Source organism: Wujia chipingensis (assembly GCF_014337155.1).
In the GTDB taxonomy this organism is placed as follows: Bacteria; Bacillota; Clostridia; order Lachnospirales; family Lachnospiraceae; genus Coprococcus_C; species Coprococcus_C hominis.
The window spans coordinates 515,001-717,500 of record NZ_CP060632.1 but is presented as its reverse complement, the minus strand read 5'-3'; the positions used below and the strand labels follow the sequence as shown (position 1 = coordinate 717,500).

180 protein-coding genes, 1 tRNA gene, 1 rRNA gene, 2 other RNA genes and 2 riboswitches (2 of these 186 running past the window's edge) are annotated in these 202,500 nt (G+C 44.8%); of the genes, 27 read left to right on the top strand and 157 right to left on the bottom strand.

Going from position 1 to position 202,500, the window contains the following annotated elements; translation table 11 throughout:
- The 6 genes from H9Q76_RS03460 to purM form a co-directional block, all read right to left on the bottom strand.
- Window positions 1-366, bottom strand: partial view of a hypothetical protein gene (locus H9Q76_RS03460; protein WP_021985637.1) — the 5' portion only. 48 nt of this gene lie to the left of the window's left edge; only the first 366 of its 414 coding nucleotides appear in the window; the start codon lies at window positions 364-366; the stop codon falls past the left edge of the window.
- 127 nt (window positions 367-493) lie between these two features.
- On the bottom strand, window positions 494-2,929 hold the full coding sequence (locus H9Q76_RS03455; RefSeq protein WP_249321619.1) for an ATP-dependent Clp protease ATP-binding subunit: 2,436 nt from the start codon (window positions 2,927-2,929) through the stop codon (window positions 494-496).
- Window positions 2,926-3,327: a GntR family transcriptional regulator gene (locus tag H9Q76_RS03450; protein WP_021985639.1), complete on the bottom strand. Its 402-nt coding sequence runs from the start codon at window positions 3,325-3,327 to the stop codon at window positions 2,926-2,928. The genes H9Q76_RS03455 and H9Q76_RS03450 overlap by 4 nt, the downstream gene beginning before the upstream one ends.
- 18 nt (window positions 3,328-3,345) lie before the next feature.
- Complete coding sequence (gene purD, locus H9Q76_RS03445; RefSeq protein WP_118671115.1) at window positions 3,346-4,617, bottom strand: phosphoribosylamine--glycine ligase; 1,272 nt, start codon at window positions 4,615-4,617, stop codon at window positions 3,346-3,348.
- 27 nt (window positions 4,618-4,644) lie between these two features.
- Complete coding sequence (gene purN, locus H9Q76_RS03440) at window positions 4,645-5,238, bottom strand: phosphoribosylglycinamide formyltransferase (protein WP_195541296.1); 594 nt, start codon at window positions 5,236-5,238, stop codon at window positions 4,645-4,647.
- Window positions 5,232-6,257: a phosphoribosylformylglycinamidine cyclo-ligase gene (gene purM, locus H9Q76_RS03435; protein ID WP_195541297.1), complete on the bottom strand. Its 1,026-nt coding sequence runs from the start codon at window positions 6,255-6,257 to the stop codon at window positions 5,232-5,234. The genes purN and purM overlap by 7 nt, the downstream gene beginning before the upstream one ends.
- Before the next feature lie 229 nt (window positions 6,258-6,486).
- Here purM and H9Q76_RS03430 point away from each other — a divergent pair, with 229 nt between their 5' ends.
- Window positions 6,487-8,802 (top strand): diguanylate cyclase domain-containing protein, encoded by a 2,316-nt coding sequence (locus H9Q76_RS03430; protein WP_227573350.1) that lies wholly within the window; start codon window positions 6,487-6,489, stop codon window positions 8,800-8,802.
- Here the strand turns inward: H9Q76_RS03430 and metF are convergent.
- The 6 genes from metF to H9Q76_RS03400 all read right to left on the bottom strand — a co-directional run bounded on the left by metF (window position 8,799) and on the right by H9Q76_RS03400 (window position 13,016).
- Entirely contained in the window at window positions 8,799-9,653 is an 855-nt protein-coding gene (metF, locus tag H9Q76_RS03425) for a methylenetetrahydrofolate reductase [NAD(P)H] (protein WP_021985644.1), read from the bottom strand. The genes H9Q76_RS03430 and metF overlap by 4 nt on opposite strands.
- Before the next feature lie 21 nt (window positions 9,654-9,674).
- Entirely contained in the window at window positions 9,675-10,106 is a 432-nt protein-coding gene (locus H9Q76_RS03420; protein ID WP_021985645.1) for an acyl-CoA thioesterase, read from the bottom strand.
- Window positions 10,103-10,798: a hypothetical protein gene (locus tag H9Q76_RS03415; protein WP_021985646.1), complete on the bottom strand. Its 696-nt coding sequence runs from the start codon at window positions 10,796-10,798 to the stop codon at window positions 10,103-10,105. The genes H9Q76_RS03420 and H9Q76_RS03415 overlap by 4 nt, the downstream gene beginning before the upstream one ends.
- Window positions 10,799-10,877: 79 nt before the next feature.
- Complete coding sequence (locus tag H9Q76_RS03410) at window positions 10,878-11,723, bottom strand: sensor histidine kinase (protein WP_021985647.1); 846 nt, start codon at window positions 11,721-11,723, stop codon at window positions 10,878-10,880.
- Window positions 11,710-12,450, bottom strand: a complete 741-nt coding sequence (locus H9Q76_RS03405) for a LytR/AlgR family response regulator transcription factor (protein ID WP_021985648.1) — start codon at window positions 12,448-12,450, stop codon at window positions 11,710-11,712. The genes H9Q76_RS03410 and H9Q76_RS03405 overlap by 14 nt, the downstream gene beginning before the upstream one ends.
- 20 nt (window positions 12,451-12,470) lie before the next feature.
- The gene (locus H9Q76_RS03400; protein WP_249321618.1) at window positions 12,471-13,016 is read right to left on the bottom strand and encodes a nitroreductase family protein; all 546 of its coding nucleotides are present in this window, start codon (window positions 13,014-13,016) and stop codon (window positions 12,471-12,473) included.
- A gap of 69 nt (window positions 13,017-13,085) precedes the next feature.
- Here H9Q76_RS03400 and rnpB point away from each other — a divergent pair.
- An RNA gene (rnpB, locus tag H9Q76_RS03395) (RNase P RNA component class A) lies at window positions 13,086-13,433 on the top strand.
- A 16-nt stretch (window positions 13,434-13,449) separates the two neighbouring features.
- Here rnpB and H9Q76_RS03390 read toward each other — a convergent pair.
- The 11 genes from H9Q76_RS03390 to H9Q76_RS03340 form a co-directional block, all read right to left on the bottom strand.
- Window positions 13,450-15,135, bottom strand: a complete 1,686-nt coding sequence (locus H9Q76_RS03390) for a nucleoside kinase (protein ID WP_249321616.1) — start codon at window positions 15,133-15,135, stop codon at window positions 13,450-13,452.
- A 24-nt stretch (window positions 15,136-15,159) separates the two neighbouring features.
- Window positions 15,160-15,957, bottom strand: coding sequence for a Nif3-like dinuclear metal center hexameric protein (locus tag H9Q76_RS03385; protein ID WP_249321615.1), 798 nt, complete (start codon window positions 15,955-15,957; stop codon window positions 15,160-15,162).
- A complete protein-coding gene (locus tag H9Q76_RS03380) occupies window positions 15,950-16,714 on the bottom strand; it encodes a tRNA (adenine(22)-N(1))-methyltransferase (RefSeq protein WP_249321613.1) in 765 nt (254 codons plus the stop codon). Before H9Q76_RS03380 ends, H9Q76_RS03385 begins: the two co-directional genes overlap by 8 nt.
- Window positions 16,701-17,828 carry an RNA polymerase sigma factor RpoD gene (gene rpoD, locus H9Q76_RS03375; RefSeq protein ID WP_227573353.1) on the bottom strand — a complete coding sequence of 376 codons (1,128 nt, stop codon included), beginning with the start codon at window positions 17,826-17,828 and terminating at the stop codon, window positions 16,701-16,703. The genes H9Q76_RS03380 and rpoD overlap by 14 nt, the downstream gene beginning before the upstream one ends.
- A gap of 95 nt (window positions 17,829-17,923) precedes the next feature.
- Entirely contained in the window at window positions 17,924-19,735 is a 1,812-nt protein-coding gene (gene dnaG, locus H9Q76_RS03370; RefSeq protein WP_021985654.1) for a DNA primase, read from the bottom strand.
- Between the two features lie 45 nt (window positions 19,736-19,780).
- The gene (locus H9Q76_RS03365) at window positions 19,781-20,788 is read right to left on the bottom strand and encodes a deoxyguanosinetriphosphate triphosphohydrolase (RefSeq protein ID WP_117781196.1); all 1,008 of its coding nucleotides are present in this window, start codon (window positions 20,786-20,788) and stop codon (window positions 19,781-19,783) included.
- A gap of 145 nt (window positions 20,789-20,933) precedes the next feature.
- Complete coding sequence (locus H9Q76_RS03360) at window positions 20,934-22,073, bottom strand: peptidylprolyl isomerase (protein ID WP_117781197.1); 1,140 nt, start codon at window positions 22,071-22,073, stop codon at window positions 20,934-20,936.
- Window positions 22,074-22,225: 152 nt separating this feature from the next.
- Window positions 22,226-23,107, bottom strand: a complete 882-nt coding sequence (locus H9Q76_RS03355; protein WP_117781198.1) for a carbohydrate ABC transporter permease — start codon at window positions 23,105-23,107, stop codon at window positions 22,226-22,228.
- A 15-nt stretch (window positions 23,108-23,122) separates the two neighbouring features.
- Window positions 23,123-24,106, bottom strand: a complete 984-nt coding sequence (locus H9Q76_RS03350) for a carbohydrate ABC transporter permease (protein ID WP_242995477.1) — start codon at window positions 24,104-24,106, stop codon at window positions 23,123-23,125.
- A gap of 190 nt (window positions 24,107-24,296) precedes the next feature.
- Window positions 24,297-25,700: an ABC transporter substrate-binding protein gene (locus H9Q76_RS03345; protein WP_118373698.1), complete on the bottom strand. Its 1,404-nt coding sequence runs from the start codon at window positions 25,698-25,700 to the stop codon at window positions 24,297-24,299.
- A 335-nt stretch (window positions 25,701-26,035) separates the two neighbouring features.
- Complete coding sequence (locus tag H9Q76_RS03340; RefSeq protein ID WP_117781201.1) at window positions 26,036-27,142, bottom strand: alpha/beta fold hydrolase; 1,107 nt, start codon at window positions 27,140-27,142, stop codon at window positions 26,036-26,038.
- A gap of 242 nt (window positions 27,143-27,384) precedes the next feature.
- Between H9Q76_RS03340 and H9Q76_RS03335 the strand changes: the two genes are divergently transcribed.
- Window positions 27,385-28,302: a hypothetical protein gene (locus H9Q76_RS03335; protein WP_117781202.1), complete on the top strand. Its 918-nt coding sequence runs from the start codon at window positions 27,385-27,387 to the stop codon at window positions 28,300-28,302.
- A 132-nt stretch (window positions 28,303-28,434) separates the two neighbouring features.
- Here H9Q76_RS03335 and H9Q76_RS03330 read toward each other — a convergent pair whose 3' ends face one another.
- The 5 genes from H9Q76_RS03330 to H9Q76_RS03310 all read right to left on the bottom strand — a co-directional run bounded on the left by H9Q76_RS03330 (window position 28,435) and on the right by H9Q76_RS03310 (window position 33,451).
- Window positions 28,435-30,066 (bottom strand): ABC-F family ATP-binding cassette domain-containing protein, encoded by a 1,632-nt coding sequence (locus H9Q76_RS03330; protein ID WP_021985661.1) that lies wholly within the window; start codon window positions 30,064-30,066, stop codon window positions 28,435-28,437.
- 155 nt (window positions 30,067-30,221) lie between these two features.
- Complete coding sequence (locus H9Q76_RS03325; RefSeq protein ID WP_021985662.1) at window positions 30,222-30,407, bottom strand: hypothetical protein; 186 nt, start codon at window positions 30,405-30,407, stop codon at window positions 30,222-30,224.
- Between the two features lie 67 nt (window positions 30,408-30,474).
- On the bottom strand, window positions 30,475-31,053 hold the full coding sequence (locus H9Q76_RS03320) for a zinc dependent phospholipase C family protein (protein ID WP_021985663.1): 579 nt from the start codon (window positions 31,051-31,053) through the stop codon (window positions 30,475-30,477).
- A 26-nt stretch (window positions 31,054-31,079) separates the two neighbouring features.
- Window positions 31,080-31,979 carry a glycosyltransferase family 2 protein gene (locus H9Q76_RS03315; protein ID WP_243029283.1) on the bottom strand — a complete coding sequence of 300 codons (900 nt, stop codon included), beginning with the start codon at window positions 31,977-31,979 and terminating at the stop codon, window positions 31,080-31,082.
- 158 nt (window positions 31,980-32,137) lie between these two features.
- On the bottom strand, window positions 32,138-33,451 hold the full coding sequence (locus H9Q76_RS03310; RefSeq protein WP_117781205.1) for an O-acetylhomoserine aminocarboxypropyltransferase/cysteine synthase family protein: 1,314 nt from the start codon (window positions 33,449-33,451) through the stop codon (window positions 32,138-32,140).
- A 223-nt stretch (window positions 33,452-33,674) separates the two neighbouring features.
- On the opposite strand from H9Q76_RS03310, the gene H9Q76_RS03305 reads away from it, so the two are divergent.
- Window positions 33,675-34,973 carry an HlyC/CorC family transporter gene (locus H9Q76_RS03305; RefSeq protein ID WP_408646516.1) on the top strand — a complete coding sequence of 433 codons (1,299 nt, stop codon included), beginning with the start codon at window positions 33,675-33,677 and terminating at the stop codon, window positions 34,971-34,973.
- Between the two features lie 18 nt (window positions 34,974-34,991).
- Here the strand turns inward: H9Q76_RS03305 and H9Q76_RS03300 are convergent, their stop codons facing one another.
- From H9Q76_RS03300 to H9Q76_RS03285, 4 genes are all read right to left on the bottom strand, one after another.
- Window positions 34,992-35,642 carry a DUF1836 domain-containing protein gene (locus H9Q76_RS03300; protein WP_249321611.1) on the bottom strand — a complete coding sequence of 217 codons (651 nt, stop codon included), beginning with the start codon at window positions 35,640-35,642 and terminating at the stop codon, window positions 34,992-34,994.
- A 74-nt stretch (window positions 35,643-35,716) separates the two neighbouring features.
- A complete protein-coding gene (locus tag H9Q76_RS03295) occupies window positions 35,717-37,999 on the bottom strand; it encodes a hydratase (RefSeq protein WP_117781206.1) in 2,283 nt (760 codons plus the stop codon).
- A 26-nt stretch (window positions 38,000-38,025) separates the two neighbouring features.
- Window positions 38,026-39,501, bottom strand: coding sequence for a hypothetical protein (locus H9Q76_RS03290; RefSeq protein ID WP_021985669.1), 1,476 nt, complete (start codon window positions 39,499-39,501; stop codon window positions 38,026-38,028).
- Between the two features lie 11 nt (window positions 39,502-39,512).
- A complete protein-coding gene (locus tag H9Q76_RS03285; protein ID WP_196021101.1) occupies window positions 39,513-40,295 on the bottom strand; it encodes a hypothetical protein in 783 nt (260 codons plus the stop codon).
- 182 nt (window positions 40,296-40,477) lie between these two features.
- Here H9Q76_RS03285 and H9Q76_RS03280 point away from each other — a divergent pair, with 182 nt between their 5' ends.
- Genes H9Q76_RS03280 through H9Q76_RS03265 form a run of 4 tightly spaced genes read left to right on the top strand, consistent with a single transcriptional unit; the run spans window position 40,478 to window position 43,489 of the window.
- Window positions 40,478-41,050, top strand: a complete 573-nt coding sequence (locus tag H9Q76_RS03280; RefSeq protein WP_021985671.1) for a 2-oxoacid:acceptor oxidoreductase family protein — start codon at window positions 40,478-40,480, stop codon at window positions 41,048-41,050.
- Complete coding sequence (locus H9Q76_RS03275) at window positions 41,051-41,359, top strand: 4Fe-4S binding protein (protein WP_021985672.1); 309 nt, start codon at window positions 41,051-41,053, stop codon at window positions 41,357-41,359.
- A 1-nt stretch (window position 41,360) separates the two neighbouring features.
- On the top strand, window positions 41,361-42,542 hold the full coding sequence (gene porA, locus H9Q76_RS03270; protein ID WP_196021110.1) for a pyruvate ferredoxin oxidoreductase: 1,182 nt from the start codon (window positions 41,361-41,363) through the stop codon (window positions 42,540-42,542).
- A gap of 14 nt (window positions 42,543-42,556) precedes the next feature.
- Window positions 42,557-43,489, top strand: coding sequence for a thiamine pyrophosphate-dependent enzyme (locus H9Q76_RS03265; protein ID WP_021985674.1), 933 nt, complete (start codon window positions 42,557-42,559; stop codon window positions 43,487-43,489).
- A 66-nt stretch (window positions 43,490-43,555) separates the two neighbouring features.
- Here the strand turns inward: H9Q76_RS03265 and holA are convergent, their stop codons facing one another.
- The 4 genes from holA to H9Q76_RS03245 all read right to left on the bottom strand — a co-directional run bounded on the left by holA (window position 43,556) and on the right by H9Q76_RS03245 (window position 49,532).
- Window positions 43,556-44,584, bottom strand: a complete 1,029-nt coding sequence (gene holA / locus H9Q76_RS03260) for a DNA polymerase III subunit delta (RefSeq protein ID WP_147353285.1) — start codon at window positions 44,582-44,584, stop codon at window positions 43,556-43,558.
- 114 nt (window positions 44,585-44,698) lie between these two features.
- Window positions 44,699-47,113, bottom strand: coding sequence for a DNA internalization-related competence protein ComEC/Rec2 (locus tag H9Q76_RS03255; protein ID WP_249321609.1), 2,415 nt, complete (start codon window positions 47,111-47,113; stop codon window positions 44,699-44,701).
- A gap of 17 nt (window positions 47,114-47,130) precedes the next feature.
- Entirely contained in the window at window positions 47,131-48,009 is an 879-nt protein-coding gene (locus H9Q76_RS03250; RefSeq protein WP_118545896.1) for a GerMN domain-containing protein, read from the bottom strand.
- Window positions 48,006-49,532, bottom strand: coding sequence for a sensor histidine kinase (locus H9Q76_RS03245; protein ID WP_243029282.1), 1,527 nt, complete (start codon window positions 49,530-49,532; stop codon window positions 48,006-48,008). Before H9Q76_RS03245 ends, H9Q76_RS03250 begins: the two co-directional genes overlap by 4 nt.
- A gap of 128 nt (window positions 49,533-49,660) precedes the next feature.
- On the opposite strand from H9Q76_RS03245, the gene add reads away from it, so the two are divergent.
- The gene (add, locus tag H9Q76_RS03240; protein WP_188332042.1) at window positions 49,661-50,632 is read left to right on the top strand and encodes an adenosine deaminase; all 972 of its coding nucleotides are present in this window, start codon (window positions 49,661-49,663) and stop codon (window positions 50,630-50,632) included.
- Window positions 50,633-50,656: 24 nt separating this feature from the next.
- On the opposite strand, the gene H9Q76_RS03235 is transcribed toward add, so the two are convergent.
- The 6 genes from H9Q76_RS03235 to argC form a co-directional block, all read right to left on the bottom strand.
- Window positions 50,657-51,343, bottom strand: a complete 687-nt coding sequence (locus H9Q76_RS03235) for a response regulator transcription factor (protein ID WP_117780822.1) — start codon at window positions 51,341-51,343, stop codon at window positions 50,657-50,659.
- Window positions 51,344-51,353: 10 nt separating this feature from the next.
- A complete protein-coding gene (locus tag H9Q76_RS03230) occupies window positions 51,354-52,028 on the bottom strand; it encodes a helix-hairpin-helix domain-containing protein (RefSeq protein WP_227573342.1) in 675 nt (224 codons plus the stop codon).
- 115 nt (window positions 52,029-52,143) lie between these two features.
- Window positions 52,144-52,584, bottom strand: a complete 441-nt coding sequence (locus H9Q76_RS03225) for a DMT family transporter (RefSeq protein WP_021985682.1) — start codon at window positions 52,582-52,584, stop codon at window positions 52,144-52,146.
- 74 nt (window positions 52,585-52,658) lie between these two features.
- Complete coding sequence (gene argB, locus H9Q76_RS03220; protein WP_330594741.1) at window positions 52,659-53,549, bottom strand: acetylglutamate kinase; 891 nt, start codon at window positions 53,547-53,549, stop codon at window positions 52,659-52,661.
- A gap of 26 nt (window positions 53,550-53,575) precedes the next feature.
- Window positions 53,576-54,799 (bottom strand): bifunctional ornithine acetyltransferase/N-acetylglutamate synthase, encoded by a 1,224-nt coding sequence (argJ, locus tag H9Q76_RS03215; RefSeq protein WP_249321607.1) that lies wholly within the window; start codon window positions 54,797-54,799, stop codon window positions 53,576-53,578.
- Window positions 54,800-55,035: 236 nt separating this feature from the next.
- Window positions 55,036-56,079, bottom strand: a complete 1,044-nt coding sequence (gene argC, locus H9Q76_RS03210; protein WP_021985685.1) for an N-acetyl-gamma-glutamyl-phosphate reductase — start codon at window positions 56,077-56,079, stop codon at window positions 55,036-55,038.
- 251 nt (window positions 56,080-56,330) lie between these two features.
- On the opposite strand from argC, the gene H9Q76_RS03205 reads away from it, so the two are divergent.
- Window positions 56,331-57,569, top strand: coding sequence for an argininosuccinate synthase (locus tag H9Q76_RS03205; protein WP_021985686.1), 1,239 nt, complete (start codon window positions 56,331-56,333; stop codon window positions 57,567-57,569).
- A gap of 60 nt (window positions 57,570-57,629) precedes the next feature.
- Here the strand turns inward: H9Q76_RS03205 and H9Q76_RS03200 are convergent, their stop codons facing one another.
- The 8 genes from H9Q76_RS03200 to H9Q76_RS03165 all read right to left on the bottom strand — a co-directional run bounded on the left by H9Q76_RS03200 (window position 57,630) and on the right by H9Q76_RS03165 (window position 66,968).
- Complete coding sequence (locus H9Q76_RS03200) at window positions 57,630-59,420, bottom strand: glycosyltransferase (RefSeq protein WP_195541316.1); 1,791 nt, start codon at window positions 59,418-59,420, stop codon at window positions 57,630-57,632.
- Between the two features lie 10 nt (window positions 59,421-59,430).
- A complete protein-coding gene (locus H9Q76_RS03195) occupies window positions 59,431-60,354 on the bottom strand; it encodes a glycosyltransferase (RefSeq protein WP_181985587.1) in 924 nt (307 codons plus the stop codon).
- Window positions 60,351-61,259, bottom strand: a complete 909-nt coding sequence (locus H9Q76_RS03190) for a glycosyltransferase (RefSeq protein WP_117780841.1) — start codon at window positions 61,257-61,259, stop codon at window positions 60,351-60,353. Before H9Q76_RS03190 ends, H9Q76_RS03195 begins: the two co-directional genes overlap by 4 nt.
- Window position 61,260: 1 nt before the next feature.
- Entirely contained in the window at window positions 61,261-62,430 is a 1,170-nt protein-coding gene (locus tag H9Q76_RS03185; protein ID WP_021985690.1) for a glycosyltransferase family 4 protein, read from the bottom strand.
- Between the two features lie 132 nt (window positions 62,431-62,562).
- On the bottom strand, window positions 62,563-63,915 hold the full coding sequence (locus H9Q76_RS03180; protein WP_021985691.1) for a cell wall hydrolase: 1,353 nt from the start codon (window positions 63,913-63,915) through the stop codon (window positions 62,563-62,565).
- Between the two features lie 102 nt (window positions 63,916-64,017).
- Window positions 64,018-64,890, bottom strand: a complete 873-nt coding sequence (locus H9Q76_RS03175; RefSeq protein WP_021985692.1) for a DegV family protein — start codon at window positions 64,888-64,890, stop codon at window positions 64,018-64,020.
- Window positions 64,891-64,907: 17 nt separating this feature from the next.
- Window positions 64,908-66,008: an N-acetylmuramoyl-L-alanine amidase gene (locus tag H9Q76_RS03170; RefSeq protein ID WP_021985693.1), complete on the bottom strand. Its 1,101-nt coding sequence runs from the start codon at window positions 66,006-66,008 to the stop codon at window positions 64,908-64,910.
- A gap of 129 nt (window positions 66,009-66,137) precedes the next feature.
- Window positions 66,138-66,968 (bottom strand): DegV family protein, encoded by an 831-nt coding sequence (locus H9Q76_RS03165; protein WP_021985694.1) that lies wholly within the window; start codon window positions 66,966-66,968, stop codon window positions 66,138-66,140.
- A gap of 235 nt (window positions 66,969-67,203) precedes the next feature.
- On the opposite strand from H9Q76_RS03165, the gene H9Q76_RS03160 reads away from it, so the two are divergent.
- A complete protein-coding gene (locus tag H9Q76_RS03160; RefSeq protein ID WP_118734835.1) occupies window positions 67,204-68,118 on the top strand; it encodes a DUF368 domain-containing protein in 915 nt (304 codons plus the stop codon).
- Here H9Q76_RS03160 and H9Q76_RS03155 read toward each other — a convergent pair.
- Both H9Q76_RS03155 and H9Q76_RS03150 read right to left on the bottom strand, forming a co-directional pair.
- Window positions 68,099-68,998 carry a DUF2156 domain-containing protein gene (locus H9Q76_RS03155; RefSeq protein WP_118734834.1) on the bottom strand — a complete coding sequence of 300 codons (900 nt, stop codon included), beginning with the start codon at window positions 68,996-68,998 and terminating at the stop codon, window positions 68,099-68,101. The genes H9Q76_RS03160 and H9Q76_RS03155 overlap by 20 nt on opposite strands.
- Before the next feature lie 6 nt (window positions 68,999-69,004).
- The gene (locus tag H9Q76_RS03150) at window positions 69,005-70,537 is read right to left on the bottom strand and encodes a hypothetical protein (RefSeq protein ID WP_249321605.1); all 1,533 of its coding nucleotides are present in this window, start codon (window positions 70,535-70,537) and stop codon (window positions 69,005-69,007) included.
- Between the two features lie 167 nt (window positions 70,538-70,704).
- On the opposite strand from H9Q76_RS03150, the gene gltX reads away from it, so the two are divergent.
- On the top strand, window positions 70,705-72,159 hold the full coding sequence (gene gltX / locus H9Q76_RS03145; protein WP_249321604.1) for a glutamate--tRNA ligase: 1,455 nt from the start codon (window positions 70,705-70,707) through the stop codon (window positions 72,157-72,159).
- A 57-nt stretch (window positions 72,160-72,216) separates the two neighbouring features.
- Here gltX and H9Q76_RS03140 read toward each other — a convergent pair whose 3' ends face one another.
- The 6 genes from H9Q76_RS03140 to H9Q76_RS03115 form a co-directional block, all read right to left on the bottom strand.
- Window positions 72,217-73,050 carry a hypothetical protein gene (locus H9Q76_RS03140; protein WP_249321602.1) on the bottom strand — a complete coding sequence of 278 codons (834 nt, stop codon included), beginning with the start codon at window positions 73,048-73,050 and terminating at the stop codon, window positions 72,217-72,219.
- A complete protein-coding gene (locus H9Q76_RS03135) occupies window positions 73,047-73,700 on the bottom strand; it encodes an ABC transporter ATP-binding protein (RefSeq protein WP_330594738.1) in 654 nt (217 codons plus the stop codon). Before H9Q76_RS03135 ends, H9Q76_RS03140 begins: the two co-directional genes overlap by 4 nt.
- Window positions 73,697-74,494, bottom strand: coding sequence for a hypothetical protein (locus H9Q76_RS03130; RefSeq protein WP_118373728.1), 798 nt, complete (start codon window positions 74,492-74,494; stop codon window positions 73,697-73,699). The genes H9Q76_RS03135 and H9Q76_RS03130 overlap by 4 nt, the downstream gene beginning before the upstream one ends.
- Window positions 74,478-75,056: a hypothetical protein gene (locus H9Q76_RS03125; RefSeq protein ID WP_021985702.1), complete on the bottom strand. Its 579-nt coding sequence runs from the start codon at window positions 75,054-75,056 to the stop codon at window positions 74,478-74,480. The genes H9Q76_RS03130 and H9Q76_RS03125 overlap by 17 nt, the downstream gene beginning before the upstream one ends.
- A 29-nt stretch (window positions 75,057-75,085) precedes the next feature.
- Entirely contained in the window at window positions 75,086-75,979 is an 894-nt protein-coding gene (locus H9Q76_RS03120; protein ID WP_021985703.1) for a hypothetical protein, read from the bottom strand.
- 67 nt (window positions 75,980-76,046) lie between these two features.
- On the bottom strand, window positions 76,047-76,505 hold the full coding sequence (locus H9Q76_RS03115) for a hypothetical protein (RefSeq protein ID WP_118373730.1): 459 nt from the start codon (window positions 76,503-76,505) through the stop codon (window positions 76,047-76,049).
- A 103-nt stretch (window positions 76,506-76,608) separates the two neighbouring features.
- Here H9Q76_RS03115 and H9Q76_RS13960 point away from each other — a divergent pair, with 103 nt between their 5' ends.
- From H9Q76_RS13960 to H9Q76_RS03105, 3 genes are read left to right on the top strand one after another with little or no spacing between them, the layout of a single operon-like run.
- Window positions 76,609-77,313: an accessory gene regulator B family protein gene (locus H9Q76_RS13960; RefSeq protein WP_118373731.1), complete on the top strand. Its 705-nt coding sequence runs from the start codon at window positions 76,609-76,611 to the stop codon at window positions 77,311-77,313.
- The gene (locus tag H9Q76_RS03110; protein WP_118545872.1) at window positions 77,314-78,078 is read left to right on the top strand and encodes a LytR/AlgR family response regulator transcription factor; all 765 of its coding nucleotides are present in this window, start codon (window positions 77,314-77,316) and stop codon (window positions 78,076-78,078) included.
- A gap of 1 nt (window position 78,079) precedes the next feature.
- Window positions 78,080-79,405: a sensor histidine kinase gene (locus tag H9Q76_RS03105; protein ID WP_021985708.1), complete on the top strand. Its 1,326-nt coding sequence runs from the start codon at window positions 78,080-78,082 to the stop codon at window positions 79,403-79,405.
- On the opposite strand, the gene yfbR is transcribed toward H9Q76_RS03105, so the two are convergent.
- The 20 genes from yfbR to H9Q76_RS03005 all read right to left on the bottom strand — a co-directional run bounded on the left by yfbR (window position 79,402) and on the right by H9Q76_RS03005 (window position 103,138).
- Entirely contained in the window at window positions 79,402-80,001 is a 600-nt protein-coding gene (gene yfbR / locus H9Q76_RS03100; protein ID WP_118373734.1) for a 5'-deoxynucleotidase, read from the bottom strand. The two genes, H9Q76_RS03105 and yfbR, sit on opposite strands and share 4 nt — an antisense overlap.
- 316 nt (window positions 80,002-80,317) lie before the next feature.
- Window positions 80,318-82,213, bottom strand: a complete 1,896-nt coding sequence (gene ftsH / locus H9Q76_RS03095; RefSeq protein WP_117780797.1) for an ATP-dependent zinc metalloprotease FtsH — start codon at window positions 82,211-82,213, stop codon at window positions 80,318-80,320.
- Between the two features lie 214 nt (window positions 82,214-82,427).
- Window positions 82,428-83,663 carry a serine hydroxymethyltransferase gene (glyA, locus tag H9Q76_RS03090; RefSeq protein ID WP_118373735.1) on the bottom strand — a complete coding sequence of 412 codons (1,236 nt, stop codon included), beginning with the start codon at window positions 83,661-83,663 and terminating at the stop codon, window positions 82,428-82,430.
- A 75-nt stretch (window positions 83,664-83,738) separates the two neighbouring features.
- The gene (locus H9Q76_RS03085) at window positions 83,739-84,647 is read right to left on the bottom strand and encodes a YihY/virulence factor BrkB family protein (RefSeq protein WP_118373736.1); all 909 of its coding nucleotides are present in this window, start codon (window positions 84,645-84,647) and stop codon (window positions 83,739-83,741) included.
- Between the two features lie 15 nt (window positions 84,648-84,662).
- Window positions 84,663-87,020 carry a SpoIID/LytB domain-containing protein gene (locus H9Q76_RS03080; protein ID WP_249321601.1) on the bottom strand — a complete coding sequence of 786 codons (2,358 nt, stop codon included), beginning with the start codon at window positions 87,018-87,020 and terminating at the stop codon, window positions 84,663-84,665.
- Window positions 87,021-87,037: 17 nt separating this feature from the next.
- Window positions 87,038-87,218: non-coding RNA, 6S RNA (gene ssrS / locus H9Q76_RS03075), on the bottom strand.
- 54 nt (window positions 87,219-87,272) lie between these two features.
- On the bottom strand, window positions 87,273-89,324 hold the full coding sequence (locus H9Q76_RS03070; protein WP_249321599.1) for an FtsX-like permease family protein: 2,052 nt from the start codon (window positions 89,322-89,324) through the stop codon (window positions 87,273-87,275).
- Complete coding sequence (locus H9Q76_RS03065) at window positions 89,311-90,078, bottom strand: ABC transporter ATP-binding protein (RefSeq protein ID WP_249321597.1); 768 nt, start codon at window positions 90,076-90,078, stop codon at window positions 89,311-89,313. The genes H9Q76_RS03070 and H9Q76_RS03065 overlap by 14 nt, the downstream gene beginning before the upstream one ends.
- A gap of 470 nt (window positions 90,079-90,548) precedes the next feature.
- Window positions 90,549-91,529: a hypothetical protein gene (locus H9Q76_RS03060; RefSeq protein ID WP_249321595.1), complete on the bottom strand. Its 981-nt coding sequence runs from the start codon at window positions 91,527-91,529 to the stop codon at window positions 90,549-90,551.
- Between the two features lie 110 nt (window positions 91,530-91,639).
- Complete coding sequence (locus H9Q76_RS03055) at window positions 91,640-93,133, bottom strand: MBOAT family O-acyltransferase (protein WP_182432412.1); 1,494 nt, start codon at window positions 93,131-93,133, stop codon at window positions 91,640-91,642.
- 20 nt (window positions 93,134-93,153) lie between these two features.
- Complete coding sequence (locus H9Q76_RS03050) at window positions 93,154-93,381, bottom strand: acyl carrier protein (RefSeq protein WP_021985718.1); 228 nt, start codon at window positions 93,379-93,381, stop codon at window positions 93,154-93,156.
- A gap of 79 nt (window positions 93,382-93,460) precedes the next feature.
- On the bottom strand, window positions 93,461-94,651 hold the full coding sequence (locus H9Q76_RS03045) for a diaminopimelate decarboxylase family protein (RefSeq protein ID WP_249321594.1): 1,191 nt from the start codon (window positions 94,649-94,651) through the stop codon (window positions 93,461-93,463).
- Window positions 94,648-96,192, bottom strand: coding sequence for an amino acid adenylation domain-containing protein (locus H9Q76_RS03040; RefSeq protein ID WP_182432411.1), 1,545 nt, complete (start codon window positions 96,190-96,192; stop codon window positions 94,648-94,650). The genes H9Q76_RS03045 and H9Q76_RS03040 overlap by 4 nt, the downstream gene beginning before the upstream one ends.
- A gap of 105 nt (window positions 96,193-96,297) precedes the next feature.
- Window positions 96,298-97,326 (bottom strand): hypothetical protein, encoded by a 1,029-nt coding sequence (locus H9Q76_RS03035; protein WP_249321593.1) that lies wholly within the window; start codon window positions 97,324-97,326, stop codon window positions 96,298-96,300.
- Window positions 97,313-98,836, bottom strand: coding sequence for an MBOAT family O-acyltransferase (locus H9Q76_RS03030; protein WP_249321591.1), 1,524 nt, complete (start codon window positions 98,834-98,836; stop codon window positions 97,313-97,315). Before H9Q76_RS03030 ends, H9Q76_RS03035 begins: the two co-directional genes overlap by 14 nt.
- Before the next feature lie 147 nt (window positions 98,837-98,983).
- Window positions 98,984-99,997: a sensor histidine kinase gene (locus H9Q76_RS03025; RefSeq protein WP_117780788.1), complete on the bottom strand. Its 1,014-nt coding sequence runs from the start codon at window positions 99,995-99,997 to the stop codon at window positions 98,984-98,986.
- Window positions 99,994-100,662 (bottom strand): response regulator transcription factor, encoded by a 669-nt coding sequence (locus H9Q76_RS03020; RefSeq protein WP_117780839.1) that lies wholly within the window; start codon window positions 100,660-100,662, stop codon window positions 99,994-99,996. The genes H9Q76_RS03025 and H9Q76_RS03020 overlap by 4 nt, the downstream gene beginning before the upstream one ends.
- Window positions 100,663-100,753: 91 nt before the next feature.
- Window positions 100,754-101,665 carry a quinolinate synthase NadA gene (nadA, locus tag H9Q76_RS03015; protein WP_021985725.1) on the bottom strand — a complete coding sequence of 304 codons (912 nt, stop codon included), beginning with the start codon at window positions 101,663-101,665 and terminating at the stop codon, window positions 100,754-100,756.
- Between the two features lie 84 nt (window positions 101,666-101,749).
- On the bottom strand, window positions 101,750-102,277 hold the full coding sequence (locus H9Q76_RS03010) for a DUF3877 family protein (protein ID WP_021985726.1): 528 nt from the start codon (window positions 102,275-102,277) through the stop codon (window positions 101,750-101,752).
- Between the two features lie 75 nt (window positions 102,278-102,352).
- Entirely contained in the window at window positions 102,353-103,138 is a 786-nt protein-coding gene (locus H9Q76_RS03005; protein WP_118734820.1) for a tRNA threonylcarbamoyladenosine dehydratase, read from the bottom strand.
- A 259-nt stretch (window positions 103,139-103,397) separates the two neighbouring features.
- On the opposite strand from H9Q76_RS03005, the gene H9Q76_RS03000 reads away from it, so the two are divergent.
- Both H9Q76_RS03000 and H9Q76_RS02995 read left to right on the top strand, forming a co-directional pair.
- Window positions 103,398-103,856 (top strand): MarR family winged helix-turn-helix transcriptional regulator, encoded by a 459-nt coding sequence (locus H9Q76_RS03000; protein WP_021985728.1) that lies wholly within the window; start codon window positions 103,398-103,400, stop codon window positions 103,854-103,856.
- Between the two features lie 21 nt (window positions 103,857-103,877).
- Window positions 103,878-105,209 carry an MATE family efflux transporter gene (locus H9Q76_RS02995; RefSeq protein WP_118373750.1) on the top strand — a complete coding sequence of 444 codons (1,332 nt, stop codon included), beginning with the start codon at window positions 103,878-103,880 and terminating at the stop codon, window positions 105,207-105,209.
- A gap of 89 nt (window positions 105,210-105,298) precedes the next feature.
- Here H9Q76_RS02995 and H9Q76_RS02990 read toward each other — a convergent pair whose 3' ends face one another.
- The 33 genes from H9Q76_RS02990 to H9Q76_RS02830 form a co-directional block, all read right to left on the bottom strand.
- On the bottom strand, window positions 105,299-105,934 hold the full coding sequence (locus H9Q76_RS02990; RefSeq protein WP_118545844.1) for a GDSL-type esterase/lipase family protein: 636 nt from the start codon (window positions 105,932-105,934) through the stop codon (window positions 105,299-105,301).
- A gap of 137 nt (window positions 105,935-106,071) precedes the next feature.
- Window positions 106,072-106,845: a DUF1189 family protein gene (locus H9Q76_RS02985; RefSeq protein WP_117780785.1), complete on the bottom strand. Its 774-nt coding sequence runs from the start codon at window positions 106,843-106,845 to the stop codon at window positions 106,072-106,074.
- Between the two features lie 4 nt (window positions 106,846-106,849).
- On the bottom strand, window positions 106,850-108,637 hold the full coding sequence (locus tag H9Q76_RS02980; RefSeq protein WP_249321590.1) for a LytS family sensor histidine kinase: 1,788 nt from the start codon (window positions 108,635-108,637) through the stop codon (window positions 106,850-106,852).
- A gap of 3 nt (window positions 108,638-108,640) precedes the next feature.
- Window positions 108,641-109,450 (bottom strand): HAD family hydrolase, encoded by an 810-nt coding sequence (locus tag H9Q76_RS02975; protein WP_249321588.1) that lies wholly within the window; start codon window positions 109,448-109,450, stop codon window positions 108,641-108,643.
- 48 nt (window positions 109,451-109,498) lie between these two features.
- Window positions 109,499-109,960 (bottom strand): 6,7-dimethyl-8-ribityllumazine synthase, encoded by a 462-nt coding sequence (gene ribH, locus H9Q76_RS02970; protein WP_021985734.1) that lies wholly within the window; start codon window positions 109,958-109,960, stop codon window positions 109,499-109,501.
- Window positions 109,961-110,315: 355 nt separating this feature from the next.
- On the bottom strand, window positions 110,316-111,518 hold the full coding sequence (locus tag H9Q76_RS02965) for a bifunctional 3,4-dihydroxy-2-butanone-4-phosphate synthase/GTP cyclohydrolase II (protein WP_249321586.1): 1,203 nt from the start codon (window positions 111,516-111,518) through the stop codon (window positions 110,316-110,318).
- 75 nt (window positions 111,519-111,593) lie between these two features.
- Complete coding sequence (gene ribE / locus H9Q76_RS02960; protein ID WP_249321584.1) at window positions 111,594-112,250, bottom strand: riboflavin synthase; 657 nt, start codon at window positions 112,248-112,250, stop codon at window positions 111,594-111,596.
- Window positions 112,232-113,326 carry a bifunctional diaminohydroxyphosphoribosylaminopyrimidine deaminase/5-amino-6-(5-phosphoribosylamino)uracil reductase RibD gene (gene ribD / locus H9Q76_RS02955; protein WP_249321880.1) on the bottom strand — a complete coding sequence of 365 codons (1,095 nt, stop codon included), beginning with the start codon at window positions 113,324-113,326 and terminating at the stop codon, window positions 112,232-112,234. The genes ribE and ribD overlap by 19 nt, the downstream gene beginning before the upstream one ends.
- Before the next feature lie 156 nt (window positions 113,327-113,482).
- Window positions 113,483-113,597, bottom strand: a riboswitch (FMN riboswitch).
- Between the two features lie 61 nt (window positions 113,598-113,658).
- On the bottom strand, window positions 113,659-114,387 hold the full coding sequence (locus H9Q76_RS02950) for an NAD-dependent protein deacylase (RefSeq protein ID WP_117780837.1): 729 nt from the start codon (window positions 114,385-114,387) through the stop codon (window positions 113,659-113,661).
- Between the two features lie 54 nt (window positions 114,388-114,441).
- Window positions 114,442-115,683, bottom strand: a complete 1,242-nt coding sequence (locus H9Q76_RS02945) for a CdaR family protein (RefSeq protein ID WP_021985739.1) — start codon at window positions 115,681-115,683, stop codon at window positions 114,442-114,444.
- A complete protein-coding gene (gene cdaA / locus H9Q76_RS02940) occupies window positions 115,670-116,542 on the bottom strand; it encodes a diadenylate cyclase CdaA (RefSeq protein ID WP_021985740.1) in 873 nt (290 codons plus the stop codon). The genes H9Q76_RS02945 and cdaA overlap by 14 nt, the downstream gene beginning before the upstream one ends.
- 27 nt (window positions 116,543-116,569) lie before the next feature.
- The gene (locus tag H9Q76_RS02935; protein WP_021985741.1) at window positions 116,570-117,673 is read right to left on the bottom strand and encodes a single stranded DNA-binding domain-containing protein; all 1,104 of its coding nucleotides are present in this window, start codon (window positions 117,671-117,673) and stop codon (window positions 116,570-116,572) included.
- On the bottom strand, window positions 117,670-118,446 hold the full coding sequence (locus tag H9Q76_RS02930; RefSeq protein ID WP_118373759.1) for a hypothetical protein: 777 nt from the start codon (window positions 118,444-118,446) through the stop codon (window positions 117,670-117,672). The genes H9Q76_RS02935 and H9Q76_RS02930 overlap by 4 nt, the downstream gene beginning before the upstream one ends.
- 112 nt (window positions 118,447-118,558) lie before the next feature.
- Window positions 118,559-119,317: a glycosyltransferase family 2 protein gene (locus tag H9Q76_RS02925; RefSeq protein WP_117780778.1), complete on the bottom strand. Its 759-nt coding sequence runs from the start codon at window positions 119,315-119,317 to the stop codon at window positions 118,559-118,561.
- Window positions 119,318-119,319: 2 nt separating this feature from the next.
- Complete coding sequence (locus H9Q76_RS02920; protein ID WP_118545840.1) at window positions 119,320-120,585, bottom strand: CDP-glycerol glycerophosphotransferase family protein; 1,266 nt, start codon at window positions 120,583-120,585, stop codon at window positions 119,320-119,322.
- On the bottom strand, window positions 120,566-121,717 hold the full coding sequence (locus tag H9Q76_RS02915; RefSeq protein ID WP_249321583.1) for a CDP-glycerol glycerophosphotransferase family protein: 1,152 nt from the start codon (window positions 121,715-121,717) through the stop codon (window positions 120,566-120,568). Before H9Q76_RS02915 ends, H9Q76_RS02920 begins: the two co-directional genes overlap by 20 nt.
- A gap of 1 nt (window position 121,718) precedes the next feature.
- Entirely contained in the window at window positions 121,719-122,420 is a 702-nt protein-coding gene (locus H9Q76_RS02910; protein WP_242995418.1) for an ABC transporter ATP-binding protein, read from the bottom strand.
- A 66-nt stretch (window positions 122,421-122,486) separates the two neighbouring features.
- Complete coding sequence (locus H9Q76_RS02905) at window positions 122,487-123,263, bottom strand: ABC transporter permease (RefSeq protein WP_021985747.1); 777 nt, start codon at window positions 123,261-123,263, stop codon at window positions 122,487-122,489.
- 18 nt (window positions 123,264-123,281) lie between these two features.
- A complete protein-coding gene (locus tag H9Q76_RS02900) occupies window positions 123,282-124,373 on the bottom strand; it encodes an NAD-dependent epimerase/dehydratase family protein (RefSeq protein WP_207738834.1) in 1,092 nt (363 codons plus the stop codon).
- Window positions 124,361-125,077 (bottom strand): IspD/TarI family cytidylyltransferase, encoded by a 717-nt coding sequence (locus H9Q76_RS02895; protein WP_021985749.1) that lies wholly within the window; start codon window positions 125,075-125,077, stop codon window positions 124,361-124,363. Before H9Q76_RS02895 ends, H9Q76_RS02900 begins: the two co-directional genes overlap by 13 nt.
- An 11-nt stretch (window positions 125,078-125,088) precedes the next feature.
- Window positions 125,089-126,447: an exopolysaccharide biosynthesis polyprenyl glycosylphosphotransferase gene (locus tag H9Q76_RS02890; RefSeq protein ID WP_249321581.1), complete on the bottom strand. Its 1,359-nt coding sequence runs from the start codon at window positions 126,445-126,447 to the stop codon at window positions 125,089-125,091.
- A gap of 105 nt (window positions 126,448-126,552) precedes the next feature.
- The gene (locus H9Q76_RS02885) at window positions 126,553-128,043 is read right to left on the bottom strand and encodes a L,D-transpeptidase family protein (RefSeq protein WP_249321580.1); all 1,491 of its coding nucleotides are present in this window, start codon (window positions 128,041-128,043) and stop codon (window positions 126,553-126,555) included.
- A 121-nt stretch (window positions 128,044-128,164) separates the two neighbouring features.
- A complete protein-coding gene (locus H9Q76_RS02880; RefSeq protein ID WP_249321578.1) occupies window positions 128,165-131,263 on the bottom strand; it encodes a hypothetical protein in 3,099 nt (1,032 codons plus the stop codon).
- A gap of 276 nt (window positions 131,264-131,539) precedes the next feature.
- A complete protein-coding gene (locus tag H9Q76_RS02875; protein ID WP_117780769.1) occupies window positions 131,540-131,941 on the bottom strand; it encodes a hypothetical protein in 402 nt (133 codons plus the stop codon).
- A gap of 13 nt (window positions 131,942-131,954) precedes the next feature.
- Complete coding sequence (locus H9Q76_RS02870; RefSeq protein ID WP_118671080.1) at window positions 131,955-134,648, bottom strand: GH36-type glycosyl hydrolase domain-containing protein; 2,694 nt, start codon at window positions 134,646-134,648, stop codon at window positions 131,955-131,957.
- Window positions 134,649-134,819: 171 nt separating this feature from the next.
- On the bottom strand, window positions 134,820-135,446 hold the full coding sequence (locus tag H9Q76_RS02865) for an ATP-binding cassette domain-containing protein (protein WP_249321576.1): 627 nt from the start codon (window positions 135,444-135,446) through the stop codon (window positions 134,820-134,822).
- Window positions 135,433-136,209, bottom strand: a complete 777-nt coding sequence (locus tag H9Q76_RS02860; protein ID WP_249321574.1) for an ABC transporter permease — start codon at window positions 136,207-136,209, stop codon at window positions 135,433-135,435. The genes H9Q76_RS02865 and H9Q76_RS02860 overlap by 14 nt, the downstream gene beginning before the upstream one ends.
- A 2-nt stretch (window positions 136,210-136,211) precedes the next feature.
- Window positions 136,212-137,228, bottom strand: a complete 1,017-nt coding sequence (locus H9Q76_RS02855; protein ID WP_249321572.1) for an ABC transporter substrate-binding protein — start codon at window positions 137,226-137,228, stop codon at window positions 136,212-136,214.
- A gap of 33 nt (window positions 137,229-137,261) precedes the next feature.
- Window positions 137,262-137,507, bottom strand: a complete 246-nt coding sequence (locus tag H9Q76_RS02850) for a TM1266 family iron-only hydrogenase system putative regulator (RefSeq protein WP_021985758.1) — start codon at window positions 137,505-137,507, stop codon at window positions 137,262-137,264.
- A 71-nt stretch (window positions 137,508-137,578) separates the two neighbouring features.
- Window positions 137,579-137,947: an ArsR/SmtB family transcription factor gene (locus H9Q76_RS02845; protein WP_021985759.1), complete on the bottom strand. Its 369-nt coding sequence runs from the start codon at window positions 137,945-137,947 to the stop codon at window positions 137,579-137,581.
- 17 nt (window positions 137,948-137,964) lie between these two features.
- On the bottom strand, window positions 137,965-139,833 hold the full coding sequence (locus H9Q76_RS02840) for a heavy metal translocating P-type ATPase (RefSeq protein WP_118671078.1): 1,869 nt from the start codon (window positions 139,831-139,833) through the stop codon (window positions 137,965-137,967).
- A 71-nt stretch (window positions 139,834-139,904) separates the two neighbouring features.
- Entirely contained in the window at window positions 139,905-140,123 is a 219-nt protein-coding gene (locus H9Q76_RS02835) for a cation transporter (RefSeq protein ID WP_117780764.1), read from the bottom strand.
- An 81-nt stretch (window positions 140,124-140,204) separates the two neighbouring features.
- Window positions 140,205-142,040 (bottom strand): OPT family oligopeptide transporter, encoded by a 1,836-nt coding sequence (locus H9Q76_RS02830; RefSeq protein WP_249321571.1) that lies wholly within the window; start codon window positions 142,038-142,040, stop codon window positions 140,205-140,207.
- 158 nt (window positions 142,041-142,198) lie between these two features.
- Between H9Q76_RS02830 and H9Q76_RS02825 the strand changes: the two genes are divergently transcribed.
- Window positions 142,199-142,798 carry a cytidylate kinase-like family protein gene (locus H9Q76_RS02825; protein WP_227573313.1) on the top strand — a complete coding sequence of 200 codons (600 nt, stop codon included), beginning with the start codon at window positions 142,199-142,201 and terminating at the stop codon, window positions 142,796-142,798.
- 84 nt (window positions 142,799-142,882) lie between these two features.
- Here H9Q76_RS02825 and H9Q76_RS02820 read toward each other — a convergent pair whose 3' ends face one another.
- The 5 genes from H9Q76_RS02820 to H9Q76_RS02800 all read right to left on the bottom strand — a co-directional run bounded on the left by H9Q76_RS02820 (window position 142,883) and on the right by H9Q76_RS02800 (window position 151,363).
- The gene (locus H9Q76_RS02820) at window positions 142,883-145,735 is read right to left on the bottom strand and encodes an N-acetylmuramoyl-L-alanine amidase (RefSeq protein ID WP_249321569.1); all 2,853 of its coding nucleotides are present in this window, start codon (window positions 145,733-145,735) and stop codon (window positions 142,883-142,885) included.
- Window positions 145,736-145,864: 129 nt separating this feature from the next.
- Window positions 145,865-148,246, bottom strand: coding sequence for a cation-translocating P-type ATPase (locus tag H9Q76_RS02815; protein WP_249321567.1), 2,382 nt, complete (start codon window positions 148,244-148,246; stop codon window positions 145,865-145,867).
- 404 nt (window positions 148,247-148,650) lie between these two features.
- Entirely contained in the window at window positions 148,651-149,973 is a 1,323-nt protein-coding gene (locus H9Q76_RS02810) for an MATE family efflux transporter (protein WP_249321565.1), read from the bottom strand.
- A gap of 75 nt (window positions 149,974-150,048) precedes the next feature.
- The gene (gene dtd, locus H9Q76_RS02805) at window positions 150,049-150,495 is read right to left on the bottom strand and encodes a D-aminoacyl-tRNA deacylase (protein ID WP_021985767.1); all 447 of its coding nucleotides are present in this window, start codon (window positions 150,493-150,495) and stop codon (window positions 150,049-150,051) included.
- Window positions 150,496-150,664: 169 nt separating this feature from the next.
- Window positions 150,665-151,363, bottom strand: a complete 699-nt coding sequence (locus H9Q76_RS02800) for a hypothetical protein (protein WP_249321564.1) — start codon at window positions 151,361-151,363, stop codon at window positions 150,665-150,667.
- A 177-nt stretch (window positions 151,364-151,540) separates the two neighbouring features.
- Here H9Q76_RS02800 and H9Q76_RS02795 point away from each other — a divergent pair, with 177 nt between their 5' ends.
- Entirely contained in the window at window positions 151,541-152,029 is a 489-nt protein-coding gene (locus H9Q76_RS02795) for a DUF6512 family protein (RefSeq protein ID WP_021985769.1), read from the top strand.
- Window positions 152,030-152,038: 9 nt separating this feature from the next.
- On the opposite strand, the gene H9Q76_RS02790 is transcribed toward H9Q76_RS02795, so the two are convergent.
- The 7 genes from H9Q76_RS02790 to H9Q76_RS02760 all read right to left on the bottom strand — a co-directional run bounded on the left by H9Q76_RS02790 (window position 152,039) and on the right by H9Q76_RS02760 (window position 156,685).
- On the bottom strand, window positions 152,039-152,671 hold the full coding sequence (locus H9Q76_RS02790; RefSeq protein ID WP_021985770.1) for an ABC transporter ATP-binding protein: 633 nt from the start codon (window positions 152,669-152,671) through the stop codon (window positions 152,039-152,041).
- A gap of 16 nt (window positions 152,672-152,687) precedes the next feature.
- The gene (locus H9Q76_RS02785; protein WP_021985771.1) at window positions 152,688-153,551 is read right to left on the bottom strand and encodes a hypothetical protein; all 864 of its coding nucleotides are present in this window, start codon (window positions 153,549-153,551) and stop codon (window positions 152,688-152,690) included.
- Window positions 153,552-154,253, bottom strand: a complete 702-nt coding sequence (locus H9Q76_RS02780) for a hypothetical protein (protein ID WP_147341768.1) — start codon at window positions 154,251-154,253, stop codon at window positions 153,552-153,554.
- Between the two features lie 81 nt (window positions 154,254-154,334).
- Window positions 154,335-155,405 (bottom strand): hypothetical protein, encoded by a 1,071-nt coding sequence (locus tag H9Q76_RS02775; RefSeq protein ID WP_021985773.1) that lies wholly within the window; start codon window positions 155,403-155,405, stop codon window positions 154,335-154,337.
- An 83-nt stretch (window positions 155,406-155,488) separates the two neighbouring features.
- Window positions 155,489-155,896, bottom strand: coding sequence for a hypothetical protein (locus tag H9Q76_RS02770; protein WP_249321562.1), 408 nt, complete (start codon window positions 155,894-155,896; stop codon window positions 155,489-155,491).
- A gap of 15 nt (window positions 155,897-155,911) precedes the next feature.
- Complete coding sequence (locus H9Q76_RS02765; protein ID WP_118373784.1) at window positions 155,912-156,076, bottom strand: AgrD family cyclic lactone autoinducer peptide; 165 nt, start codon at window positions 156,074-156,076, stop codon at window positions 155,912-155,914.
- Between the two features lie 327 nt (window positions 156,077-156,403).
- The gene (locus tag H9Q76_RS02760; RefSeq protein ID WP_243023014.1) at window positions 156,404-156,685 is read right to left on the bottom strand and encodes a hypothetical protein; all 282 of its coding nucleotides are present in this window, start codon (window positions 156,683-156,685) and stop codon (window positions 156,404-156,406) included.
- Window positions 156,686-156,870: 185 nt separating this feature from the next.
- On the opposite strand from H9Q76_RS02760, the gene H9Q76_RS02755 reads away from it, so the two are divergent.
- Entirely contained in the window at window positions 156,871-157,611 is a 741-nt protein-coding gene (locus H9Q76_RS02755; RefSeq protein ID WP_181985579.1) for a LytR/AlgR family response regulator transcription factor, read from the top strand.
- An 11-nt stretch (window positions 157,612-157,622) separates the two neighbouring features.
- Window positions 157,623-158,936 (top strand): sensor histidine kinase, encoded by a 1,314-nt coding sequence (locus tag H9Q76_RS02750; protein WP_118373786.1) that lies wholly within the window; start codon window positions 157,623-157,625, stop codon window positions 158,934-158,936.
- Here H9Q76_RS02750 and H9Q76_RS02745 read toward each other — a convergent pair.
- Window positions 158,933-159,607 (bottom strand): YoaK family protein, encoded by a 675-nt coding sequence (locus H9Q76_RS02745; protein WP_249321560.1) that lies wholly within the window; start codon window positions 159,605-159,607, stop codon window positions 158,933-158,935. The genes H9Q76_RS02750 and H9Q76_RS02745 overlap by 4 nt on opposite strands.
- 179 nt (window positions 159,608-159,786) lie before the next feature.
- Here H9Q76_RS02745 and alr point away from each other — a divergent pair, with 179 nt between their 5' ends.
- A complete protein-coding gene (alr, locus tag H9Q76_RS02740) occupies window positions 159,787-160,887 on the top strand; it encodes an alanine racemase (protein ID WP_249321559.1) in 1,101 nt (366 codons plus the stop codon).
- 1 nt (window position 160,888) lies between these two features.
- Here the strand turns inward: alr and H9Q76_RS02735 are convergent, their stop codons facing one another.
- Entirely contained in the window at window positions 160,889-162,034 is a 1,146-nt protein-coding gene (locus H9Q76_RS02735; protein ID WP_249321557.1) for a DUF4317 domain-containing protein, read from the bottom strand.
- A 190-nt stretch (window positions 162,035-162,224) separates the two neighbouring features.
- Entirely contained in the window at window positions 162,225-163,601 is a 1,377-nt protein-coding gene (locus H9Q76_RS02730) for an NAD(P)/FAD-dependent oxidoreductase (protein ID WP_118373792.1), read from the bottom strand.
- A gap of 34 nt (window positions 163,602-163,635) precedes the next feature.
- Window positions 163,636-163,733: riboswitch (purine riboswitch) on the bottom strand.
- A 158-nt stretch (window positions 163,734-163,891) separates the two neighbouring features.
- Here H9Q76_RS02730 and H9Q76_RS02725 point away from each other — a divergent pair.
- A tRNA-Trp gene (locus H9Q76_RS02725) sits at window positions 163,892-163,962 on the top strand.
- 167 nt (window positions 163,963-164,129) lie between these two features.
- On the opposite strand, the gene H9Q76_RS02720 is transcribed toward H9Q76_RS02725, so the two are convergent.
- From H9Q76_RS02720 to H9Q76_RS02670, 11 genes are all read right to left on the bottom strand, one after another.
- On the bottom strand, window positions 164,130-164,507 hold the full coding sequence (locus tag H9Q76_RS02720) for a PAS domain-containing protein (protein WP_021985784.1): 378 nt from the start codon (window positions 164,505-164,507) through the stop codon (window positions 164,130-164,132).
- Window positions 164,508-164,551: 44 nt separating this feature from the next.
- Window positions 164,552-165,010 (bottom strand): YaiI/YqxD family protein, encoded by a 459-nt coding sequence (locus H9Q76_RS02715; RefSeq protein ID WP_249321555.1) that lies wholly within the window; start codon window positions 165,008-165,010, stop codon window positions 164,552-164,554.
- A 16-nt stretch (window positions 165,011-165,026) separates the two neighbouring features.
- The gene (locus tag H9Q76_RS02710; RefSeq protein ID WP_118373795.1) at window positions 165,027-165,386 is read right to left on the bottom strand and encodes a YccF domain-containing protein; all 360 of its coding nucleotides are present in this window, start codon (window positions 165,384-165,386) and stop codon (window positions 165,027-165,029) included.
- Window positions 165,387-165,452: 66 nt separating this feature from the next.
- Window positions 165,453-165,872, bottom strand: a complete 420-nt coding sequence (locus H9Q76_RS02705; protein WP_330594725.1) for a DUF1294 domain-containing protein — start codon at window positions 165,870-165,872, stop codon at window positions 165,453-165,455.
- Window positions 165,873-165,889: 17 nt separating this feature from the next.
- Window positions 165,890-169,225: a DEAD/DEAH box helicase family protein gene (locus H9Q76_RS02700; protein ID WP_249321554.1), complete on the bottom strand. Its 3,336-nt coding sequence runs from the start codon at window positions 169,223-169,225 to the stop codon at window positions 165,890-165,892.
- A 44-nt stretch (window positions 169,226-169,269) separates the two neighbouring features.
- A complete protein-coding gene (locus tag H9Q76_RS02695; RefSeq protein WP_249321552.1) occupies window positions 169,270-170,376 on the bottom strand; it encodes a restriction endonuclease subunit S in 1,107 nt (368 codons plus the stop codon).
- A 32-nt stretch (window positions 170,377-170,408) separates the two neighbouring features.
- Window positions 170,409-171,377, bottom strand: coding sequence for a site-specific tyrosine recombinase/integron integrase (xerA, locus tag H9Q76_RS02690; RefSeq protein WP_249321550.1), 969 nt, complete (start codon window positions 171,375-171,377; stop codon window positions 170,409-170,411).
- Window positions 171,378-171,503: 126 nt separating this feature from the next.
- Entirely contained in the window at window positions 171,504-172,673 is a 1,170-nt protein-coding gene (locus tag H9Q76_RS02685) for a restriction endonuclease subunit S (RefSeq protein WP_249321548.1), read from the bottom strand.
- A gap of 212 nt (window positions 172,674-172,885) precedes the next feature.
- A complete protein-coding gene (locus H9Q76_RS02680; RefSeq protein WP_249321546.1) occupies window positions 172,886-174,388 on the bottom strand; it encodes a class I SAM-dependent DNA methyltransferase in 1,503 nt (500 codons plus the stop codon).
- 18 nt (window positions 174,389-174,406) lie between these two features.
- Window positions 174,407-175,462, bottom strand: coding sequence for a Fic family protein (locus tag H9Q76_RS02675; protein WP_249321544.1), 1,056 nt, complete (start codon window positions 175,460-175,462; stop codon window positions 174,407-174,409).
- Window positions 175,463-175,626: 164 nt separating this feature from the next.
- Window positions 175,627-176,100 (bottom strand): NADAR family protein, encoded by a 474-nt coding sequence (locus H9Q76_RS02670; protein WP_249321543.1) that lies wholly within the window; start codon window positions 176,098-176,100, stop codon window positions 175,627-175,629.
- A gap of 265 nt (window positions 176,101-176,365) precedes the next feature.
- On the opposite strand from H9Q76_RS02670, the gene H9Q76_RS02665 reads away from it, so the two are divergent.
- Window positions 176,366-177,013: a TetR/AcrR family transcriptional regulator gene (locus H9Q76_RS02665; protein ID WP_249321541.1), complete on the top strand. Its 648-nt coding sequence runs from the start codon at window positions 176,366-176,368 to the stop codon at window positions 177,011-177,013.
- Window positions 177,014-177,043: 30 nt separating this feature from the next.
- Window positions 177,044-177,673 carry an L-2-amino-thiazoline-4-carboxylic acid hydrolase gene (locus tag H9Q76_RS02660; protein ID WP_249321539.1) on the top strand — a complete coding sequence of 210 codons (630 nt, stop codon included), beginning with the start codon at window positions 177,044-177,046 and terminating at the stop codon, window positions 177,671-177,673.
- On the opposite strand, the gene H9Q76_RS02655 is transcribed toward H9Q76_RS02660, so the two are convergent.
- The 9 genes from H9Q76_RS02655 to H9Q76_RS02615 all read right to left on the bottom strand — a co-directional run bounded on the left by H9Q76_RS02655 (window position 177,670) and on the right by H9Q76_RS02615 (window position 189,011).
- Window positions 177,670-178,320, bottom strand: coding sequence for a metallophosphoesterase family protein (locus tag H9Q76_RS02655; RefSeq protein WP_249321537.1), 651 nt, complete (start codon window positions 178,318-178,320; stop codon window positions 177,670-177,672). The genes H9Q76_RS02660 and H9Q76_RS02655 overlap by 4 nt on opposite strands.
- 145 nt (window positions 178,321-178,465) lie before the next feature.
- Window positions 178,466-180,199, bottom strand: coding sequence for an ABC transporter ATP-binding protein (locus H9Q76_RS02650; RefSeq protein ID WP_249321535.1), 1,734 nt, complete (start codon window positions 180,197-180,199; stop codon window positions 178,466-178,468).
- Window positions 180,196-181,986: an ABC transporter ATP-binding protein gene (locus tag H9Q76_RS02645; protein WP_249321534.1), complete on the bottom strand. Its 1,791-nt coding sequence runs from the start codon at window positions 181,984-181,986 to the stop codon at window positions 180,196-180,198. Before H9Q76_RS02645 ends, H9Q76_RS02650 begins: the two co-directional genes overlap by 4 nt.
- 90 nt (window positions 181,987-182,076) lie before the next feature.
- A complete protein-coding gene (locus H9Q76_RS02640) occupies window positions 182,077-182,679 on the bottom strand; it encodes a TetR/AcrR family transcriptional regulator (protein WP_118373808.1) in 603 nt (200 codons plus the stop codon).
- Window positions 182,680-182,785: 106 nt separating this feature from the next.
- A complete protein-coding gene (locus tag H9Q76_RS02635; RefSeq protein WP_249321533.1) occupies window positions 182,786-183,592 on the bottom strand; it encodes an energy-coupling factor transporter transmembrane component T family protein in 807 nt (268 codons plus the stop codon).
- Window positions 183,589-185,358 carry an energy-coupling factor transporter ATPase gene (locus tag H9Q76_RS02630; RefSeq protein ID WP_249321531.1) on the bottom strand — a complete coding sequence of 590 codons (1,770 nt, stop codon included), beginning with the start codon at window positions 185,356-185,358 and terminating at the stop codon, window positions 183,589-183,591. The genes H9Q76_RS02635 and H9Q76_RS02630 overlap by 4 nt, the downstream gene beginning before the upstream one ends.
- A 410-nt stretch (window positions 185,359-185,768) precedes the next feature.
- The gene (locus H9Q76_RS02625) at window positions 185,769-187,100 is read right to left on the bottom strand and encodes an AMP-binding protein (RefSeq protein WP_249321530.1); all 1,332 of its coding nucleotides are present in this window, start codon (window positions 187,098-187,100) and stop codon (window positions 185,769-185,771) included.
- A complete protein-coding gene (locus tag H9Q76_RS02620) occupies window positions 187,030-188,178 on the bottom strand; it encodes a thiolase family protein (protein WP_249321529.1) in 1,149 nt (382 codons plus the stop codon). The genes H9Q76_RS02625 and H9Q76_RS02620 overlap by 71 nt, the downstream gene beginning before the upstream one ends.
- Window positions 188,157-189,011: a hypothetical protein gene (locus H9Q76_RS02615; RefSeq protein ID WP_249321527.1), complete on the bottom strand. Its 855-nt coding sequence runs from the start codon at window positions 189,009-189,011 to the stop codon at window positions 188,157-188,159. Before H9Q76_RS02615 ends, H9Q76_RS02620 begins: the two co-directional genes overlap by 22 nt.
- 165 nt (window positions 189,012-189,176) lie before the next feature.
- Here H9Q76_RS02615 and H9Q76_RS02610 point away from each other — a divergent pair, with 165 nt between their 5' ends.
- Window positions 189,177-189,743 carry a biotin transporter BioY gene (locus tag H9Q76_RS02610; RefSeq protein ID WP_249321526.1) on the top strand — a complete coding sequence of 189 codons (567 nt, stop codon included), beginning with the start codon at window positions 189,177-189,179 and terminating at the stop codon, window positions 189,741-189,743.
- A 70-nt stretch (window positions 189,744-189,813) separates the two neighbouring features.
- Here H9Q76_RS02610 and H9Q76_RS02605 read toward each other — a convergent pair whose 3' ends face one another.
- The 9 genes from H9Q76_RS02605 to H9Q76_RS02565 all read right to left on the bottom strand — a co-directional run bounded on the left by H9Q76_RS02605 (window position 189,814) and on the right by H9Q76_RS02565 (window position 198,216).
- On the bottom strand, window positions 189,814-190,440 hold the full coding sequence (locus H9Q76_RS02605; protein ID WP_021985805.1) for a DUF4230 domain-containing protein: 627 nt from the start codon (window positions 190,438-190,440) through the stop codon (window positions 189,814-189,816).
- 21 nt (window positions 190,441-190,461) lie between these two features.
- Entirely contained in the window at window positions 190,462-191,190 is a 729-nt protein-coding gene (locus H9Q76_RS02600; protein ID WP_118546351.1) for a DUF4230 domain-containing protein, read from the bottom strand.
- 78 nt (window positions 191,191-191,268) lie between these two features.
- Window positions 191,269-192,225, bottom strand: a complete 957-nt coding sequence (locus tag H9Q76_RS02595; RefSeq protein ID WP_118373814.1) for an NYN domain-containing protein — start codon at window positions 192,223-192,225, stop codon at window positions 191,269-191,271.
- Window positions 192,226-192,227: 2 nt separating this feature from the next.
- Entirely contained in the window at window positions 192,228-193,922 is a 1,695-nt protein-coding gene (locus H9Q76_RS02590) for a putative bifunctional diguanylate cyclase/phosphodiesterase (protein ID WP_249321524.1), read from the bottom strand.
- A gap of 33 nt (window positions 193,923-193,955) precedes the next feature.
- Entirely contained in the window at window positions 193,956-195,449 is a 1,494-nt protein-coding gene (locus tag H9Q76_RS02585) for an AAA family ATPase (RefSeq protein WP_118373816.1), read from the bottom strand.
- A gap of 173 nt (window positions 195,450-195,622) precedes the next feature.
- On the bottom strand, window positions 195,623-196,618 hold the full coding sequence (locus H9Q76_RS02580; RefSeq protein WP_117781515.1) for a helix-turn-helix transcriptional regulator: 996 nt from the start codon (window positions 196,616-196,618) through the stop codon (window positions 195,623-195,625).
- A gap of 8 nt (window positions 196,619-196,626) precedes the next feature.
- Window positions 196,627-196,956, bottom strand: coding sequence for a hypothetical protein (locus tag H9Q76_RS02575; protein ID WP_249321523.1), 330 nt, complete (start codon window positions 196,954-196,956; stop codon window positions 196,627-196,629).
- 79 nt (window positions 196,957-197,035) lie between these two features.
- On the bottom strand, window positions 197,036-197,923 hold the full coding sequence (locus tag H9Q76_RS02570; protein WP_249321522.1) for a DegV family protein: 888 nt from the start codon (window positions 197,921-197,923) through the stop codon (window positions 197,036-197,038).
- 83 nt (window positions 197,924-198,006) lie between these two features.
- Window positions 198,007-198,216 (bottom strand): hypothetical protein, encoded by a 210-nt coding sequence (locus H9Q76_RS02565; protein ID WP_118235352.1) that lies wholly within the window; start codon window positions 198,214-198,216, stop codon window positions 198,007-198,009.
- 206 nt (window positions 198,217-198,422) lie between these two features.
- On the opposite strand from H9Q76_RS02565, the gene H9Q76_RS02560 reads away from it, so the two are divergent.
- A complete protein-coding gene (locus tag H9Q76_RS02560; RefSeq protein ID WP_117781518.1) occupies window positions 198,423-199,514 on the top strand; it encodes an Mbeg1-like protein in 1,092 nt (363 codons plus the stop codon).
- Here H9Q76_RS02560 and H9Q76_RS02555 read toward each other — a convergent pair.
- Together H9Q76_RS02555 and H9Q76_RS02550 are read right to left on the bottom strand one after the other, a co-directional pair.
- Window positions 199,506-199,994: a DNA-deoxyinosine glycosylase gene (locus tag H9Q76_RS02555; protein WP_021985814.1), complete on the bottom strand. Its 489-nt coding sequence runs from the start codon at window positions 199,992-199,994 to the stop codon at window positions 199,506-199,508. The two genes, H9Q76_RS02560 and H9Q76_RS02555, sit on opposite strands and share 9 nt — an antisense overlap.
- 168 nt (window positions 199,995-200,162) lie before the next feature.
- Window positions 200,163-202,500: ribosomal RNA gene (locus H9Q76_RS02550) — 23S ribosomal RNA — on the bottom strand; it runs 541 nt beyond the window's last position.

The window sequence follows — 202,500 nt, the reverse complement described above, 5'->3', positions numbered from 1 at the left end:
TACACTCAGATTCAGTTTGCCACCAAGGTTTGTCTTCATCTTTCCAACATATACCTTGTCAATATGAATCTTGTATTCCTTCTCAGCCTCTAACTCCAGCGTGATCTGGGAATCTTCTTCGCCTTCTACCACAAAATTCACTGCCTTATCTGTCGCGCGGAAGTCATGTACAACTGTACCAGGTACGGATTCATATACAAACATTCCATTTCTTTCCAGCTTCGTAATCTCACGGAAAGTTTTAATCTTATAGCTATCGCCCTGATACTGGAAGCCATCCTTCTTTGTCTTTGTTGCCAGTGCAAAATTACCAAAGCTCAAGGCTCCTGTCTCTTCTTCGCGGATCAGTTCATCAATCACTGCCATATTCTGTTCCTCCGTATTGTATTTTATAATTTCGTATCTCGAATTCGTTCTTGCTCAATTCTTTTTCATTATACAACAATTTTACATGAATTTCTACAAAATCTTACGTGGAATTTGTACAAAATTATTATTTTTTTGTGAACACAACTTTGCCATCCACCACGGTCATGCTTACCTTGTCGGATGCCTGAATCTTTCCGGACAGAATTTCCTCCGCCAGAGAATCTTCTATATTATTTTGAATTGCCCGTTTCAGTGGTCTTGCTCCATATTTCTTGTCGTAGCCTTTTTCGAAAATGAAGTTCTTCACTGTGTCGCCGTAGGTAAGTGTAATATCCATCTGTTTTGCCAGACGGTTCTTCAGCTCCTTCAGCATGAGCGCAGCAATCCCCTTGACATCCTCTTTCGAGAGTGCACGGAATACAATAATGTCATCAATACGGTTCAGAAATTCTGGTTTGAACATCCGCTTAATCTCTTCCATGACATTATTCTTCATATCTTTATGCTCGGACTCTGCATTTTCTATGTTAGAAAATCCCAATTTCTTCGGATCAACGATACGCTGTGCACCGGCATTACTTGTCATAATAATGATCGTATTCTTGAAATCCACGGTTCTTCCCTGTGAATCTGTGATACGTCCATCATCGAGTACCTGCAACAGCACATTAAACACATCCGGATGTGCCTTCTCAATCTCGTCAAACAAAATTACAGAATATGGATTCTTCCGTACCTGTTCGGAAAGCTGTCCACCCTCTTCAAAACCGACATAGCCCGGAGGCGAACCTATCATCTTCGATACGCTGTGTTTTTCCATATATTCAGACATATCCACACGGATAATCGCATTTTCATTGCCAAACATCGCTTCCGCAAGTGCCTTAGACAATTCTGTCTTACCAACACCAGTTGGTCCAAGGAACAAAAATGATCCAATCGGACGCTTCGGATCTTTCAAGCCAACTCTGCCACGGCGGATTGCCTTTGCCACAGTTTCCACCGCCTCATTCTGTCCCACCACACGCTTATGCAGAATCTCTTCCAGCTTCAACAACCGCTGAGACTCCGTCTGAGTAATCTTGCTGACCGGGATTTTTGTCCATACAGAAACAACATCCGCGACATCCTCTTCTGTCACAAGCATCTGTTCCTGCTCTTTTTCGCGCATGTTATATTTGGTCTTTTCGATTTTCTTATCTGTCTTATCCAGATCCTTCTTCAATGCCTGTGCCGCTTCGATATCGCCCTCTGCAAGCGCAGCCTCCAGCGCCTCTTCCAGATTATGGCGTGTCTCTTCTGCCTTCTTCGCCGTCTTATTTCCTGCAAAAATGCCGAGTTTCTTTCTCGAAGCCGCCTCATCGATCAGATCAATTGCCTTATCTGGCAGGAACCGGTCATTGATATAACGGATTGCATAATCCGTTGCCGCCTCTAACGCATCATCGGAAATGGTTACCCCATGATGTTCCTCGTACTTGCTACGCAAGCCCTGCAAGATGGCAATCGTCTCCTCACGCGTCGGTTCCTCCACATAAACTGGCTGAAACCGCCGTTCTAGCGCTGCATCTTTCTCGATATACTTCCGGTATTCTGTCCGCGTCGTCGCACCAATCATCTGCACTTCGCCACGGGACAATGCCGGCTTCAGGATATTAGACGCATCCATCGCGCCCTCGGCACCACCTGCGCCAATCAGCGTATGCAGTTCATCCACAAATAAAATTACATTTCCGGCAGCACGCACTTCCGCGATCACACGTTTGATACGCTCCTCAAACTCTCCACGATATTTCGAACCTGCCACCATACCAGACAAATCCAGACTCAAAATACGCTTGTCTGCGAGAATCTCCGGTACTGTGCCAGATGCGATCATCTGTGCCAGTCCCTCTACAACTGCGGTCTTACCAACACCCGGTTCTCCAACCAGACATGGATTGTTCTTCATACGGCGACACAGAATCTGCATCACGCGTTCCACTTCTGCATTTCTGCCAACAACAGGATCTAACCGGTCTTCCCGTGCTGCTTCCGTCAGATCACGGCTGTATTGCTCCAAAGTCGGAAATGAGGATTTCTTCTTGTTCTTTGGGTTGCTTAATGCGCCAAGCTCCCGTTTTGCCTGTGTCATATCCATACCAAGTGCCACTAATGTGTCCACAAAAGTTTTCTTTAAATTGACTGCCATCGAGTTTAAAAGCTTGATGGCAAGTGTATCTTCGGATTTTAAAATAGCAAGTAAAATATGCTCCGTACCGATCTTCTCGTTACGCAGCCTGTCCGCTTCTTTTTCTGCCTGTTCCAAAAGTGTATTCAGCTTATCTGAATACACAAGTGTCTTTATCTTCTTCGTTCCACTGTTTTGTTCCAGATATTTTAAAACAAAGGATTCGTCTGCCCCATTCTCCGCGAGAATCTTCCACGCAGTCACCCACGGACAGCTTAGCATACCATAGAGCAGATGCTCGGTACCGATATAGCTGAACTTCATCTGATGGGCAGTCTCCTCCATCACAGCAAGCACCTCCTGTGCCTGCTCTGTATATTCCAGTCTCATGTTTCTTTGTTACCTCCGTTTGCAATGTCGCCAAATTCTTTATACATATCCGTTATAATCTGGTGCATTTCAGCAAGACTGATATCTTTGCATATTGCCTCCGCAACCAGCATCTGCATATCCAGATTGACCTTTTCGAGCTGTTCCTTGCGCGACTCTACCGTCACGCAGACAACAGCTCCTTTTCTACGGTCAAGCTTCAGATATCCGTCATTTCGAAGTAATGCATATGCTTTGTTTACTGTGTGCATATTCACACCGATATCTTCCGCCAATTGCCGAACAGACGGCAACGACTCACCATTCTTGATTTTATCCTGTGCAATTCCCAGTATGATCTGATTCCGCAACTGCATATAAATTGCCTCGTTGCTGTTAAAATCAAGTTCAATGAACATAAAATTCCTTCTTCCTAATTACTGTTCATCGATGGCCTTACCAATATCATGTCGCATATATTTGTTCTCAAACTGAATCCATTCTGTTGCTTTATATGCGTTCGCACGTGCCTCTACCAATGTCTTTCCCTTCGCTGTCACACCTAATACACGGCCACCATTTGTTACAATTCCTTTATCTGTCTGTTTAGTTCCTGCATGGAATACATAGTATCCTTCTTTATCCTTAAATGTATCCAGACCGTCAATCACAAATCCCTTGTCATAATGCTCCGGATATCCGTCTGATGCGAGAACAACGCAGACAGCTGCCTGCTCGTCAAACTCCAGCTCTACCTCATCGAGCTTGCCATCGATACAGGCTTCCATCACATCAATGATATCGTTCTTCATACGTGGAAGTACAACCTGTGCCTCTGGATCGCCAAATCTCGCATTGTACTCCAGCACACGCGGACCATCTGGTGTCAGCATCAGACCACAGAATAAAATTCCTGTGAAATCTCTGCCCTCTGCCTTCATCGCATCCATTGTCTTCTGGTAGACATGTTCCTTGCAGAATTTGTCTACATCATCTGTATAGAATGGGCTTGGTGAGAATGTTCCCATACCACCGGTGTTAAGTCCCTGATCGCCGTCCTTCGCACGCTTGTGATCCTGTGCAGAAGCCATCGGCTTGATATGCGTTCCATCGCAGAAGCAGAGTACGGATACTTCCCGTCCTGTCATGAACTCTTCAATAACAATCTTATCTCCGGCAGAGCCAAACTGCTTGTCGAGCATCAATGTCTTGACGCCCTCCTTCGCCTCTTCAAGAGTGTTGCAGATCAACACACCTTTGCCAAGTGCAAGACCATCCGCCTTCAGTACGATTGGCATCTTGGCTGTCTCTAAATATGCAAGTGCCGCATCTGCATTATCAAATGTCTCATAGGCTGCAGATGGGATTCCATACTTCTTCATCAGGTCCTTGGAAAATGCCTTCGATCCTTCGATAATTGCTGCATTGGCTCTTGGTCCAAACACACGGATTCCAGCATCCATAAAAGCATCTGCAACACCGGCAACAAGCGGATCATCCGGTCCGACGATTGCAAGATCAATTTCCTTTTCCTTTGCGAATGCAACCAGTTTCTCTGCATCCATTACCGATATATCTACACAGGTTGCAAGCTGTGCAATACCTGCATTTCCAGGAGCTGCATAGAGCTCTGTCACACGTTTGCTCTGACTACACTTCCACGCAATGGCATGTTCTCTGCCACCGCCACCTACGATAAGTACTTTCATGATTTCCTCCTTTATTCGGTTCTATTCCTATGCTTCACCATTTGCGATCATATTGATAGCTGCCGGAAGTAACTTCCACTCCGCCTCTTCCATCACACGTCTCTGCAGAATCTCCGGTGTATCTCCCGGTTTTACTTCGACTGCTTTCTGCAGAAGAATCGGGCCGGTATCCGTTCCCTTATCCACGTAATGCACGGTTGCACCGGTCAGCTTAACGCCACGGGCAAGTGCTGCCTCATGCACCTTCAATCCATAATACCCGGTTCCACAGAACGATGGAATCAGGGATGGGTGAATGTTGATAATCCTATTCTCATATTCCTCGATCATAGCTTCCGGAATCACAACCAAAAATCCCGCAAGTACAATCAGATCCGGCTTATATGCCCGGATTGTGGTAAGCAGTCCTTCATTAAATGCCGCACGGTTCTCGTAATCCTTTGGGGATACAACCTTTGCATCAATACCTGCTTTCTCTGCACGTTCCAATGCGCGCACACCATAATTGTTGCTGATCACACCGACCAGCTCTGTATTCGTGATCGTACCATCTGCAACAGCATCAATGATTGCCTGCAGATTCGTTCCGCCACCGGACACGCACACGACAACTCTTAGCATAATTCGACTCCTTTTTCTCCTGCCTTTGTCTCACCGATCACCCATGCCTTATCGCCAGTCTTCTCCAAAGCAGCAAGTGTTTTATCTACATCGGCAGCATCTACGGCAAGTACCATACCAATACCCATATTATATGTGTTGTACATCATCTTTTCTTCAATATCGCCAGTCTTTGCAAGAAGCTTGAAGATTGCTGGTACTTCATAGCTGTCCTTCTTCACGCTTGCAACAATACCGTCTGGCAGCATACGTGGAATATTCTCATAGAATCCACCACCTGTGATGTGGCTGCAGCCCTTGATTGTCACGCCCGCTTCCTTTACACCGCGAAGTGCCTTCACATAGATTCTTGTCGGCGCAAGCAATGCCTCTCCAAGTGTTGTTCCAAGTTCATCATAATAGGTAGAAAGGCTTTCCTTTGTCATATCAAATACTTTGCGGACAAGCGAGAATCCGTTGCTATGTACACCCGTTGATGCAATACCAATCAACGCATCACCCGGCTTGATGTTCTGTCCTGTGATCATATCCTTCTTATCGCAAACACCAACTGCAAATCCTGCAAGATCATACTCATCCTCCTGCATCAGTCCCGGATGCTCCGCGGTCTCACCACCGATCAGTGCAGCATCTGACTGTACACAGCCTTCTGCGACACCGCTGACGATCGTTGCGATCTTCTCCGGATAATTCTTTCCGCATGCAATATAGTCCAGGAAGAACAATGGCTCTCCACCTGCACAGGCAATATCATTGACGCACATTGCAACTGCATCAATACCGATTGTATCATGCTTATCCATCACCATCGCAAGCTTTACTTTCGTTCCACAGCCGTCTGTTCCGGATAACAAAACCGGCTCTTCCATATCCTTTATCGTGCTTAATGAAAATGCTCCGGAAAATCCACCAATGTTGGTCAGCACTTCTTTTCGCATCGTCTTCTTGATATGCTCTTTCATCAGTTCTACAGACTTGTAACCTGCCTCGATATCAACGCCAGCTTTTTTGTAATCCATAATCTTATCCTCCTGTTTTGGGCGAACCCTGTCTTCTTTTCATACTCGATAATTATAGTCGATATAGAACAGTTTGTAAACCTTGAAAATGTGTATTTTTTATGTCGGATTTTGTTGAATTTTCAGCGTATATATGCTACTTTTATAAGTGGGTGTTACTATTTTATTATCAGGTCTTTGTGCACAGGGTCTGTGCCGCGATAAAGACTTTCGGGGGTGTAATAATTTTATGAAGAAAAGCAACAAACGGCTAAACATTGGTTTTTTCACTTGTCATCTGGATAACGACTATGCTTACGAGGTTTGTAAAGGTGTCGATTATGCAGCAAAAGAACTTGACGTTAATCTGATCGTCTTTCCGGGCATGTATATGAACGCATCATATAATGATCCGAAAAATGCGCGGTTTGACTACCAGTATAATTCTATTTTTTATTATGCATCCAAGCATACACTGGATGCCCTGATCGTTTCGATTGGTTCAATCGGAAGCTTCCTGTCAGAAAACGATATGATTGCATTTTTGAAGAATTTCAATATTCCAATCCTCACGATTGAGATTGAAGTTCCAGGCTACCCATATCTGTATACAGAAGGTCGTACCGGCATGCGGCAGGCAATCGAGCATCTGATCACCGAACATCATAAGACAAAAATCGGTTTTGTCAGCGGAAGAAGAGAAAATGCAGACGCAAAAGAACGTCTGGATACCTACTGCCAAGTTCTGATGGATCATAACATTCCGGTAGAAGAAGACCGTATTGTGTATGGAAATTTCTCAGAATTTACTGAGGATATTGTAAATAATCTGCTGGATGCAAACCCGGATCTGGAAGCGATCGTCTTCGCAAACGATTCAATGGCAATCGGCGGTTACAACGCCATCAAAGCAAGGGGACTGGAAATTGGCAAGGATATTCTTGTGACTGGTTACGATGATGCCCCTGCTGCACTGGTATTAGATCCACCACTTACAACCGTTCATAACCATATCATCGACATGGGCTACCATGCCGTATACGAAGTATTGAATTTACTCGACCACGGAAGTACAAGCACAAGTATTTTAAGTTCCAGCCTGATCGTTCGTTCTTCGTGTGGCTGCGGCAATTATAAATTAAACAAAGCCAAGGAGCTGACTTCCGTTTTTGCAGCCAACGATCTGCAGAAAGCCAAAAATTATGTCTTAAATTATCTCTTTGATGATTACAAAGACAATTTCTACTACGAGGAACTGATTGAGCGGTTCTCAGAACCTTTGGAACTCATTTTAAAGCCGGTTGCGGATGGTTCCATGGCATTTGACGCTGCCGCTATTTCCGGTAGTCTGCTGGCCTTGATTGCCACAGACTTTGTCGACCTGTACTTCAGCAACGACAAGCTCACTCATGCGATACGCGAGTTGAATCAGTTGCTCTGTTCCCTCGTGGATGACAACAACCGGTGCAAGATTATGCGGTTATTCAACCAGCTTTATTCTGATATGCTGGCAAAATCGTCAAGCACCTTATATAACACGATTCACGATCACAAAAAGGCTGTGTGGTCCTCTATGTACATCACAAGAGATACACTGACATATAGTGACGACGAGGAATCCTGCTTCCGTCTCATCATGGATAAATTACAGGATGCACATTTTATAAGCTCCTATATGTACATCTATGAAGATCCAGTCATGCTGATGTCTGACGGTTCATGGAAGATTCCAAAGAACCTTTATCTTCAGGCATGCAACAATAACGGAAAAACCGTATACTTAAGCGGGGACGACCGATTGATTTCTTCGGATAAATTATTCTTCAACCAGTACACGTCCTATGACCGTCGGCGTACCCTCGTGATCACGCCACTGTTTACAAATAATATCCAATATGGATTGTTCGTCGGCGAGATTGGCATCGAGCATTTCCAGAATATCTATCCAAACAGTTTACAGCTTGCAACTTCATTGAACTTTATTTCTCTGATGAAGCAGCAGCTTCTTACCCAGAGCAAGCTTGCCAGCTCCGCATCTGAGCTGAGTGAAAAAAACAAGTTATTAAACAAACTGTCAATCACAGATGGTCTGACCGGCATTAACAACCGTCGCGGATTCTTAGACAGTGTACAGCACCTTGTCAACTCTTCCTACAACGAAGGAAAACCTGCTATGCTACTGTTTGCTGATATGGATAATCTAAAGCAGGTCAATGACCGCTTCGGACACAAAAATGGCGATTATGCAATCAAGAGCATTGCCCAGATCCTGCAGCAGAGCTTCGACACTGACGACGTCATCGGACGTATCGGCGGCGATGAGTTCGTAGCATTTTGCTTCCTAGACGATCCACACACACCGGATCATCTGTGCAGCAAAATAAAAGCGCTCTCCGAACATCTCAACGAGACGAACGGAAAGCCGTATTATGTCGATATCAGTTTGGGTGTTTCTACCTTCATCTGTAACCCGACATTGAACATCGAGGATGTTCTGCATCAGGCAGACGAATCGCTGTATGAACACAAGAAAAATAAACGAAAAGACGTATTGAAGCCAGTTTAAAAGCTGGCTTCATAAATTTGTTTTGTCACATCTGCTTTATTCATCGAATAAATATGTACGCCGGCAACGCCGTGTTTCTTGAGATCCAGAATTTGATTCACGGCATATTCAATGCCGGCTTTCTTCATATCTTCTGGATTCTCGCCGTACTTTGCGATCATATTACTCATTTCTACCGGAACCGAAGAGCCGGACAACGTTACACTCGTACCGAGCTGCTTTGCCGCTGTCACTGGCATAATACCTGCATGCACCGGAATATCAATGCCCGCTTTCTCCAATTTATCCATAAAAGAATAAAATGCGTTATTATCAAAAAACATCTGTGTGATCAGACAGTTCAATCCCAGATCTACCTTCTGTTTCAAATGTTGGATGTCCTCTTCCTGATTCTTAGACTCCGGGTGTACCTCTGGATAGCAGGCACCCGCGATAAAGAAATCTCCATTTTTCTTGATCTCTGGAATCAGATCGGTTGCATACTTAAAATAGCGCTGGTCGAATTCCTCCTGTGACATTGTTCTCGGCTTATCGCCACGCAATGCCAGAATATTCTCCACGCCTTTCTTTTTTAACTCAAACAGCAATGCACGAAGGCTTGCTTCATCCATACCGACCGCTGTCATATGCGCAAGCGCTTCCACCTCACAGATATTCTGAATATACGCTGCAATCGTTGCCGTTTTCTTACTGTTACTACCACCGGCACCATAAGTCACACTGATAAAATCCGGTTTCAATGTCTTAATCTCATCCAGTGTTTTATAAATCTGATAGATGTCATCATCACGCTTTGGCGGAAAAACCTCACACGAAAATACGACGCCCTTATGTTCCTTTTCCTGTATCATGTCATTCTCCTTTTGTATTTCCTAATATGCTTCCGGATTTGCCATCAGCAACAGCTTGTCATATAATTCCGGTGCTTCTTTTTTCAGACTGACCGGTTTGAAATCATTGTTTAAAAAGCAATGTGCTGTCGTTGCCGTATGCTTGACCGTCTTCATCCCTTCATCATAGATTTTGTAACTGATATAAAATTTGTATGCACTAACCTTGTAAATATCTGGAACTACCTTTACCACTTCTCCAAACTTCAGGCTCTCCGTGAATTTCTCAGATAACTCCAGCACAGGAATCATATATCCCATGCGTTCCAGCTCCGCATATGGCAGTCCGTAATACGCCATCATATCGATACGGCAGTCTTCCAGAATCCGCGCATAATTCGAATGATGTACAACCCCCATCCGGTCTGTCTCGTAATAATGAATGGTTCTTTCATAATATGGATATCTCGTCATGACTTCTGTTCCTTTTCTTCTTTTCCTGTTTCTTCTTCATATTCCAATTTCACAGGCTTCTTTTTCGCCGCTGCAAGCTTTACCTTGTTCTTCTCATCATATAACTCATTCGAGAGAAGCTGTCCAAGCTCCAGAATCTGTGCATAACGTTCTTCCTTGCTGAGTTCCTTGAGATTGCCCATCAACTCTGCTTTATTTTCTGCTACGATCCGAGTCTTTTCCTCCAACGTCTCTACCATCTTCGCATACTGCTGTTTCACCAGATCATACGAATCTGCCAACAGATCATTTACCTCCGTGAGCATCTCATCTGTGTAGATCAAAGATGCCGCATAGATGTCTCCGGCAGTCCGTAACGCTTCCCGATCCTCCGGCTCCAAATCGCCCGGATGAAATGCAGGAAGTGTGGACATCCGTTTTGTCACACGGATACGGCTGGCGTTCTGCTCCGCCTGCGTCAGAATTTCTTCTGCTTCCTTCTTTGCCTCTGTCAGAATCTTACCTTTCCGGTCATTGACTTCCCGGTAAATTTTCAGCTCGCCCTGTACGATATTTTCTAATTCCCGCAACAATCGTATTGTCTCTTCTTTATTAACCGATACCTTACCTGGCGCAAATGGAACATTTTGTCCATTCTCAACGCTATCGATCAGCTGCTCTATAATCTGATCTGTTCTTCCTTTTTCTATCATTGCTTTTGTCTACTTTCTTCTATATTTCATTCCGTCTTTTGCAAAACTCATTTTAATATACAAGCTTTTATTTTATATTTCAACCCTTTTGCATCGGAAATGAGACACAGGAATGAAATGCATCATCCTCTTCAAACATCTGCAGGCTGCCTTCCAGCTGCTTTACAATATGTCGAACGCTCTTCAATCCAATTCCGTGCTGTTGTTTATCTTTCTTCGTGGATTGCAGTTTTGGATTATGATGTAACACTGATGCATTTACCGTATTGATAATGTCGATATAATACATGCCCTTTTCTTCATACATCTCAAGCTGCACCTTGCGCAATTCCGCCTTCTCCGCAGCTTCCATCGCATTGTCCAGCAAATTGGATAACAGAATTGCAACATTCATGCTATCCTCCCGTGGCACTTCTCCGCTGATATGCATATCAAGCGTGATTGCATGCTGTTCCGCATAACTCAACTTGTCGTTCAACACGGCATTGATTTCTCCACTCGATTCATAATGAATCAAATTCATCTTTAACTGCCGATCCAAAATCTCTACCAGATGCAAGCGTGCCTGTTCATATTCTGCATTTTCAAGATAGCCTAAAATGATCAGAAGATAAGATTTCAAATCATGGTTCAGCCGTCTCGTTCGCTCATAAAGCTCACTCGTTCTTGAATACATCGTCCCTTCATGGTCGAGCTGTTTGTTCAGAATTTCGTTTTCTTCCGTATAATGCTGGGATTTGAAAATCGCATACAGACAGCTCGCGATCAAGATCCCCGCCAACAGCAGTACTACTAAGAAAATGATAATCCACGTATGCTCATGCTCTTCTGTCTCCGGATTCTGGATCAGAAGTGCCAGCAGGCACGCCAATCCAAGTGTCAAAGCGCACGCCAATGCGACAACCAGTCTTTTAAGAAATTGCATGGTACATCCTCCTGACATACTTTGCATGCATTTCTCTTACATGCTCTGTATATTTCCGACTGACCGGGATTGGTGTCCGGTCATCCAGCAACACCCGTTTTGTATTGATTGAATAGATATCCCGGATATTCACGATATATCCAACATGTGTGCGCACAAAGCCATAACGTTCCAGCCGTTCTGAAAAATCCGAGATTTTTGCACGAATCACCTGGTCATCTTTCCTTCGGAAATGTACGATCACATAATGCCGCTGACTTTCCAGATATGTAATATCACTGATTCGGATTTCCGCCTCGTCTTTTTCTATGAATATCTCTCCATACAAAGATTCTTCCCGAATCTCTTCAATCGCGCAAAGCAGCGCCTCCTCCAACTCTATGTGAAGGCGCTCCTTCCGGATAAACCGGAACGGTCTGTAATGAATCGCGGTAAATACCATATCTGCATGGTTTGTTACAAAGATTACTTTCACACGGCGTTCTGTCTGCTCCAGCCTTTTCGCAATCTCCATTCCATCGATTCCTGGCATATCAATATCCAGAAACAAAATATGCATGTCCTGCACAAGCGCAAAGCTCTTCAGGATATCATTTCCGCTTTTAAATGCCTGTATCTGATAGGTACATCCCTTTTCCCTTGCTTTTTCTTCCAGCAGCAGGAGTTCCCGGTTTATGATCTCTATATCCTTATCATTGTCATCGCATACTGCTATCTTTAATATCATATCTAAAACTCACATTACTACTAATCTATATAACTGATCAAATCTGCTGTCTCTTTTCTCGGTGTGGCATCCGGTGTAAATTTCGGAAATCCGATTGGGATCAAGGCTGCAACCGTCTTACCCTCTTCCAATCCGATTGCCTCTGCAACCTTCGCATCGTCAAATACGCCCATGATGCAACTTCCAATACCCTTATCATAAGCAGCCAGGCTAAATGTCATTGCCGCAATACCTGCATCAAACATCTCCCAGCCAGTACCCTTGCTTGTGGAGAAGCTTCCATCCTTCTCATACCCGCATCTGCCATTCACCTGGGTCAATACAACCAGATTTTTACACTTGGACAGTGTCTTTGCGTTGTGCTCAAATCCAAGCAGACAATCGTCACAGATTTTCTTTATAATTTCTTCATTCTGAATCAATATGTAGCGAAGCGTCTGTGTATTCTTCCATGTCGGAGCCATTTTTGCAGTGTCAATGATCTCTTCAAACAGTTCATGACTGATCAGCTCGTCCGTATACCGTCTCACACTTCTTCTTGTCTTTAATCCTTCTAATAATTCCATCGTTTCATCCTCCTAATATTTTATTTTTGCTTGAATCTATATTCAAGTTATGGTACTCTAATCACTGCGTAAGTCAGATAAGTGATTGCGGCTGCCACATCGGCAGGTGAGGAAAGTCCGGGCTCCATAGGGCAGGATGCCGGATAACGTCCGGTGGAGGTGACTCCCAGGCCAGTGCAACAGAAATAAACCGCCTCTGTCTTCGGACACGAGGTAAGGGTGGAAAGGCGAGGTAAGAGCTCACCGCTGTTCTGGTAACAGGGCAGGCTCTGTAAACCCCATCCGGAGCAAGACCAAACAGAAAACCATACAGTTGCCCGCTGTGTTTTCAGGTAGGTTGCTTGAGCCTTACGGTAACGTAAGGCCTAGATAGATAATCACTCTCGACATAACCCGGCTTATCGTCTGGCTTACGCTTTTAATTTCTTTCTGCTTAAACGTCGAAACAACCACCACCAACAAATTCCCGTAAAATCGAATTCGTCGGAATATTCGTCACTTCCATTCCAAGGAAATAATCTAAAAACTTCAACAGACGTTTTGCCTCATAATATTCATCGCAATCCTTTGGTACCGAGAACAAAAGTGGCTCCGCATACTGTTTGATCACACTCAGCTCGTAGATCAGTGCAGAGTTAAACATCACATCTGCTTCCTCCTGATAAGGGAAGATATATTTTTCTTCGCCGCGTCGCACTGATGGCCACATCGCAATCGTCTCGCGCGCATCATTTCCGCGTGTACGCGCATCCCGGACAATTCGTCGAATCAATCTTCCATCTGTCGTAGGTATCCGGTTATGGTCATCAATGTTGATCTGCGTCAGCGCACTGATGTAAATCTTGAATTTGCTATCATCAGAAAGTCCTTCTGTCATCAGCGGATTTAGTGCATGGATACCTTCTGCAACCAACACATCTCCTGCATTCAGTTTTAGTTTTTTGCCTTTATATTCCTTTCTTCCCTGTTTGAAATTAAACGTTGGAATTGAAATTTCTTCTCCAGCAAGCAGTTTCTTCATATCCGAATGGAACAGATCAAGATCCACCGCCTCAATGCATTCAAAATCGTAATTACCATTCTCATCCTTCGGTGTATGCTCCCGATCCACAAAATAATTATCAAGCGCAAGGGGATACGGACGCAGACCATGTGCACGAAGCTGTACACTTAATCGATGAGAAAATGTCGTTTTTCCGGAAGAACTCGGTCCTGCGATTAAAACAATCTTCTTTTCCCCTGCGCGGATCATATCAGCAATCTGTGCAATCTGTTTTTCCTGCAATGCCTCATGGACAAGCATCAGTTCCCGGATATCTCCCTTTGTAATACACTCATTCAACTGTCCAACATTGCTGACATCCAGCGTCTGGCTCCACTCATCCGACGTCTTCAATACAGAGAATAATTTCTCCCGTGGTTCAAACTCCGGTATGATTTCCGGTTCTTCCCGTGTTGGTGCCATCAGCATAAATCCCGTATCATACGGAACAAGATCATAACAGGTTATATAACCGGTTGACGGTACCATATATCCATAAAAATAATCCTCATAATCTTCAATACTGTACAGGTTTGCCTTAGACACACGTCTGTATCGGAATAAACGTTCCTTATCAAAGCGTCCCTGTTTTGCAAACCGCTGTACTGCTTCCTCTGTGGAAACCGACTCCTTGATGATCGCAATATCCTTACGAACCAATTCATTCATACGATTTTTCACGCGGAATAAGATATCTTTTGTCACCGGAACTTCCTCCGATACCATACGGTCACCCTCGCGGAAATTCTTCAGCAATCTGCAATAATACCCCTTGCCAAGCGAATACATTACCTTAACGCTGTAACCGCTTCCCATAACATCCGAAAATGCTTTCACCATAAGGAATGTCAGGCTTCGCTTATATGTGTCCATACCAATTACAGAAGTCTTCTCTACAAGCTTCAATTCCACATCTCGGTCTAACAGCTTTCCAAGCTCGCAAAGCTTCCGGTTGCAAAATGCAAGCACATACTTCTGCTTATTCTCCTGCATATGCGCGTGTACAAATTCCGTGATTGCAGAAAATTTATCCACCTCATACACTTTTCCGTCCATCGTAACCTTGATTTTTTCCATAACACCCACTCCTTTCACGCACATCTATAAAATCGAAAACGGCACCCCAACGTCCGCGATTCCAATTTCAACATCCATACAATATCCTTTTAGATATTCATACATGATATGCATAAATATATGTTCCAAACCATAATGGGACGCATCCAGAATCGTAAGTCCCATCTCGTTTGCATCCAGCCCTTCATGATGTCCGATATCTCCTGTAATCAGACAATCTGCTTTTTTCTGCACTGCCTCGTTGATCACACTCTTCCCAGAGCCAGGGCAGATCGCAATTTTTTCCACCGTGTCATTTGGATTCCCATACAATAACACATTTTTTAAATCAAATTTTTCTTTGATTAAAGCTGCAAGCGCTGTTACAGTCGTTGCTGCTGGAAGATATCCAACCTCACCAATTCCTTCACCATCTTTCGTTTCTTCCAGCACTTCCATGTTCTGAAGTCCAAGCATCGCTGCTGCTTCCTTCGCCATACCGCCGATCGTGTCGAAATTTGTATGCATTGCATAGCAGGCAATTCCATGTTCAATCAGTTTTAAAATCTTCCGTCCAAGCACAGTCTCATCATTCACGCGATCTACTTTGCCAAAAATCATCGGATGATGGGATACAATCATATCTACGTTCTGCGCGACCGCAGCATCCACAATCTCTTCTGTAACATCGACAACCAGCATCAGCTTATGAACTTCTTTGTCCCGCCTGCCTACCAGTAATCCTACATGATCCCAATCCATCGCATACTCGATGGGTGCTTTCTTCTCCAACAACTGGATAATCTCATCACACCGCATTCTATCACCTCTCATCTCATCCATGATTCCACGTCATCGCGCGCGCAAGCAACAAAAGCTCCTCTTCCAACTCTTTCCGTCTTCGTTTCGAAGATACTGTATCCTGCAGAGATAAACGATTCTGCAATTCCTGCATTTTATGCTGTTCTTCCAACAAATATTCCTGAAAAACCGGATTTTCCTTCCGAAGCAACGCCGGACCATACTTCAACTCCACATTATCCATCTGTGGCAGTTTCTTCGTTTCCGTGTTTTTTATTGCTTTGATTATTGTGTAAAACTTTCCATCTTCCCGCAAAAAATCCTCATCTATAATTATGTACCGCTCTTCCTGCAGATACGATCTAACCGCCTGCGGCTCTGACTGAGGCTGTAAAATCAGCCCAATCCCTGCATCCAGATGCGCTTTTCCATTTTGCAGAATAGTTTTCATGAGTTCTCCGCCCATTCCGGCTAGCACCGCCCATGTTGCTTCGCCCGGTTCTATAGCTTCAAACCCATTGGATAATCTCGTTTCTACACTTTTTTCAAATCCATATTCCTGAATATGTGTCTGCGCAATGGAGAGTGGTCCTTTCCGCACGTCCATCGCTATAACACGCTCTGCCAAGCCATCTCTTACACATGCCATTGATACAAACGCATGATCGCAGCCAATATCCGCCACACACGGAATCTTCCCGTGGGACAGCTTTTCCTGCTGAAGCATCGCAAGAATCGACTGCATACGGTTTGACAATGGTATTTTCTTGTCCCGATTCTGCATATTAGTCATTGGCATCCAGGTAATCCTTCAATTTTCTGCTCTTGCTAGGATGTCTTAATCTACGAAGTGCCTTTGCCTCAATCTGACGGATACGCTCTCTTGTAACCTGGAATTCCTTACCAACTTCCTCCAACGTTCTTGCACGTCCATCATCCATACCAAACCGCAAACGCAATACCTTCTGTTCTCGTTCTGTCAGTGTATCAAGCACCTCATTTAACTGATCACGCAGTAAGTTGCTCGCTGCCGCCTCTGCCGGCACTGGTACATTCTGATCCTGAATAAAATCGCCTAAATGACTATCTTCCTCTTCACCAATTGGCGTCTCCAGAGATACAGGCTCCTGTGAGATCTTTAAGATCTCCCGTACACGCTCTACAGAGATTCCCATACGCTCTGCGATCTCCTCCGGCAATGGTTCTCTTCCAAGTTCCTGCAGAAGCTGTCTGGACTCGCGAATCAGCTTATTGATTGTCTCTACCATATGCACTGGAATACGGATTGTTCTTGCCTGATCAGCGATTGCTCTTGTGATTGCCTGGCGAATCCACCATGTTGCATACGTACTGAACTTATATCCTTTTTCATAATCAAACTTCTCAACAGCTTTGATCAAACCAAGGTTACCTTCCTGAATCAGATCCAGAAACAGCATACCACGACCAACATAACGTTTTGCAATGCTGACAACCAGTCTGAGGTTCGCCTCTGCCAGCTTCTGCTTTGCCTTTTCATCACCGGCCTCCATCCGCTTTGCCAGTTCAATCTCTTCCTCCGCCGTCAGCAATGGCACCTTACCAATCTCCTTCAGATACATACGAACCGGGTCTTCGATGCTGACACCGTCTGGTACAGAGAGATCAATCTTCTCAATGTCAATATCTGCGTCCTCTGCGTCCTCCAGAATCATGTCATCTAAGATCTCATCGTCCTCCTCTGTCTCTGACAAAACAGCGACATGGTGTTCATCGAGATAATCGAAGATTTTTGTCATCATATCTGTATTAAGCTCAATATCCGGCTTTCCAACAAAATAGTTGACGATTTCTGTGTCAATCAATGTGTTATCATTTTTCTTCGCCATATCGACAAGATTGTCCAGATGCTCTTTCATCTGGTCTGAATTCATGATATTCTCGTTTGTCGCCTTTGTTGTCTGCTTTGTGTCCTTATCTGTTACTTTCTTTGCCATTTTAGGTTCCATCCTTCCATTGTGATTATATTCTATCCATTCTTTAACGAAATATGCAATTTCGTGAGTCTTGCCTTTTCAGCAATTACCTCCGGCAGTTTCTCCGGATTGTCAGCAATATGCGCAAGTTCATAATCAATCCGCGCCATCTTGACTTTTCTCACTAAATCATTGATCACCCGCTCTTTTTCATCCTCAGTGATCTCCACATCCAGCTCTGTCTGCAAAATCTTTGCAACCAGACGTTGTTTTTCTATATCTTCAAACAGATTTACGATTGCCGCCGGATTCACTGTTCCGCTATCGCGGTACTGGTCAAACAACCGTTTGGCTACCGTATGGTAATCCTCATCAATAAAGTCCTCCTCCGTCAGAATTCCTTCAAGTTGTCCAAACAGCTCTGGCTTTCCAACCATCCATGTGAGCAGCAACCGTTGTGGTTGCGTCTCCCGATCAGCCGCTTCATCCCTTGGATTCCGATTTCCTTCCGGTGGCGGCGTCGCAATCACTGGACGCGCCGTGTCATCCATATTGGTTGTCTGCGTCTGCAATCCAATCGTTCCATACCTTGTCACCATTGCTTTCAAATCTGCTGCATCTATCTTGTACTTCTCAGCGACCGCCTCAATATAACTATGCCGGACGACCGGTTCATCTAATGCAGATAATCGTTTTGCCGCCTCTTTTGTAAAACGGATTTTCTCTTCCGGATCTCTCAGGTTATACCCCTGTGCAATGCCGTCAATCTCAAATACAATTCCCGTCACCGCATCAGCAATCCGTCCTTCAAATGCTTCTTTTCCAAGATTATGTATGAACTCATCCGGATCCTTATACGGCTTCAGATCAATAATTCTGGTTGATATTCCAACTTCCCGCATAATGCCAATCGCCTTCATCGTCGCCTTGCGACCCGCGCCATCGCTATCGTACGCCAGATATACCTCATCGGTATATCGTTTTACAATTGTTGCATGTCCCATTGTAAGTGCCGTACCAAGAGATGCCGCCGCATTATCAAAGCCCGCCTGATGCATAGCGATGACGTCCATATATCCCTCGCATAAAATGATTCCCCGCCGTTTGGATCTGCGGGCAATATTCATTGCAAACAATGTATGACTCTTATCAAAAACTGCCGTTTCCTTGGTGTTAATATACTTTGGTGTTCCATCCCCCAGTACACGTCCTCCAAAGCCGACAACTTTTCCATTGATATCCATTATCGGCACCATCGCGCGGTTCCAGAACATATCCTGCCCGCCACGGCGTTCATCAATCCGCACCAATCCGGAATCCTTCATCTGTGCATCCGTATACCCCTGTTTCTTCAAATACTGGTACAAATCATTTTCATAAATATTCGCGTATCCTAGCCCAAACCGCTGAATCGTCTCGTCCGAGAATCCCCGGTCATGATAGTATTCCAGTGCGTGCTTACCGGCCGAGGTCGCAGTCAGTAAATAATTAAAATAAATCGCTGCTGTCCGGTTCATCTCCTTCAGAACCATCTTATAATTTTCTCTTTGCCGCTGTTCCCTGGAATAATTCTGTTCTGGCAAAGCAACACCCGCACGCTCCGCCAGCATCTTGAGTGCTTCTGGAAACGAGAAGTTCTCATATTCCATCACAAACGTGATCACATTTCCTCCAACGCCGCAACCAAAGCAATGATACATCTGCTTATCCCGGTTTACATGGAAGGAGGGTGTTTTCTCATGGTGAAATGGGCAGCACGCCATATAGGAATTTCCCCGGCGTTTCAAGGTCACATATCCACCGATCACATCCACAATATCATTGCGGCTCCGAACCTCTTCAATTATATCTTCTGAATAATACAACTGTCTTCCTCTATTCTTATCAACGGATTTTGAGCGACTCTATGGTTATTCCTTGCTCCACGACTTCGGAATAAATATCTTCTTTGCCATATCAATCGCATAATTATCCGTCATTCCTGCTATATAATCACAGATCACTGTTTCCTTCGGTTCTCCCTGTTCAATAAATCTCTGATATTCTGCCGGCAACCAGTCTTCATGCTCCATAAACTCTTCATACAGCATACCTATCAGGCGCTCTGCCTTCACTTCCTCGCTTTTTGCAACAGGATTGGTATACAGATCCTGAAACATAAATCTGCGCAGTTCCTGAAACGCCTGCTGATATTCCTTCGGCAAAACCACATCTTCCACATCATGGCTCGCTGTAACAACCGTATGAATCAATGTATTGATACGGTCACGTGTACTATGCCCCAAAAGGTTTGTACACTCAACCGGCAACATCTCCTCTGTCAATATCCCCGCACGTATTCCATCATCAATATCATGATTGACATATGCTATTTTGTCTGACAAACGGACAATCTTTCCTTCCAAAGTCGCCGGTTCGCATGCACTCCGATGATTCAAAATGCCATCCCGTACTTCCCATGTCAGATTCAATCCCGCGCCATTTTTCTCCAGATGCTCCACCACCCGAATACTTTGCTCATTGTGACAGAATGGCTTGGATGTATACTTAGAGAGTGCCCGTTCTCCAACATGACCAAACGGCGTATGTCCAAGATCATGTCCCAAAGCAATCGCCTCAACCAGATCCTCATTCAAAAACAGAGATCTGGCAATCGTCCGTCCAATCTGCGCAACTTCCAGCGTATGTGTCAGTCTGGTTCGGTAATGATCTCCGCCCGGAGACAAAAAAACCTGCGTCTTATGTTTCATCCGACGGAATGATTTGGAATGCAAAATCCGATCCCGGTCTCTCTGAAATTCTGTACGCAAATCGCATTTTTCTTCCTGCCTTACTCGTCCTTTTGTCCGATCCGCAAAGCAGGCACATGTACGATAGATTTGATGTTCTCTTTTTTCTAATTCTTCTCGAATTGTCAATCTTTTTCCCTTTCGTTCATGTCAAAACTCACCTATATAATATATTCCACACTTTTCTCATTTTCCCTTTATTTTTTTACAAAAAAATACGAAACAGTCTGTCGCAAACTGTTCCGTATTTGTATCTTTGACTAATAAATCATATTTAGTTCGATCCGGCACTGGATGTGGAAGAAGCTCCATTTAACAATCCGCCATCAGCCAGGGACTGTGCCAACCCAGACAAATCATAATCTGCCCACACAGTGCCTTCCATATCCTTCTCCGGGTCTACTTCGATACTACTCAACCATTGTGTCTCCAATTTCTCGAACTGGCTGTCTACTGTATCACTCGCAACCGCATATGCATAGTTCTTCAGCAGCTCTTCATCATGATCCGACTTCATATGAATCACCGCATATCCAAGCTCCTCTTCCAACACACCGGAGCACTCACCAGCCTTCAAATTCTCAACAGCTTTGTTCACGCTGTCAGTAAAGCTTCCAACATATCCGGTTCTCTCGAAATAGTAATTTGATACGCCATACTTTTGTGCAAGCGAAGCTGCATCTCCGCCAGCTTTCAGTTCCTCGAGCAGTGCCTCCGCATTCTCCTTAGCCTTCTCCTTGGCATCATCACTCACGTATTTATAGCTTCCATCTGTATTTGTTGCAGGGACATCGTCTTCCGTTGTCTCAACAGTCGGGAACAGAATATAATCAAAGATTGTGAAATTGTAATCCTTCACTTTCTCTTCTATATCAGACTGCACCTTTTTACCCATATCATTCTTGATATCATTCTCAAATTTAGACACATATGTCTGTTCTGTAAATACCTTGCGGACAACGTCCTCTGAGATACCATACTTCTCCAGAAGTCCATCCGGCATCGAGCCAAGGAAATTATCAATTGTATTATTCGTTGTTTCCATATCACTATCATCCAACGTTACATCATTATGCTGGGTAACATCGTACAAAATCTTGGTCGTACGAATCAAAGACAACGTCTGTTCCTTGTATGTATCCGGATTTGCCTTTACTGATGCCAGTGTTCCATTGTTCGTAACCATTGCCTGAATCGCATACACCAGAAGTTCATCCATATATATATCATAATCGCCAATCACCATGACCTTTGTTGTAGATGCCTCTTCCTGTGTCATCGTACCGACATTGGACGATTCCTTCTTCGAACTGCTCAGTCCATTACTACAACCAGTCAACGATGCTGCAGCCATGCTCAATGCAAGCACAGAAGCAACCGCCTGTTTCTTTAAATACTTTTTACCTTTAATCATTTTGGTCCTCCAACCCTTTCTTTATATGCATGTTCTATTTTACTTTTCTTTTTGTCTATCGTCAACTCTTTTCACAGTAAATACACAGAAAGCGATCATTTATCAGGCATAAAAAAAGGACCGCTTGCGCGATCCTTTTAAAATCCTTGAAATTACTCCTTTACACCACCAAGAGCTACACCGGCAATGATGTACTTTGATAATGTGAAGTATACAATGAAGATAGGCAATACTGTCAGGAACAGACCAAGGTAGATAACACCATAATCCTGTCTGAACTGCTCTGAACGAAGAGCCATGATGAACATAGGCAATGTCTTCTTTGCTGTATCTGTCAACATCATAGAAGGTGTATACAAGTTATTCCATGAAGTGATGAATGCAAAGATTGCCTGTGTAGCCATAGCCGGCTTCATCAAAGGTAATGCAATCTTATTAAATGTAGAGAACTCTCCAGAACCATCAATTCTGGCAGCTTCGATAATCTCAAGTGAAAGACCCGTTGCCATATACTGCTTCATAAAGTAATATGTAGCAGGTGAAGCTGCTGCCGGGATGATCAGCGGCCAGTAAGAATCATACAGATTAATCTTCATCATAAACTGCATGAAACCAATGATAGATACCTGTGCAGGAATCATCATGATTGCCATAATAAATGTATGTGCTGCATTTTTCAACTTGAAGTTATATACTGTAAGTCCGTAAGCTGTCAATGTAGAACAATAAACTGTAAGGATTGTTGCCGGTACAGAAATAATTGCACTGTGAAGCATAGCGCCCCAAAGTGATGTACCAACACCCTCTGCCTTCTTCATCAGGTTTGTAAAGTTCTCTCCCAACTGTGCAAATGAACCCGGAAGCAGGTGCACACCAGCTTTAATTGTAATAGAATCCAATGTTGAGTTGATGATCATCAGATAAAACGGAAAGATACTGATAATACATAACAACACGCAAATGATTGTTCTAAATATCTTCGTTGCACGAATACGTCCTGAGTAGCTCGATTCAACTTCTGCGTTTTTAGCCATTATTCGCACACCCCCTTATCGAATCACAGCATGCTTCTGCTTCGGCTGTCTATCCTTGGTAACAGCGAAGAAGACAATACTGATTACTAATGTTACAATGAACAGAACGATAGATGAAGCTGCTGCTTTACCATAATCCTTAGATGTGAATCCAAGTGACTTAATCCACATTGTAATTGTCTCTGATGCAAAGTTCGGCTTACCATTGAATGACTGGTCAACGTTGAACAGAGATGGAATATCGTACATCTGCAGACCACCGATTGCGGATGTAACCAGGTTGTACTGGATAATCGGCTTCAACAGTGGCAATGTAATCTTAAAGAACTGCTGCTTACTGTTCGCACCATCTACCATAGCTGCTTCATAGAGGGATGGACTAATACCCAGGATACCCGCAATAAGGACAATCATTGAGTTACCATACCACATCCAGAACTGCATGAATGCAATCAAACCAATTGTTCCGCCCGGTTTCTCCATGAAGTCATACTTTTCGCTAATAATATGCGCATTTTGGAGCATCATAGTAATAGGGCCATTAGCATTGAACAAACTATAGAACAAAACGGCGATGGAAGATGCAGTGATAATGTTCGGCATGAACATCATAATCTTGAACGCGCCCTGTCCTTTTAACTTTACAACCGTATCTGTAAACCAGGAAGCCAAAAGCAATGCCAGAAGAATCTGCGGAATAAAGTTCAAAACCCAAATCTTCAGTGTGTTGCCGATTGACTTAACTGTCATGGTATCAAACCATGAAACAACCTTCAGATCACTACCTTTACCCTCTGTCGTTGCCAATACCATGATATAGTTTTTAAGTCCATTAAAGTTTGGACCCTGGAATTTTCCAAGTTTAATCTGGTAATACTCAACGAAACTAAGATAGAAAGTATAAATCAACGGGTAAAGCTGGAATACAAAAAATACTAAGAAGAATGGCAGTATGAAGAAGTATCCATACTTACCATATTCAACTGTCTTTTTCTTCATGATTTCACTTCCCCAACCTTTTCATAATTTTTAACATATGTTTTCGCGTCCCCCGTTAGACATTTTATAGAAGACACTCCATCGAATGTCCTCTATAAAATGCCTAACAGCGGTATCTTTTTTTAAATTATGCACCGGGGCGAACCCGGTGCATAACCATAATTTCATATCAATTATTGTTGCCAGTAAATTACTCTACTGTAAGGTTCTGGTAACCATCCTTGATAAGTTCCTTAATCTTAGCTACAGCGTCATCAACAGTCTTAAGCTCGCCTGAGTTGTATGCCTCTGAAGCATTGTCAAGGTAACCATTGAATGTTGAATCGTACTCTGTTGCATACTGAAGGTTGATCTTCTCTGCATTGTCAGCCCATGTCTGAAGTGGGTTAGCGCCACCAAGTACTGGAGACTCGCCCTTACCATCAGCGATAAGCTTCTCTACAGCTGCCTTGTTGTTTACGAAGTCAAGAGTCTCATCAGAGAGCTTGTACATTGTATCTGTATCACAGCAAAGTGTGTAAAGAACAAGTGCAGCAAGTTCCTTGTTAGGACACTGATCTGTTACACCAAGGTATGTACCGCCCCAGTGATATGTTGTAGGACCCTGGCACATATTTCTCTTTCCGTATGTCTCAGAACCTTCCTTGTCATTGATTGACCAGTAAGTGAACCATGTACATCCGAAGTAGCCAAATACATCAGCTGTAAAGTCTGTGTTCCAGCCATCTGACCACTGAGCATTGTTGTTTGTATACTCACCATCATAAAGCTTCTTAGCGAACTCAAGATACTCTGTGATAACTGGGTCGATGTTAACTGTGTCGTTCTCTACCCATGCAGATGTTCTCTGATCGATGATAGGCTTCTTAGCATCTGAAGGACCTGAAAGCATCTTGTAACCAGCCTGCTTCATTGTCTCAGCTGTATCAAGGAATGTATCCCAATCCTTTACATACTCCTGAACCTTAGCTGGATCGTCTGTTCCAAGAACTTCCTTAGCGATATCTGTTCTGTAGATGAAACATCCAGGTGTTGCCTGCCAGCACATACCCTTGAGCTTGCCATCGATTGTAGCGTAGTCAACTGTATACTGGTAAGCGTTGCTGTACATATCAGCTGTGATGCCAAGATCCTCAACAGGAACGATAGCTTCTGAGTTCAGGAAGTACAGAGCTACATCATCATCACATGCTATGATTGAAGGTACCTTGTCTCCGCCATTAGCGATAGCGTTCTCAATAGCACTCTTGTACTCATCAGATGTTCCGCCAAGACCAAGGTTCTCATACTGAATAAGATCAGCATACTGAGGATACTTGTCCTTTACATACTGAAGTCTGTCACCAAGCTCTGTGTTCCATGAGTAAACATAGATTGGATCGCTGTCTTCAGCAGGCATTGGGAGAGATACCTCTGCGTTAGATGCAGATGCATCATCTGCTGTAGCGTCATCTGTTGCAGCAGCCTCTGTTGTTGTAGCCTCTGTTGTTGTAGCCTCTGTTGTAGTCTCTTCCTTCTTGTCGCCACAAGCTACAAGTGAAAGACCCATTGCAAGTGCCAATGACAATGCCATTGCTTTCTTAAATTTCTTCACAAAAAAACCCTCCTTTAATGTGTTTTTGTCATATCGACTTCCATATCATCAGTTTTCATTAAACATTCCATAGGTAAATCCCTCAATAATCAGTATTATCTACGTGCAACTTAAACAAAACTCACAATATATCAGCCAAATGAGACGTGTTTGAACCTGTTATTATTCCAGCCTTAAGCTGTCGGTTCCATAGTTAATTGTGAAATATCATAACATACTCCGCTATGACTAATGTTATTATAGGACATATTTACCAACTATGCAAGTACTTTTTCACTTTTTCTTCACATTTTTGTGCATTATCACCATAAATTGGCAGATATGTGCCAATTCCATTATCTCGAGAGGTATGCAATAATCCTCTGGGCTACGCCTTCCGGATCATATGTATAAATCCTGGACGGTCCGGACATCTCGTCCATCTCAACATTCGCAAACTGTGAGAAATACTCTTTTCTCGACGCGTTATATTGTCCGACATAATCTATCTTATCCGCATCCGATGCGCTGGCATCCGTCTGTGTTCCGTACACTTCTTCAAGAGCCCCCTCGTATTCTTCACGCACAGATGCATCATCGTCAATATACGGGCGCATGAGCGGATTCGAAAAAATCACAAGCATCGGTATATCCGTCGGGAAACCGGCTTCTTTCACCTTTGCCGCATTAGCAACCGCATGCAGATCCTCCTCATACATATCCTGCGTATAGAAGTTCTTCGATATCAAGGCTTTTCTTGTTATCATCTGTTTTTCTGTATACACAGCTCCGATATTATCCGGATACACACTCTTAACATACCTCTGCCCACCAATGGCAGCAAATTTTACCATCAGATAATTAAAAAATCCGCAATACTGCTCTTCTGTGATACCCTCAAAATCATTTGCTACCGAAATGTTGATTCCAATGATTGATTCCACTTCCTGTGGATACAGATCTGCCCAGTAAACTGCTTCAAGACCCGCAATCCCATTCGGAACAAGCACATATGGCCCATCTATGGAAAGCGCCGCGAGCACGCTGCGCATCTCTTCGACAATACTTTCAATATCTTTGTCCGTCTTCGCTGTACCGCTATAGCCAAATCCACTCCGATCCATGTATACCAGACGGTAATCCTGTAGTTTTCCAAACAGCGGTTCCAGAGCTACCGAATCATCCGTGATACCGTTGCTGTGGATAAATACAAGCGTTTTATCTGATTTTTCATTTCCATCCACAATCACATGGATGTTATTTCCATCCACCTCAACCATCTGGCCTTTCGGATTCAGATACCCCCGCTCGTCCGCCAGCTTATTTGTATGAATCAGGAACAGCACGCCGATCACAATCAGATTGATTGCAATTGCCGCTCCGAATATGATAATAAATATCTTAAAAAATTTGTGCAGAAATTCCTTGAAATTCTTTTTCTTTTTGTCCTGTATGTTCTTCACTTTTCTATCCTTTCCATATCTGTTTAATACCTGTGCGATTACTCACGCTTCTATATAATAAAGTAGTTTTTTCAAAATGTAAATACCCCGGTTCTTCCATATTTCGCCTGCGGGTAGTGTCTCCGCTATTGTTCTTATTTTTTTCACATTTTCTCACTTTTCGTCCAGCATAATCTATGTTAAGATAATTTTACGTGATATTTCACAGTTTTCATCATTAAAAAGGAGTTCCGGACACAATCATGAATACAGACGCAGAAGCAAAAGATACAAAATATAAAACAGATAAAGAAAAGGTCAGTGAAACAAGCAAAGGAGCAGACAAAGAGACACGCAAAGAAGCAGATACACCAGTCAAAGAAACCGGAAGCGAGAAAGAATCTGCCGGGCGAAGCTCCGTACCCCCGGTCAATACCGAGGACAATCTGGAGCTTCACAGTCTGCCTTTCCGGGAACGCCAGCATGCCAGGCGCCAGCGGTTAAAGGATCACATGGAAGGAATGACAACCGGTCAGAAGGCAGGATATATTCTTTCTTATTATAAAGGAAAGATCATTCTTGCAGTCATCATACTCGCTGTATGCATTGCCCTTCCTGTTACAATCTACAAGAAAAGCCGTCCGGTTGCTTTATCCTACTGTATCGTCAATTCACCGGAGCCTTCTGCGGTAGACACGTCCTTTGTCGATGAATATCTGGATTTTTACAATCTGAATGGTGCTTACCAGATTCACAACGATCTTACGGTGCATCTCGACAAAGACACATACCTCGAGGAATATTCTCAAAACTCCAGCGCATCTGTCTACACAGAACTCCCGATGCTCTGTTTTAACGGATATTACGACATCATGATTATGGACGAAAAGGGGCTTGAATATTGTGCTATGCAGGAAATCATTTATCCTCTTAAAACGTATCTTCCTGCTGACATCTACTCACAGATCTCCGATCGCATCTGTACAGCCGATGACAACGATGGTGTGACTGTGCCTTTCGCGATTGACATCAGTGACACAGATTTTGCCAAAGGATTAAATCTCGGGTACGACAAAGTATATCTTGGTTTCCCTGGAAATACCGAACAAAATTACACGAACGCCAAACGGATGGTCAAATTTATCCTGCATTTAGACATTGACACCGAAACAACTTTTTAATCCCGGCGCAGCCTACGGGTACGTATTGGTGCACCACGTAAAAAGGACAGCCTTCTTAAGAAGCGCCGTCCTTTTTGTGTTTCATCGTCCTGATTTTTGTTTCTGCCTTATACCAGTACATTTCTGTTCTGATCAATCCTGATCGTCGCTTGCCATATTCATGACCTGACGTTTTCTTGCAAGTTCATCATTCGCAAGGTATTCATCGTAGGTTGTCTGTTTGTCAATCAAGCCCGTATTCGTAAGCTCCATGATACGGTTCGCGGTTGTCTGTACAAACTGATGATCCTGACAGGCAAAAAGGCAGACGCCTGGGAACTTGATCAGTCCGTTATTTAATGCTGTAATGCTTTCCATATCCAGATGGTTTGTCGGCTCATCGAGAATCAATACATTCGATCCCATGATCATAAGCTTTGACAACAGGCAGCGCACCTTCTCACCACCGGAAAGCACCTTAACCTTCTTCACGCCATCTTCACCGGCAAATAACATTCTGCCAAGGAATCCACGCACATACGTTGCATCCTTGTCGTCAGAATACTGTGCCAGCCAGTCTGCGATCACAAGATCATTATCAAACTCCTTCGTATTGTCTTTCGGGAAATATCCCTGTGATGTTGTAACGCCCCACTTGTAGCTTCCTTCATCCGGTTCTTCTTCTCCGGCAAGGATGCGGAACAGTGTTGTTGTTGCGATCGTGTTTGGTCCGACAAATGCGATCTTATCGTCATGTCCGACTGTAAAGGAAATATTGTCAAGCACCTTTACACCATCGATTGTCTTGGAAATGTTTGATACAGTAAGAACCTCATTTCCAATCTCTCTCTTCGGACGGAAATCAATATATGGATATTTACGGCTCGATGGACGAATCTCATCAAGCTGAATCTTCTCCAAGGCACGTTTTCTGGAAGTCGCCTGCTTGGACTTTGAAGCATTTGCTGAGAAACGCTGGATAAAGTCCTGCAACTCCTTGATCTTTTCTTCCTTCTTCTTATTTGCTTCCTTCATCTGCTTGATCATCAACTGGCTGCTCTCATACCAGAAGTCATAGTTTCCGGCATAAAGCTGGATCTTCGCATAATCAATATCTGCGATATGGGTACATACCTTGTTCAGAAAATAACGGTCATGGGATACAACAATAACCGTATTCTCAAAGTTGATCAGGAACTCCTCGAGCCAAGCAATCGCATCGAGATCCAAATGGTTGGTTGGCTCATCCAGAAGCAGAACATCCGGGTTGCCAAACAAAGCCTGTGCCAGAAGGACTTTGACTTTCAGATTACCATCAAGCTCGCTCATCATTTTGTAATGAATATCTGTATCAACGCCAAGACCATTCAGGAGGGTTGCCGCATCACTCTCTGCATTCCAGCCATCCATCTCTGCAAACTCTGCTTCAAGCTCCGATGCACGGATACCATCTTCATCCGTGAAGTCTTCCTTCGCATAGATTGCGTCCTTTTCTTTCATAATATCATACAGGCGTTTATTTCCCATAATAACCGTGTCGAGTACCATATATTGGTCGTATTTGAAGTGATCCTGTTGCAGGACAGACAGACGCTCGCCATCATTCATGATAACTTCACCATTTGTCGGTTCAAGTTCTCCGGAAAGAATCTTTAAAAAGGTTGATTTGCCTGCACCATTTGCACCAATCAAACCGTAACAGTTTCCCTCTGTAAACTTTATATTTACATCCTCAAACAAAGCCCGCTTTCCAAGCCGCAGGGTTACATTATTTGCACTAATCATATCTGGTTTCCTTTCTATACTGCTTATCCAAAACTAGCTATGAGTATAACAACCACCCTCTTTTATGTCAAGCATTATGCCATGTCCGAATCGTATCTCTTCCGCCATCCTCCGACCATAAGAAAAAGGGACTTCCGAAAAAGTCCCTTCATTTCTTATAACTCTTTTACAATCGGATCGTACAGATCCAGTCTGCAATGCTCGTCCTCTGCGAAATGTCTGCAATTCAGACAGCTTTTCTCGCCCTCTGCCACATTGCAAAAACAAGATTTCCGCTCACGCTTGTCATAAGCGCTACAACGCTCAGCTACTTCTCTGTAAACTTCTGCTCCAGCTCGCATACAATATCCTCCTTCTCTGAACTGTTTTCTTACAGTTCCCGGATAGTATGCGTCAGATTCTCTATTTTTATGCTGGATTTACAGCAAGCTGCAACAGAGAATACATCACAGCCAGACAAACAATATACGAATACGCGCAATCCAGATTCACATTTCCACGATCATGTACATAATATTCATGTTTTTCTTTGACATAATCGAGCAACTCCTGCAGGGAATGAATCGTTGGCAGCATCCGTTCATCGTACTGCATCTCGCCAGATTCATATCTGTTGCGCACAAAGCTTCGCATGCGATGCTTCAAGTCCTCTTCATAACTGCAATGATCTTTCAAAGTCCCCGGATAATGTGCATTGTGCGGATATGTAAAATAATCTGCAATGTAATGCAATACCACACCCATCCGAATACTTGATAAGATCGAAACGCCTTTTTTCTTTGTTTTGTAATGCTTCAAGAATCCAAGCATCTTCTTTTCACACACATCAAACGTATCCTCGATACAATGACGTCTTGTCAAAAAAGAAGGTGTACAATCTGGAAGTATGCTTCCCACATACAGGGATAAGCGATGTCCGAACCGCTGTTCTGCGGACAGTCCGTGTACAACACCCTTTGTAAGCGATATGTGTGATTTCTTACGCATCCAATACCTCCTTTGGTTTTTTAAACCTATCTACGTTTCTCCCATGTCATGCCTGCTCCGACTTTTCGCGATACAATATAGCGTGGGCGGCACTTAACCTCCTCATAGATCTTCGCAATATAATATCCTATGACACCCAATCCCATAAGAATCAGACTGCCCATGATCAGGATAATCAGGATCACTGTCGTAAATCCTTCGACCGCATGACCAGAAAAATAATTTACAAGTGTCTGTATGCCTAGTATAACCGCAAACAGAAACCCAAGTATACCGGTAATTGTTACCAGTGTCATCGGTGCTGAAGAAAACGACACGATATTGGAGATTGCGTAACGGATCAATGACTTGGTCGACCATTTCGACTCGCCAATTTCCCGTTCCTGCACGTCAAACTCCACCGAGGTTGTCCGGAATCCAATCCAGGAAGATAACGCCCGGAAGAAAGCATTTCGCTCCGGCATTGCAAGCAACGCCTCTACCGCGCGTCGATCCATCAGTTTGAAATCCGACGCTCTGGACATATCAATCTTGACAGCCTTCGAAATCAGTTTATAAAAAAGTCCCGCGCTTAATTTATGAAAGACGTTTTCCTTTCCACGCGTACGCTTCACGCCCTCGACAACTTCGTATCCCTGCTGCCACAGCCGATACATCTCCACGATTGTCTCTGGTGGATGCTGTAGATCACAATCCATCACAACAACGCAATCGCCACCTGCATTTTCCAGTCCCGCCATCATGGCAGATTCTTTTCCGAAATTTCTGGAAAAACGAACTCCATTGACATGCTGATCTTCTTTTTGTGTCTGTTCTATTTGCTGCCACGTTCCATCTTTGGAACCATCATCTACGAATATAATCTCATAATCAATGGCTTCTTTTTGTAAAATTCCGCCTATGGTTCCTGCCGCTTTCTGAATCATTTTTTCTTCATTGTAGGCAGGCAATACGACTGATAACATCTTTTCACCGTTTACACTTTCCTGTTTGTTTTTACTAATCTTAGTTTACCACATTTTCTGTAAATAAAAAAGAGGCAGACCAAGTTTCTGCCTCTTTTTAACCATATTTTCACAAGTGATTACTCTGCAAGTGCTTTAAATGCCTCATCGAGATCCTCAATGATATCATCGATATTTTCTGTACCAATGGAAAGGCGGATCGTATTTGGCTTGATTCCCTGATCAAGAAGCTCTGCTTCGTTGCACTCTGAGTGTGTGGTTGATGCCGGGTGGATGGCAAGTGACTTTACATCGGCCACGTTTGCAAGCAGGGAGAAGAGTTCCAGATTATCAATAAACTTCTGCGCTTCCGCAGCGCCGCCCTTGATCTCAAATGTAAAGATTGATCCACCGCCATTCGGGAAGTACTTCTTGTAAAGCGCCTGCTGCTCCGGATTCTCAGAGATAGATGGATGATTTACCTTCTCAACCTGTGGCTGATCCTTCAAATACTGTACAACCTTGAGCGCATTTTCCACATGACGCTCGACACGGAGAGACAATGTCTCAAGCCCCTGTAAGAAGATGAAGGAATGTACCGGCGAGATCGTTGCGCCTGTATCGCGGAGCAGGATTGCCCGTATATAGGTTGCAAATGCAGCCGGAGCAGTATCCTTTGCAAAGCTGACTCCATGATAAGATACGTTTGGCTCTACCAGCCACGGGAACTTGTCCCCAGCCTTCAGCCAGTCGAATTTACCGCTATCAACGATCACGCCGCCGAGCGTTGTTCCATGGCCACCGATAAACTTCGTTGCGGAATGAACAACGATATCTGCACCGTACTCAATCGGTCTTACAAGGTATGGTGTTGCAAATGTATTATCGACAACAAGCGGAATGTTATGTGCATGTGCGATCTTTGCAATTCGCTCGATATCTACCACCTCTGAATTCGGATTTCCGAGTGTCTCGATCTGAACTGCCTTTGTGTTTGGCTTAATCGCTGCTTCGATTGCATCGTAATCAAACGGATCTACGAAAGTTGCCTCGATACCATAATCCGGAAGTGTATGTGCAAGCAGGTTGTAAGTACCACCATAGATATTCTTAGCTGCAACGATATGGTCACCTGCATGTGCCAGTGCCTGAAATGCATAGGTAAGAGCGGCTGCTCCGGAACCAACGGCAAGCGCTGCAACGCCACCTTCGAGTGCGGCGATACGTTTCTCAAATACGTCCTCTGTCGGGTTCGTCAGACGGCCGTAGATGTTACCGGCATCCTTCAATCCAAACCGGTCTGCTGCGTGTTTACTGTTGTGGAACACATAAGAAGATGTCAGATAGATTGGAACGGCTCTTGCGTCCGTAACCGGATCCGGCTGTTCCTGTCCTACGTGCAGCTGTAATGTTTCAAACTTTAAATTTCTGTCCTCATAATGTTTCTTTCCCATAATCTTGTACCTCGTCTTTCTTTTATTTTTCGGCTTGTGCCTTGTTGTCATTTTTTGTTTTGTAATCCGTTTTCCTGATTGCAAGGTTATCTTATCACCTCAATTCCTATTTGTCTAATAGGAATTAAATTGAATCAGCTATAATTTTATGTTATAGCTAAATCTATACTTGACACCCTTCATCCAAATATATAGAATATAAGGAAATTTATACATAAAAGGAGTGGTTTTTTTGGACAATAGTCCCGCGTTACAACTAATTATAATTCTGATTTTACTGGCACTTTCCGCCTTTTTCTCTTCCTCAGAGACTGCACTGACAACGGTAAGCCATCTAAAGCTTCGTTCTCTCGCAGATGACGGAAACAAGAAAGCAAGTAAAGTATTAAAAGTAACCGAAAATTCAAGTAAACTATTAAGCGCGATCCTGGTCGGGAACAACATTGTCAACATCTCCGCCTCCGCACTTGCAACAACCTTTTGTACAAACATGTTCGGAAGTAAATACATTGGTGTATCGACCGGAATTCTGACATTGCTTGTCCTGATCTTCGGTGAGATCTCCCCGAAGACCCTTGCAACGCAATATGCATTACAGCTTTCCATGGTCGTTGTCTACCCGATCTCGTGGCTGATGACGCTGCTCACCCCTGTTATCTTCCTGTTAAATATATTGACCGGAGCCATCTTCAAGCTGTTCCGCGTCGACCCATCCGCGAAGAAAACAAGTATTACCGAAGCGGAGCTTCGTACTATCGTAAATGTATCGCATGAAGAAGGCGTCATTGAGCCCGAAGAGAAATTCATGATCTCCAATGTTGTTGATTTTGGCGATGCATTATCGAAGGACATCATGATTCCAAGAGCCGATGTTGTATCTGCCGACGTGAATTCTACCTACAAAGAGCTTGTCGATATCTTCAAGAGTGAAACCTATACCAGAATCCCGATTTACGAGGATTCCAAAGAAAATATCATCGGTATCCTCAATATCAAGGATCTGTTTTTCTACCGGGAGCTGTTAGATATCCGTTATTTTGATCTGCGAAGCATCCTGCGTAAACCATTGTTTGTATATGAGTATCAGAAGACGAGCCAGATCTTCGCGGAGATGAAAACCTCCGCAGACAGTATGGCAATCGTACTTGATGAATACGGACAGGCTTCCGGAATCATCACAATGGAGGATCTGGTCGAGGAGATCGTCGGGGATATCCGGGACGAATACGACGAGAACGAGAATGATCTGATCCGGGATCTCGGCAACCATACTTATGATATTGATGCATCCATCAAGCTGGATGATTTAAATGATAAACTCCACACGAATTTCCAATCCAAGGATTATGATTCACTTGCCGGATTCATCATTGAATTGTTAGATAAGATTCCAACCGCCGGTGAAGAAGCTCATTGTGAAGGTGCCCACTTTAAGGTAACCGAAGTGCACAGAAACCGTATCGAACGCGTGACTCTCACACTTCTTCCGGCAGAACCATCCAACGAAAAAGACGAGGCGTAATTGACGCCTCGTCTCTTTTTATTTTTTTCTCTTATTTTCTTCTTTTATTTTCTTCTCTTTCCCGTTTGTCTGCTCCTGTTCTTTCGCCTGCTCCGCAGCCACCTCATCGATAATCCGCTCCATGATCTTCTTCTTCATATAGATATCGTATCCAAGCAAAGAGAGGAAATTCAGGTTCTTGATGTATTGATCATCTGCACCCGGAAAATCTCGTTCTGATAATTCAAATGTCTTCATAATGCTATTCTCTACCCGGAAATGCTGACGCTGTTCAAGCTTATAAAGACTTGCATAGATCTCTTCTAAGCTGTGTGCAGCCTCCGGATTCTCGAAATAATGATCAATCAGCGGTTTCAGCATAATCTGAATATCGTTGATTGAAACCACATTCTTCAGATAATAAATATAAATCAGCAAAATCAGATGTTCCTTCGTATACCGCTTCTTCTCTGGCGGCGGGAGCAGATTGTTCTTCGTATAGTTGTTGATCATCGTTTTCGTCAGCGTCTTATCTTCCTCATACCGTTTGTTCTGCGAAAGATATTTATCCATGAACGTCGTCACCTGATCCATATAAAGCTCAATCGAAGGAAGATCCTCCGGTGCAATATAGCCAAGCTGTGTCATTTCCCGTATTTGTTTTTTCAGGCTGTCCTTTTCAATATCCATATAATATACGCTCCTAATGCGTATATTATATAGTATTGAAAACCATGTGTAAAGGTTTAAATGAATATATCTGATTAATGTGTCTTGTAGTAGTTGATCAGACAGCCAGCCAGAATGATATCTCTCTCATCGTCTGTCAGGTCGCCCAGTTTCAACGACAACTCCTTCATATCCTTGTTCACAACATACGCCTTGATAATTTCATCCTTGTTGCGGATTGCCTGTGCAACGCCAGGAATGAATACATAATCATCCACATCAAAGTCGTAATCCTCATCCATGACAAACGGAAGCATACCCCAGTTGATCAGGTTTGAACGATAACGCTTTGTTGCATACTCCTTGGCGATATTAGCCCAGCCGCCAAGTACCTTCTGGCAGGAAGCCGCCTGCTCACGTGCAGATCCATCACCCGGTTTCACCGCAAAGATCGTACTTCCGACACCGGTATTCGAGCCACATGCATCCGGGAACATTTCCTTCACCTTGTGCATAGCTGTCTTCATGTTCGGATCTGCTTCGCCCATGCACTCACCAGCTTCACGCACACGCTCGACCTTCTGGATTGCCTTGGCTCTGCCTACATACTCCGGATCCTTACGGGACAATGTAAACTCCGCAAGTCCGAGTGGATTCGAACGATAAGAAGATGTCTCACCGGAAGGAATCAGCTCATCCGTCGTTGTAACCGGATCATGGATCACGGAAGCGACCTTGAGCATCAGGTTGTCTGTCAACGCCACCATCTCCGGCCAATCCTTGATGTTTGGTCCAAACTTAATCTCCTGCTCCGGCTGTGGATGTCCCCATCCATTATAGACACGGTTATCGTAGATCTTCTTGTCGAAGAAATATTTCTGTCCCTTGTATTCTACATCCAGATCGGTTGCAGCTGTTAAGAAGCCCTTGTTTGCGGCTGTCGCTGCGATCGAACGTGCATCCATCAGTGCGACAGAAGCAATCTGACCATTCTGGATCTTCGAACCTTCACGGTTCGGGAAGTTTCTTGTTGAGTGACGGATCGAGAATGCATTATTTGCCGGTGTATCTCCAGCACCGAAGCATGGTCCACAGAATGCAGTCTTGACGATCGCACCCGTCTCGATCAGATCGGAAAGTACACCATTCTTCGCAAGCTCCATATAAATCGGAGTGGATGCCGGATATACAGAAAGTGTAAATTCGTCCGCGCCAATGTATTTTCCACGGATCAGGTCTGCTGCCTGACAGATATTCTCGAATCCACCACCGGCACAGCCTGCGATGATTCCCTGCTCTACATAGAGCTTTCCGTCAACAACCTTATCCTTCAGTGTAAAGTCAATCTTGCCATCCAAGGATACCTGCGCACGTTTTTCTACATCGTCCAAAACATCCATCAGATTTGCCTTCACGTCCTCAATTGTGTAGACATTGCTTGGGTGGAATGGCATTGCGATCATAGGTTTTACCTTGGAGAGATCTACATAAACAACACCGTCGTAATATGCAACAGCACCCGGATTTAATTCTTTGTAGCACTCCGGTCTGTAGTGTGTCTCATACCACTCTTCGATCTTCTCATCTGTTTTCCAGATGGATGACAGACAGGTTGTCTCTGTCGTCATAACATCGACACCGATACGGAAATCTGCGGACAGCTTATCTACACCCGGTCCTACGAACTCCATAACCTTATTCTTTACATAACCACAGCCAAAGGTTGCGCCGATAATTGCAAGGGCAACGTCCTGTGGACCAACGCCCTTCTGTACTTCACCGTCTAAGTAAATTGCCACAACCCCCGGCTTTGCCACATCGTATGTACGCTTCAGAAGCTGCTTTGCGAGCTCGCCGCCACCTTCGCCGATTGCCATCGTACCAAGGGCACCGTAACGTGTATGGCTGTCAGAGCCAAGAATCATAGCTCCACATTCTGCAAGCATCTCTCTTGCGAACTGATGGATAACCGCCTGATGAGGTGGTACATAGATTCCGCCGTATTTCTTTGCACAGGAAAGACCAAACACATGATCGTCCTCGTTGATTGTTCCACCAACTGCGCACAAAGAGTTGTGACAGTTTGTAAGTACATACGGGATTGGGAACTCTGTCAGTCCTGATGCTCTCGCTGTCTGGATAATACCAACAAATGTAATATCATGGCTTGTCATCTTATCGAACTTGATCTTAAGCTGTTCCATATTGCCCGAAGTATTGTGTGCTTCGAGTATTCCATATGCCATTGTGTTTTTCGATGCATCCTCTTTGGATGTCTGTACACCCTTCGATGCAAGTACTGCCTGTGCCTGTCCGTCATCTGGAACCAGCTCGGAACCATTCAGTAAGTATGCACCTGTTTCATAAAGTTTTACCATAATTCGCCTCCATACTCTCGTTTAATTTATTTGTAAGCTAAGATATAGCTTTCGCTGTCTTCTAATGTTGCTGTATCAAAGTCCTTCACACCCTTATTTAAAGATGTTGCAAGTGTTTCACTCTGCTGGGAGAGATACTCCGTCTCATCCACAACCTGCTCATTGACATAATAAGTACCATCCACATTCTGGACATACGGTCCATCTGTGATCACGCCATCCGAATACCGTTTCAGGCAATATTCATCCCCGGAAGTCCGTGTCGATAGCCAAGGAAATGCGACAAAGCTGCTGTCGCTGCAGAAGCTCCGCACCTTCGCATAGCCAAGGTAAGAAACCGCGCCATCCCGGTAGGTAAAGATAAAGCAGCTCACATAGGTCTCGTTGCGTTCCATACTGTTATAGAAAAATGCCTCCGGCACACCGTCCTCATCGACATCATACAACAGCATACTGTCTGGTTTGATATTTTTATAGAACGAATCTAATATATTGATACCGTCCTCGGTCTCTCCAAGTACCTTCTGGATTTCTGAATCTGCATTTTCTGCCAGCTTCACATATGCCTTCTGCCAGTCGGCTGCCATAGACAGCTTGTATTTCTGAAGATTCATATCTTCGGCATAATATTTTTCCAGCTTATCCAACAGGTTCAGTGCGTTCTGGTTATCCCCGATCTCAATATACGTATCAAGCAGACCGTCATAATAATTCATGCCTGTAGAATACGCAAGCTTGTATAATGAGTAAAATTTATCAATATACTGCGAATCCAGCGGATCTAACTGCACGGACTGGCAAATATTCAATGCCGTAAAATAATCTCCCTGATCATATGCTGCCTGTGCTGTGTCATACAATGCCCGATAAGACTCGATCACCTGAATGTTATTGGTGAGCACGGTTGTATAATCTGCAATATCTGTCACAGCCAGACCATTGACAATAGAAATATAGCTGTTCATCGCATCCGCCGTAATTTCACCATCTACATACTGCTGATACTTCTCATTTAAAACCTCAATTACAACCTCTTTTTTCGTGTCTGTATCCAGTCGAAGATTGATCTTGTTGATCGTCTCGTTCGCCTGCACAACGCCCTGTCCATTGTAATTCTGGTTTGAATTATAAATCTGTTCGATCGCATCCCGGTATTCGGTACGATTGACAAGCACATTGTATTTTGTACAAATGCTCTTTGTCTCATCGATACTGTTGATCGCATCATATGCTGCGACTGTATAAATGTAATCTTTTTCACCGGTCTGATATTCCAGGCAGATGTGCTTCGCATAATCCGGAAGCATTTCCTGTACTGCCTTTTGCTTTTCGCTATCTAACGCTTCGTAGCTTTTTTGCACCTCGTTCCACTGTCCAGCTTCAATACCGTCAAATACCTTATATTCATTGTAGTACGGATATAGGAATACGATTGCCGCACAGGCAACGACCGCAAGCACTATAAACGACACAATAATAAGTTTATTCCATGTCTTTTTCATCCTTGCACCTCCTAATCAATCACAACAGGCTTTGCCTCTGCATCGTCTGCCGGTAATGTATCAGCGCCTTCTGTATCCTGTGCAGATACATCACTTGGTGTTGCCTGCTCAAACGGCTGTTCCACCCATGTATCAGTCAGGTCAGACGGAGTTGCAATTCCCTGCAGGGCAGTTACCTGCTGCTCATATTTGGAAGTATCTGTCTCCGTGGCAAATCCTTCTACATGCAGGTTTTTTTCCTTCTCTCCCACCTGCGCGTAGGAAGGTGCAATGACCAAACGGTAGACAAACAGTGCAACTGCGGCAATTCCGACAATCAGCATCATCAAAGACAGCACACCAAAAAACTTATGAGCGCCGCCCGCTTTCATCTGCTCGTATGTATCGTCATCAACATCCGCGTACTTCGCACGCTTCTTCTCCTGTTTTGCCTTGATCTTCTCATCCTTGATCCGGTTCTTGCGCTCCCATTTGTTCTCCTCAGCAACATACGCACCAAACAATGCAGAAGATTCGCTTTCTTCCTCCGGTGTTTCCGGCTGTGCAGACGTATCCTCTGCTGCCACTTCCGAACTTTCCGGTTCTGCCGATTCTGCTTCCGTTTTTATTGATTCTACTTCCGTTTCTGTCTCCAGAGATGCATCAGATGTATCTTCTGCCGTCGCTTCCGGATTTTCTGGCTCCGCATCCGGCTGTGTACCCACTTCCGTTTCTTCCTGCTGTGACTCTATCGGAATCAAATCAATTTCTTCCTGATTATTTATGTTATTTTTGTCTTTCTTCTTTCTTCGCATAACAAAACTCCTTTGTTTTTGTTGTGTAAAAGCTTAACGTACTGATTATATCAATTTCAACCAGATTATTCAAGAAAGATTGTAATTTGCCAAGAAAAACCACCGACTCCCTTTACATTTTTTATCAGAATGGTATAATTATTGTGTTTTTTACTGTATTTATGAGAAATGGAGTGCAATATATGAAAAAGAACATCGAGATCAGATGGCACGGACGTGGAGGTCAGGGTGCCAAAACCGCAGCACTTCTGCTTGCGGACGTTGCTTTCAACACAGGTATGCACGTCCAGGGATTTCCGGAGTATGGTCCGGAACGTATGGGCGCACCAATCACGGCCTACAATCGAATTGGCGAATCCGAAATCCGGGTACATTCCAATATTTATCATCCGGACTATGTGGTTGTTGTAGATGAGACACTGCTTCATTCCGTAGATGTCACAAATGGTCTGAAGGAAGATGGTGCCATCGTGATCAACACACCGCGTCCAAAAGAAGAGATTCTTCCTTTATTAAATGGATACAAGGGAAGCGTTTATACGATTGATGCACACAAAGTATCAATGGAAACACTTGGAAAGTATTTCCCTAACTCCCCGATGCTTGCTGCTATCGTAAAGGTTGCAGACATCATGGATAAAGATGTGTTCTTATCCCAGATGCAGGCATCTTATGAACACAAATTCGCAAAGAAGCCGGAAGTAATCGACGGCAATATGCGTGCACTGAAAATGGCGTTCGAGGAGGTAAAATAAATGTCAAAGGCAACAGATATTTCTAAAATCAATGAACATAGTCCTTACTATGATATGACGCCGGGCAACCAGATCTATGGCGGCGGCGGTTCCCGTAAATTCTGTACAGGCGAGTGGAGAACAAAAACTCCAGTGATCGACTGGGAAAAATGTACACAGTGTCTGCTCTGCACACCCGTCTGCCCGGATAGCTGTATTCCGGTAAAAGACGGAAAAAGAGAAGACTTCGACTTAGACCACTGCAAAGGCTGCGGTATCTGCGAGCGCGTCTGCAGCTTCGGTGCAATTACAATGAAGGAGGGAATCTAATATGGCAATTCGTGAAAGAATGTCAGGTAACGAGGCAGTTGCACATGCAATCAAGCAGATCAATCCTGACGTAATGGCAGCATTCCCAATCACACCATCGACAGAGATTCCTCAGATGGTATCCACCTTCATTGCAAACGGTGACATCGACACCGAGTTTATCCCGGTTGAATCCGAGCACAGCTCTATGAGTGCCACCATGGGTGCCTGCGCCGCTGGCGCAAGAGCAATCACAGCTACTTCTTCCTGTGGCCTTGCCTACATGTGGGAAGTACTTTATGTCGCAGCTTCCGATCGTCTTCCAATCGTTATGGCGGTTGTAAACCGTGCATTAACCGGACCGATCAACATCAACTGTGACCACTCTGACAGTATGGGTGCCAGAGATGCCGGCTGGATTCAGATCTACGCTGAGAACAATCAGGAAGCCTACGACAATTACATCCAGGCGTTCCGCATTGCAGAGCATCCGGACGTTAAGCTTCCATTTATGGCTTGTCAGGATGGTTTCATCACCAGCCATGCAGTTGAGAATATCTCACTGATTGAGACAGAGAAAGTAAAAGAATTTGTAGGAAGCTATGAACCAGAAAACTTCCTGTTAAATGCAGATATGCCGATGGCAGTTGGTCCTTATGCAAACTCTCCATTCTACATGGAGACAAAGATGAACCAGCGTATCGCCATGAAGAATGCCAAGAAGGTTATCTTAGAGGTCGCAGAGGAATTCGAGAAGATCTCCGGAAGAAAATACGGACTTTTCGAGGAGTATCGCATGGATGACGCCGAGTATGTGATCGTGATCATGGGTTCTGCTGCCGGAACAACGAAGGAAGCCGTTGATGAGCTTCGCGAGCAGGGCATCAAGGCAGGTATGATCAAGGTACGTGTATTCCGTCCATTCCCAGGCGCCGAATTAGCTGCTGCCCTCGAAAATGCAAAGGGCATCGCGATCATGGATCGTGCAGAAAGCTTCTCCGGATGCGGCGGTCCGCTTGGTTCTGAACTGAAGGCTGCTTTATACGATGCAAAGAACGAATCAACAACCGTCAACTATTTCTACGGTCTTGCCGGAAGAGATTACACAGTAGAAACAGCCTGCGGTATCTATCAGGATCTGATAGATTATGTATCCGGCAAGCAGGAAGCAGAACAGTTCAAGTATATCGGACTTAGAAAGTAACGGAGGGAATCGAGATGGCATTTAATTTTAAAGAAGTAATGAGCAAACCGGAACGTCTCGCTCCGGGACATAGAATGTGTGCAGGCTGCGGCGGAACAATCGCTGTTCGTACAGTCCTGCGTGCCCTGCATGAGGGGGATAAGGCGGTTATCGGAAATGCAACCGGCTGTCTGGAAGTATCCAGCTTCATGTATCCATATACCGCATGGGAGGACAGCTACATGCACAATGCATTTGAAAATGCAGGTGCAACACTTTCCGGTATTGAAACTGCTTACCACGCATTAAAGAAGAAGGGAAAGATCTCCGCGAATTACAAGTTCATCACATTCGGTGGTGACGGCGGTACTTACGATATCGGTCTCCAGTCCCTGTCCGGTGCCATGGAGCGTAATCACGATATGGTATATGTCTGCTATGATAACGGCGCTTACATGAACACCGGTATCCAGCGTTCTTCTGCAACACCAATGTTCGCAGATACAACGACAACACCAGTTGGTAAATGCTCCAACGGTAAGATGCAGAACCGGAAGGATCTCGCATCTATCATCGCAAACCATGATATTCCGTATGTTGCACAGTCTACCTTCATCGGAACCATGAAGGATCTGTATGAGAAGTCTGAGAAGGCAATCTACACACCAGGTGCAGCATTCTTAAATATCATGTCACCATGTCCTCGTGGCTGGCGTTATGACACACCCGATATCATGAAGATCTGCAAGCTCGCAGTGGAGACATGCTACTGGCCACTGTTCGAGGTTGTGGAAGGCAAGTGGATCTTGAACTATGAGCCAAAGAAGAAGCTTCCAATTGAAGACTTCCTTCGTCCACAGGGAAGATTCAAGCATCTGTTCAAGCCAGAAAACGAGAACCTGCTTGTACAGTATCAGGAAGAGGTTGACCGCAGATGGGAAAACCTGCTTTATATGTGTTCGAAGTAAATATCTACGACAACGCAAAAGCTCCACGCTTAACTTATAAGCGTGGAGCTTTTTATATCTGTTATACTATACTTCCTGTTTTTCTCCGCCATGCAGCAAAAGCTCTAATATCACCATCTCGGTTGCAAGCTTATCCCGCATTTTACCTGTTTTGATGCTCGTATCTGCTTCCTGACATAACCTCACACAGGAAAGCAGTTGCTCTTTCGTGAAAGAGCGTGCCTGCGCAATATATTTTTTCACAAAGTACGGACGGATACCGAACGCCGAAGCAATCTGTCCCTCTGGTGTACCAGTATCCAGTGCAAACCGGATCTTCAGAAGCTGCATGAAGTTCCGTGTGATCAACACGAGAATCTTCATCGGTGCCTCCTGCAAATACAGCAGATCATCATATAATTCCATTGCCTTTTGCTGTTTTTTTTCTGATATCGCATCAATCATATCAAAGATTTTGTCTTCCACCTGATTCACACAAAGCAGGTCAATGTCTTCTTTGGATACGCTTCCTTTTTCCACAGCATAGGAGCGGAGCTTGTCTGCTTCATTTTTAAGCAGATTCATACTCGTTCCAACTCGATCGATCAGATATCGCAATGTCGCACCGCTGATCGCAATCTGATCCTCTACAAACATTCCATTTAACCAGACAGCTAACATCTCACTGTCCGGTGCATCAAACATTGCTACCGTACCAAGCTGTGCGACAAGCTTGCTTAGTTTCTTCCGGTTGTCAATATTCTTCTCCACGAAGATCAGCACTGTCGTATCTGGCAGTCCATCTAAGGCTTCTTCCAGCTTTTCACAGCCGTTCTTGAAGAAATTGCTGTTCTCAACCAGCACCACTCTGCGTTCTGTAAAAAATGGCATGGTATCTGCAAATTCAATGATGTCCTCTGGTTTGGAATTCTCACCCTTGTAGGTGATAAAATTCATTGTATCGTTTGGATTGATCATCGCCGCGATCAGTTTGTCCCGATACTGATAGATCAGATATGGTTCCGTTCCACCAAGCAGATACACACGACTGAATTCTTTCTTATTGATTTGTTCATTTAAAATGGCCATGCCATTTGCTTTTTCTTTTTTTGCCATGTTGACTCCGATATAGAACGCTAACTACACTTATTATTCGGTATGTTTACCTTTTTGTTACGTTTGAATACCTCTTTGTTTTCAATGAATACATTGTATCACATCTTCCTCCTTTTATCTACTCCGGAAGATTACTGCTCCCATCTCATCCGTCCGAAGTACCTTCGTCCCTTCCTGTGCTAACCCTTGTAGCACTTCCGTGTGTGGATGTCCATAACGGTTATTGTATCCACAGGAAATCAAACCATAGTCCGCATGCGCATAGACCCCCTCCACATACGAGTACTTCGAGCCATGATGCGGAAGCTTGATACAATCATAATCCTGTTGTATATCCATATCTGCGACGGCATCTGCATCCATGTCTCCAGTAAATAACATGTCAAATGTATCAGAATGATATGCCAGTGCCAGACTCGCTGCATTCTTATCCTTTGCGCGATATTCTGCAGTTGGATGCAGGCAGGTAAGCGTAAATGTATCATCGCCGATCACGTCGCCCTCCCTCATCCACACGATTGTGATTCCGGCAGCCCTAATCATTGCTTCTAACTCTGCCAATGCCGCATCCTGAAACACATAGGCGGAAAAGACAACCGTCCGCACCTTGATCTGCGTCAGTTTTCCCTGCAATAAAAGTTCTTTTAATCCACTGATATGATCCTCATCGGTATGTGTCACAAACCAACAGTCAATCTCCGTCATGCCTTGCGATCGCAGCGCCGGAAGCAGTGTGTATGTCCCACATTTTGACTGTGACGTCGAGCCGCCGTCAATCACGATATTTCTTCCGTCCGGGGATCGTATCAGGATTCCATCGCCTTGTCCAACATCTAAGAAATAGATTGCTTCTGTGCGTTGCTGCCACACGCATAACGCCTGTCCTGCCCCCTGTAACAGCATACTTATAAGGATCGTGCATACAGTGTAGCGCACGACCTCTCTTTTACGCCAGAACCTGCCGGTATGTTTATATACAAAGTCCCGCAGCTTATTTCTTGTTTTTGTGCGAAGCAATACCAGCGTGCATGCAATCCCGCCATACCACATGCCAATCTGCCAGCCTCGTATCTCTCCTGTAACAAGTGTATTCCACGGCAGTTCCAGTGTCCTTTCGCAAAGCCATGTATATCCCTGTAACATCCACCCAACCGGCAGCATGACGAACCTGCCAAGCGAAATCGTGCCAATGGATACAAGCAAGCCGAACCAGCTTCCTGCTACCACAACCGTCATCCCCGGTACAACGATCAGATTCAGCAATCCTGCATAGACTGGTATCTCGTAATAGGTTTTTGCCACCACAGGAAGCATCATCCCCTGCAATGTTACAGAATAAAACAGGCTCTGCACCACACGGAACCGAAGCGGATATCGTTTCTGGAACCGCCGAAATCCAGTTTTTTTATGCAAGCGCTTCATCCCATAGTTTCCAAGTGATACCCCCGCAATCGCCATATAGCTTAACTGCATCCCGGCATCTAAGATGCGAACCGGGTTGCATAGAAGCATAAAGAACAAGGCAACTCCCATCGCAGTCGGCATATCATAGGATTTCCCGAACATCTGCGCCACAAGAAAAATCACCATCATCCAGATCGCACGCATCGTTGCCAGACTCATTCCGGTCATCATGCCGTACAACAAAAGTCCTGCTATCGTGATAATTCCTGCTACCGGAATCGGCACACGAGCCCGCCGCATCAGTCGAAAGAGCAGTCCTCCAAGCAGGGAAATATGAAGTCCTGATATCGCCAGAATATGCGCAATCCCGCCCATCTGATATAATGTCTTGAGTTCTGCATCTATCCTTGATTTTTCTCCAAGCAGGATTCCAGACACAAGCGACGCCTGTTCTTCTGGAAGAAGCTTTGCAATCTGGCAGTCTGCCCGTATACGCAATTCATATAATATACGTTTTCCCTGATAATACAGATACCTTGGCAGCCCAAGTATTTCCCACTGATTAACGGTGATCGTCGTCACCTGCGGTGCATAATAATATCCGCTGATATTCCGGGCAAGATAATAGCTGCGTGACTGGAACCCACCCGGATTTCTCACATGCTCAAATGTATCATAAGTACCTGTTACCTGTACAATCTCCGCAATCGTGTGTTCCCCTTGCACACCACGGAGCAGAATATCTCCATGCACGTCAGCTCCGTCCAGTACCCGCATCGTCCATGTTTCTCCCTGCCGGTCAGTCAGAATCCCGGCACAGATGACAGGCTTCCCCTGCGTCTCCCCTCCCGTTGCATAGGTTATAATATCGTAACCGTTTTCCTGCCGGATATCCGGCTTTTCCCGTAGATCCTGCGGAATACGCAAAAAAGCGCCAAGCATTCCAAGACCAATTCCCAGTCCCAGAACGCATGCGCTTTTTCCCTGTTTTTTCTTCCGCACGAAAATCCCAACGCAAACAAGCATAGCACTCACTATGCCTATCTCGCCCACCGTTCTTGTGTACAGGCCAATCACCTCTCCAAGTGCATACGCCAAAGCCACACAAAATACTGGTCGTTTCATACGTCTCCTATATTCTTTTATTCTTGTACTACATTTGCATTAAATGGTAATGGTTTGTCTATTGCAACCACATTCCGGTACATTGGCACGATTTTTCCATCAATCAGAATCTGTACCGTATCCACGTCTGTCTGTGCAATTACCGAATTCACGACTGCATACAACGCAAGCTCTGGTGAAATCGTTCCCACGGCATTTGTAAATTCCTCTGACAGATCCAGATAGCAGACCGAATCATGGACCGACACCTGGTTCACCTTTGTGTCCGGAGAAAGCACTTTTTTCTGTACCAGCTCCCGTACGATATACTCCTGATCGGACGTCTGTGGCTCCGACTGTACTTTGATTCCATAGGATTCCAGTGCAGTTCCCTGCGCATTTGGTGCATACATGGTAATTGATTCCTCTGCCAGACTCGGTTCGTCGGTACCATAATAATAAACAGAATCCCGCAGGAACAACTGCTCTGCATACACTTTTTCGTCATGCCCCTTTACGGTCAGTGCAATGCTGGAAATATCATCCATCTGGAACAATGTCTTCGTTGTGGCTGCCATGATCAGCAATATATCTTCCTGCTCGTAACTGCCTTCCACAAGTGTGATATCCATCTGCAAACTGTTATCCTCGCCCATCATATAACTGTAAGCTTCGATCTTCGATGTTTCCATTGCTGTGAGTGCCGTCATTGCATCCTCCACGCAGGATGCGATTGCATCCGGCGTTTTCAACTGGTAATCTGCATCGGCACGCACAACTGTGTTATCCTCTGCCAGATACAGATGAATCATATTATCTGCAAGCGGTGTAATCTCTCCAGTCTGTGCTTTCCCACAGGCTGTCAGGCAAAGCAGTGTCGCGATCACGCATCCGGTTTTCCAATACTTCTTTCTCATTCTGCATCGCCCTCCTTTCGTGCTGTATCCACGGAGGCATCCGATTTCATCGGAATGCGAATGGTAAATGTAGTGCCCTCTCCAGACTCGCTGTACAATTTGATTGAACCCTTGTGCATCTGAATGACGCTTTTCGTGATAGCAAGTCCAAGTCCTGTACCACCGGTATCCCGGCTTCGCGCTTTATCTACCCGGTAGAAACGTTCAAATACATGCTCCTTGCAGTCATCCGGGATTCCAACACCGGAATCTGCAACCTTCACATAGAAGTTGCGGTGGTCTGCATTGAGCGTCACTTTCACCCAGCCATTGTCAACATTGTACTTCACCGCATTCTCTATAATATTCGTCAGAGCCAGACTCAGTTTGACCTCATCCACCCATGCCGTCACATCACGGTAGCTCTCGTAAGTAATCTGGATTCCACGGCTTTTGGCGATTGGCGTTACGCGCTTCAATATCACCTCCAACAGATCATTGATCTTTATCTCCTCGATATTCATCGCGGCTGATTTTTTATCCATTTTTACAAGTGTCAGCAGATCGGTAATAATTTTACTTTCTCTGTCAATCTCATCCACGATATCAGTCATAAATTCCTTGTACATCGCAAGATCCGCAGATTCGTTCTGTATCAGAGAATCTGCCAACACCTTCATCGACGTGATCGGCGTCTTTAATTCATGTGACACATTCGATACAAACTCCTGTCGTGTGGAGTCAATGACCATCAGCTTGGATATCGTCGCATTGTAACGTTCCGTCAGCTGTTTAAACTCCTTGAATCCACGCACTGGAATCTGTGTCTCCAGCTGTCCTTCTCCCGCGATTTCCATCTGCTGATTGATACGCTTGATCCCACGTGAGCTTGCATTGCCGATTGCCCATGCTGCACCAATGCAGATTGCCATGATAAGTGCAAATGACAACCAGTTTCGTCGTTCTACCCGGCGTTCAATTACATTCAGGCTGTCCGTCGATGCCTGAATCACAAGCACGCCCTGCACATCCTGTTCCTGCTTCACAGCTGTGATATATTCAAGATATCCATCCTTCTTCGATATCTTCTCACTCGCCTGTCCGCGCATTACAGCCATAATATCCGGATTTACAATCTGTGCATTTTCATGGTTTCCATAAGTATCCTTGATCACCCGGTACTCCCGGTTTATCACAAGCACCCTGCCGTAAAAAGTCGTTGCGACACCTTCGATACGAAGATTTAAATCCTGTGGGTCATCGAGCGTCATATGATTCTCAAGCAGATTATTCTTCAGATATTCCGCCTGCGCCATCACATTTTTTTTAAGCTGTTCCTGATATCGCTGCACATACAGACGGCTTGACATCAGCGAATACACAAGCATAATCCCTGCACACAGCACGATGATCAGAAACGTCACAAACCATCGGAGGCTGATGCCCATATGTTTATGCTGGCGCTTCTCCGCCCGTTCCCGGCGTTTCAGCTTTTTACGTTCTAATTTTTCATCCTTTTTTTCTTCTTTTATTTCGTCTTTCACGTTGTTTCATTCCGTCCTTTTCCAGAATACCACTACTATATCACACCGTCCGTTTTGCTTCAAGGCACTTGTACAATCCATGCGAAATTGCTATGATACAAGTACAACACCGAAAGGGGGATACACTTATGAATTTTGATCCTGTTTCCATGCCAAAGGTCGAACTGCACTGCCATCTGGATGGTTCTTTGAGCAAAGAATTCCTGATGCAGACCTTACAGCTTTCGGCACTGGACATGCATACAATACAGGCACCTGCCAACTGTCAGTCACTTGCCGAATATCTAACCTGCTTTGACCTTCCGGTATCCGCACTGCAGGAAAAAGAGCATATCCGGGATGCCGTCGTTGATGTCGTGCGACAGGCAGCCGCAGAAAATGTCCGCTATATGGAAATCCGGTTTGCACCTATGCTGAGCGTCAACAGTCACCTGGATCTGGAAAATGTCGTGCAGGCGGCTGTCTATGGATGCCAGAAAGCATTTGACCGGTATGGAGTATTCACCAATCTGATCTTATGTGCGATGCGCCATCACTCCCCACAGCAAAATCATCTGGTTGTCCGCTGTGCCAGAGAATTCTTAGGAAATGGCGTCTGTGCGTTAGACCTTGCCGGTGATGAAGCCGGACATCCAAACGAAGAATTTGAAGCGCTGTTCGAGGAAGCAAGGCGAATGGAGGTGCCTGTCACAATTCATTCCGGTGAATGTGGCAGTGCCAGAAATGTCGCGCTCGCCCTCCAATATGGAGCACGCCGGATCGGACATGGCATTGCAGCCATCAAAGAGCCTGCTCTGCTGGAAGCCTGTCGCAACGCACACATCGGTTTTGAGCTTTGTCCAACCTCGAATTTCCAGACAAAAGCAGCGACTGAACTGGACGCGTATCCACTCCATGCGTTTCTGGATTTTGGACTGCTTGCAACAATCAACACCGACAATCGTACCGTGAGCCACACAACGCTGACTGACGAATATACCTTTGCCCTTGAAAAGCTCCACATAGAAAAAGAAGATCTCCGGACACTGTATAAAAACAGTGTGGAAATCTCCTTTGCCTCTGACTCTGTCAAGCATCAATTACTGTATCTTCTGCCATAGCGAACTTTTTTCGCTGTGTACAGATTACTCGTGGAAATAATATCCCACGCCCCATTTTGTATGAATGTATTTTGGATCGGCTGGTGTTGCCTCAATCTTCTCACGAAGTCGACGCACATGCACATCCACGGTTCTGGCATCGCCCGGATAAGATGGTCCCCAGATAGTTTTGAGCAACTGCTCTCTGGAATATACCTTGTTCGGGTTTGATACCAGCAGATATACAAGTTCAAACTCCTTGGCTGTCAGGTTGACTTCCTTGTCATCGATATATACCCGGCGGCTGTCCACATCAATCTTCAGTCCCTTTGTCTCGATCACCTTCTGATTTTCCTGTTCCGGCACATTCCGGTTATTCCGACGGAAAATCGCCTTGATTCTCGCCTTTACTTCCAATATATTAAACGGCTTTGTTATGTAATCGTCTGCGCCATATTCCAGTCCCAGTATCTTGTCCATATCATCGCCCTTAGCTGTCAGCATAATGATTGGCACATCCGAAAACTCGCGGATCATCTGACACACTTCCAGTCCGCTAAATCCCGGCAGCATGATGTCCAGTAAAATCATATCGTAATGATTTGCCTTTGCAAGCTCCAGTGCGGTTTCACCATCGTAAGCAACTTCGACCTTCATATCGTCCTGCTCTAAGCTGAACTTGATGCCCTTTACGATGGACTTTTCATCATCTACCACCAAAATTTTCTTCATTCTATACACCTCATCCCACAATAATTAAGTCCTTGATTTTATTATATATGCCCTCTTTGATTCCACGGATATTCATAAGCTCCTCCGTGTTCTGAAATTTCCCCTGGGCTTCCCGATATGCGATAATCGCATCCGCTTTGCTCTCGCCAATTCCCGGCAATGTCATCAGTGCGTCTTTTCCGGCGGTATTGATGTTGATCTTCCCGTCCATTTCCACATTTGTACCGGCTGGTGCATCCTGCGCCGATGTCCCATCTGTCTCCCGACCTGATAAGGAAATCCCGTTTGTCTCCTCCATCGTCGGAATGTAGATCTGTTCTCCCGCCACAACGGTCTGCGCCAGATTCACATAGGTAACATCCGCATCATCGGTAAATCCACCTGCCATCTGAACCGCTGTCTCTCTGATTGCAGAACCTGCAACATAATAGACACCCGGCTGTCGTACCGCACCACACACATACACAGCCACATCGTCTGACTGCTCCTGCTCCGGTGTTTCCGCTTCGGTTGTCGTCGTTGCAAACGCCTCTGCCGATGAAACCACTGTTTCTTCTCCACCAGCGTCATCCATCATCTGCGTTTCTGTCTGTGTCTCACTCGTAAGCAGCTTTACCTGTCTGCCACAGCCACACAAAGCCACTGCCAACACACAGCCAGCAATTATAAATTTTATGTACTGCAAAATGAAATAGCTCCCTTCTAAAAAAGTCTGGTATTCCATATTGCATATTCAAGACATACACCCATTGTACAGAACTTCCCACGGAATTACAATAGGCGGATTTCACGAAAAAAAGTTACTTCTCCCACTGAAAAATGATAAATCCCACTACGGACACAACGATACCAACCAGCTTCGTCCACTGAAAATCTGCTTTCTCGACACCGAACCAGCCAAAAAGCTCAATCAGGTATGCAATCAATAGCTGCGAAATCACAATCAGCAGCACTGCCTTCGCCGGTCCCAATCCTGCCATCGCTGTAATGACGGTCCATGTAATAAAGGCACCGATCACACCGCCTAACAGCATATATTTGTGATCGACCTGCGCAAGCGAGAATATCCCTGCCTGATTCCGCTCAAAGATCGCCCACAGGGCAATCGCAACAACAAATCCGGAAAATGCCACCCATGCGGAAGCAAGCCAGGTCGATGTCTGCTTTGTCACGCCTGTATTAAATACACCCTGTACACTCATCAATGCACCGGATATCAATGCGACTATTATTCCCCACATAAAAAAACTACCTCCATAGACAAAATGTATATAGAGGTAGTTTGTGTTAATTATTTCATTTTCATTCGAACAAATTAGAATAATGGTTCCTTCAAAATCGCAGTACCAATACCCTTTTCTGTAAAGAACTCCAGAAGCAGGCAATGCTCTACACGACCATCGAGCATATGGACACGTGCAACACCGTTCTTCATTGCCTCGATACAGTTTGTAAGCTTCGGAAGCATACCGCCGCCGACAACGCCGCTGTCGATAAATTCCTGTGCTTCGTTAATATCCATCTCGGAAATCAAAGTTGTCTTGTCCGTTGGATCTACGAATACACCTTCGATATCGGTCAGGAATACAAGCTTCTCTGCGTTGATGGCTGTTGCGATCGCACATGCTGCATCATCTGCATTGATGTTATAGCCATGATAATCGTCGATGCCAATACCAATCGGAGCGATAACCGGGATGAAATCATTTGCAATCAGTGTGTCAATAATCGTAGGATCTGCGGATACAACCTCTCCGACATAGCCGATATCCTTGCCGCCGGAAAGCTTCTTCTGTACCTTCAGAAGTCCGGAATCCTTACCGCTGATACCAACTGCTTTTAATCCAAGCTTCTGCATCATAGATACCAGGCTCTTGTTGACCTTGGAAAGTACCATCTCTGCGACATCGAGTGTCTCCTCGTCAGTCACACGCAGACCATTTACGAACTCGGATTCTTTACCGATTTTCTTTAACCATGCGCTGATCTCCTTGCCGCCGCCATGTACAATGATCGGCTCCATACCGATCAACTTCAGCAGGGCAACATCCTTGATGACATTGTATTTTAAGTTCTCATCAACCATTGCACTTCCACCGTATTTGACAACGACACGCTTGCCGTTGAATTTCTGTATGTAAGGAAGCGCCTCGATCAGTGTCTGCGCTTTCGCAAGTATCATATCCATTGAATCATTATTTACCATCTTGTTTTCCTCCATTTTCATTCATCCTAGGAACGATAGTCCGCATTGATTTTCACGTAATCATAGGTGAGGTCACAGCCCCATGCAGTTGCTTCCGCATCGCCATCACGGACATCGACCTTTGCAATCACGACATCCGGCGACAGGATCTCTGCTGCCTTCTCCTCATCAAAGGCAGTTGCCACACCATTTCCGACCAGTGCAATCTCGCCTTTTTCAGATGCCATCACAATATCGACCTTGAGTGGATCAAACTGTGCGCCAGAATATCCCATTGCACACAGAATTCGTCCCCAGTTTGCGTCTTTTCCGAAGATTGCACATTTCGTCAGGTTGGAAGTGATGATAGACTTTGCAAGCACCTTTGCTGTCTGCTTATCCTTCGCGTGTTTCACCTGCACCTCGAACAGACGGCTTGCCCCCTCTCCGTCACCGGCGATCTGCTTTGCAAGATAAGTATTGACTGCAAGCAGTGCCTCCTTGAATGCCTCGTAATCCTCGTTCTCCTCGGTAATCTCCGGGTTACCTGCCATACCATTTGCCATCACTAATACGGTATCGTTCGTTGATGTATCGCCGTCCACCGATACCATGTTAAATGTATCCTCGATAGAACCCTTCAGCGCCTTGTCCAGCAGATTCTTCGAGATTGCTGCATCTGTCATGATGAACCCAAGCATCGTTCCCATGTTCGGATGGATCATACCGGAACCTTTGCACATTGCTCCAAATGTGACTGTCTTTCCACCGATTGTTGTCTCATAGGCAATCTGTTTCGGATGCGTATCGGTTGTAAGGATTGCCTCTGCGGCATCCTGTGCAGACTGTACATCACTTTTCAGCATACCGGAAAGCTTCTTCACACCATCTGCAATCACGTCCATCGGCAATGTAAATCCGATGACACCAGTCGATGCAACCAGCACCGTATCGGATGAAATATTCAATGCCTCGCCCGCAAGCTTTGCTGTCTCTGCTGCATTCTCATAGCCTGCCTGTCCGGTACATGCATTTGCAATACCGGTATTTATTACAACTGCCTGTGCCACACCAGCATCTGTGACCTTCTTGTCCCAGAGTACCGGAGCTGCCTTGACAAGATTCTTCGTGAAGGTACCTGCGGTGACCGCCGGCTTCTCTGAGAAGATCATTGCCATATCCTTGTTTGTCTTTCCTTTTTTGATTCCGGCTCTTGTGCCGGCTGTTGTATATCCCTTTGCGGCGGTTACGCCGCCCTCGATCTGCTTCATCTCGATTTCCTCCTTATTATTTGTATCGAGACGGATACAATTACGATTCTACGCAGACGCGCTCCCGCTCACTTCATCACGTAGTGGTACTAAATTCACGTCAAACAAGTTTGCCGTTCATTAAGTACCAACGTGCTTCAATGGTCTGCTTTAGAATTCGTAATTGCATCCGTCTCTATCCACATATTAATCACAAATTCTTTTTGTATAAATCGTTGTTGCTAAACCTTACCTTGTTATGGGAACATTGGTGGCATCAGAAGTCCTTCTTCTTCCGGTAAGCCCATGATCAGGTTCATGTTCTGAACTGCCTGTCCGGCAGCACCCTTCACCAGATTATCCATCGCACCCATCACAACGACACGTTTCGTTCTAGGGTCAATCACAAAATTCACATCCACATAGTTGCTGCCTTCTACCCAGCGTGTCTCCGGGCAGACGCCCTTTTCAAGCACACGCACGAAGCGCTCCTTGCCATAATATTTATCATACACCGCCTTGATATCCTCGTAAGAGACATCCTTCACAAGCTTTGCATATGCTGTTACTAAAATACCGCGGTTCATCGGTACGAGATGTGGTGTGAAGTTGATTGTAAGCGGTGTACCATCATAAGCATAACCAAGCTGCTCCTCGATCTCCGGAGTATGTCGGTGTGTTGTCACGCCGTACGCCTTGATGCTCTCATTGACCTCACAGTAGAGGTTTGCAACCTTGGCGCCACGTCCCGCTCCGGATGTTCCGGATTTCGCATCCACGATGATCGTATCGACATCAACCAGACGCTCCTTTACGAGTGGATACAGAGAAAGAATCGAGCAGGTTGTATAACAGCCCGGATTCGCGATCAGACGTGCCTTCTTGATATCCTCACGATTGATCTCACACAGTCCATATACTGCCTCTTCGATAAACTGTGGACTCTTGTGCTCTAAGTTGTACCATTTCTCATACGTCGCTACATCCTTGATACGGAAATCCGCGGACAGATCCACGATCTTCGTATTCGATAAGATCTGCTCATTTACAAGCGATGCGCAAAGCCCCTGCGGTGTCGCAGTAAAGATTACATCCGCCTGCTTGCTAAGCTCATCCATATTATCATCCATACATTTCGCATCGACTAACTGAAACATGTTCCGATATACAGATGCGTATTCCTGATCGATATAACTTCTGGAACCATACCAGACGATCTCTGCGTCCTTATGTCCCAGCAAAATACGTACTAATTCCTGACCGGCATATCCGGTTGCTCCTATAATTCCGACCTTTACCATTGTTCCTGCCTCTTTTCCGTAATCACAAATTTGTCTCATTATACATCCGTAGTTTTATTTATGCAACCCTATTTCAATATTTTATGTATAATTTTACAGGATAATATTGTTTTATGCATATTTTTATTCATTTATACACATATTATGCAGAAATATGCAAAATTTCTGGTTGCATCTTGCAGAAAAAAGAAGTATACTAGACAAAACGTGTCGCAACGTGAATTATTACATATTTTATGGAGGAAACTTTGATGGGTAAAGAGAAAGTTATTCTTGCGTATTCTGGTGGTCTGGATACCACAGCAATCATCCCTTGGTTAAAGGAAACTTACAATTTCGATGTTGTATGTGTATGTATCGATGTCGGACAGGAAAGCGAGCTGGAAGGCCTCGACGAGAGAGCCAAATATTCAGGAGCTGAGAAGCTCTACATTCTGGATGTCGTTGATGAATTCTGTGATGAGTACATCCTTCCAGGTGTAAAGGCAAATGCAACTTACGAGTATGAGTATCTGCTTGGTACTTCTTTTGCAAGACCGCTGATCGCAAAGAAGCTGGTAGAGATCGCACGTAAGGAAGGTGCTACAACGATCTGCCACGGTGCTACTGGTAAGGGAAATGATCAGGTTCGTTTCGAGATCAATATCAAGGCACTTGCACCAGACTTAAATGTCATCGCAACATGGAGACAGCCAGAGTGGACGATGCAGTCCCGTGAGGATGAAATCGCATTCTGTAAGAAGCACGGCATCGATCTTCCATTTGATGTGACAACATCTTACAGCCGTGACCGTAACATCTGGCACATCAGCCACGAAGGTCTGGAGCTTGAAGATCCATCTTTGGAGCCAAACTGGGATCACCTTCTTGTACTTGGTACATATCCTGAGAAGGCACCAGATGAGGCTGAATATGTAACTGTAAACTTCGAGAAGGGTGTTCCGACTGCAGTCAATGGCAAGCAGATGAAGATGTCCGACGTAGTCCGTGAGCTGAACCGTCTCGGTGGCAAGCATGGTGTTGGTATCGTAGATATCGTAGAGAACCGTGTCGTTGGTATGAAGTCCCGTGGTGTCTATGAGACTCCTGGTGGAACCATCCTCTTAGCTGCTCATAAGCAGTTGGAAGAGTTGATCCTCGACAGAGATACACTTGCATTCAAGAAGACAGTTTCAGACAAGTATGCAGATCTTGTATACGAAGGAAAATGGTTCTGCCCACTCCGTGAGGCATTGCAGGCATTTATCGAGAGCACACAGGATCGTATCACAGGTGAAGTGAAGTTCAAGCTTTACAAAGGTAACATCATCAAGGCTGGTACAACTTCTCCTTATACACTCTACTCTGAGTCACTTGCAAGCTTTACAACTGGCGATCTGTACGATCATCACGACGCAGAAGGCTTCATCCATCTGTTCGGTCTTTCTATGAAGGTTCGTGCAATGCTCGACCAGAAGCGTGAAGAAAAGGATAAGAATAACGATAAATAAATTTACGTGTTCTATAAAAAGAAGAACCTCGGCAAATGCCGGGGTTCTTTTTTTGTCTGATTATTTATCAAGCTTCAGATACTTCTCCCAGAATTCCAAAGAAGTAAACTGTGGTCTTGCTTTATGCCATTTCTTTCTGTCCCGCTTGTAATACAGCAGGATATTCTTGGCTGTCTTTAAATACTCGCCCAGATAATGGAAACCTTTCTTGTAATCTCTCTGCAGGATATAGCCTGCATTCTTCTCTTCATCGTACAGGAACATCCGCTTGTAGATATGTGGCTGCTCGATACCGATCGCAGATACTGCCTTGATATCCCGCAATGGTGGCAACAACCAGCAAAACATACAGATGATTCCATTGACAAACGGCGGGAAGAAATTCTTCTTCATCTTCACCGGCTCCTTGATGCCTGCTTCTTCCGGTGAGATAAACTTGTAATTGAGTGTTGCAAGCTCTGCATGTTTCTGTACCGGGTCGATCTGCATAAATGCTTCCGGTCCCTTGTGGAAATCATTGTATCCCTGCAGGATACACTCTACCAGATTGTACCGGTAATCAACTACATGAATTCCCATCATCATCGTCATATATCCAAGCAGCTTCCACGGTGAGCCAAGTTCTTTCATCGTAGATGCCTCCGCAATCAATGCATTTCGCATGTCATAATATGACATCGATACAGACGCCTTGTTTGGTGCCTGTGGATGCCATACGCAAATACCATTGATCAGGATGACACCCTTGTCTGAATGGCGCACACCGTATTCAATATCATCGAAATGAATAAATGCAGGAATTGGGAGATTGTCTGCCTGTATCTCTGTTGTTGGAATACAGTTATACCACCAGCCACTGTAATTGATCGGTGTCTCCTGCTCGTTTGCACTTACCATATCCGGCTTGCGCATGTCATAATGGCGATGATAGAAATCATTTAGCTGCCAATGTGTCAAAGCACCTGCCTCAAACTGCATATATTTACGGTCAAGCTCAAACATCTCGCCACCAAGGATTGCGCCCTGATATTCCTTCTTCACATGTGACAGGAACAACCATGTCCGTTCTACTACGGCTGTATCAAGCAGAATATCATCATCCATCAGGATAATATGCGTAAATGGCGATGGTTTTCTATAAAACAAAGCTTCCATAATGCAGCGGGTAAATCCACCTGCACCACCCGCATTGATATTCGGGAATACATGAATCTTATCGCTGTCAAAGGTATCCGGCTCGATCGTCTGTCCATTATCGGATACATAGACCTCCAGATTTCCATAAAGCGGGCTGTCCGGATTATTGATAATGTGATTCAATACCAGATTAACATTTCGTTTTAAAAACTCCTCCCGCTTAAATGTACAGATTCCAAGTGCAATGACCGGCTTCTGCGTCATCACAGCCTCTGTTCCATACCCACCGGACAATAAAACCTCCGAGATATCAGATACCTCTTTCTGGCATTTTATATTCACATACAAAATACCATCGTCTGGCAATTCCTCAAACTGCAGATGATATTTGTTTCCATCCTTTGACACGGAACACGGAATTTTACGACGCACAACTGCTACATACTTAGATGGCGACTCCTTCTGAATCATTTCCCGTGTACAATCATGTCCGGCTGCTACACTGCCGACTGCGTGTACGCAGGTAAACTGCAATGCTTCTTCGGACTCTACCTCAAAATAAAGGTTATCCAGATCGGTATATTTCTTCCACTTTCCAATTGAAAATGCGTTAAAATATGTCTCTAACGATATCTTGTCTTCCTTAATTCTATAATACATTTTCTGCTCCGGGCAGACCTCCTGCTTCGGAAACAAAAGCGGTTGTATAATCATAATTCCCCTCCTAGTTTGGTACATACTTTTTATTTTTTCCTAATCTTCCTGCTTTCCCATCCATCCACGCGTCCCACAACATTCGTGTGATATATTTTCCCTGACGATGGTATTTCGGGATCAGGCACATACCTGCGCCACATGCAATAAAGACCATAAACTCTGCATAGATCACAAGCTGTGTCACCTTGCTGCAATGCGTTTTCACTGCATCCAGTCGGTTCCGGTGTCCATAATAGGTTCTCCAGCCCATCCGCATGAAAAAGCCCTTCTGTTCACCCGATGGCAACACCGTTTTATGATTCAGATGTGCCGCATTGACGTTTACAATGCCGCCATACTTCCGCAGGCGCATCGAAAACTCGGTATCGTCATACCAGATAAAATATTCTGATTTCGGAAGTCCAATCTTTGCAAGGATATCTGCACGAACCATCAAACCGCAAAACGTTGCCAGATCGTAGCGGAAGCATTTGCGCTCATATGCAGATAACGGAACGTTCTTCTCCAGATACAACGTCCGGTTTGCAATCACTCTCCGGTGGATCGTCTGAATCTTTCCATCCGTATAAACCGTTCCCGAACATGCTACCACATTCGGATACCGGCGAATCACGCGGTCACATTTCTGAATATAATCTTCTGCGATCATCGCATCATCATCGATGATCAGCACCCAGTCCAGATCTTCTTTACCTGCAAGCTCCAATCCTACACGGAATCCGCCTGCACCGCCCAGATTCTCCGTCTGTTCCGAAATCACAAACCGCATATCTGCTTTGTACTGTTGCAAATACTCGTCCGTTCCATCGGTACTGCAATTATTTACGATAATAATCTTTTCAAACGGGATTGTCTGTCTGATACAATTCTCAATACATTCCTTCAGTAATTCTAACCGGTTATATGTTACAATTACGACTCCATATTTCATCTTAGTTCCTCCAGCAAAATCTGTAACGAATCGATCTGGCATTTGTTTTTAAACGCCTCCCGTTTACAGTCCTTCTTAAATGTTGCATTGGTAGACATATCCTCCAAATGCAGAATATCAATCGACGGTTCATATACCGTTTCAATTTCATGCTTGCGGCACCGCAAATATAAAAGCTCTTCCTCACGGAACATAAATGTCCGGTCGTCAAATGCTGTATCAAACTTTCCAATATAGAGCGGTGTCAGAATCAGACAGCAGCCATGCAAAACGATATTTTTGTGCCGTTGCTTGCTCGCAATCACCATCTGTATCTTATCGTCCAATGTCTCCTTAACCGGTTGCTTCTGAAACTTCAACGCAGGGAGCAGTTTGTCCAGTGTTCGATTGATTATATTTCGAACCGGATAAAGTCTGGAAGTATAATACCGGTACATCTGTTTCGACATTTGTAATTCATGTTCAAAATATTCCCGCGTATGTATTTTGAGATACATATAATTGGTATAGCCGTTCAATAATGTGATATGCGGTCCAACTATTCCACACTTCGACGTCTCATACTCCTGTACAATCCGCTCTATAAAATCCGGCTGTAACAGCAATACATCATTGTTCATCACACATATATAATCCGCATGCAACGTCTGCTTTGCATAGGTATACCCAATGTTATTTCCTCTGGCAAACCCCAGATTTTTCTCTGCTTTCAAAACTGTAATATGCGGTTGGTCTTTATATTTTTTCTCCAAATAACCCCCTGAACCATCCGGAGAACAATTATCAACAATGACAATCTCTGAACTGTGCTTCTTTGTATTCTCCCGGATTGCTTTCACACATTTTTCTGTCACTTTTGGTTCATTATAATGGAGTACCACAAACGCAAAAATAATATCTGCCATTTTACTCTCCTAAAATTCGCTGGTATTCACGATATATGTTTTCGGCATTTTTCTTTGCTGTCATATGCTCTGCCATGAAATCACGGGCTGTCTTTGCTATCTCCCGCAATTCTTCTTTATGATTTAAAATATATAGCATCTTCTGCTTAATACTTTCTGGATTTCCGCATTGATACAGCACACCGAATTTTCCGTCTTTCAAAAGTTCTTTTGTTCCCGCTGAATCCGCACCCAGCACCAGATTTCCCGTCAGCATTGCTTCCACGGTTACACGTCCAAACGCCTCACACCGGGAAGTTACAATCGATACATCTGCCTGTGCCATCACATCGGGCACATCACTTCGAAATCCAAGCAGTTCTACATTTTCTATATGATTCGCTTTTAATTTCTCGCGCAATGCTTCCTCATACTCTTCCCCACCTCTTCCTGCAATCATCAGCCGGTATGCATCCTGATACCCCTCCTGATTCAACAAGCGGCAAGCCTCAATCAAATCATCCGTTCCCTTTAATTCTGAAAGTCCGCCAACATAGCAAAGTTTCAATATCGAATCTTCAAATATCTGTCTCTCTGGCTTATAAAATTGATCTATGTCAATTCCATTATATATAACCTTCATGACATTTTTATGAAGTGATTTATTATATTTTTTATAAATGCTACGGGAAATGGCAATGACTAGATCTGCCCGGTTCATCAACTTATACATATATTTCGGAAAATAGAACTCATTCCCCTGATCTTCCTCCAAAAACTCCCGGATATGCCATACATAAGGAATATTCACCTTACGGGCAGCATATGCGCCAAAATAGCTATACACCGTGTTAATATGCACCAAATCCACATGTTCCTTCTTTAGGATACCCGCCAATCCACGTGCATAGATTTTATTTCTTAAAATATATTTTATCTGCCCCAGTGTTGCCAGTATATTTCTTGGAAAATCACATGATACAACTCCTGATATGGATGGAACCACATAATATTTGATTTTGTGTTTTCTTAATAAGTTTACTCCATCGCCAGGTCCTACATAAGGTCCTTCCTTTGGAATGATCACAATCGTTTTTACATGTAATTGATTTAATTGTATTGCAAGATTTGTCATGCTTAGGAAAGCTCCAGAACTTGCATTATTATCCGAAGCAATCAATGCTACCTTCATTATTTTCCTTCTTTGACTACCTTTATTTTTTGTCATAATACTTCTACATTGTACCCAATTCCATACAAGAAAGCAAGAAAAAAAGCAACATCTTAGCTGCCCGCTAACATGTTGCTTTTCTTATCTCTCTGTCTATTTGAAGAACACGTGATTACCAATCTGCTTATAGGTTCCAAGTGTACTTGTATCCACATATCTTGCAGGACGGAATGACATCAGATCACCGATGTTGTTATTGCCTGCACACGCATCTCTGGCTGCCTGAATACAGCTTGCCTGCGCACCGTTCTGAATCAGTCCTTGCAATCTGGAATCCGATACAACGCTGAACTGGTTGGCTGCATAAACAACACTGCTGATCGTACTGCCCCATGCGCCAGACTGCAGGCGGTTCAAAATTACATTTGCTACCGCAAGCTGTCCTTCGTAGGACTCATTTCCACATTCCAGTGTCATTACAGCTGCCATCAGATTGATATCTGCATCACTCAGGGATACCGGTGTTCTGGATGAAGAGCCGATATTCGAGCTGTTGTTTGCCTGTGTTGTTGCTTCTGTTGTTGTCTGCTGTGTTGTAGAAGTCTTTTCTGTTGTTGTCTGTGTCGACTGCTTGTTCTCCTCTACACTGCCAGAAGCCTTCTTTGTCTCAGTTGTAGATGTCTCCTCAGAAGTTGTATCTTCGTCTACCGCTGTACCATCGACTGGCTCTGCAACACGATATCCTTCTGTGACTTCCATATAATCTGCACTTGCATATCCTTCGGTACCAGTTGCCACCTGAAGACATACCCATGCATCATCTGTTTTCTCTGGTGTAACTGTATAAGTTACATTCTCATAAACCGCACCGACAACCTCAGCGTCCTTATTGGCTGCTGCACGAAGATTGATACCATCTTCCTTCGCAACGGCTGTCATAGAATAATACTGCTTTGCAAGTGCATATGCTTCCTCGCCGATTGTAACATAATCTGCTTTCACATAGCCCTTTACATCACCAGACGAAATCTGCACCCATCCGTCTGCCTGTGCAAGCACATCGCCACAAGCACCGATATTCATATGGCCAACGATTGCAGAATCCGTAGATGCCTCTGCACGGACATTCACATCATCCCGATTAGCTGCACACTTATCTGTAAACTCTGCAGCTGCCGCAGCAACCACTTCTTTTTCCTTTGCTTCCTTATCTGCAGTCATAACAGACTCCAGATCTGCACGGATCATATTGGTTCCGGCTGCATTCATAGAAGTCATCGAACCATCCAGAGTCACAACCTCTTCCACATTTCCAGAAGCAACAACTGTATCTGCTTTTGCTTCTTTCCTGTTTCCAATCATAATGCCTGCGCCTGCACACATGGCAACAACTGTAACCATAATCGTAAAGGCTAAAATATTTCTAACTATGTAACGACTGTTAAATACATTCTTTGTGAGGAATAATCGCATATTCCGTACTTTTAACTTCGTTCTTCTACTCATTTCTTTCACCTTGCAAAATATTTTTGTAACTTCTTACACATATTGTTACATTTTTATTACAGAAGTATCTTAACATTATCTTACAAAGGTGTCAATAGTTTGTTACATATTTGTTACAAATGCAATCGCTAACATACCAGAACCGACATGCGTACCAATGATCGGTCCAATTGGCGCAATCATCAGATTGTCCGCCTGCATACCAGCGTCCACCGCCATCTGCTTTAATTTTTCTGCTTTCTCAATGCAGTCCGCATGTCCGATTACGGCACGGAGTGTGCTTAAATCGCCGCCCTCTTCCACGGTCTTTGCAATAAGGTATTCCATCGCCTTATTTGTTCCACGTGCTTTGGAACGGATAACCAGCTTGCCTTCTTCATCCACACTCAGAATCGGTTTGATTTTAAGGGCACTTCCGACCATCGCTTCGACGGTTGATACACGTCCGCCACGTTTTAAATGGAACAGATCTTCCACCATAAACCAGTGATGCACATGTCCGCGTGTCTGCTTCACCCACTCTGCAAGCGCATCCAGATCCAGGCCTTCCCGTTTCTTCCTTACGATCTCATACAGAAACGCCCCCTGTCCCACAGCGGCTGACCGGGAATCCACACATACGATCTTTGCTTCCGGGTATTTGTCCAGCACCATATCCGCGCCAAGCATAGAAGACTGATACGAACCACTTAAGCCAGAAGAAAAACTGATGTATAAAACATCCTTTCCTTCTTTCACATATGGCTCAAAAAAATCCTGATACATCGCCGGATTGATCTGTGACGTCACAGGCATCGCACCCTTGCGCAGGCGCTCATAAAAGCTTCCAATGTCTCCATCGCGCTCATCCAGATAATACTCGTACACCTGCTCCTCGATTGAATAGGAAAAAGGTACGATCGGAACTTCTAATTCCTTTACAACCGCAATTGGCAAATCTGCTGTTGAATCACTTATAACGATATAATCTCGCATACAATCTATCCTCCAATTTAATATCCATAATACGCATCTAAGCCATCTGCAAGTCCCTGAACGATTTCTTTCTGATAATCCTGATCGATCAGTTTGGATTCCTCCTCTTCATTGCTCAGATATCCAAGCTTGATCAGTGCGACTGGCTTTTCACTCCAGTTAATGGCTGTCATCTGGTCTGTCTCGTAAATTCCCTGATTCGTACATGCAGTATTATCCAGAACACCCTGAATCAAACGCGTTGCCAAACGGTAACTGTCATTGTACAAGTCACTGTTAAATTCACTATCCGGTGTCATACACACACCCATTACACCAGTCAGGGAACTGTTCTCACTGAAATTCATCTGAATACGCACATACACGGTTGCCTCTGAATCATTCGCAAGCAATGCACGATCCTTGTTCGACAAATTGATCTCATCGGTATCTCTTGTCATCAGCACCTGGTAACCACGGCTTTCCAGTTCTGTCTTTAACAGATTCGCATAAGTCAGATTCAGTTCACTCTCTTTCGTTCCAAGTGTCGTTCCAACATTTCCCGTAGATGCCCCCTGTTTGGTCACATCAGTATTCGGTCCGATCTCGACCTGTTCCGCATTCACAACCGCCTGATTGGCTGGATCAAGCATAACGATCTTCTTTACCTTCTCGGCATCGCTTTTTGTTGCCGTATCCGTCGGTGTCTCTTCCTCGGTTGTATCTGGCAGGGTTCCGGCTGGCGGTTCTGTCTGGATCACATATTCGGAATACACGTAAAATGTACTGCCATCCACCATAACCTTTGTCCACTCTTCATTGTAACCGACACGATTTAATATCTCACCACCCGGAAGCAGCTTGTAAATATCTGCGTCCGTGGATGCTGCCACGCGGACATTGATCGTCTCTCCCAACGTTTTCACATAATCATTTGTAATATAGTAACCATCGGCATCCATCGGCAGATCCGGTTCCTGCGCTGCATCCGCATTCGTTGCCACAACTGCAGGTTCTGCTGTTGTAACTGCCTCCGTTGTTCCATCCTGTTTCTTTCCACAGCCACCGAGCATCATCATACAGACGGCACCAATCAGCCAGCCTGCCAGTTTATTTCTTCGATTTAGTTTTTTCTTCATAGCTTGTTACTCCCATTTTCGTATCTTGATTCATCTGTAAAAAGCGTATTTATAAATAGTATCATTCCACGCAAAAAAAGACAAGATGTTTTCCGCATCTTGTCTTTTCCAATCTTTTGAAATATAAAATTAGAAACAAACGATCACTCCGCCACGGCTCTCATACGTGGAGCTGATTCCGTTGGCATCAAGGATTTTCACATCCGTAAATCCGAACTGTTCCATCAGTATCTTCCGTACATTCTTGCTTCGCTCCATACTGCCACACTGTGTGATACGAACCGGTTTGGTATTGTCATAGCCTTCTTTCTCAATATGCGACAACAGCTTATTTAACGCTTTGTTCATGCCGCGCGCCTGATCAAGCTGCTGAATCTCTCCGTCAACACCATGCAGTACCGGCTTGATATTTAACATATTGGCTGCCAGTGCCTTTACCTTCGTAATTCTTCCGTTCTTCCGCATCGTATCGAGGTTATCCAGTACAAAAAGTGTACGAATCTCTCCAACATATTCCTCTGTCTTTTCCACGATCGTCTTGAAGTCAAGATCCTGCTCTATATAGCGTTCCAGACGCTCGCAGATCAGATGCTGTGCTGCCGCTGCCGACTTCGAATCAAACACATGGATTTTTACATCTGGATGATTCTCCTGATAGATCTGCTTTGCAAGCATTGCACTGTTGTAGGAGCCGCTTAACTTGGAAGAAAGTGTCACTACAAATACATTTTCCGCACCTTCAAAATGCTGCATATAATTCTCTGGTGAAGGGCAGGAAGAACGAGGGCATTCCGGGCATCGGTCTACCATATCCAGATATTTCTCCTGATCAAAGGTATCATCATCAATCACATCCGTATCCCCAACTGTGAGAATCAACGGTACCCGGCTGATATATTCCTTTTTCAAATCCTCGGCTGTAAAATCACAACAGCTGTCTCCAACAATCTTATATTTCATAGTTTTCGCCTTTCAACTCTTTTAGAACTATTACACGTGGTTTTTAATACTACATATGATAGCATGTTAAAACACGAATTGCAACCTATTCTTATACGAATTCATAAGTTTTTCATGATTTATAAATTATTTATCTTTTATTTACCTTTTTCAAATTGTATTTTTATACCTTTCATAGTATAATTTCAAAAGTTTGTATTATACATTCAATATAATAGTGAAGGAGTAAGAAAACTTGAATTTTTTAGTTGATCTGATCAAAGGTGTTTTTGTCGGTATCGCAAATGTTATTCCGGGGGTCAGCGGAGGTACGATGGCAGTTTCGTTCGGCATTTATGACAAGCTGCTGAATGCAATTTCCAGCCTCTTGAAAAGCTTCAAAAAAAGCTTTTTGACCCTGCTTCCGATCATACTCGGAATGGTAATTGGAATTGTTGGTTTTACTTATATCATTCCGTGGCTGCTTGCAAACTTTCCATTTGCAACTTCCTGTGCATTTACAGGGCTGATCATCGGCGGTATTCCAGCGATCTTACGTTCCCTGAAGGACGGCTGGCAAAGTGAAGAGAAGAAATCTCTGCTTGTGAACATTCTTGTATTTTTGATTTTACTTGCCGTAGCAATGGCAATGGTATTCTTAAATGGTGACAGCGAAAGCGGCATTGCACTGACTGCAAGTGCCGGTATGATCGTGAAGATCTTCTTCATGGGAATCATCGCAAGTGCAACTATGGTAATCCCCGGTGTCAGCGGTTCTCTGGTGCTTATGATTCTCGGATATTACTTCGGTGTTATCAATTCTGTAAAACAGTTTGTAGAGGCACTCCGCACACTGAATCTGCAGGGCATGCTGAATCAGCTTTTCATCCTGATTCCTTTTGCGATTGGCTGTGTACTTGGAATCTTCTTTATCTCCAAGCTCATAAGCTATCTGCTGAAGCATTTTGCATCTGCGACGTTCAGCGGAATCTTCGCGCTTGTAGCGTCTTCGCCGATTTCAATCTTCTATAAGGTAAATCAGGAATACAGCATGAATGGAACTTCCGTCGTATCCATCATCGTCGGTGTGGTTCTGCTGGTTGCCTGTGTAGCATTAACCTTATTCATGGAAAAACTCGGAGCACCGGAATCTACGGTGTCCAAGTCTTAGTTACGATTCCTTTCTCCACAAGGCTGTCCGGCTGATAGGACAGCTTTGCCTGGCGAAGTCCGGGAATTCCCATATCTTCTTCCCGGTTTATATAGGTATAGTCCGACAATTCCCGTCTGACAAATTCCCGATTGATCATGGCATACGCACCTTGTACATCTGCGTATGCCTTTTCAAAATGCACATCAAACGTATCTTCTGTCAATCGTTCTCCCAATGTAAATGCTACAACCTTGCCCTCTGCACGGATCAGTCCGCCGATCATGCCAAACATCTTCCGATGCGCAAGCGCATAGGCAATAACTGCTTTCTCATTTTCTTTATCCCCATCGTGTTCCGGGTTGTTCTCCCGCGCCCATGCTTCTTCTAATTCCAGACATTCCTTCCAGTTTTTCCCATTGATCCGCTCATATTGATAATCCGGGTAATTCTCTAAAAACCGGTTAATATGGTTTCTCTTCGCATGCAGCTTCTTGCCTGCAAGTGTCGCAAGCGACTCCTGTCTGTACAGATAATCGGCGCTGTCTCTGTCATATTCAATCTGATACTGTCCCGGATACCAGCGTTCAATCATCTCGAACATTTCCGGCTCTACCATATACATAGCAAATGGCAGATTACTTTGTTCAAAGTAATCTACCACTCTGTCAAATGCATCCTTCGGATCGTGTTCCCCGATTGGAAACGTAAATGAAGTCGGAATGCCATCCTCCACTCTGCAAAACACAAGCATATCCTCTAAAATCGTGAATTTCGTCTGATAAAAATCACACCAGAACAGGCTGTTTGCAGCAGAGAATTCACATCCTCTGTAATGATTGTACTGCAAATAATGATCTAACAACTCTTTGGTCTCAATACTCGGTCTGATAATATCCATGTTTGTCTATTTTCCTTCCAATAATGTATCGACGTCATTTCGTCCGTACGCACATAATTGTTTGCGGATTTCCTGAATTGTATACTCATCCGCATGAATTTCTACCTTATCCAGCAAATGATCCACATAGCCACACCACTTCTCGTAGATGCGAACCAGATCCTGCTCGGTCGGCTCCTTCTTCTTATGATCGTTCAAAGAAACTGTACCTGACATAATCTCCTTCATCGTAAGTGTCCGTGGCTCAATGCCATATGCAATATAACGGATCTCTTCGGTACGAACCAATGCACAGTCATACATCTCTACCAGCAGATCCTCAATACAGTCATCTGCAATATTAAAATGATGATAATATGCTTCGATCGGACGGCGTGCCGGACGGTCTGCCGCATCCTCTTTGTTATACCAATAGAAATCTTCATCACTTGCAACCTTGGATTTTGTACGTTTATTCTTCTTAGAACCATAAGAAGAAAGTTCTTCGTTGATACCAAACATCGTCTCGGCCGGCACCTTTGCCGCCTTCAGATCTCCCATGATGGCTGCGCCCATCGCCTCTGCTTCCCGTACAGATGCAGCAAGCGCTTCGTTGCTGATATTGATCTCTGGAATATCCGGTCCAAATGCCAAATCTGAAAGGTCTTCTTTGTCTGTCTCCGGCTTTGGCTGTGCAACTGTTTCTGGCTGTTTCTTCTGCTTTCTTACATGCTTTTTCTTCTGCTTCTTTGGAGATTCAACCGGCGTCTCTGCTTCTACCGGTTTCTCCACCACTGTATCAGCTTCCGGCTCCTGCTCCGCAGGAATTTCTGTATTCATCGCTTTCTGATCTTCTACGGCATCTATGGATGCAGAAACCACATTTTCTGTGGAGTCTGACTCCTCTGGCATAATCGATGTTTCTTTCTCATCCGTTTCCACAGTCTCTGCTGTATCTTCTGATTCATTCTGTACCGACGTCTCAGTCTCTGTCGCAATCTCCGGAATACCTGCATCTGCCTGCATAACATCCTCTGTCTCCGGCTTTGGATTCCGACGTTCTTCCTTGACTGCCTTTGTATCAATCTCCTGTGTCGGCGCATTTGCCTGTGCCGGATCAATCTTCAAAGATCCCGGTACATCAAATGCACTGTCAAGCTCTGCATCATACTCATCAACTTCTACATTCTCATAATCTTCATAGGAATCATCTGCATCCGCTGTATCGACGTCATCATAATCGCCGTCCTCCGCATATTCATCCTCGTACTCATCATCATAACCTGTGGCTTCTGGCGCAAAAGCAGAATTTTCATCCGGCATATCCAGATTATCTACATAGAAATCATCTGATAGCATGGCATCCGCATCATCAAACACTGTCTGCTCATCTTCCAGCTGCTCCGCATCTTCATACTCTGTGCCATCTTCAAACTCATCCTCGTCATCATATCGACGCTTCGACTTGCTTGCAATCACAGCGATTGTTGCTATAATCATAATCAGAAACAGCGCAAGCAATGCGACAAAATATATCATTGAAATCATTGATCGATCCATATCATTTCCCAGCTTTCTTAAAAAATAACCACTCCCAAAAATGAGAACAATCCTTTTGTAGTATACTAAAAATAAATTCAATAATCAACAATATGTTGTAAAATGATTTTTCCTTTGTTATAATTTCCTAAGAATTTATCTGTTATACAGGAGGCTATCATATTAAAATGGCAAAGATTAGAACAAGATTTGCACCGAGCCCGACCGGCCGGATGCATGTAGGAAATTTGAGAACTGCTTTATACGCATACCTGATTGCAAAACATGAGGGTGGCGATTTTATTTTGCGTATCGAGGATACGGATCAGGAGCGTGAGGTAGAGGGCGCTGTCGATATCATCTACCGTACCCTGAAGGAAACAGGACTTGAGCACGACGAAGGGCCGGACAAGGACGGCGGCGTCGGTCCATACATCCAGAGTGAGCGTCAGAAGCAGGGCATCTACTTAGAATACGCAAAGAAGCTGATCGACAAGGGTGAGGCATACTACTGCTTCTGCGATGAGTGCCGTCTGAAGACACTTGTCACAGAATTCGAGGGAAAGACCATCTCCCGTTACGACAAGCACTGCTTACACCTTTCCAAAGAAGAGGTTGAGGCAAACCTTGCGGCTGGCAAGCCATATGTTATCCGTCAGAATAATCCGGAAGAAGGCACAACGACATTCTCTGACGAGCTGTACGGTGACATCACGGTTCCGAACATCGAGCTTGACGATATGATCCTGATCAAGTCCGACGGTTTCCCGACCTACAACTTCGCAAATGTTGTGGACGACCATCTGATGAACATCACACATGTTGTCCGCGGAAATGAATATTTATCTTCCTCTCCAAAGTACAACCGTCTCTACGAGGCATTTGGATGGGAGGTTCCAACCTATATCCACTGTCCACTGATCACGAACGAAGATCACCAGAAGCTCTCCAAGCGTAGTGGTCACTCTTCCTTCGAGGATCTGTTGGAGCAGGGATTTTTGACCGAAGCGATCATCAACTTCGTCGCATTGCTCGGCTGGAGCCCGGAGGATAACCGTGAAATCTTCTCTTTGCAGGAGCTTATAGAAGCATTTGACTACCACAATATCTCCAAGTCTCCGGCAGTTTTAGATATGACGAAGCTCAAATGGATGAACGGCGAGTACATCAAGGCAATGGACGATGAGAAGTTCTACGAGATGGCACTTCCTTACATCCGGGAAGTCGTTGGCGACAAGATGGATGCGAAGAAGATCGCCGCTATGGTAAAGACAAGAATCGAAGTATTCCCGGATATCAAGGAGCAGATTGATTTCTTAGCAGCCGTACCGGAATACGATATCGCAATGTATACACACAAGAAGATGAAGACAAACGCAGAGAATTCACTGCAGTTATTAAAAGAAGTTCTTCCGGTTCTTGAGGCACAGGAATCGTTCGACAATGACAGCCTGTTCGCAGCTCTTTCCGCATTCGGTAAAGAGCACGAGTACAAGACCGGCTTCGTCATGTGGCCGCTTCGTACCGCTGTATCCGGCAAGCAGGCAACACCGGGCGGTGCAACCGAGCTTATGAGTATCCTCGGCAAGGACGAGACACTGGCAAGAATTGAGGCTGCGATTGCGAAACTGGAGAATGCATAATTTCTTTGAAAGACAGAAAGACAGGGACTACCTCAAAAGGGTAATCCCTGTTTTTATTTAATCCAGTACATCCTTATCTTGAAAATATAAGGTTCCACATACAATCACACAAAGTAACCCGAATACAGCTATCACGAATCCACTCATCGGTTTTACGCCTTCATAATTGATATAGGAACTTCTCTGCCACATCGTATAACTTCCCGGCAGCCACCAACAGGTATAATAAGCAGACAGAATATAGACCCCACACGTTGCAGCAAAGCTTATAACGGGTGTAAACAAAAAACTGAAAAGCATCTGTACTTCTGTCATCAGCACAGATATGGCAAATGGCAGCAAAACGGAAATCAGAATCATATCGGACTGGCTGACATAATTCATAGAATCTCCATACAAATGTTCCAACAGATCCACTGAAAAATCCACACTTAGCTTTGCACCATGCACACAGGCACTGATCGCGCAGGTTATGGCAATTCCAATATAGTATAGAAAAACTGTCATCAGGCACCAGAACATCTTCGCAATCCACCAACGAATGCGGGAGCCGCCTGCCGGAATCACAATCGCTCCATACTCATTATAATCCTTACATGGATAATATGCAGTCAGATATGCCAGCCCGATGTGAAGCATAAACCACGAAATCGGAATCACGAACGTCGAATCGGGACTGAATTTATAGATATACATTCCCTGCATAACACACAGATAATAATCTGCTGCTGTTCCACTTCCGGCAATCGTCCCCGCATCGTATAGGTTTGCAGCATATTCCGCAAAACCGGCAGTCATCAGCACGACAACAAGAGGGATGATCAGAAATCGGGCACCATGCCGGAACGTCCCAAGACACATATCCCGCCAGAACATCTTTGCTGTTCTCATGCCACTCCCTCCTTCTGCTTACACACAACTGTACCGTCCTTGATCTCAATGATCTCATCACTCAGATACTCCAGTTCTTCCCGATCATGACAGGCAATGATAATCAGATGATCCCGTTCCCGCAAATCCACCAGCACTTTCTTTACCTGCTCCACGCTTGCTTCATCCAGCGCATTGATTGGTTCATCTAATACAATAATATCCGGCTCTCCCATAATTGCATTTGCGATTCCAAGCTTCTGTTTCATTCCGAGCGAATATTTCCGATATACACGCTTATCCTCCGGATCAAGCTGCACCCGCCGCATAGCTTCCGCCACAGCCTCTTTGTCTATATCACTGCGAAGCGATGCCAGCATACACAGATTCTTATATCCTGTATATTGCGGCAGAAATGCCGGATTCTCAATCAACGCCCCAATGCTTTCCGGAAACTCGATATCCTTCATAAGTACTTTCCCATTGATACTGACCGTTCCTGCGCTTGGTATCATCAATCCGCAAATAGTTCGCATAAGCATGGTTTTTCCACATCCATTTTTTCCTTTCAGACCATAAATCGCTCCCGAATGGAATTTCAGATTGATATCATGCAAAATCGGTGTTTTATGTATTGTCTTCGATATATTTTTTAATTCAACCTCTATCATAACACGTCTTTTCTCCTTCCCTTTAAGAACAGCCAGAGTATAATAACCAGCGTTCCACCGACTGCCATAAGCACGACCTGCAGCCTGCTGAAAACAACCGATTGTCGCGGATTTAGCATCTCCATCACAGAAAATCTGCCATCATTGTTTTCCATCATAACAGTGCTCCACATGATATAGAAAGCAAAAGGAATTACAATCGCACTAAACATACTCTCGACCCGTTCTGCCACACATACAGAAACAAGTGCCAGAAGTCCTGCAAACAAACCATCTAAAAGGATAAATGCCAATGCATACAATGCACCGTTTGTCTCATACAGTCCGGAAAACAAATTCACATCCAGAATTCCAGCCGACAGAAATTCCAGTCGTTCCGGCATACGAAGTGGATATATTGTCATAACCGCCATCAAATCTAACAACAACGGAATCATCACAGTGATTGCTGCCATCACAAACACAACAAATGATTTTGCCATATAGTACCCACGTCTGGAAGTGTGCAGTAAAATATTCTTCAGATAACCTGTTTTGATGTCTTCATAATAAGTTCCCGCATATGGTAATGCTGCCAGAATCGGAAGCAGCGCATAAAACAGACTGTTCGTCACGAACTGATAATCTGTCCCAATCCATGTCTGCATCACAACTTTTGTATCTATCGTATCCCGAAATGCATTATGAAAGAGTACGATATCGCCAATTGCTAGAGCCGTTCCTAACAGCAATGCCACATAAAATCCAACCGACCGAAAAGCTCTGTAAAACTCAAATTTAATCACTGGTTTCATAGGCTCGCTCCTCCATAATTCCCCCTGTTTTTAACCGGATGCGTACGGCATCCGGATACAGCGACACCACATATTCAAACTCCATGTCTGAAAGATTCTCCCATGTTTTCTCACGAAAGCAGGCACGGGACATCGTAGTTGCAATCCAAATATCCTGTTTCTTTCCCGTATCTAGCTGTTCACCATAAAATTTATTCAATTTAGCCCCCATATACGGATTATAAGCACTTCCCCACCCCCTGCAGACAAATCCTTCTCCTATCACGGAAAATATATCGTCCCAGGATATCGCTTCATCCGAATCATTTCGAACCATTAATCGCACACAGACAGCCTTCTCACTATCTGCCACATCATTCTCCATACCAAAATAAGTACCATATTCATCCGAATCCAATAGCAGAAACTCATCCGCCTGAATTGCAAGCCCTCCATAATAAAATTCCTGTCCCTGTTCCACATACATTACATTGTTTTCCTTCCCACGATTCAGGTTCACAACTTGGATTACCCATAGCAAGAGTCCAAACATAATCAGGAACACGGTTATCTGATTTTTCATATGCACACGCTCCTCACTGTTGCTTATATCTATTCTGACTCATTCCCCATAAGATCATACAATGGCACAACCGTCTTGGATAATACCGGATTTACCCACGAATCCAACATTTCCACACTAATAGTTCCTATATACATGAGTCTTTCTTCATGTAAATCATATAAGGAATGTTCATCTATCTCATATCCAATGACACATTCCAATACCTCTTTCGGTTTCATTGTATACCATGTAAACCAACTGAGTCGATCTGGATTTTCTACATATTGCGTTTTATCAAAATATATTATATTATCAGTCGTCACAGCATAGCTTTTCGCTCTATTTGTTTGAATCAAATATAAATCGCTTAAAACAATTTCTCTTGATTCGACCGATTCATTTTCTATACGCATTTTCACAAAATAATATCTGGATTTTGGATGTCCTTCTATCCGATATTTATCACCTGCATCCTGTCTTGCATATGGATCTGTCAACGCATTATATTCTTCCTCTGTATAATTATAGGGATTTAATACAATTTCTTTTATATCCTCCAATTCAGGGATTTCCTCATACATTTTCTCATAATCCCATAACAGATCCGTCTGATAATTTGCATCAGGAAGTGCACTGTCAATAAAAAACTCTGCCGGATAACGTGTCTGCATTTCTATTTCTGTATCTTCAATCATATCGCAATCTACAAACTCATATGTTATATTATCAATAGTCACACTATGTGTCACATCTTTTTCCTCAGCATCACAATCTGTTTGTGTATCATCCCCAGATGTATTCTGTTGCTTTTCTTCTTGTTCATCCCAATATCTCTCAACCGGATACTTCTTATCTTTTTCATTTTTCACAATGTATCGTAAACACGCAATTCCAACAATGCCAAGCAAGCATCCACTTATTAACTTTTTGCGATTTTTCATACTTCCTCACATTCCTTTTATAGGAGGAAACAATTCACCTAGTTTCCCCCTATTTTCTATCTTTCTTCTAGCCAAAAATAGTGTAATTCCTTGTTGAATCCGGGCTCCATACTCCACTAGTGTCAAGTCGCGAATATGAAATTCTTGACATTACCAATCTGGCCTCTGTCCCTCCCTTTTCATTTATCCAATTTGTAATGCTTCCCTGTGTTCCTGTTGGAATTGCATAGGAATATGACCCTGCAAATTTTTCATACTGACCTGTAATGCTGTTCTTTTTTCTTCCATTAGCCTCATAATATATCTTAGGTCCTGCAGTTGGATATACATAAACTTTAGTAGCATTATTTTTAGTTCTCCATTCACAACTTCCTATAGGATCTATATTACTATACGAATACTGTTTATTACCTGTATTACCTGCCGCTGCTTTTGCATTCGTTCCAAATCCCACTACGGCTGTTACAGACAGCATCATTGCCATCGCTATTGTTACAATTGAATTTTTCATTTTTCCTTTTCTCATAAGCCCCTCCTTCTCTTCTGTTTTCCATCAATATGGTAATCGCACTATAACACGCTTTTATGATTTTCTGTTGAAATCTGCTACGAACGGTCAAAAATAAGGGATGAATGTTCGTTCATCCCTTATTTTTGACCGTTCGTATCCCTTTTTCTATCCGTCCGACATTCTCTGCTATACTGTAAAAAATGAAAGGATACATGAAATGATACTCTCTAAAAAAATAAGTAAGAAGATAACTGATACACTTGTAACAAACGAAATTATAGAACCGCAAAAGGAGGGCATATATTTCTATTGCCTTGATTTTTCACTCGATCTGATTTTGTTTAATTGCAGTCTGCTATTGATTGGGGGACTCCTTGGTCTTTTTCTCCCGTCGCTTGTATATATTATAATTCTGGTTCCGGTACGCATGCTGGCAGGCGGCGCCCATGCAAAAAGTCCTTACTCCTGCTTCCTGCTTTCTTATTCCATTTATTTTCTGACTCTATTTTTATCTCGGTTACCATATTTGATTATGCCTGGACTCTATATTCTTCTTATCAGCCTGCTTACTCTTATAATCTGGGTTCTGGCTCCGGTTGAAACTACATACAAGCACTACACCACTGACGAAAGAACAAAAATCAAAAAAATATTATTTTTTCTGTTATTCTTTATTTACGCATTTGCGGTCCTCATGCTATCATGGAAACAGCAACTCTATTATCATATGATATTGATTTGCATGTGCATAGTTCTTATCAATCAATGTATCGCACTTTGCTTGAATCATAGGACATTACATGTTTCAAGGGGGGGAAAATAAATGACACTGAACATAGCCATCTGCGATGATGACGCAAAAGAATTCAAGCCATTATGTCATCTTTTAGATATATGCTCTTTCCAATTCAATATTGATCTGCACATTGATACTTATACAAGTGCACAGGCACTTCTGACTCGCTACCGGGAATCCACAGGAGCGCCCTATCAGTTGCTCTTTCTGGATATCGAGATGCCGGATGGAAGCGGAATCACGCTTGCAGATGTAATCAAGAGAAATTTCGACCATCATGTAATGATTGTCTTTGTCAGCAACTATCCAAAATATATGCAGGACAGCTTCGCCGTCCACCCCTACCACTTCCTTCAAAAGCCAGTCCAGGAAGTCGAGATGAAGCAGCTGATATCAGATATCCTCGAAGAGTACACGAAAAATCTATCGTTGATTTCCGTTGTAGATGGCTATGACCGGGAATATACATTGAACTTAAAAGATGTCTATTACATCAAAGTGAAAAATGCGAAGTCCAAAGAATTATGCTTTCATATGCGGGAGGATACGATTCCTGCGAAAGGGACAATCACTACCTGGAGTTCCATGCTGGATGAAACGATGTTTATGATGTGTTCCCGCACAGTTCTTGTCAATCTTTCCCATATTCACTATCTGAAGGATTGCTCGATTATTTTTGACAACGGTGCCACCGTCTCCATGAGCAGGCGGAACCGGAAACTGATCACGGACCGCTATCTGAATCAGGTGGTTGCCATGCACTCGGATTTTTATACACACCAAGGAGTCTAATATGCAGTACGCACTTACGATACTTACATATCTTTTTGATATGTTCATCTTAACTACATTTCTGATGAACACATTACATCATTTCAAGAAACGTTATGCCCCACTATATCTTTGTGTCCTTGTCGGTTGCGAATGCTGTCTGTATGGATGTGAAGTATTAAACAGCCATTTCCCTACCATACAATCAGAAATTACCGCAACGCTTATCAGTCTGGGTACAACGTTTATCCTCTGCTTATTTTTCACAAGCAGTCTGAAAGCAAAGCTATATGTGGTACTGCTGTTCCAGATCCTTGCATCACTTGGAGAAGCCATCTTTACTTTCCTGTTTACAAAACTAAATCCTGACTTCTATGCAGAAAATGACACTGCTTTTTTATACAGTGTTATGAATATCGGTTCCAAGGTCGTCCTGTTCATACTCTGCCTGCTCATGTCATTATTGTTTCGGAAGCAGACACCTGCGCACTCTCTGGAATACAAGTTTTTGATTTTATCTACACCAATCATATCCATCATCATTTATGTATGCCTGCCGCTTCAACATCTGTTTCTGATTGATAACATACTTTTCTATGAGCTTTTGATTTTCTGTCTGGTGTTGTTAAATATCATAAACTATATTCTGATCCAGAAAGAATATGCATCGACCACATTAAAATACACAAACGCCCAGATGGAAGATCAGATTCGCTTTCAGAAAGAAAAATACGAACAGCTCAGTGAATCCTATCGGCAAAGCCGCCGGATCATCCACGACCTCAAAAAGCAGTATTTCTGTATCAACGAATATGTCGACAACAAGGAATACGATAAACTGAAAACCTTCACCAGTGAGGCAGTCAGGGATATCGAATCCACTTATTCCAAATACAATACCGGCAATCTGGTCATTGATTCTTTCCTGACAAACTATGATACACTTGCAGCGAAAAATCATATTCAATTTGTTGCTAAGCTTGGGGTAACGTATAACCGGATTCCGGTCAATGATTATGATTTATGCGTGATTCTCGGCAATATGCTTGATAACTGTCTGAAAGCATGTATTGCCAATCCTTCCAGTGAGAATTTTATCCATATCGCGATTGCGACTACTGAAAACGATAAATTCACGATTCACTGCGAGAACACAACCGCAGAGGGAACATCCCTGGAGCACATACATGCCAGCCGGCAAAATTCCCTCTATCACGGATATGGTCTCACCAATATACGGAATACAGCAGAAAAATATCATGGTTTCTTCACTTACAGTGTTGAAACCCTCTTCTATATGGACTTGATGATTCCGATTATCGAAAAAAGCAAACGCATTATGCACTAATTCAACTCATCGAGTGTCTTCGCATAGGCCGGCAGGAATTCCTGCACGAAGTCCTTTACTTCCGGGTAGCTCTTTGATAGCTCCTGCACCATCTGTTCGGTGCTTTCCTTCGCCTTGACGAATTCGCGGTTGCCGGTTTTTTCTTCCTCCATACACTTGATCAATGCAGAAAGTTTATCTGCCGCTTTTACGAGCTTCCAGAGATACTTCGTCTCTTCCGTATCATCGCCCTGCTTGAAGAAGTAGTCCCGGTAATATGTCTGCAGATCTTCCGGAAGCTGTCCGATCAGCTTCTCGCACGCTTCATCCTCGATAGAATGAAAGAGATCCTTCATCCGGTTGTTGTAATACTTGATTGGTGTTGGCATATCGCCTGTGATGATCTCGGACGCATCGTGATACAGTCCAATCACCGCCGCCTTGTCGGCATCTAAATGCTTGCCATACCGCACATTTCCGATCACGCAGAGCGCATGCGCCAGCATGCTCACTTCCAGGCTGTGTTCCGACAATGTCTCCGGGTATGTGTTCCGCATGAGCGCCCAGCGCTCAATATATTTCATGCGCGCCACCGTCGCAAAGAAATTGTATTCCATAATTTTCTCCATTCTCTCTTATCAGTATCATATTCATGAAACGCGTTTGTGCTTGGGATATATTTGTCAATATCAGTTTCCGCAAATATACATATGTTTGGAACTTAGAAGTACTTGATGTTCTGTAAATATCCAGCAATGTTTGAACACGATGTTCAAACAAGCCGCCGCTGAGCCATGGACGGCGAATCGGCGGCGGTTGCGTACGGTATCAGCCTCTATATCAGGACATCTAGTACTTCTTAGTTTCAATACATCGTATATTTGCGGAAGCTGATATGACATATATCCCAATCACATCGCGTTTCATAATCATTTACTGTACCTTCTCCGCTTCCGTAAGCTTTACATTCTGGTATTTCTCGTATAATTCCATGAATTCTTTACCGCTTAAGTTCTCCTTCTCGTAGAGTACCTGTGCGATCGCATCGAGTGTCGGCATATTCTTTTTAAGTAACTTGTATGCCTTCTCATAGCTTGCTTTCATCATGTTCTTGACTTCGGTATCGACCTTCGTCTCTGTCTCGGAAGAACAATTTAGTACACGGCGGTTATCCAAATATTCTCCGGTTACGCCTTCGAGCTGCACCATACCGAACTTCTCGGACATACCGTACATCGTGATCATCGTCCGCGCCAGACTCGTCGCCTTCTCGATATCGTTGGAGGCACCATTCGTAACGGAATCAAACTTCAGCTCCTCCGCGGCACGCCCCGCCAGAAATGTCACGATATCCTCTTCCATTTCTTTCTTCGTCTGTAACTGCTTCTCTTCCTCCGGCACCTGCCATACATAGCCAAGCGCGCCGGATGTACGCGGTACGATCGTGATACGCTGGATCGGAAGTGTGTTCTTCTGCAATGCAGCAACAAGCGCGTGTCCAACCTCATGGTAGGCAACGATCTTCTTCTCTCTTGGTGAGAGCAGCTTCTCTTTCTTCTCTTTTCCGGCGAATACAACTTCCACCGAAGCGATCAGATCCTTCTGGGATACATAATCCCGCTTGTTGCGGACTGCCATTAACGCCGCCTCATTGATGATATTCGCAAGGTCTGCACCGACAGCCCCGGATGTGGCAAGTGCAAGCTCCTTGAAATCTACCGTCTCATCCATCTTCACATTCTTCGAATGTACTTTGAGTGTATCGATACGTCCCTGCATATCCGGCTTTGACACAATGATTCTCCGGTCGAACCGTCCCGGACGAAGCAATGCTTTGTCAAGCACCTCCGGGCGGTTTGTCGCTGCAAGCACGATAATTCCCTTCGAGCTGTCGAAACCATCCATCTCCGATAAGAGCTGATTCAAGGTCTGTTCCCGCTCGGAATCGCCACCGCCATGACGCGTGTCACGCTTTCCTCCGATCGCATCGATCTCATCAATAAATATGATACATGGTGCCATATTGTTCGCCTTGCGGAACAGATCACGCACACGGCTCGCACCGACACCGACGAACATCTCCACGAACTCCGAACCGGACAGCGAAAAGAACGGAACATTCGCCTCGCCGGCAACCGCCTTGGCAAGCAGTGTCTTACCGGTTCCCGGAGGCCCTACAAGCAGGGCACCCTTCGGCAGCTTCGCACCGATCTTTAAGTATCGGTCCGGCTGATCTAAGAAATCTACCATCTCGCAGAGGGATTCCTTTGCCTCCTCCTGACCTGCAACATCCGCGAATGTCACACCGGTTTTCTTCTCCACATACATCTTCGCATTGCTTTTTCCGATGCCGCCGGATTTGGACATATTCCGCATCAGTAACGACATCAGCAGATAGAAGGCACCGATCATTACCACATACGAGAGAATCGTCGAAACGACTGCATTTTTCCCTTCATCCATTTCCTCAAACTGTACGCCTGCCTTCTGCAGACGGTCCACGATCTTGTAATCGCTGATGCGGATCACATAATACGTCTTATCCATCTCCGCACCCGTCTCCTTCGAGATCGGCGTGAAGCTGATCCGGTCATTGTAGAGCTTCACATCGGTAACTAATTTATCATCAAGCATCTGCAGGAACGTGTCATACGTGATCTTCTCCTGTTTGGACTGCTGTATCGCCGTAATTCCCTGCCAGATCATAAATGTCAATAGAATGGATACGATCCATATCACCACCGTCTTGGATGGCTTTTTCTTATTATTATTCGAATTCCGGTTGTCCGAATTGTTCTCCGGGGCGGAATTTTTCTGCTGATTTTCCATATATCATTCTCCGTTATTCAAGCGTACTTATCTATAAATCTCATACAACCATGAGCAAGCTATTTCTTTCTGTATTATTAAGATATTTCTTAAGACATAATAAACCGGAAGCCACATGTCAAGGGAACGGATTCCCTCTCGCGCAGCCCCCGGTTTTGCATTTGATTTTACTTAGTATACGATTTGATCTCGTTCTTTATTCGTATTATGCGTATTATGCATACAATGGATACTTGTCTGTGATGCTCTTTACAAGCGCCATTGCCTTGTCATTATCCTTGTCAATGACTGCAGCCTTGATTGCATCTGCGATCACAATCATATCATCTTCTTTTGCACCACGTGTTGTGATAGCCGGTGTACCAAGACGGATACCACTTGTAACAAATGGTGACTTTGGATCGTTTGGAACCGTGTTCTTATTCGCTGTGATATGAACAGAATCCAGAAGCTTCTCCACTTCCTTACCGGTCAGGTCAAGATTCTGCAGATCAACAAGCATCAGGTGATTGTCTGTACCGCCAGATACAATCTTGAATCCACGCTCAGTCAATGCCTGTGCCAGACATGCTGCGTTCTTCACAACCTGCTTCTGATATTCTTTATATTCATCAGTCAAAGCTTCCTTCAGGCAGACTGCCTTACCTGCGATGACATGCATCAAAGGACCACCCTGAATGCCAGGGAACACTGCCTTGTTGAAGTTATACTTCTCATTTACTTCGTTGCTTGAAAGGATCATACCACCACGTGGTCCACGCAGTGTCTTGTGTGTTGTGGTTGTTGTTACATGTGCGTATGGAATTGGGCTTTCATGAAGTCCGGCAGCAACCAGACCTGCGATGTGTGCCATATCTACCATAAGGACTGCGCCAACCTCATCTGCGATCTCACGGAAGCGCTTGAAGTCAATCGCTCTCGCATATGCAGATGCGCCGGCTACGATCATCTTCGGCTTGCATTCCTTCGCGATGCGGAGCACCTCATCATAATCGATAAACCCTTCATCATTCACACCGTAAGGTACGACGTTGAAATACTTACCTGACATGTTGACCGGTGAACCATGTGTCAGATGTCCGCCATGTGCCAGATTCATTCCCATAAATGTATCGCCCGGCTGCAAAATAGCGAAGAATACTGCCATATTTGCCTGTGCACCGGAATGTGGCTGAACATTGACATATTCACATCCAAACAACTTCTTTGCACGCTCTCTTGCAAGATCTTCCACTACATCGACATACTCACATCCGCCATAATAACGCTTTCCCGGATATCCTTCAGCGTACTTGTTCGTAAGCGGACTTCCCATAGCTGCCATAACTGCCTTGGATACGATATTCTCTGATGCGATCAGCTCAATATTATGATCCTGTCTGTTGATCTCGTCCGTCATTGCCTGCGCAATCTCCGGGTCGAAATTTGCTATTTCATCAAAACTATACATCTTTGTCCCTCCATCTTGTTGTAATTTATCGGTTTGATTATCGCACATCCGTTTTGGGGTGTCAACCGATAGCGATTAAGATATGCTTGTATTTTCTTCCTGTTGCTTTTTTAATTTCTGCTTTTCTTCCCGCTCTGCTTTCTTTTTTAACCGGTGTTTCTCCCGGTATTTCCAGATCAGATCCGACAGATAATAATTGATTTCTGCACCATACAAAACAATCTGCATACCGATATACAGCCAGATAATAATCAATACGATGGATGTCATACTTCCATACATCTTCGAATTATCTGCGGAATACTTAATATAGACAGAAAATCCCCGTGTCATCAGCATCCATGCAACGGATGCCAGCACAGCACCGGTAAACTCATGCCTCATATGTCCGCGGCGGTTCGGAAGCTGGTAATAGATTAAAAGCAAAAAGATAAAGATAACAAGGAATGTTACGACATTCTTCAGACTTAAGATCAAAAGTGTTGCATCTGCAAATGCCGGATAATGATCAATAATCTTATGGGCAATCTGTGAACCGAACGCCTGAATTGCGATCACAACCAGACAGAGCAGCATAAATATAAGTGTATACAGCGCACAGATCAGGCGTACAAGAAAATAATTCTTGTTCTGCTCCACACCATAGATCTTATTTAACCCTGTAGAGAGTGCCTGAATGCCCTTCGCCGCAGACCACAAGCTGACAAACACGGTAATGAGTGTAAACGACTGCACATTTGCATTGACTACATCATCCACGATATACGCTACATAAGATTCGAGTCCGCTCGGCACAACGCGCAGAATATAGCCAAGTACATTTGTGTTCATAACGGACAGCTTCGATGCGATCATGACAAGCAGCATCATAAACGGGAAAAATGAAAGCATCACAAAGAAAGCAACCTGTGCCGCATACGCTGGCACGCTGTCCGCGGTTGCTTTGTTCACAAATTTGATAATAAACCGAACGACCTTTTTCATACATCCCCCGTTTTGTTATTCTGAATCTGCTGCTTCCTCTCCATCATCCATCGTATAGATCGACGCAAAATCGACATACGAAAAATAATGCCGTAATATATATTTGTAGCTTTTTCCCTGTCTGCCAAGCACGCCGGCACCATAGATACTCATCCCGGCACCATGTCCGAATCCACCACCATGAACGACAAATCCCGCGTCTGTCTTCTCCACATAATAATATGGGCTTGGAAGTGATGTCCAGCCGGTTACCGTCGAACCATCCTGCCGTACAATCTCCTGATTGACTGGATTTAAGATTGCGCGGATATTGCTCTGTCCGCTGATGGATATCGTATGTTCACTTCCGTGAATCACAAGCTTCGATACAACACCGCTCACCGTGCGCTCCGCAACTTCGATCTCTGTCACAGTTCCAAGCTCCGGCACGTCTGCTGATACAAACTCGCCGGTTTCATCCTCGACAAGTATCGCATCTGCCATCAGAGATTTGCGGTTTTCCAAAACTGTCTCAATCGCGTCTGTCATTTCTTCCTGCGTAAATGTAATATCCCACCGGTAATACGGCGAATCTTTATCTATAATAGTATACGCATCACTCTCTGTCAAAAATGCCTCAAAATCTGCTTCATCCGATAAATCGATCTTGTCCTTATCCAGATTCTCCACATTGGACTCCAGATAACTATACGCATCACCGCCCCAGATCTCCGCATTCGTGCAGGTCGTTCCGAAAGATGTGTTAAATGTCATCGGTACGATCAAAGTTCCCCGGTAAGTCGGCACCAGCCCGTATGTATCCTTCACCGCACGGATCGACGCATCGGTCTCTGCCACATTATTATATACCTGACAAAGGCTGGAATCGTCAAGATGTGCATGATATTCTGCATAACTTTCATCCTTTAACTTCGCATACGCCGTTCCTCTGGCACAGATCGCCATCGCCTGCATGGCTGCATCCGGGTAATCCGATGGCATTGCATTTGCCACGACATTTGCCAGATAACGCTCTAACGAAAGCTCATTGATCACATAGATATATCCATCCTTTACATCAAGCTCCATCGTTCCATCGTATTCCGGATTGCCACATTCGCGTGTCACACTGAGCAGTCTGATACGACCACTGTGCGTATCCGGTGTTACTGTCAATGTATCGTCCGGCGCATAATCTTCCGGTGTGATCGTGACCGTCTCACCAGCCTCATATGTTTTCTCCGTCTCATCTGGATACGCCACGGTGAACGCAGATGTCGCCGTAAACTGCACCATTTCCATCTCATACGAAGAGTAATCATCGTTGCTGATGATCACGCGGATATCCTCGCTTTTTAACTCCTGGTTAATCACGACAGCACCAACTTTTCCATCCTGCAGATACATGTCCACATACGAGTAGCCAAGCAGCAGAGACAGACTTTCCTCGTCCACGGCATCCTCATACACATTGTACATTTTATAATAATCGCCAAGTGTGAGTCCGCCGATATTTTCCACCTGAATATCCGTATCTCCCGTCGAAATGACTTTGCCGCGCAGCACCTTCTGTGGTCGTTCGATTTTACAGATGCCTGCATAGTCAAACACGAGATTTGCAACATAGCCCGCCGTCTCATAGCCGGCTTCCGTCTGCCGGTCCGCATCCAGACTTGTTGCAACTGTCACAGCTCCATCCGGGATGCCTTCCTCCGTCCGGGCAGGGTAGGTTTTTTCCAGATTTCCATATAAAAACGTGCATTTTCCATCCGTCACAGACTCCACCCATACATTTTGCAATGTGATCTGGGTATCTCCAAGACGGTTGATCTTGAAGATCTTTCCATTCTTCATATAGACATCGAGCACATTTCCCTCGTAGCTTTCGTCGATTTCAAATTCTGCATTGTAAGTGTCCTGTCCATCGAAAAAGGATGTCTTGTCCTCCTCGGAAATTGCAAGCACCAGAACATCTTTCCGAAGCAATCCTTTGACGGTTGCCGATGCGACGATCCGCTCATAGAAGTCCTCAAATTCCGCTTTCGTCATGTAGTCAGAATCCTTTTTTCCGTTTAGGGCTTCCTCATAAATAGAAGCTTTCACCTGTATCGTCTGTGCCACAGACTTTACAAATGCCACATCGATGATCTCGCTTTTTTTCAGAGGATCAATCAGGCGGGATAACGCCTCGGATTCTGCCTTTGTATCTGCCAGATAACTGACGACCTTTTCCACATCTTCGTATGTGTAATATAAGCTATAATCCACGGATGCTTCCGTTGTTTCTGTATTTTGTTCCGCTTTATGCATATGCCGCCCGATCTCATGGCCAGCAATCATAACTACCCCGGCTATAACCAGCAAAAGCATAAACGTGAGTATCTTCTTTTTCACGTATTTTCCTCCAAAAAAATATATCCGGGATGCCGGTTCCTGCCTTTTGACTCCTAGCTGACGCTAGGTGGGCAACCGCATGTGATCCTCTGTCTTCCACTCGAAGGAGGCCTGACATAATATCACAGATATAGGAATCCCGTTTAAAGTAAATGTAGGTTCAAAAATAACAGGAGTTATCGAACATTCCAGATATATTATATTTTTAATATGTGCTAATTATAGCTTACTTATTCTTTTTTTTCAAGATATTTATTCGCTGATGATCTTACGGCTACATATATATGTGATCACAAAATAAATACCATAAATCACCAATATCACGGCTGCCGCAAGCAGGATAGAACCAAGCAGTCCGCCCCGTCCAAATGCGGTCAGAATAAACATTGCTGTCTGCATTCCGAAGACGGAATGCACGATTGCGAGTAAAAGCGGCATAGCAAAGAACACGCCCGACTGTGCCAGGAGGGAATGACGGATTTTCTTCTCGTCCACTCCGATCCGGCGCAGGATCCTGTATTTCTCCTTGCTGTCAGCTGCCTCGGAAAGCTCCTTGAGTGACAGAATTGCGGCACCGGAGATCAGGAATACAACACCTAAGTAGATGCCGATAAATACGATCATCGCAGTAAGTCCCACGCTGTTGTCACGGAGCCGTTTGCTTGTTTCGCAGTTCATGGAATAATAGGATCCATCCTCGTCTAAGGCTGCCTCTGTCTTCGCCTCCTGCAGTTTGTAGAAATGCGCATCACTATAGTACTCATTGAGCGCATCCACCTCTGTCTGGTCTGTCGTATTGTAATTCGCTGAATAGATATCATACCAGAAATCACAGTCAGACATATCCACAGAATCCGGGACAAGCAGCACGCCTGAATTGCTGATGTGCACGATTCCATCCACGCAGGTACTGTATTTCGGATGATAGGTTTTTCCTTTTATCGTAACCGTCTGTCCCTCCGCAAGCCCTTCGTTGTATCGTGGTTCCATCTCCCCGTAATTACAGAGTATTACATATTCATCCTCTGCAAGATCAATTGTCGTTCCGCCAAAGGAGCTTACAAACGCATTATAATCTCCAATGTGCATCGTCTCCATCGATGCTTCTTTGAAATAATCCTCCGATCCGCTCTCTGCAAATGCCTTTCCGAAGAAATCTCCGACACGAATTTCTTCCGGTGCATAGAGAATCATTTCGGTCACATCTGTAAGCTTTGATGTATCGATATCACAGGATTTCAGGTTTTCTTCCACATTATGTCCGGTTATATCATAGTCCTCGGCTGCATCATAGGAATACAGCTTTGAAACCTGCACATCAACCGGCGTACATGTCTCTAACACATGGTTCATTGAGTTGCGGATTGCCATTGCGCTTGACAGAATACAGATGGTAAAAAAGAGCAGCAGACAGATAATCCCGCCTGAGAACACCGTCGTGTTGATCCGGCTTCCAAGTTCCTTCACACTGAACGAGTTGATACCTTTATAATAAAACCGTCTGCACCGCTTCACGATTGCAAGCAGCATCCCGGAGACCGACCAGAATACAAGGAAGGTTCCAATGATACCTTTCGCGATCTGGATACCAAGTCCCTGAAAGTCAGAGATTGTGCGGACACCGGCTGTCACTTTATAATATGCAGTTCCAAGCAGAATAGCCGCTATAATAAATACAAGCACACAGACAACCGGGTTTTTTGCATGGTTTTTCTGTGCCTTTGCGCCTGCATAAAGCAGGTTTATTAACTTGGCGCGGCTGACAATGATTACATCTAATGCCATGACGATCACATACATGATTGCAAAATAAATAATCGTTTTGATGATGGCTGATGTGCTGACCATAAACTGGAAGTTCGTCATATCCGCTTCGAAGAGGTTCGCTGTCACGACACTCATCCCCTGTGAGATACCGATACCGAGCAGTAACCCGATCACCAGAGAGATCACGCCGATCAGCAGTGTCTCGATCACCAGAATCTTTGCCACCTGTGTTTTTCCCATACCGAGCGTTAAGTAGATACCAAACTCCTTCTTCCTTCGCTTCATCAGGAAGGTACTTGCGTACACAACAAGGAAACCGAGCACAACCGACACGAACACACTGACGACAGACATTGCCTCATTCATAAGATTGATGATTTCTTCCGTATTTGACGATACCTTCAGCATAACTGTCTGGCTTCCCAGCGCGTTAAATACATAGAAGATTGCTACTCCTAAGATCAATGTTGCAAAATAAATCAGATAATTCTGCATACTTTTCCGGATATTCCGGGTGGATAATTTAAAGAGCATCATTCAAACTCCCCCCTAACACTGTCACAACCTCGATAATGCGGTTGAAAAATTGTTTCCGGGTATCCTCGCCTCTGCGGATCTCATTGAAGATCTTACCATCCTTGATGAAGATCACGCGCGATGCATAGCTTGCTGTGAAAGCATCGTGTGTAACCATCAGGATCGTTGCAGCAAGCCCTTCATTCATCTCCTTCATGCTCTCTAACAGATAGCGGGAAGACTTGGAATCGAGGGCACCGGTCGGTTCATCGGCTAAGATCAGCTTTGGATTGGTGATCAGCGCTCTCGCTGCTGCCACGCGCTGCTTCTGTCCACCACTCATCTGGTAGCTGTATTTGTTCAGGACTTCCTCGATGCCAAGCCGCTTCGCAACCTCTTGGATCCGGCTATCAATCTCCTTCGGTTTTACGTTCTGGATGGAGAGCGCCAGTGCAATATTCTCATATCCGGTCAGCGTATCCAGCAGATTAAAATCCTGGAAGATAAATCCCAGCTCTTCCCGGCGGAACTTATTTAATTCATTCCCGCGAATCGTCGTGATGTCCTTATCCCCCACATAGATATGTCCGGCTGTTACACGGTCAATCGTGGAAATACAGTTTAAGAGTGTTGTCTTGCCGGAGCCGCTGGCTCCCATAATTCCGACAAACTCTCCTTTCTCTACGGAGAACGAAATCTTATCTACCGCCTTTGTCAGATTCGCTTTGTTGCCATAGTATTTTTCTACATTGTCAAGCTTTAATATCTCATTCATAGATAGTCTCCCTTCGTTTGCTAACATTCTGCAGGCAGGAATTCTGGGGTTCCTGCCGCTTTTTACTGTATTCAGTATATATGGTTTTCCAGCCGCCATCCATCGGTCTAGATTACATGTTTCTTACGATTTTGTAATATAATGGTTGTATTATATATTGATTTGGTGCAGATGCCTATGCAAGAGAGTCGACTTTGGAGCAATCCTTATGATTATCTGATTTTACTCCATGTCACGCTTCATGTAATTCTTCCAGCTTGGAGTATTTCCCTGATTTCTGCTGTTTTACTCCAACCCACTTGCTTCCTGTGACTGCTCCATTGGGGGGATTCCCCATATTTCAGGTTTTTGCCCCAATCTGCTTGCTTCCTGTGACTGCCCTATTGGGGGATTTTTCCATATTTCAGGTTTTTGCCCCAATTCAAAAAAAAGGAGGCATCCCTGCCTCCAAAATAGCATGTCCCATCGAGCTAGTTTCTTGCTGATGCATACTCCACACTGTCTTCCTCCCAGTGTTTGTAGTCCGGATTGTTTCTTTTGTCTTTCAACCCATAAGCTTCCGATAGCCAGTTTCCCACATATGCACTCACCTTCTTCGCGCCGTCAAAATTCAGATGGTCGCCTCCATCCTTCGTATCGGACGTCCAGTCGATGCCCAGCGCATCATTCAGATTCAGATCTTCATAAGTAACCGCGTTTGCCTGCGCCCAGTCGGACACACTGTTGTGCTTGGCATACGTCCAGTTCTTCGGGGAAGGGGAACTGACTAAGACAAGCTTTGCACCATGACTCTCGCAATATTCCTTCATCAAAAGCAGATATTTCTCTGCGTCCGCATCCATAGATTTACGTTCCTCGCTCGCATGCATATAGGCTCCACCCTCATACGGCTTGACCGTGCTTCGCTTGATAAATCCACGGTTCTTCTCATCTTTTTTCTTCGTCAGTGAATTTGTACTTACGAATGCATCCTTCCAGCGGGAATGATTCTTAAAAATCTCCACATGATCGGACAGACGGTCTAAGACATAATCTTTCGAATCACCCTTAGATTTCACGCTTCGGAACAGACAGTTCGTTTCCAACACAACGACCTCCGGCGTCTGCGTCTCAAATGCCGCCTGTAAAATCGCATACGAGTCGCACATACGCTGTGCCGATGTCCCGCAGATAAATGAGGTGTAGCCATGCTCTGCGAACATCTGCAGAGGATTGAAGCTCGAATAACATTCACTGTCACCTAAGAACAATACGTCAATCGTATCCTTCACTTCATTTTTCACTTCCGCATCTTTCGTGCGCACAGCTGTTGTATCATAGATGTCAGCGTTACTCTTCCGACACAGGAATCGTCCTGCCAGAATCAGTACCACACAAAGTCCCGCTAGAAACCCGACGCTGCCCGCTGCCATCTTGAGAGTTGTTTTCCATTTTCCACTTTCTTTTTTCATAAACATTCTTCTTTCGTAAATCACATACAATTACGCTATCCATGCAATCCATAATATTTCAAATTACCAAACATCGAATGTCATCTTCCACGTAATTATTCATCCCTCTATCAGTACGCCGCGTAGATCATATCCACGATCGTATATCCGCTGCCATATGCGCCAAATACAACGACAAGAAGTATAACTGCATACCAGAAGCTCCAACGGACCGGCAGCTTGCATTCCGCCACCTTTCTCCGGATTGAAATCCCCTTCTCGTGAATAACATCCACCACGAATACGAGCAGGATACTTACAGATGCCAGAATGAGATCCGGCACATCCACACCGAAATTCGTCTCCGCAAGTGCTGTGATATGGAAGTCTGTCACGATTCTGCGCAGCATCCGAAATCCAGTTGCAACCGTGTCAGCACGGAAGAACATCTCGCCAATATTCACGATCACAAACAGCTTCAGGAATTGGAAGATCCGAAATCCGATGCATTCTGTATCAAGCTTGAATCGCTCCACCAGCTTCCTGCACGGTTCCTCCGTCAGATTCTCGATCACGATCAGCACAAAATAATACATACCATAAAAAATATAATTCATATGTGGTCCATGCCAGATGCCGTTTGACAGCCAGACAAAGAATAACGCAATCGTCGGTGCCACGAATTTGCTGACCGAAAATCCAGCTTTCTTCTTGATTTTCTTCGCCAGATTCTTCACTGGCTTGGCAAGTGAGATCGGATAGAATACATAATCCTTCAACCATGCGCCAAGCGTGATATGCCATCTCCGCCAGAAATCACCCGCATTCTTCGCGAAGAACGGCTGACGGAAATTCTCAGGCAATGGTACACCGAAGATCTCGCCACTTCCCATGATGATATCCATACATCCGGAAAACTCCATATATAGCTGCATCGTGTATGCCAGCACCCCGACGAGGATCGCCGCACCATCGAAATTGTTGTAGCTGCTGAACACCTTTACCACAAGCGGTGCCAGCCGATCGGCAATCACCATCTTCTTGAACAGCCCCCAGATGATACGCTGGTAACCAAAGACCAGATTTTCAAACTGAATGCTGTTCCCACCATACAGAGCATCTGCTGTCTCGGAAAACCGACTGATCGGACCTTCCATGATCTGCGGGAAGAAGCTCAAATAAAGTGCCACCTTAACCGGATTCTTACAGGATTCCTGTGTGCCACGATAAACATCTGTCATATACGAAATTGCCTGCAGGCTATAATAGGAAATACCGATCGGTGCTGCAAGTGTCACCCCAAATACGCGGAGGTATTTGAGTGTCACAAGCGTCCCTAAGATCAAAACAATTCCAAGTGCCAACACACCACGCTTCTTCCGCGTCAGCGCTTTTCCGTGAAGGTCACTGTGCCGAACCGGGATCGCCGCCAGCCATCTGCCGGTTCCATATGTCACAAGCGTCGCCAGAAGCAGCCAGACCAGAAGCTTACCGCTTATCATACAGAAAAATGTATAATCTGCTGCAAGCAGTACCACGAACCGGAACCGTGCCGGACATAACTGGTACAATGCGATCACAACTGGCAAAAATATTAAACTGTATGTAAGCAGATGGTACGCCATATGATTCATCCTTTCCTACACTAATCTTCCTTGAGTCTGCAGATCATCTCCCACAAGCTCTTTGCAGAATTGAAGTTCGCAGGGATCAGTTCTGCCGGTGATACCTCAACATCAAAGGTATCCTCGATCTCTGATACAAGCGATAAAATCGCAAAGGAATCTAAGATATGATCGTCAATCAACGTTGTGCAGTTCTCAAAATCCTCGCCCGGTGCAATTCCTTCCAAAATCTCCAATAATTCTTCCATGTTACAAATCCTCCTAATCTTTATTATAAATCCATGAATTCTCATGTATTGTTACCAATGATTCCACATGTGTTTTGTATTATGTTGTTGCAGACACATGAAACAGATACGTCTCCATCTGGTCGCGCAGCTTCTCGATCTTCCCGTCTGTCTTGCAGATCAGAACCTGCGGAAGCTCCCGGCTTAGAAACATCGCCATGCCCTCGGTCGCTGCATATGCGCCACATCGTTTGAAACAGATCACATCGCCTTTTTGAGGATCATGCAGGGCAACATCCCGCGCCAGCACATCATTGACTGTACAGAGCGATCCACACAGGTGAAACAGCTCTTCCTCGCCGCTTTTTTCTGCCAAGACTTCAATCTTCGGCTGTTTCATACCCATCATCCAGCCATAGTAGTTGATCTGGTGGATTCCACCATCTAAGATCAGGAATCCCGGCTGTGCCGTCCGCTTGACATCCATCACACGCGTCAGGTAATAGCCGCTCATTGAGACGAGGAACCGTCCAAGCTCGATTGTCTTTTTGCCGTAGGCACATGTCCGAAGCTTTTCGGCAAGTGCCTGTATCTGCGGTTCCGGCTCGCTTTCCCGCTGATCCTTCTCACTGTCATTTATGAAATACGAAACCTTCATGCCTGCCCCATACTCAAGCTCTTTCAGCACGGTCCCAGTCTCTTCTTCAAACGTCTTTGCAAATGCGGTTAAGGTATCAAGTTCCTTCTCCAGCTTGCTCTGCCGCTTCTGTGTCCCTGCATAATAATGGACGCCCGCCAGTGTCAGATACGGGCTTTCCTGTATCTCCTTTGCCAGCCGGAAGAACGTCTCCGCATCAACGCCGAATTGATTGCCACTCGAAAGCCGGATCAGTACCGAAAGCGGCATCTGATTTTTCTCTGCAAGTGTCCGCAGGATCTTCGCATGCTCTTCCGATTCGATCGTATAGATCCCAGCACCCTTGCTGTAAGACAGGATGCGTTTCATGGATTCGTAAGTCTTGTTTACCCCGGATACCACGATCTTCTCCGGTGCAATCTGTTCCTGTATGCAGATCTCATATTCGCCCGGCGAGCAGACCTCCAGCCGATCAACCAGATCTGCCACATATGGGATCAGAAATGGATTTGCTTTTACGGCAAAGCAAAGTCCGGTGTCTTCCGGCAGCAGACTGCGAAGCAACCGGATTCGCGCTTCCACTTCCCGCACATCGAAGATGTAGGTCGGCGTTCCATACGTCGCCGCAACCGCTCTTAACTCCTCTGTATTCATGCAAACGCTCCTTTCCTGTACTGTGCCTCCAAAAGCTTCTTGTCCGTCTTGCCATTTTTGTTGAGTGGCAGCATGTCCACCTTACAAAATACATTTGGCACCATGTAATCCGGCACCTTTTTCTTCATCGCGGTAATCAGATATTTCTTATCGTCAATTCCGATATAACAGGCAACGACTTTGTTCTTCTCGCGGTCATAAAAGCATGCGGCACCTTCGATCTCCGGGATCGCCGCCAGTGCATGTTCAATCTCTTCTAACTCGATGCGGTGTCCCATATGCTTGATCTGAAAATCTTTCCGTCCCGCGAAATAAAGCAGTCCATCTTCTCCGTAGCTTGCCAGATCTCCCGTCCGATAGATTGTCTCCGGGTAATCGGTCTGTAACGGATTTGCCACAAATGCCTTCGCCGTTGCCGCTGCATTTCTGTAATATCCAAGCGCAAGCGTCGTACCTGCCACGCAAAGCTCTCCGGTCTTGCCAATGCTTCCCGGTTCGATCAGACGATTTTCCTCATCGAGCAGGAATACACGTTCATTTGGAAATGGAATTCCAATCGGAAGTTTTTCGTCCTCGCTGTATGCCCGGTCTAAAATGTGATAGGTACAGTTGCAGGTAATCTCCGTCGGTCCGTAGAGATTCACAAACATCGCATCCGGGTAGTAGCTCTGCCATGCATGAAGCTGCCGGATCGGCATTGCCTCGCCGCTGAACAAAATCTTGTTGATATCTGCCGGAACCTTGTGTTTCAGTCCATGCAGCCGGTTCAACAGGCAGAGTGCCGACACCGCCCATATCAGCGTCGTGACATGGTTCTCATCGAGCATGTCCACAACGGAGTTTGGGAACATGAAATACGCTTTCGGAATCACAATTAAGGTTGCGCCCACCTTCATCGCACTGTAAATATCCTTCACTGATACATCGAAATCAAACGGCGCCTGATTGCCGATCACATCGGCTTCCGTGATATCAAAGATCTCTGTAAACCGATCGATAAATTCAAGCACCGACCGATGTGCCACAAGCACCCCCTTCGGGGTTCCGGTCGAGCCGGAAGTAAAATTACAGTAGAGTGGATCGGTGTCAATCATAGATTCCCGGATCTGTTGTAACTGATTTTCATCGGAACCTGTATATTCACTATCCATCCCCTGTGTCAGCGTTTCCATCCGAACCACATGTTCTGTGTAGCCACACGCGGTAAGCTTCTCCGACGCATCACTTCCATCCACGATCACATCCGGCTGTAACACCGAGAGCATCGACTGGATGCGTGCCTCCGGAAACGAAGGATCAACCAGTGTGTAGAAGCAGCCCGCATAGACGATTCCAAAAAAGACTGCCAGTGTATCCGCACTCTTATCGGCAAATACACAGACCGGATGGCGCGGTGTTGTCTGCTTTGCCAGACAGGCACCAATGCATTTCGCTTTGTTCTGTAATTGTTCATATGTATAGGAACATGCCGCATCCTTCACTGCTATCTTGTCCGGATACATCTTTGCACTTTGTTCCAGATATTCTAATACATTTTTCATAATGTCCTCCATGCGTGCAGGTTCATCCGCCGCATTTCTTTGTTCTGTTACATAGTATAGCAACTTAAATATTAAGATAAAACCAAGCAATCGTTTAAGATTTCTTTAAGGTTGTGGAAGCAGTTTTTCAAATTCTTCCGCCTGCTTGTTCCACGCCTCGTACCGTACATCATCCCGGCGATCCGGCAACGTATAATGCGTCTGCATATACCGCTGCAGATATGCCGTAGCTTTCTGACAACCGGTATAGTTTAAATGATCGCCACCATCGAGGGTATCCAGATTCCAGTCGATTCCAAGCTCCTCGGTATTCAGATTCAGATCGAGGTATGGAACTGCAAGCGCATCTGCAAGTGCCTGCACCTCATTGTGCCGCTGCATCGTATGATTGACCGGGGAAGGGGCTGTCACAAACAACAGCTTCGTTCCATGTGCATCACGCAAACGCTTGATCTTATCCAGATAATACCTTGTGATAAAAGTCACCGGTGTTCTATCGTCGGTTGCATGCATGTAGACACCTCCCGTATACGGCGCCACTGCCGCACGCAATTCAAATCCATTGAAAATCGTCGTCTGCAATTTCGGATCGGCTGGTTCCATCTTCCAGAAACGGTGATATTTGAGGATTGGGAACATCTGCCGTGCAAACTCCTGCGCGGATTTCGCCGCATCCTTTATCACACTCGCATCTCCTCTGGAGAAAAACTCATTCGTCTCTAAGATCAAAACCTTGGGAGACTGCCGCTTGAGAATTTTCTTCAGTGAAAAATAACTTTCCCCGATCCATTGACCGGACTGTCCGCCGATATACGATGCAATGCCTGCCTCCTTCCACAACTGATACGTCGATACCAACGTATAGCTTTCGCTGTCACCGAGGATTGCCACATCAACCATTTCCTCTGGTTCCGATAGCAGGTGTAACAGATACCGTTCCCGCTCGGAAACCGAATCCTGCAAGCCTAGCCGGATTGGATCGCACAGCTTTCCGGATGCTATTAAAAGTAAAATGACAACGACTGCAAATGAAATTACCCGGAGCCAGATTCCATGTCTGACGTTTTTCGTATTCGCAATTTCCGTATTAACAGATTTTTTCTTTTCTATTTTTTTGTTCTCAGAAGCCTGCATAGATCAGATCCACCTCCTGATATCCCGGTCCATACGCACCGAATATAAGTACGACAAAGATGAGCGCAAGATACACGAGCCAGCGCACTGGCAATCGCTTCTGTAATATCACACCGCGCACATCAATCTGCTGCTCACGGAAATGATTTACTACGCCGACAATCAACAGAGAGACTAAAATAATTCCTATCTCCACTCTGCCAAGTCCAAGCGTAAGCAACGTACCATCCCAAAGCTTCTGTATCGAAAAATCATGGAACAGCGACCGGAACATGTGCATGCCAATGCCAAGTGTATCCGCCCGGAAAAACAGTTCTCCGGTGAAAATAATTACCCATGTTTTCAAGATCCGAAGGACATTCCACCATGCCGCGTCTTCTGCGATTTTCCATGCCGCGCAAAGCTTCTTCACCGCGGGTTCCAACATCAGCTCAATCATAATTACGACGAAGTAATACATGCCGTAGAACAGGTAGCTCCAGTTCGCACCATGCCACAGTCCGTTGCACACCCACACCGGGAATAATGCGATTGCCGATGCAACCATCAGCTTTATGTATTTGCTTGTATGTTTCTTCGCAAACCGGTTCCATTTTCTGGTAAGCTTCGACATGGAAACCGGGTAGAAAATATATGTCTTGAACCATCTGCCAAGTGAGATATGCCATCTGCGCCAAAACTCAGATGCATTCTTCGATACGAACGGCTGCGCGAAATTCTCCGGCAATGTCACGCCAAAACATTCCGCACTTCCGATCACGATATCCATGCAGCCAGAAAATTCCATATAAAGCTGCACTGTATAGGACACTGCCGCAACGACGATCATCACGCCGTGGTAGGACGCATACCCATCAAACAGCGTCTGCACAACGACATACAGGCGGTCTGCGATTACGACCTTCTTCAACAGTCCCCAGCCAATCCGCATATAGCCGCGGATAAGGTTTTCACTCCGGATATCCTCGCCCTTCGCAAGCGTCTCTGCAGTATCGCTGTACATACAGATCGGACCTTCCATGATGATCGGGAAGAAACTCAGGAAGAGTGCAAGCTTCGCAATGTTTTTCTCCGGTTCAATCTTCTTCCAATACACATCCGCCATGTAGCCGATCGCAGAAAGTGTGTAAAAGGAAATACCAAGCGGCAGCAGGAACCGCCGCACCGGAAGCCGGAGTCCAAGGTTTATCGTTCCGAAAAGCGCATTCACATTCTCTGCGAAAAATCCGCTGTACTTCATCACAAGCAGCATGCCAAGTAACAACCAGACACCCACGATCAGAATTGTTTTTCTGCGTTTTTTCTCACCAGTCGCAACCAGCCGTCCTGTCAGATAGGTGATTGTAGTTGCGCCAAGCAAATATACAATTAATCTGTGGCTCAATAAAAAATAGAAACAATAACTAAAAAAGAGCAGTACACCAAAGCGCACCCGCTTTGGTGCAAGCTGATATCCGATGAGAACCACCGGTAAAAATACTAAAAAATACATGGATTCATGATAAGCCATGTTCCAAATCCTCGCCACAGTACCAGACTGTGCCTTTCTTCTAAATTAGCATCTCAGGCATCTATCCTGCCTGCATCATACATTCTCTCATGCTTTCTATCCATCGTAGTTCATGACAACAACCTTACATTTTTGTAAGGTTATAGACTACTCTTTCGTCAAGAAAGTCTCTTTGCCGAAGGCGATCTCCACCTCGGTGTATTCCCCGTACACGGACGCAATCGTAATCGCATGTCCGAGCTTATTACAAAGCTGTTTACATATATACAAACCCATTCCAGTAGAAGCATTTCCTTTGCGTCCATTCTCCCCAGTAAAGGTCTTGTCAAATACCCGGTCGATATCCTGTTCCGGAATCCCGATACCATTATCGCGGATCTTTAGAACAGTCTTATCTGCCATCTCCTCTACTGCAAAAGAAATACACGGCTGTTTTGCAGCATCCCGGTATTTGATACTGTTGTTCACGATCTGCCCAAGCATAAATGTGAGCCATTTGGAATCCGTGACAACCGAATGGGCTGTATCGTTTTTCTCGATTCGTATTTTATTTCCAATCAGCAGATCCTTCTGCTGCTGCAGTACTTTATTGATCGTCACATCCAGATCACACGCGGTAAGCAGATAATCCTTTTCTGCCGCATCTGCACGCGCATAAAATAAAATCTGCTCCACAAAGCTGTTAATCCGTGCAAGCTGTGCCTTCTGCTTCTTCAAATCCTGACTGCCGTTATAATTCATCAGGTTTAAAGCGGCAATTGGAATCTTGATCTCGTGAATCCAAAGCTCCAGATATTCCTTAAAATCCCGCAGCGAATCTTCTGTTTCGTTCAGCTTGTCCCGCATGGATTTCCCGGTGTCATACAGAACATCCATCCAGATCTTACCTTCCTCGAAATCCGGCTGTACCGTCATCTCCGTAATCAGGTATTTCTGGTCAAGCCCTTCTAAGATTCCCAGCAATTCCCGATAAAAATGCCTGCGCTTGCGATAGTCCGCCAGACACACGCACAATGCCGTCACAAAAATGATGCCCTCCATCACCCAGATGAAATCCATCCGCGTCTTGCAGGCAAATCCTAACAGCCTTAATACGACCATGATAAACACTGTCGCTGCAACAAAGCTGATTCTGTCTTTTAGATAACTTCGAACTGTCATGCCAGAATGTACCCCTGTCCTCGTTTTGTCCGGATTATATCCTCCACGCCGAGATCAGCAAGCTTCTTTCTGACACGGTTCATATTGACCGTCAGCGTGTTATCATCGACAAATGCCTCCGAATCCCACAGATAACTGATCAGTTCATCGCGCGTCACGATCGTATTCTGATGCTTCAGCAGATAGGATAAAATACCCGCTTCATTTTTCGTAAGCTCCACGCTGTTATCCCCGACCGTCAGAACTCCACGTGCCGTGTCAAGCGTCATATTTTTATAGGTAAGTCCCTTGTCTGCGTCCATCTTTCCAAGCCGCTTGAATACCGCCTCGATATGCAGAAGCAAAATAGAAGGATTGTATGGCTTCGCAATAAAATCATCCGCACCGAAGCTCATCGAGATCACTTCGTCCATCTCTGTGTTTTTGCTTGTCACCATAATGACCGGAATATCCGATGTCTTGCGCAGTTCCCGCAACACACTCTGTCCATCTACTTCTGGAAGGTTAATATCCAGCAAAACCATATCTGCCTGCGAAGCAAGAATCTGTCCAGCTACATCGGTGAATTCTTCGACGCGCTGCGCATCATACTGATTCGAAATCAGCAGATACTGCAATTCCTGCGCCAGCGCCATATCATCTTCCACAATTAAAATCCGTTTCATCTCATACTCCTCGTTCGGTGGTTTCATACATCTGCCAACTTACCTGATCCCGCCTGATCGGTTTGATGCACCCACTAACGCACCAGTCCTGCTACTGTGCCAGACGAAGCATCTCGTCGAGCGGTTTCTTCGCCTGCTCACACATTTCCTCTGGAAGGATCACTTCATCCTTCAGATCTTCGAGCTTCTCAAGTACTTTGTCCAGACTGACCTTCTTCATGTTCGGGCAGAACTGTCTGTGTCCGACAGAGAAGAATTTCTTGTCCGGGTTCTTCTGCATCAACTCATAGAACACACCCATCTCAGTGCAGATCAGGAACTTCTTGCTGTCCGATGCGGTTGCGTAATCAATGATCTGGGACGTACTTCCGATGAAGTCCGCCAGTGCCAGCGTGTCACTTGTACACTCCGGATGTGCCAGAACAAGTGCGTCCGGATGCAGTTCCTTTGCCTTCTTCACATCTTCACTGTGAATGCTCTTATGTACATGGCAGAATCCATCGTTGAAGATAAAATGCTTCTCCGGTACCTGCTCCGCTATAAAATGTGCCAGATTGTAATCCGGAATAAAATAGATGTCCTTGTTCGGCAATGCCTTGACGATCTTCAGTGCATTGGATGATGTCACGCAGACATCGGAATGTGCCTTTAATTCTGCTGTTGAATTTACATAGCAGACAACTGCCACATCCGGATATTCCTTCCGCACTTCCTCGATCTTCTCCACTTCCGCCATATGTGCCATCGGGCAATCCGCTCCATCATCTGCCATATAGACATGCTTCTTCGCATTCAGAAGCTTCGCACTCTCACCCATAAAGGAGACGCCGCAAAACAAAATATTCTGTTGTTCCACTGTCGTTGCAACCTTCGCCAGATAGTACGAATCGCCGACATAATCTGCGATTTCCTGCACTTCACCATCCACATAATAATGCGCTAAGATCACAACATCTTTTTCTTTCTGTAACTCCTTGATTCTCGCTTTCGTTTGTTCGTTCATGGGAAAACTCCTTTTCTATTTTAAATCATGGTTGTATCCAAATTGTATCTTTTTTATTAAACTCCGCTTTTGTTTAAGACTTTTTTAAATCGTATCGAAATCATCCTTCGTAAACCGGTGATAGGTAATTCCAAACTGATCGTCTGTCACACAGTACAGATAAGGCTCCACATCCTTATCCGCAAAAGAGAGCACCGTTCCGAGATCCTCCTCATCGTCCTCCTCACAGACCGTCGTGCCATGTGCTTTCGCAAATGCCTGAAAATACGCCCGTACCTGCTGCATATCCTGCGTCTTAAGCACCTTCAGAAATCCCTCTAAAAATTCCGAAACAGGAATCTCAAGGTTAATATAATCACAGCCCTCCGGACTGACAAACACGCAGAACCGGTCTGCTTTCTCGGTCACTGTCACGTGTCCAAGTTCTGGTACACTTTTCTCGAAATATGCCTCTGCCTCCTGGCAGATCTTCTCGGAATCCTCCTCCACTGGAAGCTTCAGATATCCGCACATCGACACCTTCGGATAATAGAGGCGCACGCCTGCATCATCCGTGCCGATCTTCGTCTGCCATTCCTTCACTGTATCAATCACATGCTTCTCTAATGTCATTGTTTCTGCCTCCTGTTCCATCACATGCATACCAATTACACGAGTTACTATATTTTATTTTGCCTACGCCCGTATTTATGTTGTCGGTTCTTCTGCTGTCCGCGGTACGTCCTTCACCAGATCCTTCACAACCTCACCGGCAATGATCAGACCTGCCACCGATGGAACAAATGCGACACTGCCCGGAATATCTCTCCGCTCGGTGCATTTGTGTTTCGCACCCGGCGGACATACACAGCGCGTCCGGCAGCTGATCGACATATCCTCGATCGGACGAATCGACGGTTCCTCCGAATACACAACCTTTAATTTCTTCACTCCGCGCTTCTTAAGTTCCCGCCGCATGACCTTCGCAAGCGGACAGACCTTCGTCTTATAGATATCTGCCACCTTGAACTGACTGCCATCTAATTTATTGCCGGCGCCCATACTGCTGATGATCGGAATGTGTTTCTCCTGTGCTTTCATCACGAGAGAGATTTTTGCAGTTACCGTATCCACTGCATCAACCATGTAGTCATAGTCTTCATACGGAAACTCATCGGCATTTTCCGGCAGGAAGAAACATTTGTGCACACGTACATCCGCTTTCGGATTGATATCCAAGATCCGTTCCTTCATAACGTCCGTTTTATATTTTCCGATTGTCTTATAGGTCGCAATAATCTGACGGTTCAGATTCGTCAGACACACCTTATCATCATCGATCAGATCAAAGGCTCCAACGCCGCTTCGTGCCAGCGCCTCACAGACATAACCACCTACACCACCGATTCCGAATACGGCGACACGGGAATTCTGTAATTTCTCCATCGCTTCTTTTCCAAGCAGCAGCTCAGTTCTTGAAAATTGTGTCAGCATCTTTTTACTCCTGTCCTGTTCCCCTTGTCTATAATTTTCGTTCTATAATATTTTATACATATTTATTTTCGCCCCTAAGTATACTTCAATCCCTGTAAAATAGCAATGTATCTTGCCATGTTTTCCTTGCATAATTACAAATAATTTACATCCATCTTCCTCTTGACATAAGTCCGAAATCAGACTATACTAAGTATGTTTTCGGACTTACTTGAGTACGAAATCAGACAAATTTTGTCGAATTGTGAGAGGAGCCTCTATGAAAGAAAAACACGAAGAAGAACAACCATATATGAGTGACAAGCTGGTTGCATTCAACCACATCTACAAAGAATATAACATCATCTACCACGACGCAGCGATGCGGCTTGGTCTCTCGAACAGCGAGTTCGACACCCTGTACGCGATCTGTGAGCTGGGGGATGGCTGTAAGCAAAGTGACATCTGCCGCACAACCTTCATCCCGAAGCAGACCGTCAACTCAGCGATCCGGTCATTACAGAAGAAGGAATATCTGACACTCGCGTCCGGAAAGGGACGGAGCATGCACATCTATCTGACCGAACAGGGATTGCAGCTCGTGCGCCGTACGATCTTCCCGATGGTAGAGATTGAGAACGAAGCATTCCCAAAACTGACAGAAAAAGAATACAAAACGATTCTGCATTTCCACGCACAGTATCTCGCAGCCCTGCGCGAAGGAATCCAGAAGCTATAACAAAATTGGAGGAATTACAACATGAAGATACAATTATCCGAACATTTTACTTATAAGAAGCTGCTGCGCTTCGTCCTGCCGTCCATCATCATGATGATCTTCACTTCCATCTACGGTATCGTCGATGGGCTGTTCGTATCGAACTATGTCGGCAAGACAGCATTCGCCGCAGTCAATCTGGTTATGCCTCTCATGATGGGTGTGTCCGCACTCGGCTTCATGGTCGGTACCGGTGGTAGCGCGATCGTGGCAAAGACACTCGGCGAAGGCGAACATAAGAAAGCAAACGAATATTTCTCGCTGCTTGTCTATGTGACTTTCATCGGCGGTGTCATCTTCAGTCTCTGCGGAATGCTGTTAGTCCGTCCGGTTGCATCCTTGCTTGGTGCAGAAGGCGCACTGCTGGATAATTGCGTGCTATATGGAAGAATCTGTTTTATCTCCATGCCAGCCTTTATGCTGCAAAACGTATTCCAGAGCTTCTTCGTTACCGCAGAGAAACCGAAGCTGGGACTTGGCGTTATCATCATCGCTGGTGTGACAAATATGGTGTTAGATTATCTGTTTATCGCAGTCTTGGGATGGGGATTGCCGGGCGCCGCGATTGCGACGGTAACCGGAGAATGCATCGGTGGATTCTTCCCGATCTTCTATTTTGCACGGAAGAATTCCAGCCTGCTGAAACTTGGAAAGACAAAATTTGACGGAGCGGTCTTGTTGAAGACATGTACAAATGGTTCCTCCGAGCTTATGACGAACCTCTCTTCCTCTCTCGTGAACTCGCTCTACAACCTGCAGCTTATGAAATACGCAGGCGAAAATGGTGTGGCTGCCTACGGCGCGATCATGTATGTAAACTTCATATTCATATCGATCTTCCTTGGATATTCGGTCGGCAGTGCACCGATTGTCAGCTACCACTACGGTGCCGGGAACCGGGATGAGCTTAAGAATATGTTCAAAAAAAGTACCAGTCTGATTGCCATCTGGGGTATCCTGCTTGTCCTGCTGGCACATGTGATTGCAGGACCTCTGACGAAAATCTTCGTTGGATATGATGCAGAACTGTTTGCACTAACCAAACACGGATTCCTGATCTATTCGTTTACCTACCTGATCAACGGATTTAACATTTATGGTTCGTCCTTCTTCACGGCGTTAAACAATGGCTTGATTTCTGCGTTGATTTCATTCCTGCGGACACTTGTGTTCCAGTTATCCGCCGTCATGCTGCTGCCACTAATCCTCGGATTAGACGGTATCTGGGGCGCGATCATTGTAGCGGAAGCAATCACCTTGTGCATGACGCTCTTCTTCGTGTTCTCACAGCGGAAGAAATATGGGTATCTGTAGTTAACACAGAAGCCGGTAAGAAACTATATGAAATAGTCTCTTACCGGCTTCTTATATTCGTACTAAATTATATTATTCTACGAAGAAATCTACGCAGCCTCCGCGAATATATCATCCACCTTCTCGTAGATTGCTTCCGCGAGCTTCGCGTGCCCTTCCTCATTCAGATGCTCCTGATCGGTGTCACTCGGTGCAGCCACATCGGATGCATCTAAGAAATACAGATGTTCATTTCTCGCGATTTCCGCATAGACATCGGCAAGCCCCTTCGATACATCGACCGACTCTCTGGAAAACTCCGGATCATAAGATTTCTCCCAGACCTTCTCGCCCAGATGGATCGGTGACACAAGCAGAATCTTGCTGTCCGGTGCAAAGCTTCGGATCTTCGCGATTACCGTCTCCACACCCTTTCCAATCAACTGTGGTGTCGTCTTGTATGCGGTCTTGCAATCATTGGTTCCAAGCATCAGGATGATAAGATCCGATGCCCCGTGTGTCTCCAGCACAGCATTGACAAATTTTGCGCCATTTCGATGGTCTCGGAACGGATCATCGAAGATGGTCGTCCGTCCGCACAGCCCTTCCTCAATCACACGGTACTGCAGAAGTCCAAGCTTCTCATTCAACCGGCTTGTCCAACGGATCCCCCATGGATACCGTGCGTTTTCCTTCGGTACTAATCCATATGTATTCGAATCTCCATAACATAAAATCTGTCTCATCGTTCTCACCTCGATCAATTTCTTTCATGCCCCTATTATATAGCTATAAGGCAATTCTGAAAAATACAAGGTTTTTATATCCGACTATAAGTGTATGTTATATCAAATTTTGATTTACAAACTGAAATCCTTTTCTGCTACAATTCCCGCTCGTTTTTCATAAGCGCAACACTCACGGTAATCATATGAACAGTCACGAAAATTCCAACGATCGATACAAGCAGCGTTGGCAAAAGACCGATTGCCTGATTGAAATTCGACAGGATCATTGCAAACGACTGTCCATAGAAACAAAGCGCAAACACCTGTCCGAATTGTAAGTTCAAATGAAACTGATGATTCATGCTGTTCACAAGGATAGAAAAGAGCAGCGCAACCACTGCGTATTTTACAAAATAACTGAGCATCGTTCCAAGCAGTGTCACGAAAAGTACCGCGTAGATCGACGGAATCATCGCAACAAGACTGTCATTGTTAAACCCATCCTGCAAATAATCAGACAGATAATATACCCCGTAATCTGTCACCTTGGAACCTAGTACCATGCTGATCCGCACGGTCTTGCTTCCAACCGCAAGAAACATGCCCTGTTTTTTGAGGCTTTCGTTCTGCACCGTCTCCTGTGACGTATCCACTAAAAAATTCGCGGCGTTGATATGCATATCAAAATTATTGGACACAGAAAGCGTATCGTCCGTATAATTTACTTCTCCAAGACTCTGTGTAAAAAGCTTCTCAAATCCGCCAAATCCAGAGATGATCGAAGCCGTCGGAACGACGTAGCTGACAATCGCCAAGACAAGCATCATCACAATGACATACACAACAAATCGCCTGCGCGGTAACTCTATCATATCTTTATATTTGGATGGCTTAAACCAGCCATACACGATCTGTTCCGAAAATGTCATCTTCTTACTCCTTTATTACATATCCCTGTTTTGGGATCTTCACAGTCAATATCGTACCCTTATCCGGTTTTGTGCGCACTTCAATCAAAGCACCCACCGACGATTTCAACTGCTTTTGCAGTCCCCGGAAATCCTGCTTTGCCCGGAATTTCTTTACTGGTGAAACACCATTTCCATTGTCAACAATCTGGATTGCGAAACAGTCCAGCCGCTCATAGCTTCGCACAACAACCTTTCCATCCTGCTTCGTTTCCACAGCCGCCTCGACTGCATTTTCCACAAGCGGTTCAATCGTATTGTATGGTACCTTGAACTCTGTCACCTTGTCTTCCACAAGCACCTCAAGTCCCGGATGAATCCGTTTCTGCATGCCGAGATATGCCCGGATATACGAAAGCTCTGTATCGAAAGAAACAAGCCCCTGCTTATAAACTGCATCCATATTGTGCTGCATAAACATCGAGGTATCGTAAATCAGGCGGCTGTTCGACTGATCATGTGTCTTCAAATCTGTAATCGCAGTATTTAACGCCCGATAAATCAGTGCGGTATTGATCGTGCGCACCGCCTGCGACTTCTCATGTCCGACACTGCTCAGCGCTGCATCACGCTCCGCATTCATCTCCTGAATCACCGTTTTCTCGATAGAAATCATCAACAGCACCGCAAATACAAACAATCCGATCTGCAGGACAACGCCCTGATAACTCTTGTAAAACCGGAAGAAATGCAGGATGAATTCCACCAGACACGATCCGGTCAGTATCACATTCGCCCAAAAATTGCTGTAAATGCTCTTATCTGCATATGTGTCTGCCGCTAAATACATAATCAGACATAGCAACAGCAAGCCAACCATGATCAGAATCTTCGTGAAGAACATATAGCTTGCAAAATCGCAGACACCCACTAACTGGAATACGATTCCAGTCAGGAAATTCACCGCATAAACATAAATCAAAATCTCAAAGATCTTCGCATAGCGCCGCTTCATCGCGAAGCTTCGCAGATACATAAAATATAACAGCGGCATCAAAAGCAGGAAAATCTGGCTCGCCATGTACGTTGCGAACTGATTCTTCGTCAGCAGCTGCATCATCGTATTTCCAAAGAAAATCCAAGCCGCCGCAAAGACAATAAACCCAAATCCATACGCTGCCTTCTGCTTGTTGATGTTTTCATTTGTCATAAATAACAGTGACACGCCAAGCAGGATCGTAAGCACTAGGATCATCAGTGACACAACAAATGGAATACCATTTCTCCGTATGAGCCACGATACAATATCTCCACGCGAACCATAATAAATCCCCGGTATTCTGCCACTGTATCTGCCATATGCCGAGGCAAGCTGGATCGTTACTGTCTCCCCGGCTCTCGCGTCAATATCTACCACGTGATATCCGGGCACAGCATTTTTCGTCATCTTGTTATCTGCCAGCACACCGCTTTCATAGACACGACGATCTCCGATGGAAACGATCACGTTCTGAAACTCTGTGTAAAAACAGATCGCGCTGTCCTCGCCGGCATCCTCCGGCATCTGATGTGCGATCGTGATGATCTCGCCTTTTTTCGCCTTGAGCTTCGTCGGCAGATCTATGATCTGTTCATCCGATTCGCCCTGCCGGTACAACACCCATGTATCATCAAGCTTCTTTGGCGTGCGGAAGGAAATCTTCTGATTGCCACCGTCCGATACGACAAATGCAAAAAAGAGCATCATCCCTACCCCGACCGCTACGGCAATGATCGTCAATATATTCAGTTGTCGAAAACGTCGTTCATTCATGGCTTACTCTATCATCCCAAAATGCCGCATGGCTTTCTCGATGCCGTCCTGTTCTACCGTATCCGTACGGTACGAAGCAGCCTCAGCCACTTCCTCTGTGCAGACGCCCATCGCAATACTGTTTTGTACATATCGTAACATATCGAGGTCGTTATTGCTATCCCCAAACGCATAAATGCGTTCAAGCGGAATATCATATTTCTCCATCAAAAACCGGATACCAGTCGCCTTGGAAAATCCGTGTGGCACAACCTCTAAGAAATTGCCCTCACGCTGAATACAGGTAAAATCTTCAGACATATAATCAATAAATTCCTGCAGCTTCGGGTTGCCTTCCTCATACCAGCAGGCAAACTTGTCAAAGCAAAATTCCGGATCTTCAATGTTATCAATCATATGGCGCCCCATGGATTTGAAATAGTGCAGAATCTCCTGATACCCGGCGTCCTCGCCAGCCAGTGCGCTATCATAACCGGTATGATCCGTGTGTTCAAAGATTGCCATCATGTGACATTCCCGGCACTTATACGCGATCTCGCGGCAGCGTTCCTGCGGGATACGGTGATGCAGCATCACTTCTCCCTCAGACACAATATATGTTCCGCAACCGCAGACATATCCATCAAAACCGACTTCGCGGATGAAATCATCCACATTTTCCATGACGCGCCCGGTGTTGATGTAGACAAGGTGTCCTCGCTCCCTTGCCTCGCGCAGCGCACGCTTCGCACTCTCCGGAAATGTCCGCCTGCCATCGGTTGTGATCAATGTCCCATCAATATCAAAAAACAACATACAACGTTCTTTTTTCATATTCGTCTATCCTTACTTAAAACTAAACTTCTGGTGTATCGCAGGTAATTAGATCTGCTTCATGAGGTTGATCATCTCAATAGCTGAAAGGGCACAATCGTATCCCTTGTTTCCAGCCTTTGTACCTGCACGCTCGATTGCCTGCTCGATGTTCTCGGTTGTAACGACACCGAACAATACCGGAATCTCTGTCTCCAGTGATACGGAAGCTACGCCCTTGGATACTTCGTTACATACGTAATCATAGTGGCTTGTTGCTCCACGGATAACGGCGCCAAGACAGATTACCGCGTCATACTTTCCAGACTTTGCCATCTTCTTTGCGACAACTGGGATTTCAAATGCACCTGGTACCCATGCGACTGTGACGTCCTCTTCCTTCACGTCATGACGGATCAGACCGTCCATCGCACCACCGACTAATTTGGATACGATAAATTCGTTAAATCTTGCTGCTACGATTCCGATTTTTGCGCCATCTGCGACTAATTTTCCTTCTAATTTGTTCATTTTCTTTCTCTCCTTATTTTTATTCTTATGCCACATCTCTACATTCTTTCTATCGATGTTCTCCTATGTATGTTCCATGCAGACGCACTCTCGTTCACTTCCACACGCAGCAGACACTAAACTCGCAGCACCACCATTTTTCGATGGCGGCACTGCTTGTTAAGTGCTGGCGTGTTCCAATGGTCTGCATTGGAATCATACATAGAAGAACATCGCAATACACATTTTCCTTTTAGGATGTGGCTATAAACATTCTCATATTTGTACGGAGAGGCGGCATTCACCACCTTTTATGTGTTTGGTATACCGTCTTTCCTGAAATTTATCCTTGTTAGTTTTTTATATATTAATGTCATCAATCTACATTATCGAGAATATGTCCCATCTTTTCTTTCTTTGTTTTCAAATAGAACATATCGTATTTGCCCGGTTCCATCTCGATTGGCACACGCTCAACGATTTCAAGGTTGTAGCCGGAAAGGCCGTATACCTTGAGTGGGTTGTTTGTGAGCAGGCGCATCTTGTGTACGCCGAGGTCTACAAGGATCTGTGTACCGATCGTGTAGTCACGGGCATCCTCCGGGAAGCCGAGCTTCAAGTTCGCCTCGACCGTGTCAAGTCCCTGATCCTGCAACTGGTACGCGCGGATCTTGTTGATAAGTCCGATTCCACGGCCTTCCTGACGCAGGTAGAGAAGCACGCCTCTGCCCTCCTTGGCAATCTGCTTCATTGCTGCATCATACTGCTGTCCGCAGTCGCAGCGTGCAGAACCAAGTGCATCGCCGGTCAGACACTCGGAATGTACACGGCAAAGAACTGGTTCGCCATCGGTGATGTCACCCTTTACGAGTGCGACATGGTGCTCGCCGTTTAATTTATTTACATAGCCGTAAATCATGAACTCGCCGTAACGTGTCGGCATCTTTGCCTTTGCCACGCACTCGACAAATACTTCATGCTCCTTACGATACTGGATCAGTTTCTCTACAGTAGAGATCTTCAGATCATGCTGCTTTGCAAACTGCTCCAAGTCATCGCGTCTTGCCATCATACCATCGTCGCGCATGATCTCACAGCAAAGACCAACCGGTTTCAATCCTGCAATCTTCATCAGATCTACCGTTGCCTCGGTGTGTCCCTGACGCTCGATCACGCCACCTGGTCTTGCCTCGAGTGGGAACATATGTCCCGGTCTGCGAAAATCTTCTGGCTTCGCATCGTCCTCCACAAACTTGCGTGCTGTAATCCCTCGCTCATAGGCTGAGATACCAGTTGTCGTACTCACATGATCGACCGATACGGAAAATGCGGTGCAGTGATTGTCTGTATTTGTAATACACATCTGTGGCAGATGTAGCTTGTCTGTATATTCCGGTGCCATTGGCATACAGATCAGACCTTTGGCATAGCTTGCCATAAAGTTCACGTTCTCTGTTGTTGCAAATTCTGCGGCACAGATGACATCGCCCTCATTCTCGCGATTTTCATCGTCCATGATCACAACACATTTTCCTTTTTTGAGGTCCTCTACAACCTCTTCAATGCTGTTTAATTCCATGTTGTTCCTCCATTTTATGAATTGTTTATCATTGTCTGTTCATAACTCTATTATGTGTAATTATCGCTAATTTCTCTATAAGAATCCATGCTCTGCAAGAAATCCCATATCAACCTTCGAGCTTTGTTTCTTATTATCCGGCTCTTTGAAATGAAGCAGATGCTCCACGTATTTTCCGATCACATCGTTTTCCAGATTCACAATATCGCCTGCCTTCTTCGTAAGCAGCGTCGTCTCCTGACCGGTGTGCGGAATGATTGATACCTGAAACCGGTCGGTGCTGACCGTCGCGACCGTCAGGCTAATGCCGTCAATCGCGATCGAACCTTTCTCGATGATGTATTTCATAATCTGTGGTGTCGTCTCAACTGTCACCCAGACTGCATTTTCTTCCCGTTCCATGTTCGCGATCGCTCCAGTGCCATCGATATGTCCGGATACGATATGCCCACCGAAGCGTCCACCTGCCGCCATCGCACGTTCCAGATTGACTTTACTTCCGGTATGCAGTGTGCCAAGCGATGTCCGCCGCATCGTCTCCGCCATGACATCCGCCGTAAATGTATTGCCCGAAATCGAAGTTGCCGTCAGACAGATGCCATTGACCGCGATACTGTCTCCAACCTTCGCATCCTGCAAGACATATGGTGCCTCAATCGTAAGGCTTTCCGATTTCGATGCTTTCCGCGTGGCAAGAAGCGTTCCAACCTCTTCTATGATTCCTGTAAACATATTTCCCGCTTCTCCTTTCGATATCGAAGTAAGATGTCGTCTCCGACCTGCTCCATCCGGTCAAATGCAAACCGGTACGCACCATTTGGATCCGGTACGCCTTTGCCTTCCACCGGGGTTTTCGCTTCCGCACCACCTATGATCTTCGGTGCGATATATACCTGCACCTCCTGCACGATATCCTGTGCAAGTGCCTGCTCATTTAACGTGCCGCCGCCTTCTAACAGGATGCCGTCGATATCCTGTGCACCAAGCTGCACCATCAGATCATACAGATCAATGCGTCCATCTTTTTCCTTACACTGTAGTATCTGCACATTTGCCTGTTGCAATTCCTTTGCCTTGTCCGATGCACCATCGAGTGTTGCCACGATTGTCGGCACATCCACCGCCGTCTGTACTAACCGGCAGTCCAGTGGGATTCGTAGATGACTATCGCAGACAATCCGGACTGGATTCCTTCCTCCTTCAATCCGGCAGGTCAACGCCGGATCATCCTGTAAGACCGTATTGCAGCCCACCATGATTCCCTTCAGCCAGTTCCGTGTCTCCTGCACATGTTGTCTCGCTGCTTCCCCGGTAATCCACTGGCTCTTTCCGGTGTACGCTGCGATCTTGCCGTCCATTGACATCGCATATTTCATAACCACATACGGCAGCTTCGTCGTTATATAATGGAAGAATACCGGATTGATTGCATCGCAAGCATCCTTCATCACGCCGGTTTCCACCTCGACGCCATGCTCCCGCAGAAACGCAATGCCTTTTCCAGCCACCTTGTCGTTTGGATCATCACTTCCAACATAGACTTTTTTTATGCCGTGTTCCACGATGGCAAGCGTACATGGGGGCTGTTTGCCATAATGACAGCATGGCTCCAGCGTTACATACATTTCCGCGCCTGTTGCATCCTCGGTAAGACTTGCAAATGCTGCCCGTTCTGCATGCAGATCCCCATATCTTGCATGATACCCCTGTCCGATGATCCGGTCGCCCTTCACGATCACCGCACCGACAAGCGGATTCGGATTGACCGCGCCGGTTCCTTTTTTCGCAAGCTCGATCGCAAGCTCCATATATTCCTGTTTGTATGCCACTTTATCACCTTCTTTGTTCTATTCACCCAAAAATTAAGCCCCGGTCACATATCATTATGTCCCGGGGCTTATCCTCATCGAAATCAAATGGCTGTCATCGTGCATCACGCACTGCCATTTTTCTCCTGCAACTCTATCCTTACTCTCTCATCCAGACTATACTGTCGGCTTTGGAATCTCACCAAATCATGCATCACTGCGCGCGGGCTATACCGCCGGTGGGGAATCACACCCCGCCCCGAGTAAATATTTATTTACTTTTTGACACAACTGTACTTTAGCACCATCGTTTTTGTCTGTCAAGTCCTGTCTCAGACCTCGATCTGTGACAATACCTCACCGATCTTGCCATTGATCACAATATCCGCATAGGAATCACGCGGTGTCGATGCCATATTGATGACAACCAGATATTTCCCATGGAAATAATCGATCAGTCCTGCCGCCGGATATACCGCTAACGATGTACCACCGATGATCAGCATATCTGCCTTCGCGATATGATTGATTGAACGTGTCAGGATACTCTGGTCAAGTCCTTCCTCGTACAGAACAACGTCCGGTTTGATAATTGCACCACATTCGTCGCACGTTGGAATGCCTTTTGATTCTACGATATACGAAAGCGGGAAAAACTTCTTACATTTCGTACAGTAATTCCGGTGTACGGAGCCATGCAGCTCTAACACCTCTTTGCTGCCTGCCGCCTGATGCAGTCCATCGATATTCTGTGTGATGACTGCTTTCAGCTTTCCAGCCTGTTCTAACTCTGCAAGCTTCTTGTGCGCAGCATTTGGCTGTGCCTGAGGGAACAGCATCTTGTCCTTATAGAACTCATAGAATTCTTCCGTCCGCTGCATATAAAAGCTGTGACTGACAATCGTCTCCGGTGGATATTTGTACTTCTGGTTATACAGACCGTCTGTGCTTCGGAAATCCGGAATTCCGCTCTCCGTCGACACACCCGCACCGCCAAAGAATACAATCGAATTACACTGTGCAACTGCTTCCTTGAACTGTTCTATCTTTCCCTGTTCCACATTCTCACGCTTCTTTCTTCTCTTCCATACTCCGTCTGGAGGATCAATCACCCTTTATTTATTCTCTGCATTTGTGACATTGACACTGACCGTACCACTCATCGTATACGTCACACCGTCAATCTCCTTCAAAGTTACAGTCACATTTCCATGATTGCCAACCGGAAGTCCGGAACAGTCAATCGTTGGAACAACATCATCCAACGTCAGCTTCGATACCACATCTGCAAATCCAGATGCCGTGATCGTAAAGTTATTGATCGTCACCTCATACTGATAGCCATCCACCTGCTTGTCAAGCACAAAGCTGTTTACTGTCACAGTCAGCTTCTTATCTTCCAGCTTCGTAATCGAGATATTCACGGTAATCTCTGGTGGGATATCTACCACCGAAACTCCATCCGGTAGATAATCACGAATATCTACATCCGTCTGGTAATCTTCGGTCATTCCACTCACGGACACATCATCCACATCCACGGTTTCTATCTTGGCAAGTGCATCCGCCGGTCCAACCAGTTCCACGCTCTGTGGCTGATATACCACGCCTTCCACGCCGTAGCCATCGCCCGGTGTTCCACGCAGGTTCACCTCGATTGGCACGGACTTGGTTGCATAGATTTCAACGCTTACCTTTGCCGATGCAACGTCCAGGGTAATCTTATCATTTGTAATTTCTTCTCCGTACGCATCATAGATATGAAGCTCCGACTCTGTTTCAAAGCTGGAATATTTCTTGTCTACATCGACCGATGCCCGGATCTCTGTAATCTTCTCGACCGCGCTCTTCGGTCCTTCAACCTTTACGATATTCGGCGTAGAACTCGTTCCACTTACCGCATATCCGTTTTTTGTACTTCCAGTTGTGACCACCTTGATTGGAAATTGCTGTGTCACCTTCTCTTCCAGATTGAGTTTCATCGTATTATCCACGCAAGTAATATTGATCTCACTCTGAACCGTGTTGCTTTTTGCCTCCACAGATATCGATACGGTATCGGTAATCGACATCGTGGACAAATCCGCAATTGCCGTAAAATCATCTTTATCAAGTGTACCGACCACAGATCGTCTGCCCTTGACTATGATATCCACAGTATCTCCACTCACTACATCGTACACCTGATCCAGTTCATCAAGCACATCGCCATTGATCTGAGTGACCGGAATATTGGATATCTGCCGTGTCGTCTGGTAGTCGGAAATATTTGCCACCGCAAGCCAGGCAACAATCGCGAGCAAAACTGCCGAAATCTTGTATCCGATATGTCCAAGCTCTTTCTTATTTTTTCCCATTCTTTTTGCCCCCTTTCCGCAGTCTCGCACGTCTGTGCTCCGGAATAACCGGCTGTAAAGAGGTCAATTTCTTTCGAAGTTCAATTGCGTCCAGATTCCGATACAGGGTTCCACCATACGCGATAGAGATTTCTCCGGTTTCCTCGGATACCACGATCGTCATACTGTCAGACACTTCACTGATACCAACCGCCGCACGGTGTCTCGTTCCAAGTGCTTTGTTCAGATCAATACGATCCGTAAGCGGCAGATAACAGGTTGCTGCAAGTACACGGTTATCCCGTATAATTACCGCACCATCATGCAATGGGGTATTGTGCTCAAATATATTGATCAGAAGCTGCCTTGTCAAAGCCGCATCGATCAGAATACCTGTATTCTCGTATTCTCCAAGTGCAACATCCTGCTCGATAACAATCAGCGCACCGGTCTTTACCTTACCCATATCAATCGAAGCTGCAACGAGCTCATCGATCGTATGATTGTTGACGCGTTCCAGATGCAGGTTCTTATCATCCCTCGCCAGAACATCTGTAAAGATCTTCTTTCGTCCCAGTTCTTCCAGTGCACGCCGAAGCTCTGGCTGGAACAGAATGATCACCGCAATAATACCGACACTGATCGTGTTCCGGAATATCCACAGGATCGTATTCAAACGAAAAAGGGTTGCCAGTCCGACAAAGATAAACAACACAACAATTCCTTTGAACAAGGTCCATGCACGCGTCTTTTTAAACCAGATCATGACATGGTAAATTACATACGACAGAATAATGATCTCAATAATGTCCGTCACATGGATCTTCGGTATGTAAAACCAATCAAAATATACACTTAATGCTGTGAGTAACTTTTTCAAACTAACACCCCTTAACCATCGCTAGTCTTATCGATTTATCTGTCCGTTGTTTCGGTTTTGCTGTGGGCGTGGCTGTCTTGCCTGACCATTTGCACCCTGCTGTGGGCGTGGCTGTCTTGCCTGACCATTTGTGCCCTGCTGCGGACGTGGCTGTCTTGCCTGACCATTTGTGCCCTGCTGCGGACGTGGTTTCTTCACCTGTTCCGCAACTTCTTCCTCCGTCATGGTTTTTACACGTTTTTTCTGTGCATTTTCCACCTTCGGAATCGCCTTTACATAATAATAGTAATCATCATCTTCAAACTGCACGGATTCCTTGTGCGAGTAATCAATCACACTCTTACACATCTGTACAATCACGCCAAGCACACCCCCGAGAATCGCGCCGAGTACCAGACTGCCCGCCGGAACGCTGACGTCAACCAACATGCCGCATACCATAAATACCAGAATCGTAAATACGCTTCCAACACCGATCGCGACATACCATGCATAGTCAAAATTCAACTGATGAATGAGTGCCGTCACCATAACGATAACCACAAATGCAATGATTGCAAGCAGCATTGCCTTGTCCTTCATCATACCATTTACAATATAGGAGTATCCCTGAAAATCCGCATCCTCACCAAGAAGGATGGTTGCTCTTGCCTCTTTCGCATACTGTGCAAAATAATAAATTACCACACCAAAGGCGGCTGGAACCGCTCCAGAAAATCCTGCAAAGATTGCTACCATAACAGGCGCCGCAAATGGAATCTTCAGCATATATAAGATTGGCACCAATGCCAGTACATATCCCGTGTTCTGGAACATCCGAATATAGGAGCAATACATCACAAGGAATAACAACAGGCACAAAACGCCTACGTCCATCGATACCGAGAAGCAATGAACGGCAACGACAACACCAGCCAGAAATACAACAACCGGTCCTGTCACAAGTGCACAGATCACAGACAATAAAAATGTGATAACACCTCTATGTAAAAACTCACTATATCCAAACAGAGAATTTATACAGGAAAATACAATAAACGAGAAGATAAACCGAAGAATCGGAGTGGTTACCTCATCATATTTTCTCAAAAAATCACGTATGGAATTTCTCACTGCTATCAATCCAGTCATTCGTTTTCTCCCCTTCCTGCACCGTTCGGTGTATTTGTATTATAGACATGATCTTCCCGGTACATACCTTGCTGTTCCTGTCTGATCCGCTCCAGCTGTTCGCGCTCTAACTGCGCGCGGCGTGCGCGGATTCTGCGTCGTTCTTCTTCCATCTCTCGCTGTCTTTGCGCTTCTTCCTGCTGCTTCTCTGAAATGCGCTCATTCCGACGCTTTACATTCTCGATAATCTCCTGATTCTTGCGTTCCTGCTGTGCCTGCAGCTGCCGCTGTACCATCTCCGAACGGCTGACATTGGCACGGGATGCCTGCTGTGGCGCATGCGCTCTGGCTGCAGAGACATCATCGGTCGTACGCTTTGTATCGTCTACCATGCGTCGCTGCATCTCCGGCGGATCGTCCGCATGTATCAGTTCTTTCAGGTTAATATTGTACTGTACCAGTCCATTTCTTGCTTTCTTATACCGATAATTATACAGGATAAATGCAAACAGAAAATAGATTGCACAGATGATTACATAGCCACCCAGCATCTTATATACGACCGCAAAATAATCCAGATCATTCAATTTCTCTAAGATACTGTCAAATGTCATGAATATGTATCCTGCAATGACACACCAGTATAGTACTGTCACTGCCACCCATGTTTTTAACACATTATAACGGACATAATCACTTCTATAATATTTACTCACAACCAAGCTTTTGTTCTTCTCATGTTTCTCAAATATCGCAAGCTTCGTCATAAGGATGGTTTTCTTCTCGTCAACCATATCCATACCTCTCAAACCTTTATTCGGCAAAGCCGTTCTTTCTTATCATATCGCATCTTGCCTTTAAAATCAATCTTTGATTCCCTGTACTATTTGAAAATACAGTGAATTTTTAATGCGTAGCATACTTTTTCAAACCATTTATCATATAGCTCAAAAACATCCTGCAGGATTTCCATACCGGATACCCTGCCAGCCGGTAGGTACGATATGTCATCCGTGCCGATTTCAGCTTGTTCCTTGACTTTCCATGCGCGGATAAACGATACTCCAGCAACGGTTCATCGATGCCAACCGCATATGGATATGCCCGCAGCATCTGAAGCCAAGTCAGATAATCCTCATGCACCTCGCTGTGCTGCATCGGATATTTCAGCAGAATCTCCCTTGGTGCAACCACGGAAGAACAGTTGATCACATTCGTTTTCTCCAGCTCTGCAAGTGTGATTTTCTCCGGGGTATGCATGATCGTCTGTGTCAGGCTTCCGTCCGGCGTCATCAGCACACGGGCGGTATTGCAAAGACAGGCTCCCGTCTGTTCCAGAAGCTCCACCTGCTTTTTCAGTTTTCCCGGTGCAAACCGGTCATCCGCATCTAAAAATGCAATATATTTTCCGTCTGCCTCCTGCACGCCCCGGTTTCTTGACACCGCGACTCCACTATTTTCTGCATTCTGCAGCACCCGGATGGAAATATCTGCCGTCTGTGCCGCGTGCACATCGAGCCACGCCTGCACACATGCCACGGAATCATCCGTTGAGCAGTCATCCACCAGTATCACCTCGTGCACATATTCCTGTGCCACCGCGGAGGCAAGTGCCTCGCATATATACTGTCTTGCGTTGTAACATGGAATGATCACTGAAACCATATTTACTCTCCAAACATCATTTTCATAATCCGCTCGGTCGCGTGTCCGTCGCAGGCACTCATAAATTTCTGCCGGAATTCCTGTACCTTTTTCTTATCAAACCGCTCATCCACATGCTGGATATACTCAATCATCTCTTCAGTCGTCGTGTGGATCGGTCCCGGGACAAAGTCCTTATAATCATAATAAAATCCACGCCAGTCATAATAGTTATCCAGATCAAATGCAAAGAAGATCATCGGCTTTTCAAACAGCGAATACTCAAATACAAGCGACGAATAATCTGAGATACAGATGTCTGCCACAAACAATAATTCCTCGATGCTCATATCATCCGTCAGATCAAAGGCAAAATCCTCGTATCCTTCCGGAATCGCAGTCCGTTTCTTCACAAATGGATGTAATTTAAACAAGAGTATATAGTCCTTGCCCAGCGCATCACCAAATGCCGCAATATCCAGCTTATTTGGTGTCTTTGCTTTTGCAACCCTGCCACGGAACGTCGGTGCATACAAAATCACCTTCTTACCCTTTGCCTGTGGCACTACCGAAAGCAGTTTTTCCTGTGCTGCCTTTTTTGCTTCTTCATCATAGAAGATATCCGAACGGGAAATACCGGTTGGCACAACCACGCCCTTTTTATCCTGCAGCGACATTGCCTCCTCATACGCCCAGACAACCTCTGGGGAGCTGACTGTCACATAGGTGTAATTTCCATGATATGGGTATTTCTCCAATGTCTTTCTGTCATCACCAAAGATCAGTTCTGCGGTACTCATACCGAACTTTTTAAACGCACCACAGCCATGCCAGAGCTGCGTAACGATCGTCTCCTTACGCATTGGAAGTGCCGCGATGACATCCGAAGACTCATTTAAAAAGATATATTTTGCATCTGCGATATCTGTGATCATCGCCTCACAGGCATGCTGATAATCCTTCCGCTTTGAGAATCCGCTGCGCAGGAAATGTGTATGAATCTCGTATTTGTGTTCCTCCTGCACCTTCTTGTACATCAGGGAAAAACTGTCACTGATCTTGCTCTCCCGCACCTCGATAAAGACAACCTTCTTCTCGTTGACCGGTCTTGCCGCATATTTATTATAAAGCTTCGGATAATGCTTTCGCAGCATCTCATAACGGTACATCCTGCGGATCTGCTTTCTGCACGCCCGGTACACTTTCCGCAGTGCCCGGTATGGAATCGTCTTCTGAATCGTCTTAAATACAATCGTCTTCTTAAATTTCTTAAATAAGCTTTTCAACATCGTTTCTCTTTGTCTCCTCATGTAAAATATATCGAATCAATCGTTTCGTTGCATTTCCATCACAACAGCTCATATACTGCTCCCGGAACGCATGACGTTTCTCTGCGTACACATCCTTCCCCAATGTGCCGGCAACCGCATCCGCGAGCTGTTCTCCCTCTGTCACAATCGCACCCGGCATATCTTCATAGGAAAGATACCATCCACGGTCTGTGCCATAGGTTTCGAGATCCGGTGCAAAAAACAGCAGCGGCCGGTCAAGCAGCAAATATTCAAATAAAACAGATGAATAATCGGTAATCAGCAGATCCGCCGAAAAAAGCAGTTCCCCCGTCGTAAGCGGCTGAGACTCTCCCCGTTTCAGCATATGCGGATGCAGACTTTTTATCACCAGATAATCGGGATTTTTCGCAAGTTCATCGATCCAGGTCTCCCCGATCGTCCGCTCACTCTTGTTCTGCTGTCCGGCATTTCCGCGGAAGGTCGGTGCCCAGACAATCACGGTTCTTCCGTTCCTTGCACCATAGATCTGCTCGAATTTCTCCCGCATCGCACCTTTATATGCCTCATCAAAATAACAGTCTGTATAGCTGCTTCCGTACGCCCGCACCGTCTTCGGATTCTTAATCCGCATCGCCGATGTGAAAAACGGACGGCAGTAAGGACTGCTCACCGTGACAAGATCATAGTTCTTATAGACATTTCCCTTATAAAACTGCGGGATATCATCCTTTGCATCATAGCCAAACCGCTTGAATGCACCACAGCCATGCCACAGCTGGATCACGGTTGTACCTTTGCGCTTATGGCAAGATGAAACCGGAAGAAAATTATCCTGCAGGATCACAAACTCTGCCTGTGCATACAACTTCATAAATGCAAGCATCCGCCGCATACCTGCCTGCGCAGACATCGCCTGCAGATCGAAGAAATCATCCACTACCGTCAATCCTTCCTGCAAGAGCAGTGCATCGTGCAGCCGCTGCATCGACGGCGGGCATGCTGTCTTATGTTCATCCGCAAACACAACAAGCCCCCTTGTCACAGGCTTTCTGCAGCAAATAAAATAGTAGATTGGAAACAGCACATGCTGTGCGATCATTTTTATAATCTGTTTGATATAAAAACCCATATTATTCAATCATCTCTTCATAGACAGGAGCTATCTCATCGATATCTCCAAATGCTTTCATTTCCCCATGCTCCAGGATCATGGCCTTGTTGCAGATACGTTTCACCTGGTCCAGATTATGCGATACAAAAAGCACCGTCACACCGGTATCCATCATATCGACCAGCTTCTTCTCGCTCTTCTTACGGAATTTCGCATCTCCAACCGACAGCACTTCATCCAGGATCAGAATGTCCGGACGCACCACGGTCGCAATCGAGAATCCAAGTCTCGCCTTCATACCAGAGGAATAGTTCTTCAGCGGCACATCTATAAACTTGCCAAGCTCGGAGAACTCCACGATCTCATCGAATTTTTCTTCCATGAATTTGCGCGAATGTCCAAGCACCGCTCCATAGAGGAAAATATTTTCCGCCCCGGTATACTGCATGTCGAAGCCGGCACCAAGCTCAATCATCGGTGCAAGCACCCCTTGTTTTTCAATCGTTCCCTCTGTCGGTTTGAATACACCTGCAATCACCTTCATCAAGGTTGATTTGCCCGCGCCATTTAACCCTAAGATTCCGACACGGTCACCCTGCTTGACCGAAAAAGTCACATCCTTTAATGCCCAGAACTCCGTGTATGCAATATCATGTTTGACAAGCTTGATAAAATATTCCTTCAGGCTGTCGACCTTTTCCTTATTCAGATGAAACTCCATGCCAACATGGGATAATGTAATTACGTCTTTTCTTGTCTCTTCGCTCACGATATCTCCTCCCATGCCTTACAGATGCAGGATAAACTGATCCTGCTTCTTATTGAATACTGCGATTCCGATCACAATGCAGACAAATGCAAAGGTGAAGGAATAAATCAGCATATGCGCACTCATCGCCCTGCCGAACACACAGTTACGGAAATTGTTGATAATGCAAAACAGCGGATTGAATTTCAAAATCCAGCTTACATTACTATTCAAAATCTTCTTTGGGTAATAGAAAATCGCACAGGTATACATAATCAGCATCAACGCAACGTTCCACAGATATTCCATATCCCGGAAATACACGCCGATCGTCGCAAGTATCATACCCGCACCAATGGACAACAAGAACAGATTGAGCAGCGGTACGATGGCAAGCAGTGTACGCCATGTCGGGAACACGCCCAATACCAGTGCAACAACTGCAAGCACCACAAGCGAAATCAGAAACAAGATGTAGTTAAAACAGATATTCGCAAGCGGATACAGATATTTCGGAACATACACCTTCTTGATCATCGCCTCATTCTGACGGATGGACTTTAAGGCAGACGTCGTTGACTGCGAAAACAGCGTATACATCAGCCGTCCGGTCAGGATATAGACCGGAAATGATTTCTCCTTGTGTCCAAGCAGCGTACCGAATACCAATGTCAATACGATCATCGTAAGCAATGGCTCGATCATCGACCAGACGATTCCGAGATACGATCGTCTGTATTTTAATTTGATTCCTTTTCTGACAAGCTCCGTAAATAAATTGTTATATTGACGAAACTCCTTGATTTTTGTTCCCATATTTTTCCTATTCCCTGTCTACATGATTTCCCGAAGCACCTGTACGGTGTGGGAAAGTCCGGTCTTCATATCGTATTGTGGCACAAAGCCAAGTTCTGTCCGAAGCTTTGTCGTGTCAAGTGTTGCCTTGGTCGCCTTCGAATAGCCTGCCTGCTCCGTTGCATCCGGTAAGTCAAACACGACCTGTTTATCTGCGAGATCCGCGAGCTGCTTTGCCACATCGCGAAGCTTCACATCCGAATCCTTCGAACAGATATTGTATGCCTCACCATCTTTGCCATCTAACATGACAGCAAGGATACCTGCGACACAGTCTGCCACATAGGCATACGAAAATTCCTGTGTTCCTTCGCTCTTTAACACGATATCTTCCTGCTTCACACTCTTTAAGATGAACTGGGACAGTGCTTTTGTATCACTCATCAGCATCGTCGGACCATACACACGGGACAAACGTGGGATTACAACATCCATCTCCATTTGCTTACGGTATGCCTGACACAATGCCTCTCCGGTACGTTTGCTCTCCGGATATCCGGCACGCATCGTGTTGCAGTCGATATAGCCAAGATAGTCCTCTGTGAATTTATCGGTATCTCCACGGTTTTCTCCGTAGATTTCAACCGAAGATAAAAATACAAAACGTTTACAATCCGCTTCCTTTGCATAGTCGAGCAGATACTGGGTTCCAAATACATTTGCGGTGATCGTTCCAATCGGATCACTCGCATAGGCAACCGGGTGAGTGTTGCTCGCCGCATGGATCACATAATCGATCTTCGCTGGCAAAGCCGGATTTCCGACTACCTTCTCATTGATATCCTGCTTAATAAAATGAAACTGTGGACAATCCGCATAGTCCGCGAAACGGGCACGCGCCTTCTCCTCATTTCTGCCTAATATATACACTTGCGTATTTGCCTGATAATGCTTGTCTGCGTACAAAAGTGCATCCACCAAGAAGCTGCCGATCATGCCGGTGCCTCCGGAGATCAGCACCGATGCGTCTGCAAGCTCCTGTACCTCGATCATGCTTGCAACGGCACACACATCCTGCATATAAAGTTCACTGTCATATAAATGCATCGTCGTCTCTCCTACTTTAACCATTTATCCTTCTCTGCGGTCAGATAGCCCTTGAAAATCTCCAGATCATCCTTCGTCGTAAGCTTGATGTTCTTGTCCGAGCCCTTCGCAAAATACAGGCGCTCGCCAAGCTCTACCATCATCGTATTCGTATAAGAAGAACCGTAGATACCGATTTCCTCTGCAAACGCTTTCTCATACGCCCACACAAGCTTATCAAACTTGTATGCCTGTGGTGTCGATACGCGGCGCAGTGTCTCACGTGGAATGTATTTCGTTGTAGATGCCTCATCGTCGATCACAAAGATCTGCTCATTGTAAGGAAGGGACGTAACACCATTTCCAAACTCATTACATTTCGCAATGACATCCTCGAGCACCTCATCGTCGACCAGAGGACGGATACCATCATGAATGATGATGTTATCATCTGCAGAGCAGACATCCTTCAAGTTGTAGACACCATTTCGGATAGATTCCTGTGCGCTGTTTCCACCAGAGATCACCCATTTTACCTTTGTAATATTGAACTGCTTGGCATACGCCCATAACACGTTATGCCATCCGTCGATACAGACAACCTCGATTGCATCGATCAGATCATTTCTCTGAAAACTCTCCAGCGTATAGATCAAAACCGGTTTGTCATATACGTTGATAAACTGCTTCGGGATATCCTGTCCCATTCTCTGTCCGGAGCCTCCGGCAATAATCACTGCTACATTCATGTGCGATACCTTTATCCTTTCTCGTTTTTATCCTTTAATGCGGTCTGCTGATTCTTATCCACGCCTTCCGAGCTTTCCTTGCGGAATACGATACGGAAGGTCAAAAGCAACAATTTCAAATCCAACCAATAGGAGTATTCCTGAATATATGTCAGATCCAGTTTCAATTTATCAATCGGTGTGGTGTTGTATTTTCCATATACCTGTGCATATCCGGTCAGTCCCGCCTTTACCTTCAGACGGAAATCAAAATCCGGTACCGACTCCTCGTATTTCTCGAAGATCTCCGGTCGCTCCGGTCTTGGGCCAACCATCGACATATCGCCGACAAACACATTGAACAGCTGTGGCAGTTCGTCCAGATGGAGATTCCGCAGCACCTTTCCGACTGGTGTGATACGGTCATCATCCTTCTTCGCAAGCTGTGCGCCGTGTGCCTCCGCATCGATCCGCATGCTTCGGAACTTATAGATCATAAACTGCTTTCCGCCGCGTGTCAGCCGCACCTGCCGGTAAAAGACCGGTCCGTGGTCATATGCCTTAATCGCGATCGCAATGATCAGCATGATTGGGGACGCTACAATGATTCCAACCCCGGATATAAACAAATCCGTTGCACGCTTGAAGAAACGCTGATCTGCCTGCAAGCCGATATTTCTTGACAAAAATACCGGAGTATCTACCAGATGCATATCATCCGAACCTTTCATGATAATATCCGTGATCTTCGGAATGACATAGGTACGGATGGAATGCTTAAAGCAATATTTTAATATATTATTTCGGTCTTCTGATGGCAGATCATACAGCACGACGCCTTCGAAATCCAATACATCCTGCTGGATCTTCTCCATACCCTGCTGATAGTTTAATACCTCACAGATCTGATAACGATCACGTCTGGCATTGATCTTAAGAAGGAAATTCTCCGGCGGATAAATACCATAGATCACGATCAGCTTCCGCGGTGGGAAAAACAGCATGTAGATATGCTGGATCAAAATCACCCAGAGCGTCTCAAACACAATCTGTATGATTACCATTATGATAACCGGAAGCACGTTCATATAATCACGCGATACCATGCAGATGAAAATATACGCAACGGCTCCACCGATCACGATTGCAAGTCCATGTGACAGACACAGATCAAGCACGCGCATATAGCTTAATTTATATCCATTGAAGCTTTTGGTGATCAGAAACAGAAAGACGGCATACAACCCGATCACGACATAATTTCCCCGAAAGAATAACGGATTGTGATACTCTCCAAACCAGATCACGCCAAATGATACTGCCTCAAATACCCATATGATCAAATTCGCAAGCAAACTCAATGCTCTTCTTCGTTGTTCTTCTAAGTACATAGTTCCTCTTTTACAAATAAGCTGCGCTCATTTGTCTCTTTCCAAAAACACGACAGTCGCACCGGAGACATAAACTATGTTCCGATGCGACACCCCGCTTTTTATTTAAATTGCTGGATCGGTCGGGTCCCACGTCTGGCTGCCCGGTATCTTCTGCAATGCCGGCTTACCGAGTGGTCCTGGATCACTGGAATTATAGATCGTAATCTTTGTGCCTCTTGGACAATTATCAAATATCCACTTTGCGTCAATAACCTGTAACCGGACGCATCCATGCGATACACGTTTTCCGAGGTTGTTATAGCTGCTTGGAATCAGTGTGCGCGGATTCGTCTTATTATATAACACCGAATGGAATAAGAAATCACCCTGTATCTGAGAACAATACTGTCCCTGTACACCACCCATCAGTGCATTCCAACGCCATTTACCAGCCAGATAGAAGGTTCCAACCGGAGTGGCGTCACCCGGCGAACAGGTCATTGCCTTGATTGGCACGCCATCCTTATAGATCGTGATGCAGCTCTCCTGCTTGTTTACACGAATCTCATATGTATCCTTCGTAATCGCTGGTGGTTCAATATAAACATACGGCTTCGCCGTTGCCCCCGGTGCCTTTCCGCCCTTTTTGACGAGCTGGATCTGGATTGCCTCCATCCGTTTTCCACCATTGGTTGTACCTGCCATCTGTCCATTTTTCGCCCAGTCAAGCCAGCCGAGTGACTGACAATGGACACGATAATAAATATCGTAATATGCCGTGATATCGCCGGTCAGATGCATGCAGATGGCCTCGATCCGCTTCGACTGACCTGTCGTACCACTCACACCGTTGTTCGAAACATCCTTTGTCCAGCCAAGGGACTGCACATGGGTATTATAGACGATACCGCCTGTTACACCCTGTGTCTTTAAATCAATCTTGATCGCTTCGAGACGTTTACCCTTTCCAGTAGTACCCGCGATTGTTCCACCTGGCACTGTATTCATCCAGCCATAAGACTGTGCATGTACCTGATAATTTACTGTGGCAGCCGGCGTTACCGATGGTTTCTGGATCAGCTTGATTTCGATTGCTTCAAGACGTTTTCCCTGTCCAACTGTGCCAGCTGTATCGCCGCCTTTTGTCCATGAGCTCCAGCCATACGTCTGCATATGTACACGGTATAATACCTCATAGCGATTTGCAAGTTCACCCGTCAGTTCCATCCGGATTGCTTCCATACGCTTTGACTTTCCAACCGTTCCTGTATACTGTCCTTTGTCTGCAAGACTTCTTGGTGATGCTCCGTTCGTATCAGCATCCACCCAGTTCATCCAGCCATAAGTTTGCACATGTGCCTGATAGCGAAGTCCGCCTGCATAAGATGTCCCATTCTGTTTTAAAGAAATCGCAATTGCTTCGAGACGTTTCCCCTGCCCGGTCGTACCTGCCGTCTTACCATTCTGAGCTGGATTCATCCAGCCGTAACTCTGTGCATGTACACTATATGATACTGTCGGCATCGCCTCCGCTGCCTGTGTGGTATTCGTTGGCAATACGATCACACTGAGCAGCATCACAAGCGATAATAAAAATGCTCCTATTTTTTTCATAATCCTGTACGCGTCCTTGAAAGCCCGCTTCTCCTTCACTTGATTTTTGTAAATCACATAATTGACATTTATTATATATAATTTTCCTGTTCTTGTCACGAACTTTCTATTACATTCTGTTTTACTGGATTGTTACACGGATCTCTGCAACCTTTCCATCACGGATACGCTGTGCTGCTTCCCCGGATACAGTTGCTGCCTCACAGGACTCTATACTTCCATCAGCCGCCACAAGTTCGTACTTTGTAACTGCATACTGTCCCGGAATTAGATCCCGCTTGCTGCCACAGTCATATACAACCTTGATCTTGCCAAACAACGTTGTCTCTACCTTGCCGTCATCCTTCACAAGATATGCCGGGATTGCCGGTGCAAGCTTAAATGTAAGTGTACCATTCTGCATTGTAAATAACTTCTCGCCGTTCATCATAAGCTCCCACATCTGTAAGAACTCTGCAGTTGAACCACTCAGTCTTGCGACAAAGCCCTTTCCGTGGATCTTCTCATTGAAGTTTGCAGAGCTTACTAAGAAGGATGAATTCTCGAGCGGACTTCTGCCGTATGTCTCATAAGGCAGGAATGGAACGCCCATCTTCTTTAAGTCTGCGAAATACTCTTCATACAGTCCGGACTTCAACAGTTCCAGTAAATATTTGTACTCCATATGCAGCCAGATGGATTCGTTCTCCAGCCAGCCTGGGGAGAATGCACGCGCACGTCCAATCTCGTAAGAGCATTTTGTAAGTGGTGCATTTACCTTGTACATATCAAGCTTCTTGTCATACATATCTGAAGCCTTTACCTTCTCATAAAGTGCTTCCTTCGCCGCATGTGTCTGTGGCAGCTTCAGGTAACGAACCGGTCCCTCTAAGAACAACGGGATATCAACCACCTGCAGATTCTCCGGTGTGATCACGCCGTCCTTTTCTGTGTAATCCGACATGCTGTATGCCATATAAGCCGGTGCAATGCCATCTTTCATCGCACAACCAAGTTCAATTCCTTCCTCTACATATGCGATCATGCGGTCAAGAGTTGCAATAAGCGTTGCAGCCGGAATCGTCTCTTCTTTTCCATCAATGCCAAATGCGGTCTTCTCACGATATGCTTCCTTTGCGATATTCACTGCATTCCATACTGCCAGACGGTCACCGCCCTTTGTATAATTCTTAAGTGCTGCATCTGTCTTTTCAATCAGCTCGGCAAGCTCTGCAGGAACGTCTACCGCACGGTCAAACTTCGCAAGCTCCTCACGCAGGAACAATAACATCCGCTGTAATTCGTATGTCTCGCAGACAGAAGAACCGAATAATCCCGGCAGACCATTTAACGCGTCATACCAGCCCGGCTTTCCACCTTCCATCTCGACACCGATGCCCTTCATATCGAGTGCATCGAACTTGAGTGTACTCATCAGCACAAGCTTCGTTGCAAGATTTGAAGTATAAACGTCACCCTTTCCATACGCTGTACGCGCCTTGTCAAATGTTACCTCTGCCTTCTTCTCCTCGTCGATCGAGTTGTACTGTCTGACACCCTTGTCTGTCTTGACATAACGCTTCACACGTGGAAGAACCGTTGCCTTTGACTCATAGTAGGTGTAATCCTTCTCATCAAAGAGCATCGTCTCTTCCTTCTCCGGATAGACAGACAGATATGCATCCACAAGATCGAGATTGTATGTCCAGTGGTCACTCCAGTAGCCCTCACCGAAATCTGCATTCAGATTCTCAACGCTGTGTTCCATCACTACGGCGAAGAACTTGTCTTCCTCAACGGTAAGTCCAACCTTCTTGTTGTAGATCTGCGCATATAATTTACCCGGTGTAAATGGTTTTGCAAACAAGTTTTTCAGAACATCCGCATTCTCAGTTACATAGGAGAGCACTTCTGCTTCTGTCTCCGGCTTTAATGAATATGTAATCTGCTTTACCTGCAATGGATTGTAGCCATCCAACTGCAGCAGATCGTAAAATACTTTGATATTGTAATCGCCGACGAAGTTCGCAAAATAGATATCGCTTCGACGGTTCTGGTTTACATCACGGAAGTTTCCATTTCCCTGTGAATAATATTCCGGAAGCATGGAGAAGAAATTGTAATCACGCTCCACATCGCCGTGCTTTCTGGAATATACATAGAAGATATGTCCGCCCGGAAGCTTCACCGGATATCCGCCACGCAGGACGTTATCAATGTATGTCTGCTTGCAGTACGCATCGAAGACAGGATCTGCTGTTGTCGTTGCAATCGTGTCTGCAAGTTCATTGATGATCGCATCATTTTCTTCATGCTTTCTGGCAAAATATGCTGCATCCAAGCCCGCATTTGCAAATGTATGGAACAGCTCCTTCGTACCTGCCTGTCCGTATACAGAGTAGATCGTGTGGCTATCTGTAATCTCCTCATGTGAACATGCAAAGCCTGCCGGTACCTGATTGGCGCAAAGCTGATGCTCTGCTGCAAGTGCAAGTACCTCTGTCTGAAAGAATTTCACTGGCTTTGCCAGACTTGTATCGTAATCAAAGATCAGCTCCGGATCTGCGATGATCGGAAGTTTTTCGCCGTTCTTATTGACAGATACCATGAAGTTTCCTGCCTCTACCTCGGAAACTTCTGCCGCATCGGCAAGTGCGATACGCACACGGTAATATGGGAGCTTCTCGTTTACATCCTCGACCTGCATCCAAGCCTTTGTCGTCTGTGCCGTCTCCTTCATATCCTTTAATGCGATACCATACGGAAGCAGCGCTGGCATACCATCTAACACTTCCACGTCCTTCTTCGCACCAGCGAGATTCGTGATCGTCACAGTACGAACCAGACCGCCGAGACGCTCGTTTGGCATTGTGTAATACAAGACGTTTACTTTGATGCCAAGTGCTTCATTTGTCTCTTCAATCTCCAGCTCGTTCATACCGATGTACATCTTGTGTGGCATATCGTCGTCCACAAACGGCTCGTAGAATGTTCCGTCTACCTTCAGGAACGTGCGGAAGCCCATCGTCTTTGTAAACTGGTAGGACTGATGTGCCGGATAAAATTCCATGATGGAATGATCTTTGTTCTCTGAGCCGAAGCTGCAGATTGCCTGTCCACGGTTAACGTAGAAGTTCCAGAGCGGGGTTCCGTGGATACCGCTGATGCCTGGGAGGAAGCTTGCGAAACAGGACTGTTTGTTGTAGTTTTCTATTACAAAGCGGTTCTTATTGTCAAACATATTTTTCCCTTTCTAAATCGTACGGATAATTGTGGTTCTGTGTTTCAACGAATAATGAATATTACATTTCTACGCAGACGCGCTCTCGCTCACTTCCACACGCAGCAGACACTAAACTCCCTGTGTCTTCATTCTTCAGACACAGCTCGTTAAGTGCTGGCGTGTTCCAATGGTCTGCTTAAGAAACTGTAATATTCATTATTCGATATTCATGTTCCCACAATTATCCTGTATTATTTATAAATATCTGTTATCCTTGTATTCAGACGCTTGTTATTACTTTGCCGCGTTTGCCAATTCTACCAGCTGATTCTTGCCGAGTGGCAGGATTGGGGAGTTGTCGTCGCAAGTGTCGCGGTTTTCTACGATCACGACTTCGCCGTCTGTATCCATGATATGGTTATGCCATGTGCCCTTCTTGATGTTGTAGATCTTGTGCGGCTCCATGTGTACGGCTGTAATCTTGCCCGGCTTGTCACCCTCACCTGCAAGGAACAATGTGCAATGTCCCTGTACCAGTACGAATACCTCATCCGTATACAAATGCTTCTGCATTGTCTTTACATTCTCGATCAGCAGGTCGTCGCAGAACTTTAAGACTGCGACTCTCCAGCTTTCGTAATCCACAAGTGGTTTGTAGCCTTCCGGCTGAAAATCTATAATTTCAATTCCTTCCATAATTGGTTCCTCCTTAAGCAAGTGTTACTTCGATTGTGTGCTGTGCATCCTTGGAAAGTGCCTCGATATTTGCACGCTTGATCACTGGTGTTCCGGCAAAGTCGTAAGCTGCGCCATCGATTGTGATTGCGCTCACCTTGTAATCAGCCGGCGCCTTCTTCTCTGCATTCTTCATAACGATCTTGACATTTCTGTCTGCAAAGATCATCGAAAGTCCTGCTTCCCCATTTGCATCAAACTGCTCCGGCAGAAGCTGTGGCACAAACGCCAGGTCTCCCATCTGTCCACGCACACCAAACATCTGTGTGATCACCGTTACAAGCAGCCAGCTTGCAGCACCGGTCAGATAGTGGTACACGCCACGTCCCTTGGCATCCACATACTCCGGCACACCCGGATAGATGCGGCTCTTCTCGACATCGTTGCAGTGCTCAAATAATGTATTAAATACTTTATACGCTTCCTTCGCGAAGCCTCTTTGATAAAGTGCATTTCCAAACATCGTTGCCATGTGACAGAACACGGCACCATTTTCCTTGTGGCCATACGCGAATCCAAACATACGTCCAAGATCCATCTTCACCTCATGGAAATCGGTGTTCAAACGGTAACCGCCAACAGAAGCATCGTACAGATACTTATCTGCGGATTTCACGATCTGGGCCACCTGTTCGTTGGTTGCTGTCTTCGACATGATCGTAAATACCTGTGAGGTAAGCATCATACGGACACCGCCATTGATATCGCCCTCAACCGCCTTGCCGGAGTTATCATAATAACCGTTGAAGAAGCCATCGCCCTCTGCAGTCTGTACCCACTCGGTCTTGCGGATGTGCTCACGCATCCAGTCTGCCTTCCCCTTGAGGTTTGCAGCAAGCTCTGATACAGAGATCTCTACCTTCTCACCGGATAATGTATGTCTGCATGTCTCGCAGTAATTCATCAGTACTTCACGCTTCTTCGCTACGTCGTCATACAGATCTGCACCGGATACAAGAAGCTGCTGCATCTCCTTTGCGATCTTCACGGTCTTTTTGCCGGATGCCTCGAATGCTGCAAGCAGTCCTGCGATGTGATCCATATTGTCTGCGTACATCGTTGTAAATGCCACGCTCTCACCACGCTGTGCTGCCATATCGAGTGCATCGTTCCAGTCTGCACCACGCAGGCGGATCTCATTGTGATCTCCGACATCGTAGAAGGAAGACAGATTCTGAATCAGCAGATGCTCTAACAATGTTCCGGAGTATACATTTCCTGCTGCATCCTTCTGCTTTTCACCCTGTGAGATATCCCAGTCTGTATCGCGGTCCTCGCCACGACAGATCAGAAGATCCTTGAAATATGTATTTTCTTCTAACAGGATATCCAAATCTCCTGTCTGATTGATATAAAGCTCGGTTGTCAGATATGGCCATACGCCGTGATCCATCCATACACGCGCGATACCATTACGGTCAGCGATAAATTCGCCCTGCTTGCTTCCAATGATTGTTGCATTTGTACCATCGAGACGCACACCACCGAAGTTGTCGATCAGCATCTGACGCACGCCATCCGGATTCATGATAAGAAGTGCCAGACAATCCTGCCACAGGTCACGCCATCCACGGCCGCCCTTACCATAATCATGATGTGGAAGGAACGAACATCCATAGATCCGACGCAGCATTGGCTGGAAGCTTACCCACTTCATCCACTGGTCGAAATCCTTGTTGCCTGTGTGGTAAGAGACATTGACCTTCTCCTGCCAGTATGCGATTGTCTCATCCCATGCCTTGTCAAACGCCTTGACACTCAGGAACTTATTTGCAGCTGCTGTAAGCTCTTCTGCGCTGTCGCCATAACCCATTGCGATCACATAGGAGATTGTCTCACCGGCAGCCACCTTCTTCTCTGCAAATACAACACCGCCCAATGCTTCGTAGCCGTCGATGCCTTCGCCCTTTGCATATGGCGCAAGTGGATTCTTATAAAGTGCACGTGGGTTCTCCAGATTACCGCCCTCGCCAATGAAATCCTCTACGATTGGATAATAGCCGATCGGTGTCTCGTTCTCATTTCCACCGAACACACCATAGTTGATCTCGTTGCGCTTATGTCCACGCTCGTCAAATGTCATCGTCGGCTTTACAAGAATGCCTGTCTCATTGGTTGTAATGCGATGAAGCAGAGCCGTTACGTGACGGTGGTCACGGATGTTATCTGCGGATCTTGCATAAAGTGGAATCGCAGTCACGACCTGCATTGTCATTTCTTCCTCCGAAATATTTGTAAGCTCTACCTTCAGAAGCTCCAGCTTCTCACCGCTGATTGGTGACACGCTGGAAAGCGCTGCCTTCACACCGTTCTTCTCAGATGTACGTGTGATCTTGTGATGCATGAAGCCTGCCTCCAAATAGGTTGGTTCCTTGTCCTCTGTAAAAAGCTCTGCCTGCTGGGCAGCGGAACGCCCAGTCAATGACCAGAGTGTCTTGCCATTGATCTTGCACCATACATTTCTGGATGACTTGTCATTGTGCAGATTCTCACAGCTCACCGGTGGCATAAGGAATGAATTCTGACTCATCTTCGAGTCGCCTGCGAGATCGGGTGCAACCGAACTCATAACCCCTGATTCATTTGCGATTGGAAAATAAAGATAACTAAGCATCTCTGGATTCTCCATAGTAAAGTCGCCCTGATTTCCTACATAATTAATCTTCATTTCAACACTCCTTTTTATTAAAATTCTTATATTATTTTATTGTTTTAGAGGTTGTCTGACAGTCTCTGCAAACAACCAGATGCGCGCAATCACGCACATTACAATTATATCGTATTTTTCCACATAAGAAAAGAGACGTCTATCATTTACGTCTCTTTTTTTAGTAAAATTTTACTCATCATTTGCATTTTTATTTTCGGTTGGCAGGTTCCATCTGTTCCCGCCAAAAAAGTCTGCCTCCGAAGCATCGTGTGTCACCAGAAATGTTGTCTTCCCTGCAGTCTTCTCCTTCACATACTGCATCACGATCTGCTTCGTCGTGGCATCCAATCCTTTAAATGGTTCATCTAAGATCACACAGTCCGCATCGTACAACAATGCCCGGAGCAGGGCGATCCGCCGCCGCATGCCACCACTTAGTTTCATGACGTTCTGTTTTAAGTCATCCGCCGTGATACCAACCTGTGCTGCCTCCTGTTCTATCCTGCACTTCTGCGCGTCCCTTTGTGCATGCGTCTTCTTACGTTCCAGCACAAGGGCAATATTCTCATAGGCTGAAACATCCTCGCACAACCGGTCTTCCTGAAACAATACAGCTACCCGCTCTGGCATGCCAGTTACTTCGCCGCTGTCCGCCTTTTCTAATCCTAACAGAATCCGAAGCAGGGTTGTCTTGCCACAGCCCGACGCGCCCATGATCACGGTCGTCTCTCCCGATGGGAACTCTTTCGAGATATGGTTTAACACCTGCTTATCACCATACGCTTTCGATACATTTTTTATTCTAATATCCTGCATCCGTATCCTCCATAAAACGTGAGCACGGATTAAGCAGCCTCGACAGTCCTGCCAGAAATACCTTCTCCGCCACCACGCTGATTACCACAATGATCACCGTCCACGCAAGCAGGTCGTCGGTATCAAGGTATATTTTTGCTGTATAAAGCATCTTGCCGATCGAACCGTTCGGCACGCCGATGATCTCTGCGGCGATACCTGCCTTCCATGCCATACCGGTTGTCACACGGCAGGCAGAAAGAAGAAACGGGCGAAGCTTCGGCAGCTCGATATAGCGGAAGCGTTTGCGCCATGGCAGCTGAAAGACTGTTGCGACCTCCTGCATCTCCCGGTTTTCTGCACGTAGTCCCTCTAAGACATTCTGATATATGATCGGAATTACGATCAGGAACGATATGAATACCGACAGATTCCGGGCGGACAGCCAGATCAGACAGATCACGACGAACGATGCCACCGGCACACTTTTGATCGTCGCCATCCACGGCCACAGCAAGGTCTCTACAACCGGGTGCTTCGCCGCCAGATAAGCAAGCATGCAGCCCAGAATCAACCCAAGCAAAAAACCGCCTGCAATATGGTAGAACGAGAACCATATCGCACGCGCAAAGCCCTCCACCCGCCAGATCGTGCAAAGCCGTCTTGCAACTGCAACCGGTGTCACAAGCAGGATCCGCTGGTGGATGAGAAGTGCTGCAATTTCCCAAAAAGTGAGTGCAAGCAACGCTGCACCCACTTTCTTTAATACTTCTTTATAGTTCATATTTACAATCCATAATAAAAATCATCGGCTGGGAGTGTACCGCCAACTGCCTGTGGGTTCTCGTCAAAGAGAATCTGCAGATATCCGCTGACACTGTCCTTCATTTCCTGTCCCTTCAGGAATGTGATATGGCATTTCGGAATCGCCTTCTCTGCGAGCGGCGCCTTCGCCACGATACCATATCCGGCGATCAGCTCTGCCGCATCGGCTGCATTGTCATTTGTATAAGCAACGGAAGCCTCATACTCTGAAAGGAACGTCTCAACTGCCTGTGGATGCTCCTTCACGAAATCTGTCCGGGCAACAACCACACCAGTCACGATATCACAATCCTCGATCTCTGTCCATGCATCATTTAAGTCGATTGCAACGCGCAAGCCGTCAACCTGTCCCATTGCGGCTGTCGCAAATGGCTGTGGTAACATAGCGATCGCTTCAGAATCATTTGCAATATAAGACAGTGCTTCCGTTGTATCTGCACACCACTGGATCGTAAGACCACTATCCGGATCAATGCCATTTTGCTTCAAAATATGGCGCAGTGTGTATTCTGGTGTTGCACCCTGTCCGGTTGCATACAGTTTCTTGCCTGCCAGATCCTTAATGCTCTGTACGCTGTCTCCACGCTCCACGATGTTCAGGACTCCCAGTGTGTTAACTGCAAGGATCTGCACGCCACCGTTCGTATTGTTATAGATCACAGAAGCCAGATTCGATGGAACCGCTGCAATGTCAATGTCACCCTTTGTAAGCGGTGCCACAAATGTAGATGGATCGGTGGATAGATCTGCGAACTCATATGTGCCCTTTGCAGTCCCATCTTCGGCATCCTTCATCAGCTTGACCATGCCCATTGCGGTCGGACCAGACATCGCTCCAACACGAACTGTCACATTATCCGTTTCCTCTTTCTTGCCACACCCTGCCAAAAGTGCGCAGAACATAGAAAGAGCCAGCAACAAAGCAAATACTTTCTTCACTGCCGGTCTCTTCTTTACATTTCGTCTCATCTCGTTCATAGATTTGCTCTCCTTTAATTAGTTAAATATGTATTAGATCTTAGCTGTGTTGCATTTCGCAGTCACACCATCGATCATCCCTAATTTGCCGGAAAGCGCACTGGTACACGACATCGGCGCATCCATAACGACGGATATGATAGAAACACCCTTCTTCTCATACGGAAGTCCCATACGGCCGATGATATAGTCTGCATATTCATGCAGAACCGCATTCACCTTCGCCGCCTGATCTCTCTCATATACGATAATACTGATTACGGAAATTCGCTTATCCATAGTACCCTCTTTTATTACTCGCCTTTCCACGCGGGACGAACCCTTGTGCGTCAGAACGAAATGAAACAACTTTAATCTTCTTCAATATGCTCGCAACCCTGTGCGATAATTGTGCGGACATGTTCATCCGCCAGAGAATAGAAAATGGATTTTCCTTCTCTCCGGTTCTTTACCAGTTTATTCTGCTTCAAGATACGAAGCTGATGTGAGATTGCGGACTGTGTCATGCCAAGTGCTTCCGCCAGATCACACACGCACACCTCTGCCTCGAATAATACGAACAAAATCCGTATTCTCGTCGAATCGCCGAACACCTTGAAGAGCTCTGCCAGATCATACAATTCTGTCTCACTTGGCAGCTTCTCATTCACAATCTTCAGCAGATCCTTGTGTACCTCGTGACTCTCACAACATTCAATCATTTTCTGTGTCTGTGCCATAGTATCCTCATTTCACACTAAAGTTTCTTTACAAACAATGTACGGATCGCATTTAACACTGCCAGTATCATAACTCCGACATCTGCAAAAATGGCAAACCACATATTTGCAATACCAAGTGCGCCGAGTACCAGACAGATTACTTTAATACCAATCGCGAAATAAATATTCTCATATACGATACGGATACATTTTCTTGAGATCCGGATCGCCTTCGAGATCTTCAGTGGATCGTCGTCCATCAATACGATGTCGGCAGCTTCGATTGCTGCGTCGGAACCAAGCGCGCCCATCGCAATACCGATATCGGCACGTGAGAGAACTGGTGCGTCGTTGATTCCATCACCCACAAATGCAAGTTTATCCTTTTCCGACTTTTTCGTCAAGAGTTCTTCGACCTTTTCTACCTTATCGCCCGGAAGCAGTTCACTGCATACCTCATCGATTCCAAGCTGTGCGGCTACATGATCTGCCACATTCTTGGCATCACCGGTCAACATAACGGTCTTCTCAATACCGGATTTCTTCAGTGCGGCGATTGCCTCTGCCGCATGCTCCTTGATCACATCGGAGATCAGGATATGACCGGCGTATTTGCCATCAATCGCTACATGTACGATCGTTCCAACATGGCTGCAGTCGTGATACTCGATACCGAGCTTCTTCATAAGCTTTGCATTTCCAGCTGCAACAACCTTTCCGTCCACCTTTGCTGTCAGACCATGACCACCGATCTCCTCCACGTCACTGACGCGGTTCTTATCGATCGGCTTGCCATACGCACGCTGTAAGCTCTTGCTGATTGGATGGGTGGAATAGCTCTCTGCAAGGGCTGCATACTCAAGCAGCTCCTCATCCTTATATGGACTGTGGTGGATACCATTTACCTCAAATACACCCTTCGTCATCGTACCGGTCTTATCAAATACGACGATCTTCGTCTGCGACAATGTCTCTAAGAAGCTTGAGCCTTTGACAAGGACACCTTCCCGGCTCGCGCCACCGATTCCTGCAAAGAAGCTAAGCGGAATACTGATTACCAGTGCACATGGACAACTGATTACAAGGAATGTCAGGGCACGATATACCCAGTCGCCCCATTCCGGTGCAAGCCCCATAAATGCCATCCGCACGATCGGCGGTAAGATGGCAAGTGCCAGAGCACCATAGCAGACTGCCGGTGTATAGATCTTCGCAAACTTCGAGATAAAGTTCTCGGAACGTGATTTTCTGGAGCTTGCATTCTCTACCAGTTCCAAAATCTTCGATACCGTCGACTCGCCGAATTCCTTCGTCGTACGGATCTTCAAAAGTCCGGTCATGTTGATACATCCGCTGATGATCTCATCATCCACGCTAACTTCCCGCGGTACGCTCTCACCCGTCAGTGCACTTGTATTTAAGGACGATGTTCCCTCGACAACAACACCATCGATTGGCACCTTCTCACCCGGCTGTACAACGATAACCGTACCGATCTCAATCTCATCCGGATCAACCTGCTCAAGCTCTCCGTCCTTCTCTACATTTGCATAGTCCGGGCGGATATCCATCAGATCACTGATGTTCCGGCGGCTCTTACCAACGGCGTAGCTCTGGAACAGCTCTCCAATCTGATAGAAGAGCATAACCGCAGTGCCTTCCTTGTAATCACCGAGTGCGATCGCACCGATGGTGGCAACTGCCATCAGGAAATTCTCATCGAAAATCTGCCGGTTCAAAATTCCCTTTCCTGCCTTCTTCAGGATGTCATATCCGATTACCAGATACGGAATCATATACAGTCCGAACCGCACGTATCCTTTCACCGAAATAAACTGCAAAGCGATCACCAATACCGCTGCAATAATGATCCGAACCAATACCTTCTTCTGCTTCTTCGTCATAGCCGTCACTTCCTATCTCTGTCTGCTTCTTCTACTTACTTATGCACACCTGCTGCATCTGTGCAGATCTCTTATAAGAAGATCTCGCAGTCATCCTCTACCTTCTTGCAGTTCTTCAGAACGTCCTTCATAACTGCCTTTGCATCTGCACCTTCTTCAAACTCTACGATCATCTTGAGTGCCATAAAGTTTACAGTCGCGTCCTTGACTCCAGCTGTATTCTTAGCAGCGTCCTCCATCTTATTTGCACAGTTTGCACAATCAACATCAATTTTGTAAGTTTTCTTCATCTTCGTATCTCCTTTTTTCTCGATATCATATGAACAATTATTCATATGTTTTTGTTTATTATAGCATTCCTTTTTCAGATGTCAACTATCAATTTCCATTTTTTCCTGTTTTTTTATCACGCAGATCATTATGACAAGCAGGATCAAAAATGCTGCCAGACTTCCTGCCGCTCCCAGACTGATTCCACGCCCGGATAAATCAAATTTTGCACTCACACCAAGTACAGCTGTCACCGCTAACAGAATTCCGATCAATCCCTCTCCGGCGATCAGTCCGGAAGAAAATAAGATTCCATCCTGCACATACGCCTCATTCTTTTTCCTTTCATAAAACGCGCGCAACAGACCGCCAACCATGATCGCTGTTGACAGATGAATCGGCAGATACAATCCGATAGAAAAAGGAAGCACCGGAATCCCAACGATCTCAACCGCAACTGCGATAAATACGCCGATCAGAATCAGTCCCCACGGCAGATAATCTCCCATCACACCTTCCACAACCAGCTTCATCAATGTTGCCTGCGGTGCCGGAAGCTCCGGATCGCCGAAGCTCCATGCTGCCTGCAACAGATACAGCACACCACCGATTGCAAGTCCGGAAACAACCGCCCCGATCAGCTCTCCAACCTGCTGCTTCCACGGTGTTGCCCCGACGATAAAACCAGTTTTCAAATCCTGCGACGTATCCCCTGCCATTGCCGCGACAATACAGATGACCGTTCCCATTGAGATTGCAACTGTCATTCCTTTTAATCCGGTCTGCCCAGTTAATTTCAGCACAAAGGATGCAAGCAGCAATGTCGCGATTGCCATACCAGATACCGGATTGTTCGAAGAACCGACAAGACCAACCATCCGTGCACTGACGGTTGCAAAGAAAAATCCAAACACGGCAATAAAAAGTGCCATCGGCACAGACAGCCGGATCTGTGGCATCACACACAGGAACAACAGGATTGCCACAATTCCAATGATCACATACCGCATCGGAATATCACGTTCTGTCCGTTCCCTTCCCGTATTCCCATAGCCACGCACTGCCTTACGGAAGGTCGTCACGATCAATGGCAACGTCTTTACAAGGCTGATAATTCCGCCTGCCGCAACTGCTCCGGCTCCAATATAGCGGATATAGTTCCCCCACAATTCCCATGTGGTTAAAGTGCCGATTGCTCTCGTCGCTGGAAACAAGATATTATCCCCACCAACCAGCACGAACGCCGGCATCAGCACGAGCCAGCCAAGTACCGCCCCGCTCAAAAGATACGAAGACACACGCGCGCCGCAGATATATCCAACACCCACCAATGCCGGTAGCACGTCGATACCAAAGCCTGCCCCACGCAGCTTCCGGCTTTCAAAATCGACTTCACTTGGAAACAGCTTCAATCCGTCTGCTAAAAATTTATAGACAGCTGCCGCGAGCAATCCTTTTAATACCTTCTTTGCTTTCGCGCCACCCTCTTCTCCAGCAAGCAGCACCTTCGAACATGCCGTTCCCTCCGGGTATGGCAGGCGGTCATGTTCTTCCACGATCAGCGCGTGGCGAAGCGGCACCATGAAAAGCACCCCAAGCAGACCGCCGCTTATGGCAAGCATCGCGATCGTAAAAAAAGGCGGCATCGCCGTTCCATGCTCCTTAGCCCACATAAACAGTGCCGGAAGCGTAAAGATTGCACCTGCCGCCAGCGATTCTCCGGCGGAGCCGATTGTCTGTACCATGTTATTTTCCAGAATCGAATCCCTCTTTAACAACAGCCGCACAATCCCCATCGAGATCACGGCTGCCGGAATGGATGCGGATACCGTCATACCGACACGCAGCCCCAGATAGGCATTGGCACCACCAAATACAACGGCAAGTAAAATTCCTAAAATAAAAGCTGTCGGTGTAAATTCAGTTGTTTTTTTCATTGTCTGTTTCTCCCTGTTTTTATACTTCTTCACAGATACAGTTTTTCCCATTTTTCCTGCATACATACATTGACTTTTTCCGTCCATCTTATGTATAATTGTAAATAAAAAAAGCGCGAATGGCAGACACATTTCACGACAGAAGGGAGCGTATATTTATGAACAAACAGGTCATTATTTCAATCGGACGAGAGTATGGAAGCGGCGGACATGTAATCGCAGAAATGATCGCCAAGCATTACAATATTCCACTTTATGACAGAAATATTCTCGACGAGCTTTCCAAGGAAACTGGAAATTCTTACGATGTCTATAAGAAATACGACGAAAAGCCAGCAAATCCTTTTATCACCAGAACGGTACTCGGACAGTCAAACTCCGTAGAAAAGATTATTGCAGAAATGCAGTTTAATTTCCTGAAGGAAAAGGCAGAAAGCGGAGAATCCTATGTAGTACTCGGTCGTTGTGCCGAGGACATCTTACAGGATAATGATGGACTGATCTCCATCTTCCTTGTCGGCGACACTGATGTGAAGCAGAAGCGAATCATGGAAGTCAAGCATGTATCCGCAGACGAGGCGCTCACAAAAATGAAACGCCACGATAAAAGCCGGAAGCAGTATCACAATTCCTTCTCCTCTGGCAAATGGGGCGATTCCCGGTACTATGATGTCTGCATCAATACCAGCCGCCTTGGTCTGAAAGCTTCAGCAGAAGAACTGATTCGCTATATCGACGCCAGAGTGGCTGCCATGTAATCTGTTTCATCCGCACAATACACGAATATGTTTACACATAAAAAGAGCCTTGCAATCTGCAAGACTCTTTTTTGATTTGTTATTTTATTTAATAATACATGCTCTGCCATCGTTCAAAGGCGTTGCACTCGGTGCTTTGCCTCCCTTTGGTACGAGCACGATCTGAATTCCTTCCAGACGCTTTGCATATCCAACTGTTCCAGCTGTCTGCCCATTCTTCGCCCAGTTCAACCAGCCGAAAGTCTGTGCGTGTACACGGTAGTATACATCATATTTCTCAGCAAGTTCACCAGTCAGTTTGATCTCGATTGCCTCCAGACGCTTCGCCTGTCCAGTCGTTCCGCTGACTACGCCATCGCTAACCCAAGGCTGCCATCCCAATTTCTGCACATGCGTATGATAAGTCACACCACCATCTACACCAAGTGCGTCATTGTTGACCTGAATCCGGATTGCCTCCAGCCGCTTTGCTTCTCCATATGTTCCAGAGAAGGAACCGTCTGATACAAATTGCTGGTTGCCATAGGTCTGCACATGCGTTGCATAATTGATCAAGCCCGGCTGATCACTCTTCGATGCAGCCTTTCCGTACTGTACATAAGAAACAGCGCTGGTTCCCGAAGATGGCGTCATCCCCTTCGGTACTACGTAAATCTGGATTGCTTCCAGACGCTTTGCAAATCCTGACGTACCAGCCGTTTCACCATTCTTTGCCCAGCCAAGCCAGCCAAAGGTCTGTGCATGTACACGATAATACACATCGAATTTGTCTGCGTCGTTGCCTGTTAATTTGATACGGATTGCTTCCAGACGTTTGGCCTGTCCAGTTGTTCCGCTTAAAGCTCCATCATCGACCCAATTACCCCAGCCTAAGGTCTGTACATGTGTCTGATAGGTAACACCCAAATCATACTCGCCACCGACCTTAATCTTGATTGCCTCCAGGCGCTTGCCAAGTCCGGTCGTTCCGCTTGTCATACCGTTAAATTTATCTGCCTGCCAGCCATAACTCTGTACATGTGTGCTATACGCTACATTCAGGAACGAATTTGCTGTACTGGATGTCTTTTTTACCGTACAGAATTTGTACATATAATCATTTACAATACTATATCCATAATTTGATGCAGTTGCCCAGCCCTTTCCCCAAGGGTTTTCCTGAATACCCAAGTACTCTACAAAAGTTGCACAGCCTCTTGTCACATACTGGAATCTCGGATCAACCACTGCATTTTTCAGATCTTCCTGTGAAGCGTATGCCTTCAGATGCTGTACCTGTGCACGTACTCCCAGACGTACCGAACCAAATGCCTGTCCAGCAGCGCCGCCTCCGGTTGCGCCCAGTCCACAGAAATTATACTGCTCAATCTTTACATCGCCGCCGAATCGCAAGAATCCAGTTTCTTTCATTGCCTGTGCAAATACAACACCCGGATCTACGCCCTCTGCAACTGCCTCGTCGTAAAAGATCTGGCAAAATGTCTGCAATGGATTGGACGATGCTTTGATCTCTGTATCATGCTCCTGATAGTAAGTCGGGAACGTTGCATTGGACTTATAATACGATACCATACGATCAACTGATGTCGTCGGAGTCGTCATAATTGGTGTCAATGCTTCGGACGTACCACCGTCATATGCTGTACGGATCGTATCCGCGATTGTCGCCTTAGAGCCGTAATTCCCATTCTTGGACAATCCATAATATTCTGCAATGGCGGTTGCATCTGCATACCCCATTTCCTTTACTTTATCTTCTCTTGACAAAAAGTTATATACATCGCCATAATTATCGATAAATGCATGCTCGATCAAAACTGCCGGGAAACCAGCTTCCTTAGAACGCTTGATAACGCCTAAGTAATCCGATGGTGAACCATCTGGGTACTGGCTGCCGTCCTCTGTATTCCGGATCTTGATTCCTCTGTTATATAGGCCAAGCGCTACCAGCTTCTGCTGGATTACTTCTGCCAGTTCTTTTCCTTCTGTTCCGATACCCGGTATGTAATTGCCGTTTGGATAATACACCTCGGCACCGCCATGTTGTCCACCAACAGCATTGATATGAATGCTGACAAACACATCTGGATTAAATTTCTTTGCATACGCTACGCGATTAGCAAGATTATTGTCCGTATCTGCAGTTCTTGTCATGTATACTTCAACATGGCTATACTCTTCCAGCTTTGACTTGCAATACTGCGCAATTTTCAACGTCAAATCCGCTTCTCTCAAGCCATATTTACATGCACCCGGATCAGAACCACCATGTCCCGGATCAAGCACAACAACCAGATTCGGGTTGGCTGTCGACTGTGTTGCGATTCCGCTGTCTGCAACACTGTCATCGGCTTCCTGTAAAGCTTCGGTCAGAGAATCAAAAGTCATCTCCTGTCCTTCGGCATCCAGCACGGTAATTCCGTCTTCGCCGCAGGCTTCCTCTGCATCCTGCTCTGCCTGTTCATCCACGACATAGGCATCCGCCTCAGAATCAACATCCGTATTGATACCAAATTTGGCGTCAATTCCGGTATCCACCATACGAACGATTCGTTTCTCTCCGTCTGCAACTACCTCAATCGTGGTTACTTCATATTCTCCGCTCGGCTGGGTATCATCAAACTCCATGTTAAACAGCAGGCTTCCCTCATCTACGGTATCCGCAGTCACTTCATAGGAAGTACCAGTCTCCACATTGACGTAAGTCAAAACCGCATCCGAAAGCTTCTCCGTTCCATCTCCGACATCCGCCAGAACAAACTGGCTTCCCGGTGTACATACAACCGGACTTCCGACGACCAGATAATTCAACTGTTCTTCTGTCTGTGCCACCGAAACTGGTTCTGCTGCGCAAATCGGGACTCCATTTCCCGCAAGCAGCATCCCCGCTGTCAAAATGGCTGCAAGAATCTTCTTACTCTTTTTGAAGCGTATCATGTTACTCTCTCCTTCGTTTTCTACTATAATCCAAAAAACACCATTCCGATTATAATATCATTTTCGGCAGATAGCAATGATTACGCATCCCTTTTTCGTCATTTTCTTGTAAATTTCCTGTAATTTTCACTATCGACGTAGTTTTCTCTTCCGTTTATAGCCGGTATACTTCTGTTTTTTCTCGTAACGTGCCCGTAACTTCTCCGCAATCAGAGTCAGATACCGGAATAAGGATTCCGCTGCGAATCCGAACACAACCATCAACAATATACACCGGTTTGACATATCACTTAATGCAAACAGCTTCTTCAGAAAGATTCCGGAGAATACAAGTCCGAATATATTCAGGAAGATCACGCCGTACTTCATCTTATTGAGCGGCTCGCTGATCTTAAATAAGATCATAAATCCAACAACCGACAAAACCAGTGTTGCGGCTGTCGCCACACTCGCATCCGGAAGTCCGAATACCGATCCAAGCATGACAAGGGCTCCGACTGCAATCACATCGGTCAGACCGCCCGGCAGTGCCTTAAGCAGCACATTCGTGATAAACCTGCCTTCGATCCGGTTCTTGTTCGGCTCTAATGCAAGCAGGAATCCCGGTGCGCCGATTGTGAACATACTGATCAAGGATACCTGCGCCGGTTCGAGCGGATATGTGATCATCAAAACCATCGAGAATACTGCCATCAACAGAGAAAATATATTCTTTACAAGGAACAGACTCGCTGACCGCTGTACGTTGTTAACGACACGCCTGCCTTCATACACAACATCCGGCATATGTGCAAAATCCGAATCCAGCAATACAACCTGTGCTGCCTGCGCTGCTGCCTCACTTCCCGATGCCATCGCCACGCTACAGTCTGCATCCTTCATAGCCAAGATATCATTGACACCATCACCTGTCATCGCAACCGTATGTCCTTTGATCTGCAATGCCTTCACAAGCTTCTGTTTCTGCTTTGGGGTCACACGTCCAAAGACAGTGTACTGTTCCACCGCATCCCTAAGCTTCGCCGCTGTATCAAGCGTGGTCGCATCCACGTAATTCTCTGCACCCAGGATTCCAGCCTGCAGCGCAACTTCAGAAACCGTCCCCGGATTATCACCGGAGATGACCTTGATTGCCACGCCCTGATTGTTAAAATATTCGAATGTCTGCTTTGCATTTTCACGAATCGGGTTCGCAAGTATGACAAATCCAAGCGGAATCACCTCTTCTGTAAGTCCGTGCTTTAAATCTGTTCCTGCGTATTTTGCAAAAAGCAGGACGCGGTCACCATCCTTCGTGAAAGTTGTAATCTCTTCTTCCACCGTCGCATATGCATCTCGCAGGACAAATTCCGGCGCCCCTAATATATAAGTTCCTTCTGTAAATACAATTGCACCGTATTTCGTTGTTGAGGAAAATGGATAGCGCTCCACAACCATCCGATGCGGTGTCGCACCATCATTTTCTGCAAATGTGCGGAGTGCCTGCATCGTCGCATTGTTGTCGTTCGATGCAAGAGTATAATCCACAAGTAATTCCTGCAATTCCTCCGGCGTGTGCAGCAGATTCTTCCCGTTCTTACTGCATATGATCTGCTTGACATTCATCGTCGGCTCGGTGATCGTACCGGTCTTATCCACACACAGCACATCGACACGTGCAAGTGCTTCGATACTCTTCATATCATGCAGCAGCACCTTCCGGCTGGCAAGCTTCATGGTGCTGAGAGCCAGTGCGATTGTCGTAAGTAAATATAATCCCTCCGGAATCATACCGATGATCGCCGCAACCGTCGCTGTCACACTCCGGCGAATTGTCTCATGGTTGATAAAATGGCTCTGATAAAACAACAGAAGTCCGATTGGGATGATAACGATACCAACCCATTTGACGATCTGGTTGATTGAACGGATCATCTCAGACTGCTCGCCGCTTCCCATCGTCTTTGCTTCCTGTGAGAGCTTCGCGATGTAGGATTCATTTCCGACATGAGTGAGTTCGGCGTGGCATTGTCCGGATACGACAAAGCTTCCGGAGAACAGTTCGTCGCCGGGATTTTTCTCTACCTCGTCCGCTTCTCCGGTAAGCAGCGATTCATTGACCTGCACGCTTCCTTCCACGACGACTGCATCTGCGCAGATCTGGTTGCCCGCCTCCAAGATGATCTCATCATCCTGTACAAGCTGTTCGGTTTCAATCTTCTGCTTCACGCCGTCCCGCACGACGATCGCGTGCGGTGCATTCAGCAGATTCATCTTGTCCAGTGTCCGCTTCGCGCGAACCTCCTGTATAATTCCAATCAGTGTATTGCCGATGACAATCGGCAAGAAAGTCAGGTTCCGAAAAGAACCGACCAGACAGAGTAAGACTGTAATGATCAAAAAGATCAGGTTAAAATATGTGAATGTGTTGGAGATGATAATCTCCTTCGTTGTTTTATCGGTAGACAGGTCGGTCTCGTTCGTCAGGCCCTGATCGATCCGCTCCTGTACTTGTTGCTGCGTAAGTCCCATAATCTTCTCCTTTTTGAAAATACCCTTGCTGCATCCTGCAATCTGATTCTGTATAGTATATTCCTGCAACTATGTTTGCATATGCGATGTATTGAGCCCAAGAAGTTCTAAATGTTCTGTTATACAATATTATCATCGTACGCAACCGCCGCCAATTCGCCATCCATGGCTCAGTGGCGGCTTGTTTGAACATCGTGTTCAAACATTGCTGTTATTATCCAGAACATTAAGAACTTCTAAGCCTCAAACATATGCATATCCCAAACATAGTTGCAGGAATTACACATACAGAACCAGATTACAATATACTTTTTCGTATTTTCAACTCTTCTTATGCCTTAATTCTATATCTTCCAAATTATTACATATGATAGCACAGGAGATTTGCTGAAACAACGCAAATTCTATGAACTTTTGGTGAATCTTAGGAATCGGCGGTACAGCAAAAATCCGGCAATCGTCGTAATAATATCCGTAACCGGAAACGTCAGCCAGAAGAAGTTTAGCCCGATTCTTGAGAATGCATACCCGAGCGGCACAAATAAAAATACCGTTCTTATCACCGTAAGCATACTGCTTGTAAACGCTTTTCCAACTGCCTGAAAGAACACCGGAAATGTCAATGATGTCACAAGCGGAATAAAGCTCACCGCAATGATACGGAACGCCACCTTCCCAATACGGATCACTTCTGCATCATGTGAGAATACATGCAGCATCTGTCCCGGTATCAGTTCAAAACAAAGCACACCTATCATCATCAGGGATACTCCATATATAAGTGCCAATGACAACGTCTTCTTGCAGCGGGCAATCTTCATCGTTGCATAATTATAGCTTAAGATCGGCACGATACAGGTCTGCATCGCCCCAAGCGGGATGAAGAAAAACGCCTGCCATTTGTAATAAAGTCCAAGTACTGTCACCGCCTGATCGGAGAAGGTTGCAAGTACCATATTAAGTCCGAATATATAGAACGTGTACGCAGACTGCATCAGGATGTTCGGGATTCCCATCTTATAAATCTTGCGGATGTCCGGCAGATATACAGATAACGCCGGTGACTTCCGGAATCCTCTGCGCATGACAATCAGCGCCGCTACGATCTGACCAACGACGGTTGCTGTCGCAGCTCCTGCGATTCCCATCTTCGGCAATCCAAACATACCAAAAATCAAGAGTGGATCGAGTATGATGTTTGTAACTGCACCTGCAATCTGTGCGATCATCGGCGTCTTCATATTGCCGTTTGCCTGCAGGATCTTCGTCCAGATACTCTCCAAAAAAAGTCCAAAAGAAAAGACGCATACAATCCGTCCATACATCACAACCTCTTTGATTACTTCTGCGGAATCCGTCGACATCTTCGCGTATGCGGGCATGAAGAAATAACAGAACACGGCGAATACTGCCCACATAAACAAAGTAAGTGGCGTGCCGATCCCACCGATCTCGTCCGCCTTTTCATCCTCGGACAAGCCTAAGTAATGCGCCATACACGTATTGATACCAACACCGGTTCCAACCGCAAATGCGATCATCAGAAGCTGGATCGGATAGATGATGGACAGCGCGGTCAGTCCGCTCTCGGAATACCGCCCGACAAAGAAGCTGTCCACAATGTTATAAAGTGCCTGTATCAACTGCGCCAGCATCACAGGCGGCGCCATCTTCCATAATATTTTACTGATTTTCTCTGTGCCAAACATCTGGCTGTCTTGTTTCATTGTTGCCTGTCCTCCACGGGTATTACATCATTTCATATGGATGTCGCACGGGTATCGCCCCTCTCGGGTATCGCCTCACCAGATATCACTGTCCCACAAGATTGTAAATGGGCCATCGTTCTCCAACTCGACCTTCATATCGGCACCAAAGCTTCCGCATTCTACTTTCCCGAACGTCTCCACGCATTTTGCTTTGAAATACTCATACATCTCCTCTGCAAAGTCCGGCGCACCCGCCTTGACAAAGCTTGGGCGGTTTCCTTTCTTGCAATCCGCATATAATGTGAACTGGGATACGACCAGCACTTCTCCTCCTACATCGGTAATTGACAGGTTCGTCTTGCCCTCTTTATCTGCAAAGATCCGCAAGGTTGAAAGCTTCTTCACATAGCGGTCAACCATCTCCTTCGTATCCCCCTGTGCCACACCGAGCAGAAGCAGATATCCCTTGCCGATGCTTCCGATTGTCTCTCCATCTACTTTTACGGATGCGTGATTGACACGCTGTATTACAATTCGCATGATTTTTCTCCTATTATTCTTGTTTTATTTTTCGACAGAGGTTAAATATTCTATATTATTCTTATCTGTCTCTATTTCTTGCTAAGCATCCCTATTATACATATGCAATTCCCCCGTTTCAACTATCTTTTCTCTCTCCATTCTCCAAATTGGGGGAATCTTTCTGTTTTCAGATTTTCTCCCCAATCAACTTTCTTCTCTCTGTCTTCCAGTTGGGGAATTTTCCTGTTTCCCTGATTTTCTCCCCAACCCGCTTGCTTCCTATCAGCTTCCGATTGGGGAGTTTTTCCCGTTCCTCCACTTTCTCCCCATCCTGCTTGCTTCCTATCAGCTTCCGGTTGGGGAGTTTTTCCCGTTCCTCGATTTTCTCCCCAACCCGCTTGCTTCCTATCAGCTTCCGATTGGGGAGTTTTTCCCGTTCCTCGATTTTCTCCCCAACCTGCTTGCTTCCTATCAGCTTCCGATTGGGGAGTTTTTCCCGTTCCTCGATTTTCTCCCCAACCTGCTTGCTTCCTATCAGCTTCCGATTGGGGAGTTTTTCCCGTTCCTCGATTTTCTCCCCAACCCGCTTGCTTCCTATCAGCTTCCGATTGGGGAGTTTTTCCCGTTCCTCGATTTTCTCCCCAACCCGCTTGCTTCCTATCAGCTTCCGATTGGGGAGTTTTTCCCATTCCTCCACTTTCTCCCCATCCTGCTTGCTTCCTATCAGCTTCCGATTGGGGAGTTTTTCCCGTTCCTCGATTTTCTCCCCAACCCGCTTGCTTCCTATCAGCTTCCGATTGGGGAGTTTTTCCCATTCCTCCACTTTCTCCCCATCCTGCTTTCTTCCTATCAGCTTCCGATTGGGGAGTTTTTCCCGTTCCTCCACTTTCTCCCCATCCTGCTTGCTTCTCTCAACCTTCCCGTTGGAGTAAATTCTCTATTTTGGAAAAATTCACCCAATTCACGCATATACTTTCTCAGGACATAGTATAAATTTCCAAAAAATCCATAAACTATATGCATATCTGCACGAACCAACTAACCCAAGAAAGGACAAACCAACATGAAATTCAAAACCAACGCCATCCGTTTTCTCTTCATCTCCATCCTCGGAGTGCTGCTGCATTTCACCTATGAATGGTCGGACGACAACCGCATTGTCGGGCTGTTCTCGGCGGTCAACGAATCCACGTGGGAGCATCTGAAGCTGCTCTTCTTCCCGATGCTTCTGCTCACGCTGGTCGAGCTGTTCTTCTTCCATGAAAAAATGCCAGCCAATTACCTCTGGGCGCGTACCCTCGGAATCTTGTCCGGCATGATTTTTATTGTCGCAGTTTTCTATACACTGAATGGTATCCTCGGAACAAACTACGACTGGATCAATATTGCACTATATTTTGCAGGCGTTATCTTCGCCCTCTTCGTGGAAAATGATGTCTACCGAAATGGGAAGGCAGAAAAGCTCATCCTTTCTTCCGCGATTTTGCTCCTCTTAACCGCGGCATTTTTCACCTTTACGGAATATCCGCCACAGCTCGGCATCTTCCAGTAAATAATTTTTCTATCTCAATTGTTTTATTTGTCCATCCTCCATTTCATACACATGATCACATAATGCTTCAATATCTTCCCGGTTATGGCTTGCCAAAAGAATTGTCTTTCCTTTCTGCTTTTCTTTGCAGAAAATTTGACGCATCTCTTCTACCCCCTGTCGATCCAAACCATTCATAGGCTCATCCAATATCAAAACAGCAGGGTCTTCCATAATTGCCTGCGCAATTGCCAGACGTTGCTTCATTCCTAAAGAAAAGTTTTTTACCTTCTTTTTGGATTCCGGATCAAGTCCTACCATCCTCATTATTTCATGCAACAATTCCATGTTCTTTTTATTTCGAATTTCAAACAAATATTTTAAATTATTAATCCCACTTTCACTTTCCAGAAACGCCGGATTTTCAATAATTATCCCTGCATTTTTTATTAGTTCGCCACCAGATTTATATCTTTTTCCATCAATCAAAATCTCTCCGCTATCTTCAAATAATAATCCACATATACATTTAAACAGTACTGTTTTTCCTGATCCATTATGCCCTATAATTCCTGTAATTTCACCATTTGGGCAAACAAGCGAAACATCATTCAATACCTTTTGTTCACCAAAACTTTTTTCCAGATTCTTTACCTCGATCATTATCAAACCTCCATGCCTACGTTTCATTGATCCAATCAAATTCAGTATGCCTGATTCTTCTATATGCCGCAAAAAACGATAAACACATTATGCAGATTATCAAAATCACATATACATATTGTTTCGGATACTGCCAATCCATAAATATTGTTTCTCCGTATACTGATATTCGATACCATGTAAATATCGAAAGAAATGGCAGCCAGCGTTGGGTAAAAAACAGGCCTTCCGATAACCCTAACAAAGACAGCATCAAAACCACTACGATTGACACTGTACGATTGAACCAGATACTTATTGCAAACATCACACATCCTACCATGACCGAAACCAGCCATACCATCAAGAAACAGGTTTCCATTGCCGTGATCGGCTTATAATTCATCAAAATACTCGGTGATACCAGATTCATCAGATTATAGGAATACAAATTGGTTGAATATGCCATTGTATGTATTACTTTTCCCCATTCCATTGTAAAGTTGATTTTGGGAACAAATACAAGTACGCATACAGCAAACGAAATAATTGTAAACATAAACATGGATAGTATCATGGATAGCATTTTCTCCATAAACCACTTTTTTCGTCCCATTCTTGAAATGTAATATAATTCATTCGCATTAAAATAAGGAATATCCGATAACAGATAACATATAATAATTCCGTAAAATGCCGCAAAAAATGTATTACTAAATATATGAGGAACAATCCAGATGCTTACTTTTTCATTCACATCCCCAATTAATTGATCCATTCCCGACGTGACTGCTAACACTAATCCGACTACCATCATTACAGCACTTATGAATCGAAAGGAACGCATTTTTTTAATGCTGTCATAAGCAGCTGTTTTTATTATTTTTTGAACATTCGCCATTCACTTTCTCCTTCCATTCTTATAATTAATACAATAACTGACAATGAATATGTAACAACATATTTGGAAGAAAAATGTTGATGGTTGCTGTCCTGAAAGTGTCATTTCCAACTGATTCACCCCTAATGCCTTCCACGAAATGACTGCACCTCTTTGCCATCCAAGTAATCTTTGCATTAAAATATCCTGTACATACACACATAATAGCGGAAATGTATATGCCGCGATTTTATTGTTCACAAACTCTGACACAAACAACCCAAGCAATGACATAAAGCCTGCCAGTACTGACATATGGAAGATACAAACTGCAAAATACAGACCTGTTCTTCCTTCTTTTAAGTACTGCATATATGCGCGCTCCAAATCCAGTATTTCAAACCACTGTGTTTCATCCGGCATCCCCAATCGGATATAGTTTATTTGTAACGTAATCAAAAAGCCTAATATAAATGTGATCTGTGTCGAAATGAATACAACTAACATCTTCGAAATAATATAATATTCCCGATGATTACTGCGCAGTTCCATTTGAATCCGAAATTTATGACAGTTGTCATCTATATAACTACCAACATATGGTACCGATGCTATCCCCATTGCGATAAACAACAACTGCATCGTATTTACATGATTCATCCACGAAACAACATCCGCTGGCTCATCTTTGTTATAAAGAAGCAGTACACTAATTATAATCACACATATTGGGAATCTCCAATTTCCAAATGCTCGTCGCACATCTATTTTCAAATACCTCAATAGCATAATTTTCCCTCTCATTTATTGCACTATAATTTTTCCTGTTATTGCATTCACACGTAATTCATATTGATACTCCGAATCATTCAATGGTTTTTCATTTATTTGGAACGCCCATACAGGAATCAGTGTTTTTCCATCTTTCATATGGTCTACTATCAGTTCTGCCGAAATCACTTCCCGATCCGCTCCATCCACAATACCTTCAAAATATTCAATCACAGATTGCATAACTGCATCAAAGTTCAATAAAGATTCACTTTCATTCATTGATGTATAATCATACAAGTTTTGTATATAGCAAAAGATAATTCCTTTTTTATTATACATAACTGTGATTTGTGCATTTAAATCCTGTGCACTTTCCTGCCAAAAGGAATTACCCTGAAAATCACGAAGCCCAGAATACACATGATGAAAATAGAACAAATAGGTATCATTTTCTTCCGACCAATCCGTCTTATACTCCTCTTCCTGCTGATTTCCATCCATATCTATATGTTCTTCCTGTTGCTGCAAAATTTCATGATCCAAATAATACGTTTCACATGTAAAATCTTTTTTTAAATCTATGCCACACGAATCCATGATTTCATATATTTCCTGCTTTGCAGCTTCTTCAGAAGCAAACGTAAATTCTTTCGAATCCGTATATTCTGACAAATTATAATCTGAATAAAACCTGTCCGTTTTCAAACATGCATTCAATTCCAGATATTCCAAATCCGTATAGGTACAGGAATCCAATCCCCATGTAAAAAAAGATTCACTGACGCCATCCGACACCGCATTACTTGATATCATTTGTGCCTCCGCATCCAATGTATTGCTACCATCATCCGGCATAAACACTCTGCCTACTTTTTCATAATCCAACGAACATTCCGTCGCGGTTCCATTCTTCCAGCTTACTTCCTGAGGTGTTATTTCTTGTAAATCAATACGTAAATGTTCCGAACTATATCGATACTGTTGCGGGAATGTCTGCGTTTGTATATTATCAGCTTCTGTTTTCCCATTATTATTTCCTGAACAGGAAGTCACCACGCATGTTATAAACAGCATGCACATAACAACCAATTTCTTTTTCATAAAGCCAGTTACCTCCATCATACAAATAAAGCGATTTGAGACGTTTTATTTTGTTCCAAACCGCTTTATATTTCACTCAAAATTTATGGACAATAATTTCCTTTTCCGTGAACATTTGCATAATTCATAGGTGCGGAAGCATATACATAATATTGATGTCCACGTTTTGCTTCTACCAAATCATAATTATGGCTTTTTGTAGTACCCAAAAGATGACCAGGGTACGTCAACGCTGTAGACACCCTTACGTGATCGCTAGAGTATGATGTAAAGTTTAATGATGGACCATTGGTTAATGACGTTAATTTTATATAAAATTTCTGGTCATTATCTCCTTTAGCCTCTTTTCTTGAATAAGGATCCTTTGATGCTACCCCTGAAATATTAGATGCCGTAACATCTAACGAAATATTCCCAGCTCGAGCAACTCCACTTCCCAAACATCCAAATATAGCAAATGCTAATGCTATTTTTGATATTATCTTTCTCATAATTCATTACCTCCTCTACTGTACTTTTCCACTTTTCTTCAATACTTCTTCCAGCCCCTCTGGTTCTTCTGGTTCATACCAGCTTCCACGACAGCATTCCGGTGCAATAGCTGCTACACCAATCGCGAATGCGCATAGCTTTCCACTATGCCTGACAAGAAATTCCAGTACTTTTTTCATGCTCTTTTCCCTCCTGTAAATAATTATTTGAATTTCTTATTAAACCCATTTTTATCCTATCATACGCACAGATGCTTCTTTCATTTTTTCTGCGAATGGTCAAAAACGGGGAGTAAAGTGCATTTTACCCCCCGTTTTTGACCATTTACGGGAAATTATATATTACCAATTGTTCTATGTTATGATGCTTATATGGAGGTAAATCGAATGAAAATTACAGAAACGCTCAGCGTAAAAATCACGGATATATTTATCGATAATCACGTTCTACCGTTTCAGCAACGGGCAGCTTACATATACTGCTTTGACTTCTGTTTCGACTTATTCCTATATAATCTCAGCCTTCTGATTCTTGGAATCTTTTTCCATCATGGATGGCTGGCACTCGTCTACGTTTTTACAATGTCTCCACTCAAGATGCTTGCCGGAGGCATGCATGCATCTTCGCGCGGCATATGTGATATTATTTCTTATCTCACCTTCTGTATTGGAATAATTATCACGATCTATCTGCCAATCCCTGCAATCCAGACATTTCCAGCCTTCTGGTGTTTCTGTGTATTGCTGATTGCCATCATCATCCTTGCACCTATAGATACAAAAAGCCATCGCCTGACTCAAAAGAAGAAACGTCGATTAAAATACCTGACTGCAATATATTCGATAATGCTACTAAGCTTGTACCTTATATTTTTTAACTTTTTTAGATTTGATTCTATCCAGATTATGTTCTTTTGTGTTATCGTAATATGGATAAACCAATTATTGGGGCGAATCAGCAAAGGGGGATCTCAATGAAACTGAACATTGCAATCTGTGACGATGACGAAGCAGCAATTGAATATTTAAAATCCTGTATCACACATTTTTATTTTGCGTTTGATGTGGAAGTTTCTATCTCTACATTTACAAGCGGAAGAACATTCTTAGATTCCTATACAGAAAAAGGACAATATCAGTTAATTTTCATGGATGTAGAAATGCCAGAGCTAAACGGTTTGGATACCGCAAGCATCCTGCGTTCCACCATCGACCGTTATGCCTTGCTCGTGTTCGTGAGCAATTATCCGGAATACATGCAAAAAAGCTTTACAGTCCGGGCATTTTATTATCTGACGAAACCATACACCACAGAGGATGTCGAAGAAGTGCTGAAGAACGCAATCAATGAAATCGAACAAAGTCACACAATCTATTCCATCGTGTCTACAACAGAAGGAGAAACGACGATCTATATTCAGGATCTTCTCTATATCGAGGTTGAAAACAGTGATACACAGACTTTACTGTTTCATCTTACAAACCACACGATCTCTGTGCGCGGAACGCTTTCATACTGGAAGGAAACGCTTGCCTCCCAGCACTTTTACAAATGTTATCGCAGTATCCTTCTGAATCTGAAGCATGTACATTATTTTGAGGACAAATTCGTTGTTTTAGACAATCAGGAGCGAATTCCTCTGAGTCGAAATGCCAGACGGGAACTACTTTCTATTTACATGAATCACCTCGTAGAATTAAACGAGTTAAATTAGGAGGGCGCACTATGTATTACGCGATTGAAGCACTTACCTATCTCTTTGATATGGGCATAATCATTATCTATATGAATGGCATCTTCCATAAGGAAAACCGTCGTACCGCTTATCCGCTCTATATTGCGTGCTTCCTTATTATGGAGGTACTTATCTATGTAAACCAGGTTCTGTGCACCGGACTGCCATCCAAGCAATTTACAATAGCCACAAGCACCGTAAGTCTGCTTACGACCTTTGCACTGACCTTCCTATACAGGACGCGCCTGTCAAACCGCATATTTGTATCCATTTCCTTCCAGATTCTTGCTCTGCTTGGAGAAAGCTTTTTCCTGTTTCTGGTGAAAATAATAAACCCGGCAGTTATAGATCTCCCTCTCCGCCAGCTTTCGATCCTCATGAATCTCGGTTCCAAGATCATGCTGTTCCTGTTGATTCTGGTTGTGATTTTCTTCTGGAACCGACACATAAAATATCACGATTATAAATACAACCTGTTATTATTTACGACGCCCGTGCTTTCTCTGGTAATTACCCTTTGTATTCCTGTCCGCAGCAATTACCAGTCAAACAATGCGTACTATATGATCATTGCCTATTTAGCGATTGCCCTGTTAAATATATTGAATTATTGTCTGTTGGATAATTGTTTTAAGATGGAGCAGATCAAGGACGAAAACCTTTCTATGCGCAGACAGATTGATTTTCAGCAGGAAAAATATTTCCAATTGGGAACCGCCTACAAGAAAACCCGCAGCATCGTACACGATATGAAGAACCATTATTTTGCAATCTCCGAGATGCTTAAGAAGCAACAGACGGAGCAGTTAGATGCATATCTTCACTCTGCGATCAACGACATAGAAGCGAATTATATCAGTGTCAACAGCGGCAACCTTGTATTGGATGCCTTCATCAGTAGCTTCGAGATGCTCGCAAAAGAGAAGCAATTTGCCTTTTCCCAAAAGATTACATTGCAACCAACTCAGATTCCGGTCTCGGACTATGACCTGTGTACGATCGTCGGAAATATGCTGGATAACGCATCCGAAGCGGTCTGTAAATCCAGAAATCCGAACCGATATGTGCATTTCAATGTATGTATCTCTGAAAATAATACGTTTGTTATACATATGCGCAACACCTGTCTGCCGGAAGACCAAATAAAAAAGTACCCGGATCACCGAATGGATCACGGGTACGGTCTGGCAAATATAAAGATCATCACGGAAAAATATCATGGTTACATGCGGAGTCAATATATCGAGGATTCCTTTGAAACCATGATCGTTATTCCGATTCTTAACAGAAAACGATATTTTTAACGTTCCTCCTTAATCATAAGCAGACATCCGGCAAGCAACAGGACACAGGATATCCAGATTGCATGCACGCCGATCTGCATTGAGCAGATTCCACCGGCACCGGCACCGACTGCAAAGATCAATATGATTCCATAGTAATGCAGTGCCTTGCGAAGTGCCCCCTTCTGGTGCTCCCGGATATAGACGGACAGGCTCTCGGTTCCGCTTCTTAAGTTTCCGATACACATCGTGCTCGCATAGCCATAGCCATTTACCTTCCGGAACGTCTGAACCTGCATCGCACAGGCAAACGACACGAGCATCGTCGCCGCCATGTTGAACTTCTGCGGCATAAAACCAACCGCTAATAAAATCAATATCTCAATCAAAACAACGATCTGCCGCCAGTGGATCTTTCTCGCATTCTTATAAGTATGTCCAATCCGTTCTGCCACGAGTACACCAAATGCAAACGCAAGCACCGGGAACAAGTAGTGCAGCGCGCGCATCCAGTTTCCTTCCATCAGATGCTGGCTCATCAGCACAACATTTCCGGTCTGTGCATTCGAGAATACGCCATTTCGCACATTGTATGTGTACGCATCCTGAAATCCCCCTGACAACGCCAGAATCGAACTTAATAAAAATGTCTCCGACGTCTGAATCTTTGCATGTCTTGATAATGTCTCCATCGTAGTTACCTCTATATATTTCTCTTTTCAAAATATGCAAGTTGTAAACAAATCTTTTGCAACTTCGTTACAGTTATGATACAACTTCGATGCAATAATACACTATACTGCAAGCAGATACAAGAGTGAAATATTTTAACATAGTTTTTGCACCGCTGGCTAAAAAAGGAGGAATGACGATGACAACCTTAAATATTCGAATTCGTGCTTTGGAACACAATATCGAGATCATCAAATCTCTGGCTGCTGACGCACAGATCATAGCCGTATTAAAGGGGAACGCATACGGCTTGGGGCTGTGCAAATTTGCGACATTCTTACAGGCACGCGGAATCCGACATTTCGCAGTCACGGAGCTTGCGGATGCCATCGAACTTCGAGAGAAAGGAATCTTCGGGGAGATTCTGCTTCTGACACCACTTTATCATCCAGAAGATATTACACGCGCGATCAAACACGACATCACACTCAGTATCACAAGCGTTTCATGCGGGCAGATCTTGGAGAATACTGCCGCACGCTTAAATCATTTTTGCGCCCATGCGCATCTGTGCATCGATACAGGCTTTGGGCGTTATGGTTTCTTATGCAGCAAAACCTCGCAGATTGGCGACATCATCAACACTGTACATGCCATGACGCACGTGCAGGTCACGGGAATCTATTCCCATTTCTACGCCGCATGTTGCAAGAATGAGCGATTTGTCAAAAAGCAGTTTGAGGATTTTAACAACCTTTGCACTACTCTGACGGACGCAGGGATTCCACTTGGGATACGTCATATCTCCTCCTCTTCCTCCCTCGTCCGTTTTCCGTATATGAATCTGGATGCGGTCCGTATCGGTTCCGCATTTCTCGGTCGTCTCGCCGTTTCCAATTCCTGTGGATTTGAAAATGTCTGCGACCTGACAGCAAGTGTGGACGACGTATATGAGCTTCCTGCCGGACACAACATCGGCTACGGCAAAACCTGCCGTCTGACCAAAGCTTCTACAACGGCTGTCGTATCGGCTGGATATTTTCACGGACTTGGTATGACACGCGAGGCTGCTCCGAAACATCCCTCGCCGCTTCGTCTGCTTCGCCTGTGCAAGCATGCCTGCTTCCAGAAAAAACAAACGGCAGAGTTTGAAGGTCAAACCCTGCCAGTTCTTGGTCAGATCAGTATGAATTCATGTATCTTAGATGTGTCCAAAGCTCCCGTCTCTATCGGGGACTCTGTGACATTCCGGATCAATCCGCTCTTTGTGAATTCCGCAGTTCCACGGGTGTACTGCTAGATTATATAGAAAGATCAATCGGTCCATCAAATTTATTGATCTTCACACCATTTACAAGTAAGTCATCACTGATTTCAATCACGATGCAGTTCTTGCCATCGATCTTGCGTACTTCAATCGCATCCGTATGTTCAACCGGAAGGGAGACCTCTGTCTTGCCCGACTTGATCTTCAGCTTATTACTTCCTTCGAACACATTGCTTAAGAGTACCTTTCCGTTCTCTTCGGTTGCCTCATCGAAGGTCTTCGTGAACGCCTGAATCTCCTCTTCTTCAAATCCGCTTTCCTCTAAGATACGCGCCGTTTCTTTCTTATCAACCACGACTTCCTCCTGGCTGTCCTTTAACTCCATCTCATGCTCCCGCATGTTCGAGTATATTGCCTTCGCCTTATCAAATGTCATCTCCTCCACGGCTTCGATCGCATTGATAAACATCTCGTTCTGCTTACCGGCGGTCGCCGGAATCTCACAGCCAAACACATCCATAAGCAGACTGTCATTTAACTCAGATGGTTTCTTCGTATAGTAAAGTGCTGCGTGCACATCACTCATCCTCTCGTTGAATGCCGGGAATAAGAATCCGTTCATCGGCAGCTCGACCATCATATTCCGCATCGCATTCTCCAGACTGTTATCGACCGGGTTGTACATCAGACCTGCCTTCGATGGTTTGAGCGGACAAAGTAATGTCAGGTTGAACTTGTACACGACATCGGATGCATCCTCCATCTCGATTCCGTCCGCGGTCTTTCCCGGTACATCGTAGACACCATACACCAGCATAATATAATAATTATCCACATACGCATACGAATCGCGTATCTTCTCAAAATATGCCTGCAACACCTGTGGATCTTTCAGTTCACTGTTTAACACCTGCATGAGTGTATCACGGTTTGGCACTGTAATTCCATTTTCTGTACGAAACACAAGATTCAGCAGATTCTTACCGATCCGCCCGGACAATCCCTTCTTGATCAGATCAAAATATTTGTGCTGTTCTTCCTCCTGCAGAACAAGGAATTTTCCCTGCTCCAAAATATGCATCTCTTTATTCGCATCGACATAGCATCCGGCAAGCCCGTGAATGCAGCAGTCGTTCTTCGTCATAATCTTTTTTATCTCAGTTACTTCGTTCTGTATCATGTTCTATCTCCTAACTCTGATTTGTTCTTCATCCAAGTTAAACCACAATGGGCAGTTTTCACCACATACCAAAAGAAAAGGCACTGCCAAATCACGAGCAGTGCCTTTTTCTTTCGCAACTTTACACTGATTCTACTTTAATTTAATAATGATAGCATAAAATCACCGGAATTTATACCATATATTTACTTTATTTCACAAAATCCGTTATATTTCGAGCCACATAGACACCGCTGGCAGATGCATGTGACAACGAATGCGTGATTCCACTGCCATCTCCGATAATATATAGTCCCTTATGACGTGTCTCCAGTTTCTCATCCACATCAACTTCCATATTGTAGAATTTGACTTCCACGCCATAGAGCAGTGTGTCCTCGTTTGCTGTACCCGGTGCAATCTTGTCAAGCGCATAGATCATCTCGATAATGCCATCTAAGATACGCTTTGGAAGCACCAGACTCAGGTCCCCCGGTGTTGCACTGAGCGTCGGTGTGATAAACGCCTCATCAATCCGACTCTGTGTCGAGCGCCTGCCTCGGATCAGATCACCAAACCGTTGTACGATAACACCGCCACCAAGCATGTTGCTAAGTCTGGCAATACTCTCACCATACCCATTTGAATCCTTGAACGGCTCTGAAAAATGTTTTGCCACAAGCAATGCAAAATTTGTATTCTCCGTCTGCTTCTCCGGATCTTCATAGCTGTGACCATTTACAGTGATGATGCCATTTGTATTTTCATTTACAACAGCCCCCTTTGGATTCATACAGAAGGTACGCACGCGGTCGCCGTATTTCTCAGTCCGGTACACAATCTTGCTCTCGTAAAGTTCATCGGTCAGATGCGCAAATACAACTGCCGGAAGCTCCACGCGCACACCAATATCCACACGATTTGATTTCGTTGGAATCTCCAGATCATCGCAAATCTTCTCCATCCATTTGCTTCCGCTTCGTCCAACCGATATAATGCAATTCTCACATGTATAGGATGCATCCTTGCAGACAACCGTGTAGCCGCCCGCCGCTTCTGCGACAACCGAATTCACTGGTGTATCGAAGAAAAACTCCACCTTATCCTTCAGATATGCATACAGATTTCCAAGCACGACATAGTTGATATCCGTCCCCAGATGACGTACAGATGCATCAAGCAGATGCAGATCATTCTGAATGCATACCGTCTTGAACCGTGTACCCGCCGTCGAATAGAGCTTCGTGCCCTCGCCACCATAACGCATATTGATCTCATCAACATACTTCATCAGTTCGAGCGATTGTTTCTTGCCAATATACTCATAAAGCGTACCGCCAAAATCATTTGTAATATTATATTTTCCATCCGAAAATGCGCCTGCACCACCAAACCCGCTCATGATTGAGCAGCTCTTACAGCCGATACAGCTTTTCACCTTATCTCCATCAATCGGGCAATGCCGTTTGTCCAATGCATGTCCTGCTTCAAACACAGCAATCTTTAAATCTGGATTTTTCTGTACCAGTTCATACGCAGAGAAAATACCGCCCGGTCCTGCACCAATTACGATCACATCATACTTCATAAATAACCTCCCAAAATCAAAACATAAAAAAAGACCACGAAACAATTGTTTTCGTAGTCAACTCTTTACGGTAGTTGGTAGAAACGTTCAACCATATTATGAACATATACGCCTATTTGATTCATAGATTTAATTTATTCTATCATAATAAATAGGAATACACAATCGTTTTTTCTCTCTTTTTATAGCCTCTTTATAAATTTTTTCCTGCAATTCGCGAAATTTAATTCTTGACAAATGTCGATAAAACTGTATAATGATACATGTGTCTTACGGACACACCCAATTATAGGGGATTGGTCAAATGGTATGATAGGGGTCTCCAAAACCTTTGGCGGGAGTTCGATTCTCTCATCCCCTGCTTGTGAAAAAGCCTTGAAACATTGTGTTTCAAGGCTTTTTGTTTATAACATTTTACTGCATGCATCCAGAACATCAATCAGTTAGATCAGTTTTCCATCATCCTCATGTTTCGCTGTATCCAGATAGCGTGTTGAATTGAATATACGCATTGTATTGTGTATTGAGCTACTGCATATCATAAAACTTCATCGTCTCCCGGTCACGATATTCATGTTTCTCATAATATCCGATTAATTTCTGCTCACTGTCCCGCAAAGCCACCATGTATACGTCCTTGTTCTGCTTTGCATTGTAACTGGTATATACAATATTGTGACTTACATCTGCTGCAAACCAATCAACCACCTGTTGAATCCGCTTGTTCGATTCCGGGTTATGACAGGCAAGCAGACTTTTCCCTATGAGTGCCTCGCCACCGCGCTTTGCATAATTTTTAATTGCTGCAGGGTTCATGTAAATAATTTCATGCTGTAGGTTACAGATCACAACCGATACCCGTTCCTGATCAATAATGCTTTTAAAATATGCGTTTAATTCTTTCATAACGTTCACTTTCCTTTTTTGTCTTTTGGGCACATCCGCGTGCTTCATTGTAAATTCCAAGTTTTCCCTTTCAACACCAACTTCTCAAATGATTCTGCAAATCTTACATCATCTTCCTCGTTTCTTTTCCGTGGACCTTTCATATGATTCTTCCCGGAACTGCGCCGTGCTTTCTTGTTCAAATGCCGCTCCATCAGCATCTGGTCAATGTTCGCGTCTGTGTACCATTTCCCAGACTGATGGATCGCATACGCACCTTTCCCAAGTGCCATCGCCGCCACACCATAATCCTGCGACACAACGATATCGCCCTTATGACAAAGACTAATCAGCTTGTAATCCACTGCATCCGCGCCGGCACCAACCACGATCACCTCACTGTAATCAGAGTTCAGGACATGATTCGTGTCGCAAAGCAGTGTCGTCCGGATATGATATTTTTCTGCGATTTCCTCCACGATACGCACGACCGGGCAGGCATCGGCATCTACAAATATTTGCATGATCTATTTCCTCTTACTATGCAACCGTTGCCCCAAATGGCATCAGCGATAATTTCGCGAGCTTGAAAAATTGCTTTCCGAATGGAATACCTATAATCGTAATGCACAAGATACATCCCCAGACTACATCTGCAATCGCCATCGGGATCCCCGTCAAGAGCAGCCAGAATATATTCGCGATAAGACTCATCGCCCCGCCACCATATGTAACTTCCTTGCCAAACGGGAAGAATGCAAGCCCAGCGAACTTAAAGCACTGCAAACCAATTGGAATTCCTATGATCGTAATACACCAGCCGATTCCCGCAATCACCCACGAAAGCCCGGCTGCAAAGCCGCCAAATATAAACCATAAAATATTTCCAAGTATACCCATGTTTTTGTTTTCTCCCATAGTATTTTTATTCTTTGTTTTTGTGGTTTGCTTCCAGACTATATTGGCTTACCACGGTGCATTCATACAATAAAACAGCACCACAATCTGTGTCACGATCATCATCGGAAGTCCCACTGCGAAATAATTCTTCTGTGTCTTGTGATGAAATAAGTACATCGCAATTATACCACCGATCGCACCTCCAGCAAATGAAAATCCTAACAAAGTCGCCACCGGGATTCTCCATTTTCCCTTGATCGCCGCATACTTGTCAATGCCAAACAAGATAAACGTTACGAGATTGATGACGCCCAGATATAATAGCAGAATCTTCCTCTGGCTCATGTATCTTACAATGTTAAATGTCAGCTTGTCTGCCACATAGCCTTTTGCGAATAAGAATATCACAATGGCAATCACCAAGGTACAGGCAAGTGTGACATGAAGCATCGCATTTGATTTGGTTGTTTTTTCATGTAGTTTCATAGTATTTATGCCTTTTCTTATGCTGCCGCATTCGCATTAATTTCGTCAATCACCTTTCGTATCCCCATCCATACATTTAAGTCTGTGAATATCTCTACTACACTTCCTTTATCCGTAAATGGAGATTCTTGTAGTACCGACATATCTTTCATCATTCCATTATGTACAATATACTCAACAATCTGATTCACAAAATAAATCTGCCTTTCATCCAGACTCGTATCGGTAAGATATTCAGAAAATGCCTCCTTTGCCGCATTCATATCCAATCCTACAATTTCACGCACAAACTCACCGAGCGGTTTCGTTCCATATTCGTACTCGTAATCTTGCTTTGTTCCAACTTCTTTCCACAAAATTGCTTCCAAACTCTGAACATCTACACTCGTCAATGGCTGATTCGTTTTAAGCTTTGCAATCGCTATATTATCTTGATGGTTGCGTACATAATACTCCGCTTTTGCTTTATAATTTTTCAATTCATCATTGTCAAGTTCTGCATCATTCCAATCCATTGACAACAATTCATCCGTAAAATTTGTTATATATCTTACGACATTATCATTTGGAATATATTTCATCAATCCACGCAGCTTCTTGCGGATTTCTTCAAACTCATTAATTCCACCATTCTCCACATAATCTGTATGTAAGATTTTATTTATCAATACCTCCTGCGCCTGAATCTCCGGAATATTGGCTATACTTGCGACACGCTCCACCCGCTTAAACAAGTCACTTCTGGCTTTTGAATATTTCTTTCCTGCTAAATAAGCGAGTTCAATTCCATACATCAGGGCATCAAACCGAACAGCACTTGCTTCATCTCCATCCGGCTGTATCAATGGAGCGACTTCCTCTCGAACAAGTAATGTATCTTCGTATGAAAGTGCCTGATAGCTCTTTTCAGAAGAATACAGGTCAACATACTTCAGATGCTGACGTACAGCAAAATTATCGCGCGGCAATTCCTGTACTTTCTCACTCATTTGTCGAACCAGTGATTCTCGGAACGCCCGCAAATGATCTGCCTGATATACTATATCCTGTAATTTATATGCCATATCAAATTGCAAATTGAATATTGCTCCTTGCAATGCAAGCATGTTTGCTGTTGCTTTTCCTTTATGCAATCTGAAAAACTCAAAATTACCACAAAAATCAAAAATATAAAACTTCTGCTTATCTTCTCCATCCAACAGCCCTGGGCATAATCGCGTTCCTCGTCCAATCATCTGCCAGAATTTTGCCTTACTCATAACCTTTTTGAAGAACACCAGATTCAACACCTCCGGAACGTCGATACCAGTATCCAGCATATCTACCGATATTGCAATCTGAGGCATTTTCTTTGGATCTGAGAACTCATCAATTGCACTTTGGGCATATGTCATATAATTGTCAATAACCTTTGCATAATCGGGCAAATGTGGATATTCCTTATGAAATACTTCCAATATCCGTTCTGCATGATAATGATTTTTTGCAAAAATAATTGTCTTTCCAATCTTCTGACCATAGTCAATTTTTAATCCATTTGTCATTAAAATATTAAGTACCTGCTTAATTGTATCTTCATTAAAAATCCATTCGTTTAATGCTGCTGCACCTATTGATTCCGGTATTTCTCCGTTTTCGTCTTCGAAAGTCGCCTCATAAGCTTCCTTGTCCTCTTCTGATAATTCATCATACACAATGCCCTGGGTGATGAATTTCAACTGCGATTCAACCGATACGTAATCGACCAGATATCCATCCTTCACCGCTTGAGCCAAATCATATCCATAGGTTGGAACACCATTTTCCAATTCAAATATTCCATATGTATTTTTATCAATCTCATCCTTCGGTGTTGCGGTTAATCCAACTAAAGGAGCATCAAAATAAGTAAAAATATTTTGGTATTTGTTATAAATTGAACGATGTGCCTCATCGCAAATTACCAGATCAAAATGCCCACATGTAAATAATTTCCCCTGATCGTCATTCACTGTATCAATGCAATTCATCATAGTTTGATACGTTGAGAATACACAATGCGCATTATAATTATCCTTTTCCTCCACAAGATTCGTACAAGAAAGATTCGGAAGCAGATTCACGAAATTACGCTTTGCTTGTGTAACAAGTGAATTTCTATCTGCCAGGAACAAAATATTTTTGACCCATCCATGATCTAATAACACCTTACAAAGCGCAATGATCGTTCTTGTTTTTCCAGATCCCGTTGCCATTACAAGCAACGACTTTCTACGATTCTTCTCGTCAAAGCTATTGCAGACAGCTTTCACTGCCGCCTCCTGATAATAACGTCCTGCGATGCTTTTATCCACAGTTATATGGTTCAATCTTGTGCGCATAGCAAGTAAATTAAACCACTTTTCCAAATCCCGTTTCGAATAAATCATGGAACACTTTCGTTCCGGATATTGTCCATCGATAATATGTGTTTCAAACCCGTTGGTCAGGAAAATAACCGGTCTGCGATGATATTGTTTTTCCAGGATATCCGCATATAATTTTGCCTGTTGTCTGCCCTTGGAAACATCTGCACATGTACGTTTTGCCTCAATTACAGCTAACGGTCGCTGCATATCATCGTAAAGGACATAATCTGCACGACCATTTCCCGACTTACTTGGCATTCCAGAAAGTTCCACTTCGTTTATCCAGTCTTCTCCCTCTTTCCAACCAGCATCTACAAGCATGGAATCGATGTAAAGCTTCCTTGTTTTATACTCTGACAAATCCAGTGGTTTCGGTACATATGTCGGTTGATTTTCCTGTCTTCGCTTCGACAATTCTTCTTTCAAAGAAGCATTCTCCGCAATTAATTTCTTCAAATCAACTTCTTGCAGGGCTATCTCTTCCCGCTCGGATTTCTCTTTTTTCTCTGCTTCCTTAGATGCCTTTATCTTGTCAATTCTGGCTGTAATTATATCTTTATCAAATGTACGTTCTCTATATTCATCTGCATAACAACAAGCTACATAATCCAGAAAAATAAACAAATTTTCAAGACATAGCATTGCTTCATCTCTGCCAAGCTTTTTGTTACTATGTGCCACATTATTTCCCGATCTGCGAATATAATCCATACGTTTCAGCAAATCTGCGCTTACCAACTGTCTGAAATCTTCCGCATTCATCAAACTCTGCAAATTATCCTGATATGGCATCTCCAAATCTTTATCCACGGAATACATCCATTTTATGGCGAATTCCATTGCGCGACGGCTATTGATAATACTGGATTCCGGATCCATCAGAATGATCTTCTCTGCTGTAATAGCCACATCCGCAAATGCAGAAAATTTTGATTCTTTTTTCAAATAGTCAAAGTTTGTAATCATACAACAGCCTCCTTTCAGGTGTATGGTTATTTGATACATGATTTTCACTTTATTATCTCAATAACTTTTGATTTGTCGACTTGTTCTAAAAATAATACATACTCCTGTTGGAGTTCAATTGATGGTACAATTAGTTTTCTTTGTTTCAATGAATTAAACTCTATGTTATCCGCAGTAACCGCTCTAACACCCGTCAAGATATCCTTTTCATGCATTTTAAACTGAACCGCTAAAAATCTCGTAAGTATTCGTTCACTTGGTATAAACACCTTTAAATCTTGATTAACTGTTATTGGAACAGCATTTATCGCAACTGGCAAAGTATGCTTTAATATACCACTTCTAATGACCATAATCACAGAATTCACAGGAACCATTCTTGCAGTACTATTCTCTACACCCATTTGGTTAATCTTTATCTGACTGTCAGTCAATATATCTGTTTTCATATCCTTTGAAGAGACCCATGGTATATCACCATCTTTATAATATTCAGGATGAACTTTTGAGGGTGTCCCGCCACCATATATTTCTTTACACAAATTATCAACTGTATCAGTTATCCACCCTTTTTCATTCAAAACCGAGTTCCCGAACATCTCGACAAATCGGGCTTTGATGAGATCATCTAATAAAAATAATTCATTTTCTCTGTTTTCTAAAGCCAACATCATTTTATCAAGAACATCAACTATTACACGTTGCTCTTCTATTGGACAAATATCAATCTCTATTTCAGATAAAATAGCCTTATTTAAAGTCTTTCCCATTACCGCTTCATTACTACCTTCGTCCCAATTTTTAAATTTAAACATATACAATATATATTCTGGTAAGACCTCCACAACATGCTTATCAAGAAAAGCCATAATCGCTTCATTTGAATACATATCCTCAGCAGTAATCGCAGTTTTTCCAATAGATAATTTAAAACTCATTACAACAGTATTTGCAGGAATAACTTTTATTCCACTTTTTTGAATTGCGTTCTCAGAAAGATATTCTTTGGTTTCTGATATGTATTTACCTGTCCTGGTTAAATCAGCTATTGATATCCATTTGTGGTCTTCTGTATTCCAATATTCTGAATTATTGCGAGACGGCGTCTTCCCAATCTGCAAATCGAATATATCTTTTAATTTATATCTCATCCTTATCATCCCACCAAATCCGAATTTGCATATCACGCAATATACTTCTGATGGGATGATTTCACATTATTCTGGTTTACCATTGCATACTGCATGGTAGTATCTATTTGCGAATGTCCAAGTATTTTCTGTACCTGCTCTATCGGCATACCTTTGTCGATAGCTCTCGTTGCCATTGTTCTTCGAAATTTATGCGGATGTATTTTTTCCAAATTTAGTTTCCGTCCAAGCTCTCTTAATCTTATTTCAACTCCGCTAATTTTCAAACGATCATATGGTGCATCCAAAGTTACAAATAATGCAACATTATTATCCCTACGTGTAGCTATATATTTTTTTAAGTGAACCTTTGCCTTTGCGTCAAAATATACCCGTCTTTCCTTATCCCCTTTACCATAGACCACACATTCTCGTCCTTCCAAATCTATATCGTCAATATTCAAATTTACCAATTCACCAACTCGTATGCCAGTGGAATATAACAAATCTATAATTGCAAGGTCACGTATTTCTCTACAATTATCGCGAAGTTTTTCTATCCCCTCATCCGATATCGTGTTCTTTACAACTTTCTTAGTTTTTATCTTGTGAATTCTCTTCATCGGACTTTTCAATATATAATCTTCCTCTTCAAGCCAAGAGAAAAAGCTTGAAATATTCCTTCGGACATTATCTATCGTCACATTTGAACAATTATTTCTTTTTTGATACTCTGCTAAATAAACACGAATTTCCTCTGTCGTTATCTTTCGTACTGCGGTTTCAATCTGTGTAAACATGTGTTCAATCGTCACTCGGTAATATTGTATCGTCCGATCTGAACACCCTTCCACGCGCTTCGCAGCTAGAAACATATCTAAAAATTCATCATTGGAAATATTCGAATGCTCTACTTCATTCTCTGCAAATGTTTTCAATATCACTTCCTGTAATTTTTTCATCTGTGCAATAGACAAGAACTCTGACATTTCATTCAGTACTTTTACTATTTTTTCATCCATGCTAATATCTCCTTTTGTCGATACCAGCATCATCCAACCATTTTTCTTATATTCTTTCCACTGCATTAATGCATTCTTGATAGAATATTGATTTACATTATTATCATGATTTTTTTATAAGTTATTTTAGCCAAAATATTTTTGCATTAAACTATCAAATAACATCTGTGTCTCATCCAACGCCTTCTGTACTGCAACTTTTGATTTGTCGACTTGTTTAATAAACTCAACGAATTTATCCTGCTTATCTTTTACAGGCACAATAACCTTTAATTCACTAAGTGTTTTAAGGTTAATATTTTTCTGTGCCGACTCAGGAGCTTGCGATTCAAGTATTGCCTGAAAAAACGAAAACCAATAATGAATAAATATATTGTTTGTCTTTTCATTAGCATTAAATCCAACAATACTATCCGGAAAACAAGCATCAAATTTCAGTATTGATGTTTTTGCAATATTGGCAGCAATCGTAATGCAAAGAGTGCCGTTATCCCACATCTTACTCTGTTTCAATCCTAGTTCAGAATATGTACTACTATATGATGTAATATACAAGCCTGCATTTGCAACATCCCCCGTTTGAATCAAAGGATAATCGCCGCCTAATAATTTAGGATCATTTCTAGGTCTATGTTTTGATATACCACGTCCAAATTCACCAAGTTCTGGTAATGTTGATTCAGGTAAACCATTAGAGTTTGATACTGGATCACCAAACATCTCGACAAATCGGGCCTTGATGAGGTCATCCAGCAACTGTAATTCTTGTTTTCTTACCTCAATAATTTGCTCTAGTACATCAAACTGACCACATATCTTATCCTGTTCTTGAACACTCGGATATGATATTGTCATTTTTAGAATATCTTTCATACATGGATGTTTCAAACTGGCACCTCTATAATAAGATGCTATTTCATGAATATTACCTCTCATAAAGTAATATAGATATTTATTTGTCAATTTATCAATATCTTTGCTTGTAGCAATTCTATTATCACCAGTTACAAACTTTCCTTTATGATATTTTACAGTAGGAATACCTCCCCAAGGTATAGATATGATTTCCCCTTCACTCAATCTATCTCCAGCAAGTTCCTCAGTTGTAAAGCCTACATCTTTACCAGTATAAAGAATTCTAACATCTCCATCATCGACTCTTAACGAATCCAACTCATCCGAAAGCAAATACTTGTACTTTATAGTTTTGGGTTGCCACTTCTTGTCAACATTATTAAATTTTTTGTCCCATATAGTTACTTGCCACAACGGTATATCTTTTGCTATATATCTCATCTCCATCATCCCACCAAATCCGAATTTGTGGTTCCCTTTCCTTTTTTTACAATTCATAAACAGTATAATTCAAAAATCTTGACATATACTTTTTATTTGTTATATTAACACTAGCCAACTTGTGATGGATAAAAGCTGGGTTCCCAAATGGGAGTAGGCATATTTATATATGCTTAGAATCCTTTGCTCCTAGGGTTGGCTTTTTATTTCCTCTACTCCTTCAACAACTTCTCCAGCTCGTCCATTTCCTTGCGTATTTCTTCCTCTATACCGCGAATATTCGCCATAATTTCCGATGTCGGCGGATATTCTACTGGTACATACTCAACTTCCTTGTATTTATTGATACTCAAGTCATACGCATTATCTACGATATCTTTTTTCGGTACCATAAACGATTTATCTGTACGTTTTCTATCTGCCTCTTTATCCAGATTTCTAAACCGTTCAATAATATCCGGAATATCATTTTCGGCAACCGGTGCACGTTTGTCATCCAGACTGAATCCATCCGCTGTCATATCATAGAACCATACCTGATCGGTTCCACCATGTTCTGTCTTTGTAAAAATCAAAATAGCCGTTGATACTCCTGCATATGGCTTAAATACCCCTGAAGGCATAGAGATTACTGCTTCCAATCTCTGATTTTCTACGATTTCTTTCCGTATTGACTTGTGTGCCGTAGATCCACCAAATAAAACGCCATCCGGTACGATACATGCACATCTTCCCCCAATCTTCATAATTCGTAAGAATAATGCAAGGAACAGCAATTCCGTTTTTTTCGTCTTGCACACTTTCAATAGATCGCCCGATACTGACTCTGCATCCAAACTTCCCTTAAATGGCGGATTCGCCAATACAAGCGAATACATATCCTTATCCGAATTTTGATCAGATAAACTATCCCGATATTCAATGAACGGATTGTCAATTCCATGCGTCATCATATTCATTGCACCAATACGAAGCATTGTCCGGTCCATATCATATCCATGAAACATCTGATTCATATAATGTTCTTTTTTCTTTTTATCAAAGAAGATTTCATCTCTTCGATTTTCTTTCAAATATTCACCTGCAGCAACCAAGAATCCCGATGTACCACATGCCGGATCACATATTACTTCATCTGCGGTTGGATTCATCATTTCCACCATCATCCGAATAATATGTCTCGGTGTTCGAAACTGCCCATTTCTGCCAGATTGTGCAATCTTTGACAACAAATATTCGTATACATCTCCCCGAACATCTGCTGTCTGAATCTCATTCATCATACTATAGATTTCATCCAATGAATCTACAACCTTTGACAATACCAATGGCGTCGGCAACTTAAATATTGCATCATCCATATACTTGGAATATGCACTGTTCTTATCACTATGCAAAGTTTTTATAAAAGGGAATACCCATTCCTGCATGATTGAATACATCCTATCTGCCGGAAAATCATGGAATACTGACCACTTTAATTGTGTTCCATCTATCGTTCTTTCGCCAATCTTTACTTCCTCTGCAAAGATACTTTGAAATGGTAATCCGAGCATAGCACTTTCCTTTGCCCGTGTATTATCTACATCATCCAAATCATGGATAAACATGAGATACGTAATCTGCTCAATCACCTCCAACGGATTTACCAATCCTCCGGCCGCAAATATATCCCACAAACCATCTATTTTGTTTTTCAACTCGCCTGTAATCATCCTCTTATTTCTCCTGTCCTATGATTCATTATTCCATGTATATTTTGTATATCTTCCGCCACCTAACTTCAATACTTCACCCTTCTCAACAAGCTCCGCCAGAGCTCTTTGCACTGTCACCTGACTAATATCCGGACATTTGCGCATAATTTCTGTCTTCGTAATCGTTCCAATCGTACTTTTGATAATTTCGCGTATACGATCAGGTTTTGAAATTCCATCTCTTGATAATATTGCTACTCTTGATGAAAAATCCCGATATGCAGCAGCTACAATTCCCAGCATGTACTTCGTAAATGGTTCATAATCATTTTCTTCCTCATACCATCCATACGAACTTCGCTGTAAACTATCATAATAAAGTTCCTTTGTATCTGATATCAATTTTTCAATACTAATATACTTTCCAACGATATAACCTGCTCTATATAGCAAAAGCAATGTCAAAAGTCTGCTCATTCTTCCATTTCCATCCTTAAATGGATGAATACACAAGAAGTCAAGTACAAACATCGGAATCAATATAATCGGATCAATTTGCTGTGTTGCCATCGCAATATCAAATGCCTCACATAATCTTTCCATCGCCTCTGCTGTCTCCCATGCAGGCACAGGCTTGAAACGTACACGTTTTTCTCCATGTTCATTTTCTTCTTCAATTACGTTATCCGCTATTTTATACTTTCCGCCATAATCATAGCCCTCAAATTTATACATATCCCTATGCAATTGCAATATTATAGATGGTTTTACCGGAATATGATCGTGACTATCATGAATCGTATTTAGTACATCTCTATATCCCGCAATTTCCTTCTCATTTCTTGTCTGCGGTCTTGTCTTTTCATTTACAAGAGCCCGCAATCGTTCATCAGATGTATAAATACCCTCTATTTTATTGGACGCTTCCGTACTTTGAATCTTAGCTATCTCCCACAATTGTGTTAGCGCATCTGTCTTTGCTTCTACAAAAAGCTTTTGTTCCCCCCTAAACTCATGAATTTGTGCAATATAAGACACTATCTCCGGTGTTAAAAGTTTTTTCCACTTCTCTCGATAATCGTATTGTCTCATTACATCACCTCAATAATATTCTGTTGACATAGTTTGAGTATATTGTTTAATTTTATCAAAGTCAAGTTTAATTTTATCATTTTTGTTTTTATGATAAAATTAAATTGATTTGATATAATTAAAAAGGGAACTTTTGCAAATTTCTACAAAAGTTCCCTAAAAAATTAAATTCTTTCTCGTACCAACATTGTTGCATATCCCATAAGATTTTGTCCATTCCATTGTTTTGGTTCCAATCTTTTTGGATCTTTCATTGACAATCCGACGCCCCAGATTCTGTCATTCACTGCTGCCTCTGCAAGGATCGCATTTCCAGTTGCTTTCAGCTTCTCTCCTAACTCCGGATTCTGTGAATATTTTGCCATAAGTCCTTCAAAAATGATAATCTGGCGAACGCCATTCCATACATTATCTATATAACCTGACACCTTTCGTCCCAGTTGCTTAATATCTGCGACATCATCTGTTGCAAGAATCTGTTTTGCAATTTCATTGTCTCCAAATACAACCGCTTTCTGGTGCATCATATACTGCTCCATAGAAGTATATTTTACATCACCAACTGTAAAATCGGACAGATACCAATTACTTAAATATCCATTCTCTTCATCCGGATTGTGAAATGTTATTACCTTCATACCTTTATTCCTCTCTTTCTTTTTCCTGTTTTTTATTATAGTCACATATCTATCGATTGTCATGCCTCTTTTTGAATATTCGAATTGACAACCTTTATGTTTTGTTATACCATCGATACACAAGAAACGGGTTTTTACCGGGTAGGGCTTACGCCTGACAGGACTTGCTCGTTTCTTTTTTATTTTCCCTCACCTCAACATTCCCCTTGCATTTCCCCGTTTCCTGTGCTATAAAGTAAACAGTGTTTACCAAAGGAGTACAATTATGCGCGAGAGCACAAAAGCGACCAGAGCAACAATTTTACAGAGTGCGAAAGAGATTTTCTTGGAATGCGGCTATCAGGAAGCATCCATGCGAAAGATCGCTGCGCGGGCAGGTATTACCCCCGGTGCGATATACAAGCATTTTTCAGGGAAGGAAGAAATGTTCGGCGAGATATTCGCAGAGAGCGGAAATAAGCTGATGGCACTGAGTGAGTCCATGCTGGATATTGACTTTTCGGCGATGTCCGACGAGCAGCTGATGCAGGTATTCTATTCCCGCATATCCATCCGGACTTTCGAGCTGTTAGAAGATGATATGCAGCTCTTCCACATGCTGTTAAAGAATGATTCCGGCACCTATATCCGGAACTTCCGCAAAGTTTATATCGCGCGCTGCAACAAATTCGCAACGCGCTTTTATCATGAATTATATGTACGCAGACTTGCGAAGAATCAGTTATCCGAAAAAACATGTTACATGCTGTCTCTGTCTGAGTTCTCGATGATCTGCGAGATGATCGCCGATGATACCTGCAAGGACGGCTTCACCGAGGAGATGAAGCAGGCATTTTTAGAGGCGATGGATGTGCTGATGCACGGCATTGAAGCGACGCTTGGATTACAAGTCCAAGATGTGCCAAATCATTGAGATAGATTTTGCCAAGAAAGGATGATTTAGTTGAAGTACGGATTCTCACAGAAATTATTTGGATATTTTTATCACAGCTCCTGCATGAAGCAGGCAAAAAGACAGCATTTGCAGATTGACAGCAAGGCGATCAAACAGGAATACCGTGCCATCCTGACGCGCGCCAAGGATATCGGCAAATCCCGGCTGATGAGTTCCTACTGCATGGGCGCATATTTCATCGCATTAAACCGGAACACAACCTTATCCCCGGAGGAATGTTATGCCCTGTATAAGGACGGCCTCTCCGCTAATCAGTTGTTCCACAAGGTCATGGGAAATGCAGACAGCTATCTCGATGCGAAGAAGCTTCCAGCCCGGAAAAAGTGGTCTGCCGACTCCCATAAACACAAATACGAAAATGACTGGGTCGTTGACATCTTAGAAGGCGGCGCGAATGATGATTTCGAGCTTGGCTACGATTATCATACATGCGGCATCTGCAGTCTGTGCCGGGATGAGGGATGTTTCGAACTCGCCAGATATCTCTGCCGCATGGACTATGTGCTTGCCGACATGATGCACATGCGCTTAGTCCGGACACAGACGATCGCAGAAGGTGCAACTCACTGTGACTTCCGGTACAGCCGGATTGATTCGACGCCGGGAAAAAATTCTTAACAATCGCTCTCCCGCTTCATGCTTGCCCGCCGCTTCCGGTCCACTTCGATCCATTCATCGAGCGTGAGCGGGACATAATCCGAGAACATACAGAAACAGTTGATCATCTGGCACGGGATGGAAACCGTTTCTTCCGTGCCGGCTTTTCCAAGCACCGGACGCGTGGATGCACGCGTCTGGCGCTGAAATTCATCGATCAGATACTCGTCATATGTATTATGTACATGCCCGTACAACATATACGTCTTCGGTTCTCCCTTCGCATTCCGGCGGTACTGCCCGTTGTAGCACATAACCGGATAGTGGCAGAGAATCACCTTTCGATTGTTATCATTGATTTCTCTATAATGCGTAATCCATTCAAAACGCGATGGATCAAATTGTTTGTTTGCAATAAAATAATCGTGATTTCCGATGATCAGATACTTCCTGCCATTCAGCCTCTCCAGAATGGCATTTGCTGCTTCACCCTTTTTCGAAATACAGAAATCTCCTAAGATTACAACTTCATCACGTTTCCGCACACGTGAGTTCCACTGTGCGATCATATATTCATTCATGGCTTCGCCGCTCTCAAAGCCGCGACAGTCCATACGTGTATTCAAATTTTCATGGCAGAAATGTAAATCTGCAATATAATAACGCATGTCAGCGTTCCTCCCTTTCCCCAACACTGTCCTTATTGTATGCTTATTTTGATCCGCAGACAAGATAGCATTTGCATTTCTTTGTAAAAGAAAAGACACTCCAAAGTCTATACTCTGGAATGTCTTCACATCTCGTTCTTATACCTTAATTATATTTCCACTGTTCGCTCTCTAACTGCACATCGACCATATGCTTGTAGATACCCTTCTTCTCCTTCAAAGCAGCCGGCGTTCCCTGTTCCGCTACCACACCATCTTTCAGGACGACAATCTGATCCGCGCCATCGACCGTACGCATACGGTGTGCAATAATCAGAACTGTCTTGTTCCGGATCAGCTTGGAGATGGACTCCTGAATCACGGACTCATTATCCACATCCAGCGAGGCGGTTGCCTCATCCATCAAGATGATTGGTGCGTCCTTTAAGAATGCACGTGCGATGGAGATTCTCTGCCGCTCACCACCGGATAATTCGGAACCATTTTCCCCGATCATGGTGTTCCATTTGTCCGGTAATTTCTCGATAAAGTCCGTACAGTTTGCAAGCCTGGCTGCTGCCATAACTTCCTCGTCCGTTGCATCCTTGCGACCGATCCGGATGTTCTCCATAACCGTGTTGTTAAAGAGTGTCACATCCTGGAACACGATGGAATACAGGGAAAGTAATGTCTCCGGCTCGACCTTCGATACATCCATACCTCCAACTGTAACAGTACCTTTCTGGATATCCCAGAATCTTGCCGCCAGTCTCGATACGGTTGTCTTACCACCACCAGATGGACCGATCAGAGCTGTTACCTGCCCCTGCTTTGCCGTGAAGCTGACATCGGAGAGCACCTGCTCGCCACTGTCATAGGCAAATGCCACGTGGTCAAATACAATATCATAGCCCTTGTTCGTCAGTATCTCTGCGCCGGTCTGCTCTTCGTGTGACAGGATCTCATCCATACGCTCACAGCTCGGCTCCAGACTGATCAGAGCGGACAGGTTCTGCAATGCAATCTGCAAAGGCTCATACATTCTTGTTACAACAAGCAGGAACACGAACAAGGTCAGTACATTGATCTCTCCATTTACAAGCAGGATACTACCAACCAATGCAACCGTTCCAATGCCGAGCTTCAGGATCATCTGTGCGGAACATACATAAGCTGCATTCTTAAATTCCAGCACGATGGCATTTTTCTCTACGGCTTTGATCTTCTTGTTCAAGCCTTCCATGTACGTCTCTGTCATGTTGTTTGAACGCAGGTCACGGATCGTCTCCAGTCCCTCCTGAATTCCATCAAGACAGGAAAGCTTATATGTCATTGTCTTCTTCTGTACAGACTTCAGACCTTTTCTCGAAGTCAGTACGATGATAAATGCAATCGGCATCACCCATACAGCGGCAAGTGCCATCTTCCAGTTGAAGAACAACAATCCAATTACAATAATCGTTGTGGAGATCATCGAACCGATCAGCTCCGGAATCCAGTGGGAGCTTCCTGTCTCGAGCAATGCACAGTCTGACATGATCGTATTCGTCAGATCGGACAGATCCTTCTTCCCGAAGAAGGAAAGTGGCAGGCGGCGAAGCTTCTCAGCAAGCGCACGTCTACGCACACCACTTTCGACATAGGTGGAAAAGAAGGTTGCGTTATATTGGAAATAAGTTGTAACTGCTACAAGTAAAAATACTACGACGATTCCGCCGATGAAGAATCCAAGCTTATCCTTTGGCACCTTGCCATCAAGCAGATACGAGGTAAGCTGATACAGAAGCCCAACCGGCAGCATCAGCACAAGGTTCGCGATTGTGACTGCCACAAACGCTTTTATCATATTCTTTGCACCGTTTTCGGACAGTGCGTATTTATGTTTCAATTTCTCGATCATGCGGTTGCACCTGCCTTTCCTACCTGCCAGTTCACGGACTTGTTATATTCGTTCCACATATGTGTGTAGATGCCGTCCTTGGCTGCCAGTGCATCATGTGTACCGGACTCTGCAATCTTTCCATCCTTCAACACATAGATCTGGTCCGCATTTGTCACTGTCGACAGACGGTGTGCGATCATGATCACCGTTTTATCCTTGGATAGATTCTCAAATGCGCGCTGCACCTGCCTCTCATTGTCCGGGTCAGCAAATGCAGTCGCCTCGTCTAAGATCAGAATTGGTGCATTCTTCAGGAATGCACGTGCGATCGACAATCGCTGCATCTCACCACCGGATACATATGTTCCCTTTGAGCCAATCACCGTGTTCACACCGTCCGGAAGCTTCTCGATGATGTCGCTGCACTGTGCCTTCTCCAGCGCGTCCATTACCTCGGCATCCGTCGCGTCCGGTCTTCCCATACGAACATTTTCCAGAATCGAGGTCTTAAGCAGCTTACTATCCTGAAATACATATGATACCTGATTCATCAGCTCCTTGCTGTCAATGTTCTTCACATCCACACCACCGATCTCAATGCTGCCACTCTTGACATCCCAGAATCTTGCAATCAGTGATGCCAGCGTCGTCTTACCACCACCGGACGGACCAACAAACGCGATATGGGAACCTGCCTTGACGGAAAGCGTGATGCCGTCGATCGCATTTGCCTTTGCCTTATCGTAAGCAAATGTCACGTCCTTCAACGCGATGGATGCATCCTTTGATGTCTGCTTATTTGCTGACTCCGGAAGTTCCTTCGCATTTAGCACCTCATCCATCCGGTTCAATGCATCCTCGACGAGCATCTGTGATTCACCTGCATATGCAACCTTCATCAGCGTTGTGGTAAGTACCGAAGTCACCAATATGTAGAAAATCAGGTTCAATACGAATTTGTCTGTGACTGTATTTCCACCTAATGTATACGCGGCTACAATCAGTGCTGCAAATATGCCATTGCAAAATACCGTGAACCCAATCATCGGAATCATCATGGATTTCGTGTAATCGATTGTCCATTTCTCATACTCATCGATGGCTGTCTTAAACCGCTTGAATGAAAAGATCGTCTGTCCAAATGTCTTTAAGACCGGTACGCCTCGCACATACTCTACCGCCTCGGAGGACATTGTCTCCAGCGAGTTCTGATACTGCTTCATATCCTCTGCCATCTTCGGTCCCATCATCATCGTACCCATGATAAGGAATGCGAATACGGCAGGAATCAGGCTGATCAGACCAAGACGCCAGTCAAAGCTTGCCATCAGTACAAGCAGCCCGATCGGTGTTGCTCTTGATACGACCTTATCTGGCAGGTTGTGTGCCAGAAATGTCTCTGTCGCTGCGGAGGAATCCATAACGATCTTTCGAATCTTTCCGGTTCCCTCTGTCTCCACATAACCAAGTGGAAGCTTCATGATGTGGTTCATCATCGCGATACGCATATTTGTCTGCACGCGGAATGCTGCCTTATGAGAGCACATCAAAGCTCCGATATAAAGCACCATTGCGAGCAGGGCAAATCCTACCGCCTGCCATCCATAGGATGTGATATGTGTGGCTTTGGAATAGTCTGGTCTTACTTCTAAGACCTCTTTTATAATGCGCCACACATCATAAAACGGAATCAGCGCAACCCAGGCACTGATTGCTGCCAAGACGCAGGATGCATAGGAAAAATACTTATGCGTTCCGGCAATTTTCATAAGTCTTGACATTGCACTTTGCTTTTTTGCCTTCATGACAAAACCTCCTTGAACGTTTATTTTAAGTTAGCCTTCGCTAACCTATATTTGATTTTTTTGGCAGTGCACATCGCTATGCACTGCCTGTTATTCCAATCCAAAAACTGATTTCCAACCTGCGAAATTGAAGATTTGTACATTCTTCATAAAGGCTGCTGCCTCATCGTATGGCTTGTCGTGTGTCAGCACCTCGTAGATATACTGCCAGCCGGTTCTGCAGAATACGTGGATGAAAAATTCATCCGCGGTCGCATTCTCATTTGCATACTGTTTCGCAAATATGTTGTAATACTGCTCCTCGATCGCCGCGAGCTTATCAAAGTAATCTTCATATTCTGTCCCCACCGAATGGCAGAACAGAAGCTGAAATTCTTCCTTATACCGGTAGATATACGCCAATACCTGATCGGTTCCCTCGTTGCCCTCCTCTATGGCATGATCCATGTCCGGACACTCGGTTGCCTTCTGTATGCTCTGCATATACATCTCCATCAGACCATCTGCCGCTTCCTGTACGATTGCGGTGAAAAGTCCGCTCTTGTCGCCAAACCGGGTATATATGGAATTGGTACTGACTCCGCATGCCGCCGATATCCGCCGCATGCTGGCATCATGGAATCCATAGGTAAGGAATTCTTCCTTCGCTGCCTGAAGCAGGGATTCCGTCACACCGGCTGTCTCACGTCGCATGAGCTACTCCTTCTCTTCGTTAGTTGTTGCTGTTATTTATATTGTTTTATTTTTCATAACACCGTTATTATAACAGCGTTATTTTATTTGTCAATAGGTTTTTATATTATCCAACCATTACCTTCAACACGATCATCCCTGCCAGATATACGATTGCCAGCACATACACGACGCCATCCGCACGTGCATATCGAAGGGGATACATCTTCGTTCTCGGTCTGCCCGCCTGATAACAACGCGCTTCCATCGCGAGTGCCAGATCGCCTGCCCGTCCAACTGCGGATGCAAAAAGCGGCATTAAAATCCGTCCAGTACGTTTCACTTTCTGGAATACATTTCCTGCTTCAAAATCCACGCCGCGCGCCGTCTGTGCCTTCATGATCCTGTCTAACTCTTCGATCAGAATCGGAATGAAGCGGAGCGTAATCGACATCATGAGTGTAATCTCATGCACCGGTACATGAATCTTCGTAAGTGGATGAAATGCTTTCTCCAGGCCGTCCGTCAGCTCGGTCGGTGTGGTTGTGTAAGTCATAAGTGATGAACCCAGGATCAGTTCTACCAGCCGCACGACACGCATCAGTGCCTGCAGGATGCCTTCCCGGTAGATGTGAATAAACTTCCACTGAAAATACAGCACTTCCCCTTTTCCGAAGAACACATTTACGATACAGATAAATACCAGCAATATCCACACCGGCTTTAGCCCCTTGATCATATATCGAAACGGCACCTTCGATATCACGATACATGCAATCAATACTACGCCTGCCACCGCAAATACAATTAGGCTTTTGCTAAGAAACAGCCCGATGATATAGAGAAGCGTTGCGAATAACTTGACACGCGGGTCCAGATGATGAATCGGAGAATCCGAAGGATAATATTGTCCAATTGTAATATCTCGAATCATAAATTATCTCCCTGCTTCCTTTCATCCAATCTGTTCTCAGTATCAACGCTTTTTCTTCCTGCTGTACTGTTTGTGCAATTACCAAGATAATCGAGCAGCTCTTTCTCTCGAATCACATTCTGTGGAATTTGGTACCCGTTTGCGCGCAATTTGTCCGCCAGTTTCACAGTTTCCGGTACATCCAGTCCACAGTCTGCAAGCGTCTCCCGCTTGGCAAATACCTGCGCCGGTCGGTCATCCAATATCTTCTTTCCATCGTCCAACACAATAATCCGGTCTGCGTATTCCGCCAGGTCCTCCATACTATGCGAGACAAGTAAAACTCCGATTCCCTGCTCCCGGCTCATCCGCCGGATCCGGTCGAATATTTCGCGTTTTCCTGCTGCGTCTAATCCCGCTGCCGGCTCGTCCAATATGATATATTCCGGATGCATCGCAAGCACACCTGCAATCGCCACACGCCGCTTCTGTCCGCCCGATAGCTGCAATGGCGATGCTTGATAATATTTCTCTGGCAGGTCAACAAACCGAAGTGCTTCCTCCACACGCGTCTCGCATGCTTCCCCGGTCAAGCCCTGCTTACTTGGTCCAAATGCGACATCCTCCCACACGGTATCGCAGATCATCTGATGCTCCGGATATTGGAACACCATGCCAACCTTACTGCGCAGATAATTCCCAGAATATCCCTTTGCATGAATATCCTTTCCCTCAAATGTAACTGTTCCGCTGGTCGGTTTCAGCAACCCGTTCAGGAGTTGTATCATGGTGGATTTACCAGAACCGGTATGTCCGGCAAGTCCAACAATCTCCCCCTTGCCAAGCGACAGATTCACGTCGTCTAAAGCAACCTTCTCATATGCTGTTCCCGGACTGTAAATATAGCTTACGTGTTGCAGGGAGAGGAGATCTTTATCTTTTTCAAATATGTCAAGCGCATCTATTTTACACTTATCTCTTTTTTCACCTGCACCCGATTGCAGATTTGCCGCACTTCCCATTGCCTGCTGCACCCGGTAAGAAAGCGGTGCCTCCATGCCCATCTCCGCAAGCAGCGCATCCTCTCCGAAGAAATCCTCCGGAGTTCCATCGAATCTTACCTGTCCGTCTGCAAGCAGAATTACCCGGCTCGCAAGTGCCGCCTCTTCCATATCATGCGTAATCAGTATCACAGTCATTTCCTGTTCCTGATTCAACCGCTGTAACGCTTCCATCACTTCTTTCCGCCCTTTCGGATCAAGCATCGCAGTCGGCTCGTCTAAGACGATATAATCCGGATGCATCGCAAGAATTCCTGCAATCGCAATCCGCTGTTTCTGTCCGCCCGACAGATGATTTGGTGCCGTCTTTCTCCGCTTCCACATCCGCACCTGTTCGAGTGCCTGCTTCACACGTGCCACGATGGTATCTGACTCCATACCCAGATTCTCCGGGCCGAATGCAACCTCTTCTTCCACATTTGCTGCCACCATCTGATTGTCTGGATTCTGGAACACCATACCGACGTGCTGGCGAATATCGTACAGCTTCTCCGCATCCCTGGTTCCCATCTCATCTACGGTTACCATACCTTCTGACGGTCGAAGGATTGCATTTAACTGCTTCGAGAACGTCGTCTTGCCGGAACCATTTCTGCCAAGCAGCGCAATGAATTCGCCCTTTTTAATTGTAAGATCTACACCCTTTAAGATTTCTTCCGTCGCGATCACATTTCCATCGACATCCCGCTTTTTATATTGAAATCTTACCTGTTCTGCCCGTATCACCGTCCGGTCCTCCATTTTTTCCTGTTTTACTCTTACTATAATTCACTCTCTTTTTCTCAACTTGGAGCAATCCACCTCTTTCTCCCTGTTTTACTCCTACTCCAGCTCACTCGCTTTTTCCCGACTTGGAGCAATCTCCTACTTTCTTCCTGTTTTGCTCCTACCACAGCTTGCTCTCTTTTTCTCGACTTGGAGCAATCCACCTCTTTCTTCCTGTTTTGCTCCTACTACAGCTTGCTCTCTTTTTCTCAACTTGGAGCAATCCACCTCTTTCTCCCTGTTTTGCTCCTACTCCAGCTCACTCGCTTTTTCCCGACTTGGAGCAATCTCCTACTTTCTTCCTGTTTTGCTCCTACCACAGCTTGCTCTCTTTTTCTCGACTTGGAGCAATCCACCTCTTTCTTCCTGTTTTACTCCGAATCCAGCCACCACTGTCTAAGCCGCGCTTTATCCACTTTCCCACTTGTGTTCTTCGGCAACGTCTCCAGCACGATCACCCGCTTCGGAATCTCAAAATCCGCAAGCCGTGTCTTCAACTGCTGCCGCAGATTCTCTGGCACGTCCGTGCCTTCCACCGTCACAAATGCACTCACGATCTCCGCCGGCATGTCCGCATCCTTTTCCTTCGGAAGCAGAACGACCGACGCCTCTGTGATACCGGCGACTTCCTCCAACGCATTTTCAATCTTCATCATCGACACCTTGCGCCCGCGCACACCGACGATATCATCCGTCCGTCCAAGGAAATAAAAGTTTCCCTGCGCATCCATCCGTCCGCTGTCTCTAAGCGAATACGGCACCGTAATATTCTCCACGTGAAATGCATTGTCCACGTACATTTCATCATCCTGTATGAACACCCGCACTCCCGGAAATGGCTTACCGATCAGGTTCCGCTCTTCCGTCATATCCGCGGACTTCACGTACGTGATATAATTCAGCTCGCTCGCACCGTAATATAATGTAATCTCCGTATTCGGAAATATCTTCTTCAACACTTCCGCATCCTTTCGCCCAAGGCTCTGCGAGCCCGAAATGATCGTGCGGATATTCGCATTTACACCCTTAAATACACGAGGCAGCATAAGTAATTTGGACGGAATCAGGTAAATACCGTTCGCCCTTTCGCGCGCCATCACCTGCTCCCATTTGCCCGGCAGGAATACATCCTCCGCAATCAGCGTGCCGCCTGCCGCAAGCTGTCCCATATAGAGATTCAGATTCCCGGTAAATGCAAGGCTTCCCTGTACGAACAGCCGGCTGTCCGCATCCACGCCAAACACCGCATTCTGTATCGCGAAGAAATCAGCCCAACTTTCAAAGCTTCGGAATAAAATCTTCGGAATCCCGGTTGTTCCGGATGTCATCACTGCCATTACCGCGCGCTCCGGCACGGGCGTATCAAACAGCGGATCTGTTACTTCAAGTTTGCTGTCCGCCGGCACGATAACTGGTACCTGATTCGTTCCCGCACACGCCAGAAATAAAACCAACTGTTTCAGGATTCCGGTCTCCCGAATCAGATACAGATGTTTTTCTGCAACCTGCGGAAGGCGTGCGCGTGCATCCTGCACAAGCACATAGAGCTTTCCGTATGTATAGCGATCACCATTGATGATGATTGCGTCTTTGTCCGATGGTTGTTTTGTCAGATAATCAATATACTGCATGTTACATTCCTCCCGCCCGCAGCAACAGCGCATGTCCGATGCCGCCGGCTGCCGCAATGCTGCATACTGCATAGCCCGGTGTCTCCTGCAGCGCCCGGCATGCATGTATCGTAATAATACCGCCCGAGGCGCCATATGGATGTCCATATGCGAGCGCCCCACCATACCGGTTGTAATGGTCAACTGCTTCCGGATAGGCACGCGCAAAAAGCGCATCAATTACTGCAAATGCCTCATTACATTCAAATACCGCGATATCTTCCGCCGTATGTTTCGTCTTGGCAAGTAATTTCTGAATGGCAAGTATTGCTGTCTCCGGGCTTTTGTCCGGGTTCCCGCCAACCGTTACGGAATCAACGATTTCCGCAAGCGGTATCAGATTATGCTCCTTTACATACCGCTCCGATGCCACCATCAAAAATGCCGCACCATCATGCATCAAGCATGTATTTCCGGCTGTTAGTATCGCTCCGTCCGGCAAAAGCGGTGGTAGCTTATCTAAGAATCGTTCACTTATGCGATCCCTGATACCCGCGTCTGCAGTTGCCCCCTGCACGCCGACCAGATATGGTTCTAGCACGCCAGCTTCTCTTGCCTGTTTTGCGAGAGAATGTGAACGTACTACCCATTTATTTAATTCCTGTCTGGTCATCTGCACATCCAGTGCCACACGCTCTGCGCCGCGGATCATCGCATACGGATCATGCTCGCCCGGTGCAAATTTTGCGACGGAATAAAAGGATTCCTCGCCTCCATAGCGTTCATAGTCCGGATGATTCCGGTTATACGCACGTCGCGGTGCCGTTGACGAACTATCCACGCCACCTGCCACAATCAGATCTGCCTGTCCACTTCGGATCTTCGCCGCGGCAATCGTCAGTGCTTCCAATCCCGATCCACACTGCATATCCACTGTGTACGCGGGAACCGCCTGTGGGAAATGTGCCGTAAGCGTTGCCAGTCTGCCAATATTTCCACTGGCTCCAACTCCATTTCCGACGATCACCTCATCGACAGTCTGACGTACATCTTCCGGTACAAGCGCACAGAGTACCTCCGCCGCAAGCACCTCGGCTGGCAGATGTTTATACATTCCATTTTCGACACCGATATAGCTGCGGCGTCCATCTATAATATACGCATGTTCCATACGATTTCCTTATCCTCTCGTTTACATTCATAGATCTGCTTTCCGCGTTCGGTTCTTGCCTCCACCTGTAGCTTCTCATCCACAAATACCGGCTTCTCAAAACGGAATCTGCAAATAAATTCCCTGCTATTCTTCATGTCTGTCTGCATCTCATTTTCGGTTTCCGTCTGCACTCCTGCCTGCGTCTCGTTCTTCATTCCCGCCTGCATTCCTGCCTGCAACTCTACATCAGTTTCCGTTTCCGGCTGTTTTTTCATCCACATATCAAGCATCCTCTCCACCATCAAAAGCCCCGGCACAACCGCATGCGCCGTCCGGTGAATCGAATTCGTATCGCCTACGGCATCCACAAATCGAAGGATATCGGAATGCGTAAATGAAAACGTTTTTTCCCCGCCTGTGTCCGCGTTTTCTTCCGTTCCGACCGAATGGTGTAGATTCATCCGCTGTTCTTCCAGCTTTGATTTCTCGACATTCATGGTCATATTTTTTTCCATACCTGCTTGTTTGCTAGTAACTGCCCCCTGCACCTCCGGCCTTACCACATGCAACTCCAGCTGATACACGATTCCATCCTCTTCTATCTGATTCAGCATAACCGCAAAGCTTGCAGTTTTCTTCACAATCTCGGACTTGCAGGAATTTTGAATTTTGATTTTCTGATTTTGAACTACTGTCAGATCATTCCCACAGCCAAATTCTGTGCCTGATACGCGTTCTCCTGCCGCTCCCCGCTGCGCATACACACACGCCCCGATCATCCAACCATCGTATCCATCAAGCATATGAAAATCAGCCAGTTGTTCAAATATTTTTTCAAATTTGTTCTTCATTTTCTCACCCAATGTTTCCTATTATATTTCGCAAAGTTTGCAATGTCAACTTTTCTATTTATTTTTGGTTGACATTCTTATTTCCATCTGCTATTCTACATCATGTACTTGCTATGAATTCAACAATAGCATGGCTATTATAACAGAAACTATGGAGAAAAAGAAATGGACGCAAAAACAAAAAGCAAATTTTCAACCTACTCAATTGTCATGATGGCACTTTTCGCAGCCATCCTGTGTGTATCCGCTTATATCAGCATCCCGCTGCCAAACGGAACACACATCACTCTTTTGAATTTTGTAATCACCCTGATTGCACTTGTATTTCCACTTGCAGAATCCTTCTTCATCGGACTGATCTGGATGTTACTCGGACTGGTCGGTGTTCCGGTATTCGTTGGTGGACAGGCAGGTCCGGGATATTTATTTGGCACATATGGCGGTTTTTCCTTCGCCTTTATCTTCATCGCCATTTTGATTCCGATCTTTCGCGGAAAGAAGTACAATCGTATCCGTTATACTATTGTCGCTATGTTATCCGCTGTTCTCGTTGATGCAGTCGGTTCTCTCTGGATTATGATCGCATCAGGTTGCAGTATCAAGGCTGCTTTTGTAGCCGGTTTTCTTCCTTTTATTGCACTTGATCTTGTGAAAGCAGTCGTTGCTGCACAGATCGTACCGGCATTCCGAAAACTGATTTATCTGCGTAGAGATGTCGAGGACGAGGATTAACATAAATCGAAACTCCCTCCCCTCAAAGAACTTGAGCCGTTGCAATCGCAACGGCTCTTTTTCATTCCTATCAATTATCACTTTCATCTGTACTTACTGTATTAGTTCCGGCTTCGTCCGCAATCACAAAACTCACTTCATACGTTTTGCCCATCGCATCACCGACGTTCTTCACATACTGCTCTAACAGCTCCTGTGCCCGCTGCTGCGCCTGCTGCAACAGGGATTCATCCGACTGGACATTCTCCAGCATATTTTCCTGCGCAGTCTTGATTGCTTCCGTCTGATCGTCCGCATTGATCTTCTCTGCGCCAAGTCCTTCACGGGTTGTGTAATAGGAGTCTTCATTTAACGACGTCTGATCCACCTGACAGCTAAGCACCTCTGCCTTTGGCATCGTGATCGTTACCTGATCGCCATCTACCTGCATATCCAGATTCGCAATGTCCACACCGAGCTTTACGATGCCGGAATACTCGATCCAAAGCTCTGCCGATGTATCCCACCACAGAACTTCCTTTTCCTTCGTCAGCTTTGCCACATTATGATAATAACATTTGAGTGTTGCCAGCTCACAGATTGTCTGCATCTGCGTAATGCTCAATTCTTTCGTTACTTCTTCACCTTTTTTTCCACACGCAGTGAACAGCATAATAACTGCAAGACAAAGGACCACGAATTTTTTTAATTTCTTCATTTGTTTCTCCTCCTTCGTCCCCTACTGAATCACCAGTTCATACGACTCATCCTGATTCTCTATGATCGGCATGAGCAGTGCCTTGACTGTATTCTCACAATTTTCTTTCGCCATCTGTAAGAACACTTCATTTCCCCGGCATTCAGAACCTGCATCCGCGATACATGCCGCATACGCTTCCTCGGATACATCTGCCGTGTTCGCACTCTTCTTGACAAACATATAGTCAAGCGAAGCCATATCGACATCGATCTGCTTGACCTGCAACTGCGGCAGCGTCACAATGATTTTCTTCGCCTGCCCTTCTCCGACATTGTCATCGATCTGAACATCAATATCTGCCATGTTGATACTTGCCTTCACTTCAGCCTCATAAGAGACATAGTAGGCAACCTTCGTCGGATGATTCTTCTGCGGCACCTCTGCCACACCGTTGTAGGTAATCTCACAGACTGATAAATCATCTATCTGCAACACCTGTTCTAGCTGGCTGCTTGTAAGGATCGTCGTCTCTACCTTCGGTTTCAACCCGAACCATCCAAGCTGCTTTGCAAGCTTATAGCCAACCACAACCAGAATAACTACGACCGCTAAGATGATCACCCACTTCAGAAGCTTTGTTACATCGCGGGCAGAAAGCTTCTGTCCTTTATCTTTATTCCTTTTGTGTTTGTTCTTCCTGCCCTGTTCTTGCATCCCAGTCTCTTTTGCTGTATCTTCTTCGATTTCGTTCATTCCGGATTTGCCCATATGTCGTCTCCTTATGCTTATTTTTCGCTTTCATCCGTATCGTTCACTTCTGCTCTCATATATAGCATATATACCCGCCTACTGTAACGACACCTTATCTCCATCAATCTTAAAACAGCCAAAGCTCTTCAGGAAGCTGGAAAATTTGCTGTATCCATATTTCTTGATACTGAAATTCCGGTTCTCATTTTTTAACGTACTGTTTAAGAGTCCCATATTGCTGTTCTTCTGTGGATTCTTCTTCAGAATCTGAATAATCTGCTCCTCAATTTCCCTCTTCGGTACAACATCATCGATAATCTTCACATAATTCTGACGATTCTGGGAAATGACCTCGAAATTACCAAATGCCTCATTTATAAATGTTGTAAGCTTCGAGTACCCATAATTCCGCACATCGAAATCAGAGAAACGCGCCTGTAATTTGCTTCCAATCTCGCCGACATGCGTCAGTTTATTATTATCAGCATTGCCATCAATGATATCATAGATTACCTTCTGAATAGACTTAATGCTTGTAATATTCGAGCTGTTTTCATTTTTCTCGGTTGATACTTTCGCAACATTTTTCTCATCCGTGACCTGTGAGATATCTTCGCGAATGAGCGCATCCAGCATTTTGAAGCTCGTACACGCCTTGACAAATGCTTCCGGCGTCTTGTTCTCACCCATGCCGACTACTTCCTTACCAGCCTCTCGCAGACGCTCTGCCAGCCGGGTAAAATCACTGTCACTCGACACCAGACAGAATCCATCCAGATTGCCTGTATAGAGCAGATCCATCGCATCAATGATCATCGCGGAATCTGTTGCATTTTTTCCCTGTGTGTATGCAAATTGCTGGATTGGGACAATAGAATTCCGGAGCAATGTCGTCCGGTTCCAGCCGTTGACACTTCGCGCCCAGTCCCCATAGATTCTTCGCACCGTTACCATACCACGGTCCGCCAATTCATCAAAAATTGTATCTATATATTTGGCAGATACATTATCCGAATCAATCAATAATGCATATCGTTTTTCTTCACTACCCATCGTTACTCCTCATCCTTATATCCCTGTTCCAGCCGTACTTCAAATTCGCTTTCCGGCATCGGCTTATCAAATACATATCCTTGCACAATATCACAGCCAACCTGTCTTAAATACCGTAACTGTTCCTTCGTCTCTACCCCTTCTGCAATCGTCTTCTTCCCGAGCTTGCGCACCAGATCAACGATACTGACAAACATTACCATGTCCGTCTCCTTGCCCGGATATTCTGTCTCCATTGGAATAAATGACTTATCAATCTTAATCACATTCAGATCTACCTTCTTGATCATGTTCAAGGATGAATAACCGGTTCCAAAATCATCAATCGAAGTTGCGATACCTTCGCTGCGAAGTCCATCGACAATCTCCGACATAATCTCATAGTTCTGAAAATCCTCACTCTCTGTCAGCTCAATCTCGATATAACCATGATCGATACCGTACTTGCCAATCACATTGACAATCTTTTTCACCAGATAATCTTCCTCCAGATGTCTTCTGGAGAAATTCACAGAGATACACGGAACTTTTTTTCCTTCATCCAGCCGCTTGCGGATAAACCGACATGTTTCTTCCAATACATAATAATCAAGCCTGCACACGCTTCCTTCCCGCTCAAGTTGTGGAATAAACTGCACTGGTGGAATCAGTCTGCCCTCATGCATCCAACGTACCAACGCTTCTGCACCACAGATTTTGTTCGTATTGACATCGACCTTCGGCTGATAATAGACCACAAATTCATGTGCCTCGAGCGCAGGAAGAAAGCTTGCAATGATTCCCTGTGCCTCCATTATTTTATTCTGGATCTCTGTCGAATAAAATGCAACCGTTCCGCTGCCCTTCTGTCTGGCAGCCTGATATGCAATACTTGCGCGTGCCATAACATCACGCGGTGCCCGGATATCTTCCAGCTTACCGACACCGATCGTCGCCCCGAATACAAACTCTTTTTCCTTGATTTCGGTCCGATGATACAGCCGGAGATTCTGGAGCTTCGATAAAATAATTTCACTCCGTTCATTCTTCACCAACGCGACAAAATTATCGCCACCCAGACGCGCGACAATCTCATCATCCAGCAACATCTTATCTACCATTCCGGCGTAATTGCGTAATATAACGTCCCCCTCTTCATAAGGGAAAATCTTATTCACATATTTGAAATTATGCACATTGAAGAAAAATACCGTGTATGTATGAATCTGTCCGGTCGCTAACTGTTTGCCAATAAACTGCATAAACGCCTCCGGATTCGCAACACCGGTTGCCATATCCGTCAGCAATACGCCGCGCAGTAATCCCTGCATCATAACACGGCTAAACTGAATATATATCTCCTTCAGCAAAATCTGCTGCGTATCCTGTTCTTCCTTTGAGTAGTCCACATCCTCACACGGATAAACGGAAAACGTCATTGTTCCGCCATCCGGCAGTACAAATACCTGATGCTTTGCTTTTCCATATGCCCCCTTCTGATTATCAAATAATTTTCCAACCCGATGCTCCCCGTGCGGACGGATCTTAGATACCGGAGCATCCAGCTCATATTTCACTTTGCCAAGCTTCAGATCGTCTGCAACAATCGCAAGTGCCTGCACCACATCTTCCTCACACTGTTCGAAGGTCTGAACCTCCCGGTGCAAGACTTCTGTAAATGCTTTGTACTTCTCATTGAACTCCAACTTTTCACACATTTTTTATTAAACTCCCTGTTTTCCTCTATCCCATTATGCAAACAACGTCTCTACCTGTGCAGCATCAAATACCACATGCCCTGCATGCTCTACCTCGATCTGATACAAGGCATTTGCTGCCAGATGTTCCGCCGCCTGCTCGATATCACGAATTCCCGTCGTATTCTCAAACTGATGGATCACCGCATCTAAGCCCGCATCTGTCACAACACACTCCTCTTCCCGAAGCCCGATGCGCTTCAGTACCTTCGGCATTGCGAACTTCGTGAATATAATCTTCTTTTCTTCAAATGTATAATCCGGAATATCAATCACCGCGAATCTCGACATGATCGGTGCACTGATATCTTCCTTGTTGTTTGCCGTTGCAATCGGGTAAACTCCTGTCGTTGGCACCATACATTCCATATAATTATCTGTAAATCCAAGGTTATCCAGAAGTGTCAGCAGCACATCCGCCGGATTTCCGTTTCCCTTGCCGGATGCCGCCTTATCCAGCTCGTTGATGATAAATACCAGATTCGATTCACCTGCATTCGAGAATGCTTCCATAATAATTCCGGGTTTCGCATTCGCATAGATTCGGGAGCTTCCCGTAAGCTGCTCCGGATCTTTGATTGAGCTCATATCGAGTGTTGTCCAAGGCAGTTTCAAAATTCTTGCCACCGCATATGCGATCTGAGACTTTCCGGTTCCGGCTGGTCCTACCAGAAGAAGTCCATACGCCGGTAATGTATGTGTCCGGTTGATCTGGATGATTGTCTCCATGATTCTCTGTTTTACACGCTCTAATCCGTACAGCTCTTCATCTAAGATTTTCCTTGCCCACACCGGATCTATCGCCTCGAAATAATTGCTCTTCCACTGCACGTTCAGCATAATAGAAAGAGCACGCTGTGCATGTCTGCGTTCCTCCTGTGACACCTCACTCGAACGAGCAACTGCAAGATTCCGCCGTGCCCACAGACGGATATTGTCCGGCATCGTCTTACCTGCACACATCATGAAATCAGAAATGCTCTGCAGACTTGTGAGCTTCATCTCATCGCCGACTTCGTCCGCGTCCTCGTCCTCCTCGACTTCCTCTGCCGCACTACTTGCAAGCAGGCGCTCGATCATGAACTGCAGGAAACCATCCTCTGCGGACAACTTTGTCGCACCGCCATATGCAGTCTCCCGGATCTTATAGACGGCATAGCCATCCTCCATGTTCTGTCCAGACAGACGGATTGGAATCCGGTTATCGCCGAGCCATTTGATCAGACTGATAAACCGCGCATCCACGCGCAGAATATCTGCCGACCATGTTCCATCCGTATCGTTAAACTCAAACGCCGTCCGCTTACTCTGATTTGCAAACATACCGGACGCATGATGTGACCACTGCCGTTTCGTATTATCTAACACTAAGATTGGTTCTTCCGGTGTTTTCTCTTTTGCATCGGAAAGAAATGATGTATATGTACAGACAGGCTTCGCCTGCTCCTTCGATGAGCTTGACGAGCTTGAAAAATCAAAAACTGGCATAATAAAATTTCCCTTCTTATTTATAATAGTCTCTAGTTCCCCTACATCCTATAAAACCACATTTTCGTCAAATTTACAATATACAGATCATAAATTTGTCAGTTTTTCACAGTAAACAGAAAGAGCACACCATTTACGATGTGCTCCTGTCTTTCTTCGTCCAAATCCCTGGTTCATTCTTTCTTATATTGTAATTGCAGCCGCTCAATTTCTGCCTGCACAAGCGAAACAACTGACTCCGGGGCTACGATTTTCGCTCCATCGCCAAGTCCCATTACCCAGAATACAAACTGCCGACTGACTGCAACATCCACATTTACTGTGAACTGCTTTTCGCCCTTCGGAATCAAATTTACATCCCTGCCAAACCGGTCCAGAATCACGTTTGCCAATTCATTATCACATAGCAGCTTGACACGCTCTTCCGTTCCCCCAAACATGCCAAACATCTTCTTATCATAGACAGCCGTGTCAAACTCATTAAAGACTTCCCTGCCAAGTCGCTTTTCTTCTGTCATCTGAATATCCAGCATCTTATCCACCCGGAAATGCTTGATTTTCTCCTCCTGCTCGTCATACGCAACCAGATAATAGTTCCCATCACTGCAAGTAAGCGCCCAAGGGCTTACCTTATAAAATGCACCACCCTTACGAAGCTCCGCCTCCTTCTTGACATTCCACTGAAAATAATGGAACTGGATCTGTGAATTTTCTGAGATTGCAGCATGCAGATGATCTACATTTCGATAGATACTGTCATTCATCGTTTTTACACGTCCTGCGACAAAAACCTGTCGCTGCAGCTGTGATGCCTCGAACTTTCCCGCAAGCTTTTCAATCTTTTTTATCAGTTCATTCGTCTTTTTCTTTGTAATGAATTTCGCGGACTGCACAGAATCCACTAGAAGCTTTAATTCCGGCAGTTCAAACGGACGGTTGGCAACATAATAACTGTATGTACGATCCTTCTGCACCCGTTTGATATCCATTCCAAACGATCGGAGACATTCAATATCATCGTAAATACTCTTCCGTTCTGCCTTGATCTCGTGTTTCGTCAATTCATCAATAATCTGTGCTGTAGTCACGCGATGGTCTTTATCTGTCTGTTCTAACAGAAATTTCCGAATGTATAACAATTTTAATTTTTGATTTTCCGATTTTGCCATCGCTTGTACTACTCCATATCCTCTAATTCATCCACCGCATCCCAGTAATTCTCCATCCATGCCGCCTGCTTTTCAAAATCAACCGGCACTTCAAGCACTTCTTCCATCGACATAACCGCCCCCGGTGCATACAGCAAACCATCTGCACCTACGATTGCCAGTCCACCGACATCCAGTTTACGTGTATACATCAAGGCATCTTCCATCATCACGATCATTGTCTCTCCGGTATCTGCCTCCAATACGACACGCACCATCGGTTCCTGTCCTTCCTGTCTACCCTCGCAGCCAAAATCGTCCTCATCAATTCGAATTATCTTGTATATCTGTTCTTCCATATAATCTCCCTGGCATATGGCTCTCTATCTTATACATATCACGTTTCCTCATTTCCCATATGCGCCACCGACAGTTGCATCAGTCCACACGCTTCTTACCCCAGAAGAATAACGCTACCGTACCCGGTCCTGTATGACTGCCGATTGTGGTACCAATGTGATTGATCTCTACCTTTCCATTTAACTTCGGGAACTTCGCTTCGATCAGATCCGCAACTGCCCGTGCATCGTCATAGCAGGCAGACTGGGAAATATAACATTTGCCGGAATAATCCAATCCATCCTCGGCACATTCCTCCATCCGGTCTACGATTGCCTGAATTACCTTTTTCTTTGTACGGATCTTATACCGTGGAATCAATTTTCCCTCATAGTCCACATTCAAAAGTGGGCAGATATTCAACACCGAACCAATAAATCCAGCCGTCTTTGTTACTCTGCCGCCCTTAATGAAGAATGTCAGATCAGAAGTGAAAAACCAATGATTCAGATTCAGCTTATGTTCCTCTACAAAATCGCGAACCTCATCAATCGTCTTCCCGTGTGCCCGAAGCTCCGACAACTTATCCATCAACAAACCGTATCCCGAAGATGCCGCCAGGGAATCAACAACATAGATCTTACGATCCGGGAACTCCTCCTGTAGCGTCTCCTTCGCGATATTCGCCGAATTGATAACACCACTGATTCCAGATGACAGACTCACATGCAAGATATCCAGTCCCTGCTCTAAGAATGGCCGGAAATATTCTTCGAACTCCTCTGCATTTACCTGAGAAGTCTTTGTATCTGCGCCATTTGCCATACGGGAATAAAACTCGTCAAACGGAATGCTGACACCCAGATTATCCTCGTACTGCTTTCCATCCAGTTCAAAGTGAAAACATATATATTTTACATCTATCGCATCAAAATGCTCTTTCGAAAGATCGGCTGTTGAACAACAGCTAATTACATAATTTTCCATAATTCCATCCTCTCCTTGTATGCACTTATTTCTGTCCCCTTAGGACATTCCTGTTGTTATCATAGCCAATTTCACTCAAAAAATCAATTGCTATTCCAACCTTCTGTCCTTAATTCTGCCCGAATTTGAATCTGTCTAATCGTAACCAGTTTCACAAGACGTCCTGCTAAAAATGCGATGACTAACAACATCGCTCCCAATAACGGCATGGACGTAACAATTATTCCGCCAATCACCGCACTACACACATAGATACCCTCTATAATTTTATTACTGTTTACATATTGTCTCATTTTCATACGCGTCCTTTCTTTCAGTCAAATCTCATCGATCCCGCTTTGTTGTACTCATCTTACCCTTTTATGTGTACAAAAAAACTCCCACGCAAGAAATTAATGAATTTTCTATTAAATTTTTATTTATCTCTATAATTTCCGTCCATATATGGTACAATATCTCTAATTTATTTTATGAAAGAAACCATTAAAGGGGGTATTTCATGAGTAATATCATTGATTATATGAAATGGCGTGGAGACCTGACTTTTGCACAGGATTCCTTTAATGAAATTGACAACCTGATTCTGTCGCAGTTAGTCTATGTAGAACTGAATAATATTGTTCCCGGGGACGAAGAACCGACGATCTCTCTGCTCGACGCAGCCAAACTGTTTTTCAAGCAGAATAACGAACAGGAATTACTCGATCATGTCTCCATGACCAAAAACGCGATTCTGGTATTTAAAGAAATGGCGAAAAGTGTACGTTTTAAAAATGTACAATTATCCCGCTATGTAAATGATATCAATGAACAGGAGCAGTCACAATTTTCTGCTATCACGATCAAATTACCAGACAACAGCACCTATATTGCATTTTCAGGAACAGATGCAACGCTTGTCGGCTGGCATGAGGATTTTAATATGCTTTATCTAAAGCAGACACCGGGACAGGAAAAATCACTGGCTTATTTAAATGCCCTTGGGAATCTGGACACTCCGCTTCGTCTGGGAGGACATTCCAAAGGTGGAAACTTCGCTATCTATGCTGGAATGTATTGCGAAAAATCTCTGCGTGATCAGATTATCGCTATCTACAACAACGATGGACCAGGATTTTCGAAAGACGTTGTGGCAAGTGCAGCATACCAGAATCTATTGCCCCTTATTACAACGATTGTCCCAGAATCCTCTGTGGTTGGGCGGTTATTTGAACATCAGGAAGATTATGTTGTTATTAAGAGTGAAAATAAGGGATTAAAACAGCATGACGCCATGTCATGGGAAGTGCTTGGAAATCATTTTGTACACGCTGTTACACCTGCCAATCAAAGCCTGCTTGCAAATCAGGCAATCCGGGAATGGATTGCGTTAATCCCAAGAGAAAAGCGCAAAGAAATCGTAGAAGCTGTTTTTCAGATTTTGGACGCAGCCGGTATTGAGACCGTCGACGATTTTCTTACATTGAAATTAAAAGATATCCGTACAATCATTCAGACAAAAAAGAAATTGCCACGCGAGACAAGTGATTCCATCTCTGACGCGGCATTCCTATTGATTAAAATTATGATCAAAACCTTTACCTCAACCTAAAACAATCTTCCATGCCTCTGTCAGCTTCTCGAGGTTCCAGCTTGCATTTGCCGGACTGGTAGAAGGCAGACAGATGGCATTTCTTTTTGTCTGCGGATAAATATATCGCTGATATAACTGCTCTGCCTTTTTCCCGTTCACAAAGATCTGTTCTATCTTTGTGGTTTCTAAGATTTTTGAAATCGGATTCGGAACGACATTCCGAATTGAGCTATCGGAAGAACCTGTAATCTCACATTGTCCGATCACATCCCACACAGCAATTCTATGTTCCAATAAAAATGCTTTCTTCTCCTCTATCGTACCAGGTACCTCTGCCTGAAATACATTTGCAAGCACTTTCCAAAAACGATTCTGCGGATGTCCATAAAAGAATCCTGCCTCTCTCGATTTGACTGAAGGAAAGCTCCCCAATATCAAAATACGAGAATGTTCATTATACACTGGTGAAATTGTATGTATCTGATGCTGCTGTTCCATACCTCTCCCTTGGGGACGCTTCTTTTGTCACAAGAAGTGTCCCTCTGTCTCATGTTATAATACAAAAAAAAGACCTCATCGGTCTTTTCTTTCTGTACCTTCAGAACTTCATACAAAGATCTTATATCTAACCTCTTAACAAATCATCTTTCCGTTCTCAAAACCTCTAAGGATAAGCCCTCGACCTATTAGTACTTGTCAGCTGAACGTGTTGCCACGATTACACTCCAAGCCTATCAACCTTGTAGTCTTCAAGGGGTCTTACTCTTATGATGGGATATCTTATCTTGAGGGGGGCTTCACGCTTAGATGCCTTCAGCGTTTATCCCTGCCGGACTTGGCTACTCTGCCATGCTGTTGGTACAACAACAGATACACCAGCGGTCCGTCCATCCCGGTCCTCTCGTACTAAGGACAGCTCCTCTCAAATATCCTACGCCCACGCCGGATAGGGACCGAACTGTCTCACGACGTTCTGAACCCAGCTCGCGTACCGCTTTAATGGGCGAACAGCCCAACCCTTGGAACCTGCTACAGCTCCAGGATGCGATGAGCCGACATCGAGGTGCCAAACCACTCCGTCGATGTGAACTCTTGGGAGTGATAAGCCTGTTATCCCCAGGGTAGCTTTTATCCGTTGAGCGATGGCAATCCCACTTTATACCACCGGATCACTAAGTCCTACTTTCGTACCTGCTCCACCCGTCGGTGTCGCAGTCAAGCTCCCTTCTGCCTTTGCACTCTTCGAATGGTTTCCAACCATTCTGAGGGAACCTTTGAGCGCCTCCGATACCCTTTCGGAGGCGACCGCCCCAGTCAAACTCCCCGCCAGACATTGTCCCCCAGCCGGTTCACGGCTGTAGGTTAGGAATCCAGTACTACAAGGGTGGTATCCCAACAGCGGCTCACACGAAACTGGCGTCCCGTGATCGAAGCCTCCCACCTATCCTGTACAGGTAGTACCGAATCCCAGTATCAAGCTGGAGTAAAGCTCCATGGGGTCTTTCCGTCCTGGCGCAGGTAACCAGCATCTTCACTGGTATTTCAATTTCACCGGGTGTGTTGTTGAGACAGTGCCCAAATCATTACGCCTTTCGTGCGGGTCGGAACTTACCCGACAAGGAATTTCGCTACCTTAGGACCGTTATAGTTACGGCCGCCGTTTACTGGGGCTTAAATTCAAACCTTCGCTTGCGCTAAGCTCTCCTCTTAACCTTCCAGCACCGGGCAGGCGTCAGCCCATATACCTCACCTTTCGGTTTTGCATAGACCTATGTTTTTGCTAAACAGTTGCTTGGGCCATTTCTCTGCGGCCTCTTCCGAGGCACCCCTTCTCCCGAAGTTACGGGGTCATTTTGCCGAGTTCCTTAACAACACTTCTCCCGCCGGCCTTAGGATTCTCTCCTCATCCACCTGTGTCGGTTTACGGTACGGGCGCATATATCACAATAGCGGCTTTTCTCGACAGCTGGCTCATACACTTCCCTACTCTTGTTCGGTACGCGTCACGTCTTCAGATTGAATGGTGGATTTGCCTGCCATTCTCCTACCTCGCTTGCCCCGGTCTATCCATTCCCGGGCTGTACTCTCCATCTGTGTCCCCACATTTCTGAATATATGCGGTACAGGAATTTCAACCTGTTATCCATCGACTACGACTTTCGTCCTCGCCTTAGGCCCCGACTTACCCAGGGAAGATCAGCTTTACCCTGGAAACCTTAGATATTCGGCCTTTAAGATTCTCACTTAAATCTCGCTACTCATTCCGGCATTCTCTCTTCAATACAGTCCACAGCTCCTTCCGGTACTGCTTCGTTCCGTATTCAATGCTCCTCTACCAATCTTTCGATTCCTAAGCTTCGGTGTCGTGTTTCAGCCCCGGACATTTTCGGCGCAGGACCTCTCGACTAGTGAGCTATTACGCACTCTTTGAATGTATGGCTGCTTCTGAGCCAACATCCTAGTTGTCTTCGAAATCCCACATCCTTTTCCACTTAACACGTACTTTGGGACCTTAGCTGTAGGTCTGGGCTCTTTCCCTTTTGACTACCCAACTTATCTCGTGCAGTCTGACTCCCATACATCATCTTTACGGCATTCGGAGTTTGATAATCTTCGGTAAGCTTTGACGCCCCCTAGGATATTCAGTGCTCTACCTCCGCAAGACTAATATGAGGCTAGCCCTAAAGCTATTTCGAGGAGAACCAGCTATCTCCGGGTTCGATTGGAATTTCTCCCCTACCCACACCTCATCGCCACCCTTTTCAACGGATGTGCGTTCGGTCCTCCATTGCCTTTTACGGCAACTTCAACCTGGACATGGGTAGATCACCCGGTTTCGGGTCTGCCCGGTCTGACTTTACGTGCTGTTAACACTTGCTTTCACTTCGGCTCCGTACCTTAAGTACTTAACCTTGCCAGACATGGCAACTCGCCGGACCGTTCTACAAAAAGTACGCGGTTGATCATGTAAAGATCTTCCACAGCTTGTAGACACAGGGTTTCA

Coding starts and splice junctions, on each gene's coding strand:
- H9Q76_RS03455 (WP_249321619.1), bottom strand. CDS start 2,929: ATGAGACTGGAATATACAGAGCAGGCACAGGAGGTGCTTGCTGTGATG.
- H9Q76_RS03450 (WP_021985639.1), bottom strand. CDS start 3,327: ATGTTCATTGAACTTGATTTTAACAGCAACGAGGCAATTTATATGCAG.
- purD (WP_118671115.1), bottom strand. CDS start 4,617: ATGAAAGTACTTATCGTAGGTGGCGGTGGCAGAGAACATGCCATTGCG.
- purN (WP_195541296.1), bottom strand. CDS start 5,238: ATGCTAAGAGTTGTCGTGTGCGTGTCCGGTGGCGGAACGAATCTGCAG.
- purM (WP_195541297.1), bottom strand. CDS start 6,257: ATGGATTACAAAAAAGCTGGCGTTGATATCGAGGCAGGTTACAAGTCT.
- H9Q76_RS03430 (WP_227573350.1), top strand. CDS start 6,487: ATGAAGAAAAGCAACAAACGGCTAAACATTGGTTTTTTCACTTGTCAT.
- metF (WP_021985644.1), bottom strand. CDS start 9,653: ATGATACAGGAAAAGGAACATAAGGGCGTCGTATTTTCGTGTGAGGTT.
- H9Q76_RS03420 (WP_021985645.1), bottom strand. CDS start 10,106: ATGACGAGATATCCATATTATGAAAGAACCATTCATTATTACGAGACA.
- H9Q76_RS03415 (WP_021985646.1), bottom strand. CDS start 10,798: ATGATAGAAAAAGGAAGAACAGATCAGATTATAGAGCAGCTGATCGAT.
- H9Q76_RS03410 (WP_021985647.1), bottom strand. CDS start 11,723: ATGCAATTTCTTAAAAGACTGGTTGTCGCATTGGCGTGCGCTTTGACA.
- H9Q76_RS03405 (WP_021985648.1), bottom strand. CDS start 12,450: ATGATATTAAAGATAGCAGTATGCGATGACAATGATAAGGATATAGAG.
- H9Q76_RS03400 (WP_249321618.1), bottom strand. CDS start 13,016: ATGGAATTATTAGAAGGATTAAAGACAAGAAGAAGTGTGAGACGGTAT.
- H9Q76_RS03390 (WP_249321616.1), bottom strand. CDS start 15,135: ATGGAAAAAATCAAGGTTACGATGGACGGAAAAGTGTATGAGGTGGAT.
- H9Q76_RS03385 (WP_249321615.1), bottom strand. CDS start 15,957: ATGGATGAGATGAGAGGTGATAGAATGCGGTGTGATGAGATTATCCAG.
- H9Q76_RS03380 (WP_249321613.1), bottom strand. CDS start 16,714: ATGCCAATGACTAATATGCAGAATCGGGACAAGAAAATACCATTGTCA.
- rpoD (WP_227573353.1), bottom strand. CDS start 17,828: ATGAATTCAGACCAGATGAAAGAGCATCTGGACAATCTTGTCGATATG.
- H9Q76_RS03360 (WP_117781197.1), bottom strand. CDS start 22,073: ATGATTAAAGGTAAAAAGTATTTAAAGAAACAGGCGGTTGCTTCTGTG.
- H9Q76_RS03355 (WP_117781198.1), bottom strand. CDS start 23,107: ATGGCTAAAAACGCAGAAGTTGAATCGAGCTACTCAGGACGTATTCGT.
- H9Q76_RS03350 (WP_242995477.1), bottom strand. CDS start 24,106: ATGAAGAAAAAGACAGTTGAATATGGTAAGTATGGATACTTCTTCATA.
- H9Q76_RS03335 (WP_117781202.1), top strand. CDS start 27,385: ATGAATACAGACGCAGAAGCAAAAGATACAAAATATAAAACAGATAAA.
- H9Q76_RS03330 (WP_021985661.1), bottom strand. CDS start 30,066: ATGATTAGTGCAAATAATGTAACCCTGCGGCTTGGAAAGCGGGCTTTG.
- H9Q76_RS03325 (WP_021985662.1), bottom strand. CDS start 30,407: ATGCGAGCTGGAGCAGAAGTTTACAGAGAAGTAGCTGAGCGTTGTAGC.
- H9Q76_RS03320 (WP_021985663.1), bottom strand. CDS start 31,053: ATGCGTAAGAAATCACACATATCGCTTACAAAGGGTGTTGTACACGGA.
- H9Q76_RS03315 (WP_243029283.1), bottom strand. CDS start 31,979: ATGATTCAGAAAGCGGCAGGAACCATAGGCGGAATTTTACAAAAAGAA.
- H9Q76_RS03310 (WP_117781205.1), bottom strand. CDS start 33,451: ATGGGAAAGAAACATTATGAGGACAGAAATTTAAAGTTTGAAACATTA.
- H9Q76_RS03300 (WP_249321611.1), bottom strand. CDS start 35,642: ATGGATATTGAAAAGGACAGCCTGAAAAAACAAATACGGGAAATGACA.
- H9Q76_RS03295 (WP_117781206.1), bottom strand. CDS start 37,999: ATGGTAAAACTTTATGAAACAGGTGCATACTTACTGAATGGTTCCGAG.
- H9Q76_RS03290 (WP_021985669.1), bottom strand. CDS start 39,501: ATGAAAAAGACATGGAATAAACTTATTATTGTGTCGTTTATAGTGCTT.
- H9Q76_RS03285 (WP_196021101.1), bottom strand. CDS start 40,295: ATGCGAAGAAAGAAGAAAGACAAAAATAACATAAATAATCAGGAAGAA.
- H9Q76_RS03280 (WP_021985671.1), top strand. CDS start 40,478: ATGAAAAAGAACATCGAGATCAGATGGCACGGACGTGGAGGTCAGGGT.
- H9Q76_RS03275 (WP_021985672.1), top strand. CDS start 41,051: ATGTCAAAGGCAACAGATATTTCTAAAATCAATGAACATAGTCCTTAC.
- porA (WP_196021110.1), top strand. CDS start 41,361: ATGGCAATTCGTGAAAGAATGTCAGGTAACGAGGCAGTTGCACATGCA.
- H9Q76_RS03265 (WP_021985674.1), top strand. CDS start 42,557: ATGGCATTTAATTTTAAAGAAGTAATGAGCAAACCGGAACGTCTCGCT.
- holA (WP_147353285.1), bottom strand. CDS start 44,584: ATGGCAAAAAAAGAAAAAGCAAATGGCATGGCCATTTTAAATGAACAA.
- H9Q76_RS03255 (WP_249321609.1), bottom strand. CDS start 47,113: ATGAAACGACCAGTATTTTGTGTGGCTTTGGCGTATGCACTTGGAGAG.
- H9Q76_RS03250 (WP_118545896.1), bottom strand. CDS start 48,009: ATGAGAAAGAAGTATTGGAAAACCGGATGCGTGATCGCGACACTGCTT.
- add (WP_188332042.1), top strand. CDS start 49,661: ATGAATTTTGATCCTGTTTCCATGCCAAAGGTCGAACTGCACTGCCAT.
- H9Q76_RS03235 (WP_117780822.1), bottom strand. CDS start 51,343: ATGAAGAAAATTTTGGTGGTAGATGATGAAAAGTCCATCGTAAAGGGC.
- H9Q76_RS03225 (WP_021985682.1), bottom strand. CDS start 52,584: ATGTGGGGAATAATAGTCGCATTGATATCCGGTGCATTGATGAGTGTA.
- argB (WP_330594741.1), bottom strand. CDS start 53,549: ATGGTAAATAATGATTCAATGGATATGATACTTGCGAAAGCGCAGACA.
- argJ (WP_249321607.1), bottom strand. CDS start 54,799: ATGAAGCAGATCGAGGGCGGCGTAACCGCCGCAAAGGGATATACAACA.
- argC (WP_021985685.1), bottom strand. CDS start 56,079: ATGGTAAAGGTCGGAATTATAGGAGCAACCGGATATGCCGGTCAGGAA.
- H9Q76_RS03205 (WP_021985686.1), top strand. CDS start 56,331: ATGGGTAAAGAGAAAGTTATTCTTGCGTATTCTGGTGGTCTGGATACC.
- H9Q76_RS03200 (WP_195541316.1), bottom strand. CDS start 59,420: ATGATTATACAACCGCTTTTGTTTCCGAAGCAGGAGGTCTGCCCGGAG.
- H9Q76_RS03195 (WP_181985587.1), bottom strand. CDS start 60,354: ATGAAATATGGAGTCGTAATTGTAACATATAACCGGTTAGAATTACTG.
- H9Q76_RS03190 (WP_117780841.1), bottom strand. CDS start 61,259: ATGGCAGATATTATTTTTGCGTTTGTGGTACTCCATTATAATGAACCA.
- H9Q76_RS03185 (WP_021985690.1), bottom strand. CDS start 62,430: ATGAAGGTAGCATTGATTGCTTCGGATAATAATGCAAGTTCTGGAGCT.
- H9Q76_RS03180 (WP_021985691.1), bottom strand. CDS start 63,915: ATGAGTAGAAGAACGAAGTTAAAAGTACGGAATATGCGATTATTCCTC.
- H9Q76_RS03175 (WP_021985692.1), bottom strand. CDS start 64,890: ATGCGAGATTATATCGTTATAAGTGATTCAACAGCAGATTTGCCAATT.
- H9Q76_RS03170 (WP_021985693.1), bottom strand. CDS start 66,008: ATGAAGAAAAAACTAAATCGAAGAAATAAACTGGCAGGCTGGCTGATT.
- H9Q76_RS03165 (WP_021985694.1), bottom strand. CDS start 66,968: ATGAAATATAAGATTGTTGGAGACAGCTGTTGTGATTTTACAGCCGAG.
- H9Q76_RS03155 (WP_118734834.1), bottom strand. CDS start 68,998: ATGGATATTATCAGACCGAGTATTGAGACCAAAGAGTTGTTAGATCAT.
- H9Q76_RS03150 (WP_249321605.1), bottom strand. CDS start 70,537: ATGGATCGATCAATGATTTCAATGATATATTTTGTCGCATTGCTTGCG.
- gltX (WP_249321604.1), top strand. CDS start 70,705: ATGGCAAAGATTAGAACAAGATTTGCACCGAGCCCGACCGGCCGGATG.
- H9Q76_RS03140 (WP_249321602.1), bottom strand. CDS start 73,050: ATGAGAACAGCAAAGATGTTCTGGCGGGATATGTGTCTTGGGACGTTC.
- H9Q76_RS03135 (WP_330594738.1), bottom strand. CDS start 73,700: ATGATAGAGGTTGAATTAAAAAATATATCGAAGACAATACATAAAACA.
- H9Q76_RS03130 (WP_118373728.1), bottom strand. CDS start 74,494: ATGAAACCAGTGATTAAATTTGAGTTTTACAGAGCTTTTCGGTCGGTT.
- H9Q76_RS03125 (WP_021985702.1), bottom strand. CDS start 75,056: ATGAAAAATCAGATAACCGTGTTCCTGATTATGTTTGGACTCTTGCTA.
- H9Q76_RS03120 (WP_021985703.1), bottom strand. CDS start 75,979: ATGAAAAATCGCAAAAAGTTAATAAGTGGATGCTTGCTTGGCATTGTT.
- H9Q76_RS03115 (WP_118373730.1), bottom strand. CDS start 76,505: ATGAGAAAAGGAAAAATGAAAAATTCAATTGTAACAATAGCGATGGCA.
- H9Q76_RS13960 (WP_118373731.1), top strand. CDS start 76,609: ATGAATGTTCGTTCATCCCTTATTTTTGACCGTTCGTATCCCTTTTTC.
- H9Q76_RS03110 (WP_118545872.1), top strand. CDS start 77,314: ATGACACTGAACATAGCCATCTGCGATGATGACGCAAAAGAATTCAAG.
- H9Q76_RS03105 (WP_021985708.1), top strand. CDS start 78,080: ATGCAGTACGCACTTACGATACTTACATATCTTTTTGATATGTTCATC.
- yfbR (WP_118373734.1), bottom strand. CDS start 80,001: ATGGAATACAATTTCTTTGCGACGGTGGCGCGCATGAAATATATTGAG.
- ftsH (WP_117780797.1), bottom strand. CDS start 82,213: ATGGAAAATCAGCAGAAAAATTCCGCCCCGGAGAACAATTCGGACAAC.
- glyA (WP_118373735.1), bottom strand. CDS start 83,663: ATGTATAGTTTTGATGAAATAGCAAATTTCGACCCGGAGATTGCGCAG.
- H9Q76_RS03085 (WP_118373736.1), bottom strand. CDS start 84,647: ATGAAAAAGGTCGTTCGGTTTATTATCAAATTTGTGAACAAAGCAACC.
- H9Q76_RS03070 (WP_249321599.1), bottom strand. CDS start 89,324: ATGATGCTCTTTAAATTATCCACCCGGAATATCCGGAAAAGTATGCAG.
- H9Q76_RS03065 (WP_249321597.1), bottom strand. CDS start 90,078: ATGAATGAGATATTAAAGCTTGACAATGTAGAAAAATACTATGGCAAC.
- H9Q76_RS03060 (WP_249321595.1), bottom strand. CDS start 91,529: ATGAAAAAAGAAAGTGGAAAATGGAAAACAACTCTCAAGATGGCAGCG.
- H9Q76_RS03055 (WP_182432412.1), bottom strand. CDS start 93,133: ATGGCGTACCATCTGCTTACATACAGTTTAATATTTTTGCCAGTTGTG.
- H9Q76_RS03050 (WP_021985718.1), bottom strand. CDS start 93,381: ATGGAAGAATTATTGGAGATTTTGGAAGGAATTGCACCGGGCGAGGAT.
- H9Q76_RS03045 (WP_249321594.1), bottom strand. CDS start 94,651: ATGAATACAGAGGAGTTAAGAGCGGTTGCGGCGACGTATGGAACGCCG.
- H9Q76_RS03040 (WP_182432411.1), bottom strand. CDS start 96,192: ATGAAAAATGTATTAGAATATCTGGAACAAAGTGCAAAGATGTATCCG.
- H9Q76_RS03035 (WP_249321593.1), bottom strand. CDS start 97,326: ATGCAGGCTTCTGAGAACAAAAAAATAGAAAAGAAAAAATCTGTTAAT.
- H9Q76_RS03030 (WP_249321591.1), bottom strand. CDS start 98,836: ATGGCTTATCATGAATCCATGTATTTTTTAGTATTTTTACCGGTGGTT.
- H9Q76_RS03025 (WP_117780788.1), bottom strand. CDS start 99,997: ATGACAGTTCGAAGTTATCTAAAAGACAGAATCAGCTTTGTTGCAGCG.
- H9Q76_RS03020 (WP_117780839.1), bottom strand. CDS start 100,662: ATGAAACGGATTTTAATTGTGGAAGATGATATGGCGCTGGCGCAGGAA.
- nadA (WP_021985725.1), bottom strand. CDS start 101,665: ATGAACGAACAAACGAAAGCGAGAATCAAGGAGTTACAGAAAGAAAAA.
- H9Q76_RS03010 (WP_021985726.1), bottom strand. CDS start 102,277: ATGACATTAGAGAAGCATGTGATTGATACAGTGAAGGAATGGCAGACG.
- H9Q76_RS03005 (WP_118734820.1), bottom strand. CDS start 103,138: ATGCTGACACAATTTTCAAGAACTGAGCTGCTGCTTGGAAAAGAAGCG.
- H9Q76_RS03000 (WP_021985728.1), top strand. CDS start 103,398: ATGAAAGAAAAACACGAAGAAGAACAACCATATATGAGTGACAAGCTG.
- H9Q76_RS02995 (WP_118373750.1), top strand. CDS start 103,878: ATGAAGATACAATTATCCGAACATTTTACTTATAAGAAGCTGCTGCGC.
- H9Q76_RS02990 (WP_118545844.1), bottom strand. CDS start 105,934: ATGAGACAGATTTTATGTTATGGAGATTCGAATACATATGGATTAGTA.
- H9Q76_RS02985 (WP_117780785.1), bottom strand. CDS start 106,845: ATGACATTTTCGGAACAGATCGTGTATGGCTGGTTTAAGCCATCCAAA.
- H9Q76_RS02980 (WP_249321590.1), bottom strand. CDS start 108,637: ATGAATGAACGACGTTTTCGACAACTGAATATATTGACGATCATTGCC.
- H9Q76_RS02975 (WP_249321588.1), bottom strand. CDS start 109,450: ATGAAAAAAGAACGTTGTATGTTGTTTTTTGATATTGATGGGACATTG.
- ribH (WP_021985734.1), bottom strand. CDS start 109,960: ATGAACAAATTAGAAGGAAAATTAGTCGCAGATGGCGCAAAAATCGGA.
- H9Q76_RS02965 (WP_249321586.1), bottom strand. CDS start 111,518: ATGGAATTAAACAGCATTGAAGAGGTTGTAGAGGACCTCAAAAAAGGA.
- ribE (WP_249321584.1), bottom strand. CDS start 112,250: ATGTTTACAGGAATCATAGAAGAGGTTGGAACGCTTCTTGCCACGCGG.
- ribD (WP_249321880.1), bottom strand. CDS start 113,326: ATGGAGCTTGCGATCGAGCTTGCGAAAAAAGGAACCGGCGCGGTCAAT.
- H9Q76_RS02945 (WP_021985739.1), bottom strand. CDS start 115,683: ATGGGAAAAAATAAGAAAGAGCTTGGACATATCGGATACAAGATTTCG.
- H9Q76_RS02935 (WP_021985741.1), bottom strand. CDS start 117,673: ATGACTGGATTGATAGCAGTGAGAAATTCCATACGTGATTTTTTGAGA.
- H9Q76_RS02930 (WP_118373759.1), bottom strand. CDS start 118,446: ATGGTTGACGAGAAGAAAACCATCCTTATGACGAAGCTTGCGATATTT.
- H9Q76_RS02925 (WP_117780778.1), bottom strand. CDS start 119,317: ATGGTTTCAGTGATCATTCCATGTTACAACGCAAGACAGTATATATGC.
- H9Q76_RS02920 (WP_118545840.1), bottom strand. CDS start 120,585: ATGTTGAAAAGCTTATTTAAGAAATTTAAGAAGACGATTGTATTTAAG.
- H9Q76_RS02915 (WP_249321583.1), bottom strand. CDS start 121,717: ATGGGTTTTTATATCAAACAGATTATAAAAATGATCGCACAGCATGTG.
- H9Q76_RS02910 (WP_242995418.1), bottom strand. CDS start 122,420: ATGGAGTTTCATCTGAATAAGGAAAAGGTCGACAGCCTGAAGGAATAT.
- H9Q76_RS02905 (WP_021985747.1), bottom strand. CDS start 123,263: ATGGGAACAAAAATCAAGGAGTTTCGTCAATATAACAATTTATTTACG.
- H9Q76_RS02900 (WP_207738834.1), bottom strand. CDS start 124,373: ATGGTTAAAGTAGGAGAGACGACGATGCATTTATATGACAGTGAACTT.
- H9Q76_RS02895 (WP_021985749.1), bottom strand. CDS start 125,077: ATGAATGTAGCAGTGATTATTGCCGGAGGCTCCGGACAGAGAATGGGA.
- H9Q76_RS02890 (WP_249321581.1), bottom strand. CDS start 126,447: ATGTACTTAGAAGAACAACGAAGAAGAGCATTGAGTTTGCTTGCGAAT.
- H9Q76_RS02885 (WP_249321580.1), bottom strand. CDS start 128,043: ATGAAAAAAATAGGAGCATTTTTATTATCGCTTGTGATGCTGCTCAGT.
- H9Q76_RS02880 (WP_249321578.1), bottom strand. CDS start 131,263: ATGTTTGACAATAAGAACCGCTTTGTAATAGAAAACTACAACAAACAG.
- H9Q76_RS02875 (WP_117780769.1), bottom strand. CDS start 131,941: ATGGAAGGAATTGAAATTATAGATTTTCAGCCGGAAGGCTACAAACCA.
- H9Q76_RS02870 (WP_118671080.1), bottom strand. CDS start 134,648: ATGAAGATTAATTATGTAGGAAATCAGGGCGACTTTACTATGGAGAAT.
- H9Q76_RS02865 (WP_249321576.1), bottom strand. CDS start 135,446: ATGCAGGATATTAGAATAAAAAATGTATCGAAAGCGTATGGTGATAAG.
- H9Q76_RS02860 (WP_249321574.1), bottom strand. CDS start 136,209: ATGAACTATAAAGAAGTATTAAAGAAAGTGGGTGCAGCGTTGCTTGCA.
- H9Q76_RS02855 (WP_249321572.1), bottom strand. CDS start 137,228: ATGAACGAGATGAGACGAAATGTAAAGAAGAGACCGGCAGTGAAGAAA.
- H9Q76_RS02850 (WP_021985758.1), bottom strand. CDS start 137,507: ATGGATAAGCGAATTTCCGTAATCAGTATTATCGTATATGAGAGAGAT.
- H9Q76_RS02845 (WP_021985759.1), bottom strand. CDS start 137,947: ATGGCACAGACACAGAAAATGATTGAATGTTGTGAGAGTCACGAGGTA.
- H9Q76_RS02840 (WP_118671078.1), bottom strand. CDS start 139,833: ATGACGAAGAAGCAGAAGAAGGTATTGGTTCGGATCATTATTGCAGCG.
- H9Q76_RS02835 (WP_117780764.1), bottom strand. CDS start 140,123: ATGAAGAAAACTTACAAAATTGATGTTGATTGTGCAAACTGTGCAAAT.
- H9Q76_RS02830 (WP_249321571.1), bottom strand. CDS start 142,040: ATGAAAAAAACAACTGAATTTACACCGACAGCTTTTATTTTAGGAATT.
- H9Q76_RS02825 (WP_227573313.1), top strand. CDS start 142,199: ATGAACAAACAGGTCATTATTTCAATCGGACGAGAGTATGGAAGCGGC.
- H9Q76_RS02820 (WP_249321569.1), bottom strand. CDS start 145,735: ATGATACGCTTCAAAAAGAGTAAGAAGATTCTTGCAGCCATTTTGACA.
- H9Q76_RS02815 (WP_249321567.1), bottom strand. CDS start 148,246: ATGGGACTTACGCAGCAACAAGTACAGGAGCGGATCGATCAGGGCCTG.
- H9Q76_RS02810 (WP_249321565.1), bottom strand. CDS start 149,973: ATGAAACAAGACAGCCAGATGTTTGGCACAGAGAAAATCAGTAAAATA.
- dtd (WP_021985767.1), bottom strand. CDS start 150,495: ATGCGAATTGTAATACAGCGTGTCAATCACGCATCCGTAAAAGTAGAT.
- H9Q76_RS02795 (WP_021985769.1), top strand. CDS start 151,541: ATGAAATTCAAAACCAACGCCATCCGTTTTCTCTTCATCTCCATCCTC.
- H9Q76_RS02790 (WP_021985770.1), bottom strand. CDS start 152,671: ATGATCGAGGTAAAGAATCTGGAAAAAAGTTTTGGTGAACAAAAGGTA.
- H9Q76_RS02785 (WP_021985771.1), bottom strand. CDS start 153,551: ATGGCGAATGTTCAAAAAATAATAAAAACAGCTGCTTATGACAGCATT.
- H9Q76_RS02775 (WP_021985773.1), bottom strand. CDS start 155,405: ATGAAAAAGAAATTGGTTGTTATGTGCATGCTGTTTATAACATGCGTG.
- H9Q76_RS02770 (WP_249321562.1), bottom strand. CDS start 155,896: ATGAGAAAGATAATATCAAAAATAGCATTAGCATTTGCTATATTTGGA.
- H9Q76_RS02765 (WP_118373784.1), bottom strand. CDS start 156,076: ATGAAAAAAGTACTGGAATTTCTTGTCAGGCATAGTGGAAAGCTATGC.
- H9Q76_RS02760 (WP_243023014.1), bottom strand. CDS start 156,685: ATGGCTTTTTGTATCTATAGGTGCAAGGATGATGATGGCAATCAGCAA.
- H9Q76_RS02755 (WP_181985579.1), top strand. CDS start 156,871: ATGAAACTGAACATTGCAATCTGTGACGATGACGAAGCAGCAATTGAA.
- H9Q76_RS02750 (WP_118373786.1), top strand. CDS start 157,623: ATGTATTACGCGATTGAAGCACTTACCTATCTCTTTGATATGGGCATA.
- H9Q76_RS02745 (WP_249321560.1), bottom strand. CDS start 159,607: ATGGAGACATTATCAAGACATGCAAAGATTCAGACGTCGGAGACATTT.
- alr (WP_249321559.1), top strand. CDS start 159,787: ATGACAACCTTAAATATTCGAATTCGTGCTTTGGAACACAATATCGAG.
- H9Q76_RS02735 (WP_249321557.1), bottom strand. CDS start 162,034: ATGATACAGAACGAAGTAACTGAGATAAAAAAGATTATGACGAAGAAC.
- H9Q76_RS02730 (WP_118373792.1), bottom strand. CDS start 163,601: ATGAAGTATGATGTGATCGTAATTGGTGCAGGACCGGGCGGTATTTTC.
- H9Q76_RS02720 (WP_021985784.1), bottom strand. CDS start 164,507: ATGAAAGAATTAAACGCATATTTTAAAAGCATTATTGATCAGGAACGG.
- H9Q76_RS02715 (WP_249321555.1), bottom strand. CDS start 165,010: ATGCAAATATTTGTAGATGCCGATGCCTGCCCGGTCGTGCGTATCGTG.
- H9Q76_RS02710 (WP_118373795.1), bottom strand. CDS start 165,386: ATGGGTATACTTGGAAATATTTTATGGTTTATATTTGGCGGCTTTGCA.
- H9Q76_RS02705 (WP_330594725.1), bottom strand. CDS start 165,872: ATGAAACTACATGAAAAAACAACCAAATCAAATGCGATGCTTCATGTC.
- H9Q76_RS02700 (WP_249321554.1), bottom strand. CDS start 169,225: ATGATTACAAACTTTGACTATTTGAAAAAAGAATCAAAATTTTCTGCA.
- H9Q76_RS02695 (WP_249321552.1), bottom strand. CDS start 170,376: ATGAGATATAAATTAAAAGATATATTCGATTTGCAGATTGGGAAGACG.
- xerA (WP_249321550.1), bottom strand. CDS start 171,377: ATGGATGAAAAAATAGTAAAAGTACTGAATGAAATGTCAGAGTTCTTG.
- H9Q76_RS02685 (WP_249321548.1), bottom strand. CDS start 172,673: ATGAGATATATAGCAAAAGATATACCGTTGTGGCAAGTAACTATATGG.
- H9Q76_RS02680 (WP_249321546.1), bottom strand. CDS start 174,388: ATGATTACAGGCGAGTTGAAAAACAAAATAGATGGTTTGTGGGATATA.
- H9Q76_RS02675 (WP_249321544.1), bottom strand. CDS start 175,462: ATGAGACAATACGATTATCGAGAGAAGTGGAAAAAACTTTTAACACCG.
- H9Q76_RS02670 (WP_249321543.1), bottom strand. CDS start 176,100: ATGAAGGTAATAACATTTCACAATCCGGATGAAGAGAATGGATATTTA.
- H9Q76_RS02665 (WP_249321541.1), top strand. CDS start 176,366: ATGCGCGAGAGCACAAAAGCGACCAGAGCAACAATTTTACAGAGTGCG.
- H9Q76_RS02655 (WP_249321537.1), bottom strand. CDS start 178,320: ATGCGTTATTATATTGCAGATTTACATTTCTGCCATGAAAATTTGAAT.
- H9Q76_RS02650 (WP_249321535.1), bottom strand. CDS start 180,199: ATGATCGAGAAATTGAAACATAAATACGCACTGTCCGAAAACGGTGCA.
- H9Q76_RS02645 (WP_249321534.1), bottom strand. CDS start 181,986: ATGAAGGCAAAAAAGCAAAGTGCAATGTCAAGACTTATGAAAATTGCC.
- H9Q76_RS02640 (WP_118373808.1), bottom strand. CDS start 182,679: ATGCGACGTGAGACAGCCGGTGTGACGGAATCCCTGCTTCAGGCAGCG.
- H9Q76_RS02635 (WP_249321533.1), bottom strand. CDS start 183,592: ATGATTCGAGATATTACAATTGGACAATATTATCCTTCGGATTCTCCG.
- H9Q76_RS02625 (WP_249321530.1), bottom strand. CDS start 187,100: ATGCAGTATGCAGCATTGCGGCAGCCGGCGGCATCGGACATGCGCTGT.
- H9Q76_RS02620 (WP_249321529.1), bottom strand. CDS start 188,178: ATGGAACATGCGTATATTATAGATGGACGCCGCAGCTATATCGGTGTC.
- H9Q76_RS02615 (WP_249321527.1), bottom strand. CDS start 189,011: ATGAAGAACAAATTTGAAAAAATATTTGAACAACTGGCTGATTTTCAT.
- H9Q76_RS02610 (WP_249321526.1), top strand. CDS start 189,177: ATGGACGCAAAAACAAAAAGCAAATTTTCAACCTACTCAATTGTCATG.
- H9Q76_RS02605 (WP_021985805.1), bottom strand. CDS start 190,440: ATGAAGAAATTAAAAAAATTCGTGGTCCTTTGTCTTGCAGTTATTATG.
- H9Q76_RS02600 (WP_118546351.1), bottom strand. CDS start 191,190: ATGGGCAAATCCGGAATGAACGAAATCGAAGAAGATACAGCAAAAGAG.
- H9Q76_RS02595 (WP_118373814.1), bottom strand. CDS start 192,225: ATGGGTAGTGAAGAAAAACGATATGCATTATTGATTGATTCGGATAAT.
- H9Q76_RS02590 (WP_249321524.1), bottom strand. CDS start 193,922: ATGTGTGAAAAGTTGGAGTTCAATGAGAAGTACAAAGCATTTACAGAA.
- H9Q76_RS02585 (WP_118373816.1), bottom strand. CDS start 195,449: ATGCCAGTTTTTGATTTTTCAAGCTCGTCAAGCTCATCGAAGGAGCAG.
- H9Q76_RS02580 (WP_117781515.1), bottom strand. CDS start 196,618: ATGGCAAAATCGGAAAATCAAAAATTAAAATTGTTATACATTCGGAAA.
- H9Q76_RS02575 (WP_249321523.1), bottom strand. CDS start 196,956: ATGGAAGAACAGATATACAAGATAATTCGAATTGATGAGGACGATTTT.
- H9Q76_RS02570 (WP_249321522.1), bottom strand. CDS start 197,923: ATGGAAAATTATGTAATTAGCTGTTGTTCAACAGCCGATCTTTCGAAA.
- H9Q76_RS02565 (WP_118235352.1), bottom strand. CDS start 198,216: ATGAGACAATATGTAAACAGTAATAAAATTATAGAGGGTATCTATGTG.
- H9Q76_RS02560 (WP_117781518.1), top strand. CDS start 198,423: ATGAGTAATATCATTGATTATATGAAATGGCGTGGAGACCTGACTTTT.
- H9Q76_RS02555 (WP_021985814.1), bottom strand. CDS start 199,994: ATGGAACAGCAGCATCAGATACATACAATTTCACCAGTGTATAATGAA.